Raw genomic sequence first — 214,146 nt, 5'->3', positions numbered from 1 at the left:
CGTCAGCACCGCACTCGCCCCGCTCGACATGGGAGGACCAGCCTGGACCGTCAGCAGACCGAGCCGATTACCGGGTCAACGTTCCGAGATGCGGCGCTAGGCGGTCATGTCGGCACGTCAGGGCTCGTTCAGGGCCCTCGGCGCACAGTGCAAGCGGTTCACCCCAACGGGTGGCGTTTGGCGTCGATTGGCCGGATTCACCCGTTCGGGACGACAGGATTTGAACCTGCGACCCCTTGACCCCCAGTTTCGCCCTGATCAAGCTCTGACCTGCAGAAGCATTGCCGACTGCCAAAGCGATCGGTCGGTTGAACGCAGCTCGACGCGAGCGAACTCCGTTGCAGTACAACGAAACTCTTCCGCATCCGCTCCCTCCTGCTTGCCCCCTTGATGGAATCAAGTGACCAGAGTTCTTGCCGTAAGCAATACAGCTGTAGCCGCAACGCCTGCGCTGTCGACACTCTTGCGACCGAGTAGCCGCCACCCTGTTCGACGTTCACCGACGGCAACGCCCGGACGGCATCTCAACGAGTACTCAAACCTGTGACCTGCACGGACGGTATTTGCAAGCAAGCGCAGGGCTGACGGCGGTCGTTCGTCACCAGGCCGGCTCGCTCAAGCGCGCCGATCTTCGGCAGCGGTGCCGCACTTCTACGGAGTAAGGGGAGAGCACGGGGTGGAGACTCGTCGGGTGGACGTGCGCAACTGGGTGGCCGCTGAGTCCGTGGGGAACGTCGTCCAAGTCGGTGTCGCGCATTTTCACGCGGCGGTGGCGGCGTCGGTGGTGCCGTGCCAGCTTCCGGCAGTACCCGGCCCGTTCGCCGGACGGGTCGACGAACTCGCCGCATTGGATCGCCGGGCACCGGTGAACATGATCGTCGGCACGGGCGGTATCGGTAAGACCTGGCTCGCCGTCCGGTGGGCGCACCTGCGACGCGAATGGTTCCCGGATGGGCAGTTGTTCGTGGATCTGCGCGGGTTCAGTCCCGAAGGTCGGGCACTCGCCCCGGAACGGGCCTTGCGTGCGTTCCTCGCCGCGCTCGGTGTGCCGCACGACGCCATACCCGTCGACCTGGACGCGCAGGCGGCGATGTACCGGAGCCTGCTGGCGGACAAGCGGGTACTCGTCGTGCTGGACAACGCCGCCGATGCGCGACAGGTCGAGCCGCTGCTGCCCGGCGGTGACACGTGCACGGCCCTGGTCACCAGCCGGCGACGATTCAAAGACCTGATCATCCGCTACAACTCACGACACCTGCCGCTGGACGTGTTCGGGTCCGACGATGCCCACGCCGTGCTGGCCCGGCGACTGGATGCCGATCGGATCACCGCCGAACCGACCGCGGTGGCCGACCTGTTGCGGCTGTGCGCCGGCTTCCCGCTCGCCCTGGGCATCGTCGCCGCCAGCGCCTGCACGCACCCCGGGCTGCCGCTGGCCGAGTTCGCCGCCGAACTGCGCGACCTCGACATGCCCGAACTCCACGACACCGTGCTGACGTGGTCACTGCACAGGATGTCGGCCGCGCAGCGAACCGCATTCGCCCTGCTCGCCCACGCGCCCGGCCCCGACATCGGACTGCCCGCCGCGGCACACCTGATCGACCTACCCCACAAAGAAGCTCGCGTGCTCCTCAACGACCTAACCGACGCGTCCCTGCTCGAACGCCGACCCGACAGCCGCTACGCGCTGCACGACCTGGTCCGCGCCTTCGCCACCAGCCTCCGACTTCCCGCGTCCGTCCGCACCGAGGCACTGTCCCGGGTGGTCCACTTCTACACCACCGCCGCACACACCGCCGACCGCGTGACCAACCCGAGCAGACCCGCACTGGCGTGGCCCAGTGACCCGCCGGTCGAATTCCACGACCTGGACACCACACAGGCATGGTTCGACCGCGAACACGCCAACCTGCTGGCCACCCAACTCGTAGCCGACCACCCCGCGGTGTGGCACCTGGCGTGGTGCCTCAACGACTTCCACCGCCGACGCGACCTCCGCCACGACGAATTGGCCACCTGGCGAGCCGCCCTGTCCGCAGCCGACCACCTCACCGACCCACACGCCCGCACCCGTGCCCATCGCTTCCTCGGCCGCGCGTGCAACGAACTGGGCCACTACGACTCCGCCGCCCACCACCTGAACCAGGCCCTCGAGCTCAGCTCGGACCCGGTGCAGCACGCCCACGCCCACCGCGAGCTGGCCCGAACCTGGTCCCAACGCGGCGACGATCACCGGGCGCTACACCACGCCACCCGTGCCCTGGAGATCTTCCGCACCGCGGACGAACCGGTGTCCCTGGCCCGCAGCTTCAACCAGATTGGCTGGTACACCGCCTGCCTGGGCGACTACGACACCGCCCGCACCTACTGCCGGACATCCCTGGCACTGCACCGCGCGCTCGACGACCCGGACGGCCTGGCCGACACCGAGAACAGCCTCGGCCACATCGGGCGCCGCGCCGGCAGACACCTTGAAGCCATCACCCACTACACCAACGCGCTGACCGCGTTCCGTATCCGCGGCAGCACCTGGCAGACCGCACAAACCCTGGACCACCTGGCACACACCCACGCCGCGCTGGACCGGCACGACCAGGCCCAAGCGGCCTGGGCTGAAGCCCAATCCCTCTACCGCCGAATGGGCCGCTTCCCCGATCCCGACCGAGCCATCGCCGACTTGCACCCCGCGCGCTGATCCCATGTAGATCCGTCATACACATGATCATTTTGACGACTTCCCTCGCAACATGAATCGTCCGTGTACCGGCCGCACGATGCTGTGCCGCTCGAAAAGTCATCGTCGCTGGTAGAGCGAGGCTGTCACGGTGTTGGGACTATGGCCGGGTGATCGCGTCCCTGCTGTACAAGGTGACCCGGAAGCTGGTGTCCGTCCCGGCGGTGCTTCTCCGCAGTGAGACGGCCGAGGATGCCGAACTGCTCGTGCTGCGGCACGAGAACGCGGTCCTTCGCCGGCAACTGACGGGTCCGGTCAGCTACGAGCCCGCGGACCGGTTCTGGTTCGCCGCCTCGCCGGGCTGGTGGATCGTCGACGGTGGCGGGAGGTCTTCCCGGTCATGCCGGGCACCCTGCTCGCCTGGCACCGCAGACTCGTGGCCCGCAAGTGGGACTACAGCACGCGGCGACGCATCGGGCGGCCACCGACCCGGACGGCGATCAAGACGCTCGTACTGCGGCTCGCCAGGGAGAATCCCCGATGGGCAGTCCCGGCTCTCGCGTGTTGCCGCGTCCAAGGCGCTGACGGCACCGACCACACACTGCGGCGGCGAGCGGTAGCCGCGGTGTGGATTGTCGTCACAGTTCGCAGTTGGCCTCGTTCTCGACGTTGGTGCAGTTGTCGAGGCTCGGACCGGCGGCGGCGGTGTCGGTGCCGATCCCGCCGTTGACGTTGTCGATGTTGCCTATGACCAGGCCGATGAAGTTGGCGTTGTCGTTCTGGGTGTCGCCGTAGAGGACGTCGTCTCGGCAACGGAGGTGTCCGGCTCGCGGTGAAGCCAGGGCGGTCGACGCGCCCGGTGCGGGGCTGCCGTTCCAGCCGGCGTTCGTGACGGTGACCACCGGGCCGCTGCTGACAAGGGTGCCGCCCCACAGCTGGGTGGTCCGCTGTCCGTTCGCGTAGGACCAGCTCACCGTTCAGGAACGGAGGGCGCGTGCCGGCGGTCATCGTGACCTCGCCCTGGGACCCGTCGGGTCACGAGTTCACGACGCAGCTGAGGGAGCCTCGCTGTCGGGCACGGTGCTTTCGCTGCGTCGCGAGCCGAGGCCCCGGGCTTGCGGCTGTGTCGCCGCAAGCCCGGGGCCGTGGTGGTCCTGTGTCACCGCTGTCGGTCAGCAGGAGCAGACGCCGCCGTTGTTCACGCCCGCAACGCCGTTGGGGCCGACGGAGCCGCTGTTGCCGTTGACCACGGTGGTGCCGGCTTCGACGGTGCCGGTGTTGCCCAGACCGCCCGCGCCCGCGGCGCCGCCGAGTCCGCCGGCACCGCCGGGACCGTTGCACCCGGTGCCGCCGTTGCCGCCCGCACCGCCGTTGCCACCGTTGCCACCGGTGACTGTGATGACATCGGCACCCAGGTCGCCGTTGACGGCTCCGGAGTTGCCCACGCCCCCTGAGCCACCCGCTCCGCCGACACCGCCGGCGCCGCCGGGCTGGGTGGCGCTGATGCCGTTGCCGCCCTTGCCACCGACACCACCCGCACCACCGGAACCGCCGTTGGCCTTGAGGGTGTCGACACCAGCACCGCCGTTGATCGTGCCGGAGTTGCCGATACCGCCCGCGCCGCCTGCGCCGCCGACGCCACCCGCGCCGCCGCCGCTGCCGCAACCGCCGACACCGCCCGCGGCACCGGAACCGCCCGCACCGCCGGTAGCGGTGACGGTGTCGAGACCGGCGTCCGCGGTGCCGCCGTTGACCGTGCCGGAGTTGCCGACGCCACCGACACCGGCCGCGCCGCCGATGCCACCGGCACCCGCACCACCCGCGGTGAGGCCGCCGTTGCCGCCGAGCGCGCCGAGACCACCGTTGCCGCCCTTGCCACCGGTCGTGTTGACGGTGTCGTTGCCCGCGCCACCGTGGATCAGTCCGGCGTTGCCCGCCCCGCCGACACCACCGACACCACCGTTGCCACCGGCGCCTCCGGCACCGCTGCCCAGCCCGGTGCCGCCGGCCCCGCCGTTACCGCCGTTGCCGCCCGCACCGCCGGTGACGGTGATGCTGTCGGTACCCAGCCCGCCGTCGATGATCCCGGTGCCGCCGACGGCGACACCGCCGCCTGTTCCGACGCCGCCGTTGCCGCCGGCGGTGCCGGCCGGGGTGCCCGCGGTGCCGTTCGCACCGGGAGCCCCGTTCGGGCCCGAGACGCCCGCGACACCGGTGACGGTGATCGTGTCGTTGCCGCCGAGCCCGTTGACGGTGCCGTTGACCGGGCCGCCGGTGATGGTGATGATGTTGTTGGCCGAGGTGCCGTCGAGGACCTGGCCGGCCGGGATACCGGCGGTGCAGACGAAGTTGCTGCCCGTCTGCGTGCACCCCGGCGGAATCGCCAGGGCCGTGCCCGGCGCCACCAAGGCGAACCCGGCCACCGTGCCCAGACCGACCAGAGCCCGACCCAAACGACGGGCCGTACGTGCGCGTGCTGTTGAATTCATGATCACTCTCCACCCGTGGGTGGGTCCGAGCCGATGCCGCGGACCCGCAAGGGTAATCCGAATGACCGGGGTCCGGAGTCACATGGTCGACGCTGCCTACTGCTACGAGAACGCCGAATCGGACGGCACCCTTCGTGGTCTATTCTTCACTGTCTCGCGGCGCGCCGGAAGATGTGCCGTGGCCGACCACTCCAATGCGACGCGTTCAGCCCCCGATGCGAGGAAATTCGCCGCTTCGAGGGTTCGACTCTACTGCAGGTAGCTTGACCATCGAGCAGATTCCTATTTCATTTAGAATATCGCTACGTGCCGAAATTGGACGGGAACGCCGAACCCAGCTCCGACGACGCATTCGGATCCGGACCGGAGCGGATCTCACAGTCGTAACCCCCTGCAACCGCAGAACCCCGACGTCCGCCGAGAGCCCGGTCGCCGTAGCGACATCCCGCGAGGGCCGTTGCGACATGCGACTTCGACGACGTCAGGCCAGTTCGTTCCGATCCAGTCGGGTGCAGTCTTCCGCCAGTTATTCATACGCGATCTTGGAATTACCCCCGCGACCGTCCGGACCAAAACTGGCGACCGCCCGGAGTAACGTTTCCCCGGCCGGGTGCGAAATAGTCAGTGAAGACCTCGCACCGCCGGTCCTCCGCTCGGTGGATCACCGAGCCCCTGGCGGATCGCGGACCGAACCCCGGAAATTCCCGGCAACCAGGCCGCAGTGCGGGTAAAAAATTGCGAGTCCACCGTGCCCGATCACGGAACGACGGAATATCCCGAGAACCGGAACCCCAAGAAATCCGACCGCTCGCGCGCCGCCCGGCGAATCACCGCCGTCGCCGCGGTGGTCGCCATCCATCTCGTCGGCGCGGAGTTCGTCACCGGCGCGGCGAACGCCGCGGTCCCGCTGACCTCGACCGTGATGGTGTCGGTCGACGGCGCGACCGGTCAATGGGCACCTGACGGGGCCTCCGCGGCGGTACCGGCGACAACCGCCCACCCGACGACGGCACAACCCACGCCGACGCCGGAGCAGCCGATCCCCACCACCACGACCGCACCCGCGACAAGCCCCACCACGTCCTCGGTGGTCGACACCCCACCCGTCCCCGAACCGACCAGCCAGAGCGGACCGGTACCGACAACACAGCCCTGACGACCGCGGGTCACCGCACCGTCCGGCGCACCACCCCTTCACCTCGCGGTGTCCCCACCGCGTGATCCCACCCGATGTCAGGAGAAGCACCATGCGCATCACCTCGAAGATCAAGCCCGTGATCGTCCTCGCCGCCGTCGGCACGTTGATGGGCGTCACCGGGTTCGCGGTCGCCACGTTCGCCCAGAGCAGCACCGCCGGCCCGGTCGCCGGTTCGACCGAGGCCTTCACCTCCGTCACCGTCACCGGCGCCCAGACCGGCGTCCTGCTACCCGGCGAGAACGCCTACGTCACCCTCACCCTCACCAACCCCAACAGCAACGTGAAGGCCAGACTGACCTCCGTCACCGCGGGCGAGGTCGTCATCGACACGATCGGCAACAGCGTCGACACCGCCTACTGCCAGGGCCAGGTCGAACTGTCCACCGCCGGCGCCGACCCCCTGTTCCCCACGCTGGCGGTGAGCGAGGCGAACTACCCGTTCAAGCTGACCGACGCGGTGAAGCTCAAGGCCGACACCGACATCCGCTGCCAGGCCATGACCTTCCACACCACCTGGACCGCCGTGTTCGAAGCCGTCCGCTAGCCGATCGGGCCCGAACCGGGCCACCGATCACGCCACGAGGGCCGGTGCACCTGGCACAACCAGGAACACCGGCCCCTCGTGACGAGGCCGTCGCCACCGGCAACGTCGCCACTGCCTCGTCCCGCAGGCCTGCCCCACCGTGCCGGTAGTCCCGCGCCCGCTGGCGCCGCGTCAACTCCCTCAACTCAGTCCCTGCACCCGACCCGCGTCCGCAGGCGGTACCCGCCCGCGCACAGGCTTCGGCAGTGGAGTGCGATGAGTTCTCTGTGATGGGCGATCGACGGCCGACGCGTGGGGCGTCGCGGACCTGCCGTCACCTACGACCCACTGGCCCTGTCCCCGTGTCCGGTCTTGGTGCCAGACCCAGGGTTCTGCGGGAATAGTTGCAGCGCTCACCAGGAATATTCGAAGCGAGGACAAGGGAGTCTGCTCGAATGACCTCACCTCTGTTACCCAGGATCGGTCGTGCCGCCGCCGTGGTGGTCGCGGCCGCCGCGACCACCCTCGCCCTCACCGGCGGCGCGAGCGCCGATCCCACCGCGGCGTCGGTGGCGTTCAAGGCCGAGCACACCGACCGTTGCCTCAGCAGCTACACCGCCGGCCAGTTGGCCTGGCGCAACACTCTGCCGGTCCCGCCGCCCAACCCCGTGACCGCGGTCAAGGTCACCGGTGAGGTGGCGCTGCGCAACATCACCCCGTGCGCACCGCCCGCCAACACCGTCGCGGTGGCCGTGTTCACCGCCTACAACGGCCGCACCGTCGTCGACACCGAACGCCAGGGCACCACCAGCGCGACCAAGTTCGAGTTCACGCTCACCGTGCCGCTCGTCCCGACCCCGGTCCCGGTGCCCATCGACCGCGTCACCGTCCAGGTCTGCCACACCACCATCACCCCCATCCCCGAACCAGGCCCAATCACCTGCGGTGACATCTCCACCTACCCCATCGCCTGACCCGCACGGCGGGCGTTCGACGGAGCGGCGGAGTGGGCAGCGGAACGACACGCCACCGATCTCGGGAACCGGCTCACGGGATGGATGCTCCTTGCTTCCCTCATCAGGTCACGAACGGCCCGCCGCCGTCGACGAGCTGCGAGACGGATCCCGCAGGACGCGTAGGGCCGCGACCACACGACACCGCCCGGAAGAGCTGATTGATCGACGCGACCCCCGCCGGTTGTCACCTGGCGGGGGTCGCGTCGATCGGGTTGCGGTGTCAGAGGCCGAGCAGGGGGAAGAGGACGGCGCCTGCGGCGCCGAGGATGCCGGCCGCGGTGCCGTTGACGATGCCGATGACGGAGTCGATCAAGCCGCCGACGATGACGATTCCCATGATGCCGTGCTCCTTGTGTTGGTGGATCTGATGGACAGAGCGTCCGGTGTGGTCACCGGGGAGCGGTCAGCCGGTGCAGTTGGGGACCGCGGGAACGCTGCCGACGCAGTTGTTGGCCGTGTTGGCGGTGATGGGTGCGTTGTTGGTCGTCATGGTTCCGCCCTGGCGGTAGACGCCGCCGGAGTTGCCCAGGCCCGCGAGCGCGTGGTTGTCGGTCACGGCGGTCTGGGTGAGGGTCGTGGCGGTGGAGGCGATCGTGGAGATGCCGCCGCCCCGGCCGGCGCTGTTGCCGGTGACGAACAGCGGGCTGCCGGACACTCCGGAGACCGTCAACGTGCCGCGCAGGCCGTTGTAGATGCCGCCGCCGTCGCCGAGCAGGGTCGTGTTGCCCGACACCGGGCTGTTGGTGAACGTCGCCGCGGGCGCGGTGCCGGACGGGGTGTCGGCGTTGGCCAGACCACCGCCGTTGCCCGAAGCGGTGTTGCCGGTCAGGGTGCTGCCGGTGAGCGTGACCGCGCCGCGGTTGAGGATGCCGCCGCCGTGACCGAGCACGTTGCCGCGGGTGAACGCCACCCCGGTGCTGAGCGTCAGCCTCCCGGTCGGGCCGACCTCGGCGATCCGGAACAGCCCCACGCCCAACGGGGAGGCGTTGGTGACGGTGGCCGGGCCGATCATCTCGATGGGCGTGGTGATCACCGGTAACGCGTTCGACGTCCCACCGTGGGCGGTGGTCATGCCGTAGGTGCAGCCGCCCGACAGAACGAGGGTGTCCGAGGTCGGGGTGGAATTGGCCAGGTTCACCGCAGCGACCAGGGCGGTCTCGCTGCACGCCACCGGGATGGTGATGGCCTGAGCCGCCGGAGTGAGGGTGAACAGACCTCCGGTGACGACGGTGGCGCCGAACAGTGCTTGGACGATCGTGCGGATGCGGCGCATGAGGAATTCATTTCCTGGAACAGGATGGGGGCGACCTGCGCGACGTGCCAGTGCCGAAAAGATGCGAAAGGCGTGCGCAGGAGCCGGCACGATTCGAGCGGATTGACGCCGTTCATTCCCACCAAAAAACCTCGGTGGGCGATCCACCTTCGTGATCAACACGGAGGTATCACGTCACCGAGGTCCGGGGTAACAACCTCAACCTACACCCTCGACCGATTGATCGACATCAAAGTCGCCCGAATGGCCGTACGCGCTCGACTCTTCCGACCAACATCAGACCCTATGCTGCCGCAGTCGCTCCCGAGGCGTCACGCATCGGGAACGCCTCCTCCAAGAGGGTCTGCCGACCCGTTGAGACATGAGGGCGATACGACGTCCACCCGAGAACGAAATTTGCGGTTCCACCGCTCCAAACACCCACAGAAAGTGTCGTGCACTTTCACCCACGCGACGTATCGCCATGAGGTTACAGTGGCCATTCGTTCGCTTTCACGGGTCGAGGGAGTGTTCGATGGCTGCGGGTGGAATCGGGAAAGCGTTGTCCTGTGTACGGCGATCCGTTGCCGGAGCCGCCGTCGCGGTGCTGGTGGCGGTCGGGGCGGCGGCCACCGCACCTGCGGCCCAGGCCGCGGATATCGAGTTGCTGTCCTGCGCGGGAACCGGTGCGAACACCTACCAGCCCGGGGTGACGGCGCAGCCGCGCACCGTCACGATCACCTCGAGCGCGGACTACGGCTCGTGCGTGTCCACCGGATCGCCGACGATCACCTCCGGCGGGTACGGGATCGTCGCGAACGGCCTGGTGTCGTGCCTGGCCGGGGGCGTCTCCATCACGGTCACGATCACCTGGAACACCGGCGAGACCACCACCGTGGCCGCGGTCGGACTCGTGGTGCTGCGCCCCGGCAACGAGGTCGTCGTGGTCTACCAGGGCACGGTGACCGCGGGCAGGTTCACCGGCGCCGCCGTCGTCATGACCGCCGCGCTGGTCAACGCCACGCCGACGCAGTGCCTGACCCCCGAAGGCGTCACCTCCACCAGCGGCCCCGCCGCCATCACCATCACCCAGCTCGCCTGACTGCGGACATCACCCCGGACCGACCGATCGCGGGAGGGAAGCCTCAGCACGGCGCGGTCGGATTCGGAAGGGATCGCAACGGGGTTCGACGGCCTGAGCGAACGGTGTGGGTTATCCGGCGGCGTTTTCAGCGCTGCGGCCGGCACGCGCGACGTGCGGACGGTGCTTGGCTACCGCTTCGGATCAGACGAGGGCTCCCTGCGCATGGCCGACGAGTCCCGCGTGCGCGTGCGGGCGGTCGACGTCGCCGTCCGGATGCTCGAGGGTGCGACGGCATTTCCTCCAGTGACCTGCAGTGCTGCCGCGCAGTCCTGTGCGGTCGGGCGGCGGCGCGCCGCCAACGAGGTCATGAGGGACAACAAGCGCATCAGGTCGGCCGGCAGGTTCTCGGGCACGGCGGGCGGGCGGTGCAGGCGGGCCAACGCGACGTCGACACCGTGGCCCCGGTATTCACGCCGGCCGGTCAGGCACTCCAGGAGGACCAACCCCAGGGCGTAGACGTCTGCGGGCGGGCCGACCTCGGCGCCGCGGACCTGCTCCGGGGCCAGGTACGCGGCCGTGCCCGCCACGTGGCCGGTGCGGGTGAATCGCGCGGCGTCGGCCGAGAACGCCAGCCCGAAGTCGGCCAGGTGCGGCACGTCGTCGTGGTCGAGCGGGATGTTCGACGGCTTGACATCCCGGTGCACCACGCCCTGGCCGTGCACGTGCGCCAACGCCTCGGCCAGCACGGCGCCCAAGCGGCGGACCTCGCCCACCGACAAGGCGCCTCGTTCCATCCGGGCTCCCAGCGTGGGTCCTCCCACCAACTGCAGCACCATGAACGGCCTGCTGGCGTGGATCCCGGCGTCGTAGAGGGAGACCACTCCGGGATGTGACAACCGGGCCAACGTCCGGGCCTCGAGTTCGAACCGGCGAACAGCGTCGTCGTCGGCATTCGGCCGGAACACCTTGACCGCCACCGGGCGGCGCAAGTTCGTGTCCCAAGCACGGTGGACCTCGGCCATCCCTCCGTCCCCCGGTGGTCCGGTCAACTCGTACCGGCCCGCCACCAAACTGGCCTTGTTGGGCAGTGACACCTCATGCCTTCCCGTCACATACCTGGACATCCATCAATGCCCTATTATCGACTCCGCAAACAGGGAAACGGATAAGAAATCCCTTCGGAACGCCCGAATGGCCCATCAGCAGCGGCCACCGGTGCCGCTAATCCGAGTCTCCGTCGCCATTCGAATCCGACGCGTCATCGGGATGTACTACAGCAGGCCTGCGCCTGACCGCCACCACTCAGCGGTGGAGCTGGGACCCTGGACACCACCAGCAACGCCACGGGTGCCACCACCGAGCGCCGGGCGCATCCGAGGTACCTGATAGAAGCCGGGCGGCCTTGCGCTGGCCGATAACCTCGTTCATGCAGGTAGAAGACGCATGGCGCTTGGGGTCCCGAGGCGCTCAGGGTCATGGCTGCCATCTGCTGTGCCATCGACCAGCACGGCATGATGACCGATCGTGCTGCTCCGACTGGCCTACCTCGGTGTGACCAACGCGTTCGCCTTGCTGTGCCTGCTGCCGATAAGCGACCGGGACAAAGACACAGAAATCTCGGCGCTGCGACACCAGATCACCGTCCTGGAGCGCCAACTCGGAGACACCCGCCCACGGTTCTCCCCCGACGACCGGGCATTCCTCGGAGCGCTGCTGCACCGACTCCCGACCGTCACGCTTCATCGACTCCGACTACTGGTTCGGCCGGAAACGGTGCTGCGGTGGCACAGGGACCTCATCGCACGCCGCCACGCAGCCAGATCCGCCCCAAGCGGCCCGGCCGACCACGAACCATCCGCTCCATCCGACTCCTGGTACTGCGCCTGGCACGAAGGCATCGACAACGCCCGACCACTACAACCACCGCCACAGCCAGCCCTCCATCAAGCACCCTCACCCACCTCGACATCCGCAGACGGCAACGACTGGGCGGCATCCAGTCGCGGCATCAGCCAGCGCCCCTGCACCCACCGTCTCATTGGGCCGATTGGGTGAGGCTCTGCGTAGCGGGCGTTGCTCGACCGTCTACAGGGTGAAGGGCTCTGTAGCCCGCGTGCTGCGGCCGTCCTTCCCGGAAGTCATCGAAGAAGACTCCGATGTCGCTACCCGCCCGCCGGACGAGCGCGGCACCCTTTCAACGAGGAGAGAACATGCGTTGGTGGAGAAGTCCACGAGCCGCCGCCGCTGCCGCGGTAACGGCGGTGTCGGTGCTGTTGTCCGTGACGGTGACGGCACCGTCGGCTGTGGCGGCCCCGGGCTGTCAAGGCGTCGGGACCTTCTGTGCATTCAAGCTTCCCAACTATGAGGGGTCTGTCCACAACGTGGTAGGCCCGAAGACCAGCCCGCTGCTGGGGAAGCGGAACTGCTACGACCTCCAGATGCTTCGGCAGTCGTTGTTCAACGACACCCCGCACATCGCCGAGATCTACGACGACCGGAACTGCACCAGCTTGAACGCGATCATCGCCCCACACGGCTACATGGACCAAAACCTCGGGTTCCAGAGCGTCCTCTTCCGTGACCTCTGACCGGACCCTCTGGGTGACCGCGTCTGTTCAACCATCCGATCGACACATCGATATCAGACCGATCAAGGAGACCGTGATGTCCGTTCAGCACACGTTCCTTCCCATGGTGGCCGCCGCTGACGAGCAGAGCGCGGTGGAGGCTCTGATGGTGGAGCCCGAAGCCGGTGTCAGCGACGCGCCGCGTTACGTCGAGATCCCGCAGGCGCTGGCGCTGCTCAAGCTCAAGCTCTCGCCCCCGCTGCCCGAGGACTCGAAGCACTAGCAGGGGTCCCGCCCTAAACCTGTCAAGACAGACCGCAGAGTCGAGTGGAAGGGCTGTTGGTACCGGTGAACGTCGAACGACTGCAAGTGTCGCTGGCGGACGCGGCGGCCGAGGTCGCCGACCGCGTCCTCGGCGCCGTGGGCGGCGCCGAGGACATCGGACTCGCCGACTACGTGCACACCGGTGCGGACACGACGACCGTGCTCGGGGCGGTCCGGCTGATCGGAGCGGACGTCTTCGCTCCGCACGTGTTGCTGGGCCGCCCCGTGCACCGCGACGACGCGGCGGTCGTCGCCCGCTCCTTCACCGTCTATCCCCCCACCCCGCAACCCACCACGCGGCAACAGCACGTCACGGCGTGGCGGGACTGGGCGGTGGGCCGACTGCTGGCCCGCACCGACGAAACATCGCCTGCGGGATCAGACGCCGCCCCGACGCCGGAGACTGCTGCGGCGCTGCTGGACGGCGCGAAGACCTGGCAGGAGTGGTCGGCGACTGCGGCTCAGCTCTCGCCGCTGGCGCTGCCGGGCGTGGGCGGACCCATCGTAGCGGCGGTGTTCGCAGGGATGCGCCCGCTCGCGCGAGGGGTTACCCGGGCGGTGCTCCGCCGGGACTTCGTTACCGCGGCGCGGTTGATCCGGTGGATGGCGTTGTCGAGCAGCAACGGCGTCAGGCAGCCACTGGACCCCGTCCTGCTCGTCGAGCGCATCCGGTTGTACGGCGGCACCGGATCGCGGTTGGCACTCGACCTGGCCATCTCCCGCGTGCTTCTGCGGATGGAGCCGGCATGACGACCTCGCTGACCTCGATCGCCCACAACGTCGCCCACCGCGCCCTGATCTACCTGCACGACCACCAGGACACCGACATCTTCCCGGAGAACATCCCGGTCGAGCCCGACGACCCCGACACCGTCTACAAGCCCGTCTCCGAGATCGGCATGGCCGCGGCCTTGGTGCTGCGCGAGGGCGTGGGCGGCACCGCGCAACTGCGCGCCGCCCGGGAATTGATCGACTCCACGTGGCGGAAGCTGCGCGAGGGCGACCTGCTCTACGAACGCCAGGTGCGCAACTGCCTGCTCACAGATCCGATCGAGGTGTACTGCCACTTCACCTACGGCGGCCACCGGCATCGGGCACTGGAGCAGCTGACGGCGCACAACGCGGCGGTACGCTCGATGCCCGAGGTGTATCCCAATCGTCGGCTCGCGGTGGCCAACGCCTACCGGATGTGCGGTATGTCCACCGATGACGACTGGGAATCCCTGCTACGGGCGACCTGGTTGGGTGCGACACCGCCTCCGTGGGCCATCGACTGGGACACCGCCTACAGCGTGACCCACACCGTTTTCCACGTCACCGACTGGGGCGCAAGGCCCGGGGACCTGCCGCCCGACATCGCCGACTACCTCGCCACCTGGCTACCCGTGTGGACCGATGTGTGGGCCGAGGTCGGGGATTGGGACCTCGTCGCCGAGTTGCTGATCGTGGACGCCTCCCTGCCCGAGCCGCGGTTCGACCTCGACGTGTGGACGCGATTCGCCGCCATGCAACACGACGACGGCCTCATGCCACGCGACGGCGAGCCCGTGGACGACGACCGGGTCCGGCGCTTCTGGGATCACCACCACGCCACCGTCGTCGCGATGGTCGCCGGCACGCTGGCCGTGTCCCGACTGCTGGATACCGGCCGATGACGGTCACCGGCACCTCCGACCTGGACGAGCTGGTGCGGCCGCTCCTCTCGGCCGCGCCCAACGCGACCGGCGCGGCGGTGGCGGCCCTGCACCGCGGCCGGAGAACCGTGCTGGTGGCCGGTTTCACCGCTCAGGACCGAGTGCAGCCGATCACCCCGGGCACCCGTTTCGAGGTCGGGTCGGTCACGAAGACGTTCACCGCGTTGTTGCTGGCCGAGATGGTCCGACGAGGTGACGTCCGCTACGACGACCCCATCGACCACTACCTCCCGCCCGGCTGGCGACTGCGACGTCCGGCCCCGATCACGTTGGAACACCTCGCCACCCACACCTCCGGCCTGCCGCTGATACCGCTCACGACGATGCCCAGGGTGCTGCGGACCTGGTTCTCCAACCCCTACCAGGCCCTGGGGCCGGACCGGATCCGAACCGGGCTGGCCCGTGCGCGGCTGCGATCGACACCGGGTTCTCGGTTCCACTACTCCAACCTCGGTGTCGGACTGCTCGGTTGGTTGCTCGCCGAAGCGGCAGGCCTCCCGTTCGAGCACCTGCTCACCGACCGCGTCCTGCATCCCCTGGGGTTGACCGGCACCGGCTGCAACCCGACCCTCCAAGCGGTCGGACACCGGCGCGGCAGACCACTGCCACCGTGGCTCATCCCCGGGCTGCCGGCGGCCGGAACACTTCGCTCCACCGCCCACGACTTGCTGAACTACCTCGCCGCCCACCTCTCTCCCCACGGCACACCACTGGCTGCGGCCCTCACCGACGTCACCCGGCCGCGAATCCCGATGGCGGACAACGATCACCTCTGCCTTGCGTGGTTCCACCGGGTCAAGCCGGATCACCACCTGCTGTTCCACTCGGGCGGCACCTGCGGGTCCACCGCCTTCATCGGATTCAGCCCGCAAACCGGCACCGCACTGGTCACCCTGATCAACGCCGGCGTAACCCTGCGCGGCACGTTCATCCAACGCTCCTACGACACGCTACGAGCCCTCGCGACACTCAAGTAGCCGCCCTGACACGGCATCTGGTCGTCGGGGATGTGGGCCAGCGTCGCGGATTGAACTCGGCCACCGCCACGGCCTCACCCTCATCAGGCGCCTGGGTGACGGTCTGGCCGTCGGGGTCGTGGAGGGCCGCGCCTCCGTCGAAGATCCAGTCGTCCTGCCCGCCGACGGAGTTGGCCATGGCCACAATTGGTACGGCGGCCGTCCTGGCACCACGCGCTCGCCCGATGAGCACCGTAGAGGTACGCGCGCGGGCGGCCTCGGCCAGTGGTGCCAGGCGCTCGTCCCGGATGTACCCGTCCGCGGCGGCGATGACGTCACAACCTCGGGGTCACGGGCCAGGATCACGGGGTGGTAGGCGCACAGGAACAGCTCCGGCAGCGGTACCAACCGCGCACCCCGCCGGACGGCCGGCGAGACCAGGCGCGTGGCAGTCGCCACGTTGGCCTTCACATCTCCGGGCTCGGCCCGCGCCGGGCACGCCGCCGCGGTGAGCGCCCTGCCCGGCGCCTCATGGGAATGGGAAGATACGATGTAAGGGGGTATATCGTGACGCCCCCAGGCCGTAGGGACGTTCAACTTTTTCCAGCACGGCAGCGGCAAGCTAGACGTCGGTCGCAGCCGACCGGGGCGACGCACGGGTTGTGCGTCTTTTTCACCATAATGACCCGGACGAGGAACGCGCGTTTTCAGCCAGCGCTCGATACGTCGCGAAGTCGGGTTCACCTCCCCACGACTCGGAGCAGCCCCAGCGCCACATGGCGATCGCCGGGCCTCAAACCTCGCATTCGGTTACGTTTCATAAACCTTCACGTCGAAAATTCCCACGATCGGGTCAATTAAGTCGACCCGACGTCACAGCGACCCTTTTTGGGCGACCCCCATATGGGGCCTTCGATTCAGCGGCCTCCGATCCGCCCACAGGCTGTGCGACCGCACGTCGTGGATCGGAGTCGCCCGGGATGTTGGTCGGGGAGGTACGCCATGGAGTCCGGTGAGCTGTCCGCTGCGGTGGACCAGGTGATCAGACGGTTGCGGCAGCAAGGGCTTTCGCGCGCGGACGCCGAGGATTGCGCGCACGAGGCCCTGCTCGCCCTGCTGATCCGGCAGACCAATCCCGACGCCGAGCCGATCACCGCTGTGCGGGCATGGCTGACGCTGGTCGCCCACCGCAAACTGGTGGACCGACTACGACGGGCCGACCTCGAACGGCGGACCCTGACCCACCCGCGGACCGCGGTCCCGACCACATCCGACCCAGCCGATGTCGTGACCGACCGAGCCATGGCCGGATGGCTCGCGAAGGCGCTGGACGAGCTACCCGAGGACACCCTGCTGGTGTGCCGATCGGTGGCCGCCGGAATCAGCATCGACGACATAGCCGCCCGGTCCGGGTTGACCCGCCGCTCGGTGCAATCCCACCTGACTCGCGCACGCAGCCTGCTGCGCCACCTCGCCGCCGGCGTCGCAGCCGCCGTAGCCGGGACCTTGGTGTGGATGACCCGCCACACCACCGCGGCCGCAGCCGCCACCGCGCCGGTCGTCCTGACCGCCGCCACGGTGATCAGCGTGACCCACCTGCCCCACCACACAACCTTGCCCCACCACACAGCCCCGCCCCAAGCGAACGCCCAGACACCCGGCGTCATCCGGACATTCCCACCGCCCGACAGTCCTCTCGCCCCGCCACCGCTACCGCAGTCCGAATCCACCCGGCCCACTACCTCCTCCGAGCCCACCACGACATCCGCCAACGAGCACACCACCCCGGCTCCAAGCCGTGCGCCCACGACGGATCGCACCTCCACGCCTCAGACAACAGACCGACACGACCCGCCCACCAGCACGAGCACCAGCACTGCGGGCAGCGCACGCACACCGACCACCACCGGCCCGACGAGGGGAAGCCGGCACCGAGCCGGTGCGACCGACCAGGCTGAGCACCACCTCCGACCACGGACAGCGGAACACGTCCACACACCCCCCGACCACCCCATCGGACCACCGACCCGGCCTGACACACATCACATCGGCACCGCCGACTCCCAGCCACCTACCATCCACGACGCGGACCCCGTCCGATCTCCTACGAGGCCGGTGATACCCACGCGGACAACTACGCCGCAAAGTTGGCGCAGGACGCCTCGGCCTGGCTACAACCAGTAGGGCAAGTAGCCCCACTACCGCCTCGCCCAGCGACCCGCGCTTCGGCAAGGCCGGGAACGGCTGATCGGCACGATGATGCGACTGCCGGACAACGAGGCACCGGACAACACGCTCTCCGACAGCGCCGCGCGGCGACCACGGCGGCCCGTACCGTTTACCGGCCTGCTTGGCGGTAGGCGAGGGTGGTCAGGCCAAGTTGGTCGGCGGTCAGCGAGGCGGTGAGGCCGTGCTCGTCCTCGGTGCCGACGATAGCGATGGTGCCGTGCCGGCGCTGAGCCGTGTGCCACGGTGGTCAGCATCGCCCAGGACACCGGGTTGGGTGGGCAGGGATCGGCGGTCTCCGACACGTCGGCGACCTCGGCGGACGCTCTCCTCGACGATTCTTCCTGGAAGGGCGTGCCCCATTCGTCGGTCCCGTCCCGGCTCATCGGCACCGCTCCAGCGATTGCCGACCTCACCGGTTCGTTCACCGCACTCGGGCGCACACGCCGTGACCGCATGGATCGGCAACCCGGCCGCACGCGACTCCCGCACCGATCGTGGACAAGATCATGACCTCCGCGTTCCGGACGGCCGTGACGGCACCCGCGGCCGATGAGCACAGCGACGCCGGACGGGCCGATCCGACTGCACTCGGCTACCAATCGTCCGGTCGACGCGGAACCAGGGTGTCAGAGCTCTGCACTGGGATGCTGAGCTGCGACGATCGCGCTGACCCCCCAGGGCATGATCGTGGGGTGTAGCGTTGCGGCTGCTGTACCTGATCTTCATCCGACTCGGTGACCGGCTAGTCCTGCTCGGCCGTCCTCCACGGCCAAGGACGTGGAGCTGCTGGTACTGCGGCACGAGGTCACCGCGTCGGAACAACCCCGACCCCGGTTGGGCTGGACCGATCGAACGCTTCGACCACACTCGGAGCGCACGCGGGGGCCGCGGCGCCGCCCCCTCACCAAGCACGGGTGAAGTCTGTGATGATCTCGTCGAGGCACCGTTCGACTACCGCCGCGATGGTCAACACCGGGTTGACGGCGGCTGTGGATCCGGGCATGAGGGAACCGTCCAGGCAATACAGGCCGCTGTACCCGCGCAGCCTGCCGTAGGCGTCGGTGCTCCTGCCCAGTACGACACCGCCGACGGGATGCGCGACGACCGGGTGGGTCGGCTTGCTGCTCATCACCGGGCGTCCGCCGGGCACGTACCGTGCGACGTGGCGGACGAGGCCGTTCACGGCTTGCCGGGCGGTCGCATCGTATTCGGCCTTCCAGTTCAGCTTGGTCCTGCCGTCAGCTGTCATGGTCCATTGCCCGAAGTGGTCGGAGATGCCCATGCCGAGACAGGCGAGGAGCCCCGAACCCACGGGGAAGGGCATGGGCGAGTGCATCACGCCGGCCGTGCCGTCAGCGTTGCGCACGAGTACCGCCGGAGGGCCGCCCTGTGGTGCGCCGACCGGCACCAGGGATGTCCTGATAATGGTCAGGTGATCGCCGTTGGATCCCCAGCCCTTTCCGATGGATTCGTGCAGCCGTGGCAGGGCACCGGTCTCGCGTGCGGTGAGCAGGATCCGCGGTGTGTGGACTCCGGCAGCGAGGATCAGCCGGTCGCAGACGAACACCAAGCGCTCGACAGCCGTTCCGCTCTCGTCCAGACGCTCGACGCTCACGCGATAGAGGCCCTTGTGATCCTGGGCCACGTGGGTCACCCGGTGAAGCGCCCGCACCGTGGTCTTGCCGGATGCTTCGGCACGTGCGAGGTACGTGCGGTCCACGCTCATCTTCGCACCGCTGTTGCAGCCGGTGAAGTGGTACTGGCCGATCACCGTCGCGGCCGTCTTGGTGCCGTCGAGTTCGCCTCGGACGGTGGCGAAGTCGTAGTTGCTCACGATGGTCTCGGCAGAGAGCCCTGACCGTTGTGCCGCGAGGCTCCAGAGGCGGTTCGAGTCATAGGGTGTCCGGGTGAGCAGGTCGTCGGGGAACGGGGCGGCCACCAGGCGCTTGCGTGCCCGGGGGTAGTAGACACGGTCGAATTCGTCGTAGTCCAGTTCGGCGGGGAACAACTGCCGGAAGGGGCCGGGGCGAGGCTGGGCGAGCACTCCTCCGTAGATCAGTGTTCCACCGCCGACTCCCGCGCCGCTGAGGATCACCACGCCTTCTTGGGCATTCACGTCCAGCAGTCCGGTCGAGCGCGGCAGGGCCGCCGCGAGTGCGCGACGGAGCAGGGACAACAGAGGCCCGCGTGCCGGCGGCAGGGGCGTCGAATCGTCGTCCAACCACACCAGTCGGCGGTCCGGGGAAGGGAACGCGGGGAAGGTGTCGCCGGCAGGTGTGACGGGCCAGCGCCTGCCCCGTTCGAGGACCACGTTCTCCACGCCGGCCTCGGCGAGGCGGAAAGCCGCGATGCTCCCGCCCACACCCGAACCGATGATCACAACCCCGTGCCGTTCCTCGCGTTCGGTCCGCGTACCTCCGGCGTGCGACAGCGCGGTGCTCCCAACGGCGCCCGCCACAACGGATCGCCCGCCCATCACTTGTTCCGGTGTGTCGATCGCCTGCGGTCCGCCGTCGTACGAAGTGTCGTCGTTCATGGATGTCCTCCCCTGTCGGTGCTTGCGCGACCGCACGGCGATGTGCGGTCCAGGTCGTCGCGGACGAACGAACTGAGTACGTCCATGAACTCTCGTGGCTGTCCAGGTAGGAGACGTGCTCGGCTTCCGGCAGTACGGTGAATCGGCCGGCCGGAAGTCGGTGTGCCGCTACCTTGCTGTTCTTGGTGAGGAGCTCACTCAGCGACCACACCTCGGCCGACCGGCGTCGGGATCGATGGCGATGCGGCCGCGGGCGGTCGAAGCGAGGTGATTTCCAGGGTCATGCGGGAGAAGATGACGGTGAAGGTAGTGGACCCGCTGTTCAACAGGTCCAGGCAGGACCGTCCCAGGATGAGCAGGGTGCGCGAGCGCGAGCCGGAGGTGATGGTCGGGTTGCCTCAGCGACACGCACGGCCCCGTCCTGCGTCGTGGGAACGACCGTGGCGTTCTGCGGGGTCAAGCTCAGCGGCGGGATACGGGTGTCGTTCTGGCTGCTGGGCGGGGTGCGGGCGACATCCAGCGCTCGAGCGTGCCGGAGCACCGATCCCCGCCACCACGGACCGGCCACCCACACCGGCTGCCGATGACCGCCGGTCGTTGTCGTATCGAGCAGTTCGGCGGCCCCGACAGCGTTCCAGCCCTGGAGTGTCACAGCGGGATGTTGCCGTGCGCGGCTTCCGACCGTGCGGGGTCGAAGGCCGGTCGCCAGGTCGCGGCGAACGCGGCTATCAGTCGTGCGCGGGTGTGGGCGGGGTCGATGACCTCATCGATCACCCCGAGTTCCAGGGCGCGCGCCACTCCTCCTGCTGTCCGACGTTGCTCTTCCACCAGCTCTGTTCGAAGAGCCGCCCTGCCGGTGACGTCCGCCGCGGCCAGCCGCTTGCGGTGCAGCACCTCCACCGCGGCCTCCGGTCCCATGACGGCGACTTCCGCCTGCGGCCAAGCGAAGACCTCGGTGGCGCCCAGAGCCCGGCAGTTCATCGCTATGTAGGCGCCGCCATAGGACTTCCGCATCACCAGGGTGACCCTGGGCACGCTCGCTTCAGCGAAGGCGTACAAAAGCTTCGCACCGCGCCGCACCACACCGCCCCACTCCTGGCCGACACCGGGAAGGAAACCGGGCACGTCCACCAAGACCAGGAGCGGGATCGCGAGGGCGTCGCACATCCTGACGAAGCGGGCCGCCTTCTCCGCGCTGAGGGAGTCCAGGCACCCGCCTTTGCGAAGCGGGTTGTTGGCCACTGTCCCGACCGTGGCACCACCGAGCCTGCCCAGCCCGACCACGATGTTGGGAGCCCACTTGGCCTGCAACTCCTGGAAGGACTCACCGCCGCGGTCGAGGATGGACCGGATGACGGGGTGCACGTCGTAGGCCCGTTGCGGGGACAGGGGGAGCAATGCGCCGGGATTTCCGGGGTGCCCCGGCGCGCTCGGGTCGAACGACCCCCGTCGTGTCAGCAAACCGAGCAGGTGGTGCACCCGCGCGTACGCGTCGGCTTCCGAAACCGCTGCCACGTGGTTGACACCGGACTTGCGGGCGTGCGCATCAGGGCCACCCAGATCCTCCATGGAGATCACCTCGCCGGTCACCCCACGTACCACGTCGGGACCGGTGATGAAGATGCGGGCATCGGGAGCGGTGATCACCAGGTCGGTAAGCGCCGGGCCGTACGCGGCGCCGCCGGCGGCGGGGCCCAGCACGACGGAGAGCTGCGGCACCTTGCCGGAGGCTCGCACGATCGCCGCGAAGACCTGGGCCATGCCGTGCATGGCTTCCACGCCGTCGGTCAGCCGCGCGCCACCGGAATGCCACAGCCCGATGACGGGCCACCCCTCCGCTGCCGCGGCGTCCACGGTCCGGGCGATCCGCAGGCATTCAGCCAGTCCCAACGCACCGCCCTTCTTGCCCGCGTCCGTGCAGAACGCGAAGACGTCCGCCCCGCCGATCCGACCACGTACCGCGACCACCGCGAGTTCGTCATCGTCATGCAGCCGGACCACGGACCCGTCGTCCAACAGCCGGGCCAGTCGCAACTGCGGCCGGCGGGGGTCGCTCTGGACGACTGGCGCGTTGGAGGAGGACGTGGGCGTCACGAGGGTTCCTCCGGTCCCGGTTCACGAGGGCGGCCAGGCGTTGTGGTGACATCCAAGCCGGTCACGAAGACCGGAGCGAACTCGGCAGGCATCGGAGAACTCCTTGCGCACGGCTCAGCGCACGTGCGGTGATCAGTGGTCAGCCCAGGACTTGACCGGATGAGGTCGATGATCTCGCCTACGGTGACGATTCGCTGGGCACAGCGTGGCACTTCTGCGGCCCAGAATGATGTTCAGACGCAGAGGTAGGACAAGATCGAGGCTGTCGACTTTTCGCTCACATCAAATTTTCGAGACAGTCGGAACAATCTTTCCCGGCCAGTACACCCGCCATTCCGCCCTGCCGCAACTCGGTACACCCGAATGGTCGAACGCACTGGTCGACTCAACACCCCAGGCCGATCTCCCGCAACGCTCCGCGCATGCCTGAATTCAGGATTCGACCTGATCGGGACCCCTGAGGTGACGTGATCGTCGATCTTTGCCGGCACTGCCGCAATGTCGATCAAAAGTGACCCAAGGAAGGGCGAATCAATTTCGCCTGGAATATACCGCGTGATCAGAGAATAGTTCCCCAAGATGATATTGCCGCTCCTCGCCGGCGAGATTTCCCCCTCCCGGCCGAAGGTCACGTTTCGGTTACGGTGAGCGCCGTACGCTTGTGCTCCGAAAAGTTGCGGCGCAGGCTCCGAGCATGCCCCAATGACCCAGAAAATAGTTTCTCCAGAATTCCGGGTACACCGCCGCCGTAGCAGCCGAGGCCAATTTGGCACACCAATCTCGGAGGCCGGTGACCCGACTGGGAACACCTTGGCCGGGAGAACCGGCCCGTTTTCGAGAGCACAACGCGCAGAAAGGATCATCCTTTCTCCAGCGCTCGCGAGCGTCACCTTCGTGACACATGACCACGGGTGGCAGTTCCTCATCGGCCGACCGTGGTCACGGCGCGACCGGCAACACTCCCACTCCCGTGCGATGCATTTAGACGATCCTCGTCGAAGATCTTTGCGGGTGAACTCCGTCAGCCTCGACGAAATGACTGGTGATGACCACGAAGAACCCGATCGACGCTTACAACTGGAACCGGGACGGAAGGTACGAGCGTGGTCTGGAAACGGCGAATGCGCTGGCCGGCCAGGAAGCTGTGCAGAGTTTCCTCGACGAGCTGGAGCCGATCAGCGAGAGCACCGCACGCCTGATCATCGAGACGGTCTTCGGAACCCTGCACCACGAGCCGGGCCTCGATCACCGCGAACGGGAGTTGGTGACCCTGACGGCCCTCGCGGTCCTGGGCGACACCGAGAAAGAGTTGCAGCTCCACTTGGCGACCGCGCACAGGATCGGCATCCCTCCCTCCTCCGTCGTCGCGCTGTTCGCCCACGTCAGCGCTTATGCCGGGTTCCCGAGGACGCTGAACGCCCTCGCTGTCGCGAAGGCCTTCTACGCCGATCAAGGGCTCCTTCAGCACGAAGATCAGTAGTTCGAACTCTTTGCCCTCGAGAAAAGGCTCACTCATGACTTCACGTTTGGCGGTGCTCCTACCCGGCCAGGGTGCCTACTTGCCCGGGGTGCTCGCTGATCGAGCCCGGCACTTCCCCAGGGCGGTCGAGGTACTCGAGACGATCGACGCCGTGACTGCCGAGCACGGCTTCGAGCCCGTGGCACCGTTGGTCCTGGAACGGGACGCGCCTGCGTTGGACGAGCTCCTCGCCAAGAACAGCGACCAACTGGATCTGGCGATCTACGCCATCAACGCGGCCGGTTTCGAGATGCTGTCCGGACTTGGGCTGCGGCCCGATGTCCTGGTCGGCCACAGTTTCGGCGAGTTCGCCGCGCTCTCGGCCGCCGGAGCGATCCCGGTCGCCGACGTCGCCCGCATGGCGTGCATCCGGACGGAAGCCTTTCGCCGGGCCGACCCGGCCGAGGGAGGGCTCCTCGCGCTGGACGTGCCGGCCTGGCGCGCCGAGCACCTCGTGGGTCTGCTCGACGATCCCGGGCTCCGCCTGGCGATCGACAACGGGCCGGGACAAACGGTCGTTTCCGGGCCGTCGGCATCCCTGCGGGCGGCGGAAGGGGTGGCGACCGGCCTGGGCTTCCGCGCCACTCGGCTGCGGGCCAGGTATGCCTTCCACAATCCTGTGCTGAGTCTCGCCGCGGACATTTTCCGCGACTCCACGGCAGACGTGCGGGTGACCGAGCCCCGTGTGCCGGTGTTCTCCCCCATCCTGGGCCGGCACGTCCGAACCGTCGCGGACGTCCAGGAGGTGATCACCAGGAACATGGTGGCGCCAGTGCGCTTCTACGATGCGTTGATCACCTTGTTCCGGTCGGGCACCACGGCATTCATCGAGGCCGGTGCGCGCCAGGCGCTCACCGGCATTGTCAGGTCCTCGCTGCCCCCGTCCGCGCGCGCAGTTGCGCTGCTGCCCAGCCGTGGTGACGTGGAGAGCATCACCGCCGCCCTCGACGAGGCGGGGTTCCCGGTCAGCTGGAACCCACTGTCCGCCGGGTCAGGCCAGGCCGAGTCGGTCGTACGCGAGGTACAGGCGTCACCACAGGCGACGGTCCCTTCCGAACGGGATTCGCCGACCGCCCGCGCCGACGTGCTCGCCGAGCTGGCCAACATTTACGCGGACGACCTCGGCTTCCCGGTGGAGATGCTCGCCTCCGACATCGACCTCGAGGCCGACCTGGGCGTCGACTCCGCCAAACAACTCGCCCTGTTCGAGCGGGTGCGGAAGCAGTACGGGCTATCCGAACCACCGGCCGAACGAAGGGTCCGCGCGACCACGCTGGAAAAGATCGCCGAGTTGGTGGAGGAGCAGCGCCGATGACCGTGCCGAGCGAGGCCGACGATCTGGTCGCTGTGGTGGGCATGGGCGTCGCGGTACCCGGCGCCTGCACTCCCGGCGAGTTGTGGAGGACGGTCAACGGGGGGCGTGACGTCTTCAGCGAGCCGGGGAACCGCTTCGAACTGAGCCGGTTCTGGTCCCAGGACCGGCAGGAGCCGGACAGGACCTACGCTCGCCGCGCCGGCTACCTGCACGACTTCCGGCCCCACCCCGCTCTGCTGGAAGCGGAGAAAGGCACCGGCCCTGGCGGCGATGACGCGGTCCGCTGGTTGCGGCACACGGTTCTGCAAGCACGGTCCGGTGTTCGGATCGAACCTGGTTACCGTTGCGGAGCCTACGTCGGCGCCTGGCCCGGAGGCAGCCAGAGCCTCGTCGAGTCGTTGCTGGTGGAACTCATCGCCCGGTTGGAACCGGATGACGAGCAAGCGGAGCGGGTTCGAGCGGCCTTGCTGGAGCACTACCGGCACGCGGTGACGCTTGATCAGGCCGCCGGCCCCGATGCCCTGGTGCGCAGTGCCTTCACGGGGTTGACGGAGCAGGTGGCCGAGTCCTTCGTGGTCGACACGGCGTGCGCTTCCTCGCTCTACGCCGTGGATCTTGGCAGCAAGGCTCTTCTCGCGGGTGAGTGCGAGATCGCCTACTGCGGTGGCGTCAACGTCGTGGATCCGACCATGGCGGTGATGTTCGCCAAACTGAGCGGGCTCTCCCCTCGCGGTCGAGTCCGGGCGTTCACAGGAGCCTCGGACGGAACGCTGTTCAGCGACGGCGCCGGGATCGTGGCGTTGAAGACGCTGCGCAGGGCGCGCGAAGACGGCGACACCGTCCTCGGGGTCCTCCTCGGTTTCGGCGGTGCCGCGGACGGCCGCGGCAAGTCCATCTCGGCCCCGAACCCCGCCGGTCAGCAACGCGCCATACAGCGAGCCCGGACGGTCAACGGTGTCAGGGCGGACCAGATCGACTGGGTCGTCGCGCACGGGACCGGCACACCAGCGGGCGACGGCGTCGAGTCGCAGGTCCTCACGGCGCTCGGTCCTGACTCCGGTCACTGGTGCAGCAGCAACAAACCGATTTTCGGCCACACCGGTTGGACTGCCGGCGTCCTTTCCCTGATGCACGCCCTGCTGGCTCTGCGCCACGGTTGGATCCCCGGGCAGCTCGGAGCGGGGGAGTCCGAGAGTGGGACGAGTGGTGGAAGTATCCGAGTCCCGGGCAGAGCTGTGCGCTTTCCGAGCAGGCAGGACAGATCTCGCACCGTCGGGGTATCGGCGTTCGGCTTCGGCGGGACCAACGCGCACCTGCTGGTGGCCGATCGCCTCGACGCCGGAGGTCTGCGCTCCGGTCCGCCGGTCCAGCCGGACTCCGGGGAGCTGGTGCTGGTCGCCTGGTCGGCTTACCTGCCCGGCGAACCGTCCACCGAGTCGGTCCGTGACTGGTTGCGCGGCACGGGAGCTCCACCCGAGGCCGGCTTCCCTCGGCCTTACCCCGCGCCGGCACCTGCCGACATCCGGATGTCAGGCCGCACGACACCGGTCGTCGACCCCTGTCAGTTGATGGCGCTGCAGGTCGCAGCGCGTTTCGCCGCGGAGCACGGTGAGATGTGGGCGGACGTCCGGGAGACGACGGGAGTGATCGCGGCGCACACCGGGATGCCACGCGCGCTGGTGGGCACGGCCGTGCGCTGCTACGCACACGACGCGACCTGGCTGCTCGGCCGGCACGGCGACGACCCCGCCTTCTCCCACGTGGCACAGAGACTGGAGAAGATCCGTCAGCAACTCCCGGCGACGACGGAAGACTCGCAGGCAGGCACGCTGCCGAACGTCATCGCCTCCCGCATCGCGGCCCGCTACGACCTGCACGGCCCGTGCATGGCGATCGACGCCGGGAGAGACGGCACGCTCGCGGCCCTCCGGGTGGCCCACCGCTACCTCAGGACCGGCGAGCTGGACCTGGCGCTGGTCGTCGCCGTCAACGGCAACGGGAGCACCGAGAACGTCGTCCTGGCAGGGCTCGGGTCGGCGCCCCTGGGCGAGGGCGCGTTCCTCCTGGCCGTGACGACGAACCGCACCGCGGAAGAGCGCGGCCTGCCGGTCCTCGCCCGGTTGTCCTTCGACGACGCCCCGCAGGAACGGCCGCCGGCGGCAGGGGACCGCAGCTACCTGGCCGCCGACCACGCCCTCGCCCTCCTGCGCGCTGTGGAGCGTGCAGCCCTACCCGTGCGGTTGCGCGCCGACCACCAGGACACGGTCCTGCTCGCCGAGCCGGCCGAGGAGGCGCGCAGGGGGCAGGAGGACATCGCGCCCGAGTGCATGACCCGCCGCTACCGGAAGCAGCTCACGGCCGAGGCCGCGACCCACCACGGTGAGGCGGATACCCCGCTGTCACCGTCGCTGCCCCGGCGTGGCGTCGTGCTCCTGGCCTCCCCCGAGGTCGGTGCCGCGATCCACGACGAGCTCCACGACAGCGACTCGCTCGTCCTGGACCTGCCGGACGACGGCGGCGGGCCCGCGTCCGCGGCTTCTGTGGACAAGATGCTCAGGGCTGTCGACTCCGCGGCTCCCCACCTGACGGTGCTGGGAGGCCTGGCGGCTCTCTCCGTGCCGCGCGCCCTCGCCCTGCACGACGCGGTCTTCCTCGTCACCCAGCGACTCTGGTCGCGGTGGCAGCCGGAGAGCTCGCTGGCCGTCGTGCTGGGTGCGGCCCCAAGTGACCGGACGGCGCACCCGACAGCCTCGCTCTTCATCGGGTTCGTCAAGAGCCTGCGCTGGGAACGCCCGGGCACGGTCGCCTTCACGCTCACCACCGACGAACCCGTCACACCGGGCCTGCTCACTCAAGTGGCGCGGGAACGCGCCGTCCGCCCGCTCCCGCCTCCCGCCGTCTCCTACCTCCAGGGCAGGCGTTGGACCGAAGCACTGCTCCCGGTCCCCCTCACGACCTCGGTGCCGCCGTCGGGCCTGCCGCTGACCGACGGATCCGTCTGTCTGATCACGGGCGGGGCGGGGGACATCGTCCAGGCCCTGCTCGAAGCCCTGGCAGACCACACCCGTCCCAGGCTGTGGCTCCTAGGCCGCACCGGAGAGGCAGTGCCCTCGGAACTCGAAGGCATCGGGGACGAGCGGCTCGCGGGCACCCGCGCCGACCTCATCCGCCGCCTGCGCGAAACCCTGCCCGATGCGACCCCGAAGTCGGTGGTCGCCCGCGCGGACGCCCTGCTGAAACAGCGCAGGCTGCAAGTCAGGCTGCGGGCGCTCAAGGACCTGTTCGGTGAGGACCGGGTGCACTACCTCGCATGCGACATCCGGGACGAGGGCTCGGTCCGAGAAGCGGTCGCACGGGTGCTGAGCGTCGAAGGGCGGGTCGACTTCGTCGTCCACGCCGCGGGCCAGGTCGCCTCGACCCTGCTGGAGAAGAAAGGGCTGGAAGTGTTCCGCGCGGTACGGGACACCAAGGTTCTCGGTCACCTCAACCTCAGGGCGGCGCTGGGCCCGGGGCAGCCGTCCCTGTGGTGCAACGTCGGCTCGTACTCGGGATCCGCCGGCTCACCCGGTGACACGGACTACGCCTCGGGCAACGCCTACCTGGAGGCCACCGCCGAGACGGCTGCGGGTCACAACGAGCTCACCGTCGGCTTCACGATGTGGCGGCAGACGGGCATGGGATCCGACGCCCTGTACCAGGAACACGTGTCGCATCAGGGGCAGTTCACCCCCATATCGACGGCGGAGGGCACCGCGCAGTTCCTCGACGAGCTCGCAGCCGCGCCACGTGCCGGGGGCACGTCGGTCTATCTGGGGAACACGGAACGGAACCGGCTGCGGCACCACTTCCCCGGCCTGGTGCGCGACGAGCCGTCTGCCCGGCGCGCGAGCCGCCTGTGGCCGTCCTGGCGGTCGTCACCGCGGGAGCCGGGCGGCAGCGGGGAGTGGGACTACCTCATGACCCCGGACGGCGAGCCCCACCTCTACGACCACCTGGTCAGCGGCAAACCGACGGTGCCCGCGACGTTCATCCTGGACATCGCCGCACAGGCCGCGGAAGCGCTGGTTCCGGGGACGTTCACCACCGGGTTCCGGGACGCCCGGTTCGACACCTTCATCCGCCCGTTCACCCGGAGCAGGCCCGCTCCTTTGCGCATCAGGGCGCGGGTGGCGCAGCACCGGTCCGGCGACGAGCCCAGGACAGCCGTGGCGGTGAGCATCCACTCCGACACCCTGGGCCCGGACGGCCGGCTGCGACCGGGAGGACTCCGCCATTTCCAGACCGAGGTGCTGCTGTCCCACGATCCCCTGCCGGACGGCTCCCCGTGGCACCCGCCTGCCCCCGTCACGCCCCTGGCCGCCCGCGACCCGTATGCCGTCCCAAGGGCTGCGGTGTCACTGCGCGGCCCCTTCCGAAACCTTTCGCACTGCTCGGTGGACGCCTCCGTCACGCGCGGCAAGTGGACCCCCGAACTGGCCGGGTATCCCGGATTGCGAACGATGACGATACCGGCGCTGCTGATGTGCGCCGCGCTCAGGACGTCCGCCCTGCGGCCCGCCGGTGAACGCGACAACCCCCTGTTCGTGCCCCGCTCGGTGTCGCGCGTCGACCTGCACACGCACGGAGCCAACGACCACGATCTGCTGCTTCGTCACGGGCACGAGCTCGTGGTGTCGGTCGGTCCGGACGGCGTCTACCGAGCCGTCACCCCCACCGGCCGGCTCCTGCTGGAGATGTCCGGTGTCGAACTGGTGGAGATGGCGACATGACGAATCGACCCTTCACCCAACCCGATGCGGACGACCGGGAGAGGGCCATGGAAGGCGCGTACTGCGTCGTCACCGGCGCCACCTCGGGCATCGGCAAGGAGATCGCCCGGGGACTCGTCACGGCGGGCGCGCACCTTCTCTTCATCTGCCGCGACCGCGCGCGGGGCGAGGCGACGCTGGCCGAGCTGCACCGGGAGAGCCCGTCCGCCGCTGTCCGGATGCTCGTGGCGGACCTCTCGGACTTGCGGGACGTGCGCAGGGTGGCCGAAGAAGCGCATCACCATCTGCCGCGCCTGGACGTCCTGATCAACAACGCCGGCACGCACGACCTGCGGCCCGAGGTCAGCGCCGACGGGTTCGACAGGATGATCGCCACCAACCACCTGGGTCCCTTCCTCCTCACCAACCTCCTCGCGGATCTGCTGGAGCGTGCAGCACCGTCACGCATCGTGATGGTCGCCTCCGAATCGCACCGCAGCGTGCTCCACCTCGATCCCCGCGCCTTCGCCGAACCCGGCTCGTACGGCCGGATCGGCTCCTTGGCCGTCTACGCCCGCTCGAAGCTGCTCAACGTGCTGGTCACACAGGAGATCGCGCGCAGGTGGACGTCACGCGGCATCACCGCCAACGCCTTCTGCCCCGGCCTGGTGTCCACCGGGCTCGTCCGCAACATACCGATGGGCACGCGACTGTTCTCCCTGGCGGAACGGACACCGCTCGTGCGCAACGCCCGTCAGGCCGCCGAACACGCCCTGCGGCTCGCGGGTGACCCGCGCTTCGCCGGCCGCAGCGGCGGCTTCTACTCCACGACACCCGGAGCCGTGTTCCTGCCACCTTCCCCGCACCGTTTCCGGACCGGCCTGCAACGCGCCGTGTGGGAGCGGTCGGAAGAACTGGTGGGTCTCTCATGACACGTCCGTCCCAGGAACGCGGCACACCCGAAACCATCCCCGGAGGAGCGACCGTGCACGGAACCCGGCCGATAGCGGGGTGGTCCTCGCCGGGTCCGATGAACGGCACGGACACGCTCTTCTGGCGCATGGGGACCAACCCGCTGACCCGTCCGCACGTCACCTGGCTCTGGTACCTCGACAGGACGCCGGACTGGCACGCATTCCTCGACGGCTGCCGGTGGACCGTCAGAAAACTCCCCCGGCTCACCCACCGGGTGGCCGACACACCGGTACGAGCCGGAACCCCGGCGTGGGTGCCCGACCCGCACTTCCGCCTCACCCGGCACATCCACCGGATGCGACTCCCGGAGCCGGCCGGCCCACGCGACCTCCTCGAACTCGTCGAGTGGCGCAACAACGCCGACTTCGACCCCTCGCACCCACCCTGGGAGGCCACGCTCGTCGAGGGCTACCAACAGGACCAGGCCGCGATCCTCCTCAAGTGGCACCACAGCATCGGTGACGCGGTCACCATCGTCTCGGTCATGAGCAGACTGCTCCCCGAGGCCGCGCCGACCGGCGTTCCCAGCCGGTCCCGGCCGCCCGGCGAGCACAACGCCCGGCAACCGGCCACCGTCGCGCGCCTCCCGTTGTCCTCAGCGGCCCACGGCGTCAGCGACGGCACGAGGACGCTGCTGCGGGAGACCGCGCGGTGGCTGACGACACCGCGCGCGACCGGCGACCGGGTCCGCCTCGCCGGCCGGGCCGCCGCGCAACTGCTCCAGCCCGTCGCACGGTCGCCGCTCCTGCGCGGGCGCAGCGCCGCGATGCGCTGCGGCATGCTCACCGTTCCCCTGGCGGACCTCAAGACCGCGGGCAGAGCGGCCGGTGTGTCCGTGACCTCCACCTACATCTCGGCGGTGCTGGCCGCGTTCCACCGCTACCACGCCTACCACGGGATCAACCACCGCAGTCTGCCGACCCTGGTGCCGGTCAACATCCGCGAGCCCTTCGAGACCGGCGCCGGCAACATCGTCGCTTCGGTGCGGATCGCAGGCCCGATCGGCGACATGCCCGCCGCAGCGCGCATGGCCGCCGTGCACTCCGCGATCACCGAGGCCCGCAGCGCCCTGGTCCGGGACGTGTACACCGCTCTGGCCGACCTCGGCTCCTGGGTACCGGGCCTGGTCCACCGGTTGTTCGTGCCCCCTGTGCTGCGCAACGCGGTCGACCTCGTCGTCACCAGCGTTCCGGGGTTCTCCCGCACCACCTTCGCCGCAGGCGCCCACGTGGCGAACGCGGTGGCCTGGGCTCCCAGAGGTGGCGCCGCGGCCAACATATCGATGGCCTCGCACGACGGCACCTGCTCGATCGGGACCAACCTCGACCCTGCCGCCGTCACGGACACCGGCCTCTTCCACCACTGCCTGGAACAAGGACTCCAGGAACTCGTCGACGACTGATCCGCCCGAGGTCCGCGACACCACCGGACCGCCGAACCGACGGGAGGCGGGAGCAGTGACGCTGCCCCTGGAACGGGAATTGCGCGCGGAGAGGCGTCGGCTGATCGCCACCCTGGACCAGTTGCCCGATGACGCCTTCGAATCGGGTCGCACGCTGTGCGCCGAGTGGTCTCCCCGGGACGTCCTCGGGCACCTCCTCGCCGTGGACGACTTCGCGGCCTCCTACCTGCCCTACGGCCCGTTCTTGCACGCCGCCAACCGAAAACAGGTGAAGAAGGCCCGCCGGCTGCCGCGGGAGCGGCTGATGGCACGGGCCCGGGAGTGGGCGGACCGGCCGTCCCTGTCCAGCCGGGTCGGTGCGGTGATCGCGCTCGGCGACCTCGCGATCCACCACCAGGACATCGTGCGGGGACTGGGGCTGCGCCGGGACCTCCCGGCCACCGTGCCCACGTTCATCCTCTGGGACGGGGCGTTGCTGAGCCTGAGCACCAACCTGAGGGTCCTGAGGTACCGGGTGGTGCCCACGGACGGACATCCCGAGATCGGGATTCGCTCACCGCGCACCCGAGAGGTCCTCGGCACCAGGGAGGCCCTCGGGATGTGGCTCGCCGGGAGGGACTCGGTGACGGACGAACTCGTCTTCACCTGACCATGTTCCACCCGGCCACGTCTTCACCTTTCCGTGCCGCTACGCCCTGATCCGGCCGTCCCGAGCGGTAACAGCGCCGAGTTCGGCGGCCATCGCACACAGCTCGAGGAGGAGTCGCATGAACGACCGGAAGCCGACCAAGCGGCGCGTTGTGGTGAGAGGTCTCTCCACCCTCTTCTACGAGGCCGGAGAAGGGTCGGTGGTCCTGCTGGTCCCGGGGATCGCGACCGACCCTCAGGACTGGTTCCCGGTGATGACCGAGCTCGCCCTGACCCACCGGGTCATCGCGCTGTCGTTGCCCGGCCTGGGCGGCACCAGTCCGGTGCCGGATGTGCGTCCCGTCGCGATGGCCTCGTTCGTCGCGGACTTCCTCGATGTCCTGGAGGTGGACACGGTCGTCGCGGTGGGCCACTCCTTCGGGGGCCTCGTGGTAGCCGAACTGGCTCTGCGGAACCCGTCCGAGGTCAGCAGGCTGGTGCTGGTCGACGCCTCCGGCCTCGGCCGGGCGGTCCACCCGGTGGCCATCGCGCTGGCCCTGCTGCCCGAGCGCGCAGCCGACCTGGCCTCCGCCGTCGTCTCCCTCCCCGGCGGGGCCGCCGCCTTCGTCCTCTCGAGCAACCTGCTGCTGCGCCAACCGTGGCGCATCCCGGTGACGACCTGGGCGGCCCAGTTCCGGCTGGCCCGGTCACGACAGGCACTGCGGACCTCGCTCGAGGTGTTCCGCCAGTGCGCCGGCATCACCGGCCAGCGCGACGACATCATCGTGATCGACCGCCTGCACGAGATCACCGTGCCGACCCTGGTGATCTGGGGTGGCTTAGACCAGCTCCTCCCCGCTTGGCAGGGCTGGGCGGCGGCACGCCGACTCCCGGCCGGCCGCTTCGCCCTGCTGGCCGGAGCAGGGCACGTCTCCTACCTGGACAGCCACGAGGAATTCATCGACGCACTCGGTTCCTTCATCCGCGACGACCTGGAACCCACATCGCCGAACGGCCGCAGGAACACCGTTGGGGGAGGACTCCCGTGAACGACATCCTCGACGACGAAACGCTGGGCAAGGTGGCACGGACGCCCGGACGCAGCCTCGGACGGGGCGCCGGGCAACTGCCGACCGACCCCAGCGCAACCGCCGCCTGCCGTCGTTGGTCGACCGCCAGGCGTTCCTCGTCCAGTACGAGCCACCGCCGTGCAGCCACGTGGAAGCCACCGCTCACACGTCCTGACCTGAGCCCGCACACCGCCCGCAGGCATCCGCCGGCCGGCCTGACCAAGGAGATGTCCGATGTCCTCACGCCGCCCGGTCCGCATCGCCAGCTTCTCCGGCAGCATGGGCGACAGGTTCTCCGCTTTCCACAACGCCGTCCACGGGCAACCCGTCGACGTGCTGATCGGCGACTCGATGACCGAGTTCGTGGAGTCGATGGTGGCAGCCCGCTTCCTCGACGACCCGGAGGAGCACCGCCGGTTCTTCTCCCCGCTGTTCGCGGCACAACTGCTGCCCGAGCTGACCGCGCTGGCCGACAAGAAGCTGAAGGTCGTGACCAACGCCGGCGTGCACAACCCCCGCGGGCTGGCGGAGAAGATCCGTCAGGCAGTACAGGCGGGTGGTGTGGACCTGCGCATCGCCTGCGTCACCGGCGACGACCTGTTCGAGGAGGTCGACCGGCTGGTCGCCGAAGGGCAACTGGTCAACACCGACACCGGCGAATCCCTGGACAGCAGCGAGCGGCGCGTGTTGGCCGCTGACGCCTACCTGGGAGCCTGGGGTGTCAAGGCGGCACTGGACGCGGGCGCCGACATCGTCATCACCGGTCGTGTCGCCGACGCCTCACTGATCAGCGGTGTGGCCGCCTGGTGGCACGGGTGGGAACGCGACGAACTGGACAAGATCGCCGGCGCGGTCGCCGCCGGGCACATCATCGAATGCGGCCCACAGGCCACCGGCGGCAACTTCTCCGGCTTCACCACCGTGCCCGACAACACCGTTCTGGGATTCCCCATCGCCGAGGTCGCCGACAACGGTGACTGCGTCATCACCAAAAGGGCGAACGAGGGCGGCACAGTAACCGTCGACACGGTCACCGCCCAGCTGCTCTACGAAATCCAGGGCCCCCGGTACCTCAACCCCGACGTCACCTGGCACATCGACGCGGTGACGGTCACGCAGGAAGGACCGGACCGGGTACGCGTGACCGGCGCGAAGGGCAGCGCGCCCGTGGAGACCACCCGGGTGGGGATCCACCTGCACACCGGTTATCGCGGGTCGATGTGGTACTTCCCGACCGGACTGCAGATCGACGAGAAGGTGGAGGTGCTCCGGCAGCAGGCCGAGATCGCCGCGCGGGAGAACCAGGTGGAGGCGCTGCGGCTGTTGGTCTGCGGCCGGGCCGTGGACGATCCGGCCGACCAGTGGCAGGCCACCGTCCCGGTGAAGGTGACCGTCGCCGGGACCACCGAGGCACAGGTGAAAGATTTCCTCACCCAGCTCAACTCCTTCTGGCTGGGCAGCTTCCCGGGCTTCTACATCGAGGTCACCGAGATCTTTCCCGGCGTCCACGCCCGTGTCGACTACTGGCCCGGCCTGCTCCGCCAGGACAGCCTTCGACACCAGGCACACCTTCCCGACGGCCGGGTCGTCGACATCCCTCCCCCGTCCGCGGCACAGCCCTACACAGGACAGCCAGCCAGTACCCTCGCGCCACCGGCCGACCTGGCGTTCTTCGGCCCGACCGTCCGGCGTCCCCTCGGCGACGTCGTGCACGCGCGCGCCGGAGACAAGGCAGGCAACGCCAACCTCGGCGTCTGGGTGAACCAGGACGACGCCTACCCCTGGCTGCTGTCCTTCCTCACCACCGACCGGCTCACCGAGCTGATCGCCGGCCCCACGCCGTTCACCGCCGAACGCTACGAACTGCCGAAACTCCGCGGTCTTTGCTTCGTCCTGCAGGGCTACCTCGCACCCAGCAGCTCCTCAGGACTCCTACTGGACCAACTCGGCAAATCACTGGGCGAATTCCTGCGGGCACGCCACGTCGACGTACCCACTTCGCTCCTGCCGCCGCAACCCTGATCGCCGACCACCCGGTCCGGAGCCGCCCACCGACGATCGCGATTACAGCACGGTCGACAGCGTCACCGTCACGACCGAACACACCCTCCAGTCCGCCAACCGAGAGAGAAGGGCAGCCAGGGTCGGCAGCCCGTCACCCACGACGCCGTGCTCCACACAGGACACCGTCGAACACCGCATCAACAAGATCAAGCCGTGGCGAGCACTCGCCACCCGTCATGACGAAATGGAGAGCGATGATGATCAAGTCAATACGCACCGCCGCGGCCGCGCTGATGACGGCCGTCTCCGCCCTCGCGCTGACCGTGCCGGGGCCGGCCGGTGCGGCCTCGGGCGGGGTGCTGGACGTGACCTGCACCCCGCCCAGCAGCCAGAACGACACCTTCACCCCACCGCTGACCGTGACCCCGCGGGACGTCACCGTTGGCATCACGTCCCAGTTGGGGCCGTGCGTGTCGCTGAGCAACCCGGCCATCACCTCCGGGGCCATCAACTTCTCCGCGCTCGTGCGGGGACTGTCCTGCCTGGACCTGCTGCAAAGCGGGTCCATCACCTACACCATCGTCTGGAACACCGGTCAGACCTCGACCATCTCGGCCAACTACACCGTCACCATCGTGGGTGCCGCCCTAGTGGTCACCCGCACCGGCACGGTCACCTCCGGCCTGTTCGCCGGCAGCACCGTCCTGCAGGTCATCACCGGCCCGGCCACCGACGTGCTGCTGTGCATCCTCGGCCTGGGCACGGTCTCCAGTACCTACTCCCTAGTGACCCTGGAGATCACTTCGCTCTGAGCTTGTCTTTTGAGGTCCCGGTCGGTGATGTGCACTCCGGTTGATCATGGAAGCAGCCCTTGGTTGATCATCACTCTTGCGACAGAAGGACGATCGACCAAAGGGCTGCGTGATCAGTGTCCACCATCTCGACCGCGAGCGGTCGCTCGGGACGTTGTCCGGCTTCCGGCGGGAGTTCCACCGGTGTCTGTCCCGTCGGGCGGACGGGCTGTTCGAGCTGGCCGACGCCGTGTTGTGCGCCGACGGGCCGGTGCGGACGCTGGTCGGTCTGCCGCTCGCGACCGAGGATCGGCGTGGGCACGGCGGGCTCTACGACGCGGTCAACAAGGGCCGTATTGAGGTCGACCGGTTACGGGGCGCGCTGGCCGGGATGCCGTTGCCGCGGGCGGCCGACGGTCGTCTGGTGCTCGCGGTGGACGTCTCGCCGTGGTTGCGGCCGGACGGTGCGACCCGCCTGCCCGGACCGGTCGTTCTGCCATGTCTACGGCCGCGGCAAGGGTGAACATCGCATGATCCCCGGATGGCCGTACTCGTTCGTGGCCGCGCTCGAGACCGGCGGCACCTCGTCGACCGCCCTGTTGGACGCGATCCGTCTCCCGCCCGGTGCGGACCTCGCTGCGGTCACCGTCGCCCAGGTGCGCGGGGTGGTCCAACGACTCGTCGCCGCCGGCCAGTGGCAGCAGGGCGATCCGGAGATCCTGGTGGTGCTCGACGCCGGCTACGACGCGCCCCGCATCTCCTGCTTGTTGGCGGATCTGTCGGTGCGGGTGCTGGGACGGATGCGGTCGGACCGGGTGCTGCGCCGCCCGACCCGCCTCGGGCCCACAACCCGTTGGGTGGACGTTTCCCCAAGCACGGCGGCGAGTTCGTCTTCGGCAACCCGACAACATGGGGCGCCGAGGACGTGCCGACCCGCACCGACACCCGCCTCTACGGCACCGCCACCGCACAAGCCTGGAACCGCATGCTCAAGCAGACCCTCGGCCGGACCCGGCCACGGCTGCGTTCACCCGAGGCCGCCGACCGCTGGACCTGGCTGATCCTGGCCGCCCACGCGCAGCTCCGCCTGGCCCGCCCGCTGGTCGCCGACCTGCGCCACCCCTGGGAACGCCCCGTCGAACAGGTTGAAAGGCAAGCTGAGCCCACCGCAGCCGCCTCGTCCCGATCCCGCGACCGGTCGGCAAAGGCGGCCCGTGCGGTCCGGCGACGCCGCAGGTGGGACCGGACAGAGCGCGGTCGACGCGCGGCGACTCCCCGCACCGAACGGACATGGGTCACGGGAGCCGCCGCGGGGACCGCGAACACCGCCGGCGCACGGCGCCGAGCCGGGACAGCGTGTCAGCGCCCCGCCCGAAGCCGTCGCCTCGCTCGCCCTTGACCACCGAATTCGTCGGGCAGGTCCGACGGACGCAGGCCAGGCACCTGTACCTCCGCCGACCTCAGACGGAACAGACAACTGTCGTCCTGTCCGGCCGAAGTCCGTGGTGTCCGCACCCACCTTGCGAGCTGTTGACCAAGACCTGCGAGAACGCCGAGAACCTGTCCGTCGAGCCCGCCGCTCCCGATCCGCTTCCCGGCCTCGGCGCGGATTCCGCCTACCAGGCCCGGACGAACCGAAGCCGAACCGTCCTGACCCGCGTGGCGGACCGCAGGTCGGGCGTTCCTCCCTCCACCACTTCCGCACCGAACTCACGGGAGCCGTTCCTTCCGACGGGGACTACCGTGTTGTGGGCCATGCCGGGGTGAGACGGGTGGCCGGACGTCCGCGCGTGGTCGCCCGTTCGGCGCTGTCGCAGCTCACCAGACGGGAGCACTCTGGTGGCCGGCGCGTGCTCGCGTCCGCAGAGGGCGCCGGGTGCCGCCTGAATGGAGAGCGACGATGGCCAAGTCGTTACGCACCGCCGCGGCCATGCTGATGACGACCGTGTGCACTGTGGCGCTGCTCGTGCTGGGGCCGGCCGGGACGGCATCGGCCGGGGTGCTGGACGTGACGTGCACCCCACCCAGCAGCGAGAACGCCACCTTCACCCCGCCGCTCACCATGACCCCGCAGACCGTCACCGTCGTTTCCACGGTGCAGTACGGGCCGTGCGTGTCGCTGAGCCACCCGGCCGTCACCTCCGGCTCCAGCACCCGCACCAATGTCGTACCGGGGCGGAGCTGCCTCGACCTGCTGGCGGGCGGACCTTCCACCTTCACCATCACCTGGAACACCGGCCAGACCTCGACCATCTCCGCCAACCGCACCACCACCATCGTGGGAGCGGCCTTGGTGGTCACCCACACCGGCACGGTCACCTCCGGCCTGTTCACCGGAAGCACCGTCCTGCAGACCACCACCGGCCCGGCCACCGCCGTGCTGCCGTGCACCGCAGGGCTGGGCACGGTCGCCGGCATCTACTCCCTCGTCACCCTGGAGATCACCTCACTCTGACCCGCGGTTCCCAAAACCGTCCCCCGCCACCGGACGGAGCGGACGATGTGGCGGTGTCCGGGTCTGACTTCGTCGAGGTGTTCGCCTCGCTCGGCGAACGAGTCGCCTCGCGAGGCGTGTCCATTCGCTGATCCTGCCGGCGTCGAACGCACATCGTCAGCAACTGGTCCGCAACCATCACGTCACGGGCCGCCCTCCAAGTTTCACCCACGGGCCAGGAGTTCGGCCGTGACCTCGGCAAGCATGCCGGGGTCCCTCGCGGCGCGGCCGATGGCGACGCCGTCCCAGTCCCCCGCGGAGCGCAGCGCGGTGTAGGTGCCCGGGATCACCGCGCCGCCATAGAGGAAGCGCACATCGAGGTCGGTCGTCGCGGCCCGCAGCGCGCGCAGGATGGTCGCGGCATGGTGTGGGTCGGCGCCTTGGCGTGCACCGATCGCCCAGTTCGGCTCATAGAGGATCACGACGGGTCGGCCATGGGGAAGTCGGCTGGTCGCGGTGCGGACCTGTGCGGCCACGTGTCGGGAGGCCGCTTCGGCGGGCAGGTGGTCTTCCTCGCCGACGCACACCAACGGGGTGATGCCCGCCCTCGCGGCCGCTTCCGCTTTCCTGGCCACGAGGACGTCGTCCTCGCCGAACACGCGCCTGCGGTCGGCGTGGCCGAGCATGACGTGGCGACACCCGAGCTCGGCGAGCAGATCCGCGTCGACCTCGCCGGTGACCTCGTCGCCGCTCGCGGCGCAGTCCTGCGCCCCCGCGGCGACACCACTGCCGCGCAGGTGCTCCATCAAGGGGATCAGCAAGGGGTGCGGCACGCAGGCGAAGAACGACAGCCGCGCGAGATCCGCGGCGTGTGGAAGCACGACGTGGTCGAGCCAGTCGAAGAGCTGCTCCCGGTTGTACTCGACCTTGGTGTTGGTGCACGTGAACGGCGACGGCAATCCCATGTCCTCCTCCTCTGCTCACTCCAGGTTCGTGTGGCGCGCGAACATGTCCTCGGCGGTCGCTCCGACTGTTCGCTGCATGACCATGACGAGGCAGTCGAAGAACACGAACGCGGCCTGTTCGAACAGCGTCCCCACGAACTGGGTCGACGCCGACAGTTGGTGGTCCTCGCCGTACTCGCGCAGCCGCACCACGAGGTCGGCCTGCGCGGCGAGCGCCGAGTCCGGCGTCGCGGTGACGACCGCCACCCGCGCTCCGGCCCGGATGGCTTGCCGCGTGATCGCCACGACACCGGGCGTCTCGCCCGAGCCGCTGCACACGATCAGCAGGTCGCCAGGGGCGATCGCCGGCGTGGTCACGTTCGTGGCGACGTGCGCCGTCAGCCCCAGGTGCGTCAACCGCATCGCGAACCCGTCGACAGCCAGCTTCGACCGCCCTGCTCCCAGGACGAAAACCCGCTGGCACTCTGTGGTCGCCGCGATGAGCGCCCGCGCCTCCTCCTCCTCGACCCGGGTCAACGACGCCTCGATCTCCCTGGTCACCACCCGGCGCGCACTGGCGAAGACACCATCCCCTCCCACTGGGAGTTCCGCAGGAGGTTCAGGTGGACTGGTTTGGTCGACCACGGCGGTTCCTCGATTCCCTTCGGTGGACGCGACGCCCGCCAGTCAGACAGGCGGTTGACGCGGTGAGTCGATTTCTCGGCGCGATGCTTGCTCCCGTGCCTTCGGACAGCGGAATGGGCGGAGTGCGCGACCGCGTCGCAACGACCGAGAGGCAGGACGTCGGAGTTGCGATCCAGAGCACCACTCGGGACGGACGTGACCTCAAGAGACCACCGCGAGCACCTCCACGTTCAGTGGTGTCGAGTTCCGACCCTTGCATTGGGAATCCCCGAGCTCGGAACAGCCTCATGTGTCAACCAGTTCGATTCGGTGAGAGCACCGGTGACCAGGTGAGCGTGACTCAGCTCGCGGCTGCGGTGGGGTACCTGGCGGGAGCCGAAGGCGGGCTGGACCGAATCGACCTCGAGCGGGTCGTGCACCGGCGTAGCGCACGGTGCACATCGACTCGCACCTCGTCGGGGTGTGAGACGGTGTGAGCAAGGCCATTACCGCACCTCATCTCCGCCCGGATGGGCTGAGGGGGAGGGCTCGGTTCACAGGACGATGGTGAGGCTGACCGGCTCGCTGTCGTACTCGAGCCCGTCGTCGGTGAGGCAGTCCAGGAGGTTCAGGGAGGGCGACCTTGCGGATTCGGTGTCCACCGCGGGACAGGCGACAAGGCCGCCTCGCGGACGGCCGCTCAGAGTGAGGTGATCTCCAGGGTGACGAGGGAGTAGATGCCGGAGACCGTGCCCAGTCCGGCCGTGCACAGCAGCACGTCGGTGGCCGGGCCGGTGGTGGTCTGCAGGACGGTGCTGCCGGCGAACAGTCCGGAGGTGACCGTGCCGGTGCGGACATCCACCAGGGCGGCACCCACGACGGTAGCGGAGTAGTTGGCGGAGACGGTCGAGGTCTGGCCGGTGTTCCAGGTGATGGTGAAGGTGACGGACCCGCTGTTCAGCAGTTCCAGGCAGCTGAATCCCGGCGAGAGCACGGAGATGGCGCGGTGGCCGGAGGTCAGGGCCGGGTTGCTCAGCGACACGCACGGCCCGTACTGCGCTGAAACGCCGATGGTGACGTCCTGCGGCGTCCGGGTCAACGGCGGGTTGTAGGTGATGCTGTTGCTGCTGGGCGGGGTGCAGGTCACGTCCAGCACTCCGGCCGAGGCCGTCCCGGCCGGTCCCAGCACGAGCAGCGCCAGGGCGGACACGAGCGTCATCAGCGTGGCCACGAAGGTGCGTAACGACTTGATCATCATCGCTCTCCATCCGGGCGGCACCCGGCACCCCGTGTGGGCGCGAGCACGCGCCGGCCACCAGGGTGCTCCCATTCGGGCGGGCCGCGACAGGACCGAACGGGCGACCACGCACAGACGTCCGGACCTTCGTCGCCACCACCGTGTGGCACCGGACCCCACCGACTTCGGCCGGGAGGAACAACCCACGTATCCGTTCCGTGCCGGGATGGTGGAGGGGCGAGGGCCGACCTGTGTTCCGCCATGTGTGCCCGGACGGTGGCGGGCCTGGGGTGCGACGTCGTCGAACCGCACGACCCCGCCTCGCCACCGGCCGCGGGACCGATGACGGGGCGGTCGTGGGGGGATGGGGTCAGAGTGAGGTGATCTCCAGGGTCATGAGGGCGTAGGTGCTGGAGACCGTGCCCAGTCCGGCGGTGCACAGCAGCACGTCGGCGGCCGGGCTGGTGACCACTTGCACGACGGCGCTGCCGGCGAACAGGCCCGAGGTGACCGTGCCGGTGGAGGTGACCACCAGGGCGGCACCCACGATGGTGGAGATGCGGTTGGCGGAGACGGTCGAGGTCTGACCGGTGTTCCACGTGATGGTGAAGGCGGGGGTCCCGCTCTGCAGCAGGTCGAAGCAGCTCCGCCCCGATACGGGGGTGGTGCCGGCGGAGGAGCCGGAAGTCAGGGCCGGGTTGCTCAGCGACACGCACGGCCCGTACTGCGCCGTGACAGCGAGGGTGCCGTTCTGCGGGGTCATGGTCAGCGGCGGGTTGTAGGTGGCGGTGTTGCTGCTGGGCGGAATGCAGGTCACGTCCAGCACCCCGGCCGAGGCCGTCCCGGCCGGTCCCAGCACGAGCAGCGCCAGGGCGGACACGAGCGTCATCAGCGTGGCCACGAAGGTGCGTAACGACTTGATCATCATCGCTCTCCACCGGGCGGCGCCCGGCACCCCCTGTGGGCGCGGACCCGCGCCAGGCAGCCAGGATGACCCCGTCCGAACTACCTCCGACACGACCAAGCGGGTGACGGCGCACTGACATCCGGCCCCCGTCGTCGCCACCGCGATCCCGTTGTCGGGTCTGTCAAACACGAGCGGCTCTGGCGCACTTTCGGTGGTGGTGTTAGCCGAGGAGGATGCGGTGGCGCAGGAGAGTGAAGCCGGCTCGTCCGTACATCTGGCGCTTGATCAGCTTCGTCTTGGTGTTCACGCCTTCGGTGCGCCCGTTGTGGTGGTCGAGGGTGATCGCGGCGGTGACGGCGTCGATGTCCTGGTTGATGCCGCGGGCGAAGGAGTGCACGTGCGGTAGATCGGCCTCGCGTGCGGCGGTGGCCCATGCCGCCAACCGGGCCGGGTTGTCCTTGCAGGGAGCCAGTAGGGCGGCGAATGAACGCACGATGGCGGCCAGCGCCGTCATCTCGGGACAGGCCAAAGTCAGGGCTTCGACTCGTTCTCGTTGCCGTTCGGTGAGATTCTCCGGCCGAGTCAGCAACAGTCGAGCGGCCCGACGTGACGAGAGGTGCGGATGCTCGTCGAGGTACCGCCCCTGGTCAGGTACCGCACGAAGAGGTTCTGGCTGCCGTTGTGGCCCAGGGCGCGGATTTCGCCCAACAGCGCGGTGGCCCCCACACCCAGCTGCTGTTCACGGCGGGCACGCAGGTGGTCCCGGTACGAGCCGACCATGCCGGTCCGGTACTTGGGGACCCGCTGGATGCGTTCCGGTGTGGCCGCGCGGGCGTAGCGCTTGACCGTGTTCATCGCCAGGCCGAGGCGGCGTGAACAGTCCAGCAACCCAACTCCGGCCTCGCGCAGGGCATGGATCTGTTGTCAGCGTTGAAGGTTGGTCTCGGCGAGCTTTCCCTGGCGCAGTCCGGCGGCCGAGGCCCAGCACGTGCTGTAGGCCGCGACCTCCCCGCACGGCGGTGTCCCACAACCCTCGACCCCGTCACGGCCTGGGGTCCACCGCACCACCACCGGAAGTGCGCCAGAGCCGATCACGAGATAGACCTCCGTCGCGGCGGTCGAGTGGCTCCGATTCCGCACTTATGCGTTCTCGGTCGCCGATTCTTCGACTAAGGGTTGGTCCATTGCGGCGCAACGACGGTGAAGGGCACCCTGCGATGTGCGAAGAGCAGAGGAATGACGAGGATGCGAGCCTGGGGGACGATGGCGTGCGCAACAAAGATGCTCCGGACACGGAATTAGGCGACGGACCGTCGATGCTCAACGAGACTGGAGCGGTGAACGGACCGGTAGTGCAAGCGGGGGCCATCTACGGTGGCGTTCAAATCACCAGCGGTCCGTCCTCATCGTCACAGTCCCCGACGGAGGATCCGTGGACGTCGGCCAAGACGATCATTGAGCTGACCGGGCGCGATCTCGGCGTCCACAAGTCGATCGACATCGAAAGTGCCTTACTGGACGGTCCGCCGCTCTACATCCCCCGCTCTCATGATCAGGATCTCCAAAAGGCGTTGAGCGGGCCGTTTCCCTGCGGGCGGATGGTGGTGCTGTTCGGCGAATCGGCGACCGGAAAGACCCGCACGGCCTACGAGGCGTTGCATGCGGTCGAGCAGCTGCGGACCTGGCCGGTCATGCGCCCGACGGGGCCCGACCATTTGCTGGAGCTGCTCTGTGCCCCGGCTCCCCCCAGGCATGTGTTGTGGCTCGACGACCTCTACATCGACTATCTCGACACCAAGAAATCAGTCGGGATAGTGGATCGATTACGGCTCGTCCTGCAACGTCCTTCACCTTTCCTGGTCATCGCCGACATGTGGACCTCCCACTGGAACGAGTTACGGAGGCGGCAGGGCGGATCGACTCGGGCGAGTTTGGCGGGCAAGTTGTTCGACGAGGCGGACGTCGTCGAAGTCAGACTGCCGCTCGGTTTCGCCGAGGTGGACCCCGACGAGTTGGACCGCTTCACCGCTCGGGATCCGCGGCTGGCGCTCGCTCACAAGACAGCAGGCGATGGCCTGCCGATCACCCAGGTCCTGTCCGGTGGCCCTCAGCTGCTCGACATCCACCTCGAGACCGCACACTCCCAGCCCGTCGAGCATGCGGTGATCACCGCGACGATGGACGCGCGCCGACTCGGCCACCTCTCCCCGCTACCACCGGAGGTGCTATGGGCGGGGGTGGCGGGTTATCTGACCGACGAGCAACGCCTGGTCGGGAAGAAACGCTTCGGCAAGGCACTGAAACGCGCTACCAGGAAGCACCGTGGCATCGCGGCACTTACCCCACGCCCCACGACGCCGGGTCTGAGGGCCTCCGCGGACGGTTACGTGTTACACGACTTCCTCCACCAGCACGCCGTGCAGACCCGCGCGGCTGAACCGTGCCCGGAGAGTCTCTGGAACGCCTTGGTGGACCACACTTCCGACGTCGACGACCTGGAGCGGCTGGCCGCCGACGCCCAACGCCGCGGCCTGTACAACCTGGCTGCGCGGTTCGCCGCCCGGGCCGCCGCTCTCAACAGCCCAGAGGCGATGCGCCTGCTGGCCTGGTTGCACGATCTCCGAACAGCCGCAGGTGAAGCCGATGGGTGGCGTGCTCGCGCCGATAGCCTCGATCCTTCTTCGTGGGAAGGGCCTCCGATCTTCCTGGAAGATCTGCAGGAGTCCGAGGACGGCCTGCGCGAGCGCGCCGAGCGCGGAGACCGCGAGGCGATGCGAGTCCTCGCGGACGACCTGATGCCGACACGCGCCGAGGAGGCGGTGCTCTGGGCCCGCCGGGCCGCAGACGGCGGCACCTCCGAATCGATGATTTTTTTGGCACGGATACTGCGACACGCCGGATACGAGGACGAGAAAAAACAGGTGCTGCTCTCATCCGCCGAGGCCGGCAATACCGGAGCGATGCTGCAACTCGACCTGGACCTGACACGGCGGGGAGAGCACGAGGAGGCGCTGCACTGGGCGCGCGCACACGCCGAGACGGGCAACCCGCTCGGTGTGTCCCGCTTGGCCACAGTGCTGCAGCGGCGAGGTGATCACACAGCGGCCGAGGAGCTGCTTCGCCGGCACGCCGAGGCTGGCTCCACTCCCGTGATGTGGCACCTGGGTCAGCATCTGGCGAACACGGACCGTGTCGAGGAAGCGGTCACCTGGTTCCAACGCAGCGCCGCCGACGACCTGCTGGCGGTGAACCTGATCGTGAACAAGTTCCAGGAATTACACCGCCTCGTGGAGGCCGAAAAACCGCTACGCGTTCAGCACGACAGAGGCAAGTGGATCGCTACTAGGAAACTAGTCGAACTGCTCGAACTCCTCGACCGGTATGATGAGGCTGAAACACTACTACGGCGACTCGTGGAGGTGTCGTCACATCCAACTCTCGGCATCCATCAATCATCGGCGATGGAGAAGTTGATCGAGTTCCTGCGCGGAATTGGCCGCACTACCGAGGCCGAACGGCTGAGGATGTACGGGATTGAACCTGGCGGGGTTACTTCTCAGGCGTTCGACCTCCCGTCACCCCTGAATGATCAGCGTTAACCTGTTGGGTGGCAAAGTCAGCCATACCGCCTGACCTTCGGTTGAGCTTGCTGTGGATTCGTACTCGTTGATCAGGCAGCTGAGGACTGGTCGGCGGCGTATGGAGGTGTAGCCCGACGCGATGGACGTGCCCACCGTGTGGGGTGTCAGAACTCTGCACTGGGATGCTGAGCTGCGACGAGATCGCGCGTGCTGGACCTCCAGGGCATGATCGTGAGGTGTGGCATTGCGACTGCTGTACCTGATCTTCGCCCGACTCGGTAACTGGCTGGTCTGCTCGGCCAGTCCTCCGCCGCCAAGGACGTCGAACTGCTGGTTCTGCGACACGAGGTCGCCTGTGGGGTGCCGGAACTCTGCACTGGGGCGCTGAGCTGCGGCAATCGCGCACCATGTGCTGCAGGAGCATGATCATGGGGCATGGCGCTACGACTGCTGTACCTGATTTTCGTCCGACTCAGTGACTGGCTGGTCTTGCTCGGCCGGTCCTCTGCGGCCAAGGACGTCGAGTTGCTGGTACTGCGGCACGAAGTCGCCGTGCTGCGCCGGACCAACCCTGTGCCTGCCGATAACCTCATCCATGCAATAGAGGACGCGCGGCACCCAGGGCATCGAAGGGCTCAGGGCCACGGTTGCCATCCGCCGTGGTGTCGGCCAGCACGGCATGATGATCGGCTGTGCTGCTCCGACTGGCCTACCTCGGCGTGACCAACACGTTCGCGCTGCTGCGCCTGCTGCCCATGAGCGACCGGGACAAGGACACGGAGATCCTGGCGCTGCGCCACCAGATCATGGTCCTGCAACGCCAACTCGGAGACACCCGACCACGGTTCTCCCCCGCCGACCGGGCCTTCCTCGCAGCACTGCTGCACCGACTCCCGACGCAAGCGCTTCGTCGACTCCGGCTACTGGTACGCCCGGAGACGATTCTGCGGTGGCACCGAGACCTCCTCGCCCGCCGCCACGCAGCCAGATCCCGCCCCAAGCGGCCCGGCCGACCACGGACCATCCGCTCGATCCGACTCCTGGTACTACGCCTAACGCGCGAGAACCCCAGCTGGGGCTACCGCCGCATCCACTGAGAACTCCTCGTACTCGGCATCACAGTCGCCGCCTCCACCGTCTGGCAGATCCCCAGGACGCCGAGGTCGACCCGGCACCAGAACGCGTCTCCACGACCTGGTCGGACTTCCTCCGCTCCCAAGCCGACGCGATCCTGGCCTGCGACTTCTTCGAGACCACCACCCTGAGCGGCACCCGCCTGTACGTGCTCGCGGTGATAGAGCACGCCAGCCGCCGGATCCGCGTCCTCGGCGCCACCGCACACCCCACCGCCTCCTGGGTCACCCAAGCCGCCAGGAACCTCGTCATGGATCTTGAAGAGGCGGGTAGTTCCGCGCGGTTCCTGATCCGCGACCGGGATGGAAAGTTCCCCGCCCTGTTCGACGCCGTCCTCGCCGACGCCGGTATCCAGGTCGTCCTCACCGGTGTCCGGATACCGCGCATGAACGCGATCATGGAATGCTGGAACCGCAGCTGCCGACGCGAACTCCTCGACCGCACCCTCATCTGGAACCAACAGCACCTACTCCACGCCCTGCGCGAGTACGAGAAGTACTACAACACCCACCGACCCCACCAAGGCATCGACAACGCACGACCACTACGCGCCCTGCCACCAGCCGTCACCGATCAAGCAGCGATCACCAGACTCGACATCCGCCGACAGCAACGACTGGGCGGCATCCTCAACGAGCACCACCACGCCGCCTGACCAGCACGGACGACATTTTCGGCAAGCACAACGGTCCGCTCGATCGGCGAGACGTTCGGGTCTTCCCCGCGCGAGCGGGGGTGCTCCCAGGTGCAGCGCGGCGTCGGCCAGCCACGTCGTGTCTTCCCCGCGCGAGCGGGGGTGCTCCGCACGACGACGTCCGCGGACAGGTCGGGCGACAGCGTCTTCCCCCGCGCGAGCGGGGGTGCTCCGGCAGCGGAGATCCTTTCCGAGGCCAGCCGCTCGTCTTCCCCGCGCGAGCGGGGGTGCTCCCTCGTCGCGGTTGAGCTACCTCGCGGCGGTGGAGTCTTCCCCGCGCGAGCGGGGGTGGTCCGCCCAGGCCGAGGTCGTTGAGGTCGATCTCGATGTCTTCCCCGCGCGAGCGGGGGTGGTCCCCGGCCGGTGACCATCGCGTCGCCAGCCAACCCGTCTTCCCCGCGCGAGCGGGGGTGGTCCTCGGCCTGCATCTCCGCGTCGTTGCGGCGCATCGTCTTCCGCGCGCGAGCCGGGGGTGGTCCGGGCTGTCCGGCAGGTTTCCTGGTCGGAGTCGGTCTTCCCCGCGCGAGCGGGGGTGGTCCCGACCTGAACGTCGTCGCCGCCAGTACACGGAATTCTTCCCCGCCCGAGCGGCAGTCACCGGAAACCACCACCAGCGACACGGAGCTCAAACCGCCCCTCGACGACCAAGCGCGGGTAAGAAACCGCTGTTCAGAGGTGAGTAGGTCTGCGCGGCCCCCTGCCAGGGACTCGAACCTGCGCAGCCACTCGACATGCCGTACCCCTTGCCCATCCCGAGGCGGCGTGGATGTCGCCCACGAGTGTCACCGGAGTTGCTCGACGTGACAGTCGTACGTGCCGATGTGCCGTAGTGCGCCGCCGCAGCGCCATGGCGTCGCCACCACGATCCTGGGCGCCTGCGGCCCCGCAGTCTGCGTCCAATCGCGTCGGTTCAGGTCATCAGGCGGCCATGTCAGCAGGTCAGAGCACGTTCAGAACGCTCGACGCAGGGTGGAATCGGTTCACTCCAACGGGTGGCGTTTGGCGTCGGTTCGCCGGATTCACCCGTTCGGGACGACCCCATTTGGCGTTGGTCAAAGATCTGGAGCGACCCGCTCCTGATTTCGCTCCTGAACAGCGTTCACCAAGATCGCAAAGTTACAGTTCCGTGACCAAGTGAAGATCGACATTGACGCACGAAAAAGCCCGCTGACCTGGGCAAACTTCCCAGTTGAGCGGGCTTCTTCAGACCGTCGGGACGACAGGATTTGAACCTGCGACCCCTTGACCCCCAGCGGGACAAGGGGTGTCCACAGTGGTCCTATCCGGTCCGTTGTGGCTGGTCGAGTCCGGCGGCAGTCCAGGTCAGGGCCTCCAGTCCGGCCCCGTCCAACAGGTCCGTGAGACGCCTGTGAGACGGGACCCGAGCACCAGAGGTCCTGTTCACGATGAGTACCACCCACTCCCCCATCCCAACTACGCCGCTTCGACGGCCACCGCGACGCCTCCGCCCACCCTTCAACATGGAGGACAGCGGGTCCGTCGACAGCCAACAGCCGGACGAGACCACCGACCAGCGGCACGTTCGCCGCCACGCCGACCGCGTCACCGCTCTCCTGGAGCCGCTGGACGGCGTCGAACTCGGCGAGCAAGACCGTCACGTCATCGAGTGGCTGGCAACCCATGACACCTCGGTGGTCGGCACCGTTGCCAGCCTCCTCTACCGTGCTCGCGCCGTGGACGGTGCCTGGTGAGCGTCGAAGCCATCAGCTGGGCGCTCAACCACGCCCCCATCCCCACCGACCGCAAGGACGCCTCGACGCTGGCGATCACGCTGATCGCGCTCGCCAACCACGCCGGTCCCGACGGCCGCGACGCGTTCCCGTCGGTCGAGCGGATGATGCGCTACACCCGCCTGTCCCGACGGACCATCCAGCGTTCGCTGCGGTCGCTGGAGGAGTTGGGCCTGATCAGGCCGGGCAACACGCACGTGCGCGACGCCAAGATCTCGGAGGCCAACGCGCGGCCCCAGGTCTACAACCTCGCACTGTCCACCAGGTTGTCCACAGCCCCTGACGAGAGGCGTCAGGATGACGCCCCTCTGACCAGCAGGGGGCGTCAGCAGAAGCGCCTGGGGGCGTCAGCAGCGACCAGCGGGGGCGTCACCACGACGCCCAAACCGTCCTTCAACCGTCCAGATAACCGTCCCGCGCCGAGCGCGCCCCCTACCGGGCGCTCGGCGGTGCCACCAGTGTGCGGGCAGTGCGACGCCCGCGACTCCGACCCGGTCAGTGCCCGCGTCCTGTGGCTGGACGAGGACCGCACACGGTCGGTGCCGTGCCCGCGCTGCGCGCCGCAGCGAAACGGGGGTGCCCGATGAGCCGGGTGCACCTCTTCTACAAGGAGCCGCCGAGCATCGCGCACCCCAACGGCTGGCGTTCCTCGCCGCACTGCATGGAGGACCGGACCGCCGCCGAGCGGCTGCGGGACGCCACCAACCTGCTGTCGGGCCGCAGCGCCACCGCGCGCCGCACCTGGCACTTCGTGGATTGCCCCGGTGACGACTGCGGGGTGCAGCGATGAACACCTCCATGCCCTTCCCCGGGCCGAACGACGACGACGTGGAGCGCGCAGTGGCCGAACTGGAGAAGTACGTCGCCGCCCACGCCCCGGCCGCAGCCGACCCGGCTCCACTCGCTGTCGCACCGGCCACCAAGCGGGTCCGGGACCTCCGTGCCGAGGTCGACGAGGCCCGTGTCCTGCTGGAATTGCAGGCCGACGCCGCGCCGCTGCTGGTGGACACCGACCGGGTCCGGCGCAGCCGCAAGCGCGTCGCCGAGGCCGCCCGCCTGTACGCCCTGGCCCAGGACCCGGCCGCACGGGCCTGGCAGGCATCGCGGGTGCGCCTGGTGCTCACCGCCGCGGCGCTGACAGCACTGGTCGGGGCACTGGCGTGGTCCACTACCGGCGTTCACCACACGCTCACCCGAGGCATGGTCGAACGTACCGCCGCGTGGTGGGGCGCCTGGGCTGTAGAGCCGGTGATCTCGACGGTGCTGCTGGTGGTGGTCGGGGCGCGGGCGTTCCTGGCGACCCGCGGCCGGGTGCTGCGCCACCAACACCTGGCGGTGGTCGAGTACGGCGCGTTAGCGGTGACGCTGACGCTCAACGTGTGGCCGTACCTGCCGTGGGTGTCGGTGCCGTGGACGCGGTTCGACCCGATGCAGCTCCTCGCCCACGCCGTCGGCCCGCTGGTCGCGGTCGGCGCCGTGGCGGTGTTGCCGATCATCTGGACGGCATTCGCCGACCTCGACCACGGCCTACCGGTAGGCCCTACGCCTACCCCCGCCAGCCCCGAGTACAGGCAAAACACGCCTGGCACCGCACCGGCACAGCGCCGGACCACCGGCGACCGAGTGGCCCTACTGGTAGACCGCGCCCGCTGGATGATCGCCGCCGGCCAGCTGACCGCCGACCCCTCCGCCACGCGATTGCGGGAGGCGCTGGGGTGCGGAACCGACACGGCCCGCGAGGTCCGCGATGCCCTTCGCAAGGACGGGGCATGATCTTGACGAGCAGAGCGATGCGAAGCGACGAGATATTCCCTTCTTGAACGTCCTAACCCCGTCAAGTGCCAAGGGTGGCGTCCCGCGAGTTGCCACACCCGTTCTGGACGAAAAAATCATCACCATATCAAATCGCAATACTCCGGTTCCGCGCTCGACCGAATGCGCGATGCCGCGCCTTTACATTCACCAATAACCTTCAGCAGAGTCCAGTCAATATAGATGCATCGAAACTGCACAGCACCACAATCAGCAGTTATACAATGTCGATTATCCCGGGTAGACGAATGGAGGCGGGGCTCAGTTGACATGGTAGGTGTAAGCCGAGGAACCGTCAGCTTGCTAAGATCTCTTGCCGGGACTACGCACGAAAGGTTACTAGCCTTGACGGAAATTCGTAAGGGTACGTCGTCAGCCGGCGGCGCTCGTGCAGCCACAGGTATGCGGTTTCAAGCGGAGGTATTCGCATGGTGGGCCACTTGCGCAGTGTCAGACACGCCGCCGGGAATGAATCTAAGGCCAAATACGAAGATCGTTGCAGTTGGGTGCGAAACTGAATTTCCCGTCGATGACGTAGCAGTGGCACTGTCTGACGGCGGGTTCGTTTTGATACAGGCCAAGTACGGCATGCAAAAGCTAGATTCACGTCGCGACGACGTCCTGAAAGCCGTAAACCAACTAGTCAACGCCTTCCTCGCCGGATTAGAAACCAGCTCCGGAAAGCGGCCCATCGACATCGAGCGAGACCGGCTAGTCATAGCGACTAACATCAATGCTAGCGCATCTTTTAAGCATCTAGGAAAGGTGTTGGAGAGATTACGTGGACAGCCTGAATCGTACCCTGCTTCTCGCGCCGCACGCTCAGAACAAGAACGCAAGGCATGGGCCACTTTCACCGAACTCGTCGAACGAAGTCTACAGAACGCATCTCCTGAAGAACTCCATAAGGTAGACCTATACCGCGACTTCTACCGAGCAGTGGCGATTCAACGCTTCGATTTTGGGCCGGACACAGGCAAAGATTTCGTCCGTGCACGTGAATTACTATCGACAGTGGGCGCGACCAGGTCGTTCTCTGAACTTGTCAGAATTGGTATCACTGCAGCATCCAACGGGCATTGGCACCAAACCCAACAGATGGCCGCAATGCTAGGAATCTCGTCCCCGGCTTTACCGAACGCAGAAGAGTCGAGTGCAGATCACATCACACGTGTACGCGAAGCGCGGCCTCGTCTACTAGGCGTTCACGATGCCATCCGTCCCGCAGGCGCTGCAACTGAACTTGACGAATTGCCTACATACGTACCGCGAGATATAGACAACGAGATTCGCACTCAAATTAACTATGCAAGCAGGCAGGGAGGATTCGTTCTTCTAATCGGAGGATCCTCCACCGGGAAGACAAGGTCACTATTCGAAGCAATAAAAAGCGAGCTTCCAGATTGGTGGCTACTACACCCAAGCGACATCACCACCCTAAGCAAATTTATTGCTGCGCCGACGCCTCAATCCGTCGTATGGTTGGATGAAATACAGCGTTATCTGGAGAATCCCGGACAACTTTCACCAGATATCGCCAGGAGGATGATTAATGCGGGATACGTCCTAGTCGGAACGATGTGGAGAGACCAGTATCATGCGTGGATAGCTGAACACGGCGACAAGCAGAAGGATGCGGTCAATAACAGCAACGTGCTCAAGTTAGCCAAAGTTATAGCCGTACCAGAAGCTCTAAGCAGAAAAGAAGTACGGTTCGCAGAGCGGTTGAGCAAAACGGATAGTCGCATCCGAATTGCCCTAAATGATATTTCATCTGGATTTACTCAAGTTCTCGCTGCTGGCCCACAACTGATCAACCATTGGGAAGAGGCGCCCGACAGCCAATGCTATGGCAAGGCTGTCATTACCGCTGCTCTCGACGCGCGACGTGTCGGTTTTCGAGCGCCCCTCACGCGTGACCATCTAGCTATGGCGGCACCAGGCTATCTGAAATCAGAACAGCAAGCTACTGCTCCCGAAAATTGGCTTGATCAAGCACTGTCTTATGCCACCGAACGCATGCGAGGTGCCGCTTCTGCACTACGCCCAGTTTCGACCGGCATGGGTAACATCGCGGGATACACAACGGCTGACTACCTATACCAGCATGCCCTCCGGGTTCGCCGAACCGATACCCTCCCAGATACCGCCTGGCGTGCCATGGTTGAATATCATCAAGAAAGTGACGCTAGTCGGCTCGCCGACAGCGCCCGGCGTCGAGACCGACTTCACGAAGCAGAACTTTTATACCGTGCATCACTTGGTGAGAGTTCACTTGTGGCGCGATCTCTAGCCGAACTTCTCGAAACCCAGGGGCGAATCGACGAGGCCATACAGGTGTTACGCCCTTATAGTAATAGTAAGGGTGACATCCTGGCGGCAGTTGACTTCGCAAGGATGCTCGGAAGTCAAGGCAGACTAGAAGAACTCGAAGAGTTCGCACGCATCAACGAGTTCGCTGTTGACGAACTGATCGAGGCGCAGGCGATATCTCTAATAAAGGAAGGGAAAATCGATGAAGTTAGCAAGCTCTTCAAGTTGCAGTTCGGCGACGACTTCGGCCGGCATGCGATAGACTATTGGAAGCCAATCGACTTGATGCTTGAATCAGGTTGGACAGACCACGCAAAAGTTATTTTAGAAGCCCAAGCCAGCGCAGGCAACCTTCACGCCTCTCGCCGTCTCGCCGACCTACTGGCCAGCCGGCAAGAATTCGACGAATTACAAGCTAGAGCTGTCGATGATCCACACATTGCCAGAAAGATGGCTGAACTTGCACTCGAACACGGTTGGAGCGACCAAGCCATCCGTATCCTTCAAAACCACATCACCCAGGGCGAATTGGTCGCAGCCATGGCCTTGGCCGATCTATTTAGGCGTCAAGGCAGATTCGACGAGGCCGCCGAGATTGAACGTCAGGAATACGGCAACGCGTCATTCCAATCTGGACACACGGCACGCATGCTACTAGCGCACGACCGTCTAGAGGAACTGGCGGATCTTATCAACTCTGGCGACCTCACCGCTGTTTATGCTCTTGCAGAATTCGGCGCAGTCGACTTTGCCATAGATCTACTTCGGGATTTGACCACCAATGGCGGTCACTGGTCTGCCCATACTAGCTTAATCAGTCTCCTAGTTGAGAATAATCGCATAGAAGAACTGCAGGATGAGGTAGCCGCAGGCACCCCTGGCGCAGTCGAAGGGCTGCGCACACTTCAAAGCAAACAGACAGAGAACCTTCATCAGAAAGCAAGGAACTTCTGAGGCTTCATGCCCGCAGATGCAGCCCGGGCCGCTGCAGTCTGCGGGCGTATCGTCGGCATTGACGAGTCCGCGAATTCAGGATTCGATGATCAATCCAGTCCACCGCTTGGTGATGATAAGGCCTTCTACGGGGTGCTCAGCGGAGTAGGCGATCACGACCGGCTCGCCAGTGCGATTGCTGCCCCACGCGCGGATTTGATCAGTCAGCTTCCGTGCGAGGCGTTCCCCAGCTTGACCGTGGCCGATCGCACCGAGTTCGGCATGGGCGCCGCCGCTCTGATCCGGATCCACGCGGCGGTAGGTGAAGTAGGCCAAGGAGTCGCCCTCCGCGAGAGCGGGGCTGCGGCTGGGGATGGCGGGAGTGCACAGCCCGCTTTCGACTGCGACTTGGTCTGCGGCGATGCGGCAAGTGGCTGGTTCGGTGGCGGTCATGCGGAGCCAGACGCCGTCGAAGGGCTCTGAACCGCCCACCGTGACCTCGGACCAGACCTCGGTCTTCGGCGTGCTCAAGACGCCGTGGAGGAGCTCGGGGTCGATGTCCTGGTCTGCGTCCCAGTACAGGGTGACCTGCTTGTCGTCGTCGAGATGGGTTGAGCGCTCGCTGTCCTGGCCGATCATGGGCACGAAGCCGCACAGTTTGACCGAGTCCGACCGCAGCAGGTCGTCGTCGCGGACGAAGGCGACGCTGCGCGTCTGGCCGCGCCAGCGCAGGGGGACGACCAGGCGACCACCGGGAGCCAGCTGTTCGCGCCATGCGGGCGCGATGTCGAACGCCCCGACGGTGACGATGATCCGGTCGTAGGGTGCGTTGTCGGGTGCCCCGAGGGAGCCGTCGGCGGTGATCACCTCCACGTCGGCGAAGCCGGTGACGTCCAGGCCCGCGCGGGCACCTGCGGTGACCTCTGGGTCGATGTCGACGGTGGTGACGTGACCGGTCCGGCCGGTCAGCGTGGCGAGCAGGGCGGCGTTGTAACCGGTACCGGCGCCGATCTCCAGGATGCGGTGGCCGGGCTGGACGTCGAGCTGGTCGAGCATCATCGCGACCACCGTGGGCACCGACGCGCAGCTCAGGGCGGCGCCGTCGGCGGCGCGCTTGGTGATCACGGCCTGGTTCGCGTAGGCATCGGTGAGCTGCGCGCCGGGCACGAAACGGTGCCGGGGAACCTCGCGCAGGGCCTGCTCCACCGCAGCGGTGCGGGCGTGGCCAGCGGCCTTGATGCGGTCGACCATCGCGGCGCGCAGGGCCTCGGGCGAGGAGTCGGTGGTGGTGTTCATCAGTTCCTTCTCAGTGCGGGCGGGCGGATGGTAGCGGCGTGCGCCGGGCACGGCGCGGGGTTGCAGCGGGTGTCAACCGTTGAGCAGCAGGCAGGCATCCCATCGGGTGACTGGTCCAGTGCCGACTCGGCCAGCCAGGAGAACTCCGGTAATGCCTTCCAACAGGCCAGGTGCGGTCGGCGGACCGTGGTGGTCGAGGTGGTTCTGCAGGCGGGTGCGCAGCGCGGGCAGGCTGGCGGCCAAGCGATCGTCGGTGGCGTCCGCGGCCATCCGCCACGCCGCGTGCAGGAGTCCAGCCCAGCCGTGGCACAGCGAGGCGTCGTGCAGCTGCGCGAGCTGGTGTTCGTCGTTCACGCAACCTACGAGGGCCTGTTCAGCGGTGCGTTGGCGAGCCTGATCCTCCAGGGCGAGGGCGGCCAACTGTTGGGCACGGGCGATGCCCGGCGTGCCGTAGCACCAGGACGGGCGCTGTGGACCGCGCTGGCGAACGGTGCGATCCCGGTGTTCGGCGCGGGACACGATGCCAGGCCACCACGGGTTGTCCATCGAGCCTTGGCGCAGGTCGTCGAGCCAGGTACAGATCCGCTCCACCGCCTCGAATTGACCGGAGACCGCGGTGCCGCGTCGCGCGGTGATGGCCAGCAAGGCGAGTGGGCCGGTGATGCCGTGGGCGATGCCCAGGTTGCCGTACCCACCCAACCAGCGGTCTTCTCGGTGCTCACCTGGCCCGTTGCCGCTCCACCAGCCAGGCATCTCCTCGCCGTCGACGACCACGGGTTCAGTCAGCCGAACGAGGTAGGCCAATACCTGGCACAGCAGATCGGTGTCGCCGTGGGCGTGCAGGAGATACGCGCCGATCCCGGTCAGACCGCTGATCAGGTCGAACTCGCGGACCTCGGCAAGCTCGCAACGATCTATGCGGTCATGAGCGACGGAGAGGCGCTGCTGCGTGAGGGTCCTGATGTGCTCATCGAGGGTTTGCAGTGCAGTCGGAAAGATCGGTCTCCCTACCGACCAACGAGCCGCGTGCAGGGTGAAGGCGACTGCCGGTGCTCCTCGGTACAAGCCGCAGGCGGCGGGATCAGCGGTGACGGGCTGCTCGGTCATCATGCGCAGCCACGGCTGAGCGGTGTCCCACCGACCGTTCTCCAGGTGCAGCAGGGCGATTCCCGCCGCGCCCCTGCTCAAGTCCTGTCCCCAACGTGGCTGCGCGGCCAGCAGCGAGGTATCGGTCAAAGCGATCACCGAACACCTCGGGCGTGCCAAGCCACGGCGGCTTGGCGGGCCATGCGGCGGCAGGATGCCTCGCTCACTCGATCAACGCCGAGAACCCGGTTGTGGTGCATGTGCAGCAACGACTCCAGCACCGCGTCGGCGTCGATCTCAGCGGACAACTGCTTGCGATAGGCAGCGAGGGCAGCAGCTCGGGCCTTCCACGCCTGAGTCAGCTCATCCGTCCAACCCGGCAGTTCGCGAAGGTTCTCGGCCAAGACCAAGCGGATCACACTCGCCGTGTGGTGACGGTCCGCAGTGCCCGGCGCAGGACGGTCGAGCAGCCAGCGCAGAGCCCGTTCACGGCTGTCGAGGAAACCGTCTGCGATGGCGATCATGCCGATTGCGGCCAAGACGGTGGGAGCGACGACGGCGTCAGGCAGTTGCCGCAGTTGGCTGGAGACCGCGGTCGAGTCGGCGATGAACACCTCCTCGGCCGCTTCCATCGCCGGGCCGGGCCCGTAACGACCTGTCTCGGGGAAGTAGGTGTCCAGGACGAGGCGCGAGACGAAGCCGTCGTGGCGGAGTTGCTGAGCCCACTCACCGACCGCAGCCACGGCACGCAGGTGTTCTTCCCGACTGGAGGTGCGCAGGCGTAGCCGCAGGTGGTCGTTCTCCTGCGGGCTGCGGTAGCGGATGTACCAGGCGTGTGCTGCCGATCCGGTCGTTTCGAGGAGCTGTGGCAACCGGTGGGCGACGATCTCGTTCACTCGGTCGGGATGGGTGTAGAGCTTGGCGTACAGCCAGTCCGCTGTGCCGGGGAGATGCCCGTGATTGCTGTTGGTCACGAGTGGCAAGGCGGTGACGTGCGGGGAAGGTGTCGGTGGTCGCGTGGAGGCCAGTGGCACAGCGATCTCGTGGACGTGGCCGCCCGCCCAGCCGAGCATGGTCTGGTCGGCGACCTCGCCCAGGATCGCCTGCCCGTGGCGGGCCAGGTGGGTGCGGAGCACCTCGGCGTGCACCGGCTCGTCCAGGGTGAGCCGCAGCGAGCGGTCACCGTCGCGCAGCTCCACTGTGCTGGGGCAGCGCAATCGAAGCCGCCAGTGTTCGAGCGCCGTCCTCCACTGGTCGCTGTCGGTGGTCCTGGGCAGGTCCGTCGTGCCCAGGCGCCAGCGCGCTGGGCTAAGCACGGCATGGCGGTAGCGCACCCTGGGCAGGAACGGCAGCCGGCCCGCGTGCGGTCCCCAGTCGAACTCGTGCCACGCCGCGGTCAGCGCACGAGGCAGGTGGGCCAGGAACCGCGCCAGCGGTGGGGCCTGCTTGTCCAGCGCCAGCGCGTGGAACACCTGCGGTTCGACCACCTCGTTCCGCGACCGGCTGACCAGGTGGAGGCCGTGGTGGGTGGCGGTCACAGCGAGGTCGTCCAGTCTCACGACCGCGGACTGGCCGCTCCCGCCGTGTTCGCCGAGCGGGAGCACGTGCGGCAGGTAGGTCGGGACGCGCGACACGTTCTCGGCGTTCGGGAAGACCGGCCGGAACGAGAGCTGCACCGGTAGGGCACCCTCCACAGCGGTCGGCATGGCGGCGTACGTCGTCCTCAGCTCGGAGCCGTCGATCACACCGGTGAATCGGGAGGTGAACGTCCCAGCCGAGCGGCCTGGTGCCACGGTGAACGTGTAGTCGCCGCGCTGGAGCGCGTCCGGACCGGTGGCCTGGATGCGGGCGGCGAGTTCGACATGCGGCGGGATGCGGCGTTGCGCAGAGCTGCCTCCCACGGTCAGCGCGTCGATCATCTCGTCGGTGAGGACCACCTCGTCGGCGCGGTCGACGACCGCGTTCCAAGCCAACGTCAAGAGCGTCTCGTGGCGTGGTGATCCCGAGTCCGCTGGCATCGGGTGTGGGCTACCGAGGTAGCCGGCGGGGAAGCCGAGCCCGGCGTCCGGATCGACCACGTCGGCCAGCGGCACCAGGGTTCCGGTCCCGTAGCGAGCGCAGAACGCGGTGTAGTACTCGTGCCACACGGCCTGCCCAGTTGGCTGGTTGCTCAGCCGTACCAGGACGTCGGCGGCGCGCTCAATCTCGTTGACCACCAGTTCAGGCAGGGCTGTTCCGACGTCCAGTCGCAGGTCGAGCCCCAAGGGAACTCGCCCGGCTAAGGAGATCGTCCTCATGCGGCTGCTGAGTTTCACCCGCATGGACACCTGCGCTGCACGTGTGGCACCCGCCTGGTTGTGCCGAACGAGTTCGGAGTGGATCGCTTCCAGCTCACGCAGCACGGGTGCGGTCTCGGCCAGGGTGTCAGCTCGTGCTCCCCTCAGGCGGCCAACCAAGTGCTCCAGTGGATCGGTGATCGTCATCGGGGCGCGTAGGCACGTTATGATCAGTCCTTTGTGGATCAGCGGGACAAGAATGTCGTTGACCGCAGCGGGATCGGCCTGCGGAAAGGCGGTGAGCACCGTGGTGACGAGTTCGCCGAAGCTGATCGGCATGGAGGCAGCCTCACGGACCACGTCGACGACACGGGTGCGGCGAATGCTGGTCTTGGCAGGCCCATGCGGTGCTTCCAACCGAAGACCGCGTTCGGCGGCGAGATCGGTGAACACCACGTCCAGGCGCTTCACCAGCTCGGGTCGCGCTTCGAGCTGGTCGATCACGTCGGCCAGCCAGCTTGTGTCGACACGCGCGATCACGCGGTGAGCGCCTCCCCAACGCGTCTTCACGCCGCTGGACGACGCGTCGAGCAGCGCGACCGGTGCCACGCCTGCGAACAGCCCGAACGGCGTGTGCCGGCTGACCGCGCGCAGCAAATATCGAACCGTAGCCAGGGTGGCGCGGCGCACCTGCTTGCTCGTAGCGGCGGGGTTTTCGCGCAAGCCTTGAACCCGCGTCGCCAGCCCAGGACTGGCGGCACCGATTGCCTCGGCCACGTCCGGTCGTGACCAGATTTCACTCAGCCACGATTTGCACATCTCGGTGTCGACCAGGTTGGGCCACCGCAACGGCACCTCGTGCAACGGGATCGCCGCCGCGCGCAGCAGGCCAACCCCTTGGTTCCGGTAGAGCGGGGTTGTGTTCGAAGTGGGCATTTGGCCCTCCAAGGCGGCGGTCGAGCCGGGGAACCCGTGCCCAGCCCGACCGCGACGACTCAACTCATGCGTTGCTGATGCAGGACGAGGCGCAGGTCGGGTCGCACCCGTCGTCGGTCGCGCACCTGCCGACGCCGGCGGGCAACGCGTCGGTGGACACCCGCAGGTCCAAGTCGAACTCGGGGTCCAGGTTCGCCGCGCCGGTCACCGCGGTGTCGATCGGGAGGACGAGAGCCAGTGCCGTCATCATGTGCTCCAAAGGTTGTGCGGATGTGGAAATCGGTGTGACGGCTCACGGATGACCGGACCGTCATTTCTTGGTGAGCGGTGGCTTGCGGATCGGAGCGTGGACGCGCCGAGTCAAGGTCGACGCGTCCACGCTCATGTGGCCCTCGGCAGGGCGACGGGCGACCGCCGGCCAGCTGCCGCGTGCCGACCGTTCGCGGTCGTGGGAGGCCCGTCAGCTACCGGCTGCGTTGGGCGGTGGTCCACGCCGCGCATGTTGATCTCCGTATTCGACGCCAGTTGGAGCGCCGCCAACGGTGACCTGCGTTTCAGACATCGGGGTTCTCCTCGTTGAACCAGCGGGCTTGCTGCGAAGCAGTCGGCGGCCACAGCCGCACGTGGAGGTCGACCGGCACCAAGTCAGCGAGCCGGACGCCTGCAGCGATCACCCGATGCGCCGCGTCGTGGAACGGAGGGCACGGCCACGACCGGGCTGAGCAGACAGAACAGGAGGACTGCGGGCCGCGGCGGTCGGCAGGTGAGCGGTGAGGTCGTCGATGGCCGTTGCGATACGGCCAACGGGGCTGTCGGTCGCCACGACGACGGCAACGACACCGCGTGTCCCGTCCATGCCTCACGCGGCCACGTCATGACCAGTGAGCGCCTGGTAGACCGGCAGCCGCCGCCGACCGCTCAACAGATCGGTCACCAGGTCGTCGTAGCCGATGCACAGTTCGCCCAGCCGATGCAGCACCAGCTTCGCCGGATCGCGTGCGGCCGGGTCGTCATCCTCGGCCAACAGCCGGGACCACGCCCACAGTGCGGCCAGCCGGTCGACCAACTGCCCGAGACGTTCGGTGTGCAGTAGCCGCGCGCCGGACTCGCCGAACTGCCCGGTCGCCCAGACGTCGATCTGCTCGGCGAGCCTCGATCGGGTGACGTCGTGGTCGTGGAGAGCGCGGAGAGCTGCGGCGATCGCATGGTCATCCCTGCACGGGTCGCTGACGATCCGCTGAGCCTCGGTACGCGCCCGGTGCTCAGCTCCCAAGTCCGCCACCACGGCGAGCACCGGGTGACCGCCGTCGACCTCGCGGGGACCGTTGAAGGCTCGGACCACCAGCGAGGCGCGCGGGATGACGCCGGCAGCGTTCATCGTCTTGCCCTGCTCAAGCGGGGTCTCCGTCATGCCACCAACCGTGCCCGCTGTCAGCACCGTTGCGGGCACCGGGAACGGAGGATGTCAAGGGGAGGATTCGGGGAGGGTTGCAATCCTCCCCTTCCGGGGAGCAGTACCCGTCCGATCACGATGCGTGCCACGATGGCCCGGGTCACACTCGGGGAGGCTGGACCAGTGCCCACGGCGAACGATCAGCTGCGGCAGGCGCGGGAACGCACCGCCTCGCCCACCCAGCCTGACGAGTGCCTGTCCCGACAGGAACTCGCGGACCTGGTCAACGCCTACGTCTGGCACCACCACCAACGCAAGGTGGAGCTGGACGCCAACTACATCGGCAAGCTCGAACGCGGCGACATCCGCTGGCCGAGCGCGCTTTACCGCGAGGCCCTGCGCGTCACCCTGGGTGCATCCAGCGACGCCGCACTGGGCTTCAGCAACCGCCGCCGGTCGGTGGTAAAGCTGGCGACCGTGGACCGAAAGCAGTTCCTGCGCACCGCCGCCCTCGGCGTCGGCACCCTTGCGCTCGCCCCGGTCGCCGCCCTGCTGGAGGGCACCCAGCCCACCACGGCCCCCGCCCGTGTCGGTCAGACCGAGATCGAGCAGATCCACACCGCGGCACGCGTGTTCGCCGGGTGGGACCACACCTACGGCGGTGGCCTGGCCCGCGAAGCCGTCCTCGCCCAACTCCGCTTCTCCGCCGACCTGCTCGGTGCCAACTACCCCGCCAAGCTGCACGGCCCGCTGCACAGCGCCGTCGGCTACCTCGCCCACACCTGCGCCTTCATGGCCTTCGACGCCTACGCCCACGACGACGCCCGCCGCGTGTTCCAGTTCGCCCTGGCCTGCGCCGAGGAGGCCGAGGACTGGCACCTCCGCGCCAAGATCCTCTCCTCGATGGCCCGGCAGGCCATCTGGATCGGCAAGCCCGACGAGGGCCTGACGCTCACCGAGCACGCCCTCGTCCGCTCCGACCGGCTCACCGCCACCGAGCGGGCCATGCTGCACACGGCCCACGCCCGAGCGCTGGCCAAGATGGGCCGCGTCCGGGAGACGCTCATCGCCGTCGGCACCGCCGACGACCACTTCGCCCACAGCAACCCGGCCAACGACGCATCGTGGATGCGGTACTACGATCGCGCAGCACGTTCCCGACGCCGACGGCCAATGCCGCTACTGCCGGGCAGGACGCTGGTGGCGCCGGACACCCGTGCCCTGCCGGGCGTTGCTGGAGTTCCAACTCGCCCGTGACAACGCCCTCGCCCACCGACCGCGACACCGACTCTCGACCGCGAGGGACCGCACTGGCACGGCGACCCGGTTCTTGAGATGCCGCACTCCCCGCGGCGGACCGCCCGACACCGCGTCCGCCACCTGATCCACCCGGCTCTGGTTCGCCAGCCGCTCGCCACGCCCGATCACGCCGCCCCCACGTGACCCGTCGTGCGCAGAGCGCCGAACCGAAGCCGGCTGCCGGGGCGGCAGGTTCCGCACCCCTGCCGCCCCACCCCCACCTGATCCACGCCGTCCGCACCCGTGGAGGGCAGCGCCTCAACCGCGAACGATCGAAAGAGCAGCATGATCAGTCATGGAGATCAACCACCAGCCGCACGTGCTCACAGCGAGGTGGTGGGTTGATGAAAGGCACGCCCACGTTGCGTGGCCGCCTGCTCGGCCTCGAGCTACGTCAAGCCCGTGAGGCGGCCGGCGTGACCGTCGCCGACTTCGCTGCCCGCGTCCAGTGGACCCTGGAGCAGGTCGAACAACTGGAGCGCGGCGTCAGCGACTCGTGGCCTTCCGATCTGGCCGTGTACAGGCCCGTCTGCGGAACACGATGGGACCGGCTCACTGACGCGGCCCAGCAGGCGGACCAACCGGAGATGTGGTGCCAGTGGGGTGACGCGACGAGGACCGCACTCGACGTGCTCGGCCGCACCGCGGAGCGGATCGACCTCTTCGCACCACTGGGGATCCACCCCGCCCTCGAACACCTCGACCCGGAACGTTGCACCGCCTACGTACTGGAAGATGCCGTCGTGGACCACAACAAAGTGAAGGTCCGCGTCATCCCTCACAGCGCGGGCGCGTACCCCGGCGTCGAGCATCACCCGATGACCTACTTCCGCATGCCGGACAGCCCCGCAGTCGTCCTCTACGCGTACCTGCACGCAGCACAGTTCACCCAGGAGACACCACACCTGATGTACGCGTACAAGCTATTCGACCAGCTCGACGAGTTCGTCGTTGCCGTTGGCGATCCGTGACGGTCACGAACCGTCCAGTAAGGACGCTTACCTGTATGCCGTCGCAGTCGCACCCCACAACGAGCGAAGTCGCCATGCCGAACACAGTCATGCTCCGCACCGACGTCTTCACCAAGGCGATGGTGCTCGCGGGCTTCAGGTCCGACTACGGGATGGCCAAAGCCATGGGCGTCAACCGATCCACAGTCGCCCGGGTCGTCAGCGGCGAACTACGACCTGGTGCCGTGTTCATCGCGAGTGCGCTCACCGTGCTGGCGCCTATGGAGTTCAAGGACCTGTTTGACATCGTTCCTCTCGATGAGGCGACGCTGACTCGCGGCAAAGACTGACTCGCAGTGTCTGGTTCGGGCGTCGACCACAGTCGGTGCCCGAACCAACCTCGACGCACGCCCTCGGAACAGGATCGGCAGCCTTGCCAACCCTCGTGATCTGCGGAGAGGGAGGACCGATGACAGGTACCCGGCATCTCGTCTCGACTTTGCGCGGGCAGATAGCCAAAGCGCAACAGGACTGACATGGACGACTGGTTCGCCGCGCAGCGCGGCCACGTTCTGGCGACTCTGCGCAGCGCGATGAACGTGCCGGAAACGGCGGTGGATCTGCTGGTCGAGGTGTGGCCAGTGGTTCCGGCTGACGTGGACGAAGACGCGCTGCACCGGTTGAGTGACACCGGAAGCGAGCTGGCAGCGGTGCTGCCGACATCACTACGGCTCGCGGTGGCGTTTCGCCGGGCCGCGCAATCGCTGCGGGCCCGTGGTCGACTTCGACTCGCCGCGGTCCACGGGACGCGGGAACTCGCGATTCACCGGCATTGCGACGACGATCCTGACGCCACTGCTGCGGCGGGGTCTGTCAAACGAGCGGTTCTGTCGCTCATTGCGTGATCAACGGTTCGAGCTGAAGGGTCGTTGAACTCTGGCGCTGCTAGTGGTTGAGCAGGATTCGCTTGCGCAGCAGGGCGAAGCTCGCCCTTCCATAGGTCTGCCGCTTGAGTAGCTTGATCTTGTTGACGACTCCTTGTGCAGGGCCGTTGTTGTGGGGCAGGGTCAGCCCGGCGGTCACGGCGTCGTTGTCCTTGCGCAGACCGTAGACGAAGCGGTGCAGGGCGGGCAGGTCGTCGGCCAGGACCGCTTCGATCCAGCTGCCGAGTTCCTGGCCTCGGCGGTGGGTGAGAATCCTCGCGAACTCGCGGACCCCTCGTGTGAGGGCGGTCATGGGTGGGCGGCTGGTGGTCAGGTCGTCGAGATGGCGGCGGTGGTGCTCGGGCAGGCTTTCGGGCCTGCTCGTGAGCCAGGTGACCAGGCGCCGTGGCGAGGGCGGGACGCGGTCGGGCTCGGCCCGGCCTTGTTTGAGATAGCGGACCAGCAGGCTAGCGCTGCCGGGATAGCCCAGGGCGCGGGTCTCGGCGAGCAGGTGGGTGACCGGGATATCGGGTTGCCGCACCAGCCGGCGGCGCAGGTGGTCGCGGTAGGGGTCGACCATGCTTCGCCGGTAGGGCGGCGGGCGCCGCATCTGCTCGGCGGAGGGGATGCGGGCATAGCGCTTGACCGTGTTGAGTGACACGCCCAGGCGTCGAGCGCATTCCAGCAGCCCGACACCTTGGTCGAGCAGGTCGTGGATCGCGGCGTGCCGCTGCAGGGCCCACTCCTCCGCGGCCTGGGTTCGCCGTGCCGGTCCGACGTACCAGCACGTGCTGTGCGCGGTCACGGTCTTCTCCACCGCCGCGACCAGGTTGTTCCAGATGTGCCACCGGTCGCCGATCTGAATCGCGTTCGGGGCGCCTTGGCGGACGGCTTCGGCGTAGGTGGCCGAGCCGTCCCGACAGACCATCCTCACCCCGGCATGTTCACGCAGCCAGGCGGTCAGGGTCGCGGCCCCGCGGTCGGGCAACACGTCGACTCGGCGGTGGGTGACCGCGTCGATCAGCACGGCCGCGTAGCGACGACCGCGCCGCAGGGCGAAGTCGTCGACCCCGAGCACCTCCACCGCCTCGACCGGCGGATCGAGCAGGGCGTGCACCAACCGCAACAGCGTGCTCCGACCGGTCGGCAGTCCGAGACCGGCGGCCAGGCGTGCTCCGGTCCGGCCAGCCAACGCCAAGCCGATGCGCTCCAACGCGGTGCGCGACAACAGGGTGCGCCTCGCATGCTCGACGGTCAGACCGTCGACCTGCTCGACGAACGTCCCCACCTCACAGTCCAGGTGATCGCAGAAGAACCGACGCACCCGGAAGCGCAGCACCACCGGCCGACTGGCCACGGGCGCGTCGTCCAGCTTCCGGTCGTAGCGGCTGTGCACCCGACCCGACCGCACACCGCAGGACGGGCAAGGCGCGGACTTCACCGTCGTGCACCCCCAGATCCGCACGCCCGAGGAGGTTCGCTCGACCCGCTCCACCATCACACCGGCAAGGTGCGGCAACAGAACGTCCAACCAGTCACGATCACGCCCTGACCATGATCGCATGCACCTCAGGCCCACCAGCGGCTACCCGAACTCGTTGATCACGCAATCAGCGACAGAACCGCTCGTTTTGCAGTCCCCAGCGGTCTGCATGTGCAGACCGAAGAACATGATGCGGTGGCTGGTAGCCGGACGAGCCGTGAAAGCCAGGGCCGCGGTCCGCACAGCGGTTCCCCGTCCGACGGAGGCGATGGTCGGACGGGGAACCACTTCAGGGCTGGTTACGAGGTCAGGAGCACGTCGTGCCGTTCAACGCGGGTGAGGTGAACGGTGGCGTTGTTCCCTCGTAGTTCGCGTTGTACCCGATGGTCGTCGTTCCACCGGACGGGAGTGATCCGTTCCAGGACGTGTTGGTGACTCGGACCGCGTCTCCCGAGTCCGCCCACGTCCCGTTCCAGCCCTGCGTGACGGTCACGCCCGGCGCCGAGAAGGTCAGGGTCCAACCGTTGAGGGCCGAGCCCCTGTTCCCGATGACGATCTCGCCGGTGTAGCCGCCAGTCCACTGACTGACCACGCGGTGGGTAACCGTGCAGCCGCTGCCGGGGTTGTTTCCCGTGGTGGTCGTGGTCGTAGTAGTGGTGCTTGATGTCGGGCCTGCTGCGATTGCCAGGTCGTACGCGCGTTGCGGCACGAACTGGCCGGCCGGTGCGATGCATCCGTCCGACTCACCGGGCAGCTTGACCCACAGGAAGGCGTCGATCTTGGAGTCGCCTGTGTTGGTGGTGCTGGGCGTGCCGATCGCACGTCCGGATGGGTCGCACCACTCGCTGCCTGCCGGACCGTTGCCGTTGCGGCTGGTGTCCACCACCGCCTTGAGTCTGCCGTCACCGAGGGAACCGAGCACGGCTTTGGCGAAGGAGACCTCGTCCGAGGTGGCGCGGTAGTTCGACACGTTCGTGGAGATGCCGTCCGCGCTGTTGGAGATGTCGGCGGCGCGCAAGCGGTTCGCCGCTTCCGACGGGCTGAGCCACGCGGAGTGGCCGATGTCGAAGTACACCTTGGCCTGCGAGGAGCCGGACTTGAGCTTCTTGCCCGCGTAGGCCATCGAAGCCCGGGTTTCGCTCTGCTGGTCCGAGCTCTGGCAACTGGTCATCAGCGGGAGGACGTCGGGTTCCAGCACGATCGTCGCGGGACGTCCGCCCAGTCCGGCCGCGACTTCGTCAACCCACGCGCGGTAGGCCGAGTGCGAGGGCGCGCCGCCACCGCTGGCCCCACCGCAGTCGCGATTGGGGACGTTGTAAACCACCAGGATCGGGATTTTCCCGGCCGAGGCCGCCGCACCGACGAACGAGCTGACATCCGAGCGCACCGACGAGGTGTTGGTGGTGGTGAACCACCGCGCCTGTGGAACCGAGGCGATCCGGTCGCGGATCACCGCCGCCCGCGAGTCGCCGGAATTGGCGGCGACCCACTTGGCGCTTGATGTCGAAGGGTCCACGTAGAAGGCGGAGTCGGCTGCCTGAGCGGTCGTACCGGCGGCCACGGCCAAGGCAGCGGTACTGACTACGAGCGCGGTGGAGAGGCCGAAGGCGGCTGTGGTTTTCTTCTTCCGCGTCACCGTGTGTCCTCTCAGAGTGCCGGGTAGGCGTTCTGGACCAGGGCCGTGAAGCCCGCGGGGAACCAGGACCCGGCGTGCGGGGCGTTCGCGAGCGCGCCGGTCAGGTTGCCGCCGTTGGCCTGGTTGTCTCCGCGGTAGGACGGGTCGCACATCGGGTCGTGCTGCTTGCCCTCTTCGTTGGGGCCGTCGGTCTTGGTCGCGATGCCGTCGGACTCGCCGGGTGGTTTGATCCACACGTAGGCGTCGAAACCGGTCCGTGGCGCGGCGGTGGGTCGTGCGCCGATGCCCGCGCCGCTCTGGTTGCACCAGTTGCCGCGGTGCAACCTGCGGTCGATGCGACCGGAGTTGACGTAGGCTTCCGCGCTGGACCCGCCAGCTCCGCTGGGGCGGTTGGCGCCGCCCCACCCGTTGCGGGAAGTGTCGATCAACATGCCGATGCCGCTGGAGAAGCCCGCCGAGACGAACCGGGCGCGCATCTCCGTGCTGTAGTCGGCCTCGTCGAAGTGCGGGTTGTACTGGTAGTAGGGCGCCGCCTGCAGCGGCTGTCCACCGACGTTGTAGGTCGGGTCGGGCAGGTTGACCTCGTCGGTCGGCGTGTAGTTGGCCAGGTTGGACACGAACCCGTCCACGCTGTTGACGCCCTTGATGGTGCCCTTCACGGTGTTGGCGATCAGCTGCACTGCGGGGCCCATGTTGGAGCTCCAACCCAGCCAGCCCGAGTGCGCGATGTCGAGGTAGTTGTAGACATTCGGGATCGCGGCGAGCTTGTTCAGGGCGTACTGGATGCCCTGGACGTACGCTCCGCTGGAGCTGGCCTCGGCGCACTTGGACTTGCCCAGGTTCGTCACCAGGTTGGGCAGCGAGTCGGGTTCGACGATGGCGACGATGCGCAGGTCACGGTACTTCGAGTTCGCCAGGATCGCCGCGATCGGGTCGATGTACTCGGTCTTGTACCGGGCCAGGCCGTTCTGGCCGACCTGGAGTTCGCCGTTGGAGGCCAGCGCGGCGCAGTCGCGGTTGGGCAGGTCGTAGATGACGACCTGGATCACCACCGGCGTGCCGCCCGACGCCTGCCGCACCGCCTCGTCCAGGTGGCCGGTCAGCCCGCGGCCGGAGGTGATGGCGCCGATGCGGTCCATCCACACCGCGGTCGAGTTCTGGGCGACCTTCCGCATGGCGGTGCCCAGCGTGCCGCCGGTCGAGTCGGCCAGGCTGTTGACGTTCGCGACGTAGTCCGGGTTCAGGTAGCCCTTGGCCCCCGAGTAAGGATTGGCCACGTGCTCACCGGGGTTGCCAGTGGTGGTCGTGGTCGTCGTGCCCGTGGTGGTCGTTGTGGTTGTCGTGGTCGTCGTGCCCGTGGTGGTCGTTGTGGTTGTCGTGGTCGTGGTCGGACCGCCGTTGCAGACTGTCCCGTTGAGTGTGAACGATGTCGGGGCGGTGTTGGAGCCCGAGTAGGAGGCGTTGAAGCCGAAGCTCGCAGATCCTCCCGTGGGCAATCCCGGTGTCCATTCCGGGTTCTTGGCGCTCACGTGCTGACCGGACTGGGTGTAGGTCGCGCTCCAGCCGTTGGTGACCTTCTGGTTACCCACGAAGTCCCATTCCAGGGTCCAGCCTTCTGAGATCGCGTCGCCCAGGTTCTTGAGCGTGACATCGGCTGTGAAACCGGTGTCCCACTGGTTGATGCGGTAGTCGACCGTACACGCGGGGGCTGCGCTGGCCGAGGTGCTCGCCAGGATCAACAGCCCCGAACAGAGGCTCAGTGCGGCGGCGACAGCGCCGCCGCGGGCCAAGATCTTCGCTCTCATGCAGAGTCCTCGCAGCGTGGGTTGTTGTTTGCGTTGCGGATGTTCGTCTGCTTCGGGGAGCACTTCCCGGTGGTCGGTGGCCGATGGGCCACCGACCACCGAAGGCTCAACCCGCGTAGTACACGTCCGGCCAGGGAGGAGTGGCCATGCCGTTGCCGATGTGGAAGCTGGGGTGCGGGGGCTGGTTGTAGGCGGTGTTCTGCCAGGCGATCGCGACCCGGTACATGGTGTCGTGCATCAACGTGGGGATGCGCCGGTCGGTCTGGTCGGGTGTGGAGTAGATGCGCAGCGCGCTGTTGTCACTGGTGCGCCAGACGACCTCCTCGCGCCAGTCGCCGAACAGGTCCGCGGACAGCGCCGGGGTGGCTTTGGTCCCGTTGTTCGACGACACGTTCGAGCCGGTCAAAAGCCGGGTCTCGCCGCCCGTGCCGTACTTGTCGATCTTCGTCTGGTCGAGCAGCTCGCGGGTCGGGTCGCCGTCCCACCAGACCAGGAAGTTCATCGACGACGGCTCGCGGCCGATGGCGTTGCCCCTGGTGTCGCGGAGGCTGGAGTCCATGGCGGACCAGGATTCCGCTCCCGCGCTGCCCGCGTAGATGTCGCCGGACACACCGCGGCCGTTGTCACCGCCGGAGGCGGTGGTCCACAGGCGCTGGCCGGTGCGGGCGTCGGCGAACCACGAACCCGGCTTGGAGGAGTCCTCGGAGACCTTGAAGTACTCCAGACCGGAACGCGACGGGTCGAGGTCGCCCAAGTGCGCGGCGTCGCCGTGGCCGAGGCCGGTGTTCCACAGCCCGCGTCCGTCGTCGTCGATGGCGGCGGCTCCGTACACGATCTCGTCGCGGCCGTCCTGGTCGACGTCGCCGACGGTCAGGGCGTGGTTACCCTGGCCCGCGAAGCCGCTGTTGCCGGAACTGGAGCTGTTGGAGTCGAAGGTCCACTTGCGGGTGAGCTGGCCGTTGCGGAAGTCCCACGCGGCGACGACGGCGCGGGTGTAGTAGCCGCGCGCCATGATCAGGCTCGGGGTGGAGCCGTTGAGGTAGGCGGTGCCGGCGAGGAACCGGTCGACACGGTTGCCGTAGCTGTCGCCCCAGTTGGAGACGGTGCCGCGGGCCGGGACGTAGTCGACCGTGGACATCGCCGCGCCGGTCTGGCCGTTGAACATCGTCAGGTACTCGGGACCGGAGAGGATGTAGCCGGCCGAGTTGCGGTAGTCGGCGCTCGCGTTGCCGATGGTCGTGCCGCGGCCGTCTCGGGTGCCGTCGGCGGTCTTCATCGCGACTTCGGCCTTGCCGTCGCCGTCGTAGTCGTAGACCTGGAACTGGGTGTAGTGCGCGCCCGCGCGGATGTTGCGGCCCAGGTCGATGCGCCACAGGCGGGTGCCGTCGAGGCGGTAGGCGTCGATGTAGACGTTGCTGGTGTAGCCGGACTGCGAGTTGTCCTTGGAGTCCGAGGGGTCCCACTTGAGCACGAACTCGTAGTCGCCGTCACCGTCCAGGTCGCCCACGCTCGCGTCGTTGGCGCTGTAGCTGCCTCCCGGCGACTGGATGGGCACGTCCCGGTAGCCGTCGGCGAACGTCAGCGAGGCGGGTGACGCGGCCTGCTCGGAGCCGTTGACGACGGCGCGCACGGTGTATGAGGCGTCGGAGGAGGCGCCGTTGTCGTAGTAGTTGGTCGAGCCGGTGATGGGTGAGCCGTTGAGCTTGGCGCCGCTGCGGTACACGTTGAAGGCGACGTTCTGCGGGTCACCGCCGAGCAGCCGCCAGCTCACCAGGTTGCCGTTGCCCGAGCGGACGCTCACCAGCCCACGATCCAGCCGCTCGACCTGCTTGCGGCCACTGGGATCGGGAATCGGCTGGTTCGACGTCGTCGTCGTTGTGGTCGTCGTCGTTGTCGTCGTAGTGGTCGTGCCGGTGGAGCTCGTGGTGGTTGTTGTCGGGTTCGTACCACCGGTGCAGGTGGTGCCGTTCAAGGCGAAGGAGGTCGGCACACCGACCGTTGTGCTCGATGTGGTTCCGTTGAAGCCGAACGCCACGCTGCCGCCTGTCGGAATCGATCTGTTCCAGTCGACGTTGGTCGCGGTCACATCCGCGCCGGACGCGGTGAACGCCGCGTTCCAGCCCTGCGAGTACCGCTCGGCACCGGGGAACGCCCAGGCCAAGGACCATCCGTCGACCGGGTCGCCCAGGTTGGTGATGGTGACGTTGGCGGAGAATCCGCCCTCCCACCTGTTCTGCACCACGTAGTCGACCCCGCAGCCGGGTGTGGCCGAGGCGACGCCGACGGCGGTCAGGCCGACGACCAGTCCGAGCGCGGCGGTCGCGGCCAGGGCCGCCCGCCGTGACAGGGTTGTGAGCATCGTTGCTCCTGTCCGCGTCCCGCAGGCGCTGCCGTGGGACGTCGTTGTCCGTTGTTGGCAGGGTGGTGGTGGGTCGGAGCCCGCCAGATCCGACCCACCACCTGCTTTCAGGGCGTCAGACGGAGATCTTGCCCGCGCCCGCGCCGTTCACGACGGTGGACTTGACACCGCTCGCGTTGTCGACGGAGTAGGAGTAGGGAATGCTCGCGACGGAACCGGCGGACTCCGGCGATCCGGAGCCGACGAAGTAGTTGTTGCGCTGCACGAGCGCACCGGGGTCGGATCCGGCGTAACCGACCAGGGTCGGCTCGTCGACGTTCTCGAAGTAATTGCCCTCGACCAGCACACCTGCGTTCATGGTCGACGCGACGCCGTACTCGTTGTCCCGGTAGTAGTTGTTGAACACGTGCACCGGATTGCCGAACCGGACGCGCGGGTGCCGCGTGCCGGAGCCGTCGAAATAGTTGTGGTGGTAGGTCACGCGCAGGTGACCGATGTCCTGGCTGCCATTGCCGTCGCTGTGGCCCAACAGCATCGTCTTGCCGTGGTTGTAGGTCCTGTTCCACGACACGGTGATGAAGTCGCTGGCGCGCTTGATGTCCACCGCGCCGTCATAGCCGTTGGTGAAGCTGTTGTGGTCGATCCACACGTTCGTGGAGCCCGACTCGACGTTGATCGCGTCGTCGTCCCACCCGGAGAAGGACAGGTTGCGGATGATGACGTTCTTCGATCCGCTCAGGGTCAGGCCGCAACCGGAGATCGTCACCCCCGACGCACCGAGGATCGTCTTGTTCGACCCGACCTTGATCATCCCGGAACAGGAGAACGAGCTGGTGACCCGGACGACCGAGGCGCTCGTGCCGCTCACCGCCGAGGCCAGTGCCGAGGAGTTGCCCACGCTCACCGACGAACTGCTGCCACCGCCGGTGGTGCCGCCGTTCTGGGTAGCCCAGCCGACCAGGCCGCCGGGCGGGTTCTGGTTGGTGGTGGTGGTCGTGGTCGAGGTGGAGGTCGTGGTCGACGTGGAGGTGGAGGTTCCCGTGGTGGATCCGGTGCAGGCTACGCCGTTGAGCTTGAACGAACTGGGCACCGGGTTGGAATCCGACCACTTGCCGTTGAAGCCCGGTGTCACCGACGCGCCGGTTCCGATCGAGCCGTTCCAGGCGGCGTTGGTCACCGTCACCGTGCTGCCGGACTGGGCGAACGACCCGCCCCACCCGCTGTCGACGGACTGGCCTGCGGCGAAGTCCCATTGCAGGGTCCAGCCCGACACCGCGTCGCCCAGGTTGGTGATCGTGACGTTCGCGCCGAAGCCGGTGTCCCACTGGTTGGTGATCGTGTAGTCGACCCGGCAGCCGGCCGCAGCGCTGGCACTCGTGCCGCCGACGACCACCAGACCCGCGGTCACCGCGACCACCGTTGCCCCCGCGAGAATTCCCGCACCCTTCCGGGATCGGAATACCTTGCGCAGACTCATGCACGCCTCCTTGCGAGCAGGAATGAGCGGAAAAGCTCTCCGAAGCGGCATTCACACAGGTGAAACCGGGTTCTCGCGAACCGTTGGGAGCGCTCCCAAAGACGCTAACGCAATAGTTTCGAGAAGCACAAGGGCGACTGGGGGAACTTGCCAATCAATTGATTCACATTCATAAACCGGAAGAAAGGTATGCGACCAGCCCGTGCGGACCACGGGAGACGAGTGGTCCGCACGGGCATTGCCGTCATACGGTCACGAGACCGAGCACGTGGCCCCGTTGAGCGTGAACGCGGTCGGCGCGCTGTTCGTGCCGTTGTGCGAACCGGTGAACCCGAGGCTCAACGAACCGCCGGCGGCGATCACCGGGTTCCAGCTCTCGTTGCGGGCACTGACCTGGGACCCGCTCTGCGACGCGATGGCGTGCCACATCTGGGTCACGGTCTGACCGTTGGAGAACGACCACGCCAGCATCCACCCGTTCACGGCCGACGACGAGGTGTTCTTGATCGCCACCTCACCCTGGAATCCGCCGTTCCACGACTGGCTGACCCGGTAGGTGACGTCGCAACTGCCACCGCCACCGCCACCTGACAACGTTGTCACGGTGACGGCGCTCGACCTGGACGAGCGGTTGCCCGCCGCGTCCAGTGCGTACACGGCGAAGGTGTACGAGGTGGAGGCGCTGAGCCCGCTGATCGAGGCGGAGTTCGTGGACGGGGACGCCACGGTCGTCTCGGAGGAGCTGTTCACGCGGACGACCTGGTAGGAGCTGACGCCGACGTTGTCGGAGGACGCGCTCCACGACAGGGTGACACCGCTGGACGTCACGTTCGACGCCGAGGGGGTTCCCGGGGTGCTCGGCGGCGTGGTGTCGTTCGGGTCGCCGCTACCGCCGTAGACGCTGGCCTCCTTGGAGGTGGCCTTGATGCCGTTGGAGCCGTTGAAGAACCGCTGGCCCCAGCTGGTGAGGCTGGAGGCGTTGAAGCTGTTGGCCATGTCGAGGTACTCGACGCCGCCGCCGTTGCCGCTCCACGACCAGCCCATGTAGCCCAGCTTGAGCGACTGGGTGATGGACATGATCGAGTCCTCGTCGGGGTTGCCGTCGGAGTGGTTGTACCCGAACTCGCCCACCAGGATCGGCAGCTTCGCGCTGACGAAGGTGTTCAGGTACGAGCTGATCTCCGACGACGTGTCGTACACGCCGTACATGTGCACGGAGAACACGGTGTTCTTCAGCGAGTCTGCACTGAAGACCGAGGACGCGTTGTCACGCATCGTCCCCGACCAGTCCTGGCCCCAGTTCGGCGCGTCGACCATCAGCGTGTGGGTCAGGCCGCCGGAGCGCAGGGTCTGGATGGCGCTCTTGGTGTCACCGACCCAGTTGCCGGTGTTCTGGTTGCCGTAGGGTTCGTTGCCGATGTTGATGATGACGTACTTCTCCTGGCCGGCGATCGCGCTCTTGATGCTCAGCCAGTAGCTGGCCGCCCTCGCCAGGCTGGTAGCCGAGCCGTCCTCGCCGTACCCAGTGGTGTCGTGCACCTCCAGGACGCAGATCAGCTTGTTGGCCTTGCACTGCGACACGATGTTCGCCACGTCGGAGGCGTCGTTCTTGGTCCACCGGTCACCGGAGCCGAGCACCACGCGGATGCTGTTCGCCCCCAGCGCCTTGATGTCCTTCATCGCCTGGGTGGTCTTGTCGCTGTACCAGGTGTGCGCGTGGTTGACGCCCCGCAGCACGAAGTCGTTGCCGTTGGCATCGTAGAGCCTGCCCCCGCTGACGTAGAACCCGTTCGCCGCCGAGGCGGCGGGGGCGGTCGCCAGGGGCACGACCGCGGCGGTCAGCGCTACCGCGGCGACCATCGCCCATCGTCTGAACATTGCTTCCTCACAGTTGTCGGCGTTGACAATGCGGAACCCGATACCGGGGCGGCTCGGGCCACCCGTCGCCTCCGTGCGGGTCGACGATCGGGGAACCCCGCGCGGTGGGCGGACATGCTCGGTGGTTCCGAGATCCCTGCACCGCCCACCCACTTCAGCAATGAACCGCTTAAGTGTCAAGGGAAACTTCTATAGAGCGAGGTCGAAGCGCTTCGAAGCGAAGTGCGCTCGGAGCATGGCGAGTCGATAACTGAACCGCTTAAGCGGCAGGCCCGGTGCTGTCCCTGATGTGCAAGGTCGATGCGAGGTCCATCTCGGCCTGCTCGCGCCCGTTGTGGACTCGATCCAGCAGCAGCCGGGCCACACGGGCGCCGTAGCCGGCGTTGTCCCGGGCGAGTGCGGTCAGTCGAGGCCGGACCAGCTCGCACAGCACGGAGTCGTCCCATGCCAGCACGGATAAGCGTCCCGGAACCTGGACACCCATCTCGGTGGCGGTGCCGAGCGCGGCGACGGCCATCACGTCGTTGTCGTAGAAGATGGCCGTCGGACGCTCCGGTCGAGCGAGCAGGAGGCGCGTGGCCCTCGCTCCTTCGTCACCCGCGGGCTCGGACGTCACGACGATCGGCTCGGGCAGTCCGCGGCGACGGGTCGCCGCGCTCAACGCTTCGGTCCGCACGGCCGTACGGCTGAGATGGGTCATCTCCGCCACTCTGGCGATCCTCCTGTGCCCGAAAGCCGCGAGGTGGTCCACGGCCAGGTCGAGAGCCGCGTCGTCGTCGGTCCACAGTCCCGGGAGGCCTCCCAATCCCGCCGGGCCGCCGGCGACGACGGCGTGCAGTCCCAGCCCGCCCAGCACCGGTACCCGCACGTCGTCGGTTCGCAGGTCCACGACGATCACGCCGTCCACCATGCGCCCGGCCGACCATCGCCGGTAGGTCTCGATCTCCTCGTCCTGATCCGTCACGACGTGCAGGAGCAGAGAAAACTCGTGTTCGGCCAGTTCGGCTTCGATGCCGGACAGGAAGCCCATGAAAAACGGTTCCACGCCGAGTGCCCTCGCCGGACGGGGTACCGCGAGCCCGATGACGTGTGTACGGTCGGCGGCCAGGGCCAGGGCCGCGCTGTTGGGGCGCCACCCGAGGCGGGCCGCGATCTCCAGGATTCTCCGGCGGGTCGCCTCGGACACCCCGGAACGGCCGTTGAGCGCGTAGGACACGGCGACCTTGGAAACTCCCGCCTCGCGGGCGATGTCGGACATCGTCGGCCGTCTCATCGACACCATGCCGATCGACTTGGAGGACGGGTGCTTTGACGACGTGGAGGCTGCTCACTTCGTGGCACCGGCGGTGAGTCCGTTGTAGATCAATTTCTGCAACAGCAGGAACACCACCAGCGTGGGCAGCACGACGATGACCACGCCGGCCGAAATGACCTCCCACTGGGCGCTGAACGGCCCTTTGAAGCGGAACAGGGACGTGGAGATCACGCCCAGGTCGCGCGAGGGCATGTAGAGGAACGGGATGTAGAACTCGTTGTAGATGGCGATGCCCTTGACGATCACCACGGTGGCGATGGCGGGCTTGAGCAGCGGGAGGATGACCTTCCAGTAGATGGTCCAGCGGGAGGCGCCGTCGACGAGGGCGGCTTCGTCCAGGTCGTGCGGGATGGACCGGATGAACTGCAGGAAGATGTAGATGGACACGATGTCGGTGCCGGTGAACAGCAGCACGGCGGCGGCGCGGGTGTCGTGCAGGCCGAGCACGTCGATCACCTGGAACGTGGCGACCTGCGTGGTGACCGCGGGCACGAGCGAGGCGACGAGGAAGGCGGCGAGCACGGTGCCGCGCAGGCGGAACCGGAACCGGTCCACGGCGTAGGCGGTCATGGAGCCGATGAAGATGGTTCCGGTGACGGAGAACAGCAGGATGATCGTGGTGTTGAGGAACGCGGTGCCCATCTCACCGTCGGTGAGCGCGGTGGCGTAGTTGTCGAAGTTCAACCAGTCCGACGGCGGGTCGAACGGGCCGTCAGCGCGGAACTCGGCGGCATCCTTGAGGGAGGCGAGCAGCACCACGGCCAGCGGCACGACCGCGACCAGGCCGGCGAGCACCAGCGAGAGGTAGGCGACGGGTCCGGCCTTGCGGATGGTGGCGGTCTTGTGGACTGCGGTTTTGCGTGTGCTCGTGGAGGTGGTGGTCATGGGGTCGTGCTCCGGTCGTCGGGGAACAGGCGGCGCTGCACCCAGGTCACCAGCAGCACGAGCGCGAGGAGCACGAACGCCATCGCCGAGGCCAGGCCGACCTTGTCGAACCGGAAGGCCATGTCCACGGTCTGGATGACGAACGTCCGGCTGCCGTTCGCGCCGCCGGTCATGATGTAAGGGATCTCGAACACCGACAGCGAACCGGCCAGGGCCAGGATCGACATCAGGCCCACGACCGGTCGGATGCCGGGCAGGATGATGTGCCGGAACTGCTGCCATCGCGTCGCACCGTCCATGTCGGACGCCTCATAGAGGTCCGACGGGATGGACTGGATGGCGCCGAGGAACAGCACGAAGTTCAGTCCCGTGTAGCGCCACACCGACACGCCCGCCAGCGAGTAGTTCACCGTGTCCGGGTCACCCAGCCACTGGTGCCCGGACAGTCCGACGAACTCCAGCAGCGAGTCCAACGTGCCGTCGGGACGGAAGAAGTACAGGAACACGAACGCGATGGCCACACCGTTGATCAGGTATGGGAAGAACAGCAGGCCCTTGAACAGGTTCCCGAACCGGACTCGGAAGCTCAGCAGCGTCGCGAAGTACAGCGCCACCGCCAACTGGAGGAACGCCGCGACGACGTAGTAGAGGCTGACCAGGAACACCTCGAACAGCTGCGGCCTGGTGAAGATCTCGACGTAGTTCTCGACGCCGACGAACGGCATCCGCTTGCTCACGCCGTTCCACGACGTGGTGCTGTACCAAGCCATGCTGATGACGGGGATGTAGGTGAACACCGCCAGCAGCAGCAGTGGAAGCGCCAGGAACAGCCACGGCAGCGCGCCGGCCCGGCGTTTGCGGTGACGAACCGGCACCGACCGCCGAGAGGGAGCGGTCGGTGCCGGCGCGGTGCGGGTCGTCACTTCGTGACCAGGGCCTTGGCCTCGGCCCAGCGGGTGTTCAGGTCGTCGAAGACGTCCTGCTTGCTTTTCCCGCTCGCACCACGGGCCGCATCGACCAGCCCCTGTCGATAGGTCTGCTCGTACAACCCGATCTCGGCCGCGTCGTCGATCTTGGTGACGACGGCGTCCTGGGCGTGGTCCACCTCGAAGTACTCGACGCCGGCGGCGGCGAAGTCGGCCAGGGTGTCCGGCTCGGGGCCGTCCTTGAGCGGGGAGATCCCACCCTCCGCCGTGGCGAAGTTGGACTTCTCGGCGAACCAGTCGACCCAGGCGCGGGCGGTGTCCTTGTTCTTCGAGTGGATGTTGATGCCGTTCTTGTAGTCGCCGGCGATGGCCGAGTGGAACTTGCCGTCCACCTGCACCGGGAATGGCAGGTAGCCGATGTCGTCCTTGTTCGGCGCCGCGGCGCGCAGCTGGGTGATCGACCAGGAGCCGAGCATCATGGTGGCGATCTGCCCCGTGCCGATCATGCTCTTGGACGACTCCCAGTCGGTGGTGAGCGGGTCGTCCTCGGTGAGCTTGTTCGCGACCACGTCGAACAGCAGCGAGTCGATGGTGTGCTGGGTCTTGCCCTCGGCCCAGGGCGAGTCGTCCGCGGCCATCTTGTTCGAAACCTGGGGATCCGCGCTGACCGAGCCGCGCGCGTCCTGCCACTGGGTCAGCGGCCAGCCGTTGCGGTAGTTCGTGTACAGCGGGACGGCATCGGTCTTGTCCTTGATCGCCTCCAACGCGTCGAGGAAGTCCTCCGGCGTGGTCGGCGGACTGTCCACCCCGGCTGCGGCCCAGACCTTCTTGTTGTAGGCGAAGCCGAACGCGTTGCCCGTCACCGCGAGACCGTAGACCTTGTCCTCGAACGCCTTCTCGGTGACGAACCGGTACTTCTGCCCCAGCTCCGACACCGAGCCCAGCGGCTCGAAGTAGTCCGGCAGGTCGGACAACGAGGTGATCGAGTTCGGGATCAGCAGCACGTCACCGTAGTTGTCCGTGCTCATCCGGATCTTGACTTCGTTGTCGTAGTCCGTGATGCCCTCGAAGACCACCTCCACGTCGGGGTGGAGCTGCTTGAACTGCTCCGCGTACTCCTTGAACTTGGTGTCGACGAGGTCGGTGCGGTTGGTCAGGACGGTGATCTTCCCCTCGATCTTCCCGTCCGCGCCGGTGTCGGTCCCGTCACTGCCGCACGCGGCGACGAGGACCACCGCGGCGGCAGCGACCCCCGCCCTGAACTTTCCCATTGTGCTGCTCCTCGGATAACGGTGCGCGTCATTGCGAAACACCGGCGTATCGCGACTCTGCCGGAGGTGCCCGAGACCGTACGTCAGATCGGATTAACCGGTCAAGCTTGACAACGACATCGATTCACCGCCCTCGGGGCAAGCCCAGAAGAGGGCCGACAAGGCAAAAGTAGTACCTGCACAAAAATAGTTCATGCACTTGCCTAATAGTTCATACAGCACCGCTGACCTGCATAAATATCGACTGATTTGCTTAAGCACACGTTAGCACTGCTAAGCTATTATCGGACAAGAATTGTCATCGACGACCACCACGGAACCCACAACAGGCTCAACACCCGATCAAGCTTCCGCTCGGACCGGATCATCGGCGCCGGTTGACTTAAGCGGTAAAGTTCTGCACCCTGGCCTTGCTCCGCCGCTACGACGACTCGCACAAAGGAGTGAGAGCGATGAGGAGATCGATCGGGTTGGTGCTCGGACTGCTGTTGGCGGTCGCGGGCTCCGTACTCGGCGCGGGGCCCGCGGTCGCCGAGAACGCGCCCAACGGCTACCCCTATTGCAGCAGCAGCTCCAGCGACCCGGACGGGGACGGCTGGGGCTGGGAGAACAGTGCCTCGTGCGTCGTGCGCGGCGGCGCGGCCGACACCGGCTCGGGCAGCGGCGGCAACGCTCCCAACGGCTACCCGTACTGCGCCAACGGCAGCTCCTCCGATCCCGACGGCGACGGGTGGGGCTGGGAGAACAGCCGCTCCTGCGTCGTGCGGGGCGGCGCGGCCGACGGCGGAAGCGGAGGCGGTGGGGGCTCGACGGCCTGCCCGTCGGGCATGAGCTGCGGCTCCTACAGCGTCAGCGGCCTGGGTTACCGCAAGCAGCAGATCCGCAACGCCGGCGGCAACAGCCTCGACCTCGCCGTGGCCATGTTGGAGACCGAGAACATGTCCACCAACTACGCCTACGGCGACAACAAGACCTACGACGCCGCCAACTTCGGCATCTTCAAGCAGAACTGGCTGATGCTGCGCTCCAAGTGCAGCCGGTTCAGCGGCCAGTCGGTCAGCCAGTGGAACAACGGCGCGGTGCTCAACAGCAACCTCTCCGCCGACATCTCCTGCCTGCACCAGAGCCAGAGCGGCTACGGCCTCAACACCTGGTTCGCCGGCCACCGCAACGGTGAGTCGGGCCTGAACAACCCCAACACCAGCGACATCAACGGCTACAAGACCGCCATCTACTGGATCAAGAGCCGGATCGACAGCAACTCGGCGAACCTGAGCAACGACACCCGCTTCTGGGTCGACGTCCGCCCCATCTAGACCAACACCCTCCCGCGCGGCGACGGCACCTCTCCCCCGAGGCCGTCCCGCCACCACCGGTCCGTCCCGGTCGCGCCCTTGCCCAGGAGCGACCGGGACGGACCACCCGTTTTCAAAGCAGGAGTGAAGCAGCATGACCACCCTCGCCGACGTCGCCCGACACGCCGGTGTCTCGCTGAGCACGGTGTCCTACGCCCTCAGCGGGAAACGCTCGATCTCGACCGACACCCGACAACGCATCGAAGACAGCGTCCGAGTCCTCGGCTACGAACCACGGCGGCTCACCCGCAACAAGACGCTGGCGCTGCTCCTCCCCGGACAGGCCGACGTGGGACCAATGTGGCTCGGCTCATTCCTGGTAGCCGCATCAACACGCGCACGACGCGATGACGTGGACCTCTTGCTGGGCGCGACCGCCGATGCGACGAGCGCCCAAGAAGTCGACTCGCTGATCGTCGTCTCGCCGGCCACCGCACCCGGCCACTCGTCAGTGCCCGTGGTGCGGGTCGGCACACCGGACAGCGCGGTCGAAGACTCCCGGGTCGACGTCGACCGCGCCGCCGCGGGCACGCAATGCGCCACCTACCTGGCCGATCTCGGACACCGCACCGTTGCTCTCCTGCACCGGGATCCGCTCGAGGACTTCTTCTGGGGCTTCGCCAGCGCCGCCCGAGCCCTGGGCTGCACCGTGCGGACACAGGTCTGGCAGCCAGGCCTCAATCCGGTGGAAACCCACCCCAGCGCACTGGTCGTCGCAGACGAGCTGCCGATCGGCGAGGTGCTCTCCGAGCTGGATCAGCGTCATCTCCGTGTACCGCGGGACGTGTCGGTGATGGCTCTGTGCTCCGACGAAACGGCCTCCCGCGCACCAGTGGCCATCACCTCGGTCGGAGCCCTCCCCGAAACCCTCGGTCAGGCAGCGGTGGACATCGCCTTGTCCGGTGCGCGGCGGACTCACCTCTTGGAGCCACGGTTGACGGTCCGCGCCAGCACCGGTGCTCCTTCGGGGTGGCCCCATCACATCCCACAGTGACGACCAGACCATCCGAGCGCGCCAAGGCGCTTGACGGCAGGACTGCCCGGCCCACGTCGAGGACAGGGCTGAAACAGAGTCTGCACGACAGGCGCGGTCGCTGCGCGGCGTACCCGCCGTCCCTCCAGGGACCAGCCAGGACCGGTGTCACCACGCGGACTCAATTCCATCAAGCCGCTACAAAACTCTCAGCCGCTACTGCGTTGTGGGTGGCGTTACCCAGAGGCGGAACGCGCCCGCCCTCGTACTCCGATCGAATGATCTTCACAAGCCGTCGCGCCTGCGAAGCACCGATGCCCAGCCGGACACGAAGCGCATCTGCCGAGATCGGTTTCTGCCGAGCCGTCCGATGAGCCAAGTCCTCCTGCCGTGCCTGCGCCAGGAGAGTTTCCGGGGAACGCCAGCCAACAGCCCGCAGACCTGCCGGTTGCATGACGATCTCCTCCGTGAACTGAAAGCGCGCCACTCCTCGACAGTCATCAGCTGCCTCGTGGGCGGGTCCGCCCTGTCCGTCACCATCGCCAACGACACTCGATGAACTCGTGGTCGTGCTGATCGCTTGCAGCAGACCAGGGCCGACTTCCGACCAGCCGATCAACAACAGCGGCCCGACCGCGTCGAACGCCGCCTTACCGTATTCGCCCGCGACGAGGAGGCCTCCCACGTTCACCGCAAGGGCGATTAGCGGCCGTTTCCGCGCTTGAGCAGGTGAGGGCCGTTTGGTGCGCAGACAGGGGAACCGCTGGTAGATCGGACGTTGTCGAAGCGCCGCTCTGCCAGGAGTTCCGTTGTTCTCGTGCCCGATGCCAGCGGGCGGTTCCACCGCGGGTACCCCCTGCTGCCGCCTGGCCGCGTCCCACCAGTCCAGCGTGCGGACGGCCCGGTATCCGACCGACGTCACCGACGCCCAGTGGGCCGAGCTGGACCCGCTGCTGCCGGACCCGGCGTGCCTGGCCGGGAAGAGCGGGCGGTAGAAGAAGCACCGCCGCCGGGTGATCGTGGACGCGATCCTGTACGTGGTCGACAACGGGATCAAGTGGCGGGCCCTGCCCGTGGACTTCCCGCCGTGGCCCACGGTCTACAGGCGCTTCCGCCTTATGGGAGAAGGTCGGTGCGTTCCAGCGGCTGCTCGACGCGTTGCGTGACCGGGTCCGCCTGGCCGAGGGTCGGGTGGCGGCACCGTCGGCGGCGGTGATGGACTCGCAGTCGGTGCGCGCGGCCGCCACCGTCGGTCGGGCCACCCGGGGGTGGGACGGTGGGAAGAAGGTCGCGGGCCGTAAGCGTCACATCGTCGTGGACACCCTGGTCCTGCTGGTGGCGGTGCTGGTGACCCCGGCCTCGGCCCAGGACCGGGTCGCCGCCCGCAGCCTGCTGCGCCGGATGCGCGCCACCGCCGGGAAACGGGCAGTGCTGGTGTGGGCCGACGGCGGCTACACCGGCCCTCTGATCGAGAGGGCCCGCCGGGTTCTCGGCCTGGCGATGGAGATCGTCCAACGCCAGCAGGTGCCGTACTTCACCGTGCTGCCACGAGGGTGGGTGGTAGAGGGCACGTTGGCGTGGATCACCGGGCACCGTCACTGCGTCCGCGACTACGAACGACTGCGCCACCATTACGAGGCCATGGTCCGCTGGTCCATGATCCGCATTTCCAGCCGCCGACTCACCCAACCTCATCAGCTTGGAAACGGTCACTCGGAATTGGTCCCGAAGGTAACCACCTCGTATGTGTCGAGCCGCAGCCCATCCCTCGCCTTCGGACCACAGGAAGTGTGACTCACATCACATTCGACCATGCAAAGAGTGGAAGCCGTCCTGCGCTATGGGCGGGCTGCATCTCGGCCATGAGGCACAGGAGCAGGTCTGCCCTGGACAGGAGCATCCGCCGGGCAGGCCGGATGCCTAGTTGTGATCGCGTGCATGCGGCTCGCCAGGTTGGCTCGAGCTGGCATGTGGTCGACGTTCCAACAGCGAGACCACTCGTCCTCCGGCTCGCTGCGTCGTCGGCACCACCTGGGGCACGCCGCTCTCCGGGGTGCGGGAGGTGACGACGTGGAACAGGTCCGGTGGCACGCGGCACTGCTCGATCAGGACCGCTTCGTCGATGCCTTCCTGCACGAGGAGTTCGACCGCGCGTGGCATGAGGGACGGTTGTTCGATGGCGGTGATCAGCCCGGGTTCGTCGCGTCGCCAGCCGCGTGTCGAGATGGTGGTCATCGCGTTGCGGTACGACACGTCGCTGAGCCGGCCCAGCCACCGGGCCCGGTAGAGCAGGGCTTGGATGCTCACGCCCCATTGCTCCTTGAGCCGGGCCAGTGTCCGCCAGGCGTTGCCGCCCATGGCGGAGGGAAGCAGGTCGCGGATCTGGTCGGCGGGCATGAGCAACTCCGCGGCGAAGCGGTGGGCCTGGTCCTCGACGGTCCGGCCACCGGGTTCGGCGTCGCTGTGCATGACCAGGTGTCCCAGCTCGTGCGCCACATCGAAGCGCTGGCGGTAGTAGTCGCGCTTGATCGGATTCAGTATCACCACCGGGCGCAGCCGGCTGTCGAACGAGTAGGCGTCGACCGATGCCGCCTGGGGCGGGCTGAACACGACGAGCACCCCGTGGTTCTCCAGCAGCCGAATCAGGTGCCCGGCGGGGCCTTCCCCGATCCCCCACTGCTCGCGGACGAGCCGCGCGGCGCGCTCGGGTCCGTCCCCGTCGCGGTCGTCCACCGCGACGGGGAGGCACGGGACGTCGGGTTCCGGGAACTCGACGTGCCGCTCCAAACTGGCCGCGATGTCCACGGCCAACTGCCCGTAGGCGTAGGCCTGGTCGCGGGCCAATTGGCTGGTGGAGCGCAGCGAGCGGAAGTGCGGGGTGGTGCTCACCGCGGCGACGTCGTCCGGGCGGATCGCGAAGAAGCCCGGCTCCACCGCCAGGCTCAACGCCAGCTGCGCCACCGTGGCGGCCGTGGGCCTCTTGGCTCCCGATTCCCACCCGCTCACCGCGGTGGGGCTTTTGTCGATCAGGGCGGCGAGGTCGCTCTTGCGCAGGCCGGCCAGGTGCCTGGCCATGGTCAGGCGGGCACCGTCGAAGAACGCGGCGACCTCCGCCGCCCGGTCAGCGGTGGGGGTGCGAGAGCTCACCGCTGACCACGACGGCGGTCGTTGCGTCGTTCCTCGGCGGGGCGCAGCCGGACAGGTGCGTCAGGTGTGGTGGTCGGGCCGGTCGGCAACGGCGTGCCGTCGATGCGACGTCCACCGGTCGCGGGCGGGACGACCAGCAGGTCCTGGTACCAGTACCACGCCTGACCGCCGCCGGTGTTCAACCGAGGCCGGCCCAGGACGATCTCCATCTGCTGGCTCAACGGGTCCAAGGTGTGCCCGACGACGTAGGTCGCGAGGTCCAGATCGTGCTGGGCCGTCAGCAGGGCTTCGAGTCCGCCGATCTCGTCGTCGTCGAACAGCGACGGCTGCGGCGGCTCGGGGTTGCGCTGGCCGGCCACCCGCTGCTTCGTCGGGCTCTTGCGCGGCCACGGCAGGTTGTCGAGCTTGCCGTAGTCGCAGGAGGCGAGCAGGAACCGCCGGTCACCGTGCGCCCAGCCGGGACTGCCGTTCAGGTCCGCGCGGCGGACCAGACCGGAGTCCAGGCGGGGCATCGAGGCGATGTCCCGCCCGGACAACTGGTCGTACAGCACGTCCAGGTCCGCGTCGTCGTTCCCCGAGTGCACCGCGTACCGCTCGCAGGCGAACACGCGGTCCAGGCGGTCGCGGAACAGCGTGTACCTCGTGTTGCCCAGCCACGCCGCGTCATGGCCGTCGGCCTCGGAGTACTGCTCCAACGACCGCGTGGTCGCGGACACGTACGCCCACCGCACACCAGCCAGAACCCCGGCCTCACCCAGCTCGGAGATCACTTCCCGCTGTTCCCTCACGGCGCAGAATCTACACCAAATCCAGTATTCGCCGCACTGGAATCAACCGCACGGCGTGTCGCGACGAACTGGCGACACTACTCGACGACGAGCAGCGACGGGTCAGCCGGAGTGCAGCAGGCTTGTCCCGACCCGCTCCGACCGGATGACGGACACGAGCAGACGCGAACGAGCGGCCCCGACACCGAGGCGCTTGCGCAACGTCTCGGCCGAGATCGGACGTCGATGCCGCTCCCAGTGGCGGACGTCTTCCTGTCGGGCTCGCTCCAGCAGGCCGTCGTCGACAGGGTCGACGGATTCGCGTGGAGCCGGCGGTTCGTCCACGGGCGAGTCGGTGATGCCGTCCCGCGACTGCACTGCCGGCGCGCCGCAGGTCGCGCTCATCGCCTGAAGGAGTCCGGGGCCGACTTCCGCCCAGCCGATCAGGAGCAACGGCCCGACGGCGTCGAACGCTGCCTTCCCGTACTGACCGGCCAGGAGCGGGTCGGCGACGTTCAGGGCAAGCGTGACCAGGCTCGCGAATGTCAGCAGTCGCCGAGCGGGCCGCAACTGGGCGACCGTCGCGCCGACGAGCACCAACTGGCGGATACCGAGCAGCAACCCGAGCACCGACAGGTCGACCGCAGGCGCCACCAACGGAGCCACCCACACCGGCACCCCGAGTCGAAGAGCCAGGTTCAGCACATTGCCGAAGCCGAACAAGAAGGTCAGGCCCACCACGGTGCCCATGATCACCACGACCACCCGAACCACAGGAGTCTGGTCAGACATGTTCACCGATCCCCATCCGAAGTTGGGTCTCCTGGGCCCGTTCGGCCGCCGCGCTGGCACCGTAATGACGGGGCATGTCCTCGGAAGTCCAGCCGAGCAGCAGCATCAGGTCGCCGGTGTCGCCGCCCGCCCTCTTCCATTCGTGGGCGAAGTTGTGCCGCCACCGGTGGGCGTGGACGCCGGTCAGACCGGCGGCCTGGCCGCGGCGCTTGAGCATGATCTTGATGCCGTTCGGGGCGAAGCGGCGGAGGCCGCGTTCGGCCAGCCACAGGTCCGGCAGGTCGGCCCCTTTGCGCTTGGCGCGGGCGCGGAGGTAGCGGCTCAGAGCGCGTGCGGTTTTCGGGCCGAAGCGGACACGGCGGTCTTTGTTGCCCTTCCCGTGATAGTGGACCGAGTCGGTGTCCATGTCCAGGTCGGCGAGGGTCAGGTTGCCGACCTCGGACAGGCGGGCACCGGTGTTGTAGTAGAGCCGGATGATCGCCTCGTCGCGCAGTTGGACGAAATCCTTGCCCTTGCAGGTGTCCAACACCCGCTTCGTGTCGTCGTCACGGATGACCGGGATCAGCTTCTTCCGGACCTGGGGTTGCTTCACCCGTTCCATCGGTGAGCGGTCGATGCCCTCTTCGTCGAGCATCAGCCACTTGAAGAACTGCTGCAAAACTTTGTGCTTGTTCAGCGCGGTCGCACCGGAACGGGTCTCGATCATCCACGCCTGGAACGCTTCGACGTGGGCTTTGGTCACCTCGCACGGGTCGTCGGCCGCGTCGTCGGCGTCCGGGTCCGGCGAGTACTCGGCCAGGTAGCGGGCGAACTGGGCGGCGGCGAGGAGGTAGTTGTAGCGGGTCGTCTCCGGGTGACCGGCGGAACGCAGGGTCCGGTCCCAGTCGCGGAGGTAGCCGGCCCAGGTCTTCGACAGGCCGGTGGTGATCTTGGTCAGGTCCAGCAGAGGCATCGCGGAAGTCCTCCGAGTCAAGGTGTCGCTGAGCGGCGTGCTCGACCTCGAAGAACCAACCAAGATCACAAAAAGAGGGTCCTCGCAGTGTCTGACCTGCGAAGACCCTCTTGGCCGTCGGGACGACAGGATTTGAACCTGCGACCCCTTGACCCCCAGTCAAGTGCGCTACCAAGCTGCGCCACGTCCCGGCCGCATCCCGTTGTGGGGTGCGCGGATAGCTTAGCGCACTCGCAACAGGCCCCCGACACGGCCCCCTAGGTTGCGCGATCACGACGTCTACCTGCGGAGATGGCAGGGGCCCGCGGGTGGCGGGCCCCTGGTCCCCTCGGTCGCGACCGGATCCCCCCGGGTCGGGCCTTGGGGTAACTATGCGTTGGCGCGGTTTCGTGCACTACCGCCGAAAGTCGAGTCATCTGTGTCAACTTTCGACGGACCCGTCGGCAGGGTCGCGTCGACGGTGAAGCCGCCGTCTGGGTGGGCGGTTGTTGTCAGGGTGCCGCCGGCTTGGGCTACGCGTTCCCTCAGGCCGTGGAGGCCGTGGCCGCCTTGGTCGGGTGGCGGTGGTGTGGTGGTGGGTCGGTCGTTGACGATGGTCACGCGCAGGTTTTCGTCCTGTTTTGACAGTCGCACGTGGACGGTGGAGTTGGGGGCGTGTTTGGTGGCGTTGGTCAGGGCTTCTTGAACCACTCGGTACGCGGCTCGGCCGGTGGCGGGTGGTGGTGGGGTTCCGCTTCGGTCTTCGTAGTGCACGGTCAGGCCGGCTGATCTGGCTCGGTCGACCAGGGACGGGAGGCCTTCGAAGCCCGGGGTCGGCTCGGTGTTGAGGAGGCCGAGGGCCGCGCGCATCTCGGCGAGGGCTTCCTTGGCCAACGCACGCAGGCGCAGTGCCGTGTCGCGGGTCTTGGCGTCCTCGGTGGTGGCGGCCAGCGCTGCCGACTCCACGGCGATGAGGGTGGCGTGATGCCCCACGGCGTCGTGGATCTCACGGGCGATTCGGGCACGTTCCGCCGCACGCGCACCGTCCTCGCGGGCCTCCACCTCGGCCGTCCTCGCCCGGGACGCCTCGGCGAGGCTCGCGGTCAGTTCGCGTCTCGTCGTGATCAAAGCGCCGAGTGCGGTGGGCGCACCGGCCATGAACAGGCTGAACGCGAACGTCAGCAGTGCCGCACCCGGCGCCAGGCCCTGGCTGACGACCACCAGGGTGGACGGCAGCGCGGTCGCCAGCCCGACCCACGCGATCATCACCGGCACGGTGGACTTGCGGCCCACCCGGTACAGCGCGACGACGGTCGGTGGCCAGCCCAGCCCACCGACCAGGCCCGGCAGGCACAGCAGCGCGGCGATCGAGGGCCGCCAACGGCGCACCGGCAGCAGCACGCACGCAGCCAGCGCAGTCGGGATCGACCACGCGTACGGGACGTGGTCGGCCAGCAGGACCATCGCGGCGGGCACCACGACGGCCAGGAACTCCAGGAAGATCACCACGTGCCCACCTGGTGCGCGACGAGGGCGGCTTGGACGCGGTTCTCCACGCCGAGCTTGGTGAGCACCGTGGACACGTAGCTCTTCACCGTCGCCTCGCTGAGGCCGAGGGACGCGGCGATGGCGCTGTTCGGCCGACCGCCGGCCAGCAGTTCGAGCACCTGGCGTTCCCGCGCGCTCAGGCCGTCGAGCTGCGGGCTGCGCCGCAACCGGGCGGCACGCATCTTCGGCAGCAGCCGGGCCGTGATGCGCGGGTCGAGGACGGCTCCCCCGGCGGCCAGGTCGAGCACGGCGCGCACCAGGGCGTCGGGCTCGGCGTCCTTGAGCAGGAACCCCTGGGCGCCGAGCTCCAACGCCGTGGCCACGTAGTCGTCCAGGTCGAACGTCGTCAGCACGGCCAGCGCGGGCGGGTCGGGCCAGGCCAGCACCGCCCGCAGCGCGGACAGCCCGTCCATGCCCGGCATCTGCACGTCGACCAGCGCCACGTCCGGCCGGAACCGGCGGACGACCTCCAACAGGCCGGCGCCGTCCGCGGCTTCAGCCACGACCTCGACCCGGCCGTCCGCTTCGAGCAGCACCTTCAGCCCTCGACGGAGCAGCGCTTCGTCGTCGGCGAGGACCAATCGCACCGGCACGACGCCAGGCAACCGCATTCCGCCTGCCGGAGCAACCGGCCACGACGAACCGGGGTCACTTCTTCTGGCGCTTCTCCCGCACCCGCACCGAGATGCGCACCGGGCTGCCTTGGAAACCGAACTCCTCACGCAGCCTGCGTTCGATGAACCGCCGGTAGCCCGCCTCCAGGAAACCGGTCGTGAACAGCACGAACGTCGGCGGACGGGTGCTGGCCTGGGTGGCGAACAGCACCTTGGGCTGCTTGCCGCTGCGCACCGGCGGCGGGGTGGCGGCGATCAGGTCGGTCAGCCACGAGTTCAGCTGACCGGTCGACACGCGGGTGTCCCACGACTTCAGCGCCGTCCGCAGCGCGGGCGCGAGCTTGCGCACCGCGCGTCCGGTCAACGCCGAGATGTTCACCTTCTCGGCCCACGGCACCCGGACCAGCCCGCGCTCCAGCTCACGCACCATCGCGTGGCGCCGATCCTCGTCCACGAGGTCCCACTTGTTGAACGCCAGCACGCACGCCCGCCCGGACTCCACGACCATGGTCAGCACCCGCAGGTCCTGCTCGCTGATCGGCTCGGACGCGTCCAGCAGCACGATCGCGACCTCGGCGGACTCGATCGCGGCCTTGGTGCGCAGCGACGCGTAGTACTCCGCGCCGGACGCGAAGTTGACCCGCTTGCGCAGGCCCGCGGTGTCGACGAACCGCCACAGCTCGTCGTCCAGCTCGACCAGCGAGTCGACCGGGTCGACGGTGGTGCCCGCGACGTCGTGCACGACCGACCGGTTCTCCCCGGTCAGCCGGTTGAGCAGGGACGACTTGCCGACGTTCGGCCGGCCGACCAGGGCGACCCGGCGCGGCCCACCGCGGACGGCCTCGTAGGTCTCGCGGGGCGTCTCGGGCAGGGCCTTGAGGATCGCGTCGAGCATGTCGCCGGAACCGCGGCCGTGCAGACCGGACACCGGGATCGGCTCGCCGAGGCCCAACGACCACAGCGACGCGACCTCGGACATGAGCCGCTCGTCGTCGACCTTGTTCGCGACCAGCAGCACGGGCCGCTTGGACCGGCGCAGCAGCTTGACCGCGGCCTCGTCGTTGGTGGTCGCGCCGACCGTGGCGTCGACGACGAACAGGATCGCGTCGGCGGTGGCCATGGCCAGTTCGGCCTGCGCGGCGACGGCGGCCATCATGCCGACCGCGTCGGGCTCCCAGCCACCGGTGTCGACCACGGTGAACTTGCGGCCGTTCCACAGCGCGTCGTAGGCGACCCGGTCACGGGTCACGCCCGGCACGTCCTGCACGACCGCTTCACGGCGGCCGATGATGCGGTTGACCAGTGTCGACTTGCCGACGTTCGGCCGGCCGACGACGGCCAGCACGGGCATCGGCGGCGTGCCGCCCTCCTCGCCCTCCACCGTCTCGTCGAACGCGGTCCAGTCGGACTCGTCCGCCCAGGTGCCGTCCAAGTCCGTCACTTCACTTCTCCTCGCTGGCTGTCGAGCTCGGCCACCAGCGTGGCCAAGCGGTCGCGGACCTGCTCGGTGGCCTTCACGAGCGCCTGACGACCCCTGTCGTCCGGCAGCTCGAACGGCTCACCCACGAGCACGTCCACCACGGGCCGGAACCGCCGTCGGGTTCCGGCCGGGCGCAGGGTGCCCCGGCACGCGACGGGCACGACGACCGCGCCGGTCGAGCGGGCGAGCCACGCCGCGCCCGCCTGCGCCTCGGCCACGTCACCCGTGCCGCGGGTGCCCTCGGGGAACACCCCGACCACGCCACCGGCCCGCAGCACCCGCTGCGCGGCCAGCAGTGGCGCCCGGTCGGGCGCGCCGCGCCGCACGGCCAGTTGGCCGATCTTGCGCAGCAGCGTGCCCACCACGCCCTTGAACATCTCCTGCTTGATCAAGAACACCACACGCCGGGGCAGGACTCCCAACAGGATCGGCCCGTCCGCCATCGAGCTGTGGTTGGCCACGACGACCACGGGGCCTTCGAGCGGGATCCGCGAGACGCCACGTGCCCGGACCCGGAACCCCGCCCGGAGCGGTCCGCGCGCGATCCACCGGCCGACGTCGTGCAGCCAGGGCGCCGACCCCTCGGGGAGCTGGTCGGTCACCCGCGCACCCGTCCGCTCGGCTGGGCCAGCAGCCCGTGGGCGTCCACGAGTTCGAGCAGCGCGGCCAGGGTGCCCGGCAGGTCGAGCGTGGTCGTGTCGAGCACGACCGCGTCCTCGGCGGCGCGCAACGGCGACACCGCCCGTGACGAGTCGTAGGCGTCGCGCCGCTGCACGTCGGCGAGCGTGGCGTCCAGCGTGGCCTCGCGGCCGGACGCGCTGTCCTGCTTGGCGCGGCGCTGGGCGCGGGCCTCGGCGTCGGCGGTCAGGTAGACCTTGAGCGGCGCGTCGGGCACGACGGCGGTGCCGATGTCCCGGCCTTCCACCACGATGCCGCCCGCCTCGTCCAACGCCCGTGCGATGATCCGGCGCTGTTCGGCGACCAGCAGTTCACGGACCGCGGCCACGGCCGACACCGGTGACACGGCCAGCGTCACCTCGGGGCCGCGGATCTCCACGCCGACGTCGTCGCCGTCGAGGAAGGTGGTCGAGCGGTCCGGGTCGGTGCCCTGGACGACCAGTGCGGCGCCCGCGACCTCGGCGACCTCGGCCGCGTCGGCGAGGTCGACGCCTGCGCGCAGCACGGCGAGCGTGACCGCGCGGTACATCGCCCCGGTGTCGAGGTAGCGCGCGCCGAGAGTGGCCGCGAGGCGGCGCGCTGCGGAGGACTTGCCGGTGCCGGAGGGGCCGTCGAGGGCCACCACGCCACGCAGCTCACCGTGTCCCACGGGGTATTCCTCCTCAACGCGACGACGGTCGTCAACCTCCAATTGTGCCTGGTGCGGCCCGTCACACCCGCATCAGGTGGTCGGTCGCCCACTCGCCCGCGCCACGGCGACCGCGGCCCGGTACCCACTCGCCCTCGATCCGGGAGACAGCAGGCCTTCCGGTCGCCGCACGACGACCAGCGCCCACCACTGGGAGCCGCCGCTTGTCGTTGTCACGGGCGCCGCTGCTCGTCGTCGCGGGCCCGGCCGCCGAACGCCGAAGTCGCCGAACGCCGGGGTTGCCGAACGCCACGTCGGCGGCCGCCTCGGCGAACGCTTCGCAGGGGTACCCGCCAGGGGACCCCTGCTTTTATTCTGCCGGCGGGGTCGGACGGTGTCGGGTGCTCGGCCGCTGCCCTGTGGACAACTCACAGGTCTGTGGACAACTCGCGGGCTGGGTCAGTCCAGGTCGGCGAGCAGGAGCCCGCTGCGCGGCTTCGGCGCGAAGTAGGTGCTCTTGCGCGGCATCCGGCCACCGGCTTCGTGCACGGCCAGCACGTCCTCCAGAGGCACGGCGGCGATCAGCAGGACGGCGTCCACGGACGCGCCGTCTGGCACGTCACCGGTCACCGGCCGCACGTGCGGGCTCTCCGGGTCCAAGCCGAGCGCCTTGTCCAACAGCACGGCCTCGACGAACGCGTGGTCCACGCCCGCCGATGGCAGCTCGACCCGCACCGCGGACGATCCCGCCACCGCGACCACCACACCCGGTGACGGCCGGGTCGCGGCGTCGACCGGTGTCACCACCAGCCCGAGCGCGCGCCACGCGGCCACCATGTCGGCCAACGCCAGCCCGGAGCCCGCCACGGCACGGTGGATCGGCCCGACCCGCAGGTCCGGACCGGCCGTGACCAGCGCCAACAGGCCGGACAGCCCGGCCGACGCGGCCACCCGGTGGTTGCCGTCGGCCACCATCAACGGGTGCTCGCCCGCGGCTTCCAGGAGGGCGTCCTGGCGAGGGCCCGGACCCACGAGCCACAGCCAGTGCCGCCGCCCGCCCGGGTCGACCACGGACACCGCGGGCTCGTCGTCGACCTCCGCCACCAGCCGGGTCAGCCGGACCTCGCGGGCCACCGGCACGAGCATCGCGGCGCTGGTCACGCAGCCCAGGCCGGACAGCACGCGCGCCCGTTCGGCGACCACGTCGGGGTACACGTCCTCGGTGTGCCCGACCGCCGCCGGGTCGACCAGGCACAGCAGCCCGTGCGCGGTGCCGTCCGGGCCGTCCACCCGGTAGGGCGCGACGACGTCCCGCACCTCGCGGTAGGCGGTGCGGCGCAGGTGGGCGAGTTCGGCGACGGCGTGCGGCAGGGCGTCGAGCAGCGACAACCCGGCGGCCAGCGAGGCAGGTGTGCGGTGGGGGTGTTGCACGGCCAGCAACGTGCCTGGGCGGGCGCGGGCCAGGGCGGCGACGATCCGCTCCGGCTCGGCGAACTCGTCCACGTCCGGTCCGGGCACCCGGTCGCGGACCACCCAACCCCGGCTGATCGCCCGAACACGTGTACTCACTCGTCTAGGATCACATGCTGTGAACGTCGAGGTGACGCCGCTTCCGGGGATCGGCACCCGTCAGGACTTCATGATCCGCGCGGGCCGACGGATCGGGGTGATCACCCACCGTGACGGCAAGTTCGAGCTGATCGTCTCGTCCCTGGAAGACCCTGACGATTGCACGGCGTCGATAGCCCTCACGGCCGCCGAGGCGAGCACGCTGGCGGGCCTGCTCGGCTCGCCGCAGCTGGTCGCGCACCTGCAGGAGCAGCAGCGCGAGGTCGCGGGCATCTCCACCAAGCAGTTCCCGATCCCGCCCGGCGCCCGGTTCGACGGCAGCCCGCTGGCCGAGACCGAGCTGCGCACCCGCACCGGCGCGTCCATCGTGGCCGTCGTGCGCGCGGGCTCGGTGCACCCGTCACCGCGCCCGGACTTCGTCTTCGCGGGCGGCGACCTCGTCGTCGTGGTCGGCACGGCGGACGGCCTGAGCGCCGCGGCCGAGTTGCTGGGTGGTGGCTGAGCACCTTGCACAGCACCGCAATCGCACTGATCCAACTCGGCGCGGTCTTCTTCGGGCTGGGCCTGCTCGGCAAGATGGCGTGGCGGGTCGGCATCTCCCCGATCCCGCTCTACCTGATCGGCGGCCTGGCCTTCGGGCAGGGCGGCCTGGTGCCGCTGCACGGCATCGAGGACTTCACGCACCTGTCCAGCGAGATCGGCGTCATCCTCCTGCTGCTCCTGCTCGGCCTGGAGTACTCGGCCGCCGAGCTGATGACCGGGCTCAAGCGGTCGTGGACGGCCGGGCTCGTGGACATCGTGCTGAACGCGACGCCGGGCGTGATCGCGGCGTTGATCCTGGGCTGGGGCCCGGTGGGCGCCCTGGCGATGGGCGGCGTCACCTACATCTCGTCGTCCGGGATCATCGCCAAGGTGCTCGGCGACCTGGGCCGGCTGGGCAACCGGGAGACGCCGGTGGTGCTGTCGGTGCTGGTGTTCGAGGACCTGGCGATGGCGGTCTACCTGCCGATCCTGACCGCCGTGCTGGCGGGCGTGAGCTTCCTCGGCGGGTTGAGCGCGGTGGGCATCTCGCTGGCCGCGATCACCGTGGTCCTGGTCATCGCTCTGAAGTTCGGCCGGTACGTGTCGGCGGTGGTGGACAGCCCCGACCCCGAGGTGTTCCTCCTCAAGGTGCTGGGCGCGGCGCTGCTGGTCGCGGGCGTGGCGTCGCAGCTGCAGGTGTCGGCGGCGGTGGGCGCGTTCCTGCTGGGCATCGCGATCTCCGGGTCGACGGCGGAGAACGCGACCCGGATGCTGGAGCCGTTGCGCGACCTGTTCGCGGCGATGTTCTTCGTGGTGTTCGGCCTGAACACCGATCCGGCGTCGATCCCGCCGGTGCTGGGGCTGGCGGTGGCGCTGGCCGCGGTGACGACGGTGACGAAGGTGGCCACCGGGTGGTGGGCCGCGCGGCGGCAGGGCATCGGGCGGATGGGCCGGGCCCGGGCGGGCGCGGCACTGGTGGCGCGGGGCGAGTTCTCGATCGTGATCGCGTCGTTGACGGTGGCGTCCGGCGCGGTGGACGGTGAGCTGGCGGCGCTGGCGACGGCGTACGTGCTGTTGATGGCGGTGCTCGGGCCGGTCGCGGCACGCGTGGTGGAACCGTTGGCCAAGAAGTTCACCCGAAAGCGTGGTACTGCTCCGGCAACCGCCTGACCTGTATCTCTTCCCGTCCCGACGACTCCACTACGGCATACGACCACGTTCGCGCCAACGGCAACACTTCCGGTCGATTGAGCACGCGCGTGGGTTCGCGTTACACCTGACTGCCGTCCCACCCCGAAGGGGGTCGTCAATGTCACAGCCAACGGACGTCGAGACCACTGGTCGCTACCTCGTGCTCCTCGACGACAAGTCGGTCGCGGCCGGTGCGCGGGAGATGAACCGGGTCGCCGGGATCAGCGCCGCGAGCACCGCGGAGTCCGCGACCAGAGCGGAGCTCGCCGCCGCGGACGGCGTCATCTTCCAGGACCTGGGCGTGGCCGTGGTCAACGCGACGCCGGACCAGGTCCAGCAGCTGACCCGCGCCGCCGAGGCGCCGGGCCCCATCGCCGTGGTCGAGGCCGAGCGCGTCGTGCACGCCTACACCGCGCCACCGGCCACGGGCACCGACGAGGCCGCTGCGGTGGACGAGTCCGTGTTCACCTGGGGCCTGCAGGCCGTGGGCGCGAACATCAGCTCGGCCACCGGCAAGGGCGTGCGCGTCGCCGTGCTCGACACCGGTTTCACCGTCGCGCACCCCGACTTCGCGGGCCGCGCCGTGATCACGCAGTCGTTCATCACCGGTGAGACGGTGGACGACGCGCACGGCCACGGCACGCACTGCATCGGTTCCGCCGCGGGTCCGCGCAAGGCCGCCAGTGGCGGGCCGGGCTACGGGGTCGCGTTCGAGGCGGAGATCTACGCGGGCAAGGTGCTGTCGAACCGGGGCAGCGGCACCGACAGCGGCATCCTGGCCGGTATCGAGTGGGCCATCGCCAACAACTGCGCGGTCGTCTCGATGTCGCTGGGCGCGGCCGTGCGGCCGGGCACGCCGCACTCGCAGATCTTCGAGCAGGCCGCCACGCGCGCGATGGCGAAGGGCACGTTGATCATCGCGGCGGCGGGCAACGAGAGCAACCGGCCGGGCAAGGTCGCGCCGGTGGGCCACCCGGCCAACTGCCCGTCGATCCTCGCCGTGGGCGCGGTGGACGTGAACCGGGCCATCGCGATCTTCTCCTGCGGGACGGCGGACACCATCGGCCAGGTCGACATCGTCGGCCCCGGGGTGGACGTGTACTCCAGCTGGAACAAGGAGGACGGTGGCCTGGGCATGCACAAGCGCATCCAGGGCACCAGCATGGCCACGCCGCACGTCGCGGGCGTCGCGGCGCTCGTCGCGGAGAAGCACAACGCGCGCGGGTGGGAGCTGTGGGCGAGGTTGTCGCAGGCCGCTCGTCGGCTGGGCTTGCCTTCCACCGATGTGGGTGCAGGATTGGTGCAATCTCCCTGAGGCCCGCCGGAGGCGCCCGTGGACAAGGTCGTGGTCTCGGTCGCCGACGACAGCCTGGCCGAGCTGCCCACCGTCGTGACGGCGCTGCGTGACGCCGGGATGGTGGTGGAGGGCGTGTTGGAGGGGTTGGGCGTGGTCACCGGGTCGGTCGCCCCCGGAGTGGGCGACCTGCTCGGTGCCGTGCCCGGCGTCTCGCACGTCGAAGTGGACCGCGCCGTGCGGCTGCCGCCCGAGGTCTGACCTCGTTGGCGTCACCCGTTCGGCGGACCGAGGTTTGACCCGGCCACCACGGGTAACCGGTTGCTTGAGACGAACCGGTCGTCCGAGGAGGTCGAAGACGATGAAAGCCCTGCTCGCCGCGCAGACGGTGCAGGCTCAAGGCATCGGTGACGCCACCGGTGACGCCCTGCGCTCCGTGGTGACCTTCGTACCCAAGCTCGTCGGGTTCCTCGTCGTGCTGCTCATCGGGTGGATCGTCGCCCGGTTGCTGCGCACGGCGGTGAACAAGGTGCTGGAACGCGTCCACTTCGACCGTGCCGTGCAGCGCGGTGGGATCGGTGACGCGCTGGCGCGGTCCAAGTTCGACGCCTCCGGTCTCGTCGCGCAGATCGTGTACTACGCGGTGCTGCTGATCGCGTTGCAGATCGCGTTCGGCGTCTTCGGGCCCAACCCGGTGAGCGCCCTGCTGACCGACATCGTGGCCTGGCTGCCGCGGGCGATCGTCGCGATCATCATCGTCGTGGTCGCCGCCGCCATCGCGCGGGCCGTGCAGGACATCGCCTCGCGTGCGCTCGGCGGCCTGTCCTACGGTCCGACGCTCGGCAAGATCGCCGCTTGGTTCATCATCGCGCTCGGCGTGATCGCGGCGCTGAACCAGATCGGCGTCGCCACCACCGTCACGACCCCGATCCTGATCACCATCCTGGCGACCATCGGCGGTATCGCCGTCGTCGGCGTGGGTGGTGGCCTGATCAAGCCCATGCAGCAGCGCTGGGAGGGCTGGTTGACGAAGGCGGAGAACGAGGCGCCGCAGGCCAAGGCGCAGGCCGAGGCCTACCAGCGCGGCCGTGAGGACGTGCAGCGGACCGCGACGGCGACGCAGGGCGTCTCGCCTGCCGAGCAGACGACCAGGATCACCGAAACCCCGGCCCACGCCTCCAGCATGCCGACCCCGCCGGTGGGCCAGCCCGCGGCCCCGCCGACCCGCCCGGTCCAGCCGCACCCGGGCCAGTACCCGCCGGGTGAGCAGCGCTGACCACGATCGCTGCGCAGGGGTCCCCGCCAGGGGACCCCTGCTTTTATTCTGCCGGCGGGCACCGACAAGAACGAGCCGCCGGCGCGGGCCTGTGGACAACTCATCGGCTGGCCGCGGGGCCTCACCGGCTGGCCGCAGGGCCTCGGGGGTGAAAGATCATGTCTTCGCCGGAAGTCGTCGGGCGAGGACATGCTTTTGATCTCTGAAGGCCGCTAGCCCTCGAGAGCCGGTTCGTCACGCCGGGCCAGGTGGCAGACGGCGACGAGTCTCAACGTGAGCCAGTCCGCGTTCGCCCAGTCCACGATCGCGGGCAGGTCCCAGCCCTGCGCCTTGGCCTCGTCCAGCACACCCTTGGCGTACCCGGCCAGCACCACCGCACCGGCCGCCACCGCACCGGCCACCGCCGCCGCGGGCACGCCGAACGCGAGGATGTCGCGCACCGCTGCACCGTGCTGGTCGATCGCCGCCAGCACCCCGGGCGCCAGGACGCCAGGCGCCAGCACCGCCGCAAGACCGAGTTCGTCGCTCAACCGGTCCAAGAACCGGCGAGCGGAGAAGTCCCTCCAACCGCTCACAAGGCCGACACCCTACGCTGTGCGGGGCAATCGACCCACCATCGAACACGTGTTCTATGATCACGCCGGGTCGAGCCGGATGCGCAGAGAGGACGACGAGAACGTGCAGGCGGACACGCTCGTGGAGCAGGAAGAGACGGTGGACGCCGAGGCGCCCGCCGCACCCGTGCAGCAGGAGGTCGCACCCGTGGCACAGGCAGAGCAGGCCGCAGAAGCCGAGGCCAAGCCCGCGGAGGCCGAGGCCAAGCCCGTGAAGCGGCCCAAGTCGACGGCCAAGAAGACCCGCACGGTCGAGCTGACGCTGACCGTCACCGGGACCGCCGACGGCGAGTGGCAGGCGGACCTCGTGCACGGCACCAAGCGGGTCGTGCAGGGTCTCCAGATCTCGGCCGCGGCGGTGTCGCGGGCGGCCAAGGAGCTGCACGACGACATCGCAGGCGGCATCGACGAGGTCATCGAGGCAGCTCGCACCCAGCACCGCACGCGGATGGAGGAGCTGGAGGCCGAGCTGGCGAAGGTCAAGGCCGCGCTGGCCGAGCTGAGCGACTGAACCACCGGAGCGGGGGCCGTCGTGCACGCTCACGGCGGCGCCCGTTCCGCGAAGCGTCCCGGTGACGGGCCGAGCACCACCCGCAATCCCTGGCGCGCGACTCAGCTTTCCGGACCGAGAACGACGGCCATGCGTTGGAGAAGGTAACCCGCGCACCAGCGCGCCTCGGTGTCCTTCGGGTCGACGGCTTCCTTGGCCAACTTGGTCGCGAGCCGCCGGGGTTCCGGTGCACCGGCAGGGTCGTCCGCGACCGCGAGGGCGACGTCCCAGGCGCACTGAGTCAGCCGGGACACCTCCGACGCCAGGCACAGCCGCCGCACGACGGCGTCAGTCTCCAGCACGCTGACCACGACGTCGGCGTTCTCCCTGCCCGGCAGGAACCCCAGGATGCTGACCGCGTTGGCCCGCAGCGTCGACGTCTCTCCGCTGACGGCCCACCGCCGGAAATGCCCGATCGCATCCGATCCCGGCACGGGAGCCACGGCCGCGTCGATGGAACTGGACGTCGGTCCCTGGGCGAAGATGTCCGAATCGCCGCTCTCCACGGCCTGCTGAATGTGCTGCAAGTGTTCGGGGCTTTCGATCTTCCGCAGTCTCGGGTGGTTGGTGTCCGCTCGGTACACGCCGACCCCGGATGCTCGTTCGTACGCCGCTACCACTTCCAGCGTATCCATCACGGCTGACGGCGACTACGAAGTCAGCTTCGGCACGGCGGCGACTGTCGCGCTGACCCCCGACGCGGCGGAGAAGTTCTTCTGGCTGCTCAGCACCAGGATCCCGGAGCTGCGCCGGGTGGCCGGGGCGTTCACCCTCGACTGATCGACGCACGCGACGGAGCCCTCACCGGCGGAACGGTGAGGGCTCCCGCGGTGCGGTGCGTCAGCGTGACGGGTCCAGGACGAGTTTTCCGGTGGTTCGGCGGGCACGCAGGTCCTCATGTGCCTGTCGGACCTCGGACAGGCCGTACTCGCCGCCCGGTACGGCGCGCAGGTCGCCCGACAGGACCAGGTCGAACAGCTCCCCCATCGCCCGGTGCACGACGCGGCCCGGGAGCTTGAACGCGTGGGGCAGCCACATGCCCGCGATCGTCTTCGACCCGACCAGCAGGCGGCCGGGGGCGACCGGGGTCGGTTGTTCCCGACTGGCCATTCCGTAGAACGCCAGTCGGCCGAACGGGGCGAGGGCGGCGATGCTCTGGTCGGTCACGGCGCCGCCGGTCATGTCCAGGACGATGTCGACGCGGCGTCCACCGTTGGCCTCGCGCAGCACCTCGGTCATGTTCTCGGCGGTCGAGTCCACGGCGACGTCGGCGCCCAGGTCGAGCGCGAGCTTGCGCTTGTCCTCACTGCTCGCGGTAGCGATGACGCGGCCGGCGCCCCACTTCTTCGCCAGCTGCACGGCCAGCGAACCGACCCCGCCGGCGGCCGCGTGGACGACGACGCTCTCGCCCGGCTCCAGGTGGGCACTGCGGCGCAGCAGCAGCCAAGCCGTCGCACCCTGCACGACCAGGCTCAACGCGGTCAGGTCGTCCACGCCGTCCGGCACGTCGAACGCGGTCGCCTCGGGCACCACGGCCTTCTCCGCGTACCCGCCGAAGTTGGTCAGGCCGACCACGCGCCGGTCACCGGCCGTGCCGACGACCTCGCCGCCGGGCACCAGCGGCAGCTCCATCTTCGACAGGTAGGAGTTCTCGGCCTGGTGGGTGTCGGCGTAGTTCAGGCCCGCGCGGCTGACGTCGACGAGCAGTTCGCCCGGCCCCGCGACGGGATCGGGCAGCTCGACCTCGGTGAGGACCTCGGGTCCGCCGAACTCGGTGATCTGGATGGCGCGCACGGGTGTCAGTTCTCCTCGGTGATCAGCGGGTCGTGGTCGAGCTTGACGCGTTCGCCGGTGGCGGTGCGCGGGCCGGGCGGGTTGGGGAAGGTGAACGGCGCGCTGGGGCGTCCGGCCTGCACGAACCAGCATTCACCCGGTTTGCCGTCGCGCAACACGGAGACGAACGCGTCGACCACGTCGTCCACGCTCATCACCGGCATCCCCGCCGACTCCAAGGCCGACTTGATGTCGGTGATGATCGAGGTGTCGGCGAACGACGGGCACACGGCGTTGACGGTGACGCCGTCCGCGGCGGCCACCGGGCCCAGGCCGCGGACCAGGCCGACGACGGCGGCCTTGTTCGCGCCGTAGAGGGGGTCCATGGGCATCGCCATCAGGCCTGCCATGCTCGCGGTGGCGACGATGTGCCCGCCGCCGCGCTTGCGCAGCTCGGGCAGCGCCGCGTGCACGCCGTACACGACGCCGTCGAGGTTGATGCCCATGACCGTGCGGTACCGCTCCACGTCGAAGTCGTCACCCAGGCCGAACCCGGTGGCGATGCCCGCGTTCAGCACGGCGATGTCGAGGCCGCCGAACCGCTCCACCGCCGTCGCGACCGCCGCCTCGCTGTGCCGGGGGTCGCGCACGTCGCAGTGCGCGAACACGCCGCCCACCTCGTCGGCCACGGCTTCGCCCCGCACGTCGTCCACGTCGGCGACGACGACGGACGCGCCCGCGGCGGCCAGTCGCCGCGCCACCCCCGCGCCGATGCCGTTCGCGGCACCGGTGACCAGTGCGACCTTGCCCGAGAACTCCACCGCGCCTCCTGACTTTCCGCTGCCGGCGTGCCGGCGCACATTCCGACCAGTCGGTATGGTTCTCCTGACTCGCCCTGGCGTCAAGGCGACGTCGCCAGGTACGTTACTAAGCGGTTGCTTAGGCCCGCAGATCAAGGAGGATTGACCGTGGCCGAGACGGACGCACGGGTGGCCATCGTCACCGGTGCCGCACGGGGCATCGGCGCCGCCGTTGCCACGCGGCTCGCGCAGGACGGCATGGCCGTCGCGCTGCTCGACCTCGACGAGGGCAGCTGCGCCGAGGCGGTGGAGAAGATCAAGGCCTCGGGCGGGACCGCGATCGCGGTGGGTGTCGACGTCAGCGACAGCGCGGCGGTCGAGGCGGCCGTGCAGCGGGTCGCCGACGAGCTCGGCGCGCCGACCGTCCTGGTCAACAACGCGGGCATCCTGCGGGACAACCTGCTGTTCAAGATGACCGACGACGACTGGGACGCGGTGATCAACGTCCACCTGCGCGGGTCGTTCCTGATGAGCCGGGCGGTGCAGAAGTTCCAGACCGAGGCGAAGTGGGGCCGGATCGTCAACCTGTCCAGCACGTCGGCGCTGGGCAACCGCGGCCAGGCGAACTACTCGGCGGCCAAGGCGGGCCTGCAGGGGTTCACCAAGACGTTGGCGATCGAGCTGGGCAAGTTCGGCGTCACGGTGAACGCGATCGCGCCGGGGTTCATCGCGACCGACATGACCGCCGCGACGGCGGCCCGCGTCGGCGTCGACTTCGAGGAGTTCAAGAAGGGTGCGGCGGCGGCGATCCCCGTGCAGCGCGTCGGCACGCCCGAGGACATCGCGCACACGGCGTCGTTCCTGGTCAGCGAGGGTGCCGGGTTCGTGTCCGGTCAGGTCGTCTACGTCGCCGGCGGACCGAAGGACTGACGATGCGGGTATTCGCGAACCTCGACGAGCTGGCAGCGGCCAAGGGCGAGCACCTCGGCCACGGCGAGTGGCACGAGATCACGCAGGCCGAGATCAACCTGTTCGCCGACGCCACGGGCGACCACCAGTGGATCCACGTGGACCTGGAGAAGGCCGCCGCCGGGCCGTTCGGCGCGCCGGTCGCGCACGGCTACCTGACGCTGTCGCTGATCCCGCTGCTGGTCCGGGACATCTACACGGTGCAGGGCCTGGCGATGGGCGTGAACTACGGGCTGAACAAGGTGCGCTTCCCGAGCCCGGTGACCGTCGGCTCGCGGGTCCGGGCCGGTGCCGAGCTGGCCGAGGTCACGGACGTGGCGCAGGGCAAGCAGGCGGTGGTGAAGGTGACCGTCGAGATCGAGGGCAACCCGAAGCCCGCGTGCGTGGCGGAGACCGTGGTCCTGCTCGTGCCGGCCTGACTCCCTCGCTCCGCAGGGGTCCCCGCCAAGGGGACCCCTGCTTTTACCCTGCCACACGGCACCGACGAAGCCCGGGCGCGCAGCGGCGGGCTGTGGACAACGACGGCGGCTGTGGAGGGCTCAGTCCTGAGCCTCACGGGCGACGCGTTCCAGTTCGGCGCGGTAGGCGTCCCAGTCCATCGCGGGCAGGTTGTCGTTGTCCTGGCGCAAGCCGGCCGCGCCGTCGACCAGCTCGCGGACGATGTCGGCGTGGCCCGCGTGCCGGTTCGTCTCCGCGATCATGTGCACCAGGACCAGGTGCAGGGTGACCGACCTGCGCTCCTCCGACCACCACGGCACGGTGCCCGGCGCGTCCAGGTCCAGCGCCTCGATCGTCTCGTCGGCGTGCTCGCACGCACGGCGGTAGAGGCCGACGACGTCCTCACGGGACTCCTCGGCCGTCGCCCACATGTCCGCGTTGGGCTCGGCGTCCTCGCCCATCCACTCGAACCGCTCGGGGAACGGGCGGCCGAACGTGTCGGCGAAGTAGCCGACCTCCATCGCGGCCAGGTGCTTGACCAGGCCCAGCAGGTTCGTACCGGTCGGCGTCAACGGGCGGCGCACGTCGTAGGGCGACAGGCCCTCCAGCTTCCACAGCAGCGCCTCGCGGGCCGCGCGCAGGTAGCGGTGCAGGTCGGACTTCACGGTGAGTCCTCCGGAACGGGGCGCAGGGACGCCAGCAGCAGGTCGGCGAAGTGCCGGCCGACCTGCTTGGCCGACAGCGGACCGTCCGCGCTGTACCACTGGCCCAGGTGGTGCACCGTGCCGAAGAAGTAGTGCACGGTCAGGTCCGCGGGCACGTCGGTGCGGAACACGCCCGAGGCCTGCCCCTCCTCGACCAGCGACCGGAAGCGCTCGTGGTAGCGCCGCCGTTCCGCGCGCATCTCCCGCCGCTTGTCCTCGGCCAGGTGGTCGGCCGAGCGGAAGTACACCTTGGCCTGGTCGAAGTTGTCCACCGACGTGACGACCACGTCCACCGCCGCCGCGTGCAACCGCTCGGCCACCGGCGCGGACCCGGACGCGAAGTGGTCCAGGCGCTCGGTCTGCATCCGCAGCAGGCTGCCGTAGATCTCGTGCAGCAGGTCGTCCTTGGACCCGAAGTAGTGGTACATGGCGCCCTTGGTGACGCCCGCCAGGTCCACGATGTCCTGCACCGCGACCCGGTCGAAGCCCTTGGCGGCGAACAACCGCGTCGCGGCGTCGATCAGCCGCTCCGGTACCGATGCCATGGGCCAAGCATCGCACGCCCGATCACTGGAACATGGCGATCGGCCGGATCACCAGCTCCCGGGAGTCCGCCTTCCACGCCTGCACCCGGCCCAGGCACTGCGCCCGGAACCCGCCCTCGGGCACGACGTCGTCGCGCAGCCCCGAGTGGTAGCACTCGACCCGCACCTGCGGCCCGTCCTCGGGGTCGTCCGGGTCGCCGAACGGCGCCAGGAACACCGTCGTGCCGTCACCGTCCGACACCACCCGGAACACGCCCTTCACCGACACGTACGCGTCCAGCCGCCGCAGTCGCACCACGTCGGGCGTCTGCGCGCGCTGTTCCAGCGCCGTGTTCCGCAGCACGGTCAGGTCGCCCAGGTCGACGTGCACGACCGCGGACGCGGACTCCAGCGCGTCGAGCAGCAGGCCGACCACGGCGATCGGCTCGTACTGCTCGATGTAGGTCTTCACCACCTCGCGCCCGGACGTCCGCACGCCCTCCACGCCCAGGTCCAGGCCCCGCAACGCGATCTTGCCGTCCTTGGTGACGCCGACCCGGTCCACGACCTCCTTGGCCATTGCGTCGCCGAACCCCCCGACCTGGTAGAGGTCCATCACGGACTTCTCGTGCAGGTAGATGGTCAGCCCGGGCACCTCGCGGGCCGGTGCGAACCGGTGCCGCGACCGCCACGCCCACACCGTGACCCCGATGGTGGCGACCACCGCCAGCACGGTCACCAGCCACACCACCGCCCACGGCCACCACACCGACCACCACAGCGCTCTATCGACAGCCACGGATCTCCTTCACCGCCTCCAGCAGCGACCCCGAGCCCGCGTCCACCACGCGCCCGCCGGTCGCCCGCGCCACCCGGTCCAGCTCCACCGGGTCGGCCTCGCCGAACCGGATCGCGTACGTGCGCGCCGGTGGGGCCGGCCAAGCGGCCAGGAACCCGTCCGCGCTCATCCCCGCGTTGTTCTCGCCGTCGGTCATCAGCACCACCGTGCCGTCGCCGACGACCCGGTAGGCGTGGTCCAGCGCCGACCAGATCGCGGTGCCGGTCTCGGACAGCTCGGCCGTCGTCAACGCGGTGGCCAGCGACTCCAGGTCGGCGGCACTCCTGATCACGACGGTGCGCTCCTCCAGCACGCTGCCCGCGAACCGCACCAGCACGACCGTCTCCCCCACCCGGAACCGGTCGAACCCGCCCGCCCGGCTCAACGTCGCGAACGCCTCCCGCAGCCCGGCGATCCGCGCACCCGCCATGGACGTCGAGTGGTCCAGCACGAACACCACCCGGCCCGCCTGACCGGCCCGGTCGTAGGCGGCGAGCAGGGTGTCCACGACCTGCTGCGTGCCGGGGAAGTACAGCCCCGTGCCGATCGGCTCGCGCAGCCCGTCCGTGCGCTCGACCTGCGGGTCCACCGGCCTGCGGTGCGTGCGCTCCATGATCGAGCGCTGGGCGGACGGCGTGCGCAGCCACTGCACGACCCGGTCGTAGGCGGCCCGCTTGTCCGGCTTGAGCAGCATCAACGGGTAGTCCGACAGCACGATCCCGTCCCGCGGGTACACGACCTCCAACGGCTCGCGCAGCTGCCCGGACGCGTTCAGCGACAGCACGGTCGACTCGTACGCGACCACGGCGTCCACCTCGTCCTGCCGCGCCACGTACTCGTCGGCGACCTCGGCCGCGCCCGGTGCGCCGAACACCCGTCCGGTCAGGAAGCCCTGGAGCTTGTCGCAGGTCACGTCCTCCGCCCGCAACGCCGCACCCGTGCCCGCGGCGGCCGTGGCCACCCCGATCAACGCCGCCATCCCGCTGCCCGACACCCTCGGGTCGGCCATGCCGAACCGCAGCTCCCCCGCCGCCGCGCGGCTCGCCACGTCGGCCCACGACACGTCCCGCAGCCCTCCCGCCTTGCCCCGCTTCACGCCCAGCACCAGCGGCGAGAGCATCGTGGGCGAGGACGGCGGCAGGTCGACGCCCTTGAGCTTGAGGTACCGGTTCGTGGACAGCCAGGCCAGGTCGTGGTCCACGCCGGCGGCCAGGTCCTCGCTCGCCCGCACGGTGCCGCGGTGGTCCAGCTTCAGCTCGACCCCGGTGTCACGGCGCAGGTCGGCGAGCACGTCGTGCAGGTCCGCCAGTTCCGAACTGGCCAGCACGGTCACCGTGACCCGCTCGGGCTTCTCGGACGTGCAGGCGGCCAGGGCGGCCACCACCAGGAGCAGGGCGGCCCACCTCATATCGGCACCCGGATCTCCGGGCAGCGACCGACCTCCTTGATCATCTTCTCCAGCTCGGGGGGCTTGGGCAGGAAGCCCTCCGTGCGGCTGAGCACCGGCTCGGGCAGCCCGCGTTCCCGCAGCAGCTCGTTGAGCGCGGTCGACTCCTCGTTGTCCAGCCGGAAGCCCAGCTCCAGGGCGCGTCGACGCAGGTCGGGGTGGCCGCGCACCAGCTCGCCGACCCGTTCGCCCGCCGGGCTGAACGCGATCAGCCACGGCTCGGTGCGGTGGTGCGCGTCCGGGTAGAGCAGCACCCGTTCCCGGTCGGGCCTGCCCTTCTTCGCCACCTCGGCGAGCTGGTAGGCCATGAACTGGTGCTCGTACATGACGCCGACCGGTGCCGTGGTGCGGCCGTCCGGGTGGAAGAACGTGGTGCCGATGCCGGAGCCGTGCAGCCCTTCGATCTCGAACACCGGCTTGATCTTCGCCGCGACGGCGGACGCGTCCTGCTCGGTCGGGGGAACGGAGCCGTTGACGGCGAACGCGACCAGGCCCATCCAGGCCGAGCCCGAGTAGGAGTCGCACGGGTTGGGCGACTGGGCGACGATCTGGTTGCGGTTGTCGACCGGCTGCTCGAGCTGGTTCCAGGTCTTCGCCCGGCTCCCGTCGTCGGGCAGGGAGAGCTTGACGAACGCGGCCAGGTCGAGGGTGTAGTAGAGCCCGTCCGCCTGCGCCCGCGCCACGCCTTCGGCCTCCAGCGCCTGCGCGTACTCCTTGAACGCGCCCAGCACGAGCGGGCTGGCGAACGGGAAGAACACCCGGCCGCCGAAGCGGTCCCGGATCAGCTCGCCCGCGGCCTGCCCGGACGGCATCACGAAGTCGTACTCGCGGACCCGGTCCTGCCGGTCCCGCGCGATCTCCCGCGACCCGCCCGAGTCGGTGACCCGCACGTCGACGCCGTTGGCCATCAGGATCCGGCGGACCTCGGGGTCCTGGAAGTACACCGACTTGGACGCCATCATGGCGCTGACCACGGTGATCCGCTGGAACGGCAGCGCCACCGTGCCGGACGCGAACAGCGCGACCACCCCGACCAGCGCGATGCCCGCCGATACGCCGAACGGCAGCAGGAAGCGCTTGCGCCGGAACACCGACCGCGGCGGTTCGAGGATGGTGAAGCCTGGTTCTTCGGTCGAGCTCTTCGCGACCACGGAACTCCCCCGTGCGGACGGCGATCTCCCCTGAACGCCAGGCTAGATCGCCGCGCCGCCGCGGTGGGTCACAAGTCGGGAATTCCACCCATGGACGATCAGCTGCCGATCGTGACGCCGCCGTCGACCACGAACGTCTGGCCGGTGGTGTAGCCGCCCGCCGCCGACGCCAGGAACACGACTGCCGCCGCCAGTTCCTCCGGGTCGCCCACCCGGCCCATCGGCAGCTTCGAGATGTGCGCTTCGAGGTAGCCCTCGGGGTACTGGTCGGTCATCTCGGAGGCGAAGTAGCCGGGCGCGATCGCGTTGACCCGGATGCCCTTGCGGCCGGTCCACTGCTGCGCCAGGTCGCGGGTCAGGCCGATCACGCCCGCCTTCGACGCCGAGTACGCGGCCTGCGGCAGCCCGCCGGAGACCAGGCCGAGCACGCTGGAGATGTTGATGATCGACCCGCCGCCGGTCATCACGGCCGCCGCCGCCTGCGCCATCCAGTAGGTGCCGTTGAGGTTGACGTCCATGACGCCGAGGAACTGCTCGGGCGTCTCCCGGGACGCGGGCACCGCCGACGCCACACCCGCGTTGTTCACCAGCACGTGCACCGGGCCGAACTCCGCCGCCGCACGGGCCACCTCACGGCAGTCGTCCGGCTGCGCCACGTCCGCCTGCACGATCAGCGCGCGCCGACCGGTGCTCTCCACCAGCTGCGCGGTGTCCTTGAGCCGTTCCACCCGCCGTGCGGCGAGCACCACGTCCGCACCGGCCTCGGCGAGGCCCTTGGCGAACGCCACGCCCAAGCCGGACGACGCGCCGGTGACGATCGCGACCTGCCCGTCCAGCCGGAACTTGTCCAGGATTCCCATTCAGCTCAACCTCTCCAGGATGATCGCCATGCCCTGACCGCCGCCGACGCACATGGTCTCCAGGCCGAACTGCGCGTCACGGGCGCGCATCCCGTTGATCAGGGTGGTCATGATGCGGGCGCCGGTGGACCCGAACGGGTGGCCGAGCGCGATCGCGCCGCCGTGCACGTTCAGCTTGTCCATGTCGATGCCGAGCGCGCGCTGGCTGCCCAGCACCTGCACCGCGAACGCCTCGTTGATCTCGACCAGGTCGATGTCGCCGATGGTCAGGTTCGCGTGCGCCAGCGCCTGCTTCGTGGCGTCGACCGGGCCGAGGCCCATGATCTCCGGCGAGAGTCCGGACACGCCGGTGGACACGATGCGCGCCAACGGGGTCAGGCCCAGTTCCTTCGCCCTGGTGTCGCTCATGACGACCACGGCAGCCGCGCCGTCGTTGAGCGGGCAGCAGTTGCCGGGCGTGACGGTCCCTTGTGGACGGAACGACGGGTTGAGCGCCGACACTGCTTCGTAGGTGACACCCTGGCGCGGACCGTCGTCGGTGGAGACGACCGTGCCGTCCGGGAGGGTGACCGGGGTGATCTCGCGGGCGAAGAAGCCGTCCGCGATGGCCTTCTCGGCGAGGTTGTGCGAGCGGACGCCGAACTCGTCCTGGTCGCGGCGGCTGATGCCGAGCGCCGTGGCCACGTTCTCGGCGGTCTGGCCCATCGCGATGTAGTAGTCGGGCAGCAAGCCGTCCTCGCGCGGGTCGTGCCACGGCTCGTTGGTCTCGGCGGTGCGCTGGGTGCGTTCGCGCGCGGCGTCGAACAGCGGGTTGAAGTGCGGGTCACCGTGCCGGTAGCGGGAGACGCACTCCACCCCGGCGCTGACGAACGCGTGGCCCTCGCCCGCCTTGATCGCGTGGAAGGCCATGCGGGCGGTCTGCACCGACGAGGCGCAGAACCGGTTGACCGTGGTGCCGGGCAGGGTGTCCAGGCCGAGCTGGACGGCGATGCGGCGGGCCACGTTCTGGCCGTGCTCGTCCTGCGGCTCGGCACAACCCAGGTGCAGGTCGGTGATCTCGCCGCGGTCCAGCTCCGGCACCTGGTCCAGCGCGGCGCCGACGATCTGCGCGGCCAGGTCGTCGGGGCGCAGGTCGACCAGGGAACCCTTGCGCGCCCGACCGATCGGGGAACGCGAGGTGGCGACGATGACAGCCTCGGGCATGGCGGTGTCTCCTGCAGTCCTAGAGGCCGAGGTCGCGGCCGATGAGTTCCTTCATGATCTCGTTGGAGCCGGCCCAGATCCGGGTCACCCGGGCGTCCATCCAGGCGCGGGCCACGCGGTACTCGGTCATGTAGCCGTAGCCGCCGTGCAGCTGCACGCACGCGTCGATGACGTCGTTCTGCACGTCCGCGCTCCACCACTTCGCCTTCGCCGCGTCCACGGCGGTCAGCTCGCGGCGGGTGTGCGCGTCGGTGCACTGGTCCAGGAACGCCTGCGTGATGTCGATCTTGGTGACCAGCTCGGCGAGGGTGAACTTGTTGTGCTGGAACGAGCCGATGGACTGGCCGAACGCCTTGCGCTCCTTGGTGTACTCGATCGTCTCGAGCAGGATCTGCTTGGCGTGGGCCAGGTTGGAGATCGCACCGCCGAGGCGTTCCTGCGGCAGGCGTTCCATCATGTAGATGAAGCCTTGGTCGACCTCGCCGATCACGTTTTCCTGCGGCACGCGCACGTCCTCGAAGAACAGCTCGGCGGTGTCGGACTCGGGTTGGCCGACCTTGTCGAGCTTGCGGCCGCGCTGGAAGCCCTTCATGCCGGTCTCGACGGCGAACAGGGTGATGCCCCTGGCCTTCTTCTCCGGGCTGGTGCGCGCGGCGACCACGATCATGTCGGCGGAGAAGCCGTTGGTGATGAAGGTCTTGGAGCCGTTGAGGACCCAGTCGTCGCCTTGCTTCACGGCGTTGCTCTTGAGCGCGGCGAGGTCGGAGCCGCCGGAGGGCTCGGTCATGCCGATGCCGGTCGTCATCTCGCCCGAGCAGAACCGGGGCAGCCAGCGCTGCTTCTGCTCCTCGGTGCACAGGTCGACCAGGTAGGGGGCGACGACGTCGCCGTGGATGCCCAGGCAGGACGACATGCCGGCGCTGACCTTGGACAGCTCCTCGCCGAGCACGGCGTTGAACCGGTAGTCGTTCGCGCCGCTGCCGCCGTACTCCTCGGGGACCTCCAGGCCGAGCAGGCCCTGCTTGCCCGCTTCGAGCCACACGTCGCGGTCGATGTGGCGCTGCTCGACGAACCGCTCGTAGTTCGGGCGGAGGGTGCGGTCGCAGAACGCCTGCGCGGTCTCGCGGAACGCTTCGTGGTCGGGTTCGAACAGCGTGCGGCGCACTCTCGCATCCTCCATACTAAGCGGTTGCTTAGGTCTAAGCGTGTGCTTAGCCTGCGGTATCGTTCGGGTTCGTGTCAAGGAGGGTCGACTGTGACGACGACCAGTGGTGAGTTCGCGCTCCTGGATGAGACGTGGTCGTCCGTGACGCCGCCGGCGGCCCGCCGGATGCTGATCGCGGCCGCCGCCGCGTTCTCGGTGCGCGGGTACCACGCGACGACGACCCGGGACATCGCGGCGCAGGCGGGCATGTCACCGGCCGCGGTCTACATCCACTACCGGTCCAAAGAGGAACTGCTGTTCCAGATCTCGCGGATCGGGCACGCCACGTCGCTGTCGGTGCTGACCGGTGTGTCCGAGGTGGACCCCGTGGAGCGGCTGGCGGCGGCCGTGCGGGCGTTCGCGTCGTGGCACGCGGAGTACCACACGACGGCGCGGGTCGTTCAGTACGAGTTGAGCGCGTTGACGCCGGAGCACCTGGCCGAGGTGGTGGAGCTGCGGCGGCGCATCGAGGCGGCCGTGCGCGACATGATCACCGAGGGCGTGCGGGCGGGCGTGTTCGACGTGCCCGACGTGCGCGGGGCGACCCTGGCGGTGCTCTCGCTGTGCATCGACGTGGCCCGCTGGTACCAGCCGTCCGGCCGCCGCACCCCCACCGAGATCGGCGACCTCTACGCCGACCTGGTCCTGCGCATGGTGGGCACCCCCACCTGACCGCGCGTGTCCTACGTTCGCGTCACGCGTGTCCTACGTTCAGAACGCCCATGTTGAACGTTCAGAACGGCGGTCGGCCGTCCCGAGTGTTCAACATGGGGTACCGGAACGTAGGACACGCGCGGGTGGAGGGCGGTGAGGTGGGTCAGCGGACGGATTTCTTGCCGTAGAACCCTGCGACGAGGCTGACGCCGATGGCGGCGATGATCACCTGCACGATGATCTCGATCCAGTCGATGCCGGGCGTGTCCTCCACGCCGAGCGCCCGGGCGACGAACGTGCCCAGGAACGCCGCCACGATGCCGACGATGATCGTCAGCCAGATGGGGATGGCCTGCTTGCCCGGCGCGATGAGCTTGCCGAGCAAGCCGATGATGAGACCCACGATCAGAGCGCTGATCACACCGCCGATGCCCACGATGCCTCCTGCCGGTTAGTCGCCTTCGAAGAAGTCCCCGACCTCGTCGAGGGCCTCTTCGTCATCATCCCCACCGAACGCGCCGGCCGCAGCGCCAGCGGCGGCCCGGCCGGTGGGCGACCCACCGACCGGTGACCTCCGCGGCGACCGTCCTAGTGGCCGAAACCGTGGGAAGATCGCCTGCCGGAGACCTGGTCCATCCACTGGTGCAGCAGCGCCGCCCAGTCCGTGCGGATCACCTCATCGTGCGACATGGCGAAGTGCCCGAACGAGTCGCCGCCCGCCCGGAACAGCCCGCCGCGGCGGTCCGCCTCCAGCACCACGAACAGCCGGTGCGGGTCGGTCACGAAGGTCAGCTCCAGCTGGGCGATCTTGCCCAGGAACTGCCCCGGCGGCAGGAACTCGATCTCCTGGTAGAACGGCAGCTGCTGCGGCACGCCGTGGATGCGCCCGGCCTCGTTGTCGGCCCGCTGGAAGCGGAACCCGAGCGCGCCGAACGCGTTGAGCACGTGCTCCTGCGACCGCGTCGGGTGCACGGCCACCGGGTCGAGGTCGCCGGGGTCGACGGCGCCGCGCACCTCCAGCTCCGTGCGCAGGCCCATCGTCATGCCGTGCAGGTGCCGGCCGTGCACGACGGTCAGCGGCGTCTCGAACGGCACCGGGAACTGGAACGGCAGCACCAGGTTCTGCCCCGGCGCGACGGCGATCCGCTGCCCCACCACGACCTGGGCGAACTCGGTGTTGCGGTTGTACTCGTTGTCTCCGCTCTCCACCTCGACGCGGGTGACCAGCGACAACTTGACCTGGTCGATGTCGGCGGCGTGGTCGCCGCCCGCGATGCGGACCTCGCCGGTGACCGGCTCACCCGGCCGCACGTTGGGGTTGGCCAGCACCGTGTCCACCGAGGGACCGCCGACTCCGAACGCGCGCAACATCCTCTTGAAAACCACGGTGGGTGCCTCCTGGCCTGCTCTGTGTCACGCCCTTGACCTCGGGTTTCTCCAAGGACGCCTCGACAGGTGCATCGGTTCCCTCTGGACGAACGCTAAGTCCAGGTGCCACTATGCGACCGCGGTCACATACTAAGCGGTCGCTCAGGAGGTTAAAGTGCCCACGCTGCTCGTCGCCAACCGGGGAGAGATCGCCGTCCGGGTGCTGCGCGCCGCCGCCGACCTCGGCTGGCGGACCGTCGCCCTGGTCACCGACTCCGACGACGCGCACGGCCGGTTCGCCGACCGCGCGGTCCGGCTCCAAGGCTCCTACCTGGACGCGGACGCGGTGCTCGCCGCCGCCGAGGGGTGCGACCTGGTGCACCCCGGCTACGGGTTCCTGGCCGAGAACGCCGGGTTCGCCCGCCGCTGCGCCGAGGCCGGGCTGACGTTCGTCGGCCCGCCGCCGGAGGTGCTGGAGCTGCTCGGCGACAAGAGCCGGGCCCGCGCCCTGGCCGCCGAGGTGGGCGTGCCGGTGCTCGCGGGTGCCGAGGACGGGTTCGAGGAGTTCTTCAAGGCGCACGGCGCGGTCGTCGTGAAGGCCGTCGCCGGTGGCGGCGGCAAGGGCGTGCGCGTGGTGCGGCGCCTGGCCGACCTCAAAGCCGCCGTCGAGCGGTGCCGGGCCGAGGCGCTGGCCGCGTTCGGCGACGACACCGTGTTCGTGGAGGAGCTGCTGGAGCCCGCGCGGCACGTCGAGGTGCAGTTGGTCGGCACGACGGTGCTCGGCGACCGGGACTGCTCGTTGCAGGTCCGGCACCAGAAGCTGGTCGAGATCGCGCCCGCGCCGGACCTCTCCCCCGGGCTGCGGTCCGCGCTGCACGACGCGGCGACGACGATCGCGCGTGCCGTCCGGTACACCGGGCTGGGCACGGTCGAGTTCCTGGTCGCGCCGGACGGCCGGTTCGCGTTCCTGGAGGCCAACCCGCGCCTGCAGGTCGAGCACACCGTCACCGAGCAGGTCACCGGGCTGGACCTGGTGCGCGCCCAACTGCTGCTGGCGGCCGAGACCGAGCCGGACCTGACCCACACGCCACGCGGCAGCGCGCTGCAACTGCGCGTGAGCCTGACGTCCACGGGACGGCTTTCGGCGTTCGTCCCGCCAACGGGACCGGGCGTGCGGGTCGACACGCACGCGTCCATCGGCTACCGCGCGGGCCTGGGCTTCGACCCGCTGCTGGCCAAGGTCGTGGTGCATGCCGACGACCTGGACACCGCGCTGCGCCGCGCCCGCCGCGCGCTGGACGAATTCACAGTGGACGGTGCCAGGACCAACATCGGCTTCCTGCGCGGGCTGCTGGACCACCCGGACGTGCTGAAGGCGCACACGGGCCTGGTCGATTCACTGCCCCGTGAGGACACCGGAGCGCGCGCTCCCGTGCAGGGAACCGTCGTCGCGGTCGAGGACGGCACGGTCGTCGTGGAAGCGATGAAGATGCAGCACGTCGTGCCGATCGGTGACGCGCGGGTGCTGGTCGAGGTCGGCGACACGGTCGCGGAAGGCGCGTTGCTCGCCGAGGGCGTCGACGTGGCCGTCGAGGAGAAGGCCGTCGAGGTCGACCTGGACGACGTGCGGCCCGACCTCGCCGAAACGCTGGCGCGGCACGACTTCTCACGTCCCGAGGCGGAGGCGAAGCGGCACGCGGCCGGCCGCCGCACGGTCCGGGAGAACATCGCCGACCTGTGCGAGGAGTTCGTGGAGTACGGCGGGTTGGCCATCGCCGCGCAACGCCGCCGCCGGTCGTTGGACGAGCTGGTCGAACGCACGCCGGCGGACGGTTTGGTGGCGGGCGTCGGCACGGTGAACGGCGGCCAGGTCGTCGCGATGTCCTACGACTACACGGTCATGGCGGGCACGCAGGGCCTGCGCAACCACGCCAAGAAGGACCGGATGTTCGAGCTGGCCGAGCAGCGCCGGCTGCCCGTGGTGCTGTTCGCCGAGGGTGGCGGCGGGCGGCCCGGCGACACCGACCACGGCGGCGTGAGCGGGCTGGACTGCCTGGCGTTCCACCTGTTCGCCAAGCTCTCCGGACTGGTGCCGCTGATCGGCATCGCGTCCGGCCGCTGCTTCGCCGGCAACGCCGTGCTGCTGGGCACGTGCGACGTGGTGATCGCGACCCGTGACGCGACGATCGGCATGGGCGGCCCGGCCATGATCGAGGGCGGTGGGCTCGGCGTGTTCCGGCCGGAAGAGGTCGGGCCGGTCGACGTGCAGGTGCCCAACGGCGTGATCGACGTGCTGGTGTCCGACGAGGCCGAGGCCGTCGCGGTGGCCAAGAAGTACCTGTCGTACTTCCAAGGGCCAGTGGACGCGTGGGAGTGCGCCGACCAGCGGCTGCTGCGCCACCTCGTGCCGGAGAACCGGGTCCGCGCCTACGACGTGCGGTCCGTGGTGGAGACGGTCGCGGACACCGGCTCGGTGCTGGAGCTGCGGCCGGAGTTCGGACGCGGCATCGTCACCGCGCTGGTCCGGGTCGAGGGTCGGCCGTTGGGGCTGATCGCGAACGACCCCGGCCACCTCGGCGGCGCGATCGACGCGAACTCCGCCGACAAGGCCGCACGGTTCCTGCAGCTGTGCGACGCGTTCGACCTGCCGGTGGTGTCGTTGTGCGACACGCCGGGGTTCATGGTCGGGCCGGACGCCGAGCGGACGGCGACCGTGCGGCACCTGACCCGGATGCTCGTGGCCGGCGCGAACCTCGACGTGCCGTTCGGGTTCGTGGCACTGCGCAAGGCCTACGGGCTGGGTGCGCAGGCGATGGCGGCGGGCAGCTTGAAGGTGCCGCTGTTCGCGGTGTCGTGGCCCAGCGGCGAGTTCGGCCCGATGGGGCTGGAAGGCGCGGTGCGGCTCGGGTACCGGCGCGAGCTGGACGCCATCGACGACCCGGCGCAGCGCAAGGAGATGTTCGAGGCGATGGTCTCCGCCGCCTACGAGCACGGCAAGGCGCTCAACGTGGCCTCCGCCTACGAGATCGACGACGTGATCGACCCCGCCGACACCCGGCGCTGGATCACCACCCTGCTCACCGGTCCCGACCCCGTCCAGGTCAGGACCGGCAAGAAACGCCCGTTCGTGGACACCTGGTGAAAGGGAACAGCACATGGTCACGACCGCTCCCCCCGAGCGGCGCACGTTGCGCAAACTCATGGCGGCCGGGCTCGTCGGCTCGTCGCTCGAGTGGTACGACTTCTTCATCTACGCGACCGCCGCGGCGCTGGTGTTCCCGAAGTTGTTCTTCCCCGAGGCGTCGCCGCTGATCGGGCTGCTGCTGTCGTTCAGCACGTTCTGGGCCGGGTTCATCGCCCGGCCGGTCGGCGGGCTGGTGTTCGGGCACGTCGGCGACAAGTTCGGCCGCAAGCCCGCGCTGGTGACGTGCCTGGCGCTGATGGCCGCGGCGACGTTCCTGATCGGCCTGCTGCCGACCAGCGCGACGCTGGGTGTGCTGGCGCCGGTGCTGCTCGTGGTGCTGCGGTTCCTGCAGGGCATCGCGGTGGGCGGGCAGTGGGGCGGCGTCGTGCTGCTGCTGACCGAGACCGCCGGGCCGGAGCGGCGCGGGTTCGCCGGGACGTTCGGGCAGGCGGGCGTGCCGCTCGGGGTGATCCTGGGCAACGTGGCGTTCCTGGTCGTGGGCGCGACCGTGCCGCCCGCCGACTTCGCCGCGTGGGGGTGGCGGGTGCCGTTCCTGGCGAGCGCGCTGCTGTTCCCGGTGGTGCTGTTCATCCAGCTGAAGGTGGAGGACAGCCCGGTGTTCCGGGAGATCAAGGAACGCCGTCCTTCCGGGCCGCCGCCCGCGCCGTTGAAGGAGGTGCTGCGCACGCACCGGCGGCCGGTGCTGCTCGGCGCGGGGCTGATGTTCGCGTCCAACGCCGTGTTCTACGTGAGCATCGCCGGGGTGCTCGACTACGCGACCCGTGAGCTGGGGCTGGCGCGGAACTCGGTGCTGGTGGTGACGCTGCTGTCGTCGCTGGTCAGCGTGCCGGTCATCCTGCTGGCGGGGCGTTGGTCGGACCGGCACGGCAGGCGTCCGCTGATCGTGGCGGGCGCGGTGGCGATGATCGTGTGGGCGTTCCCGTACTTCTGGCTGATCGACACCGCGTCGCTCGGGCTGATCTTCGTCGCGCTGGCCGTGTCCGGCATCGGGTCGAGCCTGGTCTACGGGCCGGTGGCGGCGTACCTGGCGGAGCTGTTCGAGCCTCAGGTGCGGTACTCGGGCGCCTCGCTGGCGTACCAGTTGGCGTCGATCCTGGTCAGCGGCGGCACACCGTTCATCATGACGGCGTTGCTGGTCGCGACCGGCACGTCGCTGTCGGTGTCGGCGTTCCTGCTGGTCATGGGCGTGGTGACGCTGGCATCGGTGCTCGGGTTGCGGGAAACGCACCGCCCCTGATCGAGACGGTCGTGACCAATAACAATCGCTGATCGGCGAGGGGTGCGCTCAAGGCAGCGCACCCCTTCGTTTCAGTTCCAGGCGCATGCCGACGTTCTCGCGAAGCGGAACCGCTGTCGACTCGATGCCGAACACCGGCCGGCCACTCCCGTCCACCGCTCGGATGAGTTCGAAGCCATCATCGCCTTCGCTGAATCCCAGGGGCTCGAGATAGACGTCGGCCCCTCGAGGTAGTGCGACCCGGTATCGGGCGCAGACCACGGGGGTGCGGAACCTGAATGTGAAGTCGTCCGGGCCGCGGTCACGCATGAGCGGCGCGCACTTGCCAGGCCAGTCGCACTCGACCATGACACCGAACAAACTCCCTCGCGGCACCGCCGTGCGGAAGTGGACGATCAGCACGAACCTGCCTTCGGCATCCCAGACGGAGGTGGTGGACATCTTCGGACCTGGGACGTCGTCTGCCAGCAACTTCCGTGTCACGACCGTGACCCTGCGCCGGTACTTGGCGGGCTGGGACCATCCACAGCCGTGCACAAGCCGCACCGCCCACAGGCCGTCTTCGAGCACCTGTGCCCGCATTGTGAGCCGCTGACGCGTGTCGCCGTTGGGCTCGACAGTGCAGAAGACGTCCCAGTCCAGTATCCGGTATTCCGGTGGGCCGGTGTCCGACGCGAGTTTGGTGTAGTGCGAGACGAGTTGCCGGTGGACCTCTAATCGACGCAGGGTCGCTCTGCGGTCGGCCAACAGCACCAGGACGCCCGAAAGCAGCACCAAGAGCGCCGCGACCAACGCTCCGGCCTTGACTGCGGCACTGCCCAATAACGCACCCAGGAGCACGGCGAAAGACAGGATGCCGAGTATGGCCTTCACGATCGCCGGGCTGCCCTCATCCGCGAGGAACTCGTCCAACCACGCGATGAACCGAGTGAGCATCCCACCTCCTGGGAGCACCCGACTACGTCGAGCATCGAAGCGTAGCGAAACGTAGTCGCCCGTAGGGTGCTTCGATGGGAAGCACCTGAAATTTGGTCCTCCCGGCGCAGCGACCAGGGATGGTCCAACAGCCGCCGACCCACCCCGGGAGTGAACTGTCAACCGGGTGACGTGCGGAACGTTGTGCGCTTGCCGTACGTTGCCGTGCCGTGACCACTCTCCTGGGACGGTTCAAGCAGCGGCTGCGTCGGTTCGCGCAGAAGCCCGGCTCCGCCGACCTCACGCCCTACCGGAAGCTGCTCGACGAGGTCAACGAGCAGGCCGAGCGCGTGAAGAAGCTCAGCGACGAGGAACTGACCGCGGCGGCCGCCAAGCTGCGCGACAAGGCCGACTTCGGCCGCCCCGAGCTGGTGGAGGTGTGCGCGCTCGGCCGCGAGGCCGCCGACCGCGCGCTCGGCCTGCGCCCGTTCGACGTGCAGATCCTCGGCGCCCTCGGTCTCCTGGAGGGCCACGTGGTCGAGATGGCCACCGGTGAGGGCAAGACGCTCTCCGGCGCCATCGCCGCGGCCGGCTTCGCGCTGCGCGGCGACCAGGTGCACGTGGTCTCGGTCAACGACTACCTGGCCCAACGCGACGCCGAGTGGATGGGCCCGCTCTACGAGCTGATGGGCGTCAGCGTCGGCTGGCTCAACCAGAGCTCCAAGCCCGAGGAGCGCCGCGCCGCCTACCAGGCCGAGGTCGTGTACGCCTCGGTCTCCGAGATCGGCTTCGACGTGCTGCGCGACCGGCTGGCCACCGACGAGGGCGACCTCATCGTGCCCAAGCCGCGCGTCGCGCTCGTCGACGAAGCGGACTCGGTGCTGGTGGACGAGGCCCGCGTGCCGCTGGTCCTGGCGGGCTCCACGGCGGGCCCGGCGGTCGACCCGGCCCTGGCCGACCTGGTCAAGCGGCTGCGCCGCGACCTGCACTTCGAGATCGACGACGAAGAGCGCAACGTCTACCTCACCGGCGCGGGCAGCGAGCTGGTGGAACGGGCGCTCGGCGGCATCGACCTGTACTCCGACGAGCACGTCTCGACCACGCTGAGCAAGGTCAACGTGGCCCTGCACGCGCAGGTCCTGCTGCACCGCGACGTGGACTACATCGTCCGCGACGGCAAGGTGCACCTGATCAACGACACCCGCGGCCGGATCGCCAAGCTCCAGCGCTGGCCGGACGGCCTGCAGGCCGCGGTCGAGGCCAAGGAGAACGTGGCCACCACGGACGCGGGCGAGGTGCTGGACTCCATCACGGTCCAGGCGCTGCTCAGCCGCTACCCGACCGTGTGCGGCATGACGGGTACCGCGGTGGCCGTCGCCGAGCAGCTGCGCGACTTCTACAAGCTGGAAGTGCTGGTCATCCCGCCGAACGTGGAGACGATCCGGGAGGACGAGGCGCCCCGGCTGTACCTGACGCTGGAGCAGAAGGAAGCCGCGATCGTCGCCGAGATCAAGGAAGTGCACGAGACCGGCCGCCCGATCCTGGTCGGCACGCTCGACGTGGCCGAGTCGGAGCGCCTGTCCCGCAAGCTCGGCGAAGCGGGCCTGGATTGCGTCGTGCTCAACGCGAAGAACGACGCCGAGGAAGCCGCGATCATCGCCGACGCGGGCTCGTACCAGCGGATCACCGTGTCGACCCAGATGGCGGGCCGCGGCACGGACATCCGGCTCGGCGGGCACGAGTCGACCGACCGCGAGCGCATCGCCGAGCTCGGCGGCCTCTACGTGATCGGCACCGGGCGGCACTCCAGCAGCCGGCTGGACGACCAGCTGCGCGGTCGCGCGGGCCGTCAGGGCGACCCCGGCGGTTCGGTGTTCTTCTCCTCGCTGCAGGACGACCTGGTCACGCAGTACGTGCCCGACCACGACGAGCCTGCCGAGGTGGACGAGGACGGCCGGGTCACCGACACGGGCACGCTGCACACCGTGGAGCACGCGCAGCGCGTCGCCGAGGGCGTGCACCTGGAGATCCACCGCAACACCTGGCGGTACAACAAGCTGATCGAGCACCAGCGCCAGCTGATGCTGGAGTACCGGGACAAGCTGCTGCGCACCGATCTCGCGTGGCAGGAGCTGTCCGAGCGCAAGCCGGACAAGGCCCTGGAGATCAAGGACCTGGACGAGGACGTCAAGGTCAAGGCGGCCCGGCTGATCGGTCTGCACCACCTCGACCAGCGGTGGAGCGACCACCTGACGTTCCTGACCGACCTGCGCGAGGGCATCCACCTGCGGGCGCTGGCGCGGCAGAACCCGCTGGACGAGTTCCACCGGGAAGCGATCCCGGCCTACCACAAGATCATCCCGGACGCGTGGGACGAGGCCGAGGAGACCTTCGCCAAGGTGGAGATCGACGCCGACGGCGCGCACCTGGCCGAGGCGGGCGTGCAGCGGCCGAACACCACCTGGACCTACCTGGTCAACGACAACCCGTTCTCGTCCGGCCTGGAGGAGACGTTCAAGGGCCTGGTCAAGCTGGTCCGGCGCCGCTGACCGCCGTCCGCTGACCGCCGTGCGCGGGCCGGGGAGTCAGGCCCAGCCCGCGCACGGCGGTCAGCGAACGGGGGCGGAGACCTTCTTCTCGGCGACCGGCTGCGGCTGCCGCGGCAGCGTGGCCGGTCTCGGCATCCGCTGCGCCACCGCCTGCTCGGTGAGCGCACGGATCTCCGCCAGGATGTCCAGGTGCTGCTGGGACGGTGGCGGACCGACGAGGTTCGAGTGGTCGAACGCGGTGCGTTCGGCCCGGTGGGCCAGGTTCTGGATGCGCCGGATCAGGTCCCACTCCTGGTCAGTGCGCGTAGAGCGCCGTTGCTCAGTCACCCCGGAAGCAGACACCTCACGCCGGGTGAACGTAAATCACCTGGCAGTGCGAACTTCGCTGGGTCAACTCAGCTACCCCTGCCCGGGCGGCCAAAACGCACCGAACGTGGTACTCAAGCCGCCACCGCCGAGCGAGACGCAACGCCACGCACCTGGGGACGTCCAGGACACGGCCGTTCGGGCGGCCGTGGAGATCGGTCACGCAGCGGTCATGCACCGATCGGCGTCACCTGTAGCGGTGAAATCCCCGTTTACGGCCGTTGGTGACGCTGTGCCGAGCCAACCCCCGGTGTGAGGGTCACTCGGAGGTGTGCCGCTGATGGCTCCGCACACCACATCCGCCCCGCCGGCCATGGCGTCGGGACCCATTCCGCGGCCCGCCGGGCGGTTTTACCGTGCCACGGGTGAACATCGCCGTTCCGCTGATCGCAGCGCTCCTCGCGACGACGGCGCAGGCCGTTCCCGCGTCCGCCCACGGATGCGGGCCCCTGCGCGTTCCCGGTGCCGAGCACCAGGAACTGACCCACCTCGCCGACCTGTCCACCGCCGGGGGCCGCACCGATCCCGCCGACTGGGCCGGGCTGACCCCGGCCGGGCTGCCCGCGCCGACCCCGGTGGCGGGCACGCAGGTGGACGGCTACTTCCCGGACTCCTCCAAGGGCAACACCAACCACGGCTGGGCGCACGACTCGCAGTTCGTGATCCGGCTGCCGGAGCGCTGGAACGGCGGCCTCGTCGTGGCCGGCTCGCCCGGCGTGCGCGAGCAGTACGCCAACGACCGCGCGATCAGCGACTTCGTGCTGGCCAAGGGGTACGCGTTCGCGTCGACCGACAAGGGCAACACGGGTGTGGCGTTCCACCGGGACGGCACGCGGCCCGGTGACGCGATCGCCGAGTGGAACCACCGGGTCACGCAGCTGACGCGGGCGGCGAAGGCCGTGGTGGCGCAGCGGTACTGCCGCCCGCCGTCGCGGACCCTGGCGACCGGCATCTCCAACGGCGGCTACCTGGTGCGGTGGCAACTGGAGAACCGGCCCGAGCTGTACGACGGCGGCGTCGACTGGGAGGGCACGCTGTGGACGGCCGAGGGGCCGAACCTGCTGACGTTCCTGCCGCCCGCGCTGAAGGGCTACGCGACCGGTGACAAGGCGGCCGTGGTGGCGGCCGGGTTCCCGGCCGAGTCGGAGTTCCTGTGGCCGTTCCACCACCAGTACTACTGGGACCTGACCCAGCGGATCTACCGCGAGGAACTGGACCCGAAGTGGGACGGTGACGTCGAAGCCGGCACGCCGTTCTGCGCGCCCGGCACGCCGTCGTGCGACGCGGACTACGACTACGCCTCACGTCCGCAGGCGCAGCGGGCCGTCGAGCGGATCGCGTTGACCGGCCGGATCGGCAAACCGCTGCTCACCCTGCACGGCACGCTGGACGTGCTGCTGCCGATCTCGAAGGACTCCGACGTCTACGCGGACATGGTGCGACAGGCAGGTCGCGGCGCCCTGTTCCGCTACTACCGGATCGAGGGCGGGACGCACGTGGACTCGCTGTTCGACGCCTTCCCGGACCGCCTGCGGCCGTTGACTCCGTGCCACCGGTCGGCGTTCACGGCACTGGAGGGCTGGCTGTCCGGCACCCGCCCGCCCGCGTCCACGACGGTCCCCCGCCCGGCGACCGTGAACGCGACGGAGTGCGCGCTGGCGTAGCCGGGAAGCGCCGCTCGGCCGTGCCACTGGGGGCGGCCGAGCGGCGCTCAGTCGCCGAGCACCTTCATGAGCTTGAGCGCCAGCTGGACTTCCAGCACCCGGTCCGGCGACTGCCAGTCCTCGCCCAGCAGGCTCGCCACCCGGTCCAGCCGCTGCACCACCGTGTTCACGTGGACGTGCAGCTCGTCCTTGGCCCGGCTGAGGTTGGCGCCGCACGCGAAGTACGCCGTGACCGTCCGGACCAGTTCGGTGCCGCGGCTGGAGTCGTAGTCCAGCAATGGGCCGAGGGTGGCGCGGACGTACCCGGCGATGTCCGCCCGGTCGCCCAGCAGCACGCCGACGAAGCCCAGGTCCGCGAGCGTGCCGCCGGTGCCCTTGCGGCCCAGCTGCAGCAACGCCTTCAGGCACCGCACCGCCTCGGCGTGCGCGTCGGCCACGCCTTCCGGGCCGTGCGCGGGACCGCCCGAGCCGACGGTCACCGGCAGGCCGACCGCCTTGCCCAGCACCCGTGCCGCGTCCCGCGCCGCGCACGCCAGGTCCGTGCCAGGCAGCACCAGCACCACGTGCTCGCCGTGCACGCCCGCCAGGCCCCGGCACGCCGACGCGTGGTGCGCGGCGGCGGCGAGGAGCCGGTCCCGCGGGCCGTCCGCGACCAGCACCACGTGGTCGGCGGACAGCTCGACGCCGACCCGGCGGGCACGGGCGCGCAACGCGACCGAGTCCACCGCGGCCGTCAGCAGGTCGGTGATCAGCTCGCCGCGCACCTTGTTCTCCGCCTCCGCGACCGTGCGGCGCAGCAGGAGCAGCAGGGCGGTGACGACGCCCGCGCGTTCGAACAGCCTGCGGTCGGCGTCACCGAGGTCCGGGCGGTCGGTGAGGGTGATGCTGCCCAGCAGCTCGCGGCCCGCCAGCACGGCGCACACCCACGTGCCGTCCTGCGGGATCGCCCGGCCGCTGGCACGGGAGGCGTTGACCGCCGCACGGGGCGCGAGCGCGCGTGTGGTGCCGATGCGGGCCAGCTCGGCGCCGTCGCTGTCGTGCACCACGAGCCCGCCGTCGAGCACCTTGGCCACGGCGGCGGCCACCTCGGGCACGTCCGCGCCGCGCAGCACCAGGTCGGTGAGCCGGTCGTGGGCGTCCTCGGCACGGCGCATGGCCTCGTTGTGCGCGCGGATCGTCTCGCCCGCGGCCCGCGTCTCCTCCAGCAGGTGCGCGGTGTCCAAGGCGATCGCGGCGTGGTCGGCCAGCGACGACAGCAGCGCCACCTCGTCGGGCGGGAACTGGCGCGGCGAGCGGTTGGCCGCGTAGAGCACGCCGATGACCCGGCGGTCGAGCTTCAGCGGCACGCCCAGGATCGCGACCAGGCCCTCGTCGCGCACGGCCGTGTCGATGGGGCCGGTGTGGTTGAACCGGTCGTCGGCGAAGTAGTCGGCGGTCACGTACGGCTGCGCCGCCTGCGCCACCAGCCCGCCCAGGCCCTCGCCCATGCCGAGCCGGACCTGTTGGAACAGCGCGGAGATCGAACCGTCGGTCACCCTCATGTAGGTGCCGCGCTCGCCGGGCTCGTTCATGCTGAGGTAGGCGATGTCCGCACCGAGCAGCAGCCGGGCGCGCCGCACGATGGACCGCAGCACCGCGTCCGGGTCGCGCACGCCCGCCAGGTCGTTCGCGGTGTCGAACAGCGCTTCCAGCTCCGCTTCCCGGCGGCGGTGCGCGGTGAGCGTGCGGCGGATCCGCAACGCCCACTCCGTGGCGCGGGCGACGCGGTCCAGCTCGTGGTCCGGCACGCCCGCCGCGCGGGCCGCGGGGAGCACCGCCGCCAGCCGCTCACTGCCCGCGTCCGTCGCGAGCAGGTCGAGCAGCTCCAACAGGTGCTCCACCGCGTCCGCCTCGCTCATGCCCTCATGCTCGCACCGAGGCCGCGCCGACGTCGGTCCGGTCCAGCGAGCTGCCCTTCGTCTCCTTCGCCGCCACGACCGCGATCACGGTCAGCACGCACATGGCGAGCACGTACAGCACGATCGGGAACGTGCTGTCGTAGGACTTGAGCAGCGCCGTCGCGATGAGCGGCGCCAGCGCGCCCGCCGCGATCGACGCGAGCTGGTAGCCGATCGACGCGCCCGAGTAGCGCACCTTCGTGCCGAACAGCTCGGAGAAGAACGCGGCCTGCGGGCCGTACATCGCGCCGTGCAGCACGAGGCCGACCGTCACCGCCAGCACCATCGGGAAGAACGACTTCGTGTCCAGCAGGAGGAAGAACGGGAACATCCACGCGCCGATGCCGACCGTGCCGATCAGGTACGTGGTCCGGCGGCCGATCCGGTCCGACAGCGCGCCCCACATCGGGATCGTCAGCAGGTGCGCGAACGACGCGATGAGCACGGCGTTCAACCCGGCCGAGCGCGGCATGCCCAGCTTCGCGGTGATGTAGCTCAGGATGAACGCGGTGATCACGTAGTACGACACGTTCTCCGCCATGCGGGCGCCCATCGCGATCAGCACCTCGCGCCAGTGGTCGCGCACGACGGCCACGATCGGCGGCTTCTCCTGGAGCTTCCCGGCCTCGACCTTCTTCTGGGCCTCCAGGAAGATCGGCGACTCGGACACGCTGAGCCGGATCCACAGTCCGATCAGGACGAGCACGCCGGACAGCAGGAACGGCACCCGCCAGCCCCACGACAGGAACGCCTCCTCGCTCTGCACACCCGCCAGCACCGCGAGCACGGCGGTGGCCAGCAGGTTGCCCAGCGGCACGCCCGCCTGCGGCCAGGACGCCCAGAAGCCACGCCGTTCCGCGCTGCCGTGCTCGGACACGATGAGCACCGCGCCGCCCCACTCGCCGCCCAGCGCGAAGCCCTGGACCAGCCGCAGCAGCGTGAGCAGGATCGGCGCGCCCACCCCGATGGCGGCGTAGGTGGGCAGCAGGCCCATGGCGAACGTCGCGCCGCCCATCAGCACCAGGCTGAGCACGAGCAGCTTCTTGCGGCCGAGCTTGTCGCCGAAGTGGCCGAACACCAGGCCGCCCAGCGGACGGGCCAGGAAGCCGATCGCGTAGGTGGTGAACGCGAGCAGGGTGCCGGTGAGCGGGTCCGCCGTGGGGAAGAACAGCTTGTTGAACACCAGCGCGGCGGCGGAGCCGTAGAGGAAGAAGTCGTACCACTCGATCGTGGTTCCGATCAGGCTGGCTATGACGACCTTGGTGAAGGATTTCTTCGGCTGCGGAGGGGCGGCGTTCGTCATGTCGGTCACCACTTCGTTGGGGGTGGGGGGTGAACGGGGGCTACTGGGCGGTCCAGCCGCCGTCGATCGTGAACGACGAACCGGTGACGTGACCGGAGTGCGCGCCGCACAGCCACAGCACGACGGAAGCCACTTCGGCCGGTTCGATGAGCTGCTTGATGGCGTGCTTGGTGAGCATCACCTCGGTGAGCACCTGCTCGGGTTCGATGCCGTGCGCGCGGGCCTGGTCGGCGACCTGGTTCTCCACCAGCGGGGTGCGCACGTAGCCGGGGCTGACGCAGTTGCTGGTCACGCCGTGCGGCGCGCCTTCCAGCGCGATGACCTTGCTCAGCCCTTCCAGGCCGTGCTTGGCGGCGACGTAGGCGGACTTGAACGCGCTGGCCCGGGTGCCGTGCACGCTGGAGATGTTCACCACCCGGCCCCAGCCGCGCTGGTACATGTGCGGCAGGACGTGCCGGGCCAGCAGGAACGGCGCGGTGACCATGACCCGCTGGAGCAGCGCGAACCGGTCGGGCGGGAACTCGTGGACCGGTGCGACGTGCTGCAGGCCCGCGTTGTTGACCAGGATGTCGACCTCGGCGGGCAGGTGCCGGGCGGCGTCGTCGGCGGCGAGGTCGACCACGTGCTCGGTGCCGCCGGTCTCGCGGGCCGCGTCGGTGACCGAGTCGCCGTCGCGGTCGACCAGGTGCACCTTCGCCCCGGCGCGGGCGAGGGCGACCGCGCAGGCCCGCCCGATGCCGCTGCCGGCGCCGGTGACCAGGGCGGTGCGACCGGACAGGTCGTCGCTGTGACCGGGGACACTCGTCATGGCCCGAAACGCTAGGTGACCTGCGGTGCAAGGCCCATGTGAGCAGGCCCTACAACATCCGGACGAGGAATGTGTTTAGCCAACAGTTAGTGGGGCATTGATCCGGTTGTCACATACAGGGTGAAGCCGACGGTGCCCGTAGGTAGGCTGCTTTGGCCCGTTCGGGGGACGAACGACGTCTTGGGGGTTACGAAGTGTCACTTACGCCGATCTACGACGACCTGCTGCGCGAGTTCGAGGGAATCATCCTCGCCAGCGAGGCCGCCGAGGCAGTACAGGCCCCGGAGGCAGCCGAGGCGCCGGAGCAGGCCGCCGAGGGCAAGCCGGACGAGAACTGATCTTCACGGCGTCGAAGCCCTCCGCGAGGCGATGAGGGCTTCGACGCCGTCCAACAGCAGCCGCAGCCCGAACTCGAACTTGTCACCCATGTAGGGCGAGACACCCGCTCGCATGGTCGTGACCAGCGCCGGGTACGGCTCGAAGTCGACCAGCTCGCCGAGCACGGCGTCGCGTTCGCGCACCTCGTCGGCGCTCGGCTCCTCGGTGTCGAGGCTCAACCTGGCCTGGCCGCGCACGTAGGCGTCGACCGACTCGACCACCGCCATCTTCTCCGCCTCGGTCAGGCCGGTGCCCTCCAGCACGCGCAGCGCCGAGTCCATCCACCGCAGCAGGTTCGGGCCGGGCGCGACCGCCGTCGCGACCAGGTTCAGCGCCCAGGGGTGCTTGCGGTAGCCCTCGTGGTCGTTGCGGGCCCACGCCTCCAGCTTGGCCCGCCAGTCGCCCGGCCAGTCGTTCGGCAACGGGTCCTCGGCCCCGATCGCGTCCGCCATCAGGGCTTCCAGCTCCGCCTTGCCCGGCAGGTAGGTGTAGAGCGACGCCGTGCCGACGCCCAGCTCGACGGCCACCCGGCGCATGGACAGCGCGGCCAGGCCCTCGGTCTCCGCGATCCGGATCGCGGCGGCCACGATCCGCTCGGTCGTGAGGCCGCGTTGCGGGCCGCGGGCGGGGCGGCGGGCGTCCTTCCACAGCAGTTCGAGCACTCGCCGCTGCGCGTCGTCCTTTGCGTTCATGGTGAAACTCAGTATACCGTTCGGAGTTGTACGAACGGTGTTCGAAGTTTCTTTGGGGGGTGCCGTGGACCGGGGGATGGAACGCGAACGCCGCACGTTGACGGCGGCGACGCTGGCCAACGGGCCGACCGAGCTGATCGACTTCGTGCTGCCGCTGTGGGCGGGCGCGGCCATCGGGCTGAGCGCGACCGAGGTGGGCGTGCTGATGGCGGTCGAGATGGCGTTGTCGGTGGTGGTGCGACCGCTGGCGGGCGTGTTGGCGGACCGGTGGGAACGCCGGTACACCGCCGCTGCCGGCGCGCTGCTCTACGCGCTGTCGTGCGCGGGGTACGCGATCGCCGAGAGCGCGCCGTTGGCGTACGGCGCGGCGGCGGTCGGCGGTGCGGGTGGCGCGCTGCTGTGGGTCGCCGTGCGCGCGATCGTCAGCGAACGGCTCGCCGAGGACACCGCCGTGTTCCCGCGCCTGCTCTCCGCCCAGGAGACGGGCTCGTGGGTGGCGTTCGTGGCCGGGATCGCACTCGTGGGCCGCATCGGCTACGCGGGGCTGTTCTGGGGGTGCGCGGCGGCCTGCGTGGCGGCGGCGGTGTTCCTGCTCGTCGCGCCGCGGCGGAGGGAACGCGGTGGGCAGGGCGTGGCGGCGGCGGGGCTGGGCGCGGTGGGCAAGCGGTTGCGGCCGATGCTGTTCGCGGTCGTGATGACCATGGCGGCGGAGGCGGCGGTCGGGTTGCTGCTGCTCCTGCACCTGCAACGCGGGTTCGGCCTGGAGCTGCAGGAGGTGGCGTTCGTGTTCCTGCCCGGTGCGATCGCGATGAGCGCCGCCGCCGAGTACCTGCACCGGTACGTGCTGCGGTTCGGCAGGCGGTTGGTGCTGACCGGCGCGTCGCTGGCCAGCGGGGTGTTCGCGGTCAGCCTGGCGTGGGCGCCGAACCCGTACGTGATCGCGGGCCTGTGGGTGCTGAGCGGGCTGGCGTGGGCGGCGGTGATGCCGGTGCAGCAGGCGGTGATCGCCGAGGCGGCGGACGGGCAGGTGGGCCGGGCCATGGGCGTGTACGAGGCGGCGTGCCTGGTCGGCGCGCTGATCGGCAGCGTGGTGGCGGGCGTGCTGTACGACGGTGCGCACTGGTGGGTGGCGTGCGTGGTGGCCGCCGGGATGATCCTGGCGGGCGCGGTCGTCGTGCCGCGGGCCGTGCGGCGGCTCGGGGTACCCGACATCCCGGTCGTCGAGGCCCGGTGAACGCGGACGGGCCGCCGGGTGCGTGTGCCCGGCGGCCCGTCCGTTCGACGACCGCCGGGGGCGTGCCCGGCGGCCGGAGGTGCTACTTCGGTTGCGGGAGCAGGTCGGCGGGGACCGCCTCGTCCTTCTCCAGCGCGCCGAACAGGCGCAGCGCGTTCGTCCGGTCCCACTGCACGACCGAGCCCGCGCCCGGCACGGTCGGCGTGCCACCCACCGGCACGGTGACCGTGTCCACTCCCCCGCCCATCGCGAACGCCATGCCCGCGAGGTGGTGCAGGTGGTCGTCGGAGTTCACCGAGATCGAGTCGGTGCCCGCGAACAGCAGCGGGAACGCGCGGAACGGGTTGGCCAGCGTGCCGAAGCTCGTCGCCTTGTCCGTCAGCGCGGCGAGGAACTTGCGCTGGTTCTCCACCCGCTGCAAATCGGCCGTGGCGAACGCCCGCGAGCGGACGAAGCCCAGCGCCTGCGCCCCGTCGAGCTCCTGGCAGCCGGGCTGGAGGTCCAGGCCCGCCAACGGGTCTTGCATCGGCTCCTCGATGCACATGTCCACGCCGCCGACCGCGTCCACGATCCCGGCGAACCCGCCGAAGCCGATCTCCATGTAGTGGTCGATGTGGATGCCGGTGGCACCCTCGACTGTCTGCACGAGCAACGAGGGCCCGCCGAACGCGAACGCCGCGTTGATCTTGTTCTTGCCGTTGCCGGGGATGTCCACATAGGAGTCGCGAGGAACACTCACCAAAGTGGACTTCCCGGAACCCTCCGGGATGTGCAGCAGCATGATGGTGTCCGTGCGCCGACCGCCCGCGTCACCGGTGGAGAGGTCCTGCTTCTGCTCCTCGGTCAGGTCGTCGCGCGCGTCCGACCCGACGAGCAGCCAGTTGGTGCCCGGCGTGTCGGCCGGCCTGCCCTCGTAGTCGGTCAGCGCGTCGATCCGGCGCAGCGACCCGTCGACGTAGAACCACATGCCGACGCCGAACGCCAGCAGCAGCACCAGCACGATCCCGATGGCCCGACCGATCCTCGGCTTGCGCCGCCTTGCCGCCGGAGGCGGCCCGGCCTGGGCGTAGGCGGCGGTCTGCTTCGGTTGCCCGCCCCGGGGCGGGTAGCCGTCCTGCCGGTACGGCTGCGGACCGCGCTGCCGCGGTTGCCCGCCCTGCTGCGGCCTGCCCTGTCGGTATCCGCCCTGCTGATACCCGCCCTGCTGGTATCCGGCGTTCATCACGCGACCCCGTCCGTGTGTCGGTCACTGCTCGCACCTAAAGACGCGGTGCGCGGCAAGAGGTTGCCACCCTAGTGCCGGTCGTGGCACTACCGGGCGGGTGGCAGCACGAGGGCGGTCAGCAGGCGGTCCAGCTCGGCTTCCGGGTCGTCGGTCAGACCCGTGTGCGCGGGCGAGGTCTGGACGATGGTGCTGCGCGGCGCGGTGAGCCAGCGGAACCGTTGGCCGGGCGTCGTGCGGGAGACCGGTCCGGCCGTGGCGGCGCCGTCGCACGACAGCCCCAGGTGGTCCAGGGTGGCCCGCAGCACCTCGACGTCCAGGAACGGGTCCAGCGCCAGCACCCGGCACTCGTCCACGTGCACGCGGGCGCCCAGGAAGTCCAGGTCCTTGCAGTAGACCAGCACACCGACGTTGACGAACTCGCCGCGCTCCTGCCTGGGCACGGCGCGCAGCAGCGCGTACTCAAACACGTGCGGCACGGGCGGCCTCCAGTGCGTCGACCCAGGTCCGCGGCGCGGCCAGGCGTGCGGTGAAGAACGTCTCGTACGCCTCGCGCACGGCCGCCGGTGTGCCGAACGCCTCGTCCTGCGCGAGCCACGCGTCGGGCACCAGCGCCAGCACCTCGCGCACGAGGTCCGGCGTCACGCGGGCGGTCAGCTCGGCGTCCACCTCGGCCAGCCCACCCGCGAACGGCAGCATCAGGTGGTCGGCCGCGTCGAACCGGTAGGTGGCCGCGGGGAACTTCTCCGGCCGCCAGGAGTGGTGGAAGTACAGCGAGGCGCCGTGGTCGATCAGCCACAGCTCGCGGTGCCACAGCAGGGTGTTCGGGTTGCGCCAGCTGCGGTCGACGTTGAGCGTGAGCGCGTCCAGCCACAGCAGCCGGGCGGCGGTCTCGGCGGACGGCTCGCGCACCACCGGGTTGTAGTCGAACGAGCCGGGCAGGTAGTCCAGCCCCAGGTTGAGCCCGCCGCTGGCCTTGAGCAGCTCCTGCACCTCCTGGTCGGGCTCGGCCCGGCCCAGCTCCGGGTCCAGCTCCACCAGCACGATCTCGGGCACCCGGAAGTCGAGGCGGCGGGCGAGCTCGCCGACCACGATCTCGGCGATCAGCGCCTTCACGCCCTGGCCCGCGCCGCGGAACTTGAGCACGTACATGCCGAGGTCGTCGGCCTCGACCAGGCCCGGCAGGGAGCCGCCCTCCCGGAAGGGCGTGACGTAGCGGGTGGCCGCGACCTGGCGCAGCCCGTTCGTGGGGTTCACGGGCTGAATGATGGTCAACCGGAGGACCCGACCGCCAACCGGTTACCGGCGTCCGCGTCACGGCCCAGGACGCAACCCCGGCCGCCCTCGCCTCGCCGCCCCCGCCGCGGCCTGGGTGGTCTGCCGTTCGACGCCCCGGCGCACCGGCACCTTGAGGCGCTGGGACACTGCGGGCGTGCTCACCGGCGGCTCAGCGGCCGGCTCGCCGACCGGCGGCGAGTCGTTCGAGATCAGCCGCCGGTCAGGTCACCCCAGGGCCGCCACCGCTCGGTCAGCACCCACGAACGGCAAGGTCACGCCTACAGAGCAGCCTCCGTCAACGCCGGCAGGTAGCCGGCCTCCTGACCTGCCCGGTTCGGGTGGTACGACCGGTCGACGGGCACCAGCACCAGGCCGTTCAGCCACGACTCGTCGGCGCACACGCCGTGGTCGTCGAACGCCTCACGGACGTCGGCGAAGGTGAACCCGGCCGCCTTCGCCCGGTCGCCGGTCACCTCGGCCAGCACGTCGGCCGCCCGGTTCACCGCCGCCCGCTTCGGCTCGCTCATCAGGCACCACGTCTCGAACGAGAACAGCCGCGGGTAGCCCAGCACGACCACCTCGGCCGACGCGGACCTCCGGTCGCCCACCACGCCGTACACCTCGTCCAGGCGGCCGGGCAGCTCGTCCCGGATGAACCGCACGGCCACGTCGACCCGCTGCGCGCACTCGTCGTCCCCGCCCAGCGTGCAGGTCGTCATGACGTCGCTGAAACCGGCGTCGTTGCCGCCCACCGTGATGGTGACCAGCGTGGCGGACGGCGTGATCCGCTCCGCCTGCCCGACCACGTCGGCCGTCCGGGCGCCGGCGCACGCGGCGAACACCAGCGACGCGCTGTTGCGCTCCGCCCACAGCTTCGGGTGCGCGTGCGGGCTGCGCCGGCAGTCGTCGGACGCCTCGTCGCCCGCGCCGAGGCCCGCCGCGTAGGAATCACCCAACGCGACGAGCTCCGGCGCGACCGGTGCCGGTACCACGGACATCAGCAGTGCGAGCGCGAGCATCTTCATGCCCTCGGCCTACCACTGTGGACAGTCCCGCCGGCCGAAGTTGACCCGTCCGGAGTTACCTCGTCAGAGCGACGCAGACCGGGATCGGGGACGCCGTCGTGCCCGTCTGCCGCAGCTTGCCGGTGGCCCGGTCCACCGCGAACGCGGTGATGTTGTCGGAGTTCTGGTTGGCCGCGAGCAGGAACCGGCCGGAACCGTCGAGCGTGAGGTGCCGGGGGAACTTGCCACCCACCGGAGTGGCCTCGACCAGCCGCAGGACGGCGCCGCCGCGTTCCACCGCGAACACGGCCACGCTGTCGTGGCCCCGGTTGGACAGGTAGGCGAACCGGCCGTCGCGCGACACCAGGATCTCCGCCGGGTAGTTGCGCGGCGTGGTCGGCGCCCCGGCGGGCAGGGTGCTCACCTTCGGGCCGGGCGTGAGGACACCTCGGTCGTAGGCCGCCACCACGATCGTGGAGTCGAGCTCGTTGGCGATGTAGGCGTACTTGCCCGACGGGTGGAACGCCAGGTGCCGCGGACCCGCGCCCGGGTGCACGCGCGCCGTCGCCGCCGCGGTCAGCTTGCCCTCGTCGCTGAGCCGGTAGCTGTACACCGAGTCGGTGCCCAGGTCGACCGCCAGCACGAACTCGCCGGTCGGGTCGGGGAGCACCTGGTGCGCGTGCGGCCCTTCCTGCCGGTCCGGGTCCGGTCCCGCGCCGGAGTGCACGACCAGGTCCGTCCGTTCGCCCAGCCCGCCCTCGCGCAGCACCGGGTGCACGGCCACGCTGCCCGAGCTGTAGTTGGCCGACAGCAGGAAACCCCGGTGCAGCACCAGGTGGCACGGGTCCGCGCCACCGGTGGACCGGCTGCCGACGACCTTCGGCACGCCGTCCGCGCCGACCGCCAGCGCGGTCACCTCGCCGTCCGACTTCTCGTTGACCGCGTACACCCAGCGGCCCGCGTCGATCACGAACGACGGGTTGGGCACGTCCGGCACCACGCCGGTGACGCGCAGCACACCCGTCGCCGGGTCGTACGCGCCGAGCCCGAGACCCGTGCCGCCGCCCGCCCAGGACGTGTAGGTGCCCAGGTAGGCGCGAACCTCCTTCCGCCCGTGGTCCGACCCGTCCGCTCCCGCCACGCCCTCGGTCATCAGCAACCCCGCTCCCACGCCAACGGCCCCCAGGAACCGCCGCCTGTCGACAACCACACCGAACCTCCGCTCGACCGCCCGCGGCGGTTCCCACAGTGGCCTGCACCACTGTGAACAAGCAAGAGGCGCAACGAAGATTGCGTCTAGCGCAACGGGTCGGCTTCCTGGAGCCGTGCCAACTCGACGGCCGGATCGTACGAGGGTTGCGGGTACTCGGGCGCCAGGTCCCGCAGCGCTTCCAGCAGCAGCTGCGCCACCACCCAGTTCCGGTACCACTTGCGGTCGGACGGCACGGCGTACCACGGCGCGACCGGCGTCGAGCACTTGACCAGCGCGTCGTGGTAGGCCAGCTGGTAGCGCGAGAACTTGGCCCGCACCTCCAGGTCGCCCGGGTTGTACTTCCAGTGCTTGAGCGGGTCCTCCAGCCGGGCGATGAGCCGCTCGCGCTGCCGTTCCGGCGAGATGTGCAGGAAGCACTTGACCGTGGTCACGCCCTGCTCGGCCAGCTCCGCCTCGAACGCGTTGATCTGCCGGTACCGGCGCCGCCACTCGGTCGACGGCACGAGGTTGTCCACCCGCGCGACCAGCACGTCCTCGTAGTGCGAGCGGTCGAACACGCCGATGTAGCCCGGCTGCGGCACCTGGCGGCGGACGCGCCACAGGAAGTCGTGCCGCAGCTCGGTCCGGGTCGGTTTCTTGAACGACGCGATCCGCAGGCCCTGCGGGTTGACCAGGCCCGCGACGTGCCGGATCGTGCCGCCCTTGCCGGAGGTGTCCATGCCCTGGAGCACCAGCAGCACCCTCCGGACGCCGCCGCCCGTGCCCTCGGCGTACAGCGCCTCCTGGAGCCGGTCCAGCTCCTGGCCGATCACGGCCATGTCGGCGGCGGCCTCGCGTTTCGACCTCGGCCCGACCGGCGTGGCGCCCGGGTCGACCTCGGCCAGGTCGAAGTCCTCCGGTCGCACCCGGAAGGCGTCGGATATCGACTGGACCTGCGCGGACTTGTCGGCCATCGTCGGAGGGTAACCCGCCGATCTTGGCCGTGCCGGTTGCGCAACGGATCGCCGCGAAACCGTTCGATTGCGCAACGAACATGACGGACGCGCAACACCTGGCGGATGAAATCGCTGGCGCAGGGCCCTTACTGTGGTGACATGACCGCCATGGCCGCAGCACTGAGCTCCCGGGACTTCATCGCGCTCGACGAGGAATGGAGCACGCACAACTACCACCCGCTGCCGGTCGTCATCTCGCACGGCGAGGGCTCGTGGGTCACCGACGTCGAAGGTCGCCGCTACCTGGACTTCCTGTCCGGCTACTCGTCGCTGAACTTCGGCCACCGCCACCCGGAGCTGGTGGCCGCCGCGGTCGAGCAGCTCGGCCGCGTCACGCTCACCAGCCGCGCGTTCCACCACGACCAGTTCGGCCTGTTCTGCCGCGAGCTGGCCGAGCTGACCGGCACCGAGATGGTGCTCGCGATGAACTCCGGCGCGGAGGCCGTCGAGTCCGCGATCAAGGTCGCCCGCAAGTGGGCCTACCGGGTGAAGGGCGTGCCGGAGGGTACGGCCGAGATCGTGGTCGCCGGGTCCAACTTCCACGGCCGCACCACCACGATCGTCTCGTTCTCCACCGACGAGACCGCGCGCAGCGACTTCGGGCCGTTCACGCCGGGCTTCAAGGTCGTCGAGTACGGGTCGCTGGACGCGCTGCGCGAGGCGATCACCGAGCGGACGGCCGCCGTGCTGCTCGAGCCGATCCAGGGCGAGGCGGGCGTGGTCGTGCCACCCGCGGGGTACCTGGCCGGCGCGCGGGCGCTGTGCGACGAGCACGACGTGCTGCTCATCGCGGACGAGATCCAGTCGGGGCTGGGCCGCACGGGCGACCTGCTGGCGCTGGACCACGACGGCGTGCGCGCCGACCTGTACACGCTGGGCAAGGCGCTCGGCGGCGGCATCATGCCGGTGTCGGCGGTGGTCGGCAGCCGGGCGGTGCTGGGCGTGCTGCGGCCCGGTGAGCACGGGTCGACGTTCGGCGGCAACCCGCTGGCGTGCGCGGTCGGCCGGGCCGTGGTGCGGCTGCTGGCGACCGGCGAGTTCCAGCAGCGGTCCCGCGAGCTGGGCGCCCACCTGCACGCGCGGCTGGGCGAGCTGGTCGGGCACGGGGTGGCCGAGGTGCGCGGGCGCGGGCTGTGGGCCGGTGTCGAGATCGCGCCCGGCGGACCGCGCGGGCGGGCGGTGTCGGAGGCCCTGGCCGGGCTCGGCGTGCTGTGCAAGGAGACCCAGGACACCACCCTGCGCGTCGCCCCACCGCTCGTCATCACGCGCGAGGAGTTGGACCGCGGTGTCGACGCGATCGGCGAGGTGCTGAACACTCAGCGTTAACGCAGGTCACAGACGTGTCGAGGCGCACGTATCCGGCGGGTTCGTGACGCATCCTTACCCCCATGGGTGAACGCAAGCGGGCTCAGGCGGCCGTCGCGCTGGGACAGTGGGTGGAGCCGGAAGAGGTCCTGGCGCGCGGCCGCGAGCTGCGGGCGGCGGTGAGCCACGAGGCGCACCGCAAGGTGCCGCTCGCGCCGGACCGGCCGTCCGTGGTCGAGTTCCTGGACGCCTCGAACGAGGGCCGCCTGCCGCACCTCGTGCCGCTGCGGATCGGCCGGATGCTCGTCTCGCCGTTCGCGTTCTTCCGGGGCAGCGCCGGGCTGATGGCGGGCGACCTGGCCGTCGGTGCGCGCAGCGGGCTGGACGCGCAGCTGTGCGGTGACGCGCACGCGGCGAACTTCGGCCTCTACGGCACGCCCGAGGGCCGGATCGTGATGGACATCAACGACTTCGACGAGACGCTGCCCGGACCGTGGGAGTGGGACCTGAAGCGGCTGGCGACGTCGCTGGTGCTGGCCGGCCGGGAAGGCGGCGTGTCGGAGAAGGGCTGCCGTGACGCGGCGTCCGACGCGGTGCGGGCCTACCGGGCCGCGGCGCGGCACCTGGCCGAGATCCCGTTCATGGAGTCGTGGAACGCGCTGGGCGACGAGTCGGCGTTGTCCAAGACCAAGGCCGACGACCTGATGGACGCCTTCACCAAGGCCGCGTCCAAGGCGCGCAAGAACACCAGCGCGCGGGTGGCCGCGAAGTGGACGCGGCGCGAGGGCGAGCACATCCGGTTCGTCGAGGACCCGCCCGTGCTGTCCCGGATCTCCCCCGAGGCCGCACAGTCCGTCGTGGACGCCCTGCCGTCCTATGTGGACACGCTGCGGGAGTCGCGGTACAACCTGATCATGCGGTACAGCGTGTCGGACGTGGCGTTCCGCGTGGTCGGCACCGGCAGCGTGGGGTGGCGCAACTACCTGGTCCTGTTGCACGGCAACGGTGACGAGGCGCTGGTGCTGCAGGCGAAGGAGGCGCGGCCGTCCGCGCTGGCACCGTTCCTCGGGGCGCCCGCGGTCAAGCACGAGGGCAAGCGGATCGTGCACGGCGCGCGGCTCGTGCAGGCGGAGACCGACATCCTGCTCGGCTGGACCACGATCGACGGACGGGACTACATCGTCCGCCAGTTCCGCAACCGCAAGGGCGAGATCGACGCGACCACGTTGAAGCGGGACGACCTGGACGACTACGGCAGGCTGGCGGGCGCCCTGCTGGCCCGCGCGCACAGCCGTTCGGTGGACCCCCGGCTGCTGGCCGGGTACTGCGCGGACGGCGAGGAGCTGGACGCCGCGATCGCCCGGTACGCGCTGGACTACGCCGACCGGACGTGCGCCGACCACGAGGCGCTGGTCGCGGCGGTCAGGTCGGGTCGGCTGCCCGCTGAACGCGAATGACCTGCCGGGCCACCAGGTAGAGCACCACGGCGTTGAGCACGTGCCAGAAGTAGTGCGTGCCGCTCGGCCAGCCGCCGCACAGGGGCTGGTCGAGGGTCCGCAGCGTCACCGACACCACGAACACGCCCGCGGCCGCCGCCAGGTCGTGCCACGGCATCCGGCGCGCCACCGCGACCGCCGCGGCGGCCAGCAGGCACAGGAACGGCGCCAGGTAGATGCCCGAACCGCCCGGCACGAGCGCGCTCAGCGGTGCGACGACCACCGCGAGCACGACGAACGCGGGCGCGGCCAGCCAGGCGAGCGCCCACCGGGCGTTCAGGTAGTAGTGCGCGAACACGACCAGGTACCAGATCACGTAGACGGCGATGAAGCCGACGTCGAAGAAGTTGGTGAGCGTGTCGGCGACCGTGTGGAAGCTCAGGCTGCCCAGCCCGACCAGCGCGAGCAGCACCGGCAGCGCCCGCAGGCTCCTCGGCCCCGGCCGGTGGCGCCACCACAGCAGGGCCGCCGCGATCAGGAACGCCGCGTTGCTCACGGCGTTGAGCGGCTCGGCCCACAGACCGGCCGCCAGGCGTTCGCAGTACGCGTCGATGTCGTCCACGGGCGGAGTTCTACCGGTTCGGGGTGAGCGCCAGGAGTGCCGGTGCGGCGCCGGAGCGCTAAGTTGGCTCAGGTGGACTCCCTTGGGGCGGACTGGATCGGGCTGATCAGGCACGGCGAGAGCACCGGCAACGTGGCGCGGGAGGTCGCGGAGTCGGCCGGTGACGAGGTCGTCGACATCCCGGAGCGCGACCCGGACGTGCCGCTGTCGGCGCGGGGCGAGGAACAGGGCCGGGCACTGGGCCGGTGGTTCGCCGCGCTGCCGGACGAGCGGCGGCCGGATCTGGTGGTGTGCTCGCCGTACCGGCGGGCCATCGACACGGCGCGGCTCACCGTGGGTGGGCACCACCCCCGGGCACGGGTGGACGAGCGGCTGCGTGACCGTGAGCTGGGTGTGCTGGACCTGTTGACGACGCGCGGGGTGGCGCTGCGGCACCCGGAGGAGCGGGCGCGCGAGCGGCGGTTGGGCAAGTTCTACTACCGGCCGCCGGGCGGTGAGTCGTGGGCGGACGTGGCGTTGCGGCTGCGGTCGCTGCTGCGTGACCTGGACGGGCGGCGGGTGCTGCTGTTCGGGCACGAGTTGCAGGCGTACCTGTTGCGCTACCTGCTGGAGTGCCTGCCCGAGCCGGATTTGGCGGCGTTCGCGCGCAACACCGTGGTGCCCAATGCTTCGGTGACGTCGTGGCGGCGCGAGGACGGGGTGTGGGTGCTGGAACGCGAGTTCGAGACCGATCACCTGGTCGAGCAGGGCGTCGAGCCGACCGCGTCGGAGGACCAGTCGACCCGCGCGCCCGAGCCGAGCGCCCGCTAGCCGCTCGTCACCGGTCGAGCCGTCGGCTCAGCCGCCACCACCGCCGTCGGACGAGTTCATCGGCGGCCCGACGTCGTCGCGGCTCTGGTCGTCGCGTCCCCGCACGGCCAGGACCACACCGCCCACGATCACGAGCAGGAAGGCGACCACCGCCACCACCGAACCGGTGTCCATGCTCCGAGCATGGCACGGCGGGTGACCGACTAGACCCGGAACGCCCGCACGGTGAGGTGGGTGGTGGCCGCGACGACCAGCGCGGCGGTGACCACGTGCGCGGCCACCAGTGGCACCGGCAGGGCCAACGCCTCCTGCACCGAGCCGATCACGCCCTGGGTGATCGACAGCGCCACCGCGGCGAACGCCGCCGGAGTGCGCAGCACGATCGCCGCCCCGACCTGGAGCCCGAGCAGCACCACGACGAACAGCACGTGGAACGCCGCCACCTCGGCGGGGTCGAAGCCGAACCGGCGGGCGTCCTCGTCACCGGCGTGCGGGCCGCTGCCGGTCACCAGGGTGCCGAGCACCAGGACGCCGGCGAGCGCCACGGGCATCGCCGCCAGGCCGATCCGCAGCCGGAGGTCCGCCGGTGCGCGCAGCACGGCGTCGGGCCGGCCGAGCAGGTCGACCAGCACGACGAGCGCCGCGACCAGCACCGTGCTGACCAGGAAGTGGACGGCGACGATCTCGGGCGCGAGCGCCCGGCGCACGCTCAGCCCGCCGATCAGGCCCTGCAACCCCACGCCGACCAGGACGCCGACTGCCAGCGGCAGCGCCTTGGGCGGGCGGTCGCGATGGCGGGCCACCGCGACCACGAGGGCCAGGGTGATCAGGCCGACGACGATGCCGAGCACCCGGTTGCCGAACTCGACCACGCCGTGCACGCCCATCTCCGGCGTGGTGACGAACGAGTCGTCGGTGCAGCTCGGCCACGTCGGGCACCCCAGCCCGGAGCCGGTCAGGCGCACCAACGCGCCGGTGAGCACGATCAGCACGTTGGCCACGAGCGCCGCCACGGCCGCCGCGTACGCGGACCGGCGGACGGGAAGCCGCAAAACGTTCACCTCCGGCAGCCTAGATCGCGCTACCGAACGCGCTTGACCCGCGTCTCGTCCCAGACCGGCTCGTCGACTTCGACTACTCGGCCGTCGGAGCGGAAGAGCAGGAAGCGGTCGAAGTTGCGGGCGAACCAGCGGTCGTGGGTGACGGCGATGACGGTGCCCGTGAAGCCTTCCAGGGCGTCCTGCAGGGCCTCGGCGGAGTTCAGGTCGAGGTTGTCGGTTGGCTCGTCCAGCAGGAGCAAGGTCGCGCCGGAGAGCTCCAGCAGCAGCACCTGGAACCGTGCCTGTTGGCCACCGGACAGTGTCTCGAACCGCTGGTCGCCCTGTTTGCCCAGGCCGTAGCGGCTCAGGACGGACATCGCGGCACCCCGGTCGAGGCCCTTGCGGCCGTCCTCGCCGTGCCACAGGACGTCGACCAGCGTGCGGCCGATCCACTCCGGGTGTTGGTGGGTCTGCGCGAACAGGCCTGGCACGACCCGGGCGCCGAGGCGGCACACGCCGGTGTGCGCGACGTCGCCGCCGCCGAGCAGCCGCAGGAAGTGGCTCTTGCCGGAGCCGTTCGAACCCAGGACCGCGACCCGGTCCTCGAAGAAGATCTCCGCGTCGAACGGTTTCATCAGGCCGGTCAGTTCGAGGTTCTCGCAGGTGATGGCCCGCACGCCGGTGCGGCCACCGCGCAGCCGGGGCGCCACCTTCTCGTCGGTGGGCAGCTCGGGCGGCGGACCGGCCTGTTCGAACCGCTCCAGCTTGGCCCGCATGACCCGGTACTTCGCGGCCATCACCTCGCTGATCCGCGCCTGGATCTGGAGCGTGCGGACGAGTTCCTTGAGGTGGTCGTGCTCCTCGTTCCAGCGGCGGTGCAGTTCGGCGAGGCGTTCGATCCGGGCGGTGCGGGCGGCGTGCCAGGTTCCGAACGAGCCCGCGTGCGTCCACGCCGAGTGCGCCTCGACCGTGACCACGTGCGTCGCGGCCACGTCGAGCAGTTCCCGGTCGTGGCTGACCAGCAGCACGGCCTTGCCGGTCTCGCGCAGCCGGTCCTCCAGCCACCGCTTGCCCGGCACGTCGAGGTAGTTGTCCGGCTCGTCCAGCAGCAGCACCTGCTCCGGCCCGCGCAGCAGCGCTTCGAGCACCAGCCGCTTCTGCTCGCCGCCGGACAGCGTGCGGACCTCGCGGAACCGGGCCCGGTCGAACGGCACGCCCAGCGCGGCCACCGTGACGGTGTCCCACAGCACCTCGGCGTCGTAGCCGCCGACCTCGCCCCACGCGGTGATCGCGTCGGCGTACCGCATCTGGGTCGGCTCGTCGTCGGTCTCCATGAGCTGGAGCTCGACCTCGTCCAGCGCTTGCGCCGCGGCGCGCAGCGGCGCCGGTGACGCGGCCAGCAGCAGGTCGCGGACGGTGCTCTCGTCCCGGACCGAGCCGACGAACTGAGGCATCACGCCCAAGCCGCCCTGCACGCGGACGCTGCCCGCGGTGGGCGTCAGCTCGGCGGACAGGATTCTCAGCAACGTCGTCTTGCCGACGCCGTTCGCGCCGACCAGGGCGACCACGCTGTTCGTGCCGACTTTGAACGACACGTCGCGGAACAGCTCGCGGCCGTCGGGCAGGCGGAAGGCGAGGCCGTTCGCGTCCAGGAATCCCACCCGCGCATGGTCGGCCATGGCAGCCGCCCGTGGCCAGCGGATTAGGCCGGATCCGCGAAGTGTGACGAGGCTCCCCGGACCCGGGGTCGGCTGACGGGCGTGGCCGGACGCGGCGCGACGGTGCGATGAGCTCGCGGCTGGTGTGCGCCTGCCCGGCGGTGCCGGCTCAGCGCCAGGTGTAGCCGCGCATCAGCATCAGCAGCGCGCCGAACCCGAGCGACGCCAGGGCGGGGCCGAACGCCCCGAGGAACAGCAGCAGCACGCCCAGACCGCCGAACGTGGCCACGAGGGCGTAGCTGAGCACGGGGTGCCGGGGTTTGCCGGCGACGAGCGCCGAGGCGAGGCCCGGCTCCTCGTCCGCGAGTCTGCTCTCGATCTCACTGAGGGTGCGGCGTTCCGCTTCGCTCATCACGGCCGATGGATACCCGGCGGACCACCCGCAAAACTCCCCTGAACGGGGGTCTGAGCAGGCAAGATCAGCGTGACAGCGCCACCAGGCGCGATACCGCCCGCAGGTACTTCTTGCGGTAGCCGCCGCGCAGCATCTCGGCCGTGAACAGCTCCGAGAGCGGCTCGCCGGACACCGCCACCGGGATGTCCCGGTCGTAGAGCCGGTCGCCGAGCGCCACCAGCCGCAGCGCCACCGCCTGGTCGGGCGCGGGCCGGACGTGGCGCAGGTGCACCGCCGTGACGCCGTCCACCAGCCGGCCGTAGCTCGACGGGTGGATCCTGGCCAGCGCGTCGCACAGGTCGGCGAACTCGTCCAACGTGCTGCCGGGCGTGCCCTGGGACTTGGCCACCAGGTCCTCGTCGGCCATCGGCGGCGGCGCGTCCGGCAGGCCGCGGTGGCGGTAGTCGGGGCCGTCGACCCGGACCACCGTGAACTTCGCCGACATCGACTGGATCTCGCGCAGGAAGTCGGCGGCGGCGAACCGGCCCTCGCCCAGCTTGTCCGGCAGCGTGTTCGACGTGGCCGCGACCGACACGCCCGCCGCGGTCAACTCCTTGATCAACCGGGTGACCAGCATCGTGTCACCCGGGTCGTCCAGCTCGAACTCGTCGATCGCGAGCAGCTTGTGCGCCGACAGCCGGCGCACGGTCTCGCCGAAGCCGAGCGCGCCGACCAGGTTGGTCAGCTCGACGAACGTGCCGTAGGCCTTGGGACCGGGCACTGCGTGCCACACCGACGCCAGCAGGTGGGTCTTGCCGACGCCGAACCCGCCGTCGAGGTAGAGGCCGGGCTTGGCCTCGCCGTCACCCGACCGCTTGAACAGCCGGCCCAGCACGCCCCGGCGGTCGCCCTCGGACACGCGTTCGGCGAACTCCCGGCACGCCCGCACCGCCGCCGCCTGGCTCGGCTCGTCCGGGTTGGGCAGGTAGGTGTCGAAGCGGACCGCGTCGAAGCGGGGCGGCGGGACCATCGCGTCCACCAGCTCGTCCGCGGCGACGTGCGGGGTTCGGTCGGACAGGCGCGGCGGGGCGGACATGACCGGATCGTAACGGCGTGCTGGGATGTGGCGGTGCGGATGTTGTGGCCACCACGTGACGGCGAGATCACCGACGAGGAGCTGGAACGGCTCTACGACTACCCAGCCGGACTGGACCGGCCGTGGGTGCAGGTGAACTTCGTGTCCAGCGTGGACGGTGCGGTGTCGGTCGCCGGGCGGTCCGAGGGGCTGGGCAACGCGGCCGACCACAAGGTGTTCATGCTCGGCCGCGACCTGTGCGACGTGGTGCTCGTCGGCGCGGGCACGGCCCTGGTCGAGGGCTACCAGGGGGTCAAGGCGGGCGAGGTCCGCGCGTCCCGGCGGGCCAGGCTGGGCCTCACGCCCGTGCCGCCGATCGCGGTGGTGACGGGGCGGTGCTCGATCGAGCCGACATCCGCCCTGGTGACCAGCACGTCCGTGCCGCCGATCATCCTCACCACGGCGGCGGCGCCCCGGGAGCGGCGTGACGCGCTGGCGGCGGCGGGCGCGGACGTCGTCGTGGCCGGTGAGGAGGCGGTGTCCATGGACCTGGCGCTGGCGGCGTTGGACGAGCGCGGGTTGCGCCGGGTCGACTGCGAGGGCGGGCCGCACGTGTTCGGCGCGCTGATCGACGCCGACCTGGTGGACGTGCTGTGCGTGACGTTCTCCCCGCTGCTCGCGGGCGGTGACGCGGGCCGGATCGCGGTGGGCCCGCTGCCGCCGTCACCTCGGTCGATGGAGTTGGCGTCGGTGCTGCACGCCGACAGCGCCCTCCTCCTGCGGTACCGGAGGGTGACGCCTGATCCGGTGACGTCGGGCGCATCACCGGCCTGATCCGGCTACGGTCCGCCTCCGAACGGGCACGCAACGATTCGGAGGGATCCGCCGTGGCTCAGAGCACCGCCGTCAAGCCGGACACCGGCACCGCGCGTCCGGCCGACGACACCGAGTTGGGCCGGACCACGATCGCGTCGTCGGTCGTGCAGAAGGTCGCGGGCATCGCGGCCAGGGAGATCTCCGGCGTGCACGCCGTGGGCGGCGGTGTGTCGCGGGCGTTCGGCGCGCTGCGCGAGCGGATCCCCGGCGCGGGCACCGCGAGCACCGCCGGCGTGGCCGTCGAGGTGGGCGAGCGGCAGGCCGCGGTCGACCTGGACATCATCGTCGAGTACGGCGCGAGCATCGTCGACCTGGCGCGGGCCGTGCGGCGCAACGTGATCGGCCAGGTCGAGCGGATGACCGGGCTCGAGGTCATCGAGGTCAACATCGCGGTGAACGACATCCACCTGCCCGAGGACGACGAGGAGACCGCGCCGTCGACGGGGTCGCGGGTCGAGTGACGGACGTGGCGGAGGACGTGGAGTCGGCGCTGCTGGCCCACCCGGACGTGGCGCGGCTGGACGGCGCGGTCGCCTCCTACCTGCCCGGGCGGCGGGTGGACGGCGTCCGGGTCGGCGACCGGGTCGAGGTCGCGGTGGTGCTGCGGCCGGACCGGCCGATCGCCGAGGTGGTGTCGGAGCTGCGGGCGCACGTGGCGCGGGTGACCGGCCGCGCGCCGGTGGACGTCACCGTGGCCGACCTGGAGTTGGAGGGCGGATGAGCGCGACGCAGACGGGCCTGCTCGCGGGCCTGGTCCTGGGCTTGGCCGCGACCGGCGGGTTCACCGCGTTCCTGGTGACCCTGGCGGTCGGGGTGATCGGGCTGGTCGTGGGCCGGGTCCTCGACGGCGGGCTCGACCTGGGCGACCTGCTCGGCCGGGGCCGCGACAAGTGACCGGCCCCGACCAGGCGGAGGGGTCATTGGAGATCCACCCGACCGTCGTGCGGAAGGTGGCGGCGCACGCCGTCCGCCTGGTGCCCGGCGCGGAACCGAGCGCGGCGGTGAAGGTGGGCGTCGGCGAGGCGGACGGTGACCTGGAGCTGGTGGTGAAGCTGGCGTTGCCCTACCCCGCGCCCGTCCGCACCGCCGCCGCGGACGTCCGGCGGCACGTCACCGAGGAGGTGGAGCGGATCACCGGGTACCGGGTCCGGTCTCTGGCCTTGACGGTGTCCGCGCTGCGCGCCCCGACCCGGCCGCGGGTGGTGTAGGTGCGGGTCCTGCTGCGGGTGCTGTCGCCGTTGCTCGGGCTGGCGCTGGCCGCCGCCGGTGCGCTGCTGGCCGTCGCGGTGGTCCGGCACTGGACCGGACGCGCGTGGTCGCTCCCGGACTGGTCCTGGGTGGACCGGCCGGTGCTCGTGCTCGGCGCGTCCCTGGCGGCCGGTGGCCTGGTCCTGCTGGTCCTGGCGTCACGGGCGGGGGTGGCGCAGCTGCCGTTGGACGACCCGGCGGACGGGGTCCGGGTGGTGACCACGCCGACGTCCCTGGCCCGGGTGGTCGGGCACCGCGTGCGGGCGGAGGAAGGCGTGCTGGACGCGTCGGTCACCGCGTCGCGGCGCAAGGTGCGAGTCCGGGCGAGGAGTCGGGTGCACGACGAGGCGACGTTGCGGCCCCGGCTGCTGGAGGTGGCTCAGGCGGCGGTGGCCGACCTGCCGCTGCCCGTGCGGCCGAAGGTGTCGGTCGTGGTCATCTCACCCAAGGACCGCCCGTGAACCGCTCGAACCGCGTCGAACGCGTGATGGCGGCCGTGCTCGGCGCGCTCGCGCTGCTGGTCGGCGGCGCGGCCGTGCTGCTGCACCGGTTCGACGTGGACCGGCCGGTGCTGGACCCGGTCGTGCTCGACTGGGCCCGCCGGCACCTGCTGCCCGTCCGGCTCGGGCTCCTCGCGCTCGGCCTGCTGGCCGTGGTCCTCGGGCTGTGGTGGGCGTGGCGCGCGATCCGCCCGGAACGGCACCCCGACCTGCGCCTGGACGACGTGGTGGTGACCGCCAAGGCGCTCGCGGCGGCGGTGCGGGCGGACGCCGAGCAGGTCCACGGCGTGGCCGGGGCGAAGGTGTCCGTGGTGGGCTCGCCCGCGCTGCGGCTGCGGCTGACGTTGCGGCACGGCGCGGACGTGACTCGGGTGTGGCGTGAGCTGGACGACCGCGTGCTGTCCCGGGCGCGCAGCGCGCTCGGTGTCGACGTGCTGCCCGCCGCGGTGCGGCTGGATCTGGCCAAGAGGGAGCGCCAACGCGTGCGCTAGTGCGGTCCACCAGGCAGGATGGCCGGGTGGCGCTCCCGTTGACCCCTCCCGTGCAGCCGATGCTGGCCACCGCGGTGGACAAGATCCCGACCGGCGCGGACCTGGTGTTCGAGCCGAAGTGGGACGGTTACCGCTGCCTGGTCTTCCGCGACGGCGACGAGGTGTTCCTCCAGTCCCGCAGCGGCAAGCCGCTCAACCGGTACTTCCCGGAGGCCGAGGCCGCGCTGAAGCGCACCCTGCCGCCGCGGATCGTGGTCGACGGCGAGCTCGTCGTGGCCAAGGACGACAAGCTCGACTTCGACGCGTTGTCCGAGCGCATCCACCCGGCGGAGAGCCGCGTGCGTCTGCTCGCGGAGCAGACGCCGGCCAGCTTCGTGGCGTTCGACGTGCTGGCCGTGGGCGACGACCTGCTGCTGGAGCGGCCCTGCACCGAGCGCCGTGCCACGTTGGAGGGCCTGATCACGCCCGGCGACGGCCTCTACCTCACGCCCGCGACCACTGATGGAGACCTGGCCGCGCAGTGGTTCGAGCTGTTCGAGGGCGCGGGCCTGGACGGCGTCATCGGCAAGCCCGCTGCGGGCGAGTACACGCCCGGCAAGCGCACCATGGTCAAGGTCAAGCACGCCCGCACCGCCGAGTGCGTGGTGGCCGGGCTGCGCTGGCACAAGGACACCGAACCGGGCACGGCGGTCGGCTCGCTGCTGCTCGGCCTGCACGACGACGCGGGCATCCTGCACCACGTCGGCGTGGTCGGGTCGTTCAAGGCGGCCGAACGGCGTGCGCTGGCCGAGGAGTTCCAACCCCTGATCACCACCGGCGAGCACCCGTGGCTGGTGGAGCCCGATGGCCGCCGGCTGCCCGGCGAGATCAACCGGTGGCGCGGCAAGCACGCCGACTGGGTGCCGTTGCGGCCGGAACGCGTGCTGGAGATCGCGTACTCGCAGACCGAGGGCGCGGCGCCGGCCCGGCTGCGGCACAACGGCCAGTTCCGCCGGTGGCGGCCCGACCGGGATCCCGCGTCGTGCCGCTACGACCAGCTCGACCAGCCCGCCCGCTATGACGTGGAATCCGTGCTGCGAGGCGAAGTCCGCCCCGCGTGACCGCCCGGGTCGGTACGGTGACGGGCTGTGGCCGACTTACCTGTAGCCGACGTGGGCGTGCTCATCCGGGAACTCGACGACCGCATGCGGCACGACTGCCGCCGGCTGTCGATGTGGCGGGTCGTGCACCGCACCACCGGGCTGTTCTACACCGTGGTGCTGATCTTCGTGCCCGCCGTGCTCGCGGTGGGCTTCACCTCGTCGGAGACGGCGCTGGGCAAGGTGCTGCTGCTCACGGCGGCCGTGGTGGGCGGGCTGAACGTGACGTTCCGGCCCTACCTGCACAGCCTGATGCGGCGCAGCGCGGTGAACACCATGCGCCGGCTGCGCGACGAGTTCCGCGCCGACGTGGCCGACGCGGTGGAAGGCGAGATGCTCGCCGTCTACCGCAAGTACGCCGCCACCTACGCAGCGATCTTCGAGGAGCGCGGCGGCGAGCTGATCGACGGGCGGCTCAGCAACGACGAGCCACCGCCCGAGCAGCCGCCCAAGCCCCAGCCCTAGGACCGGGCGGCCTTCGCCTTCGCCACGAACTCGGCCACGCTCTGACGTGCGACTTCACGTCCGATCAGGTCGAGCGGCAGGTCGTCGGTCCGCTTGAACCGCACGCAGCTCTTGCCCATGTCGAGCTTGCGGCCGGTCGCTTCGAACTCGGCCCGGAACTCCTGCTCGCGCTCGCCGTAGACACCCATCAGGTACAGCGAGACGTGGTTCTTCTGCGACGCGAGCGACACGTACCCCAGCGGCTGCCCGTTGTAGGTCTTGCCGGACACCTCCAGCGGCACCGAGTAGGTGATCATGCCCCACTGGATGCCCTCGACGTACCCGTCCGGCAGGTTCGCCAGGATCACGTCCCGCACCGCGGACACCGTCGCCCGCCGGTCCTCGGGCAGCTCGGCCAGGTACTCCTCGACCGTTGCGGCCTCGCTCTGGGCCATCGCTCACACCTCCGGTCTCGCGGTCCGGGTCGCCCCGACCGACGCCAGCACCACGCAGAACACCGCGACCCACTGCGCCGGGTGCAGCGACTCGTGCAGCAGGATCAGCCCGGCCAGCGCCGCCACGGCGGGCTCCAGGCTCATCAGGATGCCGAACACGCGCGGCGGGATCTTGCGCAGCGCCTCCAGCTCCAGCGAGTACGGGATCACCGACGACAGCAGCGCCACCGCCGCGCCCGCGATCAGCACCACCGGGTCGAGCAGCATCGTGCCCGCCTCGGCCACGCCGAACGGCAGCGCCAGGGCCGCGCCGAACACCATCGCCAGCGCCAGGCCCTTGCCGTCCGACGTGCGGCTGCCCAGCGCCGCCGCCAGCAGGATGTACCCGGCCCAGCACACCGCCGCGGCCAGCGCGAACAGCACCCCGGGCAGCGCCAGGCCGCCGTCCACCCTGGTCAGCAGCAGCACGCCGGCCGCCGCGAGCAGCGCCCACAGCCCGTCCAGCCAGCGCCGCGACCCGAGCACGGCCACCGCCAGCGGCCCGAGGAACTCGATGGTGACCGCCGCGCCCAGCGGGATGTGCTTGATCGCCTGGTAGAAGGTCAGGTTCATGGCGCCGAGCACCAGCCCGTACCCGGCGATGACCGCGTACGTCCGCCGGTCCAGGCGCAGCGACGGACGCCACACCAGCAGCAGCACGACGGCGGCCAGCAGGAGCCGCAGCGTGACCGTGCCCGCGGCACCCGCCTGGGTGAACAGCTGCTTGGCCACGGCCGCGCCGACCTGCACGCTGACCACGCCCAACAGGACCAGAGCGGTCGGCGGGATCGCCCCGAACGCCTTGGCGGCGAGCGTGACCGGACCCGATCGGCCGAGCCTGCGTTCGGGGACGCCTTCGATGTGCACCGTGACCACGCCGACATCCTCCCCCAGCCCGCTCACCGAAGTCTCACCTGGACTGTGTGAGGCTCTGCACCACACCTTCGGGAGACCAATGCCGTGGGAGAGAGCGAGGGGACCGCTGTGCCGCGTCGGCGTCACGCCACTTGGATGCTGGTGGCTCTGAGCGCGCTGGCCGCGTGCAGCGCGGGTCCGTCGACCCGGCCGGTGATCGCCGTGCACGGTGACGGCGAGCAGCCGTCGTCGGCCACCGTGCCGTCCGGTCCGCGCGAGGTCCCGCCGCTGGCGAGCTTCGAGACGCCCGGCATGGCGTGGTCGTCGTGCACGGACTCGACGCGCGAGCGGATGGGTGACTCGGCGCCGGCGGGCACGTGGGAGTACGAGTGCACGCAGCTCACCGTGCGGCTGGACGTGCCGAGCCGTCCCGGGCGGGGCAGCCTCGGCATGTCGCTGCTGCGCGTCGGCACGGGCGGCAGCCCGCTGGTCGTGGTCGGCGAGGCGGGTGGTGAGCCGGGGACGGTGAAGGCCGCGCGGCTGGCCGCGAGCCTGCCCGCGACGGTGCTGAGCACGTACACGCTGATCGGTGTGGACCGGCGGGGCACCGGCGAGTCGGACCCCGTGCAGTGCATGCCGGACGCGGCGCGGGTGGGCATCGTGGAGGCCGATCCCGGTGCGGAGTCGAACGAGGACCTGGTCGACGCGTACACGCTGGCCAGCCGCGAGTGCGTGCTCGACATGGAGAACCGGTTGCCCGCGGTGGACTCGTGGCGCGCGTCGGCCGACCTGGAGCAGTTGCGCGAGGCGTTGCACGTGCCGCACCTGAACGCGGTCGGGTTCGGTGAGGGTTCGCGGGTGCTGACCCTGTACGCGGCGCGGTTCCCGGACCGGATCGGGCGGATGGTGTTCGACGGCGCGCCGGACCCGACGCTGGACGTGACGGCGGTGTCGCAGACGCGGGCGGTGGCGGCGGAGGAGACGTTCTCGGCGTTCCAGAAGGACTGCGTGATCCGGGGCTGCCCGCTGGGTGCCGGTGCGACGGACCGGTTCAAGGCGCTGCTGGAGTCGTTGCGGGACAAGCCGTTGCGCGGTGGTGACTTCGACCTGACCCCGGGTACTGCCACGGAAGCCGTCCTGGCCGGCATCGCGGACCGCTCGCGGTGGACGGCGCTGGCCGACGCCATCGTGGCCGCGGAAGGTGGCGACGGCGCCAAGCTGAGCGCCTTCATCGAGCCGCTGCTGGTCGAGCAGGAGGACGACCCGCCCCGCATCGACGCCGCCGTCATCACCGGCTGCAACGACACGACGACCCGCGTGCCGCCCGAGCGGGTGGCCGGCCTGACCGCGGACTGGCGCACCAAGCACCCGCTGTTCGGCACCTACTTCGCCCGCAAGCTCCTGGCCTGCGGCCCCTTCCCCGTGCCGCAGCAGGTCAAGGTGCCGAGGCTGGTCGGTGCCCCGCCGATGCTCGTGCTGACCACGTCCACCGATCCGGTAACGCCCCGCGACGGTAGTGAACGTGCCGCCCAAGCCCTGCCCGCCGGGGTCGTGGTCGGCTGGCAAGGTGGCGGTCACGGCGCACTCGGCCAGTCGGCGTGCGCGACGAGGGCGGCGGAGGAGTTCTTGGTGGACGCCAAGGTCCCGTCCAACGGCACCGTCTGCCCACCGTGACCCACCCTGCACACCGCTCGCCGACCCACTAACCTGCCCTCGGTGCCGACGCGTCCAACCCGCCAGGCCCCCACCCGACCAAACACAATCGGGTGATCATCGCCCAAAAATGTACGGAAACACCGTTACCGCACCTCGGTTGAAAACCAGCGGACCCGCCGAAACCACCCCCTCCGCCCAACCCCAACCCGCCCGACTCCACCCCCGCTCAAATCGCCCCCAGCCTCCAGCCCTCCGCCCCCAGCCCCCCGCCCACCACGACCCCAGCCCTCGCCCACGACCCCGGACCACGCGAGCCCGGACCGCCGCCAGCAGACGAGCCGTGGAACGGTCAGCGGCGAGCACCGCGGCACACCGTCGTCGGCGCTTGACGAGACAGGGCAGCGGCGTGGGCCCCGTGAAGCGGTGCGCCGTCGAGCTGATGCCCGGCGCCAGATGGATCGGGCCCGGGCAGGCGGAAATCGGCGTGTCGCCAGTGGCTCGGGGGAAGTCAGGGTCGTGCCCGAGCCGCGAGGAATCCCAGCGCACCAGTCGTTGCGCGTGGCAAGGCAGGTGCCGCCCCGGGTTGCTGTGAGGCCGCGCGCCGGGTTTTGGGCGCTGGGCAAGGCAAGCGCCGCCGGGTCCTGCGGCGCCGACTGCGCCGCGTGGTTGGCGGAAGGGCGGTTGGCGGGAGGAAGGGCAGAGGCGCCTCAAGCCGGTGCGAAGCCAGGGCGTCACCGGGTGGCGCGAGGCAAGGCGAGCGCCTTGCGCGAAGCCGCGAAGCCGCGAAGCCGCGAAGCCGATTGCACGGCGTGGTTTGGCGGCGAGGCAAGTGGGTGGGAGCGGGGTTGCCCGGGTTTGGCGGTGGGGTGTTGATGAGGTGAAGGTTGGTGGATTGGAGGTTGGGGGTTGGAGGGCCGGTGAGCCGCCGCCAACCTGGCGCGGTCGGTTGGGGGCGGGTGGTCCCGGGCCCCGGCTCGTTGGGCGGCCGGGGCCGGGGGTTGGTTGGTGTGTTGTCGGGCGGAACGGTTGGTCAGCAGCTGGAGCAACACCCGCAGCCCGGGCCGGTGCATCCGGTGCAGCAGCCGCAGCTGCCGAGCTGCGCTTGCTCAGCCGTCGTGTTCTCAACAACCATCTTGTGCCTCCGCGGCGTCGAGGGACTTCGTGCGACCGAAGGTATTTCGACCCCACCGTCCGCCCCTACCGCCGGCCAGGGGAAGTACCCTCACCCGATCGCGGAACGGCAATCATCAGGATGTTGCAATACGTGTTCGCGCCAGGTCAGCCCGTCAGTTCGGCCAACGCCCGCTGAGCCGCCTCCAGCTCCGCCCGCAACTGCTCGACCCGCGCCAAGTGCCGCTCGCGGGCCGCGCTGAGCACGCTCTCGACCGCCTCGTCGACCTCCGCCGGCAGCAGTTTCGCCGCCTGCGACACCGCCGACGCGGCCACCGGCGCGGCCCTCAGCGTGCGCTTCGAACCCCACTGCACGTCGACCGTCCACTCGCCCTCCGCGGTCGACGACAACGTCACCGTCACCTCGGCCGGCTTCGCCTGCTTGCGCGCGGCGGGCCTGCGTTCACCCGAAGCGGGAGCCGAAGTGGCAGGAGCGGGTGCGGGCTTCGGCTTCGGAGGAGCCGGTGCGGGCCCCGGCGTGTAGATGTGCTCGACCGGGGCGGGGGCCACGGGAGCGGCGGCGGGAGCGGGAGCCGGGGTGCGTTTGCGCGGAGCCGGTTTCTCCACGGTCAGCTCGGCCGGTGAGAACGACAGGTCGTCCTTCTCCCCGGTCGGCCGCACCTGGATGAAATCACCCTCCGCGGGCTCGCTGAACGCCACCACCTTCGCCGAACGCCCGGCCTCCACCCCCACCGCGGCGGAGGTGAACCAGACCGCGGGCGGACGGCCCGCGGCCAACTCCGCGCGCAGGTGGTCGATGTCCTGCGGGGACAACGAGCTCTGCTTCGCCTTCGCCATCGCCTACCTACCTCCACGACTTGCACAAGATCCGTCGTGTGCAGCTTGCCCTACGCCACCGACAATTCCGCGAGCTGCCGGTCGTGCGCACGCCCGAGCGCCCACTGTGCGACCACCGACCCCACGAGCGCAAGGAGCATGTCCCAGTGCGTGTCCCAGACATCCCCTTGCGTGCCAAGGAAGTCCGTCGCCGCCTCGCCGCCGATCACCGCACCGGCCCACTCCACGAACTCGTACCCCGCGCTCACGGCCAGGCACGTGGCCGACACGAGGAAGAACGTCCACCGCCCCGGCCGCAGCGGGGTCCGCCGCAACAAGATCTCCCGCACCAGCACCGCGGGCACGAAACCCTGCACGAAGTGGGCGAACCGGTCGTAGTGGTTGCGGTCGGTCCAGAGGTCGCCGAACGGCACCTCGGCGTACGTGTAGTGGGCGCCGAGCGCGAGCACCAGGGCGTGGCCGAAGATCAGCCAGTACGCGAGCGCGGTCAGCGGGAACCGGCGGCGGGTCCAGGCCAGCAGGGGCAGCGCGATGAGGATCGGCGCGACCTCCAGCAGCCACGCGGGGTAGCTCTTGGGCCGGATGGCGGACACCACGACCGCCACCACGACGAGTACCGCGAGGGTGACGGGCAGGCGGTCCTTGGGCTCCATCCCGCAGATCCTGCCACCCGGCGGGCACCGGCGTGCAACAGTCCACAAAGGACGGGCGGCGGAGCGCCCGAAGGCCTCCGCCGCCCGCGCGCAGCCCTAGATCGGGTTGCCGTTGGTGCCGCAGATGCGACCCGCGTTCACGCAGTTCCGCACCCGTCGTTCGAGTTCCGGCTGGTCCCACGCGTTGATGAAGTCACCGTGGAAGGTGTACCCCGGCGCGTTGGTGACGTTGACCCCGTTCACCGTCCCGCCCAGCGACAGCCCGCCGCCGTTGACCGGGTAGGTGATCAGGAACTCCATCCTGGGCAGGACCACGGGGTGCGTGGACGGGCACGAGCCCGCCCAGAACACGATGTGGTCCTTGTGGTTGGCGCTGTCGAGGTCCCGGCCGTTCCAGCAGGTCGGGAAGTCGAGGTAGGTCTCCAGCTTGGTGCCCGCCGGGCAGTTCAGGAAGTCCCGGCTGGACGGCGACTGCGTGGTGCACGACCACCGCGCGGCCGGGTTCTGGTCCGGGCTGGTCGCCCGGGCGTTGCCGACCACGTACCTCATGTTCGGCGGGTGCGCGACGGCGCGTTGCATGTCGTGGATGCCCTGGTAGTACACGGTGACGCTCTCCGGCGCGACCGGCTGCCCGTTCTTGTAGAGGGTGGGCACCCAGTAGGCGGACAGGTCGACCACCGGGTCGCACGTGGTGCCCGCCGCCTTGAGCGACGTGTACGTGGACGACGCGTTGGTCGACCGGTTGCCGAAGAACTCGTGTACGTGCGACACGCCGGTCTGGTTGGGGTAGATGATCGGGTCGTTGCCGGACCGGTGGCTCGCGCGGCAGTTGGCGCGGAACTCCGAGGCGGCCTGGATGCCGGCTTGACCCTCGATGGCCGCGGCCTGGTGCGCGTCCGGTGCGGCCGGGTGGTTGTCGTGGTTCACGGCGTGGTTCTGCGCGGGGCCCGCGCCCGCCGGCTGGTATGCGACCACCGACCCGATCAGGGCCAGTGCCAGCGCGACGGACGCGGCGCCGATGACACCTCTCAATCTCGCGTTCATCCGATCTCCTCCGGTGGAGCGGGATGCGGCGGCAGGTCTAGGAGCCGAACGTGATCCAGTTGACGTTGACGAAGTCGGCCGGCTGGCCGCTGGTGAAGGTGAGGTAGACGTCGTGCTTGCCGGTCAGGCCGGTGATGTTGGCGGGCACGGTGCGCCAGCTCTGCCAGCCGCCGGTGTTGGCGATGGCGAAGCTGCCCAGCGGTGCCGCCGTGGGGCTGCCGACGCGGACCTCGACCAGGCCGCTCACGCCACCCGCCGCGCCGCTGGCGACCCGGGCGATGAACTGCCGCCCGGTGCGGGTGCCGAAGTCGACGCCCCGGAACAGCGCCCACTCGCCGTTGGCGATGCCGGCGATGTTCTGGCCGCCACCGGTGTCGGTGGTCGTCTCCTTGAACACGCCCTGGTGCTGGTCGTAGGACTCGGCCTGGATGGTGGCGAAGGCGTCACGGCTGACCGGCGGAGCGGTCGTCGTCGTGGTCGTCGTCGTGGTGGTAGTGGTGGTCGTCGTAGTGGTAGTCGTCGGGTTCACGCCGCCGGTGCCGGAGTCGGTACCGCTGCCCACCGGACCGCGCCACGCGGTGGACGACGCCGGCACGGAGAGGGTCTGCCCGTCCGAGAACGTGACCGTCGCCGTCGTCGTGCCGGGGTTGTAGGCGACGTACGTGCGGGCGCCGTTCTTGCTCAGCACGGCGTGCGTCGGCACGTTCGCGGTGACGGACGTGTCGGGCGTGCCGTAGGTGTTCAGGGACGTGATCCAGTGGTAGGCGTGCGCCCGCGAGTCGCCGTCCTCGGGCGGCAGGCCGGAGCCGTAGTTGGCCAGTGCCTGCGCCGGGTCGGCGATCGCCAGGAACTGGGTGATGACGTCCTTCCACTCGACCTCGGTGCCGCCGTTGTTGGCGCGCAGCTCGTTGACGTTCTGCAGGATGTCGGCCTTGTAGTCGGCGTGGTACAGCGAGCCGCCGGTGATCGGCAGCATGTTGATGCCGTGGATCTCCTCCGGGTTCGCCGTCCACCACGTGCTGTAGCTGGCGCCCGCGCCCCACACCATGCCGACCGTGCCGTGCTGGAACGCCGCCGGGAACACCGTGTCGTCCTTGTCGAACCAGTACTGGGCGATCGTGCTCTCCTGCGTGGTGTGCAGGTAGATGCCCGCGTCGCGCAGCGCGGTGTCGCCGGTCGCCTGGCCGAACAGCACCGCGGCGGTGGCGAACATCATCGCCTCGGACGACGACTCCTCGTTGTTGCCGTGCGCGAAACCGGCGTGGCCGGACGCCCAGCCGTGGCCCGCGTAGGCGTCGAAGTTGCGCAGGAACGGGAAGCGCGTCTCGCCGCGGTCGTAGTTGTTGGCGTCCTTGACCAGCAGCTTGACCATGCCGCCGTACCGGGAGTCGGACGCCCACGCCGGGTCGTGCTGCGCGAGGATCGCCGCGGCCAGCACGTAGTAGCCGTAGTGGAAGTGGTGGTCGTTCAGCTCGGCGTCGGTGCCGTAGGAGGCCTTGTAGCCGATCAGCGTGCCCCACGTGGCGTCGTAGGCGAAGTGGTTGCCCGCTTCGCCGGGCGTCGCGGTGAGCCAGTCGGTGAGCCGGTCGCGGAGCATGCCCAGCAGCCGGTCGCGGCCGGCGGTGTAGCCGATCTGGTTGGCCACCCGGGCCAGCGCCGCCAGGCGCCACAACGCCTTGCCGGTCCAGTAGGTGTCGCCCGCGCCCTTCCACGGGTCGGCGGCGTTGAGCTCCTGGTCGATCTCGGCGCGCAGGCGGTTCTGGTCGGCTGCCGGGGACAGGGGGAGCGCGGGCAGGACGCCGTTGAACGTGCTGCGGGTGGTGAACGACGAGCCCTCGCGCAGCCGCATCTCACCGCGCGGGGAGGTGTAGCGGTAGGCGGTCATGGCGTCGGTGGAGTTGAGCCACTGGTGCCGGTAGAGGGCCTGCAGGGTGCCGGTCTGGGTGCCCTGGCGTGCCGTGGTCGTGGCCGTGTAGGTGGCCGTGAGCTGGGCGTTCGCCGAGTTGTAGGTCCAGTTGACCTTGGTGTCGGTCACGAACGAGAACGCGTAGCGCTGGAACAGCGCCAGCGCGTCGCGGCTCGGCAGCACGGCCACCGAGAAGAACGCCGCGTTGGAGGTGGCCTCCGCGGTGCCGACGACGTTCCAGGTGCTCGGCGAGAACAGGGCGTAGTCGCGGCCGTTGATCGTGACGCCGAGGGTGGTGCCGGTGTTGCTCCAGATCGTGGTGGCGCCGTTGAAGCCGACGCGCGCCGCGCCGCCGCTGGCCTCCGCGTACACGTACGGGGAGCCGTGGCCGATGGTGGTGCGCAGGGTGCGCGCCCCATCTGTCCACAGTGGACTTACCGTCCAGTCGGACCAGCCGTCGACCTGCGTGCGCGGCGCGTTGAGGCCGCTCACGCCGACGAACAGGTCGTCCCGGTGCATGAACTCGTAGAACCGGCCGTCCGGGGTGATGTTCGGACTGGTCGGGTAGCCGACGCCCAGGCCCTGCGCCGCCGCGTGGAACGTCAGCGGGTGGGCGTACATGTTCTCGGAGTAGGGGTTCCCGGGGTAGCGCTGGAAGGCCAGGGACGACCACCAGTCGTTGGTCGGGACCGGGCGGCCGACCATCCGGGACGTGACCTTCGGCGTCAGGGGTGCGCCGTTGGAGTCGGACGGGCCGACCGCGCCCGCGGGGCGGGTGGTGGCGTAGCTGCCCGCGCCGACCGTGACGGCATCGGCCGTTCCGGGTAGGGCGAGCGGGATCGCGGCAGCCGCGGCCACGGCGACCACCAGGGCCGCCAGGTGGGGGCGGATTGAACGCACAGGGACCTCCAGCAGGGACTCACAGCTCTGTGAGAGCGCTCTCACGCAAGCCAAACGGTAAACCGCAGGTAAGGCGTGTGTCTACGGTTGGCCGCTTCTGACTCTGTTAAGAGCCCCTGGTGAGTCAGTCCTCGACGCGGAGGCGGTACTCGCAGCCGTACTCGACGGCGTACTGGAGGTCGTAGTGGTGCACGATCTTCGGCCCGCCGTGCAGGTGGACGTGGGTCACGGTCTGCTTCGGGGCCTCGGGCGGCTTGGCGTGCGAGTCGACCCGGCCGTCGAGCGGGCCACCGACGAACCGCACCACGTACGCCTGCGTCATCGGCTTGCCTCCCTCTCTTCGGCGTTGGCGTCCATGGTACGAGAGGACCAGTCGGATCGCGGCCGATGCGTCGTCGGAAACAGCCGGTTGGCCGAAGGTCCGGCAGCTCGGTGCGGCTCAGGCCCGGCTCAGGCGGCTCAGGCGCCGAACCAGTGGTCGGCCAGCTCGTCCAGCGTGGTGGCCCGCGTCGGCACCTCGCGCAGGTACCAGGCGAGGTTCGAGAAGACGTGCAGGAGCGTGTAGGCGAGCACCTTCCGCGGGTCGACCGCGCGGCCGTAGCCGTCGTGCAGCGCCCGGTTGGCCTGGCGTTCGCCGCGGGTGAGGAAGACGCCGGTGGCGACGAACTCGTACTCGCGGGCGGCGCGCATGGCCGGTTCGAAGTCGAACAGGCCGGTGAGGCGGCCGTCCTCGACCAGGAGGTGGGCGCTCATCACCTCGGTGTGCGCCAGCACCAACTCGGGTCGCCCGAGGTCGACGGAGTCGAGGAAGTCCGAGATCTGCTCCAGCCAGCGCGGGGCGAGTTCACGACCGCGCTGCCGTTCGACGCACCCCTTCCGCTGCGTGCGCACGAACTCCGCCCAGTCGTCCGGCCCCAACGGCGGCGGCGTGACCTCGTGCAGGGCCGCCAACGCTTCCCCCACCTGCCGTGACACCTCACGCCGGGACGCCGCGTCAAGGCCCGGCCACACGTCCTTCAGGCTGGCGCCACGCAGCCGTTCCATGAGGACGTACCCCCACCCACCGAACTCCCCCGCCGCGTGCAGCTCGGGCGTCGGCACCGGCAACCGCCCTTGCACCGCCTCCAACACGTCCCGCTCGGTCGCGACCTCGTCCAGGTGGACCGCGGGGAACAACTTCACCACGTGCCGGTCCCCCACCGCGTACACGGGCAACGACCCGTCCGCGAACCGCTCCACGTGGCCGGACACCCCGAGGTGCCCCAACAACGCCTCCACCCCCGGCCGCAACGCGTCGTCGTCCAACGCCTCGAACTGCTCTTCGGTCACCGCAGGCGGAAAGCTCACGGCCGGCAGGCTAGATCGTCCACCCAGCGCGGGCGACCTATTATCGACCGTCTTCGTCCGGCTCCTCGGCCTGGAGCTCGACCTCCGCGTCCACCCCCGCCTCGTCCAACACCGCCCCGATGGCATGGGCGACGGCCGCGGAATCACGAGCCGACACGTCGGCGGGCAGGACAACCTCGATGCGTCGAGCGTTCATGCGGCCACCATCCTCCCGCCCCTCCGGACCACGCGATCCCCCGTCCGTGACGCGAGGACCAGCGGTGCTCACCTGTGGCGCCGCCGCCACCCAGCCTGACGCCGTGACCTGCGCAGCCACAGAGCCAACCGCCCCCGACCCCGCCCCTCTGGCCCACCGAACACCACTCGGACGGATGACCCGATCAGACCACCTCGCCCACCGGAGCAGACTACGAACCCCGGACGCCCGGCCTCTGATCGGCTTCACCGGCGCGTGCGCCGTGGTGTCGAAGCGGGCCGGCACCGACGTCAGGCAGAGCTGATCGGCGCCTCTCGTCGGCCGTTCGAGACGACCACCTTGACGTGGACAATCCGGTGCCAGGTGCCCGCACGGCCGTCGATGGGGCCGTGTTCGTCGGCAGGCCACCACCCCGCGGGCCACGACGCGAAACTCGACGCTCGGTGGCCGGTCACAGCTTCCTCGAACCGGCTTCCCCCGGCGAACGACGCACCGCCGGCAACGGCGGCCGGGACTTCCCGCTCGCGGGAGCGGGTCGGCTGGAGCGGGGTAACGGCTCGGGGCGGTCTCCGGTCATGTCGGCATCATCGGCGAGCCGTCGTTCGTCGTTCCGCCCCACCCCGTCGTCCGCGGTCCGCGCGTCTCCTAGTTCCGCTTCCGCGACGGCTGGACGCGCGGTGGTTCGCCGGGCATTTTCGGGTAGTCCGGTGGGTACGGCATCTCGCCCCTGTCATCGGATTCGTACCACTCCAGCAGGCGCTCGATGCCGAACGCCTCGTCGTCCAGGGACGCGTGCGGGTCGCCGTTGTCCGCCAGGTACCCCGGCACGGTGAGCACGTCGAAGTCGTCCGGGTCCACAGTGGACAGGCAGTCCCACGTCACCGGGGTCGACACGGTGGCGCGCGGGGTGCCGCGGACCGACCAGGCGGAGGCGATGGTGCGGTCCCGGGCGGCCTGGTTGAAGTCCAGGAAGACCCGTTCGCCGCGTTCTTCCTTCCACCACGACGTGGTCGCCTTGTCCGGCACGCGCCGTTCCACCTCGCGGGCCAACGCGATCACGGCGTGCCGCACGTCCACGAAGTCCCACTCGGGCCGGATGCGCACGGCCACGTGGATGCCGCGGCCGCCGGACGTCTTCGGGTACCCCGTGAGCCCCAGCTCGTCCAGCACCTCGCGCAGCACCATGGCGACCTCGACCGCGTTCCGGAAGTCGGTGCCCGGCTGCGGGTCGAGGTCGACGCGCAGCTCGTCGGGCCGGTCGGTGTCCGCCCGGCGCACGGGCCACGGGTGGAAGTCGAACGTGCCCAGGTTCGCCGCCCACGCCAGCACGGCGGGCTCGGTCGGGCACACCTCGTCCGCGGGACGGCCGGACGGGAACTTGATGCGCGCCGTCTCGACCCACTCGGGCGCGCCCTTGGGCAACCGCTTCTGGTAGAACGCCTCCCCCGTCACCCCGTCGACGTACCGCTTCAACGTGGTGGGCCGATCGCGCAGCACCCGCAGCAGCGGTTCGGCGACGGCCACGTAGTACTCGACCACCTGGATCTTGGTGATCCCGCGTTCGGGGAAGTAGAGCTTGCCCGGGTTGGACACCCGCACCACGCGATCGCCGACGGTCAGTTCCACAGCCTGGGCCATACGGGTGAGGGTAACAACGCCACCGCCACCCCACCCGGAACCGCGAACGGGCGAACCGAACTACCGAACCGACGCCGCCAGGTACACCGTTCGGGCGAAGTGGCCACGGTGATCCACACCTACCATTGGTGCTCGATCGACGACCTCCGAGGACGCAGGCAGTCATGAATCGCGCAACCACCCGCTTTCTGATCGGCTGTGCCACCGGCCTCGCACTGCTGGCGACGGCCTGCACGTCGAGCTCGCCCGAGTCCGCGCCCACCGCGGTGGCCACCGCGCCATCGGGTGACGACTTGAACCGGGCGCTCGCCGACCTGCCGCCCTGCGAACTGCTGACCTCGGACGAGGTCGGGCGGTTGGGGCTGGAGTACCCCGGCGTGGAGGACCGGTCGGGTGACGCCGACGTGTGCAGCTGGCGCGGTGGCGCGAGCGGGCAGGCCAGTGCCGGGATCCACCCCTCCCAGGGCCTCGACGGCCTGGGCTACCGCAGCGACCAGGTCAAGCCGACGAAGATCGGCAAGTACGAGGCCGCCAGGGTCGAGGCACCGCAGGACGCCGCACACGCCTGCCACGTGGTGATCGAGACGTCGGCGTCGTCCAGCGTCCAGGTCATCGCCACCGGGGAAGCCACCTCGACCGACACCGCGGCAGCCTGCGCGCTGGCCACCGAGGCCGCCGAGCTGATCGCGCCCAAGCTCCCGTGAGGCCGGGCGCACGGCTCAGTCGTGCGCCCGCGCCCCCAGCCCGGTGACGAGCGCCTCCAGCGCCAGCTCGAAGCTGTCGTGGTCCAGTTCGCGGGCCACGGACGGCAGCAGGTGGGCCTTGTCCAGGTTCGGGTAGCGGTCCCCGTAGAACGTCTGGTCCTCGGAGAACCCGCTGGAGAACGAGCTCAGCGCCGCGCCGAACACCAGGTACATCAACGACGCCGCGATCATCGTCGCCTCACGCCGTGACCAGCCCGCCGCCACCAGGCCGCCGTGCACCACGTCCAGCCGGCGCAGCGACGCCTCGCGGTGCGCCGGCCCGTACGCCAGGAACGGCACGATGTTGGGGTGCGCGGCCAGCGCCGCCCGGTAGGAACGGGCACAGCTGCGCAGGCCGTGCCGCCAGTCGCCGCCCTCGAACCCGGAGACGTCGACCTGCTCCAGGATCCCGGCGGCCACCTCGTGCAGCAGGTCGTCCTTCGTGCTCACGTGCCCGTACAGCGACGCGGCCTGAACGCCCAGCTCAGAGGCCAGTTTGCGCATCGACAGGCCGTCCAGCCCGTCCCGGTCGATGATGTGCAGTGCGGCGGTCCGGATGCGCGAGGCACTCAGGATCGGGCTCCTCGGCATGTCCGCTCCCCTTGCCTGTGGTCGATTCCGCGCCTAGGTTAGATAACCTAACACCGTTCGGTTAGGAGGTCACCCCGGTGGATCTGCGCATCTCCGACGAGCACCGGCAGCTCAAGGACCTGGCACACCGGTTCACCGAGGAGCGGATCGTCCCCCACGCGACGCGGTGGGACCGGGATGAGGCCATCGACCGCGACCTGGTGCCCGCCCTGGGCGACGTGGGGTTCCTCGGCCTCGGCATCGACGAAGCGTACGGCGGCTCCGGCGGCGACCACTTGGCGTACTGCCTGGTGCTGGAGGAGATCGCCCGCGGTGACTCGGCCGTGCGCGGCATCATCTCCGTCTCGCTCGGGCTGGTCGGCAAGACCGTCTTCAAGCACGGCACCGAGGAGCAGAAGCGGCGGTGGCTGCCCGGCCTGTGCTCCGGCCGTGAGCTGGGCTGCTTCGGCCTGACCGAACCGGGCACCGGCTCCGACGCCGCGTCGCTGGCCACGAAGGCCGTCCGCGACGGCGACGACTGGCTGATCACCGGGCGCAAGGTGTTCATCACGAACGGGACGTGGGCCGACGTGGCGCTGGTGTTCGCCCGCACCGGAGGGCCCGGCCCGAAGGGCATCACCGCGTTCCTCGTGCCGACCGACTCGCCCGGGTTCACCGCCACCGAGATCCACGGCAAGCTCGGCATGCGCGGCCAGGCCACCGCCGAACTCACCCTCGACCAGGTGCGCGTGCCCGACGCCAACCGCCTCGGCGACGAGGGCGCGGGCTTCAAGCTGGCCATGGCCGCGCTCGACCGCGGCCGGATGTCCGTCGCCGCCGGGTGCGTCGGTGCCGCCCGTGGTGCGCTGGAGGTCAGCGTCGAGTACGCCAAGGAACGCGAGCAGTTCGGCAAGCCCATCGCCGGGTTCCAGCTCGTGCAGGAACTCCTGGCCGACATGGCGGTGGAGACCGACGCGGCACGGCTGCTCACGTGGCGCTGCGCGGACCTCGCCGACCGCGGCGAGCCGTTCAGCACGGAGGCGTCCATGGCGAAGCTGTACGCCAGCGAGGCCGCGGTGCGCGTGGCGAACAACGCCATCCAGGTCTTCGGCGGGTACGGCTACATCGACGAGTACCCCGTCGGCAAGTACTTGCGGGACACCCGCGTCACGACCCTCTACGAGGGCACCAGCCAGATCCAGAAGTTGCTCATCGGCCGGGCGCTGACCGGCGTGAACGCGTTCGCGTAGAGGGTAGAGGGAGGACGGCATGGACTTCACGCTTGACGAGGAGCAGAAGGAGATCCGCGACTGGGTGCGGACCTTCGTGCGCAAGGAGGTGGCGCCGCTGGAGCCGGAGGTGCTGCGCCGCGAACGCCTGGGGCAGCCCGGCCTGACCCGGGACGAGCTGAAGGAGCTCCAGGACAAGGCCAAGGCAGCGGGCTTCTTCGGCGTGCTCACGCCGCAGGAGTACGGCGGCATGGGCCTCGGGGCGCTCATGACGGCGTTGCTGGAGGCCGAGCTGGGCCGCACGTTCGTGCCGTTCCGGTTCGGCGGGTACGCGGACAACATCCTGTTCCACGGCAACGAGGAGCAGAAGCAGCGCTACCTGCTGCCGACGATCTCCGGTGAGCGCGTGTCGTGCTTCGCGATCACCGAGCCGGGCGCGGGTTCCGACGCCAAGGCCATCCGCACGTCCGCCCGCAAGGAGGGCGGCGAGTGGGTGATCAACGGCGAGAAGACCTTCATCACCCAGGGCAACGAAGCGGACTTCGTGATGGTGTTCGCGGTGACCGACCGAGAGAAGGGCGCGGACGGCGGCGTCACGTGCTTCCTGGTCGACCGGGACATGGGCTGGAAGTCCGAGCCGATCCCGACCATGGGCCAGTGGGGTCCGGCGGCACTCGTGTTCGACAACGTGCGCGTGCCCGAGGAGAACGTGCTCGGCGAGGTCGGTCGCGGCTTCAACCTGGCCATGCAGTGGATCGGCCAGGGGCGTTACCTGCTGCCGGCGCGGGCGCTCGGCTCGTGCGAGCGGCTGGTGGAGATGGCGATCGAGCAGGCCAAGACGCGGGTCACGTTCGGTCAGCCGATCGCCGAGTACCAGGCCATCCAGTGGATGATCGCGGACTCGGCGGTGGAGATCGAGGCGCTGCGCTGGCTCGTGCTGCACGCCGCGTGGCTGGTCGACCAGGGCGCGGACTCGCGGCAGGCGCAGTCGATGGCCAAGCTGTACGGCGGTATCAAGGCGAACGAGATCGTGGACCGGGTGCTGCAGATCCACGGCGGCATGGGCTACACGCGCGAGCTGCCGATCGAGCGCTGGTACCGGGAGCTGCGGCTGCTGCGCATCTACGAGGGCACCGACGAGATCCAGCGCCGCACGATCGCCCGGAACCTGCTCAAGGGCCACGCGAAGGTGACCGGGACGCTCGGCTGACCCGCTCGTACCCGGCGGCCCGGTGGGGCGTCACGGACCGTGTTCCACCGGGCCGTCGGGACGTAAGGCCGACCTCCACCAGGGCTCCGGGTCAGGCGAGGCTGGTGAGCATCTGGGCGCAGACGCGGGCCAGGTGTTTGCGCATCACGTCGGACGCGCGCAACGGGTCGCCGGCGGCCACGGCCGTGACCAAGGCGTCGTGGTCGTCCAGTGACGCGTGCTGGTGCGGCGGGTCGTCGCGCAGGCCGCTGCGCAGCAGCACCACCCGCTGCTGCACCAGCCGCACCTGCTCGGCGATCCGGGGACTGCGCGCCGCGTCCAGCAGAGCCTGGTGGAACGCCAGGTCCAGCCGGTACGGGAACCGTTCCCCCGCCGAGTACGCCCGCCGCGACTCCTCGCACACGGCACGCAGCCGCACGACGTCCGCGTCGGTCCGCCGGGACGCCGCCAGCTCGGCCGCCGCGCACTCCAGCGCGGTCCGCAACTCGAACAGCGCCTGCACGTCGGCGGCGTCGGCGGTCGGGACCGAAGCGCCCCGGTGCGGCGCCAGCACCAGCAGACCCTCGGACGCCAGGTGCCGGATCGCCTCGCGCAGCGGCCCGCGCGAGATGCCCAGCCGCTGGGCCAGCTCCACCTCGTTCACCCGCGCCCCGGGCGGGATGTCGCCGGTCAGCACCAGTTCGCGGAGCACGTCCACCGCCTGACCGGCCAAGCTCAGATGCAAGGGAGGTGTCACGAACGTCTCCTAGCGCGCGAGGACACCGGCAATGTTAACTGTCGACAGTTGGCAGCACACCGGTGGAGGGACGCATGGCACACGAACTGGTCGCCGAGGTCTGGCGTGGCGAGTTCCTGGAGTCGGTGCACCACGGCTCCGTGGTCGCCCTCGACCGCACCGGCCGGGAAGTGCTCGCCCTCGGCCGCCCGCACGACACCACCTACCCGCGTTCGTCCAACAAGCCGGTCCAGGCGCTGGCCATGCTCCGCCACGGCCTAGACCTCCAGGACGAACTGCTGGCCCTGGCCTGCGCCAGCCACTCGGGCGAGGACTTCCACCTCGACGGCGTCCACCGCATCCTCCACGCGCACGGCCTGACCGAGGCCGCCCTCCAGTGCACCCCCGACCTGCCCATCGGCGAGGACGCCCTCAAAGCGCACCTGCGAGCGGGCCGGGCCAAGGCGCCGGAGTACATGAACTGCTCGGGCAAGCACGCCGCCATGCTCGCGACCTGCGTCATCAACGGCTGGTCGACCCACGACTACCTCGACCCGGCCCACCCCCTCCAGCGGGCGATCCGCGACACCCTGGAGGAACTGGCGGGCGAGCGCATCGGCGCGGAAGGCGTCGACGGCTGCGGCGCGCCGCTGCTCGGCATCAGCCTCACGGGCCTGGCCAGGGCGTTCAGCGCGCTGGCCCGCGCCGAGGGCGGTCCGGAGCGGCGGATCGCGCAGGCGATGAACCGCCACCCGGAGTGGGTCGGCGGCACGAACCGCGACGTCACGAAGCTGATGCGGGCGATCCCGGGCGCGGTGGCGAAGGACGGCGCGGAAGGCGTCTACGCGCTCGGCCTGCCGACCGGCGAAGCCGTGGCGTGCAAGATCGCGGACGGTTCCAGCCGGGCCAGAGCGGTCGTCGTGGTGGCCGCGTTGCGCAAGCTGGGAGTGGCCGCGCCGGACGAACTGGCCACGTTCCCGGTGCTCGGCCACGGCCGGCCGGTCGGCGCGGTCCGACCCGCGGCCTCGTTGGCGAGTTGAGCCGCCCAGCGGCTTGAAACGCCCGATACGCTGGGTCGCATGGCCAGCGCCAGAGCCGCGGACGCACCCGACGATCGCCCGCAGGGCGACATCGACGACGAACTGATCGGCCTCGACCCCGACGACCCCGAGACCAGGGCGTTCGCCGAGCACCTTGGCCGGATGAAGCAGCAGCCACCCAGCTTCACCATCGAGGGCACCGTAGCGGGCGTCGGGCAGTTCGCGGACTCGGCGAACCGCGCCGGCGGCCTGCGCCGGCTCACCGCGGTCGTCGTGGTCGGCCTGATCCTGCTGGGTGTGCTGATCAGCGTCTGGTACTACCTGGGCACCCTCGTCTGGGTGTTCTTCTCCTGACGACCCGGCGGGTTCCGCCGACGTCCCGGCCGCCGCGGTGTCGACTAACGTGGAGGTATGGAACCTGTCGTCGGCGCCACCCCGAAGGTGGTCCGCTCCGAGTCTGAGTGGCGGGACATCCTGACCCCGAAGGAGTACGCGGTGCTGCGCGACGCGGGCACCGAACCGGCGTGGGTCGGCGAGTACACCGACACGAAGACCGAGGGCGTCTACGAGTGTCGCGCGTGCGGGGCCGAGTTGTTCCGCAGCGAGACGAAGTTCGAGTCGCACTGCGGCTGGCCGTCGTTCTTCTCGCCGCTGGCCGGTGACGCGGTCATCCTCCGCGAGGACCGCGCCCACGGCATGGTCCGGACCGAGGTGCTGTGCGCGGCGTGCCACAGCCACCTCGGGCACGTGTTCGAGGGCGAGGGGTACGACACGCCCACCGATCAGCGCTACTGCATCAACTCGGTGAGCTTGCGTCTGGTCGAAAGCCCGGACGGTCGAGCAGACTGAGAGCGCAACAGGCGAATGATGGCCGATCCGACACCAGGAGGAATCATGCGCGTTTTCAAGGGCACTGACGGCGAGGGCTCCGGCGGCGTGGACGGCGCGTCGTCCTCCTGACGGACCACGTGCGGGCGGTGTCAACCGTTCGCCAACCCTAAGGCTTGCTAAAGCCCTCTTGCTGGGGTGTGTCCTGGCGCACACGATTGCCCCCAAGCTGGTGGACCTGGTTCCACCGAGGCCCACAGGGGGTGGACCGTGGAGCGACCGTGGGGGCTTTCAGGCCCTGAATTCCTTGAGCTGTACTGGATCGCGCTGGCCGTGTCGCTGGCCTTCGCGCTCTACGTCCGAGTGCGCCTGCGGGGGACGCGGGGAGCCTCCCCCGCGGGTGTGCTCGGCGTGCTGGACATCGCTTACCTGACCGGCGGGCCTCGACGGGTGGTCGAGGCGTCCGTGGCCGGACTCATCGACTCGGGCGCCCTGGTGCCCGCCCGCAACGGCGCCGTGCGGCTCGTCGGCACTCCCGTGGCCGACCACCCGGTCGACCAGGCCGTGCTCGCCGACGCCAAGCGTTACCAATACCGGACGTTGACGCTGCTCATCACCTCGGTGTCGGAGCACGACGCGCCGCACGCGATCGGCCGCCGACTGTCCGAACTGGACTGCCTGGTCGCGCCGGACGTGGTGCGACGGCGGTTGCGGACCGGTGTCGCGCCGATGGCGTTGCTGTTCGTCGTCGGCGTGGCGCGCTGGGTGACCCAGCAGGTGGTCAACGCGCCGGTGTGGCCGTTGACGTTGCTGCTCGTGCTGACCGGCTTGCTGATCTGGGGACTGCTGCAGCCGGCTTCGAGGACGCTCACCGCGAACGGACGTGACGCGGTGGCCAAGGCTCGCGCAGGCGAGGTCACCGGGGGGTGGGGAGGGACCGGCTCGACGAAAGCCGCCGAGCTGGTCGCTCTCAACGGTTTCGGCGGGCACCCGGACATCACTTTGCGTGCGGCGGCGCGTCCACGTCCGCGTCCTCGCGTGGCGTCGAGCGGGGGTTCCGCGGCGGGGTCGTTCGGCGCGACGACAGGCGGCGGCTGCGGTGGCGGGAGCAGTTGCTCCAGCGGCAGCAGCTGTGGTGGTGGCGGGGGTGGCTGCGGCGGCGGTGGCGGCGGTGGCTGATCCCGGGGCCGACCCCGGTTGACGAGGTTCTTACGGTTCCGTGATCGCGGCCGGGTTCGACCGGACGGCTCCTAGGGTGGCGGCCATGACGTTCCTGTGGTGGTACGGCCCGGCGCTCGTCGCCGCGGTGGTGGTGGGCCTGCGGTTGAAGCGGGTCGCCGGCGCCGTGCCCGACCGGCCGTTGTCGTTCGAGGAGATCGGCTACCTCGGCGGTGGCCCGGTGCGGGCGGTCGAGGTGGCGTTGGCGGGATTGGTGGCCGAGAACCGGGCACGGGTGTCCGGTTCGGTGGTCGCGGCGGTGCCCGGTGAGGAACAGCCGGCCACCGCGTTGCAGGCGGTCGTGCTCGCCCGGCTCACGCAGCCGCGTGACCTGGACGAGCTCGTGGTCGGCGCGGCCACCAGCGGACCGGCTCGGCAGATCGGGCAACGCCTGGTCGCGGGCGGGCTGCTGGTGTCGCCGCGGCGGCGGTTGGCGCGGGCGGTGCTGGCGGTCGTGCCGGTGGCGGCGCTCGCGGTGGTCGCTGTGTTCGCAGGTCCGGGTGGGTGGGTGACGGTCACCGCGCTGTCGGTCACCGGCGCGCTCGGCGTCCTGCTGCTGTTGGGTCCGCCGCCCGTCCTGACGAGGCGTGGCGCGCGGGCGTACGAGGAGGCCACGGCGGGCCTCGCCCCGGTCGATCCGGCCGAGGTGACCGCCCGCTACGGCCTGGTCCGTTCCGGTTCGTCGCGCACCGCCGTCCCACCGCCCGTGCCGCGTGAGGGGTCGGCACGGTCGGAGACGGCGGTGTTCGACGGCGAACGGGCGGAACCGATCGCACCTGGGGAAACGTCCCAGGCACCGCTCCCGCGGCGCAGGCGTGCCGTGGTGGTCGAACCGCAACGCTGGCAGCGGCGCAACGGGTGGCTGGTGGCCGGTGGGTGGTTCGCGGGTGGATGGCTGGCTGCGCAGTGGTTGGAGGGCGATGACGGTGGCGACTCAGTGGACGCCGACTTCAGCGGGTTCGGGGGGTTCGACGGCTGAGCCCGAGGAGCAGGGATTCCTGGCCGGTGGTCCGGGCCGGGCGGCCGAGGTGGCGGTGGTGTCGCTGGTCGAGGCCGGTGCCGTGCGGATCTCGCGGGACGGCTTGGTCAGCGCGGTCGGCGGTGCGGGTCACGGTATTGGCCGGACCCCGTTGCAGACGCGCGTGCTGCGCTCGCTGCCGCGCTCGCTGGGCGACGTGATCGCCTCGACGGCGCGCGGCCCGGAGGCGCAATCGCTGCGCCGGCACCTGGTCGACCGGGGTCTGGTGGTGTCGGCGGGAAGGCGCAAGGCGGCTCGGCTCGTGCGCCGGCTGACGGTGATCGGGGCGATGGTCGTGGTGTTCGCGAAACTCGCCCTCGACCTGCCGTTCGAGGTCGCCGCCATCGCCGTCGCGGTCGCGCTGCTGGCCTCGCTGATCCTCGCCCCGTCCACCCGCCCGCTGACCCGCGCTGGCCGGCTCACGGTGCGGCGGCTGCGGGCGGTCGCGATCTCGCCGAACCGGATCGGCATGGTCGCGTACTACGGACTCCTGGGCAAGGTCGAACGCCACCACGTGTGGGAGGTGCTCGGCATCTCACCGGCCGCGGCGGCTACGTTGCGGCGGCGGTCGCGCGGCAGCGGCTCTGACGGCGGCGCCTCGTGCGGCGGCGGGTGCGGCAGTTGTGCCAGCAGCAGCTGCGGGAGCGGGAGCAGCAGCAGTTCGGACAGCGGCGGCTCGTCGTGCGGCGGCGGTGGAGGCTGTGGGGGTGGCGGTGGCGGCGACTGACCACCGGACAGCACCCACACCGCCCCAGCCCCAGCCGCAGCCACTCCGCGCTCCGAAGCCGCCGCGTCCGACGAGCCGCTCCGCCTACGGCACCCACGGGCCAAGCGGGGGTCGCGCCGCGCACGGATCACGCCCAGGCGCGGCTTCTGCGGTGGGCCGGCGGAGCAGGGTCGCACCGGGCGCGAATCACCGCCGGGCGCGGGTGCCGGCGGACGGGGTCGCGCCAGGCGCGGGCTTTCTGCGGGGCCGGGCCGCACCGGGCGCGGATCGCGTCGGGCGCGGATCGCGTCGGGCGCGGGCGTCCGGCGAGCCGACGCTACGCCGGGCGCGGGTCGCGCCAGACGCGAGCGCGGGTGGCCGTGGGCGCGTCGCGCCGAGCGGGGTCGCGGCGGCCAGCGTGTCCGTGGGCTGGGGAGGGGAACAGGGGCGCGCTGCACCGGGCGCGGGCGGTCGGCGGGGCGGGCGGGCGGTCGGCGGGGCGGGCGGTCCGCAGGGCGGTGCTGGTGTCCGCAAGCCGGTGGCGGCATCCGCAGGCCGGGGCAGTGTCCGGGGGCGGGCGTCCGGAGGGCTTGGGCCGGGCCGGCACCGGGGGTGGATCGCGTCCGAGCCGGGGTGTCCAGGGCCCGGGGCGGGTGGCGCACTCGGTGTCGATTGCCCCTGGGCGGTGCTCGGGTGGGGGTGAGGCGGAGGGGTCCGGGGGTTGTGCCGGCTTCCTCGTTGTTCCAACCGACGTTCGAAGGCGAAGATAACAGCGTTTCCTGAGTGTCGATTTCGATGATCACTCGATGGTGTGTCGAGGGTCAGGTCGGCGACGATCTCCATACTAGCGGGGAAGGTGGGTGTCGGTCGTGGAGAAGTTGGGTGTCGGGATCGGGTGGCGGCCGGAGATCGATTTGACGGTGGAGAGGTTGCCCGGGGTCGATTTCGTCGAGGTGGTGGCGGAGAACCTGCACGTCGGGCACTTGCCGGAGTCGCTGCTCCTCCTCCGTGAACGAGGCGTTCCAGTGCTGCCGCACGCCGTCTCGCTTTCCCTCGGCGGCGCCGAACCGGTGGACGCCCAGCGGGTCGCGCACCTTGGCGCACTGGCTGAAGCCCTCGACGCCCCACTGGTCAGCGATCACGTCTGCTTCGTCCGCGCGGGCGGCTTGGATTCCGGGCACCTCATGCCCCTCCCCCGCACCCGCGACGCGCTCGACGTCCTCGTCGCGAACGTCAAAGCCGCCCAGCAGGACCTGCCCGTCCCCCTCGCCCTGGAGAACGTGGCGGCCCTGCTCGACTGGCCGGACGGCGAGCTCACCGAGGGCCAGTTCCTCGCCGAACTGGTCGACCGCACCGACTGCCACCTGCTGGTCGACGTCGCCAACCTCTACGCCAACGCCCGCAACCTCGGCACCGACGTCGCCCGCTTCCTCGACGAGATCCCGCTGGAACGCCTCGCCTACGTCCACGTCGCCGGCGGCGAGGAGCACCAAGGCGTCTACCACGACACGCACGCCCACGCGGTCCGCCCGGAAGTGCTCGACGTCCTCGCCCAGCTCCGCTCCCGCGTCGACCCGCCCGGCGTCCTCCTGGAACGCGACGACGACTACCCGGCCGACGCCGAGCTCGCCGGCGAACTGGCCGCGATCCGGGCGGTGCTCGGGTGACCCAGCCCCAGCGCGAACGGCTGGCCGCCGCACAAGCCGAGTTGCTGCGGGCGCTGCTGGCGGACGGCGAGGTGCCCAAGGGTTTCGACCGGGAACGCGTGCGCATCGAGAAACGCGCGCTGCTCAACAAGCGCCGCGGGATCGTGGCGATGCTCCGACCCGAAGTGGCCGCAGAACTAGGCGAGCGGTTCCGGCCCCTGTTCGACGACTACGCCCGGGCCCACCCCAAAGAGGTCGGCACGCGCTTCCGCGAGGACGCCGCGCGGTTCGCCGAGTGGGCAGCGGCCAGGGGCGAGCTGCAGCCACCCAAGAAAAAGCGTTGGTGGCGGCGCGCAACCTGACCACCCCCGTGTTCCGTCCGAGAGGCATGTGGAGACGGACCTGGCCGTTGGGCGTGTTGTTGCTGGCCACGGCTTGCGGCACGGTCAACGCGGGCAACGGTGTCGAGTGCACGGCGATCGGCACGCGCGTCGGCGTGAGCGTGGACGTGGAGCACCCCGAGGTGGTTTCCGGGACGATCGAGGTTTGCTGGGACGGTTCCTGTGCAACCCCCGCGCTGGAGCTGTACCCGTCGAGCCGGGTCGCCGAGACGACCTGCACCGGCACCTCACCGGACGACTCGTGCAGCGCGCGCTCCGAGCCGACTGAAGGGAAGCACGGGTTCGCCGACCTGCCCGGCCTGCCCGCGAAACCGGTCGACGTGACCCTGCGGCTGCTGGACCAATCCGGTTCTTCCCTCGTGGACCGGAATATCGCGCTGACCCCCGAAATGGTCTACCCCAACGGTCCGGACTGCCCAGCGGGTGGGCCACAGGCAGGTATCTCAGTTGGTGCCGACGGCTCTATTACTGAACGGTAGGTAACCGCTTACTCGGCTGAATTGGTCAAGAACATGCCGACCAATCAGCGGCTGTCCGCCCTGTCCGCACCCTCTAGCGTCAGTGGAGTTCAAGGGCAACGTCGCTCTCGGTACATCCGCCGCCACCGCGGGTAGCAAGCCCTTCCGGCCGCGTTCCGCCACGCGCGGCAGCCCACCGGGAGGTCGAGAGAGTGAAGAGCAAACGTTGGCGTGGCCTGGCATGGGGGGCCGTGCTCGTCGCGGCCGGCGTCACGGCGAGCAGTCCGGGGGTGTCGGGCGCGCAGGACGTCCCGCCCGTGACCGGCGAGCACCACGAGGTCACCCTGATCACCGGCGACAAGGTCGTGCTCCTCGGGGACGAGGTGAGCGCCCTGGTCGCCGCACCCGGGCGGGAACGCACGGTGTTCCACAGCTACCGGCGTGACGGCCACCTGCACGTGGTGCCGCGTGACGCGGCGAAGGCCGTCTCGCAGGGCAAGCTGGACCCGCGGCTGTTCGACGTCACGGGTCTGATCGAAGCCGGCTACGACGACCGCGGCCGGGACACCGTGCCCCTGATCGTGACCGGTGAGCAGGAGCCGGCGACCGCCGGTCTGCGCGTCGGCCACCCGCTGCCCGCGGTCGGCTCGTACGCCGCGCAGGTGGTCAAGTCCGAGGCGTCGGACACCTGGCACACGCTCGTGTCGAGGGCGAGCGTGCGCAAGGTGTGGTTGGACGGGTTGCGCCAACCGAGCCTGGACCGCTCCACCGCGCAGGTCGGCGCGCCGACCGCGTGGCAGACCGGGCACACCGGCAAGGGCGTGAAGGTGGCCGTGCTGGACACCGGGATCGACCAGGACCACCCGGACCTGGCCGGTCACGAGGTGGCGGAGCGCAACTTCACCGACGACCCGGACAACACCGATGGCGTCGGCCACGGCACGCACGTCGCGGCGACCATCGCGAGTTCGGGTGCGAAGTTCAAGGGCGTGGCGCCGGACGCGGATCTGTTGGACGGCAAGGTGTGCGTGGCCGCGGGCTGCCAGGAGTCGGCGATCGTGGCGGGCATGCAGTGGGCCGCGGAGCAGGGCGCGGACATCGTGAACGTCAGCCTGGGCGGCGGTGACACGGCCGAGCTGGACCCGCTGGAGGAGGCGGTGAACACGCTGTCCGCGCGGACGGGTGTGCTGTTCGTGGTCGCGGCGGGCAACAACTCGCGCCCGGAGACGATCAGCTCGCCGGGCAGCGCGGACGCGGCGTTGACGGTGGGCGCGGTGGACCGGCAGGACGGCATCGCGCCGTTCTCCAGCCGGGGTCCGCGCGTGGGTGACGGCGCGGTCAAACCGGACATCACCGCGCCGGGCGTGGACATCGTGGCCGCGAGGTCGAGCAGCGGCACGGTCGGCACGCCGGCAGGCGACGGGTACGTGTCGATGTCGGGCACGTCGATGGCGACGCCGCACGTGGCGGGCGCGGCGGCGTTGGTCGCGCAGCAGCACCCGGACTGGTCGGGTGAGCAGATCAAGGCGGCGCTGGTGGCGTCGGCGAAGAACAACCCGGCGCTGACGGCGTTCGACCAGGGTTCGGGGCGGGTGGACGTGGCGAAGGTGGGCACGACCACGGTCACCGCGGAGCCGGCGAGCCTGGCGATGGGCTTGCAGAAGTGGCCGCACGGCGACGACACCCCGATCGCCAAGACGGTCACCTACCGCAACGGCGGTACCGCGCCGATGACGTTGTCGCTGGCCACCGAGGCGAAGGGGCCGGACGGTGGTGCCGCGCCGGCGGGGTTGATCGGGGTGTCGCCGACGAAGGTGACCGTCCCGGCGGGCGGTGAGGCGACGGCCACGGTCACCGCCGACACCCGGCTGGGCGCGGTGGACGGGTTGTTCGTGGGTTCGGTGGTGGCGACGGGTGGTCCGACGCCGCTGCGCACGGCGCTCAGCGTGAACCGGGAGGTGGAGAGCTACGACGTCCGGTTCGACTTCGTGGACGGCTCGGGGGCGCCGGCGGCCGACTACTACACGTCGATCATCGGGCTGAGCAACGGCACGTTCGCCTTCCCCTACGACGTCGACGGCTCGTTCACGCTGCGGTTGCCGAAGGGCGACTACTTCACCAGCTCGGACGTGCAGACGGACGACACGCGGTTGGCGCTGCTGCCCCGGCCGGGGCTGAGCGTCACCGCCGACACGACGGTGACGCTCGACGCCCGCGCGGCCAGGCCGTTGACGATCACCGCGCCGGACGCGGGCGCGGCGGAGGCGTTGGGTGACGTCACGATGGTGCGCACCCTCGGTGACCGGCAGGCCAGCGTGAGCACGGCGTTCCTCGGCGGGTTCGGTCCGAACGTGTCCATCGCGCACGTCGGCCCGGAGCTGGCGGCCGGTGACCTGACGGCGTTGGTGGGCGCGCAGTTCCGCGGCACGCCGGACGGTGCCAAGCCGGTGACGTACCGGTTCGCGTGGACTCAGCAGGGCAAGATGCCGGTCGGTTTCGTGCGGAACGTGGCCGCCGCGGACCTGGCCGAGGTGCGCACGAAGTTCGGGCCGGGACCGGCGGGTCGCGAGTTCGGGCTTGGCGGCAACCCGATCACCGCGGGCGGTGTGGGCGGCTGGGCGTGGCTGCCGGACGTGACGTCGCCGGGTGAGGCGGTCAACCGGGTCAACGCGGACCTGGCGTGGTCGTGGGGTTTCCTGCAGTTCGGCGCGGACGGCGCGGTGGAGGCGACGTTGACCTCGCCGGAGCGCACCTACCAGCGGGGCGGGACGCACGAGGAGCGGTTCAACGACCCGGTGTTCTCCCCCGCGCTGCCCGAGTCGCGGTCGCCGTACCTGGCGCGCAGCGGCGACGAGATCAGCTTCGCGGTGCCGTTGTTCACCGACCGCGCGGGCAACGGCGGCAACGCGGCGGTGTCGTCGGCCCGGACCACGTTGCTGCGCGACGGCGCGAAGGTCGGTGAGACGGCGTACGCGGCGAACGGGCTCTTCGAGGTGCCCGCGGGTGCGGCGGCCTACCGGGTGGAGACCGACGCGGTGCGGGCGAGCGGCACGTCGGAGTTCGCCACGAAGGTGAGCGCCGCGTGGACGTTCCGCTCGGACACGGCGACCGGTGACGCGTACGTGCCGCTGCCGTTGTCGGTGGTGCGGTTCACGCCCGGGCTGGACGCGAGCGGCGCGGCACCGAAGGGGCAGGCGCTGCGGGTGCCGCTGACCGTGCAGCAGCAGGAGGGCGCGGCGAACGGCCGGGTCGACCGGATCGACGTCGAGGTGTCGTTCGACGACGGCAGGACGTGGACGGCGGTGCCGGTGGCCGCGGGTGTCGCCACGATCACCAACCCCGCCGCGGCCGGGTACGGGTCGCTGAGGGTGAAGGCGACCGACAGCAACGGCAACGCCTTGGAGCACACCGTGATCCGGGCTTACAAGATCGCCTGATCACCGGCCGGGAGGGGCGTCCGCGACCGCGGGCGCCCTTTCGGCGAGCAACGCCCGTTGAGCCGCACGGCCGCCCGCACGCACCACGTTGGGCCGCTGAATCGGCCACCCGGACTGGCTAGCGTCGAGGTGTCGGGGGGCGACTTTTCGGTGCTACCGCATTGCGCGTGCGCCTCCCGCAGCGCGTTCCACAGCGCGCTCAACCAGATTCGGGAGGTATCTGCGTTGAATCCGAGATCACGAAGGCGCCGGGGCGCTTGGGGGGCCGCGTTGTTGGCGGTCGGGCTGGCCGCCGGCACCGTGACGGCGACCGCGTCACCGCTGTCGACCGACCAGGCACCAGGGGGCGTTGCCGGCGGCGAGCGGCACACCGTCACCCTGATCACCGGCGACCGGGTCGTCGTCGCCGGGCGCACCCTGCTCTCCGTCACGCCGGGTCCCGACCGCGACGGCGTCACGTTCCACCGGTTCCTGCGCGACGGCCGGTTGCACGTCGTGCCGCGCGACGCGGCCCGCCCGCTCGCCGACGGCAGGCTGGACCTGCGCCTGTTCGACGTCACCGGCCTGGTCGAGGCGGGCTACGACGACGCGCGCCGCGACACCGTGCCGCTGATCATCACCGGCGACCAGCCGCGCACGGGCAGTGTCCGGATCACCCGCGCGCTGCCCACCATCGACTCGGTGGCCGCGCAGACCGCGAAAGCCGAGACGGCGAGCACCTTCCAAGCCCTGGTGAACGACCCGGGCGTGCGGAAGGTCTGGCTGGACGGCCTGCGCCGACCGAGCCTCGACCGCTCCACCGCCCAGATCGGCGCACCCACCGCGTGGGAAGCCGGGTACACCGGCAAGGGCGTCAAGGTCGCCGTGCTGGACAGCGGCGTCGACCAGACGCACCCCGACCTGGTCGGGCGGGAGGTCATCGAGCGGAACTTCACCGACGACCCCGACACCAGTGACCTGGTCGGCCACGGCACGCACGTCGCCGCCACGGTCGCCAGCGCCGGTGGGCGGTACAAGGGTGTCGCGCCGGACGCGCAGATCCTCGACGGCAAGGTGTGCTCGCTCGGGTGCGCCGAGTCCTGGATCGTCGACGGCATGCGGTGGGCCGCCGAGCAGGGCGCCGACGTGATCAACATGAGCCTCGGCGGCACGGACACGCCGGACGTCGACCCGCTGGAGCAGGCGATCGAGACGCTGTCCGCCGAGACCGGCACGCTGTTCGTGGTCGCGGCGGGCAACTCCGGCGGGTCGGAGACGCTGAGCTCGCCGGCCAGCGCGGACGCGGCGCTCGCGGTCGGCGCGGTGAACCGGGACGACAGCATCGCGGGCTTCTCCAGCCGAGGCCCGCGCGTCGGCGACGGCGCACCGAGGCCGGACATCACCGCGCCCGGCGTGGACATCGTCGCGGCGAAGTCCAGCACCGGCCGCATCGGGACCCCGGTCGGCGACCGGCACGTCGCGGTGTCCGGGACGTCCATGGCCACCCCGCACGTCGCGGGCGCAGCCGCGCTGATCGCCCAGCAACACCCCGACTGGACGGGCGCGCAGCTCAAGGCCGCCCTCATGGCCTCCGCCAAGCACAACCCCGCACTCACCGCGTTCGACCAGGGCACCGGCCGCGTCGACCTGACCAAGGCCCTCACCACCGCGGTCACCGCCGACCCGCCGTCGCTCGCGCTCGGCGTGCAGGCGTGGCCGCACGACGACGACATCCCGACCACCAAGGAGTTCGCCCTCCGCAACACCGGCACGCAGCCGGTCACGCTGAACCTCGCGATCGACGCCAAGGGCCCAGGCGGCACGCCCGTGCCCGCCGGGGTGTTCACCGTCAGCCCCGGCACGGTCACCGTGCCCGCGGGCGGTGAGGCGAAGGCCACCGTCACCGCCGACACCCGGGCGGCGACCGTGGACGGCCCGTACAGCGGCACGGTCGTCGCGTCCGGCGGCGGCGTCGAGCTGCGCGTGCCAGTGGGCGTGAACCGCGAGGTCGAGAGCTACGACGTCACGTTCGACTTCGTGGACGCGCACGGCCGTCCCGCGGTCGACTACTTCGCGTTCGTCATCGGCCTGGACTCCGACAAGTTCGCCGTGGTGAGCGGCACGGACGGCAAGGCGACCGCCCGGCTGCCCGCCGGCGAGTACCTGGTCGTGGCCGAGGTGGTGACCGACCGCGCGGTCAGCGCCATCCTGCCGATGCCGAGCCTGCGCGTCGGCCGCGACACCACCGCGGTCGCCGTGGACGCCCGCAAGGCGAAACCGATCTCCGTCACGTTCCCCGACCCGAAGGCCGAGGCGCTGGTCGGCGACGTGCTGATCGAGCGCAAGAAGAACGGCGAGCTGGTGTCCGCCCTCGGCGTCGTGTTCGGTGGCGGCTTCGGCGACCGGATCGCGATCGGGCACCTCGGCCCCGAGGTGCCCGCCGCCGACCTGACCGTGCAGCTGGGCACGCAGGCCACCGGCACACCCGTCGGCACGACCCCGGTGACGTACCGGTTCTCGTGGGCCGAGCACGGGAAGGTGCCCACCGGGTTCGTCCGCGCGCCCGCCAAGCGCGACCTGGCCGAGGTGAGGTCGGAGTTCGGCCCCGGCCAGGCGGGCAAGCGGTACGGCTTCGCCGGCTTCCCGAGGGTGACCGGTGGCCTGGGCGGTATCGGCGTGGACGCCCCGGTGACCTCGCCGGGCACGTCGATCGACTACGCCACCACCACACCGGGGATCCAGTGGACGTGGTCGTTCGTGCAGCTCCAAGGCGACGAGCTCGAGGCCGAGGTCGCCGCGCTGGCGCGCACGCACCAGCCGGGGCGCACCTACCGGCAGCGGCTCCACAACCCGGTGTTCGGGCCGGTCCTGCCCACCGGCCTGCACCCGAACCTGGCCAGGAGCGGCGACGTGATCGAGTTCGCGGTGCCGCTGTTCGGCGACCGGGACGGCAACGCCGGCGTCTCGGCGACGTCTTCGGCGCGGACCAGGTTGCTGCGCGACGGGACGGTCGTCGGCGAGGTGCCGGAGGCGGGCAGCGGCCGGTTCACCGTGCCGCCGGGTGCGGCGGGCTTCCGCGTCGAAACGGAAGCCGTGCGGGCGCCGGGCGTCTCGGAGTTCACCACTGCGGTCAGCGGCGCGTGGACGTTCCGCTCGGACACCGCGCCGGGTGACCGGTTCACGCCGCTGCCGTTGACGGTGGCGCGGTTCACCCCGGCGCTGGACGCGAACGGCGGTGCGCCCGCGGGCCGGGTGCTGCGCGTGCCGCTGGTGATCGCGCAACAGCAGGGCGCGGCCAACGGCCGGGTGCGCGAGGTCGTGGTCGAGGTGTCGTTCGACGACGGCAGGACGTGGTCGAAGACGCCGGTGGTCGGGCGCACCGCGCTCGTCCGCAACCCCGACACCGCCGGGCACGCCTCGCTGCGCGTCAAGGGCTCCGACAGCCTCGGCAACACGTTCGAGCACACGGTGATCCGGGCCTACCGGGTCGGCTGAGCGGGACCCGCTCCACCGGGAGGGGCATTCGCGTCCAGCGGGTGCCCCTCCCGCGTTCGACTCGCGCTTTCCGCCGCGCACCATCAGGTTCGGAGGTATCCGTGTCGACCACCAGATCACGACGAGTCGCCTCGGCCGCGTTGGTCGCCGGGCTCGTCGCCACCACGGCCACGGGGGTGGCCGCCGCGACACCGGACCGGGCCGGCGCCACCGTCACCCGCATCACGGGCGACAAGGTCCTGCTCAACGGCCCCGCGACCGGTTCGTTCCAGGCCGGTCCCGGCCGGGAGCGGATCACGTTCCACACGTTCCGCCGGGACGGCCACCTGCACGTGGTGCCGGACGACGCGCTCACCGCGGTCGCCGAGGGCAGGTTCGACCCGCGCCTGTTCGACGTGACCGGGCTGGTCGAGTCCGGCTACGACGACGCGCGCCGCGACACCGTGCCGCTGATCATCACCGGCGACCTACCGCGCACGGGCGGCGTCCAGGTCACCCGAGCACTGCCCACCATCGGCGCGGTCGCCGCGCGAACCCCGAAATCCGAGGCCACCACGGCGTTCCAGGCCCTGGTGAACGACCCCGGCGTGCGGAAGGTCTGGCTGGACGGCCTGCGCCGACCGAGCCTCGACCGCTCCACCGCCCAGATCGGCGCACCCACCGCGTGGGAAGCCGGGTACACCGGCAAGGGCGTCAAGGTCGCGGTCCTCGACGGCGGCGTGGACGGCGCGCACCCCGACCTGGTGGGCAAGGAGGTCGCCGAGCGGAACTTCACCGACGACCCCGACGCCACCGACGTCGACGGCCACGGCACGCACGTCGCCGCGACCGTCGCGAGCGACGGGGCCACGTACAAGGGCGTCGCGCCGGACGCGCGGATCCTGGACGGCAAGGTGTGCGTCCTCTACGGCTGTGCCGAGTCCTGGATCCTCGACGGCATGCACTGGGCCGTCGACCAGGGCGCCGACGTGGTCAACCTGAGCCTGGGCGGCACGGACACGCCGGACGTCGACCCGCTGGAAGACGCCGTGAACACGCTGTCCGCGCGCAGCGGCACGCTGTTCGTGATCGCCGCGGGCAACTCGGGACGTCCGGGCACGGTCGGCTCGCCCGGCAGCGCGGACGCCGCGTTGACCGTGGGCGCGGTGGACCGGGACGACAGCATCGCGCACTTCTCCAGCCGCGGCCCGCGCGTCGGCGACAGCGCGGTCAAGCCGGACATCACCGCGCCGGGAGTGGACATCGTCGCCGCGAAGGCCGCCACCGGCACCATCGGCACCCCCGTGGGCGACCACCACGTGGCACTCTCCGGCACGTCCATGGCCACCCCGCACGTCGCGGGCGCCGCCGCGCTGATCGCCCAGCAGCACCCCGACTGGACGGGCGCGCAGCTCAAGGCCGCCCTCATGGCCTCCGCCAAGCACAACCCGACGCTGACGGCGTTCGACCAGGGCACCGGTCGCGTCGACCTGACCAAGGCCCTCACCGCCACGGTCACCGCCGACCCGGTCAGCCTGGCCATGGGCCGCCAGTCGTGGCCGCACGACGACGACGTCCCCGTCACCAAGGAGCTGACCTACCGCAACAACGGGACCGAACCGGTCACGTTCCCCGTGACGGTCGAGGCCACCGGACCGGACGGCGAGCCCGCGGCCGCCGGCATGGTCACCGCCAGCCCGACGACCGTGACCGTTCCGGCCGGTGGTGAGGCGAAGGTGAGCGTCACCGCCGACACCAGGGTCGGCACCGCGGACGGCGTGTTCTCCGGCGCCGTGGTCGCGGGCGACGTGCTGCGCACACCGGTGAGCGTCGACCGCGAGAGCGAGAGCTACGAGATCACCGCGACGTTCCTCGACGCCGAAGGCGGGGTGCCCACCCGCTACACGGGTGTCGTGATGGGCGTGGACAACGACACGTTCACGTTCCTGCGCGACAACGACAACACCGTGACCACCCGCCTGCCCAGGGGCGAGTACATGGTGTACGCCAACGTCCTCAGCGGTGACCCGGCGGACCGCCGCGTTGCCGTGCTGCCGCAGCCCTCGCTGTCGGTCGAGGCGAACGCCTCGCTCACGTTCGACGCCCGCACCGCCAAGCCCGTCAAGATCACCCCGCCCGACCCGGACGCGGTGTCGATCATCGGCGACATCAGCCTCGACCGCACGCACGCGGACGGTCAGGTCGGGTTCAGCGTGGCGTTCCCCGAAGGGCTCCCGGAGAACCTCGCGCTCGGCCAGGTCGGTCCGGCGCTGCCCGCCGACCAGCTCGAAGTCCTGGTCGCGAGCCAGTACGAGGGCACGCCGGTCGACGGCACGCCCGTCGCCTACCGGTTCGCGTGGGCCGAGCGGGGCCGGGTGCCCACCGGTTTCGTCCGCGCGCCCGCCCGGCGCGAGCTGGCCGAGGTGCGGAGCCGGTTCGGGCCCGGTCCCGCCACCGACCACTTCGCGCACGGCGGCAACCCCGTCGGACCCTCCGGCTCCGGCGGCTGGTCGGTGATGTTCCCGGTGCGGCCGGGCGGCGCGGCCGTCGACTACGTCACCACCGCCGACGTCACGTGGACCTGGCGGCTGACCCAGTCACGGGGCGAGTTCGACATCGTCGCCGGCTACACCGCGCCCGACCGCTCCTACCGCCCCGGCGGGCGCGGTGCCGAGCGGTTCCACTTCCCGGTGTTCGGACCGGGCCTGCCCGGGTCCCGGTTCGACTACCTCGGCCGGCTCGGCGACCAGCTCATCGTGCAGGTGCCGCTGCTCAACGACGCCGAGAACCACCTGGGCGGCTCCGCCTTCCAGAGCGCGCGAACCACGCTCCACCGCGACGGGACGAAGATCGGCGAGGTCGCCGAGCCGGGTGCGGCGTTCACCGTGCCCGCGGGTGCGGCGGGCTACCGGGCGGAGGTCGACTTCGTCCGGGCGCCGGGCATCTCGGACCTGACGACCCGCGTCACCGGCGCGTGGACGTTCCGCTCGGACACCACGCCCGACGACGCGATCCACCGGCTGCCGATCTCGGTGGTGCGGTTCACGCCCCGGCTCGACGCGGACGGCGGCACACCGGCGGGCCGCGTGCTGCGCATCCCGCTCACCGTCGACCAGCAGCCGGGAGCGGACAACGGGCGCGTCCGCCAGGTCGACGTCGACGTCTCGTTCGACGACGGCAAGACCTGGACGGAGGTCCCCGTCACCGGCGGTGCGGCGTTCGTGCGCAACGCCGGTTCGCCCGGCGGCTACGCGTCACTGCGTGCCAAGGGGTCCGACAGCAACGGCAACACGTTCGAGCACTCGGTGATCCGCGCGTACCGGCTCACCCGCTGACAGCCGGTGGGAGGGGCGTTCGAGTCCGAGCGCCCCTCCTCCTGACGTGGTTCTACGGCAGGTTCGTGACCAGCTCGGCGGCCGGCACGCGGGTGCCGGTGTAGAACGGGATCTCCTCGCGCACGTGGCGACGCGCCTCGGTGCCGCGCAGGTGCCGCATCAGGTCCACGATGCGGTGCAGCTCGTCGGCCTCGAACGCCAGCATCCACTCGTAGTCGCCCAGCGCGAACGACGCGACGGTGTTCGCCCGCACGTCCGGGTAGTCCCGCGCCTCCTTGCCGTGGTCGGCGAGCATGCGGCGGCGGTCCTCCTCCGGCAGCAGGTACCACTCGTAGGACCGCACGAACGGGTACACGCACACGTACTTGCGCGCTTCCTCACCCGCCAGGAACGCCGGGATGTGGCTGCGGTTGAACTCGGCGGGCCGGTGCAGCGCGACCTGGCTCCACACCGGGGTCGACGCGCGGCCCACGGCGGTGCGGCGGAACCCGGTGTAGGCCTGCTGGACCTGCTCGATCTCCTCGGCGTGCCACCAGATCATGTAGTCGGCATCCGCGCGCAGGCCCGCCACGTCGTACACGCCGCGCACCACGACGCCCTTGGCCTCCAGGCCGTCCAGGTACTCCTGCGCCTCGGCCGCGGCCGGACCGCGGTCGTCTGGCAGGCGACCGGGCTCCACCCGGAAGACCGACCACATGGTGTAGCGGATGGTGTCGTTGAGTTCGTTGTAGTTCAGGCGGGCCATGGCCCAATCCTCTCACTCAGTGGGCGCGGCCCAGCACGTGAGCGGCGACACGGGCCGCCGCGGCGTCGGCCGTCGCGATGCACGCGGGGATGCCGACGCCGTGCAGCGTGGCGCCCGCCACGGCCAGGCCGGGCACGGCGCAGACCGCGTCCTCGATGCCTCGCACGAGGTCCAGGTGGCCCACGCCGTACTGGGGCAGGCCGCCGCCCCAGCGGGTGACCAGGGTGTCGATCGGCTCGGCCGTGACGCCGGTCAGCTCGCGCAGGTCGTGGCGGACGGCGGCGACCAGCTCGTCGTCGTCGCGCTGCAGGAGGTGCGCCTCGCCGTGCCTGCCGACGCTGCCGCGCACCAGCACCGGCTCACCGGCCAGGTGCGCCCACTTGCGGCTGGAGAAGGTGAAGGCTTTCGCGGTGAACGGCACGCCGTCCGCGGCCCGCTCGCCCTCGGCCAGCAGCACGCCGGACCGCTCGGGCAGCTCGGTGCCCGGCGGGAGGGCCAGCGCCACCACCGCCATCGACGCCAGCTCGACCTCGGCGTACCGGCGGGACGCGGCGGGCACGACGTCGGCGAGGAGCTTGCGCGCGGCGGGCGCCGGCACGGCGAGCACCACGCCGTCCACGTCCAGGTGTTGCGGTGCGGCGGCCGAGCCGATCTCCAGCCGCCAGTCGTTGCCGTGGCGGACCAGGGCGCGCACCGGCAGGCCCAGCCTGATCTCGGCCGACTGCGCCAGCCGTGCCACCAACGTCGACAGGCCGTCGCGCAACGTGCCGAACACCGGCGGGCGGGTGACCCCCGGTCGGGGCGGCGCGAGCAGGGTGGTCGCGGCGGCGGTCAGCAGCGAGCCGGCACCGGCGTCCAGCGCGGCGGCCAGTTGCGGCATGGTCGCGCGCAACCCGAGCACGTCGGTGCGGCCCGCGTAGACACCGCCGAGCAGCGGCCCGACCAGGCGATCGCCCACCTCGGGGCCGAACCGCTCGCGCAGCAGCGCGCCCACGGACACGTCCGCGCCGTCCAGTCGGACCGGCGGCAGGTCGGGTTCGGCGGCGACCCGGCGCAGCCCTTCGCGCGACAACACCTCGCGCACGGCGTCCACCGACGCGGGGACGCCCATCAGGGTGTGCCCGGGGATGGGCCGGGTGTCACCGGCGGCGTGGATGCTCGCCGCCGCTTTCGTCGGGTGCACCACCTGGTCGGCCAGGCCGAGTTCGGCGATCAGCTCGGTGGCCTCGGGGCGGCGGTGCAGGAACGCCTCCGCGCCCACGTCGTACGAGCGGCCGGCGACCTCGACCGTGCGCAGCTTGCCGCCCGGCCGGTGCGACTGCTCGACCACGGTGATCTCGGCGCGCGGGCCGAGCAGCCCGCGCAGCCGGTGCGCGGCGGCGAGGCCGGAGATCCCGCCGCCGACCACCGCCACCCGCGGCGCTCTCATGCGGCCCGGTGCACCAGCTCGACGGCCCGGGTGATCACGTCCGGGTCGGTGTCCGGCAGCACGCCGTGGCCGAGGTTGAAGATGTGCCCGGCGGCGGCGCGGCCCTCGCGCTTGATCCGGTCGATCTCGCGTCCCAGCGCGGGCAGGCCCGCGAACAGCAGCGCCGGGTCGAGGTTGCCCTGGACCACCGGCTTGGGCAGGTGCGGGGCGGCGTCTTCGAGGCGCTTCACGGCCACGTCCAGCGGCGTGCGCCAGTCGACGCCCACCACGTCCGCGCCCGCTTCCCGCATCGCGGGCAGCAGCTCGCCCGTGCCGACGCCGAAGTGGATGCGCGGCACGCCGCTGACGCTCCGCAGGACCCTGGTCGAGTGCGGCAGCACGAACTCGCGGTAGTCGCGCTCGGACAGCGCGCCCGCCCACGAGTCGAACAGCTGGACCGCCTTCACGCCCGCGCGCACCTGCACCCGCAGGAACTCGGCGGTGATGCCGGCCAGCCGGTCCAGCAGCGCGTGCCACAGGTCCGGGTCGCCGTGCATGAGTGCCTTGGTGCGCTCGTGGTGCTTGCTCGGGCCACCCTCGACCAGGTAGGAGGCGAGGGTGAACGGCGCGCCGGCGAAGCCGATCAGCGGCACGTTCCCGAGCTCGGCGTTGAGCAGCCCGATCGCGTCGACCACCGGCCGGACCTGCTCCTCGTGCAGCTCGGGGATGGCCTTGACGTCGGACTCCGTCGCGATCGGCTTGGCCACCACCGGCCCGGTGCCCGGCACGATGTCCAGGTCGACGCCCGCGGCCTTGAGCGGCACGACGATGTCGGAGAACAGGATCGCGCCGTCCACGTCGTGGCGGCGCACCGGTTGCAAGGTGATCTCGCAGACCATCTCCGGGTCCATGCAGGCGTCCAGCATCGCGGTGCCTTCGCGCAGCTTGCGGTACTCCGGCAGGGAACGGCCCGCCTGGCGCATGAACCAGACCGGGGTGCGTGACGGCCTGCCGCCGCGCGCGGCGACGAGCAACGGGGCTTCGGTGATGTCGTTCATCTCGTCCGCCATCGTCCCATGGGTTGGGCGGACGGCATCTTCGGGCGTGCGGTGGCGGGCCCGGCGTGCCGCGCTCACGTTCCGAGGTTTAGGGGCCTACAGTCCGTGGTGTGACGGAGCCCGAACTGTTCCAGCGGGCGGTGGCGACTCTCCGGTCGGTGCGAACCCGACCCGAACTGGAGTTGACCGAGGTGCGCCCGCCCCAGCGGCTGGCGCCTTGGTCCTTCGCGTTGACCGCGGAGGTGACCGGGCCCGCCGACGAGCTGTCCACGGGACGGCTCGTGCTGCTGCACGACCCGGACGGGGTCGAGGCGTGGTCGGGCGTGTTCCGGCTGGTCGCCTACGTGCGGGTGGAACTGGACGCGGAACTGGCCGCCGACCCGCTGCTGCCCGAGGTGGGCTGGTCGTGGCTGGTGGAGGCGCTGGAGACGTCCGGCGCGGCCTTCCTCGCCCTGGGCGGCACCGTCACCCAGACGTCGTCCGCGAGGTTCGGCGACATCGCCGGCCCGGCCCGCACGGACGACCTGGAACTACGCGCCTCCTGGACCGCCCGTGACGCCGACCTGGCCACCCACGGCACCGCGTTCTTCGACGTCATGGCCACCGCCGTGGGCCTGCCCCCGGTGGGCGTCTCGACCTTGCGCTGACGCACCCCGCCGGCTGTCCCTACCGCCCGTTATCCATCACCGCGCGGGTTGTCCACAACCACCACCCACCACTCCGGCTTTCGTCGGTCCCGACCGGCAGAATCAAGACAGGGGTCCCCTGGCGGGGACGCCTGCGCGAGCACGAGCCGGGCACGCCGCCGAGCGGCGGACGTCGGCGCGGGCCGCACCTCGGCAGCGTTCAACACGGGGTCCTGGCAGGGCCCTGCGCAGCGACGCGGGTCAGTCGTTGGCGCGGAGCACGCGCAGGGCGTTGAGGCCCGCCAGCTTGGCGCAGTCGTCCTCGCTCCACCCCCGGTCCAGCAGGGCGCCGATCAGGTCCGGGTAGCGGGAGACGTCCTCCAGGCCCTCGGGCAGGCTGCGCGTCCCGTCGTAGTCGCCGCCGAGCCCGATGTGGTCGATCCCGGCCACCTCGCGGGCGTGTTCCAAGTGGTCGAGGACGTCGTCCACGGTCACGCGAGGTGTCGGGCCGCCGTCCTGCCAGGTGTCCAGGAACCGGTGGCGGGTGTCGAGGTCGTTGTGGTTCTCCCCCGCCGCCTCCATCGCGGCCTTCAGGTGGGCGTCCCACTCGACGTAGGCCTGCGACAGGAAGTGCGGCACGAACGTCACCATGCACACGCCGTCGTTGTCCCGCAGCCGCGCCAGCACGTCGTCCGGCACGTTGCGCGGGTGGTCGGCGACCGCGCGGCACGACGAATGGCTGAACACGACCGGACGGGTCGAGACCTCCAGGGCGTCACGCATCGTGGTCGGCGCGACGTGCGACAGGTCGACCAGCATCCCGACGCGGTTCATCTCCCGGACCACGTCACGCCCGAAGTCGGTCAGGCCGCCGTGCCGAGGTTCGTCCGTCGCCGAATCGGCCCACGGCGTGTTCTCGTTGTGAGTGAGCGTCATGTACCGCACGCCGAGCCGCCGCAGCGCGCGCAACACGCCCAACGACCCGTTGATGCTGTGTCCGCCCTCTGCGCCGATCAGGGAGGCTATCCGCCCGTCCCGGAAGGCCCGTTCAGCCTCGTCGGCGGTGGTCGCGATGCGCAGGTGCCCCGGGTAGCGCGCGGCGAGGTCGTGCACCAGCTCCACCTGCTCCAGCACGGCGGTGACGGCTGCGTCGCCCGCCAGCCGGCAGGGGACCCAGACGGACCAGAACTGCATCCCCAACCGGCCGTCGCGCGCCCGGACCAGATCGGTCTGCAGGGCGGGCTGCCGCACGGTCAGGTCGACGGTTGAGACGGACGAGACCGGGTCACCGGCCGTTGACTTTTCACCGAATTGACCCGTGGCGGCCAGGTCGCGCAGCGCCCACGGCAGGTCGTTGTGCCCGTCGACGAGGGGCACCCGGGCCAGCAGTTCCTCGGCCCGGCCTCGACCTGTGGTGCTCGCCACCCGCAACTCCTTGATGTCGTCGTGAGAACCGCTCGCGTTACGCGCCCGATCGAGTTGTCAGCCGATCGTGTGACAACAGGGGCCATCAGTGACAACTCATTCGGGATAGATACCCGATTGATCGTCCCGTAGACCCGCTTGGGCGGCTACGCTGCCCCAGACGACACCACTTTCGGTCGATCAGTGGCGCGGCTGATTGGACGAAAGTCCCGGTGCCGGTCGGGGGGCACGACCGACTCCAGGGAGGTAGTGACGTGGCTGCCGTCGGCTTAGGTCAGGCCGTTCGTACCACGCCAGCCGGCACGTTGCCGGCGAACATGGTCCCGCACCCGCGGGAGGAGCTTTTTTCAGTGCTGGTGGTCGACGACCACCCACTGCTGAGGGAGGCGATATCGGCTCGGCTCACCCAGATGGGAGCCGGGACAGTGCATGAGGCGGCTTCGGTCGCGGAGGCTCGGGCGCGGGCACTCGCTACCGGACCGTGCGACCTCGCGATCCTCGATCTGGGTCTGCCGGATGGCACCGGCATCGACCTGGTCACGGAACTCCGTGCCCAGGGCTGGCCCCGCATCGTGGTCCTCGCGTCCTCCGACGACCCCTACGCGGTCAGGTCGGCCTTCCAGGCAGGCGCTCAGGCGTACCTGCTGAAGTCCGCCTCGCCGATGGTGGTCACCGACGGGGTGCGCAGGGTCCTCGACGGCGGCGTCTACGCCGACCCGAGCGTCGCGCCCGTGCTTGCCGCGGGCACGAGGGTGCCGGGCACCGACAACACGCCGCGGGAGCTTTCCGCACGTGAGGTCGAGGTCCTCCAGCTGGTCGCCGATGGCCAGAGCAACAAGGAAATCGGCGAAGCGCTCAGCCTTTCCGCGCTGACGGTGAAGTCTCACCTGTCGCGGATCGGGCGCAAGCTGGGCACCGGGGATCGGGCTCAGATGGTCGCGCTGGCCATGCGTGCCGGCGTGATCCGCTAGCCAGGTCGGCACACTGAACCGGCCGAACACACCCGCGAGTGGTGCGTTCGTCGTAGGGTCTTCCGCCGTGGACGTACCCTCCGACGAGCCAACCGAACCAACCGGTGCTGATCCGGTGCCGCTGGTGGAACCCGCTGACGGTGTTCCACCTGTCGTCGCCGACGCACCGTCGCTCCGGCGTGCCGCTGACGCGCTCGCCGGAGCGACGGGTCCGGTTGCGGTGGACACCGAGCGAGCCTCGGGATACCGCTACTCGCAACGCGCTTACCTGGTGCAACTGCGCCGGGAAGGCGCCGGGACCGTGCTGGTCGACCCGATCGCCCTCGGCGGTCGGCTCGATCCGCTGGTCGAGGCGCTGGACGGGACCGAGTGGGTGTTGCACGCGGCGTCGCAAGACCTGCCGTGCCTCGCCGAACTCGGCCTGCGTCCGAGCGTGCTGTTCGACACCGAGCTGGCGGGCAGGCTGGCCGGGTTCGAGCGGGTGGCGCTGGGCACGCTCGTCGAGCGGTTGTTGGGCTACCGGTTGGAGAAGGGGCACGGTGCGGCCGACTGGTCGCGCCGCCCCCTTCCCGCCGACTGGCTGAACTACGCCGCCCTCGACGTCGAACTGCTGGTCGAGCTGCGTGACGTGCTCGAACAGGAGCTCAAGCGGCAGGGGAAGCTGGAGTGGGCGCTCGAGGAGTTCGAGGCGGCCCGCACGGCTCCCCTGCCGCGTCCGCGCGCCGAACCGTGGCGCCGGACGTCGGGCATCCACCGCATCCGCAGTCCGCGGCAGCTGGCCGCGGTGCGGGCGCTGTGGGAGGCGCGGGACGCGCTGGCCCGTGAACGCGACATCGCGCCGGGTCGGGTGCTGCCGGACTCCGCGCTGGTCGAGGCCGCCGTGCGCAACCCCGCCGACGAGGCCGCGCTGTCGGCGCTGCCGGTGTTCCGCGGGCGGGCGCAACGGCGCATGGTGGGCGTGTGGCTGGGCGCGTTGCAACGTGCCGCCGCGCTGCCGCGCACCGAGCTGCCGGAGCCCTCACAGCAGCACGACGGCCCGCCGCCGGCCAACCGGTGGGCGGACAAGGACCCGGCCGCCGCGGCCCGCCTGGCGGCCGCACGGACCGCTCTGACGGCCGTCGCCGAGGCGAACACCCTGCCGGTGGAGAACCTGCTGCTGCCCGACCTGGTGCGGCGCACGTGTTGGCAGCCGCCGACCGACATCTCGCCCGAGGGCGTGGCCGCCGCACTGCGCGAGGGCGGCGCCCGCAACTGGCAGATCACCCTGACCGCCGACGTCCTCTCCACCGCCCTGGCCCAACAGCCCACCTAACCCGCGTGTCCTACGTTCAGAACGCGAGAGTCCTACGTTCAGACCCCCTGAGTTCAACGCTCAGGACTCCCCGCGCTCGGGGTCGGTGTCGTTCCCGTCCGACCCCGAGCGGGACTCCTCCGCGTCGTCGAGCTGCCCGGACAGCTCACGTCGCACCATCGCGCGCACCGCCGCCATGGCCGCGTCACCGAGCACCGTCCCGACGACGACGCCCTCGAGCGCCTCGTCCTTGGACCCCGCGCTCAGCACGTAGGCCAGGTCGACCTCGGCCAACGGCCGGGCGGCGTCCGCCAGCACGTCCAGCGTCTCCACGAACCGCTCGTGCCCCACCTCGCGCGCCGTCGTCAGCACGCCCACCAGCGCCGTGTGCGCGTACGACCGGGGCCGGTACACCCACCCCTGCCGCTCCACGAACGCACGCGCCTGCTCGTGCGCCACCTCGTCCTCGCTGCCCGAGTCCGGCGGCGCCACCGCGGCCGACACCGTGCCCATCGCCTTGTGCAGGGACTTCTCCGGGTCGTCCAACGCGCCGAGCACCTCCCGCACGGCCGCGATCGACAGCCCGCCCAGCTCGACCATGGCCCGCACGAGCCGCAGCCGGTGCACGTGGACGTCGGAGTACCTGGCCTGGTTGGGGCTGGTCAGCTCACCGGCGGGCAGCAGGCCTTCCCGCAGGTAGTACTTGATCGTCGGCACCGGCACGCCGCTACGACGGCTCAACTCGGCGATGCGCACGGGCACGGACCCCTTCCTGAGACGACCCTCAGTATGGATACTGTAGCTATCCGATAGTAGAAAGTGCTGCTATCCATGTGAGAGGCCGTCCATGACCCGCATCCTGCGTTGGCATCCGCCGTTGATGCTGTTCTCCCTGCTCATGACCGCCATGACGGTGGTGTCCATCGGCGGGCTGATCTTCGACGACCGAATTCTGGTCGGGTCCCCGATCTGGTTCAAGCCGTTCAAGTTCGCCGTGTCGTTCGTGCTCTACGGCGTCACCCTGGCGTGGATGTTCACCTTCCTGACCAGGTTCCGCCGGATCGCGTGGTGGGCGGGCACGGTCCTCGCCGTGGCCTCGACCGCCGAGATGGCGGTCATCATCGCCCAGGTGCTCCGCGGGTCCCGCAGCCACTTCAACGTGGCCACGCCGTTCGACCGGCTGATGTGGGACGTCATGACCTACAGCGTCATGGCGCTGTGGGCCATGCACGCGGTGATCGCGGTGGCCTTGCTGTTCACCCGGTTCGGCAACCGCGCGACGGGTCTCTCGATCCGGCTCGGCCTGGCCCTCTCGCTCGTCGGCCTCGGCCTGGGCCTCCTCATGACCAACAACAGGAACGAGGCGGACGTGGCGGCGGGCATCGTGGGCGCGCACAGCGTCGGCGTGCGGGACGGCGGTCCGGAGTTGGCGTTGACCGGCTGGAGCACCACGGGCGGCGACCTGCGCGTGCCGCACTTCGTCGGCATCCACGCCCTGCAGGTCATCCCGCTCGCCGTGCTGCTGTTCGGCCGGCGCGCCACCCCGAAGCTGGCCTGGGGCCTGGCGATCGGCTACGCGGGCCTGATGGCCCTGGTCACGTGGCAGGCGCTGCGCGGCCAGCCACTGCTGCGCCCCGACCTGCTCACCGCGCTGGGCGCGCTGGCCGTCGTCACCTGGACCGCCGCGGTGGTCGCGAGGACCCTGCGCACCACCACCACGCCGAAGGAGGTCGTGCACGCATGACCGGGTTCCTGTTCGAGATCACGTTCTGGCTCACCATCCCGTTCTGGAGCCTGATGATCTTCGCCCCCAAGCTCCCGCTGACGGCCCGGATCATGTCGTCCCCGCTGATCGCGGTGCCGCCGCTGGTCGTCTACACGCTCCTGGTCGCCGCGCACCTGCCGCAGTTGTGGGTCACGATGAGCAGTCCGGACCTGGACACGCTCAGGGAGTTCCTGGCCACCGCCTGGGGCGCCTCGGCGGTCTGGGCGCAGGTGATCGCCTGGGACCTGCTGATCGGCGCGTGGATGTACCGGGAGAGCCGCCGCTTGGGGCTGCACCCGCTGCTCATGGGCCCGCTGCTGGTGCTCACGATCGTCCTGTCCCCGTTCGGGTTCGGGCTGTTCCTGGCCATCCGGGCGTTCTGTGACCGATCAGACAGGGCGACCTCGGTGGTTACCGGCCAGTAACAGGGGCTAGAGTTGTGTTACCGATCGGTAGGAGTCGCGCCCGACCGCTCGGGCGAATCGTCACCACAAGCGGAGGAGACGCCGTGGCCGCACCAGTAGCGCCGGCACGCGTTCGAAACGTGGTCTTCGTGGACGGCGTGCGCACGCCGTTCGGCAAGGCCGGCCCCAAGGGAATCTTCGCGGAGACCCGTGCCGACGACCTGGTCGTCAAGGTGATCCGCGAGCTGCTGCGCCGCCACCCCGAACTGCCGCCGGAGCGGGTCGACGAGGTGGCCATCGCCGCCACCACGCAGATCGGCGACCAGGGCCTGACCATCGGCCGCACCGCGGCGCTGCTCGCGGGCCTGCCCAAGTCGGTGCCCGGCTACGCCATCGACCGCATGTGCGCGGGCGCGATGACGGCCGTGACGACGTCGGCCAGCGGTATCGCGTTCGGCGCGTACGACGTGGTGATCGCGGGCGGTGTCGAGCACATGGGCCGCCACCCGATGGGCGAGGGCGTCGACCCGAACCCGCGGTTCCTGTCGGACAAGATCGTGGACCCGTCCGCGCTCGTCATGGGCTCGACGGCGGAGAACCTGCACGACCGGTTCCCGCACATCACCAAGGACCGCACGGACGCGTTCGCGGCCGCGTCGCAGGCCAAGTACGCCGACGCGGTGAAGAACGGCAAGATCGGCCCGGAGCTCGTGCCGGTCGCGACCCGGTCCGCCGAGAACGGCTGGGGCCTGGCCACCGCCGACGAGCCGCCGCGCCCCGGCACCACGGTCGAGGACCTGGCCAAGCTGAAGACGCCGTTCCGCCCGCACGGCCGGGTCACCGCGGGCAACGCGGCCGGCCTGAACGACGGCGCGACCGGCTGCATCCTGGCCGAGGAGGAGACCGCGCGCGAGCTGGGCCTGCCGGTCGGCATGCGCCTGGTCGGCTACTCGTTCATGGGCGTCGAGCCCGAGGTCATGGGCGTCGGCCCGGTGCCGGCCACCGAGAAGGCCTTGAAGCGCGCCGGCCTGACCATCGACGACATCGGCCTGTTCGAGATCAACGAGGCGTTCGCCGTGCAGGTGCTCGCCTTCCTCGACCACTTCGGCATCGCCGACGACGACCCGCGGGTCAACCAGTGGGGCGGCGCGATCGCCACCGGCCACCCGCTGGCGTCCTCGGGCGTGCGCCTGATGACCCAGCTGTCGCGGCAGTTCGCCGAGCGCCCCGACGTGCGCTACGGCATCACCACCATGTGCATCGGCATCGGCATGGGCGGCACGGTCATCTGGGAGAACCCCCACTGGAACGGAGAGTCGAAGTGACCGCGTTGACCGCTGACGAGGCCAAGGCCCTGTTCCCCGACGAGGTCGTCACGCACGCCCGCACCAAGCTGATCACGGTGCCCGGGCTGGACGGCCAGGTCGCCCTGATCACCATCGACAACGGCCACGACCACACCCGGCCGTCCACGTTCGGCCCGCAGTCGCTGGTGAGCCTGAGCGCCGCGTTCGACGAGGCCGCGGCGGCGTCCCCGGTGGCGATCGCGGTCACCGGCAAGCCGTTCGTGTTCGCGGTGGGCGCGGATTTGACGGCCGTGGAGGGTGCTTCCGAGCGCTCGCAGGCCGTGACGATCGGTCAGCTCGGGCACGACGTGTTCCGCAAGTTCACCGAGTCGTCGGTGCCGACCTTCGCGTTCGTCAACGGCGCGGTGATGGGCGGCGGCCTGGAGCTGGCGCTGTCGTGCCACTACCGGACGCTGGCGTCCAACGCGGCGGCCATCGCGCTGCCCGAGGTGTTCCTCGGCCTGTTCCCGGGCTGGGGCGGCACGCAGCTGCTGCCGAACCTGATCGGCCCGAACGACGCGGTCACCGTGATCTTCGAGAACGCGTTGAACCAGAACAAGATGCTCAACCCGAAGCAGGCGCTGGACCTGGGCATCGCGGACGTGCTGTTCGACTCGGCGGACTACCTGGAGCAGTCGCTGCTGTGGCTGGCTTCCGTGGTGCGCGGCGACGTCGTGCCTGCTCGCCGTGAGATCGACCGCGGTGAGGGCTGGGACGCCGCCGTGGCGCGGGCCCGCGCGATCGTCGAGGGCAAGACCAAGGGCGCGGCGCCGGGTGCGTTGAAGGCTCTGGAGCTGCTGGAGCTGGCTCGTGCCAACGACTTGGACGCCGGGTACGCGGCGGAGACCGAGGCGCTGGCGGACGTCGTGATGAGCGACGAACTGCGGGCCGGGCTGTACTCGTTCAACCTGGTGCAGAAGCGGGCCAAGCGGCCGGCGGGCGCGCCGGACAAGTCGTTGGCGCGCAAGGTCACCAAGGTCGGCATCGTCGGCGCGGGCCTGATGGCGTCGCAGATGGCGCTGCTGTTCGCGCGGCGGCTGGAGGTGCCGGTGGTGCTCACCGACATCGACCAGGCGCGGGTGGACAAGGGCGTCGGGTACGTGCACGCCGAGGTCGACAAGCTGCTCGGCAAGGGGCGGGTGTCGGCGGACAAGGCGAACCGGCTCAAGGCGTTGGTGAGCGGCTCGCTGGACAAGGCGGCGTTCTCGGACGCGGACTTCGTGATCGAGGCCGTGTTCGAGGACCTGGGCGTGAAGCAGAAGGTGTTCGCCGAGGTCGAGGAGTTCGTCTCGCCGGAGGCCGTGCTGGCGACCAACACGTCGTCGCTGTCGATCACCGAGATGGCGTCGGGCCTGAAGCACCCCGAGCGGGTCGTGGGCTTCCACTTCTTCAACCCGGTCGCGATCATGCCGCTGCTGGAGATCGTGCGCGCCGGGCAGACCGACGACGCGACGCTGGCGACCGCGTTCGCGGTGGGCAAGCAGCTGAAGAAGTCGTCCGTGCTGGTGAAGGACGCGCCCGCGTTCGTGGTGAACCGGCTGCTGACGCGGTTCATGGGCGAGGTCGTGAAGTCGATCGACGAGGGCACGCCGTTCGAGGTGGCGGACAAGGCCACCGAGCCGCTGGGCCTGCCGATGTCGCCGCTGATCCTGCTGCAGCTCGTCGGTCCCGCCGTGGCGCTGCACGTGGCCGAGACGATGCACGCGGCCTTCCCCGACCGGTTCGGCGTGTCGGAGAACATGAAGGCGTTCGTGAAGGCCGGCAAGACCGCCGTATACCAGTGGGACTCGGCCGGTCGGCAGACCGTCGACCCCGAGGTCCAGGCGCTGTGGTCGTTCGGCGACAAGCCGCTGACCGGTGACGAGGTCTTCGCGCGTGCGCTCGAGGCGTTGGCCGAGGAGATCCGGATCATGCTCGACGAGGGCGTGGTGGCGGAGGCGCAGGACATCGACCTGTGCATGATCCTGGGCGCCGGCTGGCCGTTCTGGCTGGGCGGCATCACCCCCTACCTGGACCGTTCGGGCATCTCGGAGAAGGTGACGGGCAAGCGCTTCCTGGCGCCCGGCGTCGCTTCCGTACCTGCCTGACCCGCCAGACCCCTGCGCCCCGGCTGTCGTGCGACGGTCGGGGCGCAGTGCTTTCCTGGTGCCGATGCCTGACGCCCGCGACCGCGCGACCCGCCTCGTCGAGGCCGTCCTCCGCGACGGCGACGACTGCACGTGGTGCCGCCGCCGGTTCGCCCGTCACGTCACGCCGACCACGGACCACCTGGTGCCGAAGGTCAAGGGTGGCCCGTCGTGGCTGGAGAACGAGGTCGCCGCCTGCCGCCGCTGCAACCGCGAACGCGGCCACCTCTCCCCCGTCGACTGGCTCGCCGAGTGCGAACGTCGTGGCCGGCACCCCGACCGGGCCCGCGTGACCAGGACCCTGGAATCCCTGTCCCGGGCCATCGCGGACCGGGGAGGCCAGCGCCGTGCCCGCCCCTACCTGGCCGCTCAGCTCCGCCGCTTGACGGACACGACCGGCGGACGTGCGGGCGGTCTCTCCGAGTCCGGCTGAACCACTCAGGGGCGTTCACGTCTCGTTCGTGTGAGGGACGTTCAGGTCCGGGAGCCCCGGGCGACGCCACTGACGCGGGTGGCACGATTGAGCGGGTGTCGAACGAAGCCCAGCCCACTCTGACCGACCTCCGCGCGATGCTGGCTGATCAAGGAGCCCCCGAGGAGGCGTTGCGGCTGGTCGACGCCGCCCGGGACGTGCCCGACGCGGTGGACCGCCTGACCGCGGCGGGCTTCGTCCAGCCGGTGGCCGAGTCGGTGATGGAGTTCCTCGACGGCTTCTCACCGCTGCTGGAGCCGGGTTGCGGACCACTGGACGCCGAACTGAACGCTTCGGAGTTCCTGGGCGCGATCGGCGGCAGCGTCGATCCGCAGGACTTCCCGGACGTGGTGGCCGCCATGATCTCCGACGCGGAGGCCACGGGCAGGCCGGAAGCCCTCGCGCTGGCCAGGACGTTCGCGGTGCTCGCGCCGCCGGAGGTGCGGCCGATCGCGGCCCAGGCCGCCGACCGCCTCGTCGCGCGCGGGCTGCGCGACCCGGAGTGGGCGGGGACGGCGGGCAAGCCGACCGTCGGCGCTTGCTTCGGCTACGCGGACCCGCGCGGCGCTCAAGAGGGGTTGGCGCTGACCTTCTCGTACGGACGCAAGTCGCACGTCCTCGTCCTGTTGATCGACCACGACCTCGGCGGCCTCAAAGACTGCTTCGTCAGCGACCAGCCGAAGGAGATCCGGGCCGGGTACGTCCACGCGGCCGCGGAGCTGGGCTTCCCGTTCCGGGAGTACACGCCCGAACAGGCGCGCGGGATCGTGGCGGACGCGCTCGAACGCGAGCCGTGCCCGGTCGAGCCGGACCAGGTGGAGGACGTGACGACGACCCTGGCGCTGCTCGAACAGCGGCTGGAACTGCTCCCGGAGGCCGCGCCGACCGCCCTCGACACCAGCGTGCACCGGCTGAAGGTCACCCTGCGCGGGTCCAAGCCGCCGATCTGGCGCCGGGTGGAAGTGCTGTCGTCCACGCCGCTGGTGCGTCTGCACCAGGTCATCCAGGACTTGTTCGCCTGGGAGGACTACCACCTCTGGGTCTTCGACACGCCGCAGGGCAAGTACGGGATGCCCGACCTGGAACTCGGCCACGGCGACGCCGCCACCGTGACCTTGGCCGACGTGGCGCGCGACCACAAGGACCGCATCGGCTACCTGTACGACTTCGGCGACGCCTGGGACCACGACATCCTGGTGGAGGCCGTCGTCCAAGCCGAACCGGGTGTCGCCTACCCCCGCTGCCTCACCGGCCGCCGTGCCGCACCGCCGGAGGACAGCGGCGGCATCTGGGGCTACGCGCACCTCTGCGACGTGCTGGCCGACCCCGAGCACCCTGAGCACGCCGAACGGCTGGAGTGGCTCGAACTGGACTCCGCCGCCGCCTTCGACCCGGCCGCCTTCGACACCGACGAGGTGAACGACTACCTCGCGCGCCAGGCGAAGGTGCCCGTCAAACCGTGACGGGCGTTCCGCCGTGCCGGTCCGGCGGGTAGCGCACCCGCGTCGCGCGCGATCGGACACGATGGACCACCGAGTCGAAAGGCGCGGGCGCCGCCTTCCGCCGCTGCAGTCGCGAACGCGGCCACTCGTCCCCCGCCGACCGGCCAGCCAGGTGCGAGCGCAAGGCCGACAATCCGATCGCGCCCCCCGCGTCCTCGACTCCCTCGCCGAAGCGATCCGCGCCAGAGGCGGCCGGTACCGCGCCCGTCGCCACCTGCTCCCGACTCCACCGCCCGCGCTGAAGGGTGAATCCCCGGCCGAGGCCACTGGTCCGCCTGAGCCGACGCCCCGAGGACGTCAATCGCCTGCGAGCGGCTTCCGCCATCGGCTACGGTTCGAATTCAGGTGGTTACCGACCGCAGGGGGAGACGTGGGCGGCGAATTCAGATTCGGCTTCGAAGAGGGCGGCGAGGAGGACCAGCGCGCTCGCCCCTCACCCGAGCCGGAACCACAGCAAGACGTCCTGATCGGACGCGATCCGGACGGTGTGGTCACCGTGGCGGTGAACGACCTGGCGGAGGTCCAGTCGGTCACCATCGCCGGGCGGTGGCGCCAGTCGGTCGACCCGCGCGCCCTCGGCTCGGCGGTGACCCAGGCGGCGAACGCGGCCACCGTGCAAGCCCTGGCGAAGCAGGTCGAGCGACCGGCGGAGCCCAAGCGCGCACAGCCGCCACCGACTCCTTCGCTCGAACGGATCACGCCCGAGCAGGCGTTGCGGTTGATGGACGCCGTCAGCGCCGACCTGGCCCGGTTCACCCAGCGGATGACCGAGGTCGTGGACCGTCCGCTGACGCTGGAGAGCCGGGGCGGCCACGTCCGCGGCACGATCCACCGGGGACACGTGCTCAACCTGGAGGTCGATCCCGCCTGGACGCATTCGGCTCGGGTGACGGAGATGCAGCAGGAGTTCCTGGAAGTGCTGCGGAACCTGCGCGCCCGAAGCGTTCCCGCCGACCTGGCGCAGGGCCCGCAGAGCCCCGCCATCACCGAGCTCACCGCCCTGGTGAGTGATCCGAACACGCTGCTGCGCCGAGTGGGGTTGCTGCCATGACCGATGTTCGCGTAGCCCTCGAAGCAATGCGGTCCGACGCCACCGCGTGGGCGACCGCAGCCGACAACCTCGATGGCCCGTGCGCCACGATCGGCGGTCTGGTCCTGACCGGCGCCGACGTGTCGCTGTGGGCGGTCGACCGCGGCTTGGACCGCACCTACAACGACGCTCGTCTGGCCTTGGAGGACATGCTCACCCAAGCGACGCAGGCGTTCCGCAGCCTCAGCGAGAGCCTTTACGCGGCGGCGAACACCTACGAAGCCGAAGAGGAAGCGAACATGCACGCCATGAACAGCATCCACACCGAGGGCGGCGGCCGATGAACCCGCTCGTGCTGGAGGCGAACAAGAAGTCGCAGGAGATCGAGGAGAACGTCAAGAAGTTCTTCGATCAGGTCAACAGCGTGTTGAGCTGGGTCCCCTCGCCGCTGGAGTACCTCGTCGACCCCGTCATCCGCGGCATGCAACTGCTCAACGAGAAGATGCAGGAACTTTGGGACCGGATCAAGCTGCTGTGGGAGCAGCCCGGTGACTCGGACCGCCTCAAGCAGGTCGGCGAGCAGTGGGTGTCGCAGGTCGGCAACACGCTCGGCGACATCGCGGAGACGATCGGGCTGGACAAGCTCCGCACCACGATCGAGTGGGAAGGACGCGCCGCCCGCGCTTACCAGGCGACGGTGCCGCCGCAGGCGGCCGGGCTGAACTCGGTGAAGGACGTCGCCGGACAGCTGCGCTCGTCACTGAACAGCCTGGCGAACTCGATCGACATGTTCTGGATGGCGATGGGGTTCGCGCTGGCGGGCTTGGTCATCACCATCGTCGGCGCGGTCGTCGCCGCGTGCACGCTCGTGGGCATCCCCGCGGCGATCACGTTCATCGTCGGTGGGGTGGCCGCGACGATCGGTGTCATCGCCGCGACGGTCATGGCGTTGGAGTCGCACGTCAACACGATCGAGACCGAGCAGTCCGCACTCCGGCAGAAGATCCACGACCTCGGCTCGACGTGGGCCATGCCGAACACCGCGGACATGGCGGACGCGAGCGTCACCGACGGAGACGGCTCGGACTGGCGACCCGGCTCGTGACGCGGCCAGGACCGCCGCCGCGGTACGTCCGGGTACCTACCGCCCGTGTTCGCGAGATCCGCAGCAGGTGCGCCGTCCTCGCGGCGGCGGGTCTGGTGGCCTGCGTGGTGCTCGCGGCGGCGATCGTGGGCTTCGGACGAGCCCTGCCCACGGCCTACCACCCGATCAACGCCTTGGTCTGGATCACGGGAAGCGCCTCCGTGATGGGGCCGTTCCTGTCCTCGATCAGCATCGGGATGGCCCGGTCCTCCGCGTGGGGCGAGCAGTTCGACGTCTTCCGGGCGTGGCAGGCCAGGCGCGCGTTGACGGGCGGCTGGGTGGGTTCGGCGCTGTTCGTCCCCGTGTCCTGGTTCCTGCTGGTGATGACGGCGCGGAACGGCGCGAGGCCGGTCGGGCTCACCGGTGAGGTGTGGGCCTACCTGCTGCTGCTGGCCGCGCCGGCGGCGGTCGCGGGCATCCTCTTCGTCGCCGGGCGTGCCGTGTTGCCGGCACCTCGATGATCGTGGACGGCGTGATCAACCGGATAACGGTGCAATACCGTTCGGCGATGACGTTCTCATCGTCGGAGACGCACGTCGGGAGCCGCCTGCACGGCCGACGCCATCCTCTTCTGGTTCCTGGTGGCCACGATCCGCAACCGGTGTAGCGGGTCGACCGACACCCGGCTCGGGCAGGACATCCCGGCGGCCCGCACGGAGGACCCGGTGCGCCGACTGCTGGACAACCTGGGCGTCACCGGCGGCGTGTCGATCGGACCGGACGACCTCGCGGGCCGGACCGTCGGCAGCCCGTACTTCTTCCTGAGCTTCCTGGTCGCCAAGGAAGCGGGCGCCAAGGACTGGTGGGGCAGCATCGGCATCTCGGCGGCGGCCGAGGGCAGCCAGGCGCTGGAGTACCACCACATCCACCCGCAGGCCACGCTGAAGAGCCACCCCGAGAAGTACAGCAAGGGCGAGATCAATGACCTGGCCAACCTCGCCTTCATCTCCGGCAAGGCCAACCGGAAGATCAGCCACAGGTCGCCCCGGGACTACTTCCCGACGCTGGGCGACCAGGAGCTGACCGCCCACCTCATCCCCGTGGACGAGGACCTGCGGGACGCGGACCGCGCTGGAAGTGGAGCGATCCGATCAGTGCCGAACGGGACGAAGGTCCTCGTGCCCGACGTCGAGATCGGCGACTGGCGACGTCCGCGGAAGCGAAGCCGGAGAACCGAGTCCGATCCGGAGACTCAGGAGGAGTACCTGGAGAAATGGCGCACTGACGGCAGGCAGTATCTCTCGGTATCCGAGGTACTAGTGCGCACGAGTGCTCTGACCGCGCAGGCGGGTGAGGGGTGCTCACGATGGTTTGTGACACCCGATCTTGGGAGGCATGACCTCGCAGAGACGAAGAGCGCGCGCCCGCCGTCCACGGCCCGATCCCGTCCGCGTGGAGGAGTTGGTGGCCTACCTCCGCGCCGACAAGGCGTGGCGGGACGAGGTGGCCAGGCGGTTGGTGGCGCGGCTGGACCAGAGGCTCGTGCGGTCGGTGCGGACGTACGGGTGTCGGCCCATCGCGCACGTGGCGGAGGAGTTGGACAGCCAGTCGTGCGTCGACCTCGGGCCCGGTGTGCCGTACCAGTTGGCCAAGGCGGTGTACGGGCAGGTCCGGTTGCGGGGTGCGGCGCGGTTGCGGCAGACGGCGCGCAGTTTGCGGGTCCTCGGCGTGTACCTGTGCGGCAGCGACCTGGCCGGGTGCCCGTGCACGGAGGCGTTGGCCCGTGATCCGCAGCAGGCCAGGGTCGATCGCGTGGTGAGCGGGGCGTTGGATGGCGCGGGCTTCTAGGTCTCCACGTTTGGGCGGTCACTCACATGGGCAACATCGTCACCGTGGGTGAAATCCGAATCGGTACCTCCGGCTGGCGTTATGCCGAGTGGCGTGGCGACTTCTACCCGCGAGGGTTGCAGCAGCGGTTGGAATTGCAGTTCCTGTCACGGCGACTCGACACCGTCGAGATCAACGGCTCGTTCTACGGGCTGCGCAAGCCGGCGGACTACAAGTCGTGGTTCGAGCGCACCCCTGAGGACTTCGTGTTCGCTGTCAAGGGACATCGCGAGATCACCCACACCAAGCGATTACGCGACGTCGGCAAGGACGTGGAGGAGTTCTTCGGCTCCGGAGTCCTCGACCTCGGGTCGAAGCTCGGGCCTATCCTGTGGCAGCTGCCACCGACGCTGCCGTGGCGGCCCGAGCGGCTGGCCGCGTTCCTGGAACTGCTACCGGACCCGCCCGTCCGGCACGCGCTGGAGATCAGGCACCCGAGCTGGGACCGGCCCGAACTGGCGGAACTGCTGGCACCGCACGACGTCGCGCTCGTCGTCGCCGAGTCCGCCGGGCGCTTCCCCGAACCGCGTGAACCGACCGCCGACTTCGTCTACGCCCGGCTGCACGGCGACCAGGAGCTGTACGTGAGCGCGTACTCGGACCTCGCCCTGGAACGCTGGGCCTCCCGGTTCCGGCGGTGGTCGGCCGAGCGCGACGTGTACGTCTACTTCGACAACACCATGCGCGGCGCCGCGCCGTTCGACGCCCTCGCCCTCGCCGAACGGCTCAGCTGAGCCGGGGCACGCGGTCCAGCACGATGCCGAAGTGCTTGGCGTAGGCGTCCAGCAGGGCGGCGTCGTCCAGCTCCTCGACCACCTTCTCGTCCCCGGTCGTGGTGATCAGCTTGTGCTCGGCGATGGTGATCCGGCCGGTCGGCGTGGGCAACGAGCACCTCGCACCACGCCGGAACGGCGATCCCGGCCACGTCTGCTGGTACCAGCACGTGGCGCGGAACTCCGCCAGCGCACGCGGCCGCAGTTCGAGGCGGTACTGGGGCTCGCCGTCGAACAGCACGTCCACGTCACCCTCGGGCGTGTCGACCAGCCGGAACACACCTGCCGGATCGTGCTGCTCCTCCCGGCTGACGAGATCCAACGGCCGCAAGCTGAACCGCCCGAAACCGACGTCGACCAGCAGGTCCCCCACGCGCAACGCCAGGTGGTCGAACGGCGGCCCGTACGCGCCGTCGTTGAACACCTTGGCCGACATCATCCGCACGTCGTGCCCCGACGCCCGCAGCAACGCCGCGAACGCCCCGTTCAGCTCGTAGCAGAACCCGCCACGGCCCCGGTTGACGATCTTGTCCACCAGCAGGTCCTCGTCGAGCACGATCTCCTCGCCGAGGTGGATGCTCAGGTTCTCGAAGGGCACCGAGGCGAGGTGCAGTTCGTGCAGCTCGACCAGGGTGCTGGTGCGCGTCGCACCGATCCTGGCCAGGTAGGCGTCACGCGTCCGGTCGTCCATGCGCACCAACTTGCACCATCGAGCGCGCTGGAGGTCAAGCCGGTATGCCGGAGATCATCCGGGTATCCCGGGCAGGTGACGGGTGAGGTTCGGATCGGGACGTCGGGCTGGGTGTACCCGACGTGGCGTGGCGCGTTCTACCCGGTGGGGTTGGTGCAGCGGCGGGAGTTGGAGCACATTTCCGGGTTGCTCACCTCGGTCGAGTTGAACGGCTCCTTCTACTCCCTGCAACGCCCGTCCAGCTACCAGGCGTGGGCGCGGCAGACGCCGGAGGACTTCCTGTTCGCGGTCAAGGGCGGCCGGTTCATCACGCACCTCAAGCAGTTGCGCGACGTGGAGATCCCGTTGGCCAACTTCTTCGCCTCCGGTGTGCTCGCACTCGGGCCGAAGCTCGGGCCGGTGCTGTGGCAGCTGCCCCCGACGATGGCCTACGACCCCGCACGCCTGACGACGTTCTTCGACCTGCTCCCCCGCACCACGACCGCCGCCGCCGAACTCGCCGAGCGGCACGACGACCGGCTCGCCGAGGACCGCGCCTGGACCACCACCGACGCCGATCGCCCCCTGCGGCACGCGTTGGAGGTCCGGCACCCGACGTTCCTGGTCCCGGAGTTCCACGACCTGCTCCGCGCGCACGGCATCGCGCTGGTCGTCTCCCACTCCGCCGGCCGGTTCCCCTACCTCGAAGACGTCACGGCGGACTTCGCCTACGTGCGGCTGCACGGCAACCAGTCCCTGTACGTCGGCAGCTACACCGACGACGAACTGGACGACTGGTCGGCCAAGATCCGCACTTGGGCCGCGGACCACGACGTCTACGTCTACTTCGACAACGACACGGACGCCGCCGCCCCGCACGACGCCCTCCGCCTCGCCCGGCACCTCGCGCTGCCGAAACCCCCAACCGTCCACACGATCAGGTGAACGGCGGCCACCTCGCCCCCACACCACCGCCGATCACAGCACCCTGGACCGGTGGAGGTGACCCGTATGACGACCCGCAGCCTCGTGACCGCGCTGGCCCTCACCACCGGTGCCCTGGCGTCGAGCGGCACGGCGGTGGCGCAGCAACCCGACCCCTCGTGCGACAGAGGCGAGTTCTGCGTGTGGTCGGGCACCAAGTACACCGGCGACTCCCACCGCCTGGACCTGGAGTCCGCGAACCCGCGCGAGTGCATCCCCCTGCCGGGCGGCTTCGTGGCGCGGTCCTTCGTGAACAACCTGACCAGGGACACCTCGGTCTACCAGCGGGAAACGTGTTCGACCGAGGCCGAGTTCACCACCTACCCCGGCAAGGGCACGTACGTTCCCGACGCTCCTTTTGTGGTCAGAGCCATCCAGGTCTGGGAACCGTGACGTAGACGCGCAACGAACAGGCGTGGGAACCGGTTGGCCCGGTTCCCACCGACATCAGGCTGTTCCGACCGGATTGGCAGAACCGTGAGCTACCCGCCGCCGCCCCTACCGCCGAGGTACCTGTGGATCCCGGCACCGCACGCGCACCGGATCCGCACGACGTGCCGAAGGGTCGCGCTGCTGCTGATCACCGCCTGCCTGGTGCTGGTCCCGCTCCTCGCCCTGCTGGGCGGTCAGCTGCCTCCCGTGTACCCGGCGCTCGGCTTCTTCAGCTGGACGCTCACCGGCACCAGCGTCGTCATGGTGGTCCTGGCGGGCGTCTTCCTCCTCACCGCCCGCCGCCACGTGTCGGCGGAGCACCTCGACCTCCGGAAGGTCGGTGAACTCCGCTCCGGGATCGTCGTGGCCTGGGCGTTGTCGCTCTTCATGACCATGTCGGCCTTCAGCGGCCTGTCGCTCGGGGTGTCGATGGCACCGATCAGCGAACCCCGGGACATCTCCTGGCCCGGCGTGTGGACGCTCATGCTCCTGCTGACCATGCCCCTGGTGCTCACGAGCATCGCCCTGGTCACGGGCCGGCGGCTGCTCGGGTCACCCCAGCTCCGCTGAGGCCCGCCGGAACGCCGATCGCCAGCACGGCGGCGTCGTCCTCGACACCGCTACCGAACCGGTCCAGCAGGCCCACGAGCGCGTCGACGGCACCCGCGGCGGAGACCGGGGGCAGGGTGGCGGCGAAGTCCAGCAGCTCCTCTTCGCTGTACCGGGTGTCCGAGCCGGTCCTCGCCTCGACCAGCCCGTCCGTGTACAGCACGAACGTGTCACCGGGGGTCAGGTGGAGGGTCGTGGTGGCGATGTGGGCGTCCGGCAGGATCCCGATCAGCTGGCCACCGGGCAGCTCGACGTACTCGACCGTGCCGTCCGCGCGCAGCAGCAGGCCGGGCGGGTGGCCGCCGGCGGCCAGGGTGAGCGTGCAGCGGTCCGGTTCGACGGTCAGGACGCCGAACGCCACCGTGCAGAACCCCGTCGCCGCCTCCTGGTTGAGCACCGCGTTCAGGTTGGTCAGCACCGCGACCGGGTCCGGGTCGTACACGGCCGCCGAACGCAGCGTGTAGCGGGTCAGCGAAGTCACCGCCGCCGCGTTCGCGCCCTTGCCGCACACGTCACCGAGGAACAACCCCCACCGGCCGTCCGCCAGCGGGAACAGGTCGTAGAAGTCGCCGCCCACCTCGAACGGCGAGGCGTGGTGGTAGTGGGTCGCGGTCTCCACACCCGGCACCGCGGGCAGCACCGGCGGCAGCAGGGTCCGCTGCAGGGTCGTGGCCAGCCGCTGGATCTGGTCGCGCTCGCGCTCGGCTTCCTGCCGGGCACGCAGCAGCTCGCGCTCGTACGCACGGCGGTCGCTCGCGTCGAACACCGTGGTCCGGATCAGCAACGGCTCGCCGTCACCGCTCATCCGCACGGTCGAGTTCACCAGCACCGGCAGCCGCGTGCCATCTGCCGCGACCATCTCCAGCGCCACCCCGCCGACCTCGCCCTGCATCCGCAGCAACGGCGCGAAGTGCGTCTCGTGGTACAGCTTGCCGCCGACGCTAAGCAGGTCCGCGAACCGCCGCCGGCCAACCAGCTGCTCGCGCTCGTACCCCAGCCAGCGCAGCAGCGTCCCGTTCACCTTCGCGATGTGCCCGTCCGGCAGCGTGGACAGGTAGCCGCACGGCGCGTTCTCGTACAGGTCCTCCGCGCTGTCCTCCAACAACGCCGAGAACGCCTCGCGGTCGCGCATCACGCCGGGGCCGCCACGAACCGGGCTATCGCGGCGGCGGTGGCCTCCGGGGCGCTGAGCTGCGGGCAGTGGCCCGTGGCGTCGAGGGTGACGAGCGTGCTGCCGGGGATCGCCGCGTGCACGTACGCACCGACCTCGGGCGGCGCGATCACGTCGTGCCGGCACTCCAGCACCAGCGTCGGCACGGTCACCCTCTCCAGGTCCGCCCGGTTGTCGGACAGGAACGTCGCACGGGCGAACACCCGGGCCACCTCGGGGTCCGTGCGGCAGAAGCTGTTGGTCAGCTCGGCGCCCAGCTCCGGCCGGTCCGGGTTGCCCATGATCACCGGCGCCATCACCGCCGACCAGCCCAGGTAGTTGCTGTCCAGCGAGTCGAGCAGCTCGTCGATGTCGGCGGCGCTGAACCCGCCCCGGTAGTCGCCGTCGTCGACGTACCGCGGCGACGGCGTGACCAGCACGAGCTTGGCGAACCTCGCCGGTTCCGCGACCGAGGCCAGCACTCCGACCATCGCAGACACGGAGTGCCCGACGAACACCACGTCCCGCAGGTCCAGCTCCTGGCAGATCTCCAGCACGTCCCGCGTGTACCCGTCCAGCGTCGAATAACGCCGCTCGTCCCACGCCGCCAGGTCGGACCGGCCCGTGCCGACGTGGTCGAACAGCACGACCCGGCACGTCTCGGCGAGCATCGGCACGACCAGCCGCCACATGGTCTGGTCGCACCCGAAGCCGTGCGCGAGCACCACGACGGGGCCGTCGGCGTCGCCGGTCACGACGACGTTGTTCCTGCGCCGCGCGTCCACCACGTCATCCCTCCACTTCCGCGACGCGGAACCGCGTTCCGGGCGACGGCGTCATACCGGATGTCGATCGTCGGCGGCGAGCAGCCGAAAGAAGCGGAACAGGGGAAGTCCGAGCCATGCGTCGATCCCTCGCCGGTGTTCTGGTGGCACTCCCGTTCGCACTTGCACTCACGACGGCGTGCAGTCCCTCGACGCCAGGGGAGCCCAGCTCGTCAGGGTCCACCCCATCATCGCAGTCCAGCCCATCATCGCAGTCCAGCCCTTCTCCCACGTCACAGGCGACGCGGCCTCGGGAGGTCCGGCTGGAGACCGAGCAGCCGTGCCTGCTCCTGACCGGCGCGCAACGCGCCGAACTCGTCGTCGAGGGCGAGGGCAGGCCCCTGCCCATCAAGACCTACGAGACGACGGGCTGCAACTGGGCGTCGCCCCACGCGAGCTACACCCTGGTCCCTGTGACCACGGAGGGCATCGAGGCCTGGACCGACGACGAGCGCGCCGCCCAGTCGGAGGTCACCGACCCGGTCCGCGGCTTCCCGGCGGTCACCGTCACCATCCCGTCGGATACTGCCTCCTGCGACGTCATGGTGGACACGGCGGCCGGGCAGTACCTGGTCGCGTCGTTCACGGCGAAGCGCGATTCACCGGATCTCGCGACACCGTGCGACGGGGCGCGGCGGCTGGCCGAGGCGGCCATGTTGAACCTGGCGGGGTGAGCGGCCGGCTGGTGGTCGGGTTGTCGGTGCGGTCGGATTGTCGGTGGTCGTCGTTACCGTGGCGGGTATGAGGATGTCGAACGCCACCGAGCTGACCGCCGAGCACCACGCCCAGCTGGCCGAGCTCGGCCTGCGCACCGACCACCTGGACGAGGCGATCTGGGCCGGGGTCGACGCACGGGCGTCCGCGCCGCCGCTCGGGCCGACCAACGGCGCCGGCCTGCTGGACTGGATCCACCGGGTCGGCAGACTTCGCGAGGTCCTCGTCGCCGAGGGCTGGACGCGGGTCGACAAGTGGAACGCGGGCCTCGTCCAGCACCCCACCAAACCGGTCGTGCTGGGCACGCTGCAGGGCAACCGCCACACCGGCACGCCCGGCGCTCCGCTGCGCAGCGACTACGCCAAGGGCCCGGCCATCGCCGCCATGATGCGCGGCAACGACCGCGACCAGTTCACCCTCTTCGACTCGCTGCACACGCACGAGTGGAAGCTGTGGTTCCTGGTCACCTACCCCCAGCAGGAAGGGGAACGGCTGGTCGTGCTGCGCGAGGTGGCGCAGCCGGAGCCGACGCCGCAGGGCCAGGTCGTGGACCGGTGGGCGCGCCGGATCACGTTGCCGCCCCTGGTGTTCGGTCCGCTGCCCGCGCCACGCGATCCCCACGGCCCGGACGAGGTCGACGTCACCGTCACGCCACGCCGGTAGGCGGGTGCGAGAATGGCGCGATCATGCTCACGCCCTCCCGCCTCGTGCTCGCCCGGACCCGTCGCGGCCTCACCGCGGTGGAGCTGGCGCGCAAGGCGGGCACGAGCCCGGCGAGCATCGGCGACTACGAGCACGGCCGCCGCCAACCGCGGCCGGCCACCACCGCCCGGCTCACCGAGGCCCTCGGCTTCCCGCCGGGCTTCCTGGAAGCCGACGACGTGCCCGAGGTCGAGGTGGCGTTCAGCAGATCGGCGGCCAAGCGGCAACGGGACGCCGCGATCGGCGCCGCCCGCCTGGCCATCGGCTTCGACGGTTGGCTGACGCGGGCGTTCACGTTCCCCGAGCCGGACGTGCCGACGTGGGAGCACCCGGACTCGGAGACCGCGGCGGACGTGGTGCGTGCCCGCTGGGGCATCCCGCACCGGCCCGCGCCCAACCTGGTGCACCTGCTGGAGGCGCACGGCGTCCGGGTCTTCTCGCTGCCGCCGGACTGCGCGGGCGCGGGCCCGTTCTCGTGCCGCCACGCGGGCACGCCGTACGTGTTCCTGGACCCGACCGCGTCCCCCGACGAAGCTCGCTTCGACGCCGCCCGTGAGCTGGGGCGGCTGACCGGCGCGGCCGACCCGCAAACGTTCGCCACCGCGTTCCTGCTGCCCCGCGCCGGTGTGCTGGCCTCCGTCGACCGCGGTCCGCTCACCGAGCACGTCGTCGCGCACAGCGCCACCTGGCACGTCGCCCCGCTGGTCCTGGCGCACCGCCTGCGCGACCTGGGCCTGCTCAGCCGCACGCAGCACGCGACCGTGTGCGCCCAGCTGGCCCGCCGGGCCGCCGGCACCGGCCACCGCGAGACGTCCCAGCTGCTCACCAAGGTCTTCCGCGCCCTGCGCGCCCAGGGCACCACGCCGCACGCCGTCGCCCGTGAGCTCCTGCTGGACGTGGAGGAGTTGAACGGGCTGGTGTTCGGCCTGGTGCTCACCGCCCTGCCGGGCCGGGGTGACGCCAGCGGTACCACCCGACCGAAGCTCACCGTCGTCCGGAGGTAACCGTGGAACCCGTGGGCCGGCCTCTCACCGCCGCCGAGCTGTTCGACGCCGTTGGCCACGACTACGAGGAGGTGTTCGGGCGCACCCCCTCGGTGGACGAGGCGGTGCGGCTGCTGCCCGTGCCGCTGCCGCCGCACGCGACGGTCCTCGACATCGGCAGCGGCACGGGCAGGCCGACATCCGCGAGCAGGAGTCCGAGGACGCGAGCTGGGACGGGACACCCGCAGCACCACCTTCTCCCCGACCGGGAAGGCCGGCCCGACGAAGAGCACCTGTTCGTGCTCGCCCAGGCCCGGTCGTATCCCGGGCGTGGTCAGGCCCACACCCCGGCCGCCTCCTTCACGTAGTCGCCGAACAGCCGTCCGTCGTGCCCCAGCACGGACGGCACACCATCGGACAGCTCGGCGTCGTACCCGTCGCGGGCGGCGGTCAACGACATCGTGAGCACCTCCGCGTACGCCTCCCCGAAACCGGCCTCCGCCAACATCCGGGTGTAGTCGGTCGCGGGCACGTCCGTGACCCGGATCGAACGACCCGACACCTCCGCGATCCGCGCCAACGCCTCGCCGTAGCTCAACGCCTCCGGTCCGGACAGCTCGTACGCGACGCCCGCGTGCCCTTCCTGCGTCAACGCCGCCACCGCCACGTCGGCGATGTCCCGCGCGTCGATGAACGGGTGCCCGCCGTCACCGCCGGCGGGCAGCGCGACCTCGCCCGACAGGATCTGCGGCAGGAAGTAGTCCTCGCTGAAGTTCTGCGAGAACCACGTCGGCCGCAGGATCGTCCAGTCCACACCGGACTCGCGCACGGCGCGCTCGCGGCCGTCGTCCGGGGAGATGCCGCGCGCGGACAGCAGCACGAGCCGCCGCACACCGGCCTCCACCGCCTGCGGCACGAACGCCGCCACCTCGGTGTCGTCCAGGTTCGCCGCCATGGGCACGAGGTACACGGCGGAGGCGCCGTCCAGGGCGGGGGCCCAAGTGGACTGGTCGGACCAGTCGAACCGGATGTCCGTGCGGCGGGACACCGCGCGGTGGGCGACGCCGAGGGAGTCGAGGGCGGAAGTGACGCGACGACCGGTCTTGCCGGTCGCTCCGAGAACCAGGATTGTCATGCCACTAGACAATCAAGATCGTGCCGGACGGAACATGGCTCACCGTCCCGGATCCATGTTCAATCGTCTACGTGGACGCTCTCACCGATCTCCTGCGCGGCGTGCGCGCGCAACGTGCCGACATCTGCCGCTCGTTCGCCTCACCGCCGTGGGCGCTGGCGTTCACGGTGACGGCGCCGTTCACGCTCGTGACGGCCGTGCGCGGTGACACGTGGCTGCTGGTCGAGGACGGCACCCGCGTGCTCCTGCGACCCGGTTCGCTCGGGCTGATCCGCGGAGGGCTGCGGTACGTGCTGGCCGACGACCCGTCGACACCGCCGCAGATCGAGGTGGGCGAACCGGACTGCGAGCAGTGGCGCGTGGGCACCCGCACGTACGGCCTCGACCCGGACGGCGACACGCTGGTGATCACCGCGGGGTACTCGGCCGATGGTGGCGGCGCGAGGCGGCTGCTCAACGCCCTGCCTGCGGCGATCATCGTGCCGTGCGACGACGAGCACTGCCCCACGCTGGACGTGCTGGCCGCGGAGGTGGCGAAGGACCAGGCCGGGCAGGACATCGTGCTCGAACGGCTGCTGGAGCTGCTGCTGGTGTACGCGTTGCGGGAGTGGTTCGACCGGCCGGAGGCGGAAACGCCCGCGTGGTACCGGGCACTGGGCGACGAGGTCGTGGGGCCTGCCTTGCGTGCGATGCACGACGAGCCGGAGCGCGCGTGGACCGTCGCGGAACTCGCGGCGCGCGCTGGGGTGTCGCGGGCAGCGATGGCACGACGGTTCACCGCACTGGTCGGCGTGCCGCCGCTCACCTACCTGACCAAGTGGCGCATGGACGTCGCCGAGGACCTGCTGCGCGAGCCGGACGCCACGTTGGGGTCGGTGGCACGTGCGGTCGGGTACGCGGACGGCTTCGCGTTCAGCACGGCGTTCAAACGGGTACGCGGGGTGCGCCCCAGCGACCACCGTGTGGTAGCTCTGCGGGCATGAACTATGCGGGCAACAACGACTCTCCGGGTTTGCGCGCCGCGACCCTCGAAGACCTGCGCGACGCGTTGCGCCGGTTCGCCGCCGCACGGGACTGGGACGAGTACCACACCCCGAAGAACCTCGTGATGGCGTTGTCCGGGGAGGTCGGCGAGCTGACCGACCTGTTCCAGTGGCTCACGCCCGAGCAGGCCGCGCACGCGATGGACGACCCGGAGCTGGCGTGGAACGTGCGTGACGAGCTGGCTGACGTCATGCACTACCTGGTGCGGCTGGCCGACAAGCTCGACGTCGACCTCATCGAGGCGGCGTTCGCCAAGATCGAGCGCAACGAACGGCGATTCCCGACCGGCGACCTGAAACCGGTCGAGTGATGCCGCTACACGTAGGTCAATAAAAGCAAGATCAAAGCGACCAGGACCACCAGGCCGAGGACGGCCGCGGCCCACATCGGTGTGTCAGCCGACGACGGGCGGGCACGCGCGTGCCTGCCTCTTCGTCCCGTTTCCCTGCGCTCGCGCCACGGCACCGGCGCCTCCCTCGTCCACCCACCGCTGCTCATGCCGGCTACGGTATGGACGATCAACGGTGGTCAACGGTGCGTCACCCGGTCGCGCCAAGAGCGTCGCCCGAACAGCGGTGGAGGCAGCCGGGGAGTGACGGTTCGCGGTCACGTGGAAACCTGCATCAAACGCAAAAACCCTCAGGGGCACTCGAATGAACGAGTGCCCCTGAGGGTGAAGTTATGTTCGGCGGCGTCCTACTCTCCCACACCCTCACGAGTGCAGTACCATCGGCGCTGGAAGGCTTAACTACCGGGTTCGGAATGGGACCGGGTGTT

200 protein-coding genes, 1 tRNA gene, 1 rRNA gene, 2 pseudogenes and 1 CRISPR repeat array are annotated in these 214,146 nt (G+C 70.1%); of the genes and pseudogenes, 108 read left to right on the top strand and 96 right to left on the bottom strand.

Annotation, left to right across the window (positions count from 1 at the left end):
* The first annotated feature begins 676 nt into the window (after positions 1-676).
* A complete protein-coding gene (locus tag B0I31_RS31710; protein ID WP_146174024.1) occupies positions 677-2,695 on the top strand; it encodes a tetratricopeptide repeat protein in 2,019 nt (672 codons plus the stop codon).
* 617 nt (positions 2,696-3,312) lie between these two features.
* On the opposite strand, the gene B0I31_RS31700 is transcribed toward B0I31_RS31710, so the two are convergent.
* Both B0I31_RS31700 and B0I31_RS42755 read right to left on the bottom strand, forming a co-directional pair.
* A complete protein-coding gene (locus B0I31_RS31700; RefSeq protein ID WP_106619056.1) occupies positions 3,313-3,648 on the bottom strand; it encodes a cellulose binding domain-containing protein in 336 nt (111 codons plus the stop codon).
* A gap of 198 nt (positions 3,649-3,846) precedes the next feature.
* Entirely contained in the window at positions 3,847-5,127 is a 1,281-nt protein-coding gene (locus B0I31_RS42755; RefSeq protein WP_106619055.1) for a hypothetical protein, read from the bottom strand.
* An 880-nt stretch (positions 5,128-6,007) separates the two neighbouring features.
* On the opposite strand from B0I31_RS42755, the gene B0I31_RS31690 reads away from it, so the two are divergent.
* The 3 genes from B0I31_RS31690 (at position 6,008) to B0I31_RS31680 (ending at position 7,858) form a co-directional block, all read left to right on the top strand.
* Positions 6,008-6,319, top strand: coding sequence for a hypothetical protein (locus B0I31_RS31690; RefSeq protein ID WP_106619054.1), 312 nt, complete (start codon positions 6,008-6,010; stop codon positions 6,317-6,319).
* Between the two features lie 91 nt (positions 6,320-6,410).
* Positions 6,411-6,905, top strand: coding sequence for a hypothetical protein (locus B0I31_RS31685; protein WP_106619053.1), 495 nt, complete (start codon positions 6,411-6,413; stop codon positions 6,903-6,905).
* 434 nt (positions 6,906-7,339) lie between these two features.
* Positions 7,340-7,858 (top strand): hypothetical protein, encoded by a 519-nt coding sequence (locus B0I31_RS31680; RefSeq protein ID WP_146174023.1) that lies wholly within the window; start codon positions 7,340-7,342, stop codon positions 7,856-7,858.
* Positions 7,859-8,303: 445 nt separating this feature from the next.
* On the opposite strand, the gene B0I31_RS31675 is transcribed toward B0I31_RS31680, so the two are convergent.
* Positions 8,304-9,173, bottom strand: coding sequence for a hypothetical protein (locus B0I31_RS31675; RefSeq protein ID WP_106619051.1), 870 nt, complete (start codon positions 9,171-9,173; stop codon positions 8,304-8,306).
* A gap of 514 nt (positions 9,174-9,687) precedes the next feature.
* On the opposite strand from B0I31_RS31675, the gene B0I31_RS31670 reads away from it, so the two are divergent.
* Entirely contained in the window at positions 9,688-10,254 is a 567-nt protein-coding gene (locus B0I31_RS31670) for a hypothetical protein (RefSeq protein ID WP_146174022.1), read from the top strand.
* 170 nt (positions 10,255-10,424) lie between these two features.
* Here B0I31_RS31670 and B0I31_RS31665 read toward each other — a convergent pair whose 3' ends face one another.
* Positions 10,425-11,258: a serine/threonine-protein kinase gene (locus B0I31_RS31665; protein ID WP_181320587.1), complete on the bottom strand. Its 834-nt coding sequence runs from the start codon at positions 11,256-11,258 to the stop codon at positions 10,425-10,427.
* Positions 11,259-12,497: 1,239 nt separating this feature from the next.
* Between B0I31_RS31665 and B0I31_RS31655 the strand changes: the two genes are divergently transcribed.
* The 5 genes from B0I31_RS31655 to B0I31_RS31640 all read left to right on the top strand — a co-directional run bounded on the left by B0I31_RS31655 (position 12,498) and on the right by B0I31_RS31640 (position 15,798).
* Positions 12,498-12,824, top strand: coding sequence for a peptidase inhibitor family I36 protein (locus tag B0I31_RS31655; RefSeq protein WP_181320585.1), 327 nt, complete (start codon positions 12,498-12,500; stop codon positions 12,822-12,824).
* 76 nt (positions 12,825-12,900) lie between these two features.
* Complete coding sequence (locus B0I31_RS40160; protein ID WP_146174021.1) at positions 12,901-13,086, top strand: hypothetical protein; 186 nt, start codon at positions 12,901-12,903, stop codon at positions 13,084-13,086.
* A 65-nt stretch (positions 13,087-13,151) separates the two neighbouring features.
* Positions 13,152-13,877, top strand: a complete 726-nt coding sequence (locus tag B0I31_RS31650; RefSeq protein WP_106619047.1) for a hypothetical protein — start codon at positions 13,152-13,154, stop codon at positions 13,875-13,877.
* Positions 13,874-14,782: a DUF6895 family protein gene (locus B0I31_RS31645; RefSeq protein ID WP_106619046.1), complete on the top strand. Its 909-nt coding sequence runs from the start codon at positions 13,874-13,876 to the stop codon at positions 14,780-14,782. The genes B0I31_RS31650 and B0I31_RS31645 overlap by 4 nt, the downstream gene beginning before the upstream one ends.
* The gene (locus tag B0I31_RS31640; RefSeq protein WP_106619045.1) at positions 14,779-15,798 is read left to right on the top strand and encodes a serine hydrolase domain-containing protein; all 1,020 of its coding nucleotides are present in this window, start codon (positions 14,779-14,781) and stop codon (positions 15,796-15,798) included. Before B0I31_RS31645 ends, B0I31_RS31640 begins: the two co-directional genes overlap by 4 nt.
* On the opposite strand, the gene B0I31_RS43165 is transcribed toward B0I31_RS31640, so the two are convergent.
* The gene (locus B0I31_RS43165; protein WP_181320583.1) at positions 15,791-16,030 is read right to left on the bottom strand and encodes a nitrilase-related carbon-nitrogen hydrolase; all 240 of its coding nucleotides are present in this window, start codon (positions 16,028-16,030) and stop codon (positions 15,791-15,793) included. The two genes, B0I31_RS31640 and B0I31_RS43165, sit on opposite strands and share 8 nt — an antisense overlap.
* Before the next feature lie 650 nt (positions 16,031-16,680).
* On the opposite strand from B0I31_RS43165, the gene B0I31_RS43160 reads away from it, so the two are divergent.
* The gene (locus tag B0I31_RS43160; protein WP_106619043.1) at positions 16,681-17,961 is read left to right on the top strand and encodes an RNA polymerase sigma factor; all 1,281 of its coding nucleotides are present in this window, start codon (positions 16,681-16,683) and stop codon (positions 17,959-17,961) included.
* 946 nt (positions 17,962-18,907) lie between these two features.
* On the opposite strand, the gene B0I31_RS31625 is transcribed toward B0I31_RS43160, so the two are convergent.
* Together B0I31_RS31625 and B0I31_RS31620 are read right to left on the bottom strand one after the other, a co-directional pair.
* Positions 18,908-20,542 carry a GMC oxidoreductase gene (locus B0I31_RS31625; protein ID WP_106619042.1) on the bottom strand — a complete coding sequence of 545 codons (1,635 nt, stop codon included), beginning with the start codon at positions 20,540-20,542 and terminating at the stop codon, positions 18,908-18,910.
* A gap of 648 nt (positions 20,543-21,190) precedes the next feature.
* Positions 21,191-22,636 carry an acyl-CoA carboxylase subunit beta gene (locus B0I31_RS31620; protein WP_106619041.1) on the bottom strand — a complete coding sequence of 482 codons (1,446 nt, stop codon included), beginning with the start codon at positions 22,634-22,636 and terminating at the stop codon, positions 21,191-21,193.
* Positions 22,637-23,681: 1,045 nt separating this feature from the next.
* Here B0I31_RS31620 and B0I31_RS31615 point away from each other — a divergent pair.
* The 11 genes from B0I31_RS31615 to B0I31_RS31570 all read left to right on the top strand — a co-directional run bounded on the left by B0I31_RS31615 (position 23,682) and on the right by B0I31_RS31570 (position 38,148).
* The gene (locus tag B0I31_RS31615; RefSeq protein WP_146174019.1) at positions 23,682-24,116 is read left to right on the top strand and encodes a carboxymuconolactone decarboxylase family protein; all 435 of its coding nucleotides are present in this window, start codon (positions 23,682-23,684) and stop codon (positions 24,114-24,116) included.
* 88 nt (positions 24,117-24,204) lie between these two features.
* Entirely contained in the window at positions 24,205-25,470 is a 1,266-nt protein-coding gene (locus B0I31_RS31610; RefSeq protein ID WP_245950584.1) for an acyltransferase domain-containing protein, read from the top strand.
* Positions 25,467-30,239 (top strand): SDR family oxidoreductase, encoded by a 4,773-nt coding sequence (locus tag B0I31_RS31605; RefSeq protein WP_106619038.1) that lies wholly within the window; start codon positions 25,467-25,469, stop codon positions 30,237-30,239. The genes B0I31_RS31610 and B0I31_RS31605 overlap by 4 nt, the downstream gene beginning before the upstream one ends.
* On the top strand, positions 30,236-31,150 hold the full coding sequence (locus B0I31_RS31600) for an SDR family NAD(P)-dependent oxidoreductase (protein WP_219910878.1): 915 nt from the start codon (positions 30,236-30,238) through the stop codon (positions 31,148-31,150). The genes B0I31_RS31605 and B0I31_RS31600 overlap by 4 nt, the downstream gene beginning before the upstream one ends.
* A gap of 98 nt (positions 31,151-31,248) precedes the next feature.
* Positions 31,249-32,595 (top strand): wax ester/triacylglycerol synthase domain-containing protein, encoded by a 1,347-nt coding sequence (locus B0I31_RS31595; RefSeq protein ID WP_181320577.1) that lies wholly within the window; start codon positions 31,249-31,251, stop codon positions 32,593-32,595.
* Positions 32,596-32,650: 55 nt separating this feature from the next.
* Positions 32,651-33,244 (top strand): maleylpyruvate isomerase family mycothiol-dependent enzyme, encoded by a 594-nt coding sequence (locus B0I31_RS31590; protein ID WP_106619035.1) that lies wholly within the window; start codon positions 32,651-32,653, stop codon positions 33,242-33,244.
* A gap of 118 nt (positions 33,245-33,362) precedes the next feature.
* Positions 33,363-34,271 carry an alpha/beta fold hydrolase gene (locus B0I31_RS31585; protein ID WP_106619034.1) on the top strand — a complete coding sequence of 303 codons (909 nt, stop codon included), beginning with the start codon at positions 33,363-33,365 and terminating at the stop codon, positions 34,269-34,271.
* A 255-nt stretch (positions 34,272-34,526) separates the two neighbouring features.
* A complete protein-coding gene (locus tag B0I31_RS31580; protein ID WP_106619033.1) occupies positions 34,527-36,314 on the top strand; it encodes an acyclic terpene utilization AtuA family protein in 1,788 nt (595 codons plus the stop codon).
* Positions 36,315-36,553: 239 nt separating this feature from the next.
* A complete protein-coding gene (locus tag B0I31_RS31575; protein ID WP_146174018.1) occupies positions 36,554-37,108 on the top strand; it encodes a hypothetical protein in 555 nt (184 codons plus the stop codon).
* Between the two features lie 109 nt (positions 37,109-37,217).
* Positions 37,218-37,610: a transposase gene (locus B0I31_RS42750; protein ID WP_281262331.1), complete on the top strand. Its 393-nt coding sequence runs from the start codon at positions 37,218-37,220 to the stop codon at positions 37,608-37,610.
* Between the two features lie 7 nt (positions 37,611-37,617).
* Positions 37,618-38,148 (top strand): transposase, encoded by a 531-nt coding sequence (locus tag B0I31_RS31570; protein ID WP_281262332.1) that lies wholly within the window; start codon positions 37,618-37,620, stop codon positions 38,146-38,148.
* Here B0I31_RS31570 and B0I31_RS42745 read toward each other — a convergent pair.
* The gene (locus B0I31_RS42745) at positions 38,115-38,243 is read right to left on the bottom strand and encodes a hypothetical protein (RefSeq protein WP_281262333.1); all 129 of its coding nucleotides are present in this window, start codon (positions 38,241-38,243) and stop codon (positions 38,115-38,117) included. The genes B0I31_RS31570 and B0I31_RS42745 overlap by 34 nt on opposite strands.
* Positions 38,244-38,987: 744 nt before the next feature.
* Here B0I31_RS42745 and B0I31_RS31565 point away from each other — a divergent pair.
* Positions 38,988-39,542 (top strand): hypothetical protein, encoded by a 555-nt coding sequence (locus tag B0I31_RS31565; RefSeq protein ID WP_106619031.1) that lies wholly within the window; start codon positions 38,988-38,990, stop codon positions 39,540-39,542.
* A gap of 203 nt (positions 39,543-39,745) precedes the next feature.
* On the opposite strand, the gene B0I31_RS31560 is transcribed toward B0I31_RS31565, so the two are convergent.
* From B0I31_RS31560 to B0I31_RS31535, 6 genes are all read right to left on the bottom strand, one after another.
* Positions 39,746-40,486, bottom strand: a complete 741-nt coding sequence (locus tag B0I31_RS31560; protein ID WP_106619030.1) for a triose-phosphate isomerase — start codon at positions 40,484-40,486, stop codon at positions 39,746-39,748.
* A 15-nt stretch (positions 40,487-40,501) separates the two neighbouring features.
* Positions 40,502-41,026 carry a 6-phospho-3-hexuloisomerase gene (gene hxlB / locus B0I31_RS31555; RefSeq protein ID WP_219910877.1) on the bottom strand — a complete coding sequence of 175 codons (525 nt, stop codon included), beginning with the start codon at positions 41,024-41,026 and terminating at the stop codon, positions 40,502-40,504.
* Between the two features lie 763 nt (positions 41,027-41,789).
* Complete coding sequence (locus B0I31_RS31550; protein WP_146174017.1) at positions 41,790-42,344, bottom strand: hypothetical protein; 555 nt, start codon at positions 42,342-42,344, stop codon at positions 41,790-41,792.
* Between the two features lie 352 nt (positions 42,345-42,696).
* Positions 42,697-43,251: a hypothetical protein gene (locus B0I31_RS31545; protein ID WP_146174016.1), complete on the bottom strand. Its 555-nt coding sequence runs from the start codon at positions 43,249-43,251 to the stop codon at positions 42,697-42,699.
* A gap of 202 nt (positions 43,252-43,453) precedes the next feature.
* A complete protein-coding gene (locus tag B0I31_RS31540) occupies positions 43,454-43,822 on the bottom strand; it encodes a transposase (protein WP_181320575.1) in 369 nt (122 codons plus the stop codon).
* Positions 43,816-44,121: a hypothetical protein gene (locus B0I31_RS31535; RefSeq protein WP_146174015.1), complete on the bottom strand. Its 306-nt coding sequence runs from the start codon at positions 44,119-44,121 to the stop codon at positions 43,816-43,818. Before B0I31_RS31535 ends, B0I31_RS31540 begins: the two co-directional genes overlap by 7 nt.
* Positions 44,122-44,417: 296 nt before the next feature.
* Between B0I31_RS31535 and B0I31_RS31530 the strand changes: the two genes are divergently transcribed.
* From B0I31_RS31530 to B0I31_RS40155, 8 genes are all read left to right on the top strand, one after another.
* Complete coding sequence (locus B0I31_RS31530; protein ID WP_146174014.1) at positions 44,418-46,832, top strand: SEL1-like repeat protein; 2,415 nt, start codon at positions 44,418-44,420, stop codon at positions 46,830-46,832.
* Positions 46,833-47,506: 674 nt separating this feature from the next.
* Positions 47,507-47,911, top strand: a complete 405-nt coding sequence (locus B0I31_RS42135) for a helix-turn-helix domain-containing protein (protein ID WP_245950579.1) — start codon at positions 47,507-47,509, stop codon at positions 47,909-47,911.
* A gap of 287 nt (positions 47,912-48,198) precedes the next feature.
* On the top strand, positions 48,199-48,603 hold the full coding sequence (locus B0I31_RS41330; RefSeq protein ID WP_245950578.1) for an integrase core domain-containing protein: 405 nt from the start codon (positions 48,199-48,201) through the stop codon (positions 48,601-48,603).
* 59 nt (positions 48,604-48,662) lie between these two features.
* A CRISPR array of direct repeats spans positions 48,663-49,059; the repeat unit is 28 nt; unit sequence GTCTTCCCCGCGCGAGCGGGGGTGGTCC.
* 1,064 nt (positions 49,060-50,123) lie between these two features.
* Positions 50,124-50,354, top strand: coding sequence for a hypothetical protein (locus B0I31_RS31510; protein WP_106619023.1), 231 nt, complete (start codon positions 50,124-50,126; stop codon positions 50,352-50,354).
* Positions 50,351-50,980, top strand: a complete 630-nt coding sequence (locus tag B0I31_RS31505; RefSeq protein ID WP_181320573.1) for a helix-turn-helix domain-containing protein — start codon at positions 50,351-50,353, stop codon at positions 50,978-50,980. Before B0I31_RS31510 ends, B0I31_RS31505 begins: the two co-directional genes overlap by 4 nt.
* Positions 50,977-51,183: a hypothetical protein gene (locus tag B0I31_RS31500; protein WP_106619021.1), complete on the top strand. Its 207-nt coding sequence runs from the start codon at positions 50,977-50,979 to the stop codon at positions 51,181-51,183. The genes B0I31_RS31505 and B0I31_RS31500 overlap by 4 nt, the downstream gene beginning before the upstream one ends.
* A complete protein-coding gene (locus B0I31_RS31495; protein ID WP_106619020.1) occupies positions 51,180-52,166 on the top strand; it encodes a hypothetical protein in 987 nt (328 codons plus the stop codon). The genes B0I31_RS31500 and B0I31_RS31495 overlap by 4 nt, the downstream gene beginning before the upstream one ends.
* Before the next feature lie 579 nt (positions 52,167-52,745).
* Positions 52,746-55,472, top strand: a complete 2,727-nt coding sequence (locus tag B0I31_RS40155; protein ID WP_146174013.1) for a hypothetical protein — start codon at positions 52,746-52,748, stop codon at positions 55,470-55,472.
* 75 nt (positions 55,473-55,547) lie between these two features.
* On the opposite strand, the gene fxlM is transcribed toward B0I31_RS40155, so the two are convergent.
* The 5 genes from fxlM to B0I31_RS31470 form a co-directional block, all read right to left on the bottom strand.
* A complete protein-coding gene (gene fxlM / locus B0I31_RS31490; protein ID WP_106619019.1) occupies positions 55,548-56,747 on the bottom strand; it encodes a methyltransferase, FxLD system in 1,200 nt (399 codons plus the stop codon).
* A gap of 72 nt (positions 56,748-56,819) precedes the next feature.
* The gene (locus tag B0I31_RS31485; RefSeq protein ID WP_245950577.1) at positions 56,820-57,992 is read right to left on the bottom strand and encodes a lanthionine synthetase C family protein; all 1,173 of its coding nucleotides are present in this window, start codon (positions 57,990-57,992) and stop codon (positions 56,820-56,822) included.
* Positions 57,989-61,045 (bottom strand): lantibiotic dehydratase, encoded by a 3,057-nt coding sequence (locus B0I31_RS31480; RefSeq protein ID WP_106619018.1) that lies wholly within the window; start codon positions 61,043-61,045, stop codon positions 57,989-57,991. Before B0I31_RS31480 ends, B0I31_RS31485 begins: the two co-directional genes overlap by 4 nt.
* A 64-nt stretch (positions 61,046-61,109) precedes the next feature.
* Positions 61,110-61,292 carry an FxLD family lanthipeptide gene (locus B0I31_RS31475; protein WP_106619077.1) on the bottom strand — a complete coding sequence of 61 codons (183 nt, stop codon included), beginning with the start codon at positions 61,290-61,292 and terminating at the stop codon, positions 61,110-61,112.
* A 612-nt stretch (positions 61,293-61,904) separates the two neighbouring features.
* Positions 61,905-62,456 carry a DUF4254 domain-containing protein gene (locus B0I31_RS31470; protein ID WP_106619017.1) on the bottom strand — a complete coding sequence of 184 codons (552 nt, stop codon included), beginning with the start codon at positions 62,454-62,456 and terminating at the stop codon, positions 61,905-61,907.
* Between the two features lie 165 nt (positions 62,457-62,621).
* Between B0I31_RS31470 and B0I31_RS31465 the strand changes: the two genes are divergently transcribed.
* The 4 genes from B0I31_RS31465 (at position 62,622) to B0I31_RS31450 (ending at position 65,592) form a co-directional block, all read left to right on the top strand.
* On the top strand, positions 62,622-63,695 hold the full coding sequence (locus tag B0I31_RS31465; RefSeq protein WP_106619016.1) for a helix-turn-helix domain-containing protein: 1,074 nt from the start codon (positions 62,622-62,624) through the stop codon (positions 63,693-63,695).
* A gap of 386 nt (positions 63,696-64,081) precedes the next feature.
* Positions 64,082-64,708: a Scr1 family TA system antitoxin-like transcriptional regulator gene (locus B0I31_RS31460; RefSeq protein ID WP_106619015.1), complete on the top strand. Its 627-nt coding sequence runs from the start codon at positions 64,082-64,084 to the stop codon at positions 64,706-64,708.
* A gap of 35 nt (positions 64,709-64,743) precedes the next feature.
* Positions 64,744-65,037: a transcriptional regulator gene (locus B0I31_RS31455; protein ID WP_245950576.1), complete on the top strand. Its 294-nt coding sequence runs from the start codon at positions 64,744-64,746 to the stop codon at positions 65,035-65,037.
* Positions 65,038-65,223: 186 nt separating this feature from the next.
* Positions 65,224-65,592, top strand: a complete 369-nt coding sequence (locus tag B0I31_RS31450; protein ID WP_106619014.1) for a hypothetical protein — start codon at positions 65,224-65,226, stop codon at positions 65,590-65,592.
* Between the two features lie 40 nt (positions 65,593-65,632).
* Here B0I31_RS31450 and B0I31_RS31445 read toward each other — a convergent pair whose 3' ends face one another.
* From B0I31_RS31445 to B0I31_RS31400, 10 genes are all read right to left on the bottom strand, one after another.
* Positions 65,633-67,051: an ISL3 family transposase gene (locus B0I31_RS31445; protein WP_181320571.1), complete on the bottom strand. Its 1,419-nt coding sequence runs from the start codon at positions 67,049-67,051 to the stop codon at positions 65,633-65,635.
* A 349-nt stretch (positions 67,052-67,400) separates the two neighbouring features.
* On the bottom strand, positions 67,401-68,729 hold the full coding sequence (locus tag B0I31_RS31440) for a glycoside hydrolase family 6 protein (protein ID WP_106619012.1): 1,329 nt from the start codon (positions 68,727-68,729) through the stop codon (positions 67,401-67,403).
* Positions 68,730-68,740: 11 nt separating this feature from the next.
* On the bottom strand, positions 68,741-70,534 hold the full coding sequence (locus B0I31_RS31435) for a glycoside hydrolase family 6 protein (RefSeq protein WP_106619011.1): 1,794 nt from the start codon (positions 70,532-70,534) through the stop codon (positions 68,741-68,743).
* A 106-nt stretch (positions 70,535-70,640) separates the two neighbouring features.
* Positions 70,641-72,893, bottom strand: a complete 2,253-nt coding sequence (locus B0I31_RS31430) for a rhamnogalacturonan lyase family protein (protein ID WP_106619010.1) — start codon at positions 72,891-72,893, stop codon at positions 70,641-70,643.
* 115 nt (positions 72,894-73,008) lie between these two features.
* Positions 73,009-74,301 carry a pectate lyase family protein gene (locus B0I31_RS41325; protein WP_245950575.1) on the bottom strand — a complete coding sequence of 431 codons (1,293 nt, stop codon included), beginning with the start codon at positions 74,299-74,301 and terminating at the stop codon, positions 73,009-73,011.
* Between the two features lie 321 nt (positions 74,302-74,622).
* A complete protein-coding gene (locus tag B0I31_RS31420; RefSeq protein ID WP_106619008.1) occupies positions 74,623-76,248 on the bottom strand; it encodes a cellulase family glycosylhydrolase in 1,626 nt (541 codons plus the stop codon).
* 259 nt (positions 76,249-76,507) lie between these two features.
* Entirely contained in the window at positions 76,508-77,506 is a 999-nt protein-coding gene (locus B0I31_RS31415; protein WP_219910876.1) for a LacI family DNA-binding transcriptional regulator, read from the bottom strand.
* Between the two features lie 69 nt (positions 77,507-77,575).
* The gene (locus B0I31_RS31410) at positions 77,576-78,448 is read right to left on the bottom strand and encodes a carbohydrate ABC transporter permease (RefSeq protein ID WP_106619007.1); all 873 of its coding nucleotides are present in this window, start codon (positions 78,446-78,448) and stop codon (positions 77,576-77,578) included.
* Positions 78,445-79,323 (bottom strand): carbohydrate ABC transporter permease, encoded by an 879-nt coding sequence (locus tag B0I31_RS31405; RefSeq protein ID WP_219910875.1) that lies wholly within the window; start codon positions 79,321-79,323, stop codon positions 78,445-78,447. The genes B0I31_RS31410 and B0I31_RS31405 overlap by 4 nt, the downstream gene beginning before the upstream one ends.
* Positions 79,324-79,367: 44 nt before the next feature.
* Positions 79,368-80,645, bottom strand: a complete 1,278-nt coding sequence (locus B0I31_RS31400; protein WP_106619006.1) for an ABC transporter substrate-binding protein — start codon at positions 80,643-80,645, stop codon at positions 79,368-79,370.
* A 452-nt stretch (positions 80,646-81,097) separates the two neighbouring features.
* On the opposite strand from B0I31_RS31400, the gene B0I31_RS41315 reads away from it, so the two are divergent.
* Both B0I31_RS41315 and B0I31_RS31385 read left to right on the top strand, forming a co-directional pair.
* Positions 81,098-81,961, top strand: a complete 864-nt coding sequence (locus tag B0I31_RS41315; protein ID WP_219910874.1) for a carbohydrate-binding domain-containing protein — start codon at positions 81,098-81,100, stop codon at positions 81,959-81,961.
* A 133-nt stretch (positions 81,962-82,094) separates the two neighbouring features.
* Positions 82,095-82,994 carry a LacI family DNA-binding transcriptional regulator gene (locus B0I31_RS31385; RefSeq protein WP_106619005.1) on the top strand — a complete coding sequence of 300 codons (900 nt, stop codon included), beginning with the start codon at positions 82,095-82,097 and terminating at the stop codon, positions 82,992-82,994.
* A 169-nt stretch (positions 82,995-83,163) separates the two neighbouring features.
* Here the strand turns inward: B0I31_RS31385 and B0I31_RS40150 are convergent, their stop codons facing one another.
* The gene (locus B0I31_RS40150; protein WP_146174012.1) at positions 83,164-83,658 is read right to left on the bottom strand and encodes a hypothetical protein; all 495 of its coding nucleotides are present in this window, start codon (positions 83,656-83,658) and stop codon (positions 83,164-83,166) included.
* Between the two features lie 205 nt (positions 83,659-83,863).
* Between B0I31_RS40150 and B0I31_RS43155 the strand changes: the two genes are divergently transcribed.
* The 3 genes and pseudogenes from B0I31_RS43155 to B0I31_RS31380 all read left to right on the top strand — a co-directional run.
* Positions 83,864-83,968, top strand: coding sequence for a transposase (locus B0I31_RS43155; protein WP_425444438.1), 105 nt, complete (start codon positions 83,864-83,866; stop codon positions 83,966-83,968).
* 15 nt (positions 83,969-83,983) lie between these two features.
* Positions 83,984-84,139: pseudogene (locus B0I31_RS43150) on the top strand (transposase); the annotation flags it as partial.
* Positions 84,102-84,767 (top strand): annotated as a pseudogene (locus B0I31_RS31380) (transposase); the annotation flags it as partial. The pseudogenes B0I31_RS43150 and B0I31_RS31380, both read left to right, overlap by 38 nt.
* 126 nt (positions 84,768-84,893) lie before the next feature.
* Here B0I31_RS31380 and B0I31_RS31375 read toward each other — a convergent pair.
* The 11 genes from B0I31_RS31375 to B0I31_RS31325 form a co-directional block, all read right to left on the bottom strand.
* The gene (locus tag B0I31_RS31375; protein WP_106619004.1) at positions 84,894-86,120 is read right to left on the bottom strand and encodes a helix-turn-helix domain-containing protein; all 1,227 of its coding nucleotides are present in this window, start codon (positions 86,118-86,120) and stop codon (positions 84,894-84,896) included.
* Positions 86,117-86,908: a hypothetical protein gene (locus tag B0I31_RS31370; protein ID WP_106619003.1), complete on the bottom strand. Its 792-nt coding sequence runs from the start codon at positions 86,906-86,908 to the stop codon at positions 86,117-86,119. Before B0I31_RS31370 ends, B0I31_RS31375 begins: the two co-directional genes overlap by 4 nt.
* Positions 86,909-87,010: 102 nt before the next feature.
* Positions 87,011-87,643 carry a hypothetical protein gene (locus tag B0I31_RS31365; protein WP_425444440.1) on the bottom strand — a complete coding sequence of 211 codons (633 nt, stop codon included), beginning with the start codon at positions 87,641-87,643 and terminating at the stop codon, positions 87,011-87,013.
* Positions 87,644-87,671: 28 nt separating this feature from the next.
* The gene (locus tag B0I31_RS31360) at positions 87,672-88,631 is read right to left on the bottom strand and encodes a tyrosine-type recombinase/integrase (protein WP_106619001.1); all 960 of its coding nucleotides are present in this window, start codon (positions 88,629-88,631) and stop codon (positions 87,672-87,674) included.
* 117 nt (positions 88,632-88,748) lie between these two features.
* A tRNA-Pro gene (locus tag B0I31_RS31355) sits at positions 88,749-88,822 on the bottom strand.
* Positions 88,823-89,000: 178 nt separating this feature from the next.
* Complete coding sequence (locus B0I31_RS31350) at positions 89,001-90,119, bottom strand: sensor histidine kinase (protein WP_245950573.1); 1,119 nt, start codon at positions 90,117-90,119, stop codon at positions 89,001-89,003.
* A complete protein-coding gene (locus tag B0I31_RS31345; RefSeq protein WP_106619000.1) occupies positions 90,113-90,769 on the bottom strand; it encodes a response regulator in 657 nt (218 codons plus the stop codon). The genes B0I31_RS31350 and B0I31_RS31345 overlap by 7 nt, the downstream gene beginning before the upstream one ends.
* A 37-nt stretch (positions 90,770-90,806) precedes the next feature.
* The gene (der, locus tag B0I31_RS31340; protein WP_106618999.1) at positions 90,807-92,213 is read right to left on the bottom strand and encodes a ribosome biogenesis GTPase Der; all 1,407 of its coding nucleotides are present in this window, start codon (positions 92,211-92,213) and stop codon (positions 90,807-90,809) included.
* Complete coding sequence (locus tag B0I31_RS31335) at positions 92,210-92,854, bottom strand: lysophospholipid acyltransferase family protein (protein ID WP_106618998.1); 645 nt, start codon at positions 92,852-92,854, stop codon at positions 92,210-92,212. Before B0I31_RS31335 ends, der begins: the two co-directional genes overlap by 4 nt.
* A complete protein-coding gene (gene cmk / locus B0I31_RS31330) occupies positions 92,851-93,579 on the bottom strand; it encodes a (d)CMP kinase (protein ID WP_106618997.1) in 729 nt (242 codons plus the stop codon). Before cmk ends, B0I31_RS31335 begins: the two co-directional genes overlap by 4 nt.
* A 438-nt stretch (positions 93,580-94,017) precedes the next feature.
* The gene (locus B0I31_RS31325) at positions 94,018-95,127 is read right to left on the bottom strand and encodes a DUF1015 family protein (protein ID WP_106618996.1); all 1,110 of its coding nucleotides are present in this window, start codon (positions 95,125-95,127) and stop codon (positions 94,018-94,020) included.
* Between the two features lie 19 nt (positions 95,128-95,146).
* On the opposite strand from B0I31_RS31325, the gene B0I31_RS31320 reads away from it, so the two are divergent.
* From B0I31_RS31320 to B0I31_RS31300, 5 genes are all read left to right on the top strand, one after another.
* Complete coding sequence (locus B0I31_RS31320) at positions 95,147-95,629, top strand: cation:proton antiporter regulatory subunit (protein ID WP_181320569.1); 483 nt, start codon at positions 95,147-95,149, stop codon at positions 95,627-95,629.
* 5 nt (positions 95,630-95,634) lie between these two features.
* On the top strand, positions 95,635-96,819 hold the full coding sequence (locus B0I31_RS31315; protein ID WP_106618995.1) for a cation:proton antiporter: 1,185 nt from the start codon (positions 95,635-95,637) through the stop codon (positions 96,817-96,819).
* Positions 96,820-96,958: 139 nt separating this feature from the next.
* On the top strand, positions 96,959-98,155 hold the full coding sequence (locus B0I31_RS31310; protein ID WP_106618994.1) for a S8 family serine peptidase: 1,197 nt from the start codon (positions 96,959-96,961) through the stop codon (positions 98,153-98,155).
* 18 nt (positions 98,156-98,173) lie between these two features.
* Positions 98,174-98,395 (top strand): hypothetical protein, encoded by a 222-nt coding sequence (locus B0I31_RS31305; RefSeq protein WP_106618993.1) that lies wholly within the window; start codon positions 98,174-98,176, stop codon positions 98,393-98,395.
* 100 nt (positions 98,396-98,495) lie between these two features.
* On the top strand, positions 98,496-99,410 hold the full coding sequence (locus tag B0I31_RS31300; RefSeq protein WP_106618992.1) for a mechanosensitive ion channel family protein: 915 nt from the start codon (positions 98,496-98,498) through the stop codon (positions 99,408-99,410).
* A gap of 212 nt (positions 99,411-99,622) precedes the next feature.
* On the opposite strand, the gene B0I31_RS31295 is transcribed toward B0I31_RS31300, so the two are convergent.
* Positions 99,623-99,985 carry a DUF6401 family natural product biosynthesis protein gene (locus B0I31_RS31295; RefSeq protein WP_106618991.1) on the bottom strand — a complete coding sequence of 121 codons (363 nt, stop codon included), beginning with the start codon at positions 99,983-99,985 and terminating at the stop codon, positions 99,623-99,625.
* A gap of 79 nt (positions 99,986-100,064) precedes the next feature.
* On the opposite strand from B0I31_RS31295, the gene B0I31_RS31290 reads away from it, so the two are divergent.
* Positions 100,065-100,535, top strand: coding sequence for a DUF6319 family protein (locus tag B0I31_RS31290; protein WP_219910882.1), 471 nt, complete (start codon positions 100,065-100,067; stop codon positions 100,533-100,535).
* A gap of 101 nt (positions 100,536-100,636) precedes the next feature.
* Here B0I31_RS31290 and B0I31_RS31285 read toward each other — a convergent pair whose 3' ends face one another.
* Positions 100,637-101,158, bottom strand: coding sequence for an XRE family transcriptional regulator (locus tag B0I31_RS31285; protein WP_106618989.1), 522 nt, complete (start codon positions 101,156-101,158; stop codon positions 100,637-100,639).
* Here B0I31_RS31285 and B0I31_RS31280 point away from each other — a divergent pair.
* Positions 101,142-101,354, top strand: a complete 213-nt coding sequence (locus B0I31_RS31280) for a hypothetical protein (RefSeq protein WP_106618988.1) — start codon at positions 101,142-101,144, stop codon at positions 101,352-101,354. The genes B0I31_RS31285 and B0I31_RS31280 overlap by 17 nt on opposite strands.
* Positions 101,355-101,414: 60 nt before the next feature.
* On the opposite strand, the gene B0I31_RS31275 is transcribed toward B0I31_RS31280, so the two are convergent.
* Positions 101,415-102,368, bottom strand: coding sequence for a quinone oxidoreductase family protein (locus B0I31_RS31275; protein WP_106618987.1), 954 nt, complete (start codon positions 102,366-102,368; stop codon positions 101,415-101,417).
* A gap of 5 nt (positions 102,369-102,373) precedes the next feature.
* Entirely contained in the window at positions 102,374-103,168 is a 795-nt protein-coding gene (locus tag B0I31_RS31270; protein ID WP_106618986.1) for an SDR family oxidoreductase, read from the bottom strand.
* A gap of 147 nt (positions 103,169-103,315) precedes the next feature.
* Between B0I31_RS31270 and fabG the strand changes: the two genes are divergently transcribed.
* Positions 103,316-104,077, top strand: coding sequence for a 3-oxoacyl-ACP reductase FabG (gene fabG, locus B0I31_RS31265; RefSeq protein WP_106618985.1), 762 nt, complete (start codon positions 103,316-103,318; stop codon positions 104,075-104,077).
* Positions 104,078-104,079: 2 nt separating this feature from the next.
* Positions 104,080-104,535, top strand: a complete 456-nt coding sequence (locus B0I31_RS31260; RefSeq protein ID WP_106618984.1) for a MaoC family dehydratase — start codon at positions 104,080-104,082, stop codon at positions 104,533-104,535.
* A 120-nt stretch (positions 104,536-104,655) separates the two neighbouring features.
* Here B0I31_RS31260 and B0I31_RS31255 read toward each other — a convergent pair whose 3' ends face one another.
* From B0I31_RS31255 to B0I31_RS31220, 8 genes are all read right to left on the bottom strand, one after another.
* Entirely contained in the window at positions 104,656-105,219 is a 564-nt protein-coding gene (locus B0I31_RS31255; protein WP_106618983.1) for a DinB family protein, read from the bottom strand.
* Positions 105,216-105,803 carry a TetR/AcrR family transcriptional regulator gene (locus tag B0I31_RS31250; protein WP_106618982.1) on the bottom strand — a complete coding sequence of 196 codons (588 nt, stop codon included), beginning with the start codon at positions 105,801-105,803 and terminating at the stop codon, positions 105,216-105,218. Before B0I31_RS31250 ends, B0I31_RS31255 begins: the two co-directional genes overlap by 4 nt.
* A 22-nt stretch (positions 105,804-105,825) precedes the next feature.
* Positions 105,826-106,581 carry a hypothetical protein gene (locus tag B0I31_RS31245; RefSeq protein WP_106618981.1) on the bottom strand — a complete coding sequence of 252 codons (756 nt, stop codon included), beginning with the start codon at positions 106,579-106,581 and terminating at the stop codon, positions 105,826-105,828.
* Positions 106,568-108,028 carry a substrate-binding and vWA domain-containing protein gene (locus B0I31_RS31240; protein WP_106618980.1) on the bottom strand — a complete coding sequence of 487 codons (1,461 nt, stop codon included), beginning with the start codon at positions 108,026-108,028 and terminating at the stop codon, positions 106,568-106,570. The genes B0I31_RS31245 and B0I31_RS31240 overlap by 14 nt, the downstream gene beginning before the upstream one ends.
* On the bottom strand, positions 108,025-109,218 hold the full coding sequence (locus tag B0I31_RS31235) for a hypothetical protein (RefSeq protein ID WP_106618979.1): 1,194 nt from the start codon (positions 109,216-109,218) through the stop codon (positions 108,025-108,027). Before B0I31_RS31235 ends, B0I31_RS31240 begins: the two co-directional genes overlap by 4 nt.
* Positions 109,219-109,316: 98 nt before the next feature.
* Positions 109,317-110,078: an SDR family NAD(P)-dependent oxidoreductase gene (locus tag B0I31_RS31230; protein ID WP_106618978.1), complete on the bottom strand. Its 762-nt coding sequence runs from the start codon at positions 110,076-110,078 to the stop codon at positions 109,317-109,319.
* On the bottom strand, positions 110,079-111,281 hold the full coding sequence (locus B0I31_RS31225) for an acetyl-CoA C-acetyltransferase (RefSeq protein ID WP_106618977.1): 1,203 nt from the start codon (positions 111,279-111,281) through the stop codon (positions 110,079-110,081).
* A gap of 19 nt (positions 111,282-111,300) precedes the next feature.
* Complete coding sequence (locus tag B0I31_RS31220) at positions 111,301-112,446, bottom strand: acyl-CoA dehydrogenase family protein (protein WP_106618976.1); 1,146 nt, start codon at positions 112,444-112,446, stop codon at positions 111,301-111,303.
* A 165-nt stretch (positions 112,447-112,611) separates the two neighbouring features.
* Between B0I31_RS31220 and B0I31_RS31215 the strand changes: the two genes are divergently transcribed.
* Positions 112,612-113,157, top strand: a complete 546-nt coding sequence (locus tag B0I31_RS31215; RefSeq protein ID WP_106619071.1) for a TetR/AcrR family transcriptional regulator — start codon at positions 112,612-112,614, stop codon at positions 113,155-113,157.
* A gap of 145 nt (positions 113,158-113,302) precedes the next feature.
* Here B0I31_RS31215 and B0I31_RS31210 read toward each other — a convergent pair whose 3' ends face one another.
* Positions 113,303-113,575, bottom strand: a complete 273-nt coding sequence (locus B0I31_RS31210; protein ID WP_106618975.1) for a GlsB/YeaQ/YmgE family stress response membrane protein — start codon at positions 113,573-113,575, stop codon at positions 113,303-113,305.
* A 152-nt stretch (positions 113,576-113,727) separates the two neighbouring features.
* A complete protein-coding gene (locus B0I31_RS31205; protein WP_181320566.1) occupies positions 113,728-114,525 on the bottom strand; it encodes a sporulation protein in 798 nt (265 codons plus the stop codon).
* 157 nt (positions 114,526-114,682) lie between these two features.
* Between B0I31_RS31205 and B0I31_RS31200 the strand changes: the two genes are divergently transcribed.
* The gene (locus tag B0I31_RS31200) at positions 114,683-117,649 is read left to right on the top strand and encodes an acetyl-CoA carboxylase family protein (protein ID WP_106618974.1); all 2,967 of its coding nucleotides are present in this window, start codon (positions 114,683-114,685) and stop codon (positions 117,647-117,649) included.
* Between the two features lie 13 nt (positions 117,650-117,662).
* Entirely contained in the window at positions 117,663-118,949 is a 1,287-nt protein-coding gene (locus tag B0I31_RS31195) for an MFS transporter (protein WP_106618973.1), read from the top strand.
* Positions 118,950-118,997: 48 nt separating this feature from the next.
* On the opposite strand, the gene B0I31_RS31190 is transcribed toward B0I31_RS31195, so the two are convergent.
* Entirely contained in the window at positions 118,998-119,885 is an 888-nt protein-coding gene (locus B0I31_RS31190) for a hypothetical protein (RefSeq protein ID WP_106618972.1), read from the bottom strand.
* Positions 119,886-120,094: 209 nt separating this feature from the next.
* Between B0I31_RS31190 and secA2 the strand changes: the two genes are divergently transcribed.
* The gene (secA2, locus tag B0I31_RS31185; RefSeq protein WP_106618971.1) at positions 120,095-122,413 is read left to right on the top strand and encodes an accessory Sec system translocase SecA2; all 2,319 of its coding nucleotides are present in this window, start codon (positions 120,095-120,097) and stop codon (positions 122,411-122,413) included.
* 60 nt (positions 122,414-122,473) lie between these two features.
* On the opposite strand, the gene B0I31_RS31180 is transcribed toward secA2, so the two are convergent.
* Positions 122,474-122,740, bottom strand: a complete 267-nt coding sequence (locus B0I31_RS31180) for a hypothetical protein (protein ID WP_106618970.1) — start codon at positions 122,738-122,740, stop codon at positions 122,474-122,476.
* A 404-nt stretch (positions 122,741-123,144) separates the two neighbouring features.
* Here B0I31_RS31180 and B0I31_RS31175 point away from each other — a divergent pair, with 404 nt between their 5' ends.
* Entirely contained in the window at positions 123,145-124,443 is a 1,299-nt protein-coding gene (locus B0I31_RS31175; RefSeq protein WP_425444432.1) for a tannase/feruloyl esterase family alpha/beta hydrolase, read from the top strand.
* Positions 124,444-124,490: 47 nt separating this feature from the next.
* Here B0I31_RS31175 and B0I31_RS31170 read toward each other — a convergent pair whose 3' ends face one another.
* The 3 genes from B0I31_RS31170 to B0I31_RS31160 are packed head-to-tail and all read right to left on the bottom strand — an operon-like array spanning position 124,491 to position 128,491.
* Entirely contained in the window at positions 124,491-126,341 is a 1,851-nt protein-coding gene (locus B0I31_RS31170) for a helix-turn-helix domain-containing protein (RefSeq protein WP_106618968.1), read from the bottom strand.
* Positions 126,342-126,345: 4 nt separating this feature from the next.
* On the bottom strand, positions 126,346-127,683 hold the full coding sequence (locus B0I31_RS31165; protein ID WP_106619070.1) for an MFS transporter: 1,338 nt from the start codon (positions 127,681-127,683) through the stop codon (positions 126,346-126,348).
* A gap of 40 nt (positions 127,684-127,723) precedes the next feature.
* Positions 127,724-128,491 carry a 3-hydroxybutyrate dehydrogenase gene (locus B0I31_RS31160; protein ID WP_106618967.1) on the bottom strand — a complete coding sequence of 256 codons (768 nt, stop codon included), beginning with the start codon at positions 128,489-128,491 and terminating at the stop codon, positions 127,724-127,726.
* 194 nt (positions 128,492-128,685) lie between these two features.
* Here B0I31_RS31160 and B0I31_RS40890 point away from each other — a divergent pair, with 194 nt between their 5' ends.
* On the top strand, positions 128,686-128,829 hold the full coding sequence (locus B0I31_RS40890) for a hypothetical protein (RefSeq protein WP_181320565.1): 144 nt from the start codon (positions 128,686-128,688) through the stop codon (positions 128,827-128,829).
* A gap of 3 nt (positions 128,830-128,832) precedes the next feature.
* Here the strand turns inward: B0I31_RS40890 and B0I31_RS31155 are convergent, their stop codons facing one another.
* The gene (locus tag B0I31_RS31155) at positions 128,833-129,561 is read right to left on the bottom strand and encodes a TetR/AcrR family transcriptional regulator (RefSeq protein ID WP_106618966.1); all 729 of its coding nucleotides are present in this window, start codon (positions 129,559-129,561) and stop codon (positions 128,833-128,835) included.
* Positions 129,562-129,637: 76 nt separating this feature from the next.
* On the opposite strand from B0I31_RS31155, the gene B0I31_RS31150 reads away from it, so the two are divergent.
* Complete coding sequence (locus B0I31_RS31150) at positions 129,638-130,795, top strand: MFS transporter (protein WP_106618965.1); 1,158 nt, start codon at positions 129,638-129,640, stop codon at positions 130,793-130,795.
* A gap of 82 nt (positions 130,796-130,877) precedes the next feature.
* Here B0I31_RS31150 and B0I31_RS31145 read toward each other — a convergent pair whose 3' ends face one another.
* The 6 genes from B0I31_RS31145 to B0I31_RS31120 all read right to left on the bottom strand — a co-directional run bounded on the left by B0I31_RS31145 (position 130,878) and on the right by B0I31_RS31120 (position 136,465).
* The gene (locus B0I31_RS31145) at positions 130,878-132,017 is read right to left on the bottom strand and encodes an LCP family protein (protein ID WP_106618964.1); all 1,140 of its coding nucleotides are present in this window, start codon (positions 132,015-132,017) and stop codon (positions 130,878-130,880) included.
* 89 nt (positions 132,018-132,106) lie between these two features.
* Positions 132,107-132,496, bottom strand: coding sequence for a DUF3037 domain-containing protein (locus B0I31_RS31140; protein WP_106618963.1), 390 nt, complete (start codon positions 132,494-132,496; stop codon positions 132,107-132,109).
* Positions 132,480-133,274 (bottom strand): HipA family kinase, encoded by a 795-nt coding sequence (locus tag B0I31_RS31135; protein ID WP_106618962.1) that lies wholly within the window; start codon positions 133,272-133,274, stop codon positions 132,480-132,482. The genes B0I31_RS31140 and B0I31_RS31135 overlap by 17 nt, the downstream gene beginning before the upstream one ends.
* Before the next feature lie 299 nt (positions 133,275-133,573).
* Positions 133,574-134,320: an SGNH/GDSL hydrolase family protein gene (locus tag B0I31_RS31130; RefSeq protein ID WP_106618961.1), complete on the bottom strand. Its 747-nt coding sequence runs from the start codon at positions 134,318-134,320 to the stop codon at positions 133,574-133,576.
* 55 nt (positions 134,321-134,375) lie between these two features.
* Positions 134,376-135,452 (bottom strand): lactonase family protein, encoded by a 1,077-nt coding sequence (locus B0I31_RS31125; protein WP_106618960.1) that lies wholly within the window; start codon positions 135,450-135,452, stop codon positions 134,376-134,378.
* Positions 135,453-135,595: 143 nt separating this feature from the next.
* Positions 135,596-136,465: a PPK2 family polyphosphate kinase gene (locus tag B0I31_RS31120; protein ID WP_106618959.1), complete on the bottom strand. Its 870-nt coding sequence runs from the start codon at positions 136,463-136,465 to the stop codon at positions 135,596-135,598.
* Between the two features lie 141 nt (positions 136,466-136,606).
* Between B0I31_RS31120 and rocD the strand changes: the two genes are divergently transcribed.
* Positions 136,607-137,833, top strand: a complete 1,227-nt coding sequence (gene rocD, locus B0I31_RS31115) for an ornithine--oxo-acid transaminase (RefSeq protein WP_106618958.1) — start codon at positions 136,607-136,609, stop codon at positions 137,831-137,833.
* A 62-nt stretch (positions 137,834-137,895) separates the two neighbouring features.
* Complete coding sequence (locus B0I31_RS31110) at positions 137,896-139,269, top strand: DUF2252 domain-containing protein (protein WP_106618957.1); 1,374 nt, start codon at positions 137,896-137,898, stop codon at positions 139,267-139,269.
* Here B0I31_RS31110 and B0I31_RS31105 read toward each other — a convergent pair.
* On the bottom strand, positions 139,235-139,870 hold the full coding sequence (locus B0I31_RS31105) for a hypothetical protein (protein ID WP_181320563.1): 636 nt from the start codon (positions 139,868-139,870) through the stop codon (positions 139,235-139,237). The genes B0I31_RS31110 and B0I31_RS31105 overlap by 35 nt on opposite strands.
* 72 nt (positions 139,871-139,942) lie before the next feature.
* On the opposite strand from B0I31_RS31105, the gene B0I31_RS31100 reads away from it, so the two are divergent.
* Positions 139,943-140,680: a histidine phosphatase family protein gene (locus B0I31_RS31100; protein ID WP_106618955.1), complete on the top strand. Its 738-nt coding sequence runs from the start codon at positions 139,943-139,945 to the stop codon at positions 140,678-140,680.
* A gap of 27 nt (positions 140,681-140,707) precedes the next feature.
* Here B0I31_RS31100 and B0I31_RS40885 read toward each other — a convergent pair whose 3' ends face one another.
* The 5 genes from B0I31_RS40885 to zapE form a co-directional block, all read right to left on the bottom strand.
* A complete protein-coding gene (locus tag B0I31_RS40885; RefSeq protein WP_181320560.1) occupies positions 140,708-140,854 on the bottom strand; it encodes a hypothetical protein in 147 nt (48 codons plus the stop codon).
* A 29-nt stretch (positions 140,855-140,883) separates the two neighbouring features.
* Complete coding sequence (locus B0I31_RS40145; protein ID WP_181320557.1) at positions 140,884-141,741, bottom strand: COX15/CtaA family protein; 858 nt, start codon at positions 141,739-141,741, stop codon at positions 140,884-140,886.
* A 20-nt stretch (positions 141,742-141,761) separates the two neighbouring features.
* Positions 141,762-143,399, bottom strand: a complete 1,638-nt coding sequence (locus B0I31_RS31085) for an ABC-F family ATP-binding cassette domain-containing protein (RefSeq protein WP_219910872.1) — start codon at positions 143,397-143,399, stop codon at positions 141,762-141,764.
* A 148-nt stretch (positions 143,400-143,547) separates the two neighbouring features.
* Entirely contained in the window at positions 143,548-143,790 is a 243-nt protein-coding gene (locus tag B0I31_RS31080; RefSeq protein ID WP_106618954.1) for a DUF3040 domain-containing protein, read from the bottom strand.
* Positions 143,791-143,857: 67 nt separating this feature from the next.
* Entirely contained in the window at positions 143,858-144,868 is a 1,011-nt protein-coding gene (zapE, locus tag B0I31_RS31075) for a cell division protein ZapE (RefSeq protein WP_106618953.1), read from the bottom strand.
* A 39-nt stretch (positions 144,869-144,907) separates the two neighbouring features.
* Between zapE and B0I31_RS31070 the strand changes: the two genes are divergently transcribed.
* Genes B0I31_RS31070 through B0I31_RS31030 form a run of 9 tightly spaced genes read left to right on the top strand, consistent with a single transcriptional unit; the run spans position 144,908 to position 149,566 of the window.
* Positions 144,908-145,681 (top strand): pyrimidine reductase family protein, encoded by a 774-nt coding sequence (locus tag B0I31_RS31070; protein ID WP_106619067.1) that lies wholly within the window; start codon positions 144,908-144,910, stop codon positions 145,679-145,681.
* A gap of 53 nt (positions 145,682-145,734) precedes the next feature.
* On the top strand, positions 145,735-146,184 hold the full coding sequence (locus B0I31_RS31065) for an Asp23/Gls24 family envelope stress response protein (RefSeq protein WP_106618952.1): 450 nt from the start codon (positions 145,735-145,737) through the stop codon (positions 146,182-146,184).
* Between the two features lie 5 nt (positions 146,185-146,189).
* Positions 146,190-146,444 carry a hypothetical protein gene (locus B0I31_RS31060; RefSeq protein WP_245950571.1) on the top strand — a complete coding sequence of 85 codons (255 nt, stop codon included), beginning with the start codon at positions 146,190-146,192 and terminating at the stop codon, positions 146,442-146,444.
* Positions 146,441-146,617: a hypothetical protein gene (locus B0I31_RS31055; protein ID WP_106618950.1), complete on the top strand. Its 177-nt coding sequence runs from the start codon at positions 146,441-146,443 to the stop codon at positions 146,615-146,617. The genes B0I31_RS31060 and B0I31_RS31055 overlap by 4 nt, the downstream gene beginning before the upstream one ends.
* Before the next feature lie 26 nt (positions 146,618-146,643).
* A complete protein-coding gene (locus tag B0I31_RS31050; protein ID WP_245950570.1) occupies positions 146,644-146,931 on the top strand; it encodes an Asp23/Gls24 family envelope stress response protein in 288 nt (95 codons plus the stop codon).
* Positions 146,932-147,432: a DUF6286 domain-containing protein gene (locus tag B0I31_RS40880; RefSeq protein ID WP_181320555.1), complete on the top strand. Its 501-nt coding sequence runs from the start codon at positions 146,932-146,934 to the stop codon at positions 147,430-147,432. It abuts the gene before it with no gap.
* Positions 147,429-147,962, top strand: a complete 534-nt coding sequence (locus B0I31_RS31040; protein ID WP_106618948.1) for an alkaline shock response membrane anchor protein AmaP — start codon at positions 147,429-147,431, stop codon at positions 147,960-147,962. The genes B0I31_RS40880 and B0I31_RS31040 overlap by 4 nt, the downstream gene beginning before the upstream one ends.
* 26 nt (positions 147,963-147,988) lie before the next feature.
* Positions 147,989-149,062: an ATP-dependent DNA ligase gene (locus tag B0I31_RS31035; protein WP_106618947.1), complete on the top strand. Its 1,074-nt coding sequence runs from the start codon at positions 147,989-147,991 to the stop codon at positions 149,060-149,062.
* 27 nt (positions 149,063-149,089) lie between these two features.
* Positions 149,090-149,566, top strand: coding sequence for a hypothetical protein (locus tag B0I31_RS31030; protein WP_146174009.1), 477 nt, complete (start codon positions 149,090-149,092; stop codon positions 149,564-149,566).
* On the opposite strand, the gene B0I31_RS31025 is transcribed toward B0I31_RS31030, so the two are convergent.
* On the bottom strand, positions 149,563-150,000 hold the full coding sequence (locus tag B0I31_RS31025) for an iron chaperone (protein ID WP_106618945.1): 438 nt from the start codon (positions 149,998-150,000) through the stop codon (positions 149,563-149,565). The genes B0I31_RS31030 and B0I31_RS31025 overlap by 4 nt on opposite strands.
* 3 nt (positions 150,001-150,003) lie before the next feature.
* Positions 150,004-150,900, bottom strand: coding sequence for an EamA family transporter (locus tag B0I31_RS31020; RefSeq protein WP_425444439.1), 897 nt, complete (start codon positions 150,898-150,900; stop codon positions 150,004-150,006).
* Positions 150,901-151,050: 150 nt separating this feature from the next.
* On the opposite strand from B0I31_RS31020, the gene B0I31_RS31015 reads away from it, so the two are divergent.
* Positions 151,051-152,568, top strand: coding sequence for an alpha/beta hydrolase (locus B0I31_RS31015; RefSeq protein ID WP_245950569.1), 1,518 nt, complete (start codon positions 151,051-151,053; stop codon positions 152,566-152,568).
* A gap of 1,260 nt (positions 152,569-153,828) precedes the next feature.
* Here B0I31_RS31015 and B0I31_RS42740 read toward each other — a convergent pair.
* From B0I31_RS42740 to ligD, 8 genes are all read right to left on the bottom strand, one after another.
* On the bottom strand, positions 153,829-154,518 hold the full coding sequence (locus B0I31_RS42740) for a DUF6319 family protein (protein WP_106618942.1): 690 nt from the start codon (positions 154,516-154,518) through the stop codon (positions 153,829-153,831).
* 50 nt (positions 154,519-154,568) lie between these two features.
* Entirely contained in the window at positions 154,569-155,171 is a 603-nt protein-coding gene (locus B0I31_RS31005) for a DUF2238 domain-containing protein (protein WP_106618941.1), read from the bottom strand.
* A gap of 96 nt (positions 155,172-155,267) precedes the next feature.
* Positions 155,268-156,215 (bottom strand): DUF1996 domain-containing protein, encoded by a 948-nt coding sequence (locus B0I31_RS31000; RefSeq protein WP_106618940.1) that lies wholly within the window; start codon positions 156,213-156,215, stop codon positions 155,268-155,270.
* Positions 156,216-156,252: 37 nt separating this feature from the next.
* Positions 156,253-159,021, bottom strand: coding sequence for a glycosyl hydrolase (locus B0I31_RS42120; RefSeq protein WP_245950568.1), 2,769 nt, complete (start codon positions 159,019-159,021; stop codon positions 156,253-156,255).
* A 124-nt stretch (positions 159,022-159,145) separates the two neighbouring features.
* A complete protein-coding gene (locus B0I31_RS30990; RefSeq protein ID WP_106618939.1) occupies positions 159,146-159,343 on the bottom strand; it encodes a hypothetical protein in 198 nt (65 codons plus the stop codon).
* A gap of 137 nt (positions 159,344-159,480) precedes the next feature.
* On the bottom strand, positions 159,481-160,368 hold the full coding sequence (locus B0I31_RS30985) for a phosphotransferase family protein (RefSeq protein ID WP_245950567.1): 888 nt from the start codon (positions 160,366-160,368) through the stop codon (positions 159,481-159,483).
* Between the two features lie 40 nt (positions 160,369-160,408).
* A complete protein-coding gene (locus B0I31_RS42115) occupies positions 160,409-160,564 on the bottom strand; it encodes a hypothetical protein (protein ID WP_245950566.1) in 156 nt (51 codons plus the stop codon).
* Between the two features lie 645 nt (positions 160,565-161,209).
* On the bottom strand, positions 161,210-162,202 hold the full coding sequence (gene ligD / locus B0I31_RS30980) for a non-homologous end-joining DNA ligase (protein WP_106618937.1): 993 nt from the start codon (positions 162,200-162,202) through the stop codon (positions 161,210-161,212).
* 164 nt (positions 162,203-162,366) lie between these two features.
* Between ligD and B0I31_RS30975 the strand changes: the two genes are divergently transcribed.
* Entirely contained in the window at positions 162,367-162,906 is a 540-nt protein-coding gene (locus B0I31_RS30975; protein WP_106618936.1) for a DUF3558 family protein, read from the top strand.
* Positions 162,907-162,921: 15 nt separating this feature from the next.
* Here B0I31_RS30975 and B0I31_RS30970 read toward each other — a convergent pair whose 3' ends face one another.
* Positions 162,922-163,536 (bottom strand): TetR/AcrR family transcriptional regulator, encoded by a 615-nt coding sequence (locus B0I31_RS30970; RefSeq protein WP_106618935.1) that lies wholly within the window; start codon positions 163,534-163,536, stop codon positions 162,922-162,924.
* A 77-nt stretch (positions 163,537-163,613) separates the two neighbouring features.
* Here B0I31_RS30970 and B0I31_RS30965 point away from each other — a divergent pair, with 77 nt between their 5' ends.
* Together B0I31_RS30965 and B0I31_RS30960 are read left to right on the top strand one after the other, a co-directional pair.
* On the top strand, positions 163,614-164,765 hold the full coding sequence (locus B0I31_RS30965; protein ID WP_106618934.1) for an acyl-CoA dehydrogenase family protein: 1,152 nt from the start codon (positions 163,614-163,616) through the stop codon (positions 164,763-164,765).
* A 19-nt stretch (positions 164,766-164,784) separates the two neighbouring features.
* On the top strand, positions 164,785-165,954 hold the full coding sequence (locus tag B0I31_RS30960; protein ID WP_106618933.1) for an acyl-CoA dehydrogenase family protein: 1,170 nt from the start codon (positions 164,785-164,787) through the stop codon (positions 165,952-165,954).
* Positions 165,955-166,045: 91 nt separating this feature from the next.
* On the opposite strand, the gene B0I31_RS30955 is transcribed toward B0I31_RS30960, so the two are convergent.
* Positions 166,046-166,690, bottom strand: a complete 645-nt coding sequence (locus B0I31_RS30955) for a GntR family transcriptional regulator (RefSeq protein ID WP_073891889.1) — start codon at positions 166,688-166,690, stop codon at positions 166,046-166,048.
* Positions 166,691-166,764: 74 nt separating this feature from the next.
* Here B0I31_RS30955 and B0I31_RS30950 point away from each other — a divergent pair, with 74 nt between their 5' ends.
* The 12 genes from B0I31_RS30950 to B0I31_RS30895 all read left to right on the top strand — a co-directional run bounded on the left by B0I31_RS30950 (position 166,765) and on the right by B0I31_RS30895 (position 184,209).
* The gene (locus tag B0I31_RS30950) at positions 166,765-167,709 is read left to right on the top strand and encodes an asparaginase (RefSeq protein ID WP_106618932.1); all 945 of its coding nucleotides are present in this window, start codon (positions 166,765-166,767) and stop codon (positions 167,707-167,709) included.
* A 39-nt stretch (positions 167,710-167,748) separates the two neighbouring features.
* Positions 167,749-168,063 carry a hypothetical protein gene (locus tag B0I31_RS30945; protein WP_106618931.1) on the top strand — a complete coding sequence of 105 codons (315 nt, stop codon included), beginning with the start codon at positions 167,749-167,751 and terminating at the stop codon, positions 168,061-168,063.
* Positions 168,064-168,120: 57 nt separating this feature from the next.
* Positions 168,121-168,558 (top strand): peptide-methionine (R)-S-oxide reductase MsrB, encoded by a 438-nt coding sequence (gene msrB / locus B0I31_RS30940; protein ID WP_106618930.1) that lies wholly within the window; start codon positions 168,121-168,123, stop codon positions 168,556-168,558.
* Positions 168,559-168,807: 249 nt separating this feature from the next.
* Entirely contained in the window at positions 168,808-169,716 is a 909-nt protein-coding gene (locus B0I31_RS30935) for a TIGR04222 domain-containing membrane protein (RefSeq protein ID WP_181320553.1), read from the top strand.
* Positions 169,717-169,801: 85 nt separating this feature from the next.
* Positions 169,802-170,734: a TIGR04222 domain-containing membrane protein gene (locus tag B0I31_RS30930; RefSeq protein WP_146174008.1), complete on the top strand. Its 933-nt coding sequence runs from the start codon at positions 169,802-169,804 to the stop codon at positions 170,732-170,734.
* Positions 170,676-171,500 carry a TIGR04222 domain-containing membrane protein gene (locus B0I31_RS30925; RefSeq protein WP_106618927.1) on the top strand — a complete coding sequence of 275 codons (825 nt, stop codon included), beginning with the start codon at positions 170,676-170,678 and terminating at the stop codon, positions 171,498-171,500. The genes B0I31_RS30930 and B0I31_RS30925 overlap by 59 nt, the downstream gene beginning before the upstream one ends.
* 848 nt (positions 171,501-172,348) lie before the next feature.
* The gene (locus B0I31_RS30920) at positions 172,349-173,146 is read left to right on the top strand and encodes an MbnB/TglH/ChrH family RiPP precursor modification enzyme (RefSeq protein ID WP_106619065.1); all 798 of its coding nucleotides are present in this window, start codon (positions 172,349-172,351) and stop codon (positions 173,144-173,146) included.
* Positions 173,143-173,487 (top strand): SCO6045 C-terminal-like domain-containing protein, encoded by a 345-nt coding sequence (locus B0I31_RS30915; protein WP_106618926.1) that lies wholly within the window; start codon positions 173,143-173,145, stop codon positions 173,485-173,487. Before B0I31_RS30920 ends, B0I31_RS30915 begins: the two co-directional genes overlap by 4 nt.
* 26 nt (positions 173,488-173,513) lie before the next feature.
* Positions 173,514-174,005 carry a hypothetical protein gene (locus tag B0I31_RS30910; RefSeq protein ID WP_146174007.1) on the top strand — a complete coding sequence of 164 codons (492 nt, stop codon included), beginning with the start codon at positions 173,514-173,516 and terminating at the stop codon, positions 174,003-174,005.
* Between the two features lie 191 nt (positions 174,006-174,196).
* A complete protein-coding gene (locus B0I31_RS30905) occupies positions 174,197-177,421 on the top strand; it encodes a S8 family serine peptidase (protein WP_245950565.1) in 3,225 nt (1,074 codons plus the stop codon).
* Between the two features lie 270 nt (positions 177,422-177,691).
* Positions 177,692-180,895 carry a S8 family serine peptidase gene (locus B0I31_RS30900; RefSeq protein ID WP_106618924.1) on the top strand — a complete coding sequence of 1,068 codons (3,204 nt, stop codon included), beginning with the start codon at positions 177,692-177,694 and terminating at the stop codon, positions 180,893-180,895.
* Positions 180,896-180,996: 101 nt separating this feature from the next.
* Positions 180,997-184,209: a S8 family serine peptidase gene (locus tag B0I31_RS30895; protein ID WP_106618923.1), complete on the top strand. Its 3,213-nt coding sequence runs from the start codon at positions 180,997-180,999 to the stop codon at positions 184,207-184,209.
* Positions 184,210-184,261: 52 nt separating this feature from the next.
* On the opposite strand, the gene hemQ is transcribed toward B0I31_RS30895, so the two are convergent.
* From hemQ to hemE, 3 genes are read right to left on the bottom strand one after another with little or no spacing between them, the layout of a single operon-like run.
* Positions 184,262-184,954, bottom strand: a complete 693-nt coding sequence (gene hemQ / locus B0I31_RS30890) for a hydrogen peroxide-dependent heme synthase (protein WP_106618922.1) — start codon at positions 184,952-184,954, stop codon at positions 184,262-184,264.
* A 16-nt stretch (positions 184,955-184,970) separates the two neighbouring features.
* On the bottom strand, positions 184,971-186,383 hold the full coding sequence (gene hemG / locus B0I31_RS30885; protein WP_106618921.1) for a protoporphyrinogen oxidase: 1,413 nt from the start codon (positions 186,381-186,383) through the stop codon (positions 184,971-184,973).
* On the bottom strand, positions 186,380-187,432 hold the full coding sequence (gene hemE, locus B0I31_RS30880; protein WP_106618920.1) for a uroporphyrinogen decarboxylase: 1,053 nt from the start codon (positions 187,430-187,432) through the stop codon (positions 186,380-186,382). The genes hemG and hemE overlap by 4 nt, the downstream gene beginning before the upstream one ends.
* A gap of 98 nt (positions 187,433-187,530) precedes the next feature.
* Here hemE and B0I31_RS30875 point away from each other — a divergent pair, with 98 nt between their 5' ends.
* Positions 187,531-188,067 (top strand): DUF3000 domain-containing protein, encoded by a 537-nt coding sequence (locus tag B0I31_RS30875; RefSeq protein WP_106618919.1) that lies wholly within the window; start codon positions 187,531-187,533, stop codon positions 188,065-188,067.
* Between the two features lie 240 nt (positions 188,068-188,307).
* Here B0I31_RS30875 and B0I31_RS30870 read toward each other — a convergent pair whose 3' ends face one another.
* Positions 188,308-189,471: a dipeptidase gene (locus B0I31_RS30870; protein WP_106618918.1), complete on the bottom strand. Its 1,164-nt coding sequence runs from the start codon at positions 189,469-189,471 to the stop codon at positions 188,308-188,310.
* Positions 189,472-189,725: 254 nt separating this feature from the next.
* Between B0I31_RS30870 and B0I31_RS30865 the strand changes: the two genes are divergently transcribed.
* Positions 189,726-190,442 (top strand): response regulator, encoded by a 717-nt coding sequence (locus B0I31_RS30865; protein WP_053718177.1) that lies wholly within the window; start codon positions 189,726-189,728, stop codon positions 190,440-190,442.
* A 67-nt stretch (positions 190,443-190,509) separates the two neighbouring features.
* On the top strand, positions 190,510-191,754 hold the full coding sequence (locus B0I31_RS30860) for a ribonuclease D (protein WP_106618917.1): 1,245 nt from the start codon (positions 190,510-190,512) through the stop codon (positions 191,752-191,754).
* A gap of 60 nt (positions 191,755-191,814) precedes the next feature.
* On the opposite strand, the gene B0I31_RS30855 is transcribed toward B0I31_RS30860, so the two are convergent.
* Positions 191,815-192,495 (bottom strand): MerR family transcriptional regulator, encoded by a 681-nt coding sequence (locus tag B0I31_RS30855; RefSeq protein ID WP_245950564.1) that lies wholly within the window; start codon positions 192,493-192,495, stop codon positions 191,815-191,817.
* A gap of 85 nt (positions 192,496-192,580) precedes the next feature.
* Here B0I31_RS30855 and B0I31_RS30850 point away from each other — a divergent pair, with 85 nt between their 5' ends.
* The 10 genes from B0I31_RS30850 to B0I31_RS30805 all read left to right on the top strand — a co-directional run bounded on the left by B0I31_RS30850 (position 192,581) and on the right by B0I31_RS30805 (position 201,983).
* Positions 192,581-193,477, top strand: a complete 897-nt coding sequence (locus B0I31_RS30850) for a hypothetical protein (protein WP_106618916.1) — start codon at positions 192,581-192,583, stop codon at positions 193,475-193,477.
* A complete protein-coding gene (locus B0I31_RS30845) occupies positions 193,474-193,923 on the top strand; it encodes an ABA4-like family protein (RefSeq protein WP_106618915.1) in 450 nt (149 codons plus the stop codon). The genes B0I31_RS30850 and B0I31_RS30845 overlap by 4 nt, the downstream gene beginning before the upstream one ends.
* 83 nt (positions 193,924-194,006) lie before the next feature.
* Complete coding sequence (locus B0I31_RS30840; RefSeq protein WP_106618914.1) at positions 194,007-195,227, top strand: thiolase family protein; 1,221 nt, start codon at positions 194,007-194,009, stop codon at positions 195,225-195,227.
* Positions 195,224-197,335, top strand: coding sequence for a 3-hydroxyacyl-CoA dehydrogenase NAD-binding domain-containing protein (locus B0I31_RS30835; RefSeq protein ID WP_181320551.1), 2,112 nt, complete (start codon positions 195,224-195,226; stop codon positions 197,333-197,335). Before B0I31_RS30840 ends, B0I31_RS30835 begins: the two co-directional genes overlap by 4 nt.
* Before the next feature lie 64 nt (positions 197,336-197,399).
* Positions 197,400-197,807, top strand: coding sequence for an HNH endonuclease (locus tag B0I31_RS30830; RefSeq protein ID WP_106618913.1), 408 nt, complete (start codon positions 197,400-197,402; stop codon positions 197,805-197,807).
* A gap of 95 nt (positions 197,808-197,902) precedes the next feature.
* Positions 197,903-199,309: a plasmid pRiA4b ORF-3 family protein gene (locus tag B0I31_RS30825; RefSeq protein WP_219910871.1), complete on the top strand. Its 1,407-nt coding sequence runs from the start codon at positions 197,903-197,905 to the stop codon at positions 199,307-199,309.
* A 535-nt stretch (positions 199,310-199,844) separates the two neighbouring features.
* Positions 199,845-200,399 carry a hypothetical protein gene (locus B0I31_RS30820; protein WP_146174006.1) on the top strand — a complete coding sequence of 185 codons (555 nt, stop codon included), beginning with the start codon at positions 199,845-199,847 and terminating at the stop codon, positions 200,397-200,399.
* Entirely contained in the window at positions 200,396-200,722 is a 327-nt protein-coding gene (locus B0I31_RS30815) for a hypothetical protein (RefSeq protein WP_106618911.1), read from the top strand. The genes B0I31_RS30820 and B0I31_RS30815 overlap by 4 nt, the downstream gene beginning before the upstream one ends.
* Positions 200,719-201,483: a hypothetical protein gene (locus B0I31_RS30810; protein WP_106618910.1), complete on the top strand. Its 765-nt coding sequence runs from the start codon at positions 200,719-200,721 to the stop codon at positions 201,481-201,483. Before B0I31_RS30815 ends, B0I31_RS30810 begins: the two co-directional genes overlap by 4 nt.
* Entirely contained in the window at positions 201,480-201,983 is a 504-nt protein-coding gene (locus B0I31_RS30805) for a hypothetical protein (RefSeq protein WP_146174005.1), read from the top strand. Before B0I31_RS30810 ends, B0I31_RS30805 begins: the two co-directional genes overlap by 4 nt.
* A gap of 56 nt (positions 201,984-202,039) precedes the next feature.
* On the opposite strand, the gene B0I31_RS30800 is transcribed toward B0I31_RS30805, so the two are convergent.
* Entirely contained in the window at positions 202,040-202,468 is a 429-nt protein-coding gene (locus tag B0I31_RS30800; RefSeq protein ID WP_146174004.1) for a hypothetical protein, read from the bottom strand.
* Between the two features lie 389 nt (positions 202,469-202,857).
* On the opposite strand from B0I31_RS30800, the gene B0I31_RS30795 reads away from it, so the two are divergent.
* Together B0I31_RS30795 and B0I31_RS30790 are read left to right on the top strand one after the other, a co-directional pair.
* Positions 202,858-203,310, top strand: coding sequence for a hypothetical protein (locus B0I31_RS30795; protein ID WP_106618907.1), 453 nt, complete (start codon positions 202,858-202,860; stop codon positions 203,308-203,310).
* 35 nt (positions 203,311-203,345) lie between these two features.
* Positions 203,346-204,083 (top strand): DUF72 domain-containing protein, encoded by a 738-nt coding sequence (locus B0I31_RS30790; RefSeq protein ID WP_106619060.1) that lies wholly within the window; start codon positions 203,346-203,348, stop codon positions 204,081-204,083.
* On the opposite strand, the gene B0I31_RS30785 is transcribed toward B0I31_RS30790, so the two are convergent.
* Positions 204,076-204,813 (bottom strand): arylamine N-acetyltransferase family protein, encoded by a 738-nt coding sequence (locus B0I31_RS30785; RefSeq protein WP_106618906.1) that lies wholly within the window; start codon positions 204,811-204,813, stop codon positions 204,076-204,078. The genes B0I31_RS30790 and B0I31_RS30785 overlap by 8 nt on opposite strands.
* A gap of 75 nt (positions 204,814-204,888) precedes the next feature.
* Between B0I31_RS30785 and B0I31_RS30780 the strand changes: the two genes are divergently transcribed.
* The 3 genes from B0I31_RS30780 (at position 204,889) to B0I31_RS30770 (ending at position 206,778) form a co-directional block, all read left to right on the top strand.
* Positions 204,889-205,737, top strand: a complete 849-nt coding sequence (locus tag B0I31_RS30780; protein WP_106618905.1) for a DUF72 domain-containing protein — start codon at positions 204,889-204,891, stop codon at positions 205,735-205,737.
* Between the two features lie 66 nt (positions 205,738-205,803).
* Positions 205,804-206,169 carry a peptidase inhibitor family I36 protein gene (locus tag B0I31_RS30775; protein ID WP_106618904.1) on the top strand — a complete coding sequence of 122 codons (366 nt, stop codon included), beginning with the start codon at positions 205,804-205,806 and terminating at the stop codon, positions 206,167-206,169.
* A gap of 84 nt (positions 206,170-206,253) precedes the next feature.
* Positions 206,254-206,778: a hypothetical protein gene (locus B0I31_RS30770; RefSeq protein ID WP_106618903.1), complete on the top strand. Its 525-nt coding sequence runs from the start codon at positions 206,254-206,256 to the stop codon at positions 206,776-206,778.
* Here B0I31_RS30770 and B0I31_RS30765 read toward each other — a convergent pair.
* Together B0I31_RS30765 and B0I31_RS30760 are read right to left on the bottom strand one after the other, a co-directional pair.
* Positions 206,738-207,949 carry a PP2C family protein-serine/threonine phosphatase gene (locus tag B0I31_RS30765; protein ID WP_106618902.1) on the bottom strand — a complete coding sequence of 404 codons (1,212 nt, stop codon included), beginning with the start codon at positions 207,947-207,949 and terminating at the stop codon, positions 206,738-206,740. The two genes, B0I31_RS30770 and B0I31_RS30765, sit on opposite strands and share 41 nt — an antisense overlap.
* On the bottom strand, positions 207,949-208,755 hold the full coding sequence (locus tag B0I31_RS30760; protein WP_281262330.1) for an alpha/beta fold hydrolase: 807 nt from the start codon (positions 208,753-208,755) through the stop codon (positions 207,949-207,951). Before B0I31_RS30760 ends, B0I31_RS30765 begins: the two co-directional genes overlap by 1 nt.
* A 113-nt stretch (positions 208,756-208,868) precedes the next feature.
* Between B0I31_RS30760 and B0I31_RS30755 the strand changes: the two genes are divergently transcribed.
* From B0I31_RS30755 to B0I31_RS30740, 4 genes are all read left to right on the top strand, one after another.
* Positions 208,869-209,465, top strand: a complete 597-nt coding sequence (locus B0I31_RS30755) for a DUF3558 domain-containing protein (protein WP_106618901.1) — start codon at positions 208,869-208,871, stop codon at positions 209,463-209,465.
* Between the two features lie 67 nt (positions 209,466-209,532).
* A complete protein-coding gene (locus tag B0I31_RS30750) occupies positions 209,533-210,168 on the top strand; it encodes a hypothetical protein (RefSeq protein ID WP_146174003.1) in 636 nt (211 codons plus the stop codon).
* 23 nt (positions 210,169-210,191) lie between these two features.
* Entirely contained in the window at positions 210,192-211,211 is a 1,020-nt protein-coding gene (locus B0I31_RS30745) for a helix-turn-helix domain-containing protein (protein ID WP_106618900.1), read from the top strand.
* An 11-nt stretch (positions 211,212-211,222) separates the two neighbouring features.
* Positions 211,223-211,558, top strand: a complete 336-nt coding sequence (locus tag B0I31_RS30740; protein WP_146174002.1) for a hypothetical protein — start codon at positions 211,223-211,225, stop codon at positions 211,556-211,558.
* Here B0I31_RS30740 and B0I31_RS30735 read toward each other — a convergent pair.
* Positions 211,525-212,325, bottom strand: coding sequence for an NAD(P)H-binding protein (locus B0I31_RS30735; RefSeq protein ID WP_181320546.1), 801 nt, complete (start codon positions 212,323-212,325; stop codon positions 211,525-211,527). The two genes, B0I31_RS30740 and B0I31_RS30735, sit on opposite strands and share 34 nt — an antisense overlap.
* Before the next feature lie 71 nt (positions 212,326-212,396).
* Here B0I31_RS30735 and B0I31_RS30730 point away from each other — a divergent pair, with 71 nt between their 5' ends.
* Entirely contained in the window at positions 212,397-213,308 is a 912-nt protein-coding gene (locus B0I31_RS30730) for an AraC family transcriptional regulator (RefSeq protein WP_106618898.1), read from the top strand.
* Positions 213,305-213,679, top strand: a complete 375-nt coding sequence (locus B0I31_RS30725; RefSeq protein WP_106618897.1) for a nucleotide pyrophosphohydrolase — start codon at positions 213,305-213,307, stop codon at positions 213,677-213,679. Before B0I31_RS30730 ends, B0I31_RS30725 begins: the two co-directional genes overlap by 4 nt.
* A gap of 373 nt (positions 213,680-214,052) precedes the next feature.
* On the opposite strand, the gene rrf is transcribed toward B0I31_RS30725, so the two are convergent.
* A 5S ribosomal RNA gene (gene rrf, locus B0I31_RS30720) occupies positions 214,053-214,146 on the bottom strand; the annotation flags it as partial.

It is taken from the genome of Saccharothrix carnea (genome assembly GCF_003014735.1).
Lineage (GTDB): Bacteria > Actinomycetota > Actinomycetes > Mycobacteriales > Pseudonocardiaceae > Actinosynnema > Actinosynnema carneum.
This window is presented reverse-complemented; position numbering and strand designations above follow the sequence as displayed.

Bases quoted from the DNA above. Each gene is read 5' to 3' on its own strand.
- B0I31_RS31685 (WP_106619053.1), top strand. From the start codon at position 6,411: ATGCGCATCACCTCGAAGATCAAGCCCGTGATCGTCCTCGCCGCCGTC.
- B0I31_RS31680 (WP_146174023.1), top strand. From the start codon at position 7,340: ATGACCTCACCTCTGTTACCCAGGATCGGTCGTGCCGCCGCCGTGGTG.
- B0I31_RS31675 (WP_106619051.1), bottom strand. From the start codon at position 9,173: ATGCGCCGCATCCGCACGATCGTCCAAGCACTGTTCGGCGCCACCGTC.
- B0I31_RS31670 (WP_146174022.1), top strand. From the start codon at position 9,688: ATGGCTGCGGGTGGAATCGGGAAAGCGTTGTCCTGTGTACGGCGATCC.
- B0I31_RS31665 (WP_181320587.1), bottom strand. From the start codon at position 11,258: ATGGCCGAGGTCCACCGTGCTTGGGACACGAACTTGCGCCGCCCGGTG.
- B0I31_RS40160 (WP_146174021.1), top strand. From the start codon at position 12,901: ATGTCCGTTCAGCACACGTTCCTTCCCATGGTGGCCGCCGCTGACGAG.
- B0I31_RS31645 (WP_106619046.1), top strand. From the start codon at position 13,874: ATGACGACCTCGCTGACCTCGATCGCCCACAACGTCGCCCACCGCGCC.
- B0I31_RS31640 (WP_106619045.1), top strand. From the start codon at position 14,779: ATGACGGTCACCGGCACCTCCGACCTGGACGAGCTGGTGCGGCCGCTC.
- B0I31_RS43160 (WP_106619043.1), top strand. From the start codon at position 16,681: ATGGGGCCTTCGATTCAGCGGCCTCCGATCCGCCCACAGGCTGTGCGA.
- B0I31_RS31625 (WP_106619042.1), bottom strand. From the start codon at position 20,542: ATGAACGACGACACTTCGTACGACGGCGGACCGCAGGCGATCGACACA.
- B0I31_RS31615 (WP_146174019.1), top strand. From the start codon at position 23,682: ATGACCACGAAGAACCCGATCGACGCTTACAACTGGAACCGGGACGGA.
- B0I31_RS31605 (WP_106619038.1), top strand. From the start codon at position 25,467: ATGACCGTGCCGAGCGAGGCCGACGATCTGGTCGCTGTGGTGGGCATG.
- B0I31_RS31600 (WP_219910878.1), top strand. From the start codon at position 30,236: ATGACGAATCGACCCTTCACCCAACCCGATGCGGACGACCGGGAGAGG.
- B0I31_RS31595 (WP_181320577.1), top strand. From the start codon at position 31,249: ATGAACGGCACGGACACGCTCTTCTGGCGCATGGGGACCAACCCGCTG.
- B0I31_RS31585 (WP_106619034.1), top strand. From the start codon at position 33,363: ATGAACGACCGGAAGCCGACCAAGCGGCGCGTTGTGGTGAGAGGTCTC.
- B0I31_RS31580 (WP_106619033.1), top strand. From the start codon at position 34,527: ATGTCCTCACGCCGCCCGGTCCGCATCGCCAGCTTCTCCGGCAGCATG.
- B0I31_RS31575 (WP_146174018.1), top strand. From the start codon at position 36,554: ATGATCAAGTCAATACGCACCGCCGCGGCCGCGCTGATGACGGCCGTC.
- B0I31_RS31570 (WP_281262332.1), top strand. From the start codon at position 37,618: ATGATCCCCGGATGGCCGTACTCGTTCGTGGCCGCGCTCGAGACCGGC.
- B0I31_RS31565 (WP_106619031.1), top strand. From the start codon at position 38,988: ATGGCCAAGTCGTTACGCACCGCCGCGGCCATGCTGATGACGACCGTG.
- B0I31_RS31560 (WP_106619030.1), bottom strand. From the start codon at position 40,486: ATGGGATTGCCGTCGCCGTTCACGTGCACCAACACCAAGGTCGAGTAC.
- B0I31_RS31550 (WP_146174017.1), bottom strand. From the start codon at position 42,344: ATGATCAAGTCGTTACGCACCTTCGTGGCCACGCTGATGACGCTCGTG.
- B0I31_RS31545 (WP_146174016.1), bottom strand. From the start codon at position 43,251: ATGATCAAGTCGTTACGCACCTTCGTGGCCACGCTGATGACGCTCGTG.
- B0I31_RS41330 (WP_245950578.1), top strand. From the start codon at position 48,199: ATGGATCTTGAAGAGGCGGGTAGTTCCGCGCGGTTCCTGATCCGCGAC.
- B0I31_RS31510 (WP_106619023.1), top strand. From the start codon at position 50,124: ATGGAGGACAGCGGGTCCGTCGACAGCCAACAGCCGGACGAGACCACC.
- B0I31_RS31500 (WP_106619021.1), top strand. From the start codon at position 50,977: ATGAGCCGGGTGCACCTCTTCTACAAGGAGCCGCCGAGCATCGCGCAC.
- B0I31_RS31495 (WP_106619020.1), top strand. From the start codon at position 51,180: ATGAACACCTCCATGCCCTTCCCCGGGCCGAACGACGACGACGTGGAG.
- fxlM (WP_106619019.1), bottom strand. From the start codon at position 56,747: ATGAACACCACCACCGACTCCTCGCCCGAGGCCCTGCGCGCCGCGATG.
- B0I31_RS31480 (WP_106619018.1), bottom strand. From the start codon at position 61,045: ATGCCCACTTCGAACACAACCCCGCTCTACCGGAACCAAGGGGTTGGC.
- B0I31_RS31475 (WP_106619077.1), bottom strand. From the start codon at position 61,292: ATGACGGCACTGGCTCTCGTCCTCCCGATCGACACCGCGGTGACCGGC.
- B0I31_RS31470 (WP_106619017.1), bottom strand. From the start codon at position 62,456: ATGACGGAGACCCCGCTTGAGCAGGGCAAGACGATGAACGCTGCCGGC.
- B0I31_RS31460 (WP_106619015.1), top strand. From the start codon at position 64,082: ATGAAAGGCACGCCCACGTTGCGTGGCCGCCTGCTCGGCCTCGAGCTA.
- B0I31_RS31455 (WP_245950576.1), top strand. From the start codon at position 64,744: ATGCCGTCGCAGTCGCACCCCACAACGAGCGAAGTCGCCATGCCGAAC.
- B0I31_RS31450 (WP_106619014.1), top strand. From the start codon at position 65,224: ATGGACGACTGGTTCGCCGCGCAGCGCGGCCACGTTCTGGCGACTCTG.
- B0I31_RS31435 (WP_106619011.1), bottom strand. From the start codon at position 70,534: ATGAGAGCGAAGATCTTGGCCCGCGGCGGCGCTGTCGCCGCCGCACTG.
- B0I31_RS31430 (WP_106619010.1), bottom strand. From the start codon at position 72,893: ATGCTCACAACCCTGTCACGGCGGGCGGCCCTGGCCGCGACCGCCGCG.
- B0I31_RS31420 (WP_106619008.1), bottom strand. From the start codon at position 76,248: ATGTTCAGACGATGGGCGATGGTCGCCGCGGTAGCGCTGACCGCCGCG.
- B0I31_RS31415 (WP_219910876.1), bottom strand. From the start codon at position 77,506: ATGTCCGACATCGCCCGCGAGGCGGGAGTTTCCAAGGTCGCCGTGTCC.
- B0I31_RS31410 (WP_106619007.1), bottom strand. From the start codon at position 78,448: ATGACCACCACCTCCACGAGCACACGCAAAACCGCAGTCCACAAGACC.
- B0I31_RS31400 (WP_106619006.1), bottom strand. From the start codon at position 80,645: ATGGGAAAGTTCAGGGCGGGGGTCGCTGCCGCCGCGGTGGTCCTCGTC.
- B0I31_RS41315 (WP_219910874.1), top strand. From the start codon at position 81,098: ATGAGGAGATCGATCGGGTTGGTGCTCGGACTGCTGTTGGCGGTCGCG.
- B0I31_RS31385 (WP_106619005.1), top strand. From the start codon at position 82,095: ATGACCACCCTCGCCGACGTCGCCCGACACGCCGGTGTCTCGCTGAGC.
- B0I31_RS31360 (WP_106619001.1), bottom strand. From the start codon at position 88,631: ATGCCTCTGCTGGACCTGACCAAGATCACCACCGGCCTGTCGAAGACC.
- B0I31_RS31345 (WP_106619000.1), bottom strand. From the start codon at position 90,769: ATGCGGTTGCCTGGCGTCGTGCCGGTGCGATTGGTCCTCGCCGACGAC.
- B0I31_RS31310 (WP_106618994.1), top strand. From the start codon at position 96,959: ATGTCACAGCCAACGGACGTCGAGACCACTGGTCGCTACCTCGTGCTC.
- B0I31_RS31300 (WP_106618992.1), top strand. From the start codon at position 98,496: ATGAAAGCCCTGCTCGCCGCGCAGACGGTGCAGGCTCAAGGCATCGGT.
- B0I31_RS31290 (WP_219910882.1), top strand. From the start codon at position 100,065: ATGCGCAGAGAGGACGACGAGAACGTGCAGGCGGACACGCTCGTGGAG.
- B0I31_RS31260 (WP_106618984.1), top strand. From the start codon at position 104,080: ATGCGGGTATTCGCGAACCTCGACGAGCTGGCAGCGGCCAAGGGCGAG.
- B0I31_RS31250 (WP_106618982.1), bottom strand. From the start codon at position 105,803: ATGGCATCGGTACCGGAGCGGCTGATCGACGCCGCGACGCGGTTGTTC.
- B0I31_RS31240 (WP_106618980.1), bottom strand. From the start codon at position 108,028: ATGAGGTGGGCCGCCCTGCTCCTGGTGGTGGCCGCCCTGGCCGCCTGC.
- B0I31_RS31230 (WP_106618978.1), bottom strand. From the start codon at position 110,078: ATGGGAATCCTGGACAAGTTCCGGCTGGACGGGCAGGTCGCGATCGTC.
- B0I31_RS31225 (WP_106618977.1), bottom strand. From the start codon at position 111,281: ATGCCCGAGGCTGTCATCGTCGCCACCTCGCGTTCCCCGATCGGTCGG.
- B0I31_RS31215 (WP_106619071.1), top strand. From the start codon at position 112,612: ATGCTGATCGCGGCCGCCGCCGCGTTCTCGGTGCGCGGGTACCACGCG.
- B0I31_RS31195 (WP_106618973.1), top strand. From the start codon at position 117,663: ATGGTCACGACCGCTCCCCCCGAGCGGCGCACGTTGCGCAAACTCATG.
- B0I31_RS31190 (WP_106618972.1), bottom strand. From the start codon at position 119,885: ATGCTCACTCGGTTCATCGCGTGGTTGGACGAGTTCCTCGCGGATGAG.
- B0I31_RS31170 (WP_106618968.1), bottom strand. From the start codon at position 126,341: ATGAGCGAGGCGGACGCGGTGGAGCACCTGTTGGAGCTGCTCGACCTG.
- B0I31_RS31165 (WP_106619070.1), bottom strand. From the start codon at position 127,683: ATGACGAACGCCGCCCCTCCGCAGCCGAAGAAATCCTTCACCAAGGTC.
- B0I31_RS31160 (WP_106618967.1), bottom strand. From the start codon at position 128,491: ATGACGAGTGTCCCCGGTCACAGCGACGACCTGTCCGGTCGCACCGCC.
- B0I31_RS31155 (WP_106618966.1), bottom strand. From the start codon at position 129,561: ATGAACGCAAAGGACGACGCGCAGCGGCGAGTGCTCGAACTGCTGTGG.
- B0I31_RS31150 (WP_106618965.1), top strand. From the start codon at position 129,638: ATGGAACGCGAACGCCGCACGTTGACGGCGGCGACGCTGGCCAACGGG.
- B0I31_RS31145 (WP_106618964.1), bottom strand. From the start codon at position 132,017: ATGAACGCCGGATACCAGCAGGGCGGGTATCAGCAGGGCGGATACCGA.
- B0I31_RS31130 (WP_106618961.1), bottom strand. From the start codon at position 134,320: ATGAAGATGCTCGCGCTCGCACTGCTGATGTCCGTGGTACCGGCACCG.
- B0I31_RS31125 (WP_106618960.1), bottom strand. From the start codon at position 135,452: ATGACCGAGGGCGTGGCGGGAGCGGACGGGTCGGACCACGGGCGGAAG.
- B0I31_RS31120 (WP_106618959.1), bottom strand. From the start codon at position 136,465: ATGGCCGACAAGTCCGCGCAGGTCCAGTCGATATCCGACGCCTTCCGG.
- rocD (WP_106618958.1), top strand. From the start codon at position 136,607: ATGACCGCCATGGCCGCAGCACTGAGCTCCCGGGACTTCATCGCGCTC.
- B0I31_RS31110 (WP_106618957.1), top strand. From the start codon at position 137,896: ATGGGTGAACGCAAGCGGGCTCAGGCGGCCGTCGCGCTGGGACAGTGG.
- B0I31_RS40885 (WP_181320560.1), bottom strand. From the start codon at position 140,854: ATGGACACCGGTTCGGTGGTGGCGGTGGTCGCCTTCCTGCTCGTGATC.
- B0I31_RS31085 (WP_219910872.1), bottom strand. From the start codon at position 143,399: ATGGCCGACCATGCGCGGGTGGGATTCCTGGACGCGAACGGCCTCGCC.
- B0I31_RS31080 (WP_106618954.1), bottom strand. From the start codon at position 143,790: ATGAGCGAAGCGGAACGCCGCACCCTCAGTGAGATCGAGAGCAGACTC.
- zapE (WP_106618953.1), bottom strand. From the start codon at position 144,868: ATGTCCGCCCCGCCGCGCCTGTCCGACCGAACCCCGCACGTCGCCGCG.
- B0I31_RS31070 (WP_106619067.1), top strand. From the start codon at position 144,908: ATGTTGTGGCCACCACGTGACGGCGAGATCACCGACGAGGAGCTGGAA.
- B0I31_RS31055 (WP_106618950.1), top strand. From the start codon at position 146,441: ATGAGCGCGACGCAGACGGGCCTGCTCGCGGGCCTGGTCCTGGGCTTG.
- B0I31_RS31025 (WP_106618945.1), bottom strand. From the start codon at position 150,000: ATGGCCCAGAGCGAGGCCGCAACGGTCGAGGAGTACCTGGCCGAGCTG.
- B0I31_RS31015 (WP_245950569.1), top strand. From the start codon at position 151,051: ATGCTGGTGGCTCTGAGCGCGCTGGCCGCGTGCAGCGCGGGTCCGTCG.
- B0I31_RS42740 (WP_106618942.1), bottom strand. From the start codon at position 154,518: ATGGCGAAGGCGAAGCAGAGCTCGTTGTCCCCGCAGGACATCGACCAC.
- B0I31_RS31005 (WP_106618941.1), bottom strand. From the start codon at position 155,171: ATGGAGCCCAAGGACCGCCTGCCCGTCACCCTCGCGGTACTCGTCGTG.
- B0I31_RS31000 (WP_106618940.1), bottom strand. From the start codon at position 156,215: ATGAACGCGAGATTGAGAGGTGTCATCGGCGCCGCGTCCGTCGCGCTG.
- B0I31_RS30990 (WP_106618939.1), bottom strand. From the start codon at position 159,343: ATGACGCAGGCGTACGTGGTGCGGTTCGTCGGTGGCCCGCTCGACGGC.
- B0I31_RS42115 (WP_245950566.1), bottom strand. From the start codon at position 160,564: ATGAACGCTCGACGCATCGAGGTTGTCCTGCCCGCCGACGTGTCGGCT.
- ligD (WP_106618937.1), bottom strand. From the start codon at position 162,202: ATGGCCCAGGCTGTGGAACTGACCGTCGGCGATCGCGTGGTGCGGGTG.
- B0I31_RS30975 (WP_106618936.1), top strand. From the start codon at position 162,367: ATGAATCGCGCAACCACCCGCTTTCTGATCGGCTGTGCCACCGGCCTC.
- B0I31_RS30970 (WP_106618935.1), bottom strand. From the start codon at position 163,536: ATGCCGAGGAGCCCGATCCTGAGTGCCTCGCGCATCCGGACCGCCGCA.
- B0I31_RS30960 (WP_106618933.1), top strand. From the start codon at position 164,785: ATGGACTTCACGCTTGACGAGGAGCAGAAGGAGATCCGCGACTGGGTG.
- B0I31_RS30950 (WP_106618932.1), top strand. From the start codon at position 166,765: ATGGCACACGAACTGGTCGCCGAGGTCTGGCGTGGCGAGTTCCTGGAG.
- B0I31_RS30945 (WP_106618931.1), top strand. From the start codon at position 167,749: ATGGCCAGCGCCAGAGCCGCGGACGCACCCGACGATCGCCCGCAGGGC.
- msrB (WP_106618930.1), top strand. From the start codon at position 168,121: ATGGAACCTGTCGTCGGCGCCACCCCGAAGGTGGTCCGCTCCGAGTCT.
- B0I31_RS30930 (WP_146174008.1), top strand. From the start codon at position 169,802: ATGACGTTCCTGTGGTGGTACGGCCCGGCGCTCGTCGCCGCGGTGGTG.
- B0I31_RS30925 (WP_106618927.1), top strand. From the start codon at position 170,676: ATGACGGTGGCGACTCAGTGGACGCCGACTTCAGCGGGTTCGGGGGGT.
- B0I31_RS30910 (WP_146174007.1), top strand. From the start codon at position 173,514: ATGTGGAGACGGACCTGGCCGTTGGGCGTGTTGTTGCTGGCCACGGCT.
- hemQ (WP_106618922.1), bottom strand. From the start codon at position 184,954: ATGGCCCGCCTGAACTACAACGAACTCAACGACACCATCCGCTACACC.
- hemG (WP_106618921.1), bottom strand. From the start codon at position 186,383: ATGAGAGCGCCGCGGGTGGCGGTGGTCGGCGGCGGGATCTCCGGCCTC.
- hemE (WP_106618920.1), bottom strand. From the start codon at position 187,432: ATGGCGGACGAGATGAACGACATCACCGAAGCCCCGTTGCTCGTCGCC.
- B0I31_RS30850 (WP_106618916.1), top strand. From the start codon at position 192,581: ATGACCCGCATCCTGCGTTGGCATCCGCCGTTGATGCTGTTCTCCCTG.
- B0I31_RS30845 (WP_106618915.1), top strand. From the start codon at position 193,474: ATGACCGGGTTCCTGTTCGAGATCACGTTCTGGCTCACCATCCCGTTC.
- B0I31_RS30830 (WP_106618913.1), top strand. From the start codon at position 197,400: ATGCCTGACGCCCGCGACCGCGCGACCCGCCTCGTCGAGGCCGTCCTC.
- B0I31_RS30815 (WP_106618911.1), top strand. From the start codon at position 200,396: ATGACCGATGTTCGCGTAGCCCTCGAAGCAATGCGGTCCGACGCCACC.
- B0I31_RS30810 (WP_106618910.1), top strand. From the start codon at position 200,719: ATGAACCCGCTCGTGCTGGAGGCGAACAAGAAGTCGCAGGAGATCGAG.
- B0I31_RS30800 (WP_146174004.1), bottom strand. From the start codon at position 202,468: ATGAAGGCGAGGTTGGCCAGGTCATTGATCTCGCCCTTGCTGTACTTC.
- B0I31_RS30795 (WP_106618907.1), top strand. From the start codon at position 202,858: ATGACCTCGCAGAGACGAAGAGCGCGCGCCCGCCGTCCACGGCCCGAT.
- B0I31_RS30785 (WP_106618906.1), bottom strand. From the start codon at position 204,813: ATGGACGACCGGACGCGTGACGCCTACCTGGCCAGGATCGGTGCGACG.
- B0I31_RS30775 (WP_106618904.1), top strand. From the start codon at position 205,804: ATGACGACCCGCAGCCTCGTGACCGCGCTGGCCCTCACCACCGGTGCC.
- B0I31_RS30765 (WP_106618902.1), bottom strand. From the start codon at position 207,949: ATGCGCGACCGCGAGGCGTTCTCGGCGTTGTTGGAGGACAGCGCGGAG.
- B0I31_RS30755 (WP_106618901.1), top strand. From the start codon at position 208,869: ATGCGTCGATCCCTCGCCGGTGTTCTGGTGGCACTCCCGTTCGCACTT.
- B0I31_RS30750 (WP_146174003.1), top strand. From the start codon at position 209,533: ATGAGGATGTCGAACGCCACCGAGCTGACCGCCGAGCACCACGCCCAG.
- B0I31_RS30745 (WP_106618900.1), top strand. From the start codon at position 210,192: ATGCTCACGCCCTCCCGCCTCGTGCTCGCCCGGACCCGTCGCGGCCTC.
- B0I31_RS30735 (WP_181320546.1), bottom strand. From the start codon at position 212,325: ATGACAATCCTGGTTCTCGGAGCGACCGGCAAGACCGGTCGTCGCGTC.
- B0I31_RS30725 (WP_106618897.1), top strand. From the start codon at position 213,305: ATGAACTATGCGGGCAACAACGACTCTCCGGGTTTGCGCGCCGCGACC.